Raw genomic sequence first — 210,178 nt, 5'->3', positions numbered from 1 at the left:
TCTCATCTTCGCTTCCTTTGATAGAGCTACGATGAGCCGAAAATCCTCTCTTCTCAATTAAACCAATTCTGTCTCAAGGGCGCTGATGTCGGACAGTGGTCGACTACTGCTTGGAGACTGGCCTGTTCCCGGAAGGCACGCCGCGGAATCTCGTCGTCCAGCTCCAGCGCAAGGTCATCTACGTTTCGGTCAGCGGCACATCGACCCTGACATCGCTTTTGGAAGACATCCTCCGTGCATTTGGTGACCCCAAACCGCAGCGAGGGACGCAGGGCCACAAGAAAGAACGTATATTGAACTACATCTGGGAATTCGGCACCGAACTTCTCATCTTCGACGAAATGAATCACCTGAAGATCGGGGCCAAGTCTGGTTCGATACATATGGAAGCCACCAGGGTTCACAACACCTTGAAGGATTTCCTCCTCGGCGGCTGCCCTGTGGTGTTCGTTGGAACCGGCGAAGCGGAGGGGAAGGTATTCAGCGACCTCCAGATCAGGGCCAGATGCAAAGAAAGGCTTTTCATCGGACCGCTGACCTGGAAAAATAAGGCGCATCAATCGGCCTATAAGGAGTTCTGCGCGCTGCTAGGCCTGGAACTGAAAAGTCTCGGCCTCTTTCCAGTCCGCAGCAACTTCCTCACACGAGCCATACCGAGGTGCCTTTTCTTCGCATCGGGCGGCTACTTTGGCCATACAACGAACATCGTCGCACTGGCGGCCCGATACGCGCTCGAAGAGGGCGCCGATAACGTTGGTTGGGAGCACCTCAAGGCCGCGTCGGCCGAGTACACCATTTTCAATGGCCTGGCTAAATACAATCCATTCGAACGGGAAGAGCGAGAGCAGGAGCAACTGAAGGCAGCTTCTACGGAGATGCTCGATGCGTAGTGCACAGGCGGACCAGGGCTTGGTCGAACACCTTGAAGGTCGGGCGCGCAACATTGGGCGCGTTCTCGCGATATCTTCGTGCCCTAACCCGAAGGAGGGCATCAAAGAAGTCGCGTTCAGGGCCGCCTCGACGAACGGGTTCCAATCTACGGGCTTGGTCGTGGAGCTCGCCCGATCGAGGTCGTTCCGCAGCTTACAAGGCGTCCATGAGGGGTTCGCCGAAGATCTGGACCGCCTCGTCGACGTGCTCGGCATCCGCAAGGATACCGAGCACGTCAAGCAACTACTTGCGCAAAAGGGAATGGCTGGAAAGGACTGGGTGCAACTTCTCGGCATCGACATTCGGCGCGGTCACCTTGCAAAGGAGCGGCGCGTCGCACCGCGAACTCTGCGGTTGAATGATTGTCAGAACTCTCTGTGGGCACTCCGGCCGTTCAGTTTCGATTTGTCGACAAAGGAAGCGCTTCTTGATCATTGCCCCGTATGTACGCGGAAGCTTGGGTGGCTGCGTACGTTCGGCCCTTCGTTCTGCGACAAATGCCCAAACAATGCAAATCCCAGCAAGGGCGGCGTCGACCTCCGTGATTTTCCCCAGCCGGACGTCGATATCGAGGACGAGGAGGCGATCCAGTTCGTAGCGGAGCTCTTGGATTTGAGTATAGGGCAAAGAGGTTGCCTCCATCCTGATCTGTCGAACAGCCGTCCAGGAGCCATTTTCCAACTCATCGTCGAGATCGCCGGCCGGTTGGAAGAAAGGCCATCAGGCTGGGGTCGCGCCCTGAGACCTCGTTCGATCGAGCAGGGGGCGCGTGCCCTACTCAACTGGCCTGAGGGCTACCACGCACTCAAGAACGACGTCGCCGCAGCTTGGACTGGGCGCAAATCGGCGCTTGACGGACTACATCTCGTTACGAGACTTCCTGCAGAGATACGTGGCGTGATCAAGTCGCAAGACGAGGAATTCAAACGACGACGCGCGGCGCGCAGGGTTCGCCTGGCCCAGCCATGTGCGCCCGACGAACCAGTGAGACTGCGCTGGTCCATTCGTCACTCGGGGCGCGCGTTCGAACGACTGATTAATTCCGTCGACGCTGTCTCCCAGATCGAAGCCATCGTGACGCTGCTGCGACACGACAGACAGGCACGGCTGATTGCCGCCGACCTTGGATTGCCGCTTCCTAATCTTATCGACCTATACGGCGCCGGCATGCTGCCGGAAATGGATGCCCTGATGAAAGGAGCATGGGCGCCGCCCTGCCGGGCTTTCGACGTCTCGCTTTTCGCCGTCGCACGTCGAGCTGCTGCGGACACTCTCGATCACGGTCGTCAGCTTGATCTTTTTTCCGCTGCGTCGGCGTTCGGACATCTAAACGGTAGCGGATGGGTTGCTGTGCTGAACGCGATCTTTGATTGCGATCTGGAAGTTACGCTAGGCCCTTCAAGAGTTCCTCTCGTAAGGAGGATGCGAACCAACGATTTTGAAGGCCTGCGCAAAATTATGTCGAGCTTCTCCGATCGATCGCCTTCGGATCTAATCCCAATGACACGACAGGAGATGTCAGTGGCGATCGGGAAATCGATGGCAACGACCAATAGCTTAGTCCATGCCGGAATGTTGGCGAGAAACGCCTCCGGAGCCGACGTCGCCGAATTCAAGAAGCGATGGATGCTCCCGTCAGATGCGGAAGTCTTCTTGTCGTTGAGTATCTGTTCGGAGCGGCGCAACGTCCGTGCGTTGCTTGCCGATGAAGGAGTACCAAGCCTTTTGGCAGGCAATCTCAAGCTCTGGTCGCGGCCAGCCGTGATCGCGTTGTTCCCAAATCCGTTCATCAAATAATCTTAAGAAGCAAGGAAGACGCCCCCTCGGGAGCTCAAGCACTCCACGTACTTCCCGACGGTGCTATCGCCTCGATCAACGTCGACAGTATCGACAGTACACGCCGCCATCGCTCTGACCGGTGGAGGAAGACGCGATTCCTTTCCATTCAAACTATCGCGCAGCGTCGTTAACTCAGGAGCAACAATTGCACGTAAACAATACCATAATCGTGCCCAACCCACGGGGCGAGTTCTTCGGTCACCCCGTTGAGCCGTCGGTTTCGGTCGCATTACGAAGAAGCCAGTTGCTAGGGCGGCGCATGCCCATATCGGTCACACCGCAATCGGATGAGGGGCTTCCAGAGATATTTTTTCGGGCCATGAGCCGTAACGGATATCAGTCGGCCTCCAAGTTTTGGCAAATCGTGGGGTGTGACCCAAAGCGAATATTCGAGCCACGAAACTTCGTTGACCTAACGATCGATGATAGAAGCTTGAGCGACTTTCTTGGAACGCCTAATGGGCCAGGCGATATCAGACCGCTTCGCTATGTGAACGGCGGAAAGGGCGTCGTGTCTTTTTTTGGTGCTCCCCTCAAAGTCGGACGTCTCGCCGGCCATAGAAGGGTTTCACCTACCTTCCTCGCTGGACATGGTTACATGAGGGCCATCTGGTCAGTGCTACCTATCGGGTTCGATCCCACGAATTTCGAGCACCTGCTAGACCGCTGTCCGGTATGCAATGTCCAACTGAAGTTTTCGCGGACCATGGGACTTTACTCGTGCCAAACATGCGCAGACGGCTCGGAGAGCAGTCGCGGCATAACGGATTTGCGTGATTATCCTCAGCCCGTGGTGGAGCTCGACACTTACGAGAATCTGCAGTTGTGCTGTTCGCTGATCGAGCCAGGGCTCTCGCCAGATCGGTCGCTACCGGAATCGATCCATCCAGAGCTTCGGTCATTTGATCGCGGCCAGATCTTCGAACTGATCGTTTTGATGGCGTTTTTGCTAGACAGAGCGAGCGGCGCGCCTCGAAAGTCAGCATGCTCACCTTTCGCACTTGATAAGTCCACGGCGGCGGTTCGCACTTGGCCCCGAGGGTTGTTCGAGCTCAATGACGAGGTAGCGAGCATGACGAAACCCCTGCGGAGAAGGCGCGATTTCAGAAGTCCTATTTTTGAAGCTGTGCAGGCGAACTATTTTCTGTTTGGAAGTGATTTCGTCCAAATGTTGCGCAATCAAATTCGATCGGGCACTGCCCCACGCGACCTCACCAAAGAGAAGGCTCTCAATGGATATCATCACGTTCTCCCAGACAGACGAACCTGGAAATCAGGCGGTTTCGATACCCAGATTGCGGAGGAAAGGCTTGTGTACGCTGCCACCCTTGCCGCTAGTTCTCGGTCAGTGCTTCAAGAGCATAAGTCTACTGGGTTGCCGCTTATCGAGCTTGTCCAGTTGTATGAAAGTGGACTCGCGTTGTGTCCAGACCATAGTTTGAGGAGATTGTTTCAAGGCAATAACGACGTAGACTTGGCGACAATGATTGGACGCGTAGCGGACAAATTCGAAGGCGGCGGTATCTCGGTGTACAACCTTGCCATCGCTGAAAGGAGCGGAGGCATTTATTGGTCAGGTGTGTTGCGTCATGTAGCTACCGGTAGACTGCCGGTAGCCGTCGTGCCAGGTAGCGGCCCGTTGGTACGAAGGCTCAGGGTTCAGAACGCGATGCTGGTGACCCAACTTTTTGATCGGGGTGAGGCAACGGATGCTTTTGACAAAGTCGCACTTCTGAATGGTGAGGCCGCTTTCTACATCGGCGTAGGACGCGAAATATCGGCGTTGTTGAGTAGCGGGCTTCTCCTTCCAGGCGAACTGACGTTCTCCGCGGTACGACAGTTCCGGAAGCAATACGTGTCTGGTGCGGAAATAACTAGATGCTTGGCGCTTTTGAACTTTCCCGAAAGATCGAGTGCCTCAATTTTCAAGCAGTTGAGGCAAGAGGGGATACTGTCGGTCCATTCCCAGCCCAAAATCATGCATCGAGCTGCGTTCAATGAATTTCTGGCAAAGAGCGGTTGCCACTATCCAGCTTCGTGTCAAACTTCTGATGGCGATAAGGTGGGCGACGCGCCAGAGAATCGACTTTTTTGAATTCGATCAAATGAAGTCAATACCTTAGGAGAGTCGCTTTCGATTGGTTTCGACACAGGGTCCGATCCGGCGGAAGGCCGCGCGCATTGACGTCATCGATCAGATGAGCGGGAAAGCGAGTGGCGATCTCGTCGAGCGTGTGCTGCGCGGTCCTCTGAATTTTACGAACGCGCAAGAGGGTGAAAAGGCGAGAGGTCTCGTCCAATGCCGTGCCAGCCATGGTTCTTTGCTCCTTTAAGGCTGTCTGCGTGAATTTCCATTGCATCTAATATGGTGCTTCATTGACATTCAGACAAATGAAATGATATGGTGCTTAAGATCAGAAAAATTGAAAGGTAACCGATATGACCGTACCGTTCCGCCGGCCCATACCGTTGCTTGACAATGAAGTTCTGCGTACCTTCGTCGCGATCGCCGAAACGGGGAATTTCTCGACTGCGGCCGATGCTGTCTTTCGCACGCCGTCAGCCGTTTCGATGCAGATCAAGAAGCTGGAAGAGCAGCTCGGCGTCACGCTTTTCCTGCGCGACGCGCGCTCGGTTAGCCTGACGCAGCACGGCGAGATGCTGCTTTCCTATGCCCGCAACATTCTGGCGCTTTCCAACGAGGCGGTATCGCGCTTCATCATGCCCGAGCTTAGCGGCGTGGTGCGTCTCGGCGCCCCCGACGATATCGGCGAGCGACTGCTGCCGAGTATCTTGAAGAGCTTTTCCGAAAGCTACCCCGGTATTATGGTCGATGTAACAGTCGATATGAGCATCCAGCTTAAAAAGCGCATCGAGGAGCAGCGGCTGGATCTGGCGCTGATCAATTGCGCAACGCGGCCTTTCCCGACGGAAGGCGAGGTGATCTATACGGAGCGCCTCGTCTGGGCCGGCGCCAAGTGCGGCACCGCCTATCGCCGCGATCCGCTGCCGATCTCCATCTGGGAAGAGGGCTGTATCTGGCGGTCGGAAGCGATGGCGCAGCTGGAGCGGCAGAAGCGCGCCTATCGCGTTTCCTATCTCAGCGCGCATACGATGGCACAGCGCGCGGCGATCGTTTCCGACCTTGCCGTCGCGCCGTTCCCGCGCTCCTACATCACCGACGATATGGAGATCCTCGGACCGAATGAAGGGTTGCCGGAACTGACGTCGTTCGACATTCGTTTGCTGACGGCCTCGCAGATGACCGGGCCTATGAAGGCGGTGGCCGACAGCATTCGCCAGGCTTTCGTCGAAATCGGGCGCAAGATGGCCGCGTGACACGCGGCCAGTTGTTTTCTACTCGCGGCTGCGGCGACGTCTGCGGCCGCCGGCTTCTCCGCCATCATCCGACGCTTGCTTGCGCTCCGGCAAGGTTATGACCTTGCTGAGTTCGGGGAAGCTGTCCACCTTGTTCGGCAGAGCCATGGCGTAGACGAAATGCTCCTGAAACTTTGATTCAAGCGCTGTTTCTATCTTCTCGATTTTCCTGACTGTTTCCTCGATCTCGCGACGGTAGCCGCGGTTGAGCAGCGCCATGCGCGCGCCGGTGCCCGCGGCATTGCCGACGGCCTTGACCTTGTCGAGATTGCAGTCGGGTATCAGGCCCAGCACCATCGCATATTTCGGATCGATGAAGGTGCCGAAGGCGCCTGCAAGGCCGATGCGGTCGACATGCCCGATTCCCTGCTTGTCCATCAGCAGCTTGACACCGGCATAAAGTGCCGCCTTGGCGAGCTGGATGGCGCGGATGTCGTTCTGGGTGACCGTGATACGCGGTTCGCCGTCGCGCAGCAGGTAGGAGAAGGTACGGCCGTTCTGCAGGATGCGCGGCGAGCGCGCCGCCATCGAGCCGTCGACGACGCCGTCTTCCGAGATGATGCCGGTCAGGAACATTTCGGCGACGACCTCGATAATGGCCGAGCCGCAGATGCCTGTTACGCCGACCTTGGCTGCGGCTTCTTCGAAACCTGGCTCATCCGACCACGGCTCGATGCCGATGACGCGGTAGCGCGGTTCCAGCGTTATCGGATCGATGCGCACGCGCTCGATGGCGCCGGGTGCCGCGCGCTGGCCACTCGAAATCTCGGCGCCTTCGAAAGCGGGGCCGGTCGGGGAGGAGGCAGCAACGACGCGATGGCGGTTGCCGAGCACGATTTCGGCATTGGTGCCGATATCGACCAGCAACATCATCTCATCCTGGCGATGCGGCCCCTCGGCGAGCGTGGCGGCGGCGGCATCGGCGCCGACGTGGCCAGCGATGCAGGGCAGCATGTAGATGCGGGTGCCTGTATTCATCGGCAAGCCGATCTCGGCCGATTTCAAATGCACAGCACCGGAGACGGCAAGTGCGAAAGGAGCGCCGCCAAGCTCGGTCGGGTCGATGCCGAGAAAGAGATGATGCATGATCGGATTGCCAACGAAGACGGCGTTCAGAATATCCTCGCGCGACACGCCGCCATCGGTGCAGACCTTGTCGATCAATCCGTTCAAGGCTTCGCGCACCGCGTTGGTCATGGCCTCGCGGCCGTCCGGGTTCATCATCACGTAGGAAACGCGGCTCATCAAATCCTCGCCGAAGCGGATCTGTGGGTTGGAGGCGCCGGCCGATGCGACGGTTCGGCCCGAGAGCAGCGACGACAAGTGCATGGCGATCGTCGTCGAGCCGATATCGCAGGCGATGCCGTAGGCCTCGTTCTTCAGGCCGGGATAGAGCGCGATGAGGCGCGGGCGCTCGCTGTCCTGATCGCGATGGATGGCGGCGGTTACCTTCCATTCGCCCTTGCGTAGGATCGACTGCACATGCGGAATGAGATGAAAATCAACTTCGAGATTGTCGTATTTCCAGTCTGCCGCAATCGCCGCCTTCAAGCGGTCGAGATCGCCAAGCGGCTTGTGCATGTCGGGCTCCTCGACCTCGACATAACACATATGCACTGCTGGATCGCGGGCGATGACACGCTCGTCGGCCGCCTTTCGCACCACCTGCGCATTGATGACGGTATCCTGAGGCACGTCGATGACGAGATCGCCCTGGATCAAGGCGGAACAGGAGAGGCGGCGTCCCTCGGGCAGGTCGCGCACCTCGGCGTAGCGCCGCTCCTTCGGCCCGATCGGCGAAAGATGGTCGTTGGCCGAGACGATCTTATGCTTGGCGAAATTGCCCTCCTGCACCGAAACCTGGCAGCGTCCGCAGGTCGCCCGACCACCGCAGACGCTTTCGACATAGACGCCGAGCTGCCGCGCAGCCTCGAGTACGGGCGTTCCTACCGGAAAATGGCCGCGCTTGCCGGAAGGCATGAAGAGGACGAGGGGTTTTGCGCTGTCGCTGGCTTCGGCCACGGATCAGCCTTTCTATTTGCTAAGGCGCCGCACGTTCGAGCGAACGCGCTTGCTGTATGGTTTGACGGCCGCGTGGGCGATCGAATTCGCCGCCCGTTGGGTCGAGGTCTTGCGCCCGGTCGCGATTGCGGTCATCGCCGCGATATTCTGCTCAGCCATCGCCATGTTCGCAGCGATGACGCTTTCACCCGCCGCCGCCATCTTTTCGGTGATCATGCGGTTGAATTCGGCCGTGTTGACGCGCCCGCCGGTCAGGGCCGTCATCCACATTTGCGAGAGGCGCATTCCCATTACCATGGGTGCCTCGATCCACAAGGTGGCGAGATCTTCGGAAAGGCGGCGGCTCGGATAGGTCATCGCTATTCCCTCGCAGCTCCCGCGCCGGCACGCGCCGCGCGGCCACCACGTCGGCCGCCACCGGCGGCGGGAGCAGCCGTCGCCGGTGCGGCAACCGCGCCTTCTGCCGGCTTGTGATCACGATAGGTCATGATCCAGTTGGTGCAATTGGCATCGGTGCCGTTCAGCACATTGGCGGCGCGCACGGCTTCCATTTCCTGCGGGCGGCAGGGGTTCATGATCGCCGAGGTCATGCCGGCGCCGATAACCATCGGGATAAAGCCGGCATTGATGCCGTGGCGATGCGGCAGGCCGAAGGAGATGTTGGAAAGGCCGCAGGTCGTATTGACCTTCAATTCGTTGCGCAGGCGGTGCAGGAGCGCAAAAACCTGACGGCCGGCATCGCCGAGCGCCCCGATCGGCATGACCAGCGGATCGACGACGATGTCATGCGGCTTGATGCCGTGATCCATGGCGCGCTCGACGATCTTCTTCGCAACGGCGAAGCGGACGTCCGGGTCCATGGAAATGCCGGTCTCATCGTTCGAGATGGCGACAACGGGCACGTCGTATTTCTTGACCAGCGGCAGGATGGCTTCGAGCTTTTCCTCTTCGCCCGTCACCGAATTGACCAGCGGCCGGCCCTTGGCGACCTTGAGGGCTGCTTCAATGGCAGCCGTGACCGAACTGTCGATCGAGAGCGGTACGTCGACCAGGCCCTGCACGATCTCGAGCGTCTGCACGAGAAGGCCCGGCTCGGTCTCATTCGGGTTGACGGAGGTTACGCCCGCGTTGACGTCGAGCATGGTTGCGCCGGCGGCCACCTGTTCCAGCGCGTCCTTGATGACCGTCTCGAAATTGCCTTCGATCATCTCGGCGGCCAGCTTCTTGCGGCCCGTCGGATTGATGCGTTCGCCGATCACGCAGAAAGGCTGGTCGAAGCCAATTATGATCTCGCGCGTGGCGGAGGCAACGATGGTACGCGTCATGTCAGGTCCTCTGGTCCGTTGGCCCGATAGCTGGTCTATCGTGCGGTGATTTGGGTTACAAGCCGGCCGGCTCCTCCGCCAAGCGGCTGCGATCTTTCGAAATCAATGCGTCTGCTGCGGTGTATGATGGGCTGCAAGCTCCGCCATCGCCTGCTGGTTTTCTTCTCGGCCTTCGCTGATTTGGTGCAGCCTTTCGGCAACCAGTGCATCGGTGCGGCCCGCCTCGCGCTTCCACGGCTGGCGGCCCTTCAGAACGCCGGAATCATGCACCATTTCGGCGACATATTCTTCCTGGCGGTAGGCCATGACGTGAATGCCGGAAACGCCCTCGATCTCCTTCACCTCGTTGATGATGTCGATGCAGAGCTGCTTGCCTTCCTTCTTCTGATCCTGCGCGCCTTCGATGCGCTTGATGACTTCATCGGGAATATGGACGCCCGGCACGTTCGACCGCATCCAGCGGGCGGTTTTTGCCGATGCGAGCGGACCGACGCCGACGAGAATGAAGCATTTTTCGTGCAGGCCGAGGTCGCGCACCTTCTTCATATAGTCGCGGAACATCGGCACGTCGTAGCAATACTGGCTCTGGACGAACTGCGCGCCGGCCTCGATCTTCTTGGCCAGCCGATAGGGTCGAAAATCATAGGGCGGTGCGAAGGGGTTGATCGCGGCGCCCAGGAAGAGTTTCGGCGGCGACGTCAGCTTGCGGCCCGAGAGGAACTTGGCGTTGTCGCGCATGATGCGGACGGTTTCGAGCAGCGACATGCAATCGAGATCGAAGACCGGCTTGGCGCCCGGCTGATCGCCCGCCTGCACGCCGTCACCGGTCAGGCACATGATGTTGCACACGCCCATGGCGGCGGCACCCAGCACGTCGCCCTGAATGGCGATGCGATTTCTGTCGCGACAGGCGATCTGCATGATGGGCGCGTAGCCCATGCGCGTCAGCAGGGCGCAGATCCCAACCGAGGACATATGGCAATTGGCACCCGAGGCATCGACAGCGTTGATGCCGTCCACCCATCCTTCGAAAATCGCGGCACGCTCATAGACATCTTCGGCATTGGCGCTGTCGGGCGGATTCAGCTCGGCCGTGACGGCGAATTCGCCGCGGCGAAGCACACGCTCCAGACGTCCGAGCGAGTAATGGCCGGGCAGGGGATCGAGCGGCAGATGGACGCCAAGTGGGTTTTCATCGATCGGCGCCATCGCTCAGGCTTCCCCCTTCGCCGCTTCGCGGGCCGCTGCCGCTTCCGCCGTGACGCGAAGCCACGAGGACGTCTCGCGCAACGATTGGTTCACCGGTTTCTGTACCTTCAGGATCGCATCTCCCTCGGTCATGTTCCGGGAGCCGTTCCAGGCCTGCACCCAAACGCAGGGCATGTCGGGCTCCACCTCGCAATTGCCGTTGGCGCGAACGCCGCCGCACGGGCCGTTGCGCAGTTGCTTGGGACAGTTCATCGGGCAGGACATGCCTGTCGATGACAGCGCGCACTGGCCGCACATGCGGCAATCGAACAGGAAACCCTTCACATTGCGTTCGATGAAGGTGATCGGGCGCTCCACGCGGTCATAACCGAACGCCTTCCATAGAGGATGAAGCAGGAGAAAGGCGTCGGCGAAGCGACGATAAAACCATTCGAAGAAGCGGGAATGACGCACGGCCCAGAGACGAACCGTATATTTGCGCCGGGCGCGCCGGTTGGGCGAGACGCCGGCCGGCGTAAAGGCGCCACTGGCGGCCTTTGCGCCGGCGGCGGCATTGCCTGGCTTCTGGACGGCCTCAGCCATTGTCGCGGCCTCCCGCCTTCACCAGCGCCACCAGCCGCTCGCGATCGTAAGCCGCCTCAAGTTCGCTTGCCGCCTTGTCGGCCTCCGCTTCGAGATCGTCAGAGACGGGCACCGGCTCCGCCTTGCGCCATTCGGCCAGGTAATCATCCGTTTCGGCAGCGCCCGTGCGCATGGCGCACATGTCGATTGCTTCGGTGAAGCGCAGCGAAAGCTCGCGTTTTGCCGTCTGCCTGCCCTTCTTGATGATCACCTGGGCCGGAATGTCCCGCCAGTAGACGACAATGCGATCCGCCATGCACAAATCTCCTCTTCACGCCAGAATGCACGTCGGCCGATCGTCGGACTGCGCTCGCCACGACGCGGCATATGTCAAAAAACGACGAGCTGGAAAAACCTCGTTCGTCAGCATCTATGATACGCTTTGTCCTATATGCCAGCCTGTTTCGAAGTCTGGTCGAACACCCTTGTCTTGCTCAGCGGGCCTGTCTCGGTAAAGCGAAATCTTTTCCAAAAGCGACGCCGATGTCGTAATCAGACCGCAAGCAATTCGCGGGCGAGATCGCCGTAACCGGTGTATCGATATTCATAGGCCAGGCCGAGGTAGGAGGCAGCTTGCCTTGCCTTTGCCTGCAGTTGGGGATCTTCCTCCTGCGAGAGATAGACCACCTTGCGATAATTGCCGAAATACATGTCGCGCAGCTCCGGATGCCGGTCCAAACCGAGCGGGACGACGACAAAGGATTCGAACTGACGAGCGAGAAAGTCAGTGAGGAAAAACGACGTGATATCATCGTCTCGAGCTGCGAAAGCCTCGTTGCCGGTGAAGAAGGAATAACAGTGCGGGCCGGAAAGACGCTCTATTCCCTCGCGCTCGCAGATCCGGTCGATATCGCCCCCGGTGCCGCAATCGGCATAGCCGATGAAGATCTTATCGAAGCCGCGCGAGCGAGCATCCGCAATCGCCTCTTCCAGGGCCGGAGCGATCTTCTGAGGATAGGAATGATAGATTGCGGGAAGACAGTGAAGATCGATGTAATCGAGCCCGTTTGTTCTGGTGACCGCCAGTATTTCGCGTGCGATTGCGCCGCACGCGATCACATGAACTTTTTGCGTTGTTATGCGTTTACTGCGCGGAGGGTCTTTCTCCGCTCTTCTTTGATCGATATCCACTCAGAGGGGGTTCCCAATCATGACTGCACCGACGCTTACCAAAATTGCTACCGCCTGCGTCGTCCTCATGGTCCTTGCTTCATGTGCCAACACCATTCGCGGCATGGGCAGAGATACCGCCAATGCGGTCAATGCGACCGAGGACGCCGGTCATACCGTCAAGAAGGCTGCCCAATAACCAATGTGGGATGCCTATGTGCCGGCGGCAAGCTGTTGATTGTCGCCGGCCTTTGGTTGTCTGCAATCAGGCGCCGGCGGCCAGGCTGTTGTGCTTGCGCTTCATGAATTCCTTGGCGGTCTCGACCGCGACGGCGGCGTCGCGGCAATAGGCGTCGGCGCCGACGGCCTTGCCGAACTCCTCGTTCAGCGGGGCGCCGCCGACCAGGACGACGTAATCGTCGCGCAGGCCCTTTTCCTTCAGCGTATCGATGACGACCTTCATGTAAGGCATCGTCGTCGTCAGCAGCGCAGACATGCCGAGAATGTCGGGCTGCTCGCGTTCGATCGCGTCAAGATAGTTTTCGACCGGGTTGTTGATGCCGAGGTCGATGACGTCGAAGCCTGCGCCCTCCATCATCATGCCGACAAGATTCTTGCCGATGTCGTGAATGTCGCCCTTGACGGTGCCGATCACCATCTTGCCGAGCTTTGGTGCGCCAGTCAGCGCCAGCAGCGGACGCAGGATGGCCATGCCGGCCTTCATCGCATTGGCCGAGAGCAGAACTTCGGGAACGAACAGAATGCCGTCGCGGAAGTCGATGCCGACGATGCGCATGCCTTCGACCAAAGCTTGCGTCAGCACGTCGTAGGGCGTCCATCCGCGGTCGAGAAGGATCTGCGTCGCTTCCTCGATCTCCTCCTTCAACCCGTCGTAGAGGTCGTCATGCATCTGTTGCACGAGCTCTTCGTCAGAAAGTTCCGCGAGAATGATTTCGTCGTCAGACATGCGCTCCATCCCGTTTTCGTGCAATGCATCAGAGGCTTGTATAAAACACTGCCGTTATTATCGATAGACCTGAACTCTGCCAAAACTCTTTTCGAATGCGACGTCGCGCTGATCAATCGCGACGGATGAAGAACAGTTGATATTGTCTATCGATGTCTGTCCTATGCTAATTGCTGGCGCATAAAGAAACGTCCGCTTGGCGGAATCGGATAGCATAGGGGCATGATAGACGCATCATGCGCAGGAGTGAGGGAACATCATGGACGATATGATTGAGCAACCGACTGCAGGAAGCGACGGCGGGCGCCGTTCTCGTAGCGAGGGCAGGGGTGCAGCGGCACGGCGCGCGTCGCGCAGCGGCGGCGGCCCTGGCCCTTCGCTCCCCTATATCACCCGCAAGATCGGCGTCTACGAAGTACTCGATGAAGAGGGCTTGCAACTCATCGAGCGCAATGCCGAGACGGTTCTCGAAGAAATCGGCATCGAGTTTCGCGACGACGCCGAAGCTCTCGCTCTGTGGAAGGAAGCCGGCGCTGATGTGCGCGGGCAGCGTGTCCATTTCCCGAGGGGGCTTTGCCGCGAGCTTCTGAAGACCGCGCCGAAGGAGTTCACCTGGCATGCGCGCAATAGCGCCCGCAACGTCCATGTCGGCGGCAAGGCGACGATCTTTGCGCCGGTCTACGGCCCACCCTTCGTGCGCGATCTCGAAGGCAACCGCCGCTATGCGACGATCGAGGATTTCCGCAACTTCGTGAAGCTGGCCTATATGGCGCCGTCGATGCATTCGTCGGGCGGCACGGTTTGCGAGCCTGTCGACATTCCGGTCAACAAGCGCCATCTCGACATGGTCTACAGCCATATCAAATATTCCGACAAGCCGTTCATGGGTTCGGTCACGGCGCCCGAGCGCGCCGAAGATACGGTCGCGATGGCAAAGATCGTCTTCGGCGACGATTTCGTCGAAAACAACTGCGTGACGCTGAACCTCATCAACGCCAATTCGCCGATGGTGTTCGACGAGACCATGCTTGGCGCGCTGAAGGTCTATGCGCGGCACAATCAGGCCTCGGTCGTGTCTCCCTTCATTCTCTCGGGCGCGATGAGCCCGGTGACGGTGGCCGGCACGCTGACGCAGATCCTGGCCGAGGTGCTGGCGGGCGCTTCCTTCACGCAGCTGATCCGCAAGGGCTCGCCGGTCCTGTTCGGCACATTCGCGGCATCCATTTCGATGCAGTCGGGCGCGCCGACCTTCGGCACGCCGGAGCCTTCGCTTGTCTCCTATGGCGCGGCCCAGCTCGCCCGCCGTCTCGGCCTGCCGTTCCGTACCGGCGGCTCGCTTTGCGGGTCGAAGGTGCCGGATGCCCAGGCCGCGCATGAATCCGCCAACACGCTGAACATGACTTTGCTGGCAGGAACTAATTTCGTGCTGCACGCGGCGGGATGGCTCGAAGGCGGCCTTGTCTCGTCCTATGAGAAGTTCATGATCGATCAGGATCAGCTCGGCATGATGCAGAAGATGGCTGAGGGTATCGACCTCTCCGACAACGGTCAGGCGCTCGATGCCATCCGCGAAGTCGGCCCCGGAAGCCACTATCTTGGCTGCGGCCATACGCAGGCGAATTTCCAGACCGCCTTCTATCGCTCGGCCCTCGCCGACAACAACTCCTTCGAACAATGGGAGATCGAGGGCCAGAAGCGCATCGAGGACCGGGCCAACGCGCTTTGCCGCTCCTGGCTCGATCACTACGAAGCGCCGCCGCTCGATCCGGCCGTCGATGAGGCGCTGATTGCCTATATCCAGAAGCGCAAGGACTCCATGCCCGACGCCTTCACCTGAAGAGAGCCCGAGGCCGCCAGGGAGCAAGGCGGTGCGACGCGTGTTGCCGATCTGATCCAGAAGGAGGTCTGGCGGCCGCACTATCAGTATAAGGGGCCACGGTGAGCCGCGGCCCCGCCATAGTCGAACAGCTCCGTGCGGCGCTTGGCGTCCACGGAGTTTTCGTTCGCGGTTGCCTGTCCTTTAGTGAAGGCGAAGGGCCGCATCTGAGCGATGGCACATCCGCCCGAAGTGTCGTCCTGCTGGGCAATATCGGCGGCTCGATCTGGCCGGCCTTTTCGAAGTGGCTGGATATGCCCGCCAACAGGATGCGCAAAGATCCCCTCGACGATTGGTCGAAGGCGATGATCCGGCCGGTCGCAAGCGAGTTGGGGGCCACGGCCTATTTTCCTTCGGACCCTCCCTGGCAACCATTCCAGCAGTGGGCGATGCGAGCCGAAGGTTTGAAGGCCTCGCCGCTCGGTATACTGATTCATCCGCTTTATGGATTATGGCATGGATATCGCGGCGCGCTGGGTTTTACCGACGTGCTGGAGGATGTCGAGATGGCGACTTCTTCCCGGCACCCATGCGATCTGTGCGTCGAAAAGCCTTGCATGGCGGTCTGTCCTGTCGATGCTGTCGGTGCGGCAGGTTTCCATGTTCAGGGGTGCCGCTCGCATTTGCGCACGCCGGAAGGGCGGGCCGGCTGCATGGTCAGCGGCTGTCTTGCACGCAATGCCTGTCCGGTCGGCGCGGGTTATCGCTATTCCGCCGAACAGCTTGCATTCCACATGGCGGCACTCCAGCTTTGATCTTCACGCATTCCCTGTTTCGCCGTATTGCGATGCGTTCCTAAGTCTGTGCTATTCACGCGGAGCTATGCGCTTGATTCGATTGATGGTCATCCTTGCCGTTCTTGCCTGCGCCGCCACCGCGTCGGCCGGCGAAAGCTGCCGCAAGGTTCAGCATCTCGGCAATGGCTATACCGTCTGCAGCTTCGATCCGGCCAGCGACGATATCCAGATTTTTCAGAACGATCGCAGCGGTAGGCCTTACGGTTCCTTCCGGGCGCTGGAAAACGATCTGCGTCAGGATCGCATCTACGTGCGCTTTGCAATGAACGGCGGCATGTATCTCGACGATCAGTCTCCCGTCGGCCTCTTCATCGAAAACGGTCGCGAAGTGAAGGCTATCAACACAAACAAGGGATGGGGCAATTTCCATCTGCTGCCGAACGGCGTCTTCTATCTTGGCTCGGGCGAAGCCGGGGTCATGGAGAGCAAAGCCTTCGCGGCGTCCGGCATCAAGCCCTTCTACGCGACGCAATCCGGCCCGATGCTGGTCGTCGATGGCAAGCTCCATCCGTCGTTTCTGGCCGACAGCACCAGCCTCAAGACAAGAAACGGCGTCGGCGTTACCGCTGACGGCAAGGTCGTGTTTGCAATTTCCGATGGCCCGGTGCGCTTCCACGATTTTGCGACGCTGTTTCGCGACGATCTGAAATGCCCGAATGCGCTGTTTCTCGACGGCAGCATTTCCAGCCTCGACATTCCGGAATGGCAGAGGCGTGACAGCCTATTTCCGCTCGGGCCGATCATTGCCGTGACGGAAATGTTGCCGGGCTGACGGGTACCGGAAACGCAAAAGGCCCCGCAACGCATTGGCATCGCGGAGCCCTCGTTTATCGCGACCAAATCTCAGACGAACTGATCGATATAGGTGAGGATGCTGAAGAGGCCGTCCTTCGGGCCAGGATTGGCCGGAAAATCCTCGGTGAAACGAAGATAGGCACGCGGCTTGCCGTCGTAGCTGCCGGTCTGCGGTGCCTCCCTTGACAGATGCTGCCGGATCGACTGCGGCAGAAGGTTTAGGGTGGCATCGTCGATGATCGGCTCGATGATGACTGGCTCGCCATTGAAGGCGATCGCTTCCGTCGCGGCGGTGGAGATGCCCGCCAGCTTCCGGATCTGGTCGTAGGATTCCGGCGGCAGCGGCGTCGGCAGGTAGGCCGCCATGCGGTGATACATGATGTAGGCTTCGACCCAGTTCTGCGCATTGACGTGCAGGCTCATGGCGACCGCCTGACGCTGCAGCATGAATTCGGTGATGCGCGGCATCAGCGAGCCGCGATAGTCAGGTGGATAGCGATTATCGCGCAGCGCCTGCGAGGCGAGATATTCGAGGCCGCCCCTGTAGCTGTCCCACTGGAACATGCATTCCTTGTTGCCCTGCTGCAGGCGCGGATCGTTGGAGACGGCGGTGACGCGGGCGAAAGGTTCCGGCATGAACAGCACGTCGGCCTTGTCCAGAGCGCGGGTCGTGTAGAGGAAGGCCCAGAAGATGAAGGGCGTCGGGCTGGAGATTGACTTCGTCAGAACGTCGCGCCGAATGATCATGAATTCGGGGAAGACGTGCTTGTCGAGAATGAATTCGAGCATCGAGCGGAAGTCGCCCTTGGTGTGACGCGTCGGATAGGAGAGGTGATAGAAAGGCTGCATGTCGCCGCCGCCCGGACGGCCATCGACCAGAAGCCACGGCGCCTGGATCATGCCGATGTTCTTATCGTCCACCATGATGCGGAGATACTCGACCACCTTTTCCGGGATCAGCAGATCGTCGTCGCCAAGAAAGACCGCGTAGTGGCCGCGGGCTCGCTGCATGGCGAAGGCATAGTTGCTGAGGAAGCCGGAGTTGCTTGCCCGGCGATAGGCGCTGATTTCCGGATGATGCGAAATCGACTGGATGTAGGCGGCGGTCTCGTCCGTAGAACAATCGTCGACGACGACGATTTCGAAGGGAAGGCCCAGCCGGCGGAATTCCTCCAAGTGGAAATTGATGTTCCGCTCGAGCATGAACTGACGGTTATAGGTCGGAACGCAGATCGAAAGGACGGGGACTTGGGCAGAAGACATCGATTTCTCCACAGTGCATCAACGCGATTCCATGCGCTGACTTTGATTTGAACATAGGACGGATTGCTTTCGCGGGGCTGGAGAGCTCTGATCGATTGGATTGCGGGAGACGCCCGCGATCCAGTTCAGTGCAAGTTCTGCTCCCTATGTTCCGGCAAGCGCATCCTGCGGTCCCGGCAGGAGGTGATTGCCCGTTTCGAGGTTGCCTCGCCCCGAAAAGCGGCTCATAGCCAGAGGCACATGGAGCGCCGATAGCCCCAGTTCGGCGTCCGTGTCAGAGTCAGGAGACCCCTGTGAGTAAAGTCAGCGTCATCATTCCCGCCTACAACGCGCAGGAATCCATCGGCGAAACCATTGCCTCCGTTCTGGAGAACCGCGACGTCCTCGAAGTGATCGTGGTCGACGATATGTCGCGCGATGCCACCGCAATGATCGTCGAGCGATACGCTCAAGGCGACCAGCGCGTGCGGCTGCTGCGCAATCCTCAAAATGGCGGGGCGGGGTACAGCCGGAATGCCGGCATGGCAGCTGCCCGTGGCGACTACTACTATTTTCTCGACGCCGACGACATGCTGGCTCATCGCTCGATCGATGAGGTCGTCTACCACATAGAAGCCAACGCGTGCGATGTGATGGTGTTTCGCTATCGTTATGTTACCGACCGGAACGGCCGTCTCGATCCGATGCTGCCGATCGACAACGACGCCTGGCAGGCGCTGGTCGGCCATGCCGATATCGGCGTTTTCACGCTCGATCAGTGCAGCCGTCTGCTCTTCACTGTGAATTTCCCATGGAACAAGATCGTCAGCGCCAAGCTTTGCCAGGAGACGGGTCTCCGCTTCTCCGAGACCCGCGTCCACAATGACATCTACGCTCACTGGCATATCTATCTGCATGCCCGGAAGATCGGCATGATGAACCGCTACCTCATAGGCCATCGTGTTTATCAGGACGGCGCGCAACTTACGAACGTCTTCACGGAAAAGCGCTTCGAGGTGTTCAAGGCATTTGCAGAGGTCGAAGCGCTGTTTGCAAGCCAGCCTCGGATGAAAGAGGCCTATTATCAGTGGTTCCTCCGCAGCAAATTCGATTTGCTGGATTGGATCTATCCGCAATTGCCGTTCGATCTGAGGGAGCGTTTCTTCGCGCTGATCCGGCAATGCTACGAAGGATATGGCCAGGCAGACTATGAGAATGTGCGCAGGCAGTCGTTCGAAACCGCCGATATCGCGTTGAGACTGAAGCAGGCGCCGCATCTGGTACTTGGCAAGACGCCAAGGTAGCCGGCTAAGATACCGCTCGCTTCTGGATCTATTCGCAACAAAAGGAGAGGCGCCGCGGCATGACCGCGGCGCCTCTCTTTCTGTTTCAGGCTGGTTTATCGGATGGCGTCGAGTTCGTTCAGGTCCAACCCGTTTTCAAATTCGTCGCGGCTGTAGATCGCAAAATCAGCCTCGGTCGATTCCTTGAACTTGTACGGGTTTTCGACGAGCTTCAGCAATGTCCATTGCGGGAACCGGTTGGCGATATCCGTGGTGAACTTGCGATGGCGCACATGCGAAGCGCCGCGAATATCCGGGCCGTCAAAATTGGAGGCGTAGATGACGACATAGCGCTGGGGCAGGGAGAAAAGCTGGTCGAGATAGTTGACGTAGATATTGTCGTCGATCAGGTGATAGAGGACGTCGAGCGACAGGGCGCAGTCGTAGGCGTCCTCATGCATTTCCCAATCCAGCGACTGATCGCCCAGCCAGACGAAGTTGTAGTTCGTCTTGTCCCTGTACATCATCATCGTGCGTTCAATGACCGTCTTCGAGACATCGAAGCCGGTATAGCGGTCGAACGAGAAATATTTCAGCTGGTTGCCATCGCCGGAGCCCATCTCCGCAAAGGATTTGAGCCCCTTCTTGCGGGCGAAGCTATTCAGGAATTGTCCCTTGTAATTGGCGAGCACGTCGTAGGAACCGGCGCCGGAATTGCCGCCGTTGCGATAGCGTCCTTCCCAATAGCCGGTGGAGTCGAAGGAAGGGGAAGCCTCCGATCGCCGCATCGGCTGTTCCAGAGGCGTGACGGGGGCAAGCCGTTCCACGGACGGCGGCGGGACAGGCTGCGGCTGCGCCGGGTAGGGCTGCTGCAACGGCTGCATTGCCACCTCGGCAACCGGCATGGCCTCGCGAATCTGGTGCACCGATATCGCCTGCGTAATGGGTGCGGGCTGCGGGATTTGCGGTGCGGGCGCCGGTCGCTGAGCCAGCCAAAGCGGGACTGGCCGCTTCATATTCGAACCGGCCTTCTGTTCCAGCGAAGGCCAAGCCAACGGCTTTGCGACCTCCGCCACCCGATCGCCCATGACGATATCGAGTTCGCGCAGCTGCTTGGCGAGCGGGAACTTCTCCTGGACATATTGCATCCACTGATGGGTCTGGCCGTTGACGATCTTTTCGACGGCTTCGTCCACCGACGAGAAGCGGATTTCATCGGGCCAGAACTCTTCCGCGCCGGGATAATCATGGACCACGGGCAGGGCGCCGACGGCCATGGCTTCGGCGATATTGTAGCCGAAGCTTTCATGCACGGAAGTCGACAAGATGACACCCTTGTCGGCGAGGAACGCCGGCATGTTGCGCTGCCAGCCGTGGAAAAACACGTTGCGGGTGAGGCCGAGCTTTTCCGTCGTGCGCTTGAGATAGGGCATCATGACGAACTCTTCCTGCTCGCCGGCCACATGCAGCGTGTAGGAAGGGTCGCGTTTCACCAGCGCGTGCATGATCTGCAGGAAGAGCGGCTGATTCTTGCGCATGAAGGGCTTGGCGGCCCAGGCGATCTTCTTCTTGTCGAGCGACGGGATCGGCTTGAACTTGTCGAGGTTGAGACCGTTCCACACGACATGGGTGCGCGTCTTCTGGGTAACGTGCGGCGCCCTGAGTTTCAGGACGCGCAGCATGTCATGCGACACCAGAATCAGATCGTCGATGGCGCCGAAGTCGATGCGTTCGGGGAAATTCGATTCCACGATCTCGAAGCGATGCCAGCGCGCGATGACGCGCTTGCCGAGGCGCTTGATATTCTGGTTGATCGCATGGACGAAGAGCTCGTTGCAGAATTCGAACCAGACGATATCGGCCCATTCCACAGCCGTCTCGATCTCCTTCAAAGTGCTTGGCTGGATCGCCATGACTTCATAGGTCTTTGACAGATGTTGGAATATATCGCCGATGAAGCTATCGACTTCGATGATTATGGCCAGCTTTTTCTTCTGATGCATCTTCTGCTACCGTAAATGAGACGAGTGGTTCTTAGTCTCGACCTGACGGACGACACGACCGACCTTCGTGTCCGCCGAGCACCGACGTTCTTGGCGATATTCCCAGCGCGATTGCCCCCGCGTAGAAATTCCAGCCCCAAGATTATGCCGGCCAACTTTCGCGAGGCTGGATTGTCCGAAATGCCTCCCCTCGGCGGCAGGCGACCTCCGATCTCCTCCACAAGCTTCGCAAAAGGAATAACGGCCAAAGTGCCGATCAAACGAGCTCGATCGCGAGCGAATCTCCGGGAGCCATATTGTCTGGCTGCTTTCCTCGGATCGGGCCGTTACCTGGGGTTCGGAATTTAGGGGACAGTCCACATGTCATTGGCAGCGAACAGCCTGCACACGCCCGCCTACGAAGCGCATCCGGCGAGCCAGATACAATGGTCCGATGCGCCGCCGGTGACCCAGGACATGTTGAGCGGCACATTCTGGGGCCTCGGCGACGTTAATCGCGGAATATTCTCACGCTTCATGGTCTTGGCGCCCGATGGCATGATCGGCAATTATTTCGATCCGGCCGTCGATTTCTGGCATGTCATGGGCGGGCGCCTCTGCCTCATCGACAGGGATGGGTTGCCCTCCGTCATTTTCGATTCCGCTCATATCGAGGGCGGCAATCTCATGGCGCTTGCCGGGCGCGGCGTCATTGGGGGCGTCGATAGCACCTATCTGCTGGTGCCTGCCGATCACCCTCCGCATCCGCTGTTTTCGACGCCGTCAGGGGTCGAGCGCAAGGCCAAGTTTCTGGCGCAGCCTCAGGAAGGGCTGCGGCGCCCTAATCTCGTGGTCGTGCCGGCCGGTTCGAAATCGCTTCATCCGCGCTGGTTCGAGAAGATCGACGATGCATCGCGCAACTGGGATCTCTGCATCGGCTATTATGGCGCGGAGACGCCGGAGGTTTCCGGCAGCCCTTACGAATATCTGGCGCATATTCCGAAGACCAAGAAGTTCAAGATCATCTACGACCTCTTCCACGAAGGCAGCCCACTCTGGAACTACGAGCGAATCTGGCTGCCGGACGACGATCTGCTGTGTGACGGCGAAGACATCAACAGGATGTTTCACCTGTCGCACAAGCATGGTCTGGATCTGGCGCAACCATCGCTGAAGAAAGGGCCAGGCTCTTACCCGAACCATCCCCTGACGGTTCAGCGGTCAAACAGCGTCGTGCGTTTCGAAGGGTTCGTTGAAATCATGTGCCCGGTCTTCTCGCGGCGCGCGCTGCATATCTGCATCGAGTCCATGCGGGATGTCGAATCGGGATATGGCCTCGACCATCTCTGGCCGTCCTTCCTCGGCCGGCCGGCGGCACGCATGGGGATCATCGATGCCATCTCTGTTGCCCACACCCGGCCGCTGGGCGCGACCTACAATGTCAATGCGGCTGTCGAAGAGCAGGCGGCACTGTTCAGGACCTATCAGTATACGCCCCTGCAATATGCCGGTGTCTGGTAAGCGTCCCGCATCTCTGTTCTCCAGCGACGGATCGGTCGATCCCGTCAGCGCAATTCTTTCCTTTGCGCTGACGTCTCCCGGATTGCCTGGTCTGACTGACGCATTCGGTTGCAGCCGCCATCAAGATTTGCCGGTACTGAAAGTTTGAAAGCATGATCGATTTTTCGAAGGTAGACCTATTGATCGTCGGCGCCGGGTTTTACGGTGCGACGATTGCGGAGCGCGTGGCGAACGAGCTGCAGAAGAACGTGCTGGTGATCGACCGACGCAGCCATATCGGCGGCAATGCCTATAGCGAATTTGATGGCGAGACCGGCATCGAGGTCCACCGTTATGGTGCGCATCTCTTCCACACGCCGAACGAAACGGTCTGGACCTATCTCAACCGTTTCACGGCATTTACCGATTATAAGCACCGGGTCTATTCGACATATCGCGATCAGGTCTATTCGATGCCGATCAATCTCGGCACGATTTCTCAATTCTTCAACCGGCGTCTTTCTCCCGATGAGGCGCGGGCACTGATCGCCGAACAGGCGGCGGAAATGGCGGGCCGCCATCCGGCGAATCTCGAAGAGAAGGCGATTTCGCTGATCGGCCGGCCCTTGTACGAAGCGTTCATTCGCGGCTACACGGCCAAGCAATGGCAGACGGACCCGCGGGATCTTCCCGAACATATCATCACGCGCCTGCCGGTCCGCTACACCTTCGACAATCGTTACTTCAACGACAAGTATGAAGGCTTGCCGGTCGACGGCTACACCGCGATTTTCGACAGGATGCTGAAGCATCCGAAGATCCAGATCGCCCTCGGCGTTGATTTCTTCTCGCTGAAATCCTCGCTGCCGGACGACCTGCCGATCGTCTATACCGGCCCGATCGACCGCTATTTCGACTATTCCGAGGGCGAGCTTGGATGGCGCACCATCGACTTCGAGAGGGAGACGCTGAATACCGGCGATTTCCAGGGCATGGCGGTCATGAACTATGCCGATGAGGCTGTGCCTTACACCCGCATTCTCGAGTTCCGCCACTTCAATCCCGAGCGCAGCTACCAGAACGAGAAGACGGTCGTGGTGCGGGAATATTCACGCTCAGCCAAGCGCGCCGACGAGCCCTATTATCCGATCGACACGCGGCAGGACAAGGAAGTCTTCCTGCGCTATCGCGAGCGTGCGGAAGCGGAAGCGAATGTCCATTTCGGTGGCCGGCTCGGCACCTACCGCTATCTCGATATGCACCAGGCCATCGGCGCGGCTTTGAAGGCATTTGACAGCCGCATCGTTCCGCATTTCACCGAAGGCCGTGCCATCGGCGGTGAGAAATAGAGAGCGGCAGGCGCGAATTCACTTTCGGCATGGTTTGAAGATGCTGCCGAGCGAAAGTCTTTATGGAAGTAATTGAATAATAAAGAGAAAGCCCGGTTGCCGGGCTTTCTTTCGTTTCGTTACGACCGTCTGCGGCGCTCGCGTGAGGGTGCGGCGCCGCCTTCGTTAGCGGTCTTGTTGCGCAGCGGACCGATCCGTTCGATGATCGTCTCCAATGTCGGGCGCGGGCCGGGGACGTAGCTGTCCAGCGCCTGCCGCATCGCGGCCAGATGGTCGCAGGACGTGCCACAGCAGCCGCCGATGATCTTGGCGCCGGCATCGCGTGCAAGGCGGGCATAGTCGGCCATCAGCGGCGGCGTGCCGGAGTAGTGGATCTCGGCGCCGCGATATTCGGGAATGCCGCAATTGCCCTTCACGACAACGATCGCTGCGGGGTCGGCTTCGGTCATGTCGAGGAGGCTCGACAGGATGTCGGAAGCGCCGACACCGCAATTGGCGCCGACTGCGAGCGGTCCTGCGCCGATATCGGTGGCGACGGCATGGATGTCCTTCGGATGCAGACCCATCATCGTCTTGCCGGCGGTATCGAAGGAGCCGGTATAGGTGTAGGGCAGGCCGACCTTGGCGGCGGCCTCGGCTGCGGCGCGGATTTCGTCCGGAGAAGACATGGTTTCGATCCAGGCGACATCGGCGCCGCCGGCCTGAAGACCTTCCATCTGCTCGACGAAGGCCGCAACGGCATCTTCGTAGGTCAAGGCGCCAAGCGGTATCAGCAGTTCGCCCGTCGGGCCGACGGAGCCGGCGACGATGACCTTGCGGTCAGCCTTGTCGGCAACGGCGCGAGCTATTTCCGCCGCCGTCTTGTTGAGGCTGTGCACGCGATCCTGTGCATGATGCAGTTTCAGGCGATGACGGGTGCCGCCGAAGGTATTGGTGAGGATGATGTCGGCGCCGGCGTCGACGAAATCCTGATGCAGCTTCGAGATCCGGTCCGGATGCTGTTCGTTCCAGAGTTCGGGCGCTTCACCCGCCTCCAGGCCCATGGCGAAGAGGTTGGTGCCCGTTGCGCCGTCGGCAAGCAGAACGCCCTTTTCGGCAAGAAGATCGGTCAAGGGATTGATGGCGACGGTCATGGCGTATCCTCGAATACATCGGGTGTTATATGTAGATATAAACATTTCTTTATGTGAAGACAACTGCGAGATGGGGCTATCTGATGTCGCTGCAGCGCCGTCGCAGAGAAAAGCGCCCTGATGAGGGCGCTTTTCCACTCGGATAACGATGGCTTTAGGCTGCGACCATCTGCGCCGTTTCGTGTGACGTCGGCGTGACCATGGATGCGATGATGCTTTGCAAATCGATCGTCCCGATCGGCTTACCGCCAGCATCGGTAACCACCGCGCCGGTCTGACCTGCCTCGGTGATCTGCTTAGCAGCGACTTCCAGTGTCATGTCGCCGGGTACGCGAGTGCCGCCCGTTTCGCCGGCGAGCGGCTTCATGATCGTCTGGGTCTGGATGACGCGGCCGCGGTTCACTTCCTTGACGAAGGCGGTGATGTAGTCGTCGGCCGGCTGCAGCACGATCTGCTGGCCGGTTCCCTGCTGTACGACCTTGCCGTCGCGCAGGATCGCGATCTTGTCGCCGAGGCGCAGAGCCTCGTCGAGATCGTGGGTGATGAAGACGACGGTCTTCTTCAACTCCTTCTGCAGGTCGAGCAGGACAGTCTGCATGTCGACGCGGATCAGAGGATCAAGCGCAGAGTAGGCCTCGTCCATCAGCAGGATGTCGGCATCGTTCGTCAGGGCGCGGGCAAGGCCGACGCGCTGCTGCATGCCGCCGGAAAGCTGGTTCGGATAATGCCTCTCGAAGCCCTTGAGCCCGACACGCTCGATCCAGTACTGGCCCTTCTTCTCGCTTTCAGCGCGCGGCACGCCCTGGATGTCCAGGCCATAGATCGTGTTCTCGATGACGGTGCGGTGCGGCAGAAGCGCGAATTTCTGAAACACCATCGCCGTCTTGTGCCGGCGGAATTCGCGCAGATCGTTTTCGTTCATCTTGCAGACGTCGACGCCGTCATAAAGGACTTCGCCGACGGTCGGCTCGATCAACCGGTTGATGTGGCGGATCAGCGTCGACTTGCCAGAGCCGGAAAGGCCCATGACGACGGTGATGGCGCCGGCCGGCATGTCGATGTTGATATCCTGCAGGCCGAGCACATGGCCATGCGTCTCGTTGAGTTCGGCCTTGCCCAAGCCGTTCTTGACCTGGTCCACATAATCGCGTCCGCGCGGGCCGAAGATCTTGTAGAGGCTTTTGATCTGGATCGCGTGACTAGCCATGAATGACCTCCGAGTGCTTCTGGAGCCTTCTGCCATAGGCCTGGCTCGTGCGGTCGAAAATGATGGCGATTGCGACCAGTGCGAAACCGTTGAGGAAGCCGACGGTGAAGAACTGGTTGTTGATCGCCTGCAGCGTATTCTTGCCGAGCCCGCCGACGCCGACCATGGAGGCAACGACGACCATGGCGAGCGACATCATGATGGTCTGGTTGATGCCGGCCATGATGGTGGGCAGCGCAAGCGGGATCTGCACGTTGAACAGCTTCTGGCGATGCGACGATCCGAAAGCGTCGGCTGCTTCCAGCACCTCCTTGTCGACGAGACGGATGCCGAGATTGGTCAGGCGGATCATCGGCGGGACGGCATAGATGACGACGGCGATGAGGCCGGGGACCTTGCCGATGCCGAAGATAACGACGACCGGAATGAGATAGACGAAGCTCGGCATGGTCTGCATGACGTCGAGGATCGGGTTGACGATCGATTGCAGCCTGTCGGAGCGCGCCATCAATATGCCGATCGGCAAGCCGATGATGATGGCGATGAGCGTACAGACCGTCACCATGGCAAGCGTTGTCATCGTATCGGTCCACAGGCCGAAGACGCCGATGAGGATCATGGAGATCGCTGTGCCAACGACAATTTTGAGATTGCGGCTGGCGGCATAGACGACGAGCATCATCGCGACGAGTATGATGAACCAGGGCGTGTTGGTGAAAACCCATTCGAGATAGTTCAGAAACCATTGCAGTGGCTGCACGATGGCATCGATAAGATTGCCATAGGCGCGCACCGACGCTCTGAAACCGTCATCGATATTCTTGCGTGCGAGACGGATGATCGACTCGTCTATTGCCGGAAAGTTGCAGAGCACATTCGGCAGGATCGTACACTGAATAGCCATGTATTTCCCCTTCTTAGTCCGGTTCTGTCCCACTCCGCTCGTGTGGCCTTCACATGCGAATGGCAATGCAGCGCTGCGACCGGTTCTTCAGGCTGCCCATCAATTCTTACTACATTCCCGGCTACCGATCTGCACTCGTTGCGACCTGAGCCTGTGTCGTTCTGTCGATATGAGTGTCGTCGCGGCCGCCACCAGTAAACATGAAAATGGCGGCAAGCGCGAGCCTGCCGCCGATTCCACAGCGCGGATCAGAGCGAAGCCTTGACCTTGGTGGCGACGTCGGGCGAAACCCACTTGGTCCACATGTCGGGGTAGGTCTTGAGGAAGTACTTGGCGCCGTCCTCGTTGGTACCCTGATTGTCGGTCATCCAGGCGAGAACCTTGCCGACCGTGGCGTTATCCCACTTGCGGGTTTTGACGTAATCCATCGCGACGCCGGCCTTCGATGCGAAGCCCTTGGTCACGACTGTATAGACGTCGGAAACCGGATAGGAGTTCACCTTCGGATTGGCGCAATCCTGGATCGCGGTGCAGGCGTCCCATTCCTTCTTGTCATGCGGCACGCCGAAGCTCAGGCGAACCATGTCGTATTTGCCGAGAATGGCGGTCGGTGCCCAGTAGTAGCCGAGCCAGCCGGTCTTCTTTTCGAAGGCGTTGGCGATCGAACCGTCGAGGCCTGCGGCCGAACCGGTGTCGACCAGCGTGAAGCCGAGCTTGTCGGCGCCAAGGGCCTTATAGAGGTTCGTCGTGGAGATCTGGCAATTCCAGCCTGCAGGGCAGTCATAGACGGCGCCCTTCGACGGATCTTCCGGGGCGGGGAAGAGTTCGGGATGCTTCAGTGCGTCCTGAACGGTCTTGATGTCCGGATGGGCGTCGGCAAGGAACTTCGGAATCCACCAGCCTTCGACACCGCCGTCGCTGAGCAGCGGCGCTGCTTCGATCAGGCGGCCTTCGGATACGGCCTTGTCGAGCGCGGTGCGCACGGCGTTGACCCAGAGTTCCGGAGCGACGTCCGGCTCGCCCTTTTCGTCCATGGAGGTAAAGGTCGGCTGGGTATCGCCGGTTACCAGCGTGACGTTACAGCCATAGCCGTTCTGCAGGATAATCTTGTCGACCTGGGCGGCAACGCCGGCCGATGCCCAGTTCATTTCCGCGATGGATACGCTGCCGCAATCTGCGGCCTGCGCCGAGCCAGCCAAAGCATAGGCGCCGAATGCGAAGATGGCTGAAGCGAGAAGCTTCTTCATTTGATATCGTCTCCCAATTTTTCGTTACGTTGCGGAAATCGACTCCAAACGCTTTCGATTTCTGTCGATCCCCTTGTCAGCGCGGTTCAATTGCAACCGTTCATACGCCGCTGACGACGCCCGTACGGTTCCCTCTGCTGCCGTCGTGCATTTGGTCTTTTTGCGACCGCGCAATCCTGTCGCGGCCCGGCATTTTTTGCATCGACATTAGGCAGCGTAAGGATTTGAATGAAGAAATCAACAGCCCGCCGGCCAATTGAAGTTATCGCGCCTGTTGGAGAAGCTTAATTAAGCGCCTGAATTAGCCTGTTTTCTGCTATTCATGGCTGCAAAATGGACGTTGCAAGGCTTCGATGGCGTCCTGCCGCCAGGGCAAATTTAAATACCGCTGAAATATCGCGTCCCTAAAAGACGTTTTATGTCCTGTTTGCGTCGTTTGCGATTTCTCAACGCAGAGGAGAAAATTTTCAAAAAATTTTCAGATTCACTCTAATTTAAGCACTTAATAACCGTCCGGTAACGATGTCGGTTTATCAATCGATGCGTGGCGGGGGACATCCGCTGCCTCCCTGGATCAGGTATTGCGTACCGGGGAAAGCGAACCTTGCGGCGTATGTGCAGGGAAGCCGGCGTTTTTGGCAAACCGCGTTGATCTCCGGATCACGCGGTTTTCGCGCTTTAAAGGGTCCCATTTTGGGACGGCTTGCCATCCGCCGGAAGTGCAGCCGTCAAAGTCTCGTCTTGGCAGTGATCGAAAAAATAAAGCCGCCGATGCTGTCGCATGGCGGCTTTCATATGCTTGGATGCCGGCTTGACGCGATATCAGCCGACATTATAGGTGCGGATGAAGCCGACCGTGCCGAAACGCGTGTCGAGCTGCTGCAGGCGGCTTTCCGGGCGGCGTGCCGGGAGTTTGCCGTTCCAGGCGATCTGGATGGAATTCTGTCTGTTGAAGATGAAGAGCATTGGGGTATCCTCCGACCCGGACCGGCCGGTTTCGTTGTGTGTTTTCGCGATGGAGATAATCCTCTTCTGCGTAACTCACAATGGATGAAATCGTCATCCAATGTCGCAAACAGAGCATGTTTGAACGTGATGCATTTTTGTATCGTCATCGCGCTTTCGAGCGACCGTGGATCGCGGCAAAATCAAGGCAGAATCTAGCGTTTTCAGTGGCTGCGGCATTTCGAGGTGGTGGGGAATGACAAGAGCGATCATGCTGCAGGGAACCGGTTCCGATGTCGGAAAAACGGTATTGGTCGCGGGGCTGTGCCGGCTGTTCGCAAACAAAGGCGTCAGGGTGCGTCCGTTCAAGCCGCAGAACATGTCCAACAACGCGGCCGTTGCCGAGGATGGCGGCGAAATCGGCCGCGCCCAATGGCTGCAGTCGCTGGCGGCGCGCGTTCCTTCTTCCGTGCATATGAATCCGGTGCTGTTGAAGCCGCAATCGGAGACGGGCAGCCAGATCGTGGTGCAGGGCAAGGTCTGGGGCCATGCCAAGGGCAGGGACTATCAGGCACTGAAGCCGCAGCTGCTTGGTGCGGTGCTGGAAAGCTTCGCCGCGATGCGTGCAGGGACCGATCTCGTCATCGTCGAGGGGGCAGGTTCGCCTGCCGAGATCAATCTCCGGCGCGGCGACATCGCCAATATGGGTTTTGCGACGCGCACCAATGTTCCCGTGGTACTCGTCGGCGACATAGACCGTGGCGGCGTAATCGCGTCATTGGTCGGCACCTATCATATCCTGCCTGAAGAGGATCGGCGGATGATCCGCGGCTACCTCATCAACAAGTTTCGCGGCGATGTCTCGCTGTTCGGAGAGGGCATAGAGGCTATCGGCGGCTTCACGGGCTGGCAATGCCACGGCGTCGTACCGTGGCTGAAAGCGGCGGCGCGTCTGCCGGCCGAGGATTCCGTCGTATTGGAGCGGCTTGCACGCGGCTCCTCTGGCGCGTTGAAGGTCGCCGTGCCGGTGCTGTCGCGCATCGCCAATTTCGACGATCTCGATCCCCTGCGGGCGGAGCCAGACGTCGATCTCGTCTTTGTGAGGCCCGGCGAGCGTCTGCCTGCCGATGCGGGGCTTGTGGTGCTGCCCGGCTCCAAGTCCACGATCGGTGACCTCCTCGACCTGCGTGAGCAGGGATGGGATCGCGATATCGCCGCGCATGTGCGTCGAGGCGGCCGAGTCATCGGCATTTGCGGCGGCTACCAGATGCTCGGCCATACCGTCTACGATCCGCTTGGCATCGAGGGATCGGTGACCGAGACGCCCGGCTTGGGCCTATTGGACGTCGAGACCGAGATGGCGCCGGAAAAGACCGTGCGCAACAGCCTTGCGGTATCGAGGGAATATGACGTGCCGCTGTCCGGCTACGAGATCCATCTCGGCGTGACGCACGGCGCCGACTGCGATCGGCCCTCGACTGTCATCGACGGTAGGCCCGATGGAGCGATATCGCCGGACGGGCGCGTCATGGGCACCTATTTGCACGGGCTCTTCGGCAGCGACGCCTACCGGGCAAAGCTGCTGGCGAGTTTCGGCCTCTCCGGTGAACGAATGAATTATCGCGCCGGTGTCGATGCGGCGCTGGACGATATTGCGAGGGAGCTGGAAAGCGTGCTCGATCCCGCCTGGCTCGACAGCCTCGTGAGGTAGAGAATTTCCGTTTTTCCTCGAGTTACGAAACCGCTCTATCTCTTTGTTTATTCACGAATTCCAAACGGAAAGCCGCCGCGTTCTTTGCTGCTTTAGAGTTCGCCCGACACTTCCCGGCGGCGGCGGTCGAGTTCTTCGCTGTAACGACGCAGCGTATAGCTTTCCGTCAGCAGGCCAATCACCTTGCGCTCGATCAAGTCGTTGACCACGACGAGCGCTTCGCTCTTCGTCTGGTCGAACATGGCGGCGGCCTGTTTGGCGTTCATCTGTGGCTGCAGGAACTCGTTGCGAAGCCGGATGAAATCGGAAAGGCCGTGCTCTTCGTCGTCCTTCTCGACCGGGCTCGCATAGACGTCGGGGACAAGAACCATTCCGGAATACTTCTCGTTCTTGTCGACTAGGATGACGCGCTGGGCCGAGCCGATCGGGAAATTCTTGCGGAATTCCTCGATGCTCATGTCGATACTGCCGGTATGCACGTCGGGGCGCATCATGCGGGCGACGGTGAGATTGCGTATCCAGCCGACGTCGTGGGCGCTGCGGATGCTTTCGCCGCGCAGATGGAAGCGCCATGTGGCGAAGGAGTAGCCGAAGGTGGTGCGCACCACCAGGGAAGAGGTGATGACGGCGGCGAGCACCAGGGCGGTGATCGGGAAGTCGCCGGTGATCTCAAGCGCCAGGAAGGTCATGGTCAGCGGACCGCCGATGATTGCGACGGCGAGCGAACTCATGCCGACCACCGCATAGACGACCGGCGTCAGCGTGGCGTGATCGAAATAGGGCGCACAATAGGCGAAGATCTTGCCGAGCAGCGCGCCCATGAACAGCGAGGCGAAGAACAGGCCGCCTCTGAAGCCGGAGCCGATCGAAACCGCCGATGCCAGGGATTTCAGGATGAAGAGCCCGACCAGCGCGCCGAGTGTGACGTCCGTGGACAGATTGAGATGCAGCGCACCATGGCCAGCTGACAGGACCTGCGGCGAGATCAGTGCCAGAGATCCGACGACCAGGCCACCCAGCGCAGGGCGGAAGGGTGGTGCGATCGAGCTTTTGCGCGCGAGTTCTTCGACCCAGGCGACGCCCTGCATGATCAGGATGCCGATGCCGGCACAGAAGGCGCCGAGCAGGACCGCGGGAAGATAGTCCGCCGGGACGATGGCGCCGAAATGATCGATATCGATGGCGAAGTCGTCGCCGGCAAGCAGCCTTGCGATCATCGTTGAAATCAGCGCCGAGACGACGACAGGCGTTAGCGTCAGTATCGAATAGCTGCCGATGATCAGCTCGAAGGCGTAGAAGGCGCCGGTGAGGGGGGCATTGAAGGCGGCGGCAATCGCGCCGGCCGCGCCGCAGCCGACGAGCATGCGTAGATCCGCGCGGCGCATCTGCATCTTGTAGCCGAATTTCGAGGCGATGCCGGCGGCGATCTGCGTATAGCCTGCTTCAAGCCCGACGGAGGCGCCAAAACCGTTCGAGATCAGGTTCTGCACCGCAACGATGATGCTATCGGTGAGCGACATGCGGCCGCCATGCAGCGCATTGGCTTCGATCGGGTCGACCATCGGCTTTTTGCGCGTGCGCGACAATATGTAGAGCAGGATGCCGAGAATGATGCCGCCGGCGACCGGCGCGATGAACAATACCGATTTGTCGGGAATCGCCATTGCTGCCGAACTCAGGCGCTCATAATCCGTTATGCCGTAGATGACGCTGTGCAGCTTGCGCGAGATATAGCTCATTGCCGTCACGGCGCAACCGGAGGCTATTCCGACCAGCGCGCCAGCGAAAACGAGTCCCAACTCGCCACGGCGCAGCAATGCCCTGAACCGAGCGAGATCGAATAGGGCCGAAAAGACGCCGAGGCGTCGCGGTTGGAATTTCTGTAGCATGGGAAACGGACGATATGTTTTTACTCAATGTGAGGACTTACCCTCTATAAACTCCTAACATCAAAGAAATACGGCAAAAAAGCCGTTGGTTTTGCGGGAATTTTCCGCCGATTTCGCAATCAGGATGGCCAAGGTCGCATCCATGCCCTTGATTGACTTGAACTAAGTGAAAGCCTAATCATTGACGATATAACGAATGGTTCCCGAGCGGCGATCCGCCGCATGGGATGAAAAGGGAATGTGACGGGACGGACCCAAGCCGGGCGTTCTCATCACAGCCGACCCCGCGACTGTAGAGCGGTCAGGGTCTTTCGTCCGGTCTGAAGTCTAATCCGTCGATGGTTCGCATGGGGCGAGCGGGGCGGGCCAGGCTCAAACCGGAAAAGCCACTGGCGTGGCATCATGATCAACCAGGGCTGGACGCCTCCAATTCTACGAATCGTCCGCCTTTTCGTGATGGATTGCCGGGAAGGCGAGAGAGACCCGCTGGCGCACGATCGGGGGCGACCGGTTTCGGTCCGCCCCGTCGCGGCGCCTTATCCGCGAGCCAGGAGACCTGCCATGCGTGCCGGGCACAGAGCCTGTTCTGGGACGCAAGTTCCGCTGCCAGCACGGAGGTTGTCATGGCGCAAGACGAGTTTTCGGCGTGTAGACGCCCGTTTTCCGGTTCCAGCTATAGGCTGTCGACCCTCGCTTGTGCGTGGGAGCGGGCATAAGGCATGTCGTCTTCGACCTCCCGAGCCATTTTCGTCCTCGGTGGCGCGCGTTCCGGCAAATCCCGATTCGCCGAATCTCTGGTTTCGGATACAGGCCTTGACCGTCATTACGTGGCGACCGGGCAGGCATGGGACGACGAGATGCGCGAGCGCATTGCCCAGCATCGTTCCGACCGCGGCGATCAATGGCAGACGCATGAGGAGCCGATGGATCTCGTCACTCGCCTTGCGGCGATTGACGCGGAGCAGCACGCAGTGCTTGTCGACTGCCTGACGCTCTGGGTCACCAATCTGATGATGGCGGAGCGCGACATGGCGGCGGAGTTTGCCGCCCTGACTGCATTCTTGCCGACAGCACGATCAAGGCTCGTTCTCGTCTCCAACGAGGTGGGCTTGGGAATCGTGCCTGAAAATCGCATGGCGCGCGAATTTCGCGATCATGCCGGCCGGCTGCACCAGATGGTCGCGGCGGCGAGTGCTGAAGTTTATTTTATCGCAGCGGGCCTGCCGCTGAAAATGAAGGGTTGATGCATATGAACCAGGAAAAAATTCCCGCCACCGTCATCACCGGCTTTCTCGGAGCCGGCAAGACGACGATGATCCGCAACCTCCTGCAGAATGCCGGCGGCAAGAAGATCGCTTTGATCATCAACGAGTTCGGCGATCTCGGCGTCGATGGTGACGTGCTGAAGGGCTGCGGTGCGGAGAACTGCACCGAAGACGACATCATCGAGCTGACCAACGGCTGTATCTGCTGCACCGTCGCCGACGATTTCATCCCGACCATGACGAAACTTCTGGAGCGCGATGCGCGTCCGGACCACATCGTCATCGAGACCTCAGGCCTTGCGCTGCCGCAGCCACTGGTCGCCGCCTTCAACTGGCCTGACATCCGCACGCACGTCACCGTCGACGGCGTCATCACGGTGGTCGATAGCGCCGCCGTTGCCGCCGGCCGTTTCGCCGATGATCATGACGCCGTGGAAGCTCGCCGTGTCGAGGATGATTCACTCGATCACGAAAGCCCGATCGAAGAATTGTTCGAGGATCAGCTGACCTGCGCCGACCTCATCGTGCTCAACAAGACCGATCTGATCGATGGTGACGGTCTAGGCCGCGTCCGCGCCGAAGTTGCCTCGCGCACGGCCCGCAAGCCGACGATCATCGAAGCGAAGAACGGCGATGTGCCGGCAGCAATTCTGCTCGGTCTCGGCATCGGCACGGAAGACGATATCGTCAACCGCAAATCCCATCACGAACTGGAGCATGAGGACGGCACGCCGCATGACCACGACGAATTCGACAGCTTCGTCGTCGAACTCGGTCCGATTGCCGACCCGGTTGCTTTTGTCGATGCGCTGAAGGGCGCGATCGCCGAGCATGACGTGCTGCGCCTCAAGGGCTTCGTCGATGTTCCCGGCAAGCCCATGCGCCTGCAGCTGCAGGCCGTCGGCAGCCGCATCGACACCTATTTCGATCGCGCCTGGACACCGGGCGAAGCCCGCGCGACCCGGCTTGTCGTGATCGGCCTGCACGAAATGGACGAGACGATCGTTCGCAAGGCGATCGAAGCGCTGGCCTAAGGGAAGTCCATGCATCTCCTCCTGGCTCAGAAGGGAACGATCAGCGACGGCGAGGAGGCGATCGACCTTGGGCAGTCGCCCGGCGATATCGTCTTTCTGTCGGCCGCCGACACCGAGCTTGCGGCGATTGCCGCAGCTCACGGTGAGGGCGGCCGTTCCCTTCGGCTTGCAAGCCTGATGAGCCTGAAGCATCCGATGTCCGTCGATACCTATATCGATAGGACGGCCCGGCATGCGAAGCTGATCATCGTGCGGGCGCTGGGAGGAGCAAGCTACTTTCATTATGCGCTGGAGGCGCTTCATGCCTGTGCGGCGCGTCAGGGTGCGTTGATTGCTGTATTGCCGGGGGATTCGAAGCCCGATCCCGGGCTGACGCCGTTCTCCAATGTTGCGCTCGATGATCTCAATGCGCTCTGGGTCTATCTGATCGAGGGCGGCGAGGCGAACTCCACGGCATTTCTCGCTTACGCCGAGGCGATGCTATCAGGCGCCGAGAAGCCCATGCCGGCCGCACCCTTGATGAAGGCTGGTATCTGGTGGCCGGGCCGGGGCGTGATCGGCGTCGAGGAATGGAGGAGGGTTTCCGTTTCGGAGATGGCGGTCCCTGCAGGATTCGAACCTCCCACTGTGGCGATTTCGTTCTATCGCGCGCTGGTCCAGAGTGGTGAGACGAAGCCTGTCGAAGCCATGATGCAGGCGCTTGTCACCGAGGGTATGCGGCCTCTGCCGGTTTTTGCCTATAGCCTCAAAGATCCGGTCTCCGTCGGCATTCTCGAAAGCGTCTTTACCGAGTTGAAGCCGGGCGTGGTCATTAATTCCACGGGCTTTGCCGTTTCGGCGCCAGGCGCGGACCGCCAGCCGACGGTGCTGGAAACGGGTGAGGCTGTCGTTCTGCAGGCCATCTTCTCGGCTTCGTCGAAAGAGGCATGGGAGGCGTCCTCACAGGGGCTTTCGGCCCGCGATCTCGGCATGAACGTGGCGTTGCCAGAGGTCGACGGGCGCGTTCTCGCCCGTGCCGTGTCCTTCAAGGCCGCTGCCCGCTATGACGAAAGGGTTGAGGCCAATATCGTCGCCAGCGAACCGCTTGAAGATCGCATGCGCTATACGGCGCGGCTCGCCGCTAATTGGGCGCGGCTGCGTGATACGCGGCCGAGCGATCGCCGCGTTGCGCTTGTGATGGCGAACTATCCCAATCGCGATGGGCGCCTCGGCAATGGCGTCGGGCTCGATACGCCGGCCGGCACGATCGAGGTGCTGAAGGCGATGGAAGCGGCTGGCTATGGCGTTGCCGATATACCTGCCGATGGCGATGCGCTGATGCGGCATCTGGCGGAAGGCCCGACAAATTCCGGGCATGATGGCCGTGTCGTTCGCGAGACGCTTTCCTTCAGCGACTACAAGGATTTCTTCTCGTCGCTTCCCAAACAGATTCAGGATGAGATCACGGCGCGCTGGGGCGAGCCGGAGGCAGACGCTTACGCGCTCGATGGCGGCTTTGCCCTGCCGTTTACCCGCTTCGGCGAGGTGCTTGTCGGTATCCAGCCGGCGCGCGGCTACAATATCGATCCGAAGGAGAGCTATCACTCTCCCGATCTCGTGCCGCCGCACGGCTACCTCGCCTTCTATGACTTCCTGCGTCGCTCCTTCGATGCCCATGCCGTCATCCACATGGGCAAGCACGGTAATCTCGAATGGCTGCCGGGCAAGGCGTTGGCGCTTTCGGAGGTCTGTTATCCGGAAGCGATTCTTGGGCCGCTGCCGAACCTTTATCCTTTCATCGTCAACGATCCCGGCGAGGGCACGCAGGCCAAGCGCCGCACGAGCGCCGTCATCATCGACCACCTGACGCCGCCTTTGACGCGTGCTGAAAGCTACGGTCCGCTGAAGGATCTGGAGGCGCTCGTTGACGAATATTACGAGGCTTCCGGCGGCGACCCTCGCCGCATTCGTCTGTTGCGCAAGCAGATCCTCGACCTCGTCGCCGATATCGGGCTGGATCAGGATGCCGGCATCGCCAAGGGCGAGGGCGAAGACGAGGCATTGCGCAAGCTTGATGCCTATCTCTGCGATCTCAAGGAGATGCAGATCCGTGATGGCCTGCACATCTTCGGCGTTTCGCCTTCCGGGCGGCTACTGACGGATTTGACGGTGGCGCTGGCAAGAGTGCCGCGCGGGCTGGGCGAGGGTGGCGATCAGAGCCTGCAGCGGGCGATTGCTCGGGATGCGTTCGAGGGCGTGGAGAGTGCTGACGGTGTGATACCCCCCTCTGCCGCTTTCGCGACATCTCCCCCACAAGGGGGGAGATTGGTGGCTCGCGGCACGACATCGCCCCAAATTGCTATCGAATCCGCTGATGCGATTGGTGATGAAACAGGAGGGGCTGGCGGCATACTCCCACCGATCTCCCCCCTTGTGGGGGAGATGTCAGCGAAGCTGACAGAGGGGGGTAACTCTCCACGCAAACCATTCGACCCATTGGATTGCGACATGGCCGCCGAATGGGCCGGCCCGCGTCCCTCTATTCTGCAAAGTATCTCCGATGCCCCTTGGCGCACCCAGGGCGATACCGTCGAGCGCATCGAGCTTCTGGCCGCAGAACTCGTGGATGGCGAAACGGCATGCCCCGAGAGCTGGCCAAACACCCGCATGGTTCTCAGCGAGATTGCCTCGAAGCTCCAACCGTCCATCCTCGCCTGCGGCGACGCTGAAATCTCGGCCCTGCTCAAAGGCCTTGATGGTCGTTTCGTTCCACCGGGACCCTCTGGCGCGCCGACGCGCGGCCGGCCGGATGTCTTGCCGACGGGTCGGAATTTCTATTCGGTCGACAGCCGTGCCGTGCCGACGCCGGCCGCTTACGAACTTGGCAAGAAATCGGCCGAGTTGCTGATCCGCCGTTACGTTCAGGATCATGGCGAATGGCCCGTCTCCTTCGGGTTGACGGCCTGGGGCACGTCGAACATGCGCACGGGAGGCGACGATGTCGCGCAGGCGCTGGCGCTGATCGGCGTCAAGCCCGTCTGGGACATGACGTCTCGCCGTGTCACCGGTTACGAGATCATTCCGCCGGCCATGCTGCGGCGGCCGCGTGTTGACGTCACGCTGCGTATCTCCGGCTTTTTTCGTGACGCCTTTCCCGAGCAGATCGCCTTGTTCGACAAGGCGATCCGTGCGGTCGGCATGCTTGAGGAGGATGCGAGCGACAATCCGATCGCGGCGCGCATGCGTGGCGAGATCGCGCGGCTCGAAGCAGCTGGCCTAGACACCGCCTCTGCCAGCCGCCGCGCCGGCTATCGTATTTTTGGATCCAAGCCCGGAGCTTATGGCGCCGGTCTGCAGGCTCTGATCGACGAGAAGGGATGGGAACGGCGTGCGGATCTGGCCGAAGCCTATCTCGTCTGGGGCAGCTATGCCTATGGCGCCGGCGAAGAAGGCAAGGCCGAGCGCGGCGTCTTCGAGGAGCGGTTGCGGTCGATCCAGGCGGTCGTGCAGAATCAGGACAATCGCGAGCACGATCTGCTCGACAGCGACGACTACTATCAGTTCGAGGGCGGCATGGCTGCGGCGGCCGAGCAGCTCGGCGGCGCGCGCCCCTCGATCTATCACAACGATCATTCCAGGCCGGAAAGGCCTGTGATCCGCTCGCTTGAGGAAGAAATCGGCCGTGTCGTGCGCGGACGCGTCGTCAATCCCAAGTGGATCGATGGCATCATGCGCCATGGCTACAAGGGCGCCTTCGAGATTGCGGCAACGGTGGATTATCTTTTCGCCTTCGCTGCGACGACGGGTGCCGTGCGCAACCATCATTTCGAGGCCGTCTATCAGGCTTTCGTGGTTGATCAGAAGGTGCGGGATTTCATGGCGGAGAAGAACCCGGCAGCGTTGCGGGACATGCGGGAGCGGTTGCTGGAGGCGATCGATCGCAAGCTCTGGACGCCGAGAAGCAATTCGGCGCGCTTCGATCTGGAAAGCTTGAGCAAGGGCAAGGAGGCGGCGGCATGAGCGCGGTCGGCGAGTTGCTGGTCGCCTTTCGGGATTATCTGCAGTCGCGCAGCGATCCCTTGTTGCAGCATTTTATCGAAGGCTTTGACTGGCCGACCGAGGAGCGCGTGCTCGCGCCGAGGGATCTGCCTGTTGTCTCCCATCTTCGCGGGCTTGATCAGGTTGCCACCGGTGCGGAAGGGGCTTTGCTCGACCGGCTCTCCCACGCGGGGGATCGGCTGCATTGGGCCCAGACCTACAGTATTGGTGATTTTGGCGAGGATTTCCTGCAGCGATATGGCTGGGTCGAGCTGTTCGGCACGCGCGGGCATTTCGTGAGCGAGGAGATGGCTGGCGGCTTCCTATTGCTTGGCCCCGGCGTCCACTATCCGGATCATCATCATGTGGCCGAGGAGATCTATATCCCCCTGACCGACGGCTCCCTGTGGAGCAAGGACGCGCAGCCGTTCCTGCCGCGCTGGTCCGGTGAAATCATCCATCACCCCTCGAACATCCGCCATGCCATGCGCACGGAAGATGAGCTGCTTGTTGCGCTCTACCTCTGGCGCGGTGGGCCGTTGGCACAGAAATCGATCATATCAGGGAGAATGCAATGAGCGACGAATTGGCCGAAACCGGCGCGGACGCACCGAAGAACGACGATGCCCGCCACGCTGACAAGATGGCCAAGAAGAAGGCCGCGCGCGACAAAATCATGGCGACCAAGACCGATGAGAAGGGCCTGATCATCGTCCATACCGGCAAGGGCAAGGGAAAATCCTCCTCCGCCTTCGGCATGATTTTCCGCCACATCGCCCATGGCAAGCCGAGCGCCGTCGTGCAGTTCATCAAAGGGGCAATGTGGACCGGCGAGCGCGACCTGATCGAGAAGTATTTCTCCGATCTCTGCCAGTTCCATACGATGGGCGAAGGCTTCACCTGGGAGACGCAGGACCGCGCCCGCGACGTGGCGGCGGCATCCGCTGCCTGGGAAAAGGCCAAGGAGCTGATCCGTGATGAGCGGAATTCGATGGTGCTGCTCGATGAGATCAACATCGCGCTTCGCTACGACTATCTCGACATCAAGGATGTGATCGAATTCCTCCGGGACGAGAAGCCGTACATGACGCATGTCGTCCTGACGGGCCGCAATGCCAAGGAAGAGTTGATCGAGATCGCCGATCTCGTGACCGAGATGGAGCTGATCAAGCATCCGTTCCGCTCCGGCATCAAGGGCCAGCCGGGCGTCGAATTCTGAGCACTTGCCGGGCGTTCAACTGCAAGGCAGCATGGCCTTCAGGGCTTCCGCCGTCTGCGGGTTTGCGGGAAAGAAGGATTCGATCGCGAGTTCCGACAGAGTGACATCGACGGGTGTGCCGAAGACGGTCGTGGTGGATAGAAACGAGATATGTCCCGCCTCGGTGACAAGCTCTAGCGGCACAGCGATACCCGCAAAATCCCGTTCTGGAGCCGCCGATTTCGGCGCGGGCGGTGCGGGATAGGCCGACAGTTCCTCCAGCAATTTTGCCAGCACGGGATCGCCAGTCGCCGATATCTGCTGACGCAGGCGTTCCAACAGATGCGCACGCCACTCCGCGAGATTGGCAATGCGCGAGGCCAGGCCCTGTGGGTGCAGGCTCAGCCTGAGGACATTGATCGGCCCATCCGTCAGCGACGCATCGGTTACGCCGGCAAGCAGCGGCGCGACGGCGGCATTGGCGGCGATGATCGTCCAATGCCGGTCGACCGCGAGGGCCGGGAAGGGCTCGTGCCCCTTCAGGATGAGGTCGATAGCCTGTCGCGCCGGGGCAAGCGCCGGGTCGTCCAGCTTGCGCTCGGGAAAGACCGGCGCAAATCCGGCCGCGAGAAGCATCGGATTGCGTTCGCGCAGCGGCACGCCGAGCCGTTCGGCGAGATGCATCAGCATCTCGCGGCTTGGAAGCGCGCGCCCGCTCTCGATGAAGCTCAGATGTCGCTGCGATATATCGGCTTGAAGGGCGAATTCGAGCTGGCTCAGGCGTCGTCGCTGACGCCATTCGCGCAGATGGTCGCCGAGAGAGCGGGCAGGGTTCATCATGCGGCTGCCGGTAGTTGGTCAATGAAGCCGTGAACGGACTTCAGCCGATCCCCCTCGAGTATGGCGAAATCCGTGCCTTTGATCACTGGCTCGGCATCAGCCGGACCAAAGCCCCAGGAGAAGCGGAGATTGTCGCCGTGGCGGTCGCCATCGGTGATGAGCGTGAAGCGGAAGCCGGGGAAGCGGTCGTGCGCGGCCGTGACCAACGCGTGTATCTGCTCGCGATTGTCTGCGCGCATCATCGGGTCGACATAGCTGCAATTTTCAGTCCATGCCTGAGCAATGAGGGCATGTCGGCGCTCGGTATCGGCCTCGTTCCAGATGGCGATATAGCGGTCTGCAATGGTGTTCGCATCAGTCATCGGTCAACTCCTTTGGATCGCCTGAACCGTTCAGGCAGGGCGATCATCGGCGCGCACCGAAGCATTATCAATTACGTCGGAGGTAATCAAAGCCCGGATCTTACAGCCCAAGCCAGAGCCGTACGGGATGGGTGGGGTCGGCCAGCAGCTTCACCGCAAAGGCGATGCAGACGATGACCAGCAGCGGCTTGATCAGCTTGGCGCCGATACGCATGGCGAGCCGCGAGCCGAGCTGGGCGCCGAGGAATTGGCCGACACCCATCGTCAGGCCGACCTTCCAAAGGATGGCGCCGGAGAAGATGAAGACAATGAGGCCGCCGAAGTTGGAGCCGAAATTGAGCAGCTTCGTATGCGCCGTCGCCTTCAACAGGCCGAAGCCGGCAAGCGTCACGAAGGCGAGCATCAGGAATGAGCCGGTGCCGGGGCCGAAGGCGCCGTCATAAAAGCCGATCAGCGGCACCAGCGTCACGCCGAAGAGCCCGGCGCTCATGCGCCGATGCTTTTCGACATCGCCGAGATTGGGTTTCATGGCGAAATAGAGTGCGATGGCGATCAGGAGGAAGGGCAGGATGATGCGCAGGACTTCACTCGGCATGACTGTCGCAAGCATAGCGCCGAGCATGCCGCCAATGACCGCCATTGCTGCCATCGGAAGCTGTTCGCGAAGCTGGACATGTCCCTGTCTGGCATAGGCGATCGTTGCTGAAGCCGAGCCGCAGATCGATTGCACCTTGTTCGTGCCGAGAGTCTGCAACGGCGGAATACCGGCGAGCAGCATGGCAGGCACGGTGACCAGCCCGCCGCCGCCGGCAATGGAATCGACGAAACCCGCAAAGAATGCTGCGGCAAAGAGAAAAAGCAGAATCTGCAGGGTGATGTCTGGCAAGGCGAGAACTCTGAGGCGGGAAGTCAAAAGGCCTTCTGGCACTTCGACCGGCCCAAGGCAATCGCCCGCGGGACGCACCGCGCGAATTTGACGGCTCTTGAACGGATGGCTACACCTTTGTCATCGGTTTCTGCCGTCGGGAGCGATTATGACAACATATGCCAATTCGACCCGCCGCTATATTCTGGGGCTCGGCTGCGAGCGTGGCACGGACTGGAACGATGTCCGTGCGCTTGCGGAAAGAGCCTTTCAGGAGGTCGGGATCGGCAGCAGACAGGTTCTCGCCGTCGTGTCGATCGATACGCGCATGGACGAGCCGGCCATCCTTGCGACGGCGACACATTTCCGTCTTCCGGCGCGCTTCTTCACTGTTGAAGCGCTCGAGCGGGAGACGCCTCGCCTGAAGAATCCGTCCGAGCTGGTCTTTGCCCATGTCGGCTGTCATGGCGTTGCTGAAGCCGCGGCGCTTGCTGCTGCCGGCCCGGATTCGGAGCTCGTGCTTCCTAAGATCAAGTCGAGTTTCGCCACGGCTGCGATTGCCAGGGTCGTCTGAGCAGCAGATTCGCCACGCAATTCTCATAAATGAACCATAGGACATCGCGGCGGCATTTCGCCGCCCGCTGTTCTCGTGTATGCCGATAGGTCAAGCGCGATCCGAAGCGGGAGGAGATTTCCGAAAGATCAAGCTTATTCAGCATATTGGTAAGGAAAAATCATGCATAAGGTCATTTATGATACCGATCCGGGCGTCGATGATGCCATGGCGCTTCTCTTTTTGCATCGTCACCCGGATATCGACCTTCTCGGCGTGACGACGGTTTTCGGCAATGCCTCGGTTGATACCACGACACGCAACGCGCTGTTCCTGAAGCGCGAGTGGAATATTCCGTGCCCGGTCGCGCGCGGCGCCAGCGTCACTTTCGATCCCTCGCGGCATGAGCGCCCCTGGCCGACGATGGTTCACGGTCATAACGGCCTCGGCGACATCGATGTGCCCGAGACGATCGACCTTCCGGCCGATCCGCGTCCGGCCTATCAGTTCATCATCGACACTGTCCGCGCCAATCCAGGCGAGGTGACCCTGGTTGCCGTCGGCCGCATGACCAATCTGGCCTTGGCGGTGAAGCACGATCCCGAGATCGCTTCGCTCGTAAAGGGCGTCGTCATCATGGGCGGCAACTTCTATGTGCCCGGTAATGTCACCCCGGTCGCGGAAGCCAATATTCACGGCGATCCGGAAGCGGCCGATGTCGTCATGACGGCCGCCTGGAAGGTGGTCGTGGTCGGTCTCGACGTGACGTCGGTCACGACGATGAGCCGCAGCTATCTCGCCGATATGGCAAAGGCCGGCGGCCCTTCGGTGCAACTGCTGGCCGATCTGTCGCAATCCTATATCGATTTCTACAAGCATGCGGTCGAAGATGGTATGATGGTTCACGACAGCTGCGCCTGCGTCTATGTCGTCGCGCCCGAGCTGTTCGACACGATCGAGGGGTCGATCCGCGTCGTCTGCGGCGGCATCGCCGATGGCCAGACCATCATCAAGCAGGACGGCCGCCGCTTCCCGCCGGGCGATTGGGACAATCTGCCGAGCCAGATCGCCTGCACCGGCATTCGCTCGCAGCAGGTTCTCGACCTGATCCGCGACGTGATTCTGGGCAAGGTGAAGCATTGAAGCCTCGCGGAGGGAGCCGTTGCGCTCCCTTCGCATTCCTGTTTGCGCAAGGCACATTCCTATCGTCTTTTCATGCAGATAGTTGGATGTCTGGATATATTGAATCCGGAAGTCCCCCACGAATTGCTTCGCGTTTTTGCGACCCGTCGTCGCTGGCAAAGCCCATAGCGCTTCATCGCCGCATTTCGGACCTTCTGTCGCCTACTATCTCCAATGGAACGACATCAGGCTGCAATCGTCTTATCCCGTTCTCAACGTTGCAATTTCGGCCATCCAGGCATAGGACACATGGGATGAACGATACCGCTTTTTCCAACCTGCCGGTTTTGGAGCCGGGGTCTGTCTGGCTGGTCGGTGCCGGACCGGGCGATCCGGGACTTTTGACCCTGCTGGCCGCCAAGGCGTTGGCCGAGGCAGATATCATCGTTCACGATGCGCTCGTGAACGAAGATTGTCTCAAGCTCAGCCGCCCAGGCGCTGTGCTGGAATATGCCGGCAAGCGTGGCGGCAAGCCGTCGGCGAAGCAGCGGGACATCTCGCTGCGGCTGGTGGAACTGGCGAGGGCCGGCAAGCGCGTTCTGCGCCTCAAGGGTGGCGATCCCTTCGTCTTCGGGCGCGGCGGCGAGGAGGCGCTGATGCTCGTCCAGCACGGTATTCCCTTCCGCATCGTGCCCGGCATTACGGCCGGGATCGGCGGCCTTGCCTATGCCGGCATTCCCGTGACCCATCGCGACGTCAACCACGCCGTCACCTTCCTGACCGGCCATGATTCCTCCGGCGTCGTGCCTGACGCGATCGATTGGCAGGCGATCGGCAGGGGATCGCCCGTCATCGTCATGTATATGGCGATGAAGCACATTGCCCAGATCAGCGCCAATCTCATTGCAGCCGGCCGTTCGCCGGATGAGGCGGTTGCCTTCGTCTGCAATGCGGCCACACCTTCCCAGCAAGTCCTGGAGACGACGCTTGGGCGAGCGCCTGACGATGTCGAAGCCTCCGGCCTTGCGCCGCCCGCTATCGTCGTCGTCGGCGAGGTGGTGAAATTGCGGCCGTCGCTCGATTGGCTGGGCGCTCTTTCGGGCCGTACGCTGGTGCCGGCAGCTGAGAGGCCGGGCGAGAGCGGACACAGGGTGCCGGCATGAGCGGCCTTCTGATCGCTGCCCCCTCGTCAGGCTCGGGCAAGACCACGTTCACGCTCGGTCTGCTGCGGGCGCTGCAAGACAAGGGGGTTGCGGTCGCATCCGGCAAGGCCGGACCTGACTATATCGATCCCGCCTTCCACGCCGCAGCGGTCGGATCGGCCTGCCTCAACTTCGATCCCTGGGCCATGCGCGCCGAACTCATTTCCGCCAATGCCGCGCTTCATCGCGCTGGCGGGCGGATGCTTGTCATCGAGGGGATGATGGGTCTCTTCGACGGCGCTGCCGATGGTACGGGTACGCCGGCCGATCTTGCAGCCTTGCTCGGCCTTTCCGTCGTGCTTGTCGTCGATTGCTCGCGCATGTCGCAATCGGTTGCCGCCGTCGTCAGCGGTTTTGCCAATTTTCGCGCCGATATCCGCATCGCTGGCGTTGTCCTCAACCGCGTTGCCAGCGACAGGCACGAGACGATGCTGCGTCGGGCGCTGAATGCGGTGCGGATGCCCGTCGTCGCGGTCATTCGCAGCGATGCCGGCCTGACATTGCCGGAGCGGCATCTCGGGCTGGTGCAGGCGGCGGAGCATGGAGCGCTGGAGCAGTTTATCGAAGCGGCTGCCGAGACCGTATCGAGGGCGTGCGATTTCGAACTGCTTTTGCGCGCGGCGCATCGGCATGTCGTCCGCCCCTCCGTGGCGAATATTGCGCGCCTGATGCCGTTCGGCCAGCGCATTGCTGTGGCGCGGGATATCGCTTTCGCCTTCTGTTACGAGCACATGCTGCTCGGCTGGAGGCGGCGCGGCGCGGAAATATCCTTCTTTTCTCCCCTCGCGGACGAGGCGCCTCCGGCCGATGCCGATGCCGTTTATCTGCCCGGCGGCTATCCGGAACTGCATGCCGGAAAGCTTGCCGCCGCGAAGCATTTCCAGGATGGCGTGAAGGCGGCTGCAGAGCGCGGCGCGCGCATCTATGGCGAGTGCGGTGGATACATGGTGCTCGGTGACGGGCTTGTCGATGCGGCCGGCACCCGTCACGGGATGCTCGGGCTCTTGCCCGTCGTCACCAGCTACGAAAAGCGGCAGCGCCATCTTGGCTATCGGCGTCTGGTGCCACTTGCGGGCTCCTTCTTCGAGAAGCCGATGACTGCGCACGAGTTTCATTATTCGACCATCGTATCCGAAGGCAAGGCGGACCGCTTGTTTGCCGTCAGGGATGCGCTTGATGTCGATCTGGGCGAGGCCGGCCTGCAACGGGGCAATGTCGCGGGTTCCTACATGCATCTGATCGATCTTGCTGGCGAGGCCGCATGACGAACAGGATCGTTCATGGCGGCGGCATCACTGCGGCGGCACGTCAATATGGCGGGCGTCCGGAGGAGTGGCTGGACCTGTCGACGGGCATCAATCCCAATCCGGTCTCCTTGCCCGAGATCCCTATTGCGGCATGGCATCGCTTGCCCGATCAGCATTTGCAGGAGCGGGCGCGGGCGGCGGCGAGAGGCCATTATCGCAGCGGCGATATCCTGCCATTGCCTGTTCCAGGCACGCAGTCGGTCATTCAATTGCTTCCAAGGCTCGTGCCCGGCGGCAACGTTGCGATCCTCTCCCCGACCTATGGCGAGTATGCGAGGGCTTTCACGCTTGCGGGGCTGCAGGTTCGTCAGGTTTCGGCGATTGCCGAACTCACCGCCGATGACAGGCTGGTCGTTGCAGTCAATCCCAACAATCCCGATGGGCGCGTGCTGTCCATCGAGCAGTTGCGCGAACTGCATGACAGGCAACGCGAACAGGGCGGCATCCTTCTGGTCGATGAGGCTTTTGGGGATATCGAGCCGGCGGCAAGCGTGGCGCCTTTCGCCGCTTCGATGCCGAACCTCATCATCTTCCGCTCGTTTGGAAAGTTTTTCGGCCTGGCCGGCCTGCGGCTCGGCTTTGTGATTGCCGAAGCCTCGATCATGACCCGTTTCGAAGATTGGCTCGGCCCCTGGGCGGTTTCCGGCCCGGCACTTTCGATTGCCGCTTCCCTCATGGAAAGCGACACAAACGGCATCCGCGACCACATTCTTCAACGGCATTCGGCGCTGGAGACGGTTCTCCGGCGCTCCAAGCTGCGTGTCGCGGGAGGCACTCCCCTGTTTGCACTGGTTGCGGACGACCGCGCCGAGGGCATATATACGCATCTCTGCCGTCATCATATTCTGGTTCGCAAGTTCGATTATGCGCGCAATTGGCTGCGTTTCGGGCTGGCTCCGGACGAGGGGGCGGACGAAAGACTCGCCGGGGTATTAGAGGAATATTCGACATGACCGCCGACGAACATCTGCTCATTCTGGTGCTTGCCTTGCTGCTCGACCGCATCGTCGGCGACCCCGACTGGCTCTGGCAGCGCTTTCCGCATCCGGTCGTACTGTTCGGCAAAGCGATCTCGTCTTTCGATCGCAGGTTCAATGCAAAGCACCTGCCCGGAGTGCTGCGCCGCCGCAATGGGGTCATGTCGATCGTGGCGTTGCTGATGGGAGCAGTTATCGTCGGCTGGGCCATTCATGGATTTCTCGCCTTCTTCGGCTGGCTCGGCATTTTGGTCGAGGCCGGGTTGGTGGCGGTTTTCATGGCGCAGAAGAGCCTCGCCGATCACGTGGGCGAGGTATCGCGGGCGCTCCGTGCCGATGGTCTGGAGGGCGGGCGCCTTGCCGTTTCGCGGATCGTCGGCCGCGATCCGGAGACGCTGGACGAGCCGGGTATCTGCCGCGCGGCCATCGAAAGCCTTGCCGAAAACTTTTCCGACGGCGTGGTTGCCCCGGCCCTGTGGTACGGAGTTTTCGGGCTGCCGGGCCTGTTCTTCTACAAGATGCTGAATACCGCCGATTCGATGATCGGCCACAAATCCGAGACCTATGTCGATTTCGGCCGCGCCGCCGCGCGCCTCGACGATATCGCCAATTGGCCGGCCGCACGCTTGTCGATCCTGCTGATCGCCGCCGGCGCTCTGATCAAGCGGGGGATCTCCGCGCTTGGAAATGCGATCCGCATCGCGGTGCGCGATGGCGGGCTGCACCGCTCGCCCAATTCCGGCAGGCCGGAAGCGGCCATGGCCGGCGCACTCGATATCCAGCTCGCGGGGCCACGAATCTATGGTGGCGAGCTCGTGCGCGAGCCGATGATCAACGGCGCCGGCCGGGATACGGCGACCGTCAGCGACATCGAGGCGGGCATTTCGATCTTCTATTGCGCCTGCTCGATGCTGACGCTTCTCGCCTTCCTGGGCTTCCTGCTGCTGCTGTGAGTGTCTCCAAATTAAGCAATCGCTCACTATGTGTATTAATTTGGTATAATTAGCATAGCGATACACTCTCTCATCGTCTGAATTGCTTCAAGAGGAAGCAAACAGTCGGAGGGGACAAGATGAAACGTATCGCATTAGCAGTAACGGCATGTCTATGTGCGCAGCTTCACGCGGTTTCGGCCCATGCCGGAACAGTTGTTGCAGTTGTCGATCTTCGATCGCAAACAATGACCGTTTCGGAGGATGGAGCCCTCAAGTATCGCTGGCGGGTATCGACGGCGCGCAGAGGTTATGTGACGCCGATCGGCTCCTATACGGCCAAATGGCTGTCGAAGGATCATCGCTCGAAGAAATATGACGACGCGCCGATGCCCTACGCCGTGTTCTTCAATGGTGGCTATGCCATTCATGGTACCTATGAGGTGCGGCAGCTCGGCCGGCCGGCATCGCACGGTTGCGTGCGGCTCGATACCCGCAATGCCGCCACCTTCTTCGCGATGGCATCGGATGCGGGGCTCCACAATACGCGTATCGTGATCAGCGAGTGATCTCTGGCGAAAGGGCATGTTTCGTCGTCGGGGTTCGGCCGCAATGCTGCCGCATCTCGCGTCCATGCCGCGCGCAATTCCGTAATTGTGACGCGACTGTCATTTTGCTGTTTGGGCAACAGTGGCTCGCCAAATTGCCGGGGTTTCTGGTGGAAACCATTGGCTTTTGGAATGGATTTCCCTATGAGGGGGATTGAATTATTATTTCAAGAGGTATGGGCAGTGACTGCTACATTTGACAAAGTTGCCGACATCATCGCTGAAACCAGCGAAATCGACCGTGACACGATCACCCCGGATAGCCACACGATCGACGACCTCGGCATCGACAGCCTGGACTTCCTGGATATCGTTTTCGCGATCGACAAGGAATTCGGCATCAAGATCCCGCTCGAGAAGTGGACGCAGGAAGTCAACGAAGGCAAGGTTTCGACCGAGGAATACTTCGTGCTGAAGAACCTCTGTGCGAAGATCGACGAATTGCGCGCCGCCAAGGGCTGAGCGACATCCTCGGATTTTTTTGACGCCCAGCCGCCTTTGAATATGGCGGCCGGGCGGTTTCATTCTTAAATAGCGTGTCCCGCCCGGCGCATCCTGCATTGCCGGGTTGGATCGGAGGCGTTGATGCTGCTGGAATATTTCCAGATGATCGACAGGATTGAATCCGTTGATCTGTCCAAGGGCCTGCTGAAGGCCCGTTCCATCGTTCCGGCGAAAAGCCCGGTCTTCGAAGGCCATTTCCCCGGCATGCCGCTGGTTCCCGGCGTTCTCCTTATCGAAACGATGGCGCAGGCCTCGGGTATGCTCCTGCTTGCGGCAACGAAATTCGCCTATATGCCGTTTCTGATGTCGGTCGACGGCGCCAAGATGCGGACCTTCGTCGAACCGGAAGCGGAACTCGATATCGAAGCCGAGCTGGAGCATGAAGGTTCGGGATACGCGGTCACGAAGGCGCGTATCACCATTGCCGGAAAGAAGGTCTGCGATGCGCAGTTGAAGCTGCGCACCATGCCGTTTAATGAGTTGCCGCTCGGCGATATCGTGCGCAAGCGGGCAGGCGAGGTCGGGCTTCTCGACGCCATCGCCGCCAACGGTTGACACGGCCGGCTTGTTCGGCGCCGCATTCGAAGAGGATTGATGAATGAGCAAGGCTCAGAATGATGTGGTGATCACGGGTATCGGCATCGTCACTTGCCAGGGTGTGGGCAAGGATGCGCATTTGGCCCTGCTGACTGCGGACAAAGCGCCGCCGACCATCGTCGAAACCGAAAAGTTCAAGCCCTACCCGGTGCATCCGCTGCCAGAGATCGACTGGTCGCAGCAGATCCCGAAGCGCGGCGACCAGCGCCAGATGGAAAACTGGCAGCGCATCGGCGTCTTCACCGCCGGTCTCGCGCTCGACGATGCTGGCTTCAAGGATGACCTGGAAGCCTGCGGTACCATGGACATGATCGTTGCAGCCGGCGGTGGCGAGCGTGACATCAATGTCGACACGCTGATCGTCAATGAAGGCCTGAAGCGCAACGATCGCGAGCTGCTGCTGAACGAGAAGCTGACGACCGAGTTGCGGCCGACCCTGTTCCTGGCGCAGCTTTCGAACCTGCTTGCCGGCAACATATCGATTGTTCACAAGGTTACGGGCTCCTCGCGCACGTTCATGGGCGAAGAGGCCTCCGGCATTTCCGCCGTTGAGACCGCGTTTCATCGCATCAAGTCGGGCGAATCGAGCCATGCACTTGTGGGCGGCGCGTTTTCCGCCGAGCGCCTCGACATGATCCTGCTGATCGAGTCCATCAATGCACATGCCATTGGCGACTGGCACCCCATCTGGTCGCGCAAGCCGGAAGACGGCGGCGGCATGATCATGGGATCGCTGAGCGCCTTCCTGGTACTTGAATCGCGCGCCCATGCGGAAGGCCGCGGCGCGCATATCTACGCTACGATCGATGCGGTCGAAGGCGATCGCGGTCGGCGTGACGAGGGCAAATTCGAGGCGCGGCTGGAGCGCATGCTTGCGCCTGCCAAGCAAGGGGCAGGCGAGACGACCATCGTCTTTTCCGGTACAACTGCGATCCCCGATCTGGCGCAACGCGAGAAAGCCGTGCTCGATGCACAGCTTCCGGGGGCGGCCATCCGTGCCTATTCGGGGGTTTCCGGCCATGGCCTCGAAAGCCAGTTTCCTCTCGGGATTGCTTTTGCAGCGTTGGCGGTTGCCAACCGGGCCAAGGTGCCGCCCTTCGATGCCGGTCATGAAAAGCCGATGGCGGCGGGCGCACGCAATGCTGTGGTAACAACTGTCGGCCATGCACGCGGCGAAGGCATCGCCGTATTGTCGGCAGAAGCGTGAGGAACAGGATATGACCGCTTACAAGGATCATCTCGGACGCCCGATCGTCGCCGTTACCGGCATGGGCATCATCACGTCGCTGGGGCAGGGCCTGGAGGACAACTGGAACGCATTGTCGTCCGGCACATCCGGCATTCACGGCATTACCCGCTTTCCGACCGACGGACTTTCGACGCGGATCGCCGGTACCGTGGATTTCATCGATATTCCCGTCCCGAACGCTGTCGAACGCTCGTATGCCTTTGCGCGCGAGACGACCATCGAAGCACTGGCACAAGCCGGTATTTCCGGCGATTTCGGCGCGCCGCTCTTCCTGGCAGCACCGCCGATCGAGCCGGAGTGGAGCGCACGCTTTGCGCTTGCCGATCGTTCTCCGCCGGCGGATCATCAGGGCGACGCCTATGAGCGCTTTCTCGCTGCCATGCGTCAGCGTCCCGATCCGGCTTTCCATGAAGCAGCCCTTTTCGGCGCGATTTCCGAGCGTCTTGCCGACAGTTTCGGCACGCGCGGCCTGCCGGTGACGCTGTCGACGGCCTGTGCCTCGGGCGTGACTGCGATCCAGCTCGGTATCGAGGCGATCCGCCAGGGCCGCACCACGCGCGCGCTGACCGTTGCGACCGACGGTTCGCTCAGCGCCGAAGCGCTGATCCGCTTCTCGCTCCTTTCGGCGCTGTCCACCCAGAACGATCCGCCGACCAAGGCTTCCAAGCCGTTCAGCAAGGACCGTGACGGCTTCGTCATCGCCGAAGGTGCTGCGACGCTGGTACTGGAATCGCTCGAGGCAGCGGTTGCGCGCGGCGCGAAGATCCTCGGCATCATGAAGGGCGCCGGTGACAAGGCCGATTCATTCCATCGCACGCGGTCTTCGCCTGATGGCGGTCCAGCGATTGCGACGATCCGTGCGGCTTTGGCCGATGCCGGCATGGCCGAAACCGATATTGGCTACATCAACGCCCATGGCACATCGACGCCTGAGAACGACAAGATGGAGTATGGCTCCATGTCCGCCGTCTTCGGCGAACGGTTGCCCGCCATCCCGGTTTCATCGAACAAGTCGATGATCGGCCATACGCTGACGGCGGCCGGTGCAGTCGAGGCGGTGTTCTCGCTGCAGACCATGCTGACCGGCACGCTGCCGCCGACCATCAACTACAACAATCCCGATCCGTCGATCGACCTCGACGTGGTGCCGAATAAGAAGCGTGAAAAGCAGGTGAATGCCGTCCTTTCGAACTCTTTCGGGTTCGGCGGGCAGAACGCCAGCCTTGTCATGGCCCTTGAACCGGCTTAATCGGACCTTTGAACAACAAATAATAACTGCGCCCGAGAGGCGAAGGACTTTGCCATGCGTGCTTTGCAACTGATCGACGACCGCAAACTTGAGATCACCGATCTGCCGGAGCCAGAGGCGCCGGGCGCTGGCGAGGTGACGCTGCGCGTCAAGGCCGTCGCCCTCAATCACATCGACGTCTGGGGCTGGCGCGGCATGGCGTTCGCCAAGCGCAAGATGCCGCTCGTCATCGGCGCGGAGGCTGCTGGCGTGGTCGAAGCAATCGGGCCAGGCGTTGCCAACGTCCTGCCGGGGCAGCTCGTGGCGATCTACGGTGCGCAGACCTGCGGCCTTTGCCGCCATTGCCGCGAGGGGCGCGACAATCTCTGCGAACATGTCAGCGGCGTCCACGGCTTCCATCTTGATGGCTTCGCGCAGGAAAAGGTCAATCTGCCGGCGCGGCTGCTCGTGCCGGCACCTCCCGGCGTCGATGCGATCGGCGCTGCCCTTGCGCCCGTCACTTTCGGCACCGTCGAGCACATGTTGTTCGACAATGCCAAGCTGGAACCGGGCGAGACGATCCTCGTTCATGCCGGCGGCTCGGGCATCGGCACGGCTGCCATTCAGCTTGCCAAAAAGATCGGCTGCACCGTCATCACCACGGTCGGCTCGGACGACAAGATCGAGAAGGCGAAGGCTCTCGGCGCCGACCATGTCATCAACTATCGCACCGACCGCTTCGAAGGCGTCGTGCGCAAGCTGACGAAGAAGAAGGGTGTCGACGTGGTCTTCGAGCATGTCGGTAAGGATACCTGGGCAGGCTCGATGCTCTGCATGAAGCGCGGCGGCCGCCTCGTCACCTGTGGCTCGACCTCGGGCGTTTCCACCGAAATGAACCTGATGATGCTGTTCCAGCAGCAGCTGAAGCTGTTCGGTTCCTTCGGCTGCCGCATGGAGAATATGGCCAATGCGATGCAGAAGATGGCGCGTGGCCTCGTTCATCCCGTGATCGATACCGAAGTCGGCTTCCACGACATCGACCGGGCGCTGGAGCGGATGGAATCGCGCCAGATCTTCGGCAAGATCATCCTGAAGATGGATTGAGCCGCGTGAAGCTCTTCATCACCCGGATCGTCCTTGCGCTCAGAAACTTCCGGCAGTGGCTGGTGGCGCAGGTTATTTTCGGCTTCCTCAATTTCCTGAAGCTGTTTCCGGCTGATGGCGGGATCAATTTTGCCGATTGGCTGACCCGCAAGATCGGCCCGCGCATGCGCCGGCACAAGCTGATGCTGACCAATCTGCGCAACGCTTTTCCCGAGAAGAGCGAGGCGGAGATCGAAGAGGTCGCGCGCGCAAGCTGGGGCAATATGGGGCGGCTGGCTGCGGAGTATGTCTTTCTCGACCGGCTTTTTGACTTCGATCCCCATAGCGACAAGCCCGGCCGCATCGAAGTTTCTGGCATTCCGATCTTCCTTGATCTCAGGGACAATCCGCGGCCGTTCATCGTCTTTACCGGGCATACGGGCAATTTCGAGCTGCTTCCCGTTGCTGGCGCTGCCTTCGGTCTGACGGTCACTGTCTTGTTCCGGCCGCCGAACAATCCGTATGTCGCCCAGAAGGTCTTCGATTTTCGCGCCAAGCGCATGGGCAATCTCGTGCCGTCGCATGCGGGTTCGTCCTTCAGCCTTGCGCGCGAGCTGGAAGCGGGGCGCGGCGTCGGCGTGCTTGTCGACCAGAAATTCCGCAAAGGTCTGAACACCCTATTCTTTGGCCGGGACGTGAAGACGAATCCGCTGTTGCCGAAGCTCGTGCGCCAGTTCAATTGCGAGGTCTATCCCGCCCGCTGCATCCGTTTGCCTAACAATCGTTATAGGCTCGAGATCGAACCGAAGCTGGAGATGCCGCGCAACGAGGCCGGCGGTCTCGATCTGACGGCGACGGCCCAGATGCTGAACGACAAGGTCGAAAGCTGGGTGCGGGAGAATCCCGAGCAGTGGCTGTGGTATCACGATCGCTGGAATATCAAGAAAAGCGTTTTCTAGCACCCCGCTTTGACGGGTTGCCCGTCGATCACTATGCATACTTGCATCCGGTCTTCATGCAGTCATTGTGGCCGGTAAGCCTTGCATTTCAGAAAGTTCTCCTTTGCCGAGAACTTCCGCTCATCCGGATTGAAAGTAGGGGTAAGTCATGTTAATTCACATTATAGAAAGTTTGGTGAGAATGCGGACACCAAGCTGAATATCCTTGGGCATGGCAACGCCGGGAAACGAGGCCCCTGCGTCCTGTTATGTTCAGGGACAGGAGGGCAATTTTGCTGGCACTCTTTCATGCCTTCTCCATGAAATGCAATCAGATTCAGCGTGCGATAAAACTTGGCGATGACGAGCTGGTGGCATCACTCGATCGCGAATTGGAGCCACTTATCGCGGCTATTCTGGCCTACAAGGCCACGAGTCTGCTTGAAATTTACATGCAGCTCCAGTTCATGAACAATCTTATCAGGGAAGAATCGGATGACCGCTCGCGAGTGATGCGTAATTCTGCATCGCTTTCGGTGCTGATCGATCGCTATTTCGGCGGCGCGAACGAAGCGGCTGGCGAGGTTTTGCGGGCGTTTTCCAGCGAGAAGATCGAGCGGGACGACGTGTTCGGCTTCGAGGATGGCAGCGTCCTGAACGATGTCATTCTGGATAGTCTTCCCGATCGTGTTGCCGTCGTCACGCGGGATTATCGCTATCTCTATAGCAATGCTGCCAATTCCGAGTTCATGAAGTCGAAGTCGATGGAGCTTGTCGGGCGCCATATATCCGAGTTCATCGGGTCCGAAGATTTCGAAGGTAGCGTAAAGGCGAAGCTGGATGCCTGCTTTGCCGGCGAGAAGGTGGAGTGTCTTTACCCCTCCTATCGTCAGATCGAGCCGGGCAAGGTATTCCACTGCACGATGACGCCACTGCGGGCGAAGTCTGTGATCATCGGCGCATTGCTCGTCATGCACGAGATTATCGCCGTTCCCGCCGGTATGCTGGTGGCCTGAACCGCGGTTCAGGCCCCGAATAGCAGTTTTCCGATTGAATCCTGCAGCAGGCGAGGATCTTCCTCGCCTGGTTTCTTGTTGTCCTGATCGGGCTCGGCCGCGGTGGATCGCAATTTGTCGTCCGTCCGCGCGTCACCGCCACTGCATTCGAAGCAGTAGCAGCGGAATCTGATGACTTTCGGCTTCTTCATGCTGCCGGCCCGTTCCAGCTGGCAAACGGATCGGGCAGATTTCGCCAGCGCTCCGGCGTGAAGTGGTCCGCCTCGATCAGGCAGGCATCCAAGTCTGCCGTGATTTGCTGTTCGCTCATTGGGTCTGCGCCGATGAACACCAGCTCCTGGCGGCGATCTCCCCAGACCGGATCGAGGTAAGGCGCCAGCGCGCGCTTGAAGCCCGGATCTCGCGGCCATTGATCCTGCGGCACGGCAGCCCACCAGAGGCCCATCTTGCTGGTGCGGATGAGGGCGCCAGCCTGGCTCATCTCTCCGACATAATAGGGTCTGGTCGCGAGCCAGAAGAAGCCTTTGGCGCGAACGACGCCGGGCCAGGACCGATTAAGGAAGTCCTGAAATTTAAGGGGATCGAACGGTTTCTTCGCGCGATAGACGAAGGAGCGGATGCCATACTCTTCCGTTTCGGGAATGTGGTCCTTGAAGCCGTGCAGCTCCTTATACCAGAGCGGATGGGTTTCGGCGCGATCGATGTCGAAGCGGCCCGTACCGAGCACCTCGGCCGGTTCTACTGCACCGAAATCGGCTTCGATCAGACGCGCGTCGGGATTGAGCCCGACGATGATCTTGCGGGCGGCATCGCGCTGTTCGGCTGTTGCCGAACCGACCTTGTTCAGAATGACGACATCGGCGAACTCGATCTGCTCGACCAGAAGATCGACGATCGTCCGGTTGTCGCCATCGCCGGCGGTTTCGCCGCGATCGGCGAGGAAGTCCGTCGAGCCATAATCGGCGAGAAGATTGGCCGCATCGACGACGGTGACCATCGTATCGAGCCGGGACACATCGGAAAGGCTGCTGCCATCCTCATCGCGAAACTCGAAAGTGGTGGCGACGGGCAGGGGTTCGGCGATGCCAGTCGATTCGATCAAAAGATAGTCGAAGCGATCCTGTTCGGCGAGCTGGCGGACCTCCTTCAGCAGGTCGTCGCGCAGCGTGCAACAGATGCAGCCGTTCGTCATCTCGACGAGCTGTTCTTCCGTGCGGGAGAGATTGGCGCCGCCGTCGCGCACCAGTGCTGCATCGATATTCACTTCGCTCATGTCGTTGACGATGACGGCAACGCGCAGGCCCTCACGATTGTTGAGGATATGGTTGAGCAGCGTCGTCTTGCCGGCGCCGAGGAAACCGGAGAGGACGGTGACCGGGAGCTTCTTGTTCATGGCAACCTCTTTGTAATGTAATATCATTACATTCGTTGTGATGAAAAAAGCGAGCAACAGGCTCGCTTCCTTCGGCGATATCAAGCCTTGCTCAGGAGAGGCAGGCTTTCAGGGAACTTGCGATGCCGCGCATCAGGTCGAAATAGAGATCCGGTCCTTGCGGCAGCGTTGCGGCTTCCGGATCGAGTACGCCCGATTTCGCGGATGTGCCTTCCAGCACCACATTGACCAGATTCGGCTCGAATTGCGGTTCGGCGAAGACGCAGGTGGCGCCGAGATCGGCGACCTTGCTGTGGATTTCCGCGACGCGCTGTGCGCCGGGAATGGTTTCCGGGCTGACGGTGATGGAGCCGGAGACGCGTACTCCATAGCGGCGCTCGAAATATTGATAGGCATCGTGGAAGACGATAAAGGGCTTGTCCTTCACGGGAGCGATCGTCGAGGCGATTTCGCTGTCCAGGGCGTCGAGTTTGTCGTTCAGCGCTTTCTGGTTGGCTTCATAGGTCAGCGCATTGGCAGGATCGGCAGCGACCAGCGACGTCGTGATTTCGGCGACCATCGCCTTGGCATTGTGCGGATCGAGCCAAAGATGGGTATCGAACTCGCCATGATCATGGTCGTGGCCATCAGCGTGATCGTCGCCGGCTTCATGTTCGTCGCCATCATCATGCGGCTCGAATGCGCCGCCTTCGCGGAATTTCAGCTTGGTGATTCCGGGCGCATCGTCGAGCTCGACGACGGTCGCATTGCCACCAAGCGCTGTCAGCGGTTTCTGCAGAAAGGCTTCCATGCCCGGGCCGACCCAGAAGACCAGCTGAGCTTGCTGGAGGCTACGTGCATTCGACGGCTTGAACGCATAGGTATGCGGGGAAGCGGCTCCATCGACGATTAGATCGGGCGTCCCGACGCCTTGCATGATCGCGGCGACCAGCGAGTGGATAGGCTTGATCGAGACGACGACTTTCGGCGCATCGGCTGCGGCTGTGCCGACAAACAGCCCGGAAAGCAAGAGGGAGGCGGCGAGGGGGAGGAAGGCTTTTGCTGCGTTCATGCGATAAATGCCCTTGAATGGGTCTGTTATGTTATTACATCAATTGCGTTATGCTATAACGTGTGCGATAGCATGGCGCAATAGTGCAATTGGAAATTTCATGCTTTCTCCCATCGACAGCAAGAGCCGGCCGCTGGTGTCGCTCCATGATGTCGGCGTCCGCCGCAGTGGCCGCTGGCTGGTGCGCGGCGTCGATTTTTCCGTGAGCCGAGGCGAGATCGTCACCCTCATCGGCCCGAACGGTTCGGGTAAGTCGACCAGCGCGAAGACGGCGATCGGCGTCATGAAGCCGGATGAGGGGCGCGTCGAGCGCCTAGCCAATCTGAAGGTTGGCTATGTCCCGCAGAAGCTTGCCATCGATTGGACCTTGCCTCTCAGCGTGCAGCGGTTGATGACGCTGACCGGGCCTCTGCCGGAGCGCGAGCTGATCGCGGCACTGGAGGCTGTTGGCATTGCCCATCTCGCCGGGGCCGAGGTGCAGCATCTGTCCGGCGGAGAGTTCCAGCGGGCGTTGCTTGCGCGCGCCATAGCCCGCAAGCCCGATCTGCTTGTGCTTGACGAACCGGTTCAGGGGGTCGATTTCAATGGCGAGATTGCACTTTATGATCTCATCAAATCGATCCGCAATTCGCAGGGCTGCGGTATCCTGTTGATTTCACACGATCTGCATGTCGTCATGGCAGCGACGGATACGGTCGTTTGCCTGAACGGCCATGTCTGCTGCCGCGGCACGCCGCAGGCAGTCAGCCAGAGCCCGGAATACGTAAAGCTTTTTGGGACGCGGGCGGCGCAATCCCTGGCGATCTACAGCCATCATCACGACCATACGCATCTTCCTGACGGTCGCGTCCAGCACGCGGATGGCTCGATCACGGACCATTGCCATGCCGATGACGGTCATCACCATCATGAGCATGACGATCATCGGCACGATCACGACGATCATCATCACCACGCAGAGGGAGGGCGCCATGTTTGACGATTTCTTCCTGCGTGCAGTTGTTGCCGGCGTTGGCTTGGCGCTGACGACAGGGCCGCTTGGCTGCTTCATCATCTGGCGGCGCATGGCCTATTTCGGCGATACGATTTCGCATTCGGCGCTACTCGGCGTAGCGCTGTCGCTGCTTTTCCAGCTGAACCTCACGCTTTCCGTGTTTGCTGTTGCGGCGCTTGTGTCGATCCTGCTACTTTTCCTGCAGCGGCGTCAGGCGCTGTCGGCGGATGCGCTGCTCGGCATTCTCTCGCATGCGACGCTGGCGATCGGTCTTGTTATCGTCGCCTTCATGAGCTGGGTCAGGATCGATCTCATCGCCTTCCTCTTCGGCGACATTCTCGCTGTCAGCAAATCTGACATCGCGGTGATCTGGGGCGGCGGAATCTTCGTCCTGGCGGCGATCGCCTGGCTTTGGCGGCCGCTTTTGGCCTCGACTGTCAATCCCGAGCTTGCCGAGGCCGAGGGATTGCGGCCGGAGCGCGCAAGGCTGCTCTTCATGTTGCTGATGGCCGTGGTGATCGCGATCGCCATGAAGATCGTCGGCATACTTCTTATCACCGCGCTGCTGATCATTCCCGCCGCCACGGCACGCCGCTTTGCCGCGACGCCGGAGACGATGGCGATCTTCGCCTCGCTGCTCGGTGCTGTCGCCGTCGTCGGCGGATTGTTCGGCTCGCTGCGCTACGACACGCCGTCCGGCCCTTCCATCGTCGTCGCCGCGCTTATTCTATTTATCGTCAGTCTGCTGCCCCTCGTTCGCAGGGCCGGCACGCCAGCGGCGCAACAGAGAGGACAGTCGTTATGACCACTCCGGTGCTTACCAAGAACCAGGCCCTCGTTTTTGATACGCTGACGAAGGCGGAAGCGCCGCTCAGCGCCTATACCATTCTCGACAAGCTGCGCGACCAGGGGTTTCGGGCGCCGCTGCAGGTTTATCGCGCGCTCGACAAGCTGCTGGAATATGGCGTGGTGCATCGGCTCGAGAGCATCAATTCCTTCGTTGCCTGCGCCCATCCGCACGAGAATTGCCACAGCCACGGTCTCGTCGCCTTCGCCATTTGCGAAAGCTGCGGCCAGGTGATCGAGTTTCACGACCATGAGGTCGACCACCGACTGATGGACTGGCTGAAATCGCAGAAGTTCAAGGCGGAAAAGTCGACCATCGAAATCCGCGGCCATTGCGCCAATTGCGCGGCCTAGCCTCCTGCTGGAGGCTTACTGCATAGTCCGTCAGTTATTTATGAGTATTTTCTAATCTAATCTCTTAAGATCGCGAGCGAAACGTTGCCAGTTGGCGACGTAGTGTTGAGCGGAGCGGCGCAGGCCTTCGATCGCCGTCTCGTCGAGCGTCCGGATCGCTTTTGCCGGTGCGCCGACGATCAGCGAGCCGTCCGGAAACTCCTTACCTTCGGTGACAAGGGCATTGGCGCCGACGAGGCAATTATTGCCTATCTTCGCACCGTTCAGAATGGTCGCGCCCATGCCGATCAGCGAGTTGTTGCCGATGGTGCAGCCATGGATGATGGCGTGATGGCCGATGGTGCAGCCTTCGCCGATCGAGACCGGGAAGGCGGGATCGGTGTGGATCATCGTGCCTTCCTGAATGTTCGTGGCCTTGCCTATGGCGATCAGTTCATTGTCGCCGCGCAGAACCGAGCCGAACCAGATGCCGACATCCTCGCCAATCTCGACCTTGCCGATGACGCTTGCGTCCGGCGCGATCCAGTAGCGGCTTGGACCGGGCGTTTTCGGCGTCAGACCGGCAAGGGCGTAGAGCGGCATGGTCGATCCTCCTCGATCAGACGACGTTCAGGACGAGATTGGCAACGCCATCGACGGCACAGCTGATCCGGTCGCCGCGCGCAACGGGGCCAACGCCGGCGGGCGTGCCGGTCATGATGATATCGCCGGGCGCGAGCGTGAAGAGCTTGGAGAGTTCGGCGATGATTTCCGGCACCTTCCAGATCATCTGCGAGAGGTCGCCTCTCTGAGCAGCTTCGCCGTTGCGCATCAGCCAGATGCCGCCCTTGTCGGGGTGGCCGACGCGAGTTGCCGGCACGAGGGCGGAAACGGGCGCCGAATGATCGAAGGCTTTTCCGATTTCCCACGGGCGGCCCAGTTTCTTGGCTTCGCCCTGCAGGTCGCGGCGGGTGAAATCGATGCCGACGCCATAGCCATAGACGCAGTCCAACGCCTGTTCGACCGGGATATTCGTGCCGCCGCCGCGCAGTGCCACGACAAGCTCCACCTCGTGATGCACATCCGATGACAGCGAGGGATAGGGGAAGTCGCCGGAGACGAGCAGGTTGTCCGGGTTCTTCTGGAAGAAGAAAGGCGGTTCGCGACTTGGGTCATGCCCCATTTCGATCGCGTGGTCGGCATAGTTGCGGCCGACGCAATAGACGCGGCGCACGGGGAAGAGTTCTGTCTCGCCTTCGATCGGCAGGAGGACGGGAGCGGGTAGCGGAATGACTGTCGTCAATGGGGCGTTCATAGGGGCTTTCGAAACTTTCATCTCTCTCGGGAGGGCCTGCTGCCTCCCGACTCCGTTCGGCAAACTAGCATTATTGTTACTGCCGCGAAAACTGGCGTTTTTGAGGGATTTGGTGTAGAGCGCGCATCAGAAAGGTTTCCCATGTATAGCGACGCGCTGAAAACTGGCCGCAAAATCTTTGCGGTTGCCCCGATGATCGACTGGACTGATCGCCATTGCAGATACCTGCATCGGCAGATCAGCCGGCATGCGCTTCTCTATACCGAGATGGTGGTGGCCGATGCGATCATTCACGGCCCACGCGACCGGCTGCTCGGGCATGATGCGGCTGAGCATCCCGTCGCGCTGCAGCTCGGCGGCTCCGATCCGGCCAAGCTTTCCGAGGCGGTGCGGATTGCGCAAGCCTATGATTATGACGAGATCAACCTCAATGTCGGCTGTCCCTCTGATCGGGTGCAATCAGGCACTTTCGGCGCCTGCCTGATGCTGACGCCCGAGACGGTCGCATCCTGCGTTGCCGCGATGAAAGCGATATCGAAAGCGCCCGTCACGGTAAAATGCCGCATCGGCGTCGACGAGCAGGAGCCGGAGGAGGCACTGCCCGAGCTGATGACGCGGGTGCTCGATGCTGGCGCGGATGCGATCTGGATACATGCGCGCAAGGCCTGGCTGAAGGGCCTGTCGCCGAAGGAAAACCGCGAGATCCCGCCGCTGGACTATGACATCGTCTACCGCATGAAGCAGCGCTGGCCTGATATCTTTATCGGCATCAACGGCGGCATCCAGACACTGGACCAGGCTGCGGCGCATCTTGCCCATGTCGATGGCGTCATGCTTGGCCGCGCCGCCTATCAGAACGCCGCGATCCTGGCCGATGTCGACCATCGCTTCTATGGCGAGCCGGCGGTCGAGGCCGATTGGGACGGGTTGCGCGACCGGATGATTGACTATGTCGAGTGGCATATTGCCAATGGCGGCCGGCTGCAGCATGTCGCACGCCATATGGTCGGCCTGTTCACCGGCCTGCCGGGCTCGCGCCGCTACCGACAGATCCTGTCGACCAATGCCAACAAGCCGGGCGCAGGGCCAGAGGTGATTGCGGCGGCTTTCGCGGCGGTCGATTTTGCCGGTGAGCGCGAAAAAGCGAGTGCTTGAGGGTGATCGCAGCAGCCCGCCCTCGTGGTTCGAGGCTTCAGCCTTCCAGGCCTCCGCGCCTCTTCATGAGGGCTGATCAATTGCGGGAGCGTCCAGTCGAAAGTTGGCGGCTCCAAGAAGAGCCGCGAGATTAACTCCACCCTCGTCCTGAGTGCGGAAGCCGAAGGCTGTAGCCTCGAAGGGGGAGGGTGGCCCCGGGCCCCGGCCGTAGGCGCAAGCATCTCGCAAACGAAAAACGGCGCGGTTTTCGCCGCGCCGTTCGAAACCTTGATCAGGCAGTCACCAGAGGCTTAGTTAGCCTGGATGTTGACGGCCTTCGGGCCCTTGCCCATGCGATCCGGCTCGGTGTCGAAGGTAACCTGCTGGCCTTCGCGCAGCGACTGGATGCCGGAAGCCTGAAGAGCGGAGATGTGGACGAATACGTCCTTCGCGCCGCCGTCAGGAGTGATGAAACCAAAACCCTTGTCCTGGTTGAAGAATTTTACGGTGCCCTTGGTGGCCATGGGGGATAGTCCTTTACCCATCAGTCTTAATTAAATCCGGGGAAACCCGGACGGCTTTGCCTTCGCGCCATGCGAAAGCCAGTCGAGAAGTCACGTACGGGGAAAGAACGTCTGCGCGGGGTCTCTGAAACCCAACCACTGCCTGCCGTCAGCGGATCATCAAATCAGTCCAGTCACCGGCATGCAAATGCCCGAGCATGTGTATGGGTGACAGGGTTTGTGGAAAAAGGCAAGGGGCAATATTAGGGTAGGGTGGGAAACGGGTGGGATAGGGTGGGAAATTCAAGGGGTTGACGCCGGTCGCCTCGATTAGGCGATGAATCTATTATTTTCAGATCTCATAATGAGGGTGCTTTCTATCGGCCGGAAGCCGAGCGAATGGCCCGGGTGTAAAAGGCTATTGTTGCCACTGTTGCCAAAGTCGGTATGTTGCGGCGATACAACTCCTGATAATCAAGGACGCAGGGCTGTATGGTACAAGAGAATGACGACCAGATGATGGGACTTGCCTTAGCGGAGGCGAAAGCTGCTCTGGACCGAGGCATATTTCCCGTGGGTGCGGTGCTTGCGGCGGGAGGCCGAATTCTAGGGCGATCCCACAAAACCATGGCTTCGAATCATTTGAACCATGCGGAGATGAACCTGTTTCATCAGGTGTTCATGGGCGATTACAGATTCTCGCGTGACGATGATCTGACGCTCTATACGACGCTGGAGCCCTGCATCATGTGCTTTGGCACGATGTTGCACTTGCCGATAACTCGACTTGTGTTTGCCATGCCTGACGCATACGGCGGATGCGGGCATGTCAGGCTCGAAAATTCTCCGCCTCGCCACGCCGCGAGAGCGGTGGAAGTCGTTGGCGGCGTTCGCCGTGCCGATGCCTGCAAGCTTTTCGCCAAGTTTCTTGCAACCACGACAGAGGCATTTTGGCTGACAGGCGGCGCGTCGCATTTTCAGGCTGCCGTCAAGGCGGGGCTTGAACCGAATGCGGCTCAGATCTGACGATTTCAGCGTTCGGGCAGCGTAAACACTTGGCAGGGCAAGGCAATCCCGCGCAACTCATAGTCTCCCAAAGACAGTAGCGGCATGGTCGCTTCCGCCGCGACCGATCCGGAAATCAGGATGTTGCGGCCGAGCGGCTTGCAGAGGCCTTCGAGGCGGCTGACGAGGTTGACGGCGGGGCCGATGGCGGTGAAATCGAGACGGTCGGCGGCGCCGATATTGCCCCAGAGCATGTCGCCGAAATGCAAGGCGGCGCCGAAGGGGAGCGGCGGCAGGCCCTGATTTACCCGCGTCGCGTCGAGATGCGCCATGCCGGCGCGGATGGCGGCGACGGCCTGCAAGGCCGCTTCGCAAGCTTCCTTCGGCGAGCCGCTTACGGGGAAGATAGCCAGCACGCCATCGCCCATGAATTTCAGCACCTCGCCACCAAAGGCGTGCACAGCGCCGGCAACGCGGTCGAACCAGGCGTCGAGCGCCGCTATCATGACGGTCGGTTCCGTCGCCTCGGAAAGCGCTGTGAAATCCCTGAGATCGGCGCAGAGCAGCGCGGCGCGGATGGTTTCGCCGCTGTTGCGGCTGAGTGCGCCCGCCTGCACGCGCGCTGCGCTTCTGCGGCCGAGATAGGCTTCGAGCATGGTCGACAGGGTGGTGCGGGCGGCTAATCCCGCCAAGGGGGCTGCGGCGAAACGGGCGATCTCGCGCAGGCTTTCCGTTTCGGAGGCGGTAAAGGGCCGGGTGCCCGCCCAGGCCAGGACGGAATTGCCGGGCGCAATCCCGATTGTCGCCTCGCATGTCGGGCCGAGACCGCCAAGCCAATCGCGGCCGGCCTGTCCGAGCGTCGTGCCGGCGAAGCCGAGAGCTTCGGTCACCGCGCCGGTCTTGACGCGCCAGAGCCAGCTATGCTGCGTGATGATGGGATGCGGCGCGGCGAGCGTCAGGGCGCTGCCGGCAAGCGGCAGACCCGTGGCCAACAGGTGGTCGCTCAGATCGGCCAGGAAACGTTCGGGGCTGGGCGACGTGCCGGCGTCGTCAACCAGCCAGGCAAGGGGGGCGGGCAAATCCATGCCGCGATCATGCCATGACCGCCGCAGGCTGTCATCCGCGCCGATGCGACCTCTCCGGCGGTACATGAATCGTCACACTGCACACAGGTCGTTGTCGCCGGCCGGTGACGGCTGCGGTCTCTGGGTCCGGTTGCGCCGCTATCAGGTGTCGTCAGCTTCTGCCGTCATGGCCGCGCATGGGGTCTGGCCCGGGATCGCGTCCCGCGGCGACAGTGGCCATGCGGTCGAAATAATGGGCCCAACCCTTTGCGTGCGCTTCGCATTGTTCGGCAGTTGGCAGGCCGGTATGGGTTAGACGCACCAGCGTCCCATCCGGTTGCTCTATCAGGTCGATTTCCACCAGGCTCGATCCGGGAGGCACTTCTTCGCTGCCTTCCCAGCCGAAGCTGTAGGCCAGACGGTGAACGGGCACGACTTCACGGAAGGAGCCCCGTGCGGCGCGGGCGCCGGTGACGTTGACGAGGTAGATGCCGCCGGGCTGCAGTTCCGTCCGTGCTTCCGTGCCCATCCAGCGCAGGATCTTTTCCGGATCGGTGAGCAGCGCGAATACGGCGGCGGGCGGTGCGGAGACATGAGTCTCGCGACGGACGACTAAAGGCTCTGACATCGGTCTCTCTCCCAAGGTTGCTGTCGCTTCCAGCCGGTTCGAGGGCGCTTCGAGCGGCTTAGCTCTTCATAGAATTTCTGAACCGCTCTATCTCTTTATTATCCAGCAATTCCGGACGGAAAGCCGCTGCGCGCTTTTCCTGGACTTGCTCTAAGCGCGCTTCATCCCTGCGTGGGTCTCCTCAGTCGGCATGTCTGGCGTCGCCCTGTCAGCATGGCATCGCTAAATGCCGCAGGCCGCAGCCTCATACAATCGGTGATTCCGGACGGCGGGATTTGACGGCCAGGGCCGGCCTATCGCCCTGGTCGTCCCGTCTTGCCCTTCGTCCGTCCCTTGCGCTGCTTCTCATCCACCGGGTCTTCATAAGAGCCGACGCCCGGCTTCGCCCGGGTGATCGGCTTATCCGGCACCTTGCCCGCTACCGGCTTTTCCGTGCGGCCGACCGTCATCTCATCCAGCGTGTTCTTGCGGAAAAGCGGCGTGCCGGCATCGCTGCCCGGCCCCATTTCGTCGAGATTCGGCTTGGCGAAATAGGAGCGGGAGGTCTCGGGCGCCGGCGGGGCACGCTTGGCCGTCGCAGTGCTGCGGCTTTCCAGGCTTTTCGCTTCCTCGCGAGCCAGCGGATCGTCCATGGCGGCGAGTTCGACGGCCTTGAGGCGCTTGATCTCGTCGCGCAGCCGCGCGGCCTTTTCGAAGTCCAGGTCGGCGGCGGCATCGCGCATGGATTTTTCCAGCGCGTTGAGATGGGCCTGCAGATTGTTGCCGACGAGATGGCCGCCATCGGCAAAACCCTTGCCGGAGGCGCCGCCGATATCGGCGCGAACATGGTCCTTCTCGTAGACACTGTCGAGGATGTCGGAAATCTTCGCCTTGACCGATTCCGGCGTAATGCCGTTCTCGAGATTGTAGGCCATCTGCTTTTCGCGGCGGCGGCTGGTCTCGTCCATCGCCCGCTGCATCGAGCCGGTGATATTGTCGGCATAAAGGATGACCTTGCCGTCGACGTTACGCGCGGCGCGGCCGATCGTCTGGATCAGCGATGTCTCAGAACGCAGGAAGCCTTCCTTGTCGGCATCGAGGATGGCGACGAAGCCGCATTCGGGAATATCGAGACCTTCGCGCAGCAAGTTGATGCCGACGAGAACGTCGAAGGCGCCCAAACGCAGGTCGCGGATGATCTCGATGCGCTCCAGCGTATCGATGTCTGAGTGCATGTAGCGCACGCGCACGCCCTGTTCGTGCAGATATTCCGTCAGATCCTCCGCCATGCGCTTGGTGAGCACGGTGCAAAGCGTGCGGTAGCCCTTGGCTGCAGTTTCGCGGATTTCGCCGAGCACGTCGTCGACCTGGGTGCGGGCGGAGCGCACCTCGACCGGCGGGTCGATGAGGCCCGTCGGACGGATGACCTGTTCGGCGAAGACGCCGCCGGATTGTTCCATCTCCCAGCTGCCCGGCGTCGCCGACACCGCGATCGTGTCCGGGCGCATGGCGTCCCATTCCTCGAAGCGCAGCGGCCGGTTGTCCATGCAGGAGGGCAGGCGGAAGCCATATTCGGCAAGCGTCGCCTTGCGCCGGAAGTCGCCGCGATACATGCCGCCGATCTGGCTGACCGAGACGTGGCTTTCGTCGATGAACAGCAGGGCGTTGTCGGGGATATACTCGAACAGTGTCGGCGGCGGCTCGCCGGGATTGCGGCCGGTGAGGTAGCGCGAATAGTTCTCGATACCGGCGCAAGAGCCGGTAGCTTCAAGCATTTCGACGTCATAGCGGGTGCGCTGTTCCAGGCGCTGCGCTTCGAGCAGGCGGCCGGCTTTTTCCAGCTCGGCAAGCCGGATCTTCAGCTCTTCCTTGATCGCCTTGATGGCGCCGTTCAGCGTCGGGCGCGGCGTGACATAGTGCGAATTGGCGTAGATCTTCACCGATTTCAGGTCGCCGGTCTTCTGGCCGGTCAACGGGTCGAATTCGGTGATGGAGTCGATTTCGTCGCCGAACATGGAGATGCGCCAGGCGGCATCCTCCAGGTGGGCCGGGAAGATTTCGATCGTGTCGCCACGAACGCGGAAGGAACCGCGGATGAAATCCATGTCGCGCCGCTTGTATTGCTGCGCCACGAGATCGGCGAGGAGCTGGCGTTGGTCCAGCCGATCGCCGACATTCATCTGGAAGGTCATCGCCGTGTAGGTTTCGACCGAGCCGATACCGTAGATGCAGGATACCGAGGCGACGATAATGCAATCGTCACGTTCCAGCAGCGATCGCGTCGCCGAGTGGCGCATGCGGTCGATCTGTTCGTTGATCGAGCTTTCCTTCTCGATGAAGGTGTCCGAGCGCGGCACATAGGCTTCCGGCTGGTAGTAGTCGTAGTAGGAAACGAAATACTCGACCGCATTGTCCGGGAAGAAATTCTTGAACTCGGAATAGAGCTGCGCCGCGAGTGTCTTGTTCGGTGCGAGGATGACGGCCGGGCGCTGCGTCGCTTCGATGACCTTGGCCATGGTGAAGGTCTTGCCGGAGCCGGTGACGCCGAGCAGCACCTGGCTGCGGTCGCCGTTCTCCAGGCCTTCGACGAGATCGCGGATCGCGGTCGGCTGGTCGCCGGCGGGTTGGTATTCCGAGGCCATGCGCAGCTCGATGCCGCCTTCGGATTTATCCGGCCGGGCAGGGCGGTGCGGCGTCCAAAGCTTGCCGTCCTTGAAGAGCGGATTGCCGCTTTCGATCAGTTTCGATAGCGCCTCGACGGTGGCCGTCACGCCGTCGCGCGAAATCTTGTCGGCGTCCTCAAGCGCGATATCGAGACCGGCCACCGGATTGAGGCCGGCGGCGGCGCGCGTCTTCGGATCGGTCGATCCGCCCATCGATGTGCCACGCCCGGATTTGGATGCGGCTATCTCCACCTTCTTGCGGTGTTTGCCCGCCTTGGAGGCAATCTCGCGCTGGGTCTCGATACCGGAGGATTCCGCATCCGCTTCGAGCTGCTTCACCCAGTCGGCGACGCTGCCGCTGAGGGGCGCACCTTCAAACGACGCTTGCGGCGCCTCTTCGAAACCGGTCGGGGCGGAGGGTTTTTTCGGTGATTTGGCCATGTGGCGAATATGGAGACAGATCGCGCAGATGTGAAGGGGTGGCGAGTACAAAAGGGAAACGAAATGATGGTTTTTTCCGTTCGCCGCAGATGTCAAATATGTTACAACTCGAGGGCGGCCGATGCGTTATCGCTGATCCAAAGTCCGCATAGCGCGATCCTCGCAGGCGCCAAAGGAGGAACCAGCCGCAACGTCGACATGCCCGGCCAGATTGCCGGGTTCCCCCAGCTTCGACGGCATCCGGTATTGCCCGCCTCGCCGCCGCCATCCGGTCGGAGGATCATGATGACCGCATTGGATAGCTTACGTTCCTTGTCTCCCCAGCAACGAAACACCGTGATCGCGGCCTATCTGGGCTGGACATTGGACGCTTTCGATTTTTTCATATTGGTCTTCGTTCTCAAGCATATAGCCGAAGAATTTCACACCGACGTCCCGGCGGTCGCCGTGGCGATCTTCCTTACGCTCGCCATGCGGCCGCTCGGAGCCTTGATCTTCGGGCTGGCGGCGGATCGCTTCGGGCGGCGCACGACCCTGATGGTCGATGTGCTGCTTTATTCCGTCTTCGAATTTCTGACCGGCTTTTCGACCGGCCTGACGATGTTCCTCGTGTTGCGCGCGCTCTTTGGCGTTGCCATGGGCGGCGAATGGGGCGTTGGCGCATCGCTTGTCATGGAGACGATACCCGAGGATTCGCGCGGCCTTGTGTCCGGCATCCTGCAGGCGGGCTATCCCTCGGGCTACCTGATCGCCTCGATCGTCTTCTTCTTGCTGTTTCCGATCATCGGCTGGCGCGGCATGTTCATCGTCGGCGCGGTGCCAGCGCTGCTGGTGCTCTACATCAGGCGCAATGTGGAGGAGTCTCCGGCTTTCCTCCAGAGGCAGGCGAAGCCGCAACGGCCGTTCCTGACCGTGCTGCGCGAGAACATTCCTCTATTCATATGGGCGGTGCTTCTGATGACCGCTTTCAATTTCTTCAGTCACGGCACGCAGGACCTCTATCCGACCTTCCTCGAAACCCAGAAACAATATGATTCCTATACGGTTGGCGCCATTGCCATCGTCTACAACATCGGCGCGATCGTCGGCGGCCTGACGTTCGGTGCTTTGTCGCAGCGATGGGGCAGGCGCAGGACCATCGTCATCGCGGCGCTTCTCGCCATTCCCGTCGCCCCGCTCTGGGTTTGGGGACAGGGGCCGGTTATGCTCGCGATCGGCGCCTTCCTGATGCAGCTTTTCGTGCAGGGCGCATGGGGCATCGTCCCTGTGCATCTCAACGAATTGTCGCCGGACGAGGTGCGCGGCACCTTTCCCGGATTTGCCTATCAGCTCGGCAATCTGCTGGCGTCGGGCAATGCTTCGATCCAGGCGGGATTGGCGAAGCAGTGGAACGGTGATTATGCGCTGGCGCTGTTGATCGTCGCCTGCATCGTGGCCGTCGTCGTCGCGGTATTTGCCGGCTTCGGCTTCGAGAAGAAGGGTGTCCGGTTCGGCGAGAGCGATGCTGGACGAGCCAATGGAGCCGTGCGAGCCTGAAGAGGTTCGCCAACATGATTTGTGAGGGCCGGTTATCTGCCGGCCCTTGCATGTCACTTTCCGCAGATTTCCGAAATCTTCGCCTGCGCAAAGCCGCGGGCCAGTTCCTGCAGCCCGTCGACGGAGGATATCAGCTCGCCGATCGGGCCGTTGATCCCGACATGTAGGTCTGTAATGTGGCATGAGCCGACATCGACGGTCATGGAAGCGTCGAGCTGCCCCTTGATCGTCGTCTTCAATATGCCATGCGACTTGCAAGCCATGTCGGCATGCGCGTTGATCTGGACGCCGCCGTTCGGGCCGTCGCAGACGTCGAGCGACTTGACCTCGAACTGGTCCTTGTGATCAACGCCCGGCAGCTTCTTGCAGGGATCGGCCTCGTTCACCGATTTCTCGATCTGCGGGCCGAACTTGCTATGGAGCAGCGACCAGCATGAGCCGGGCGCGGCTTGCGCCGGCGGTGCTGCCATCGGAAGTGGCGAGAGCGGCAGAACGATCGCACCGGCCAGCAGGACCATACGAAAAGACGGCAGAAGCGAGAAACGCGACATGGGATATTTCAGGTTCACGACGATCTATCCTCTCAAGAGAAGAAGCAGCAAATCAGGCCCGGCGCGACGGCAGTCTTCCATCTGTTCGTTCGCCAAGGCAATCCCCCCGATTTTATGGTTACTCCTTGACGACGATGGTGTCGCAGAAGCGGTCGTAGAAAGTCTGGCCGCGCCACACAATCAATGGGAAGATCCACCAGACAAGCGCGAATACGAACAGAAGTGGCGCCAATGCGCCCGTCAGGGCGAAGAAACCGATCGTATTGAGAAGGTTGGTATCGCGTGCTTGCTGGATCAGCTGGTCGATCGGAGGCAGGTAGGACGGCAGCAGGAACAGGCTGGCCAGATTGACGATGGCCAGCAGTATCAATGGCAGAAACTTGAACATTTCACGCTTGGCGGCAAGCGCCAGGGGCAGAGGCCTGCCTTCCACCGTTGACACGCACAATGAGGTCAACCGCTTTCCCACCGTCCGCCTGCCGGCGGCCGAGCAAAGGGCGAAGGCGAGGGGGAGGAGGAGCAATACGACGCTGGATGTCGGTCTTGCCGTCACATTCGGGTTGATCGGATTGCCATTGCCGTCGACGGGGACGGAGAAGGCACGCTTCAACGTGGTCGATCCCTGTTGCGACGCGACGGCTGAAACGAAGACCGTGTATCCATTACTGCCAAGCCAGGAGATGTGGCACAGCTGGTTGCTTCTGACCTCGCCCGCCTGCAGCGGCCATTCGGCCTCCAATTTTGCAATGAGAGGGCCTGATGTTGCCTTATCGCATTGTTGCTTCTGAAGTAGCGGCAAGGTCAAATCCCACGGCGTTACCGCGGACAGCGCCAGAAACAGCAGCGTAAACGCTATCTGGAAAATGACGATATCGACCAGATAGGCGCCGGCCCGTCGCCAGAAATAGCGAGGCGGCAACGCGGCCATTTGGTGATCGGAAGCAGCAAAACTCATTGTTTCCCCCGGCTCGGCGCGTATGACGACGCCCAACACGTCGCATCACGCACCTCAGGTTGTGGGCAATAGCATGTTTTGTCGCGATTCGCCGGACGTGAAAGCGGGCTGCCGGCAGAGATGATGGCGGCGATCGACCTGTGCATTCCGTCATATCGGAATGGTCTGTTCGCCGGGTGGGACTTCCTGTTGTTCGTCCGTGTCGCCGTCGTAGCCGAGATGCTTTGCCTTACGGAACCACTCCGTTGCCTTGGCCGCATCCGCCGCAATGCCGTCGCCGTCGCGATACATCATGGCAAGATTATAGGCGGCATCGGCATAGCGATGGGCCGCCGCCCTCTCGAACCAATAGACTGCCTGGGGCCCATTCTTGGCGACGCCTTCGCCATCGCGGAACATGACGCCGAGATTGTATTCCGCCTCCACATCGTTTTGTGCGGCGGCTTTCAGGAACCATTTGATGGCCTGAGCATCGTCCTGCTTGATCCCGTCGCCATCGGCATACATGGCGCCGATGTTGAACTGCGCGCTGGCATCGCCCTGGTCGGCCGCTTTCTTGAACCACGAGAAGGCTGCGGCACCGTCCTTGGCGACACCTTCGCCGTTTCGATACATGATGCCCAGATTGTACTGCGCTTCGACCTTTCCCTGCTCGGCCGCCTTGCGATACCAGATGGCGGCCTTGCTCTTGTCTTTTTCGGTGCCGTCGCCCTGATCGTACATGGTGCCGACATTGAACTCCGCATCCGCATCGCCCTGATCGGCTGCCTTGCTGTACCAGGCGAACGCCTGCTGCTTGTCCTGAGCTACGCCTTCGCCCGTGTCATAGACGACGCCGAGATTATATTGCGCGTTGAGGTATCCCTGTGCCGCAGCCTTCTTGTACCAGAGAATGGCCTGGCTCTTGTCGGCTGCGATGCCTTCGCCCTGATCGTACATCGTGCCGACATTGAATTGGGCTTCGGCGCTGCCCTGATCGGCCGCCTTCTTGTACCAGTCAAGGGCAAGGGTAAGGTTCTTCTCGACGCCGTTGCCGTCCTCATACATCTGTCCGAGTTTCAACTGCGCGGCGACGTTGCCCTTGTTCGCAAGGGGGCGCCAGTAGTCCATGCCCGATTTGATGTCACCTCGATCGTAGCCGTTTCGTCCGATATCGGCCTGAGCAGCTCCTATGGACGCCACCGCGAAGAGCAAACCCGCGGCCCCCTTCTTCCAATTCACGCTCTACCCCTCAGTCGAAATCCGTTGAACTAAAATGCCAGACGTCTCGCGACCACTAGGGTACGAGCGCCATCAGCAAATGAAATACTGCCCAGCCCGTCATGCTGCCGGTATCTTTCCCTCCGGCGGCTCCCTGTCCCAGCGGTCCGAGATCCTTGATCGGGCCGTCGCGGTTGGCTTCCATATAGCCCAGTCCGTGCTGCGCCTCCGGCAAACCTTTGGCCGCCGCCTTGTTGAACCAGTCGGCAGCCGCCGTAGCGTCCTTCGGCACGCCATAGCCGTTATAATACAGATATCCAAGACCGTATTCCGCGCGAGCGTCGCCCTGGTCGGCCGCCTTGCGAAAGAGTTCGGCCGCCTGGCCATAGTCCTTGGCGACGCCGGCGCCCTGGTAATAGAGATAGGCGAGGGCATATTCGCCCTGTGAATTGTTCTGATTGGCCGCCTTGCGGTACCAGCTTGCGGCGACGGCCCTGTCGGCCGTCGTCCCTTGACCGTTCTCGTACATGTAGCCGAGGGCATATTGTGCGTCCGCATGACCCTGACCGGCGGCTTTCCCATACCATTCAAGGGCCTTGCCATAATTCGTTGGTACTCCGCGGCCGCCCGCGTACATATAGGCGAGGGCGTATTGGCCCCGCGCATCGCCTTGTTCGGCAGCCTTGCGGTACCATCGCACGGCGCTATCGTCATCGACCTTCACGCCCCGGCCGTTGGCATAGAGATAGCCGATCGCATATTGCGCGTCGGGGCGGCCCTGATCGGCAGCCTTGCGATACCATTGAAGCGCCTGTCTGTAATCGCGATCGACGCCTATTCCATTGGCGAGGCTGTAGCCAACCGCGTATTGTGCGTCGGCACGTCCCTTTCCGGCTGCTTTCATGTACCAGGAATAGGCCTCGGCATCGCTCTGCCCGACACCCCTGCCATTGGCATAGGCGTAGCCGACTGCATAGAGGCCTTGCGCATTTCCTTGATCGCCGGATTTCCTATACCAGGCGACCGCCTGTTCCTGGTCTTCTTCGGTGCCTTGGCCGTTGTCGTACATATAGCCAAGCGCGTATTGCGCGTCGGAGCGGCCCTGGTCGGCCGCCTTGCGATACCAGCCGAATGCAATGGCCTTGTCTTCCTGCACGCCGAGGCCGTTCGCGTACATGTAGCCGAGCGCATATTGCGCCTGCGCCTGTCCCTGGGCGGCGGATTTCTGATACCAGGCGACGGCGCCTTGGTTATCGACATCCGTGCCCCGGCCGTTGGCGTAGGAATAACCGATGGCATATTGCGCATCGGCATTGCCGCCTTGTGCGCCTCTCAGATACCAATCGTTTGCCTGTTTCAGATCGGCATCGACACCACGGCCGCTGGCATACATGTAGGCCAGTGCATACTGCGCCTGCGCGTTGCCTTGCTCGGCCGCTTTGCGATACCAATCAACGGCCTGCGCATCGTCCTGCTCCACACCCTGGCCGTTGGCATAGCGATAGCCAAGACCATACTGGGCAGCCGCATTGCCCTGCTTGGCGAATTCCACCCAGTATTTCAGGTCGATGGTGGTGCTGGCCGGCCCCGGTGCAGGGTCTTCGGCATGAGCAAGCGACGGCAACGAAAGAGCAACGGCCAATACCAATGCATAGCTCTTTGTCTTCAAGGCTTGAGTCCCCACTTGCGTCTTCGAAGGCAATCGACCCGAACAATATGGCGATGTCTTGGTCAGGACTGTAGAACATCGAAATGGCAGCCGTTTTACGGCAGAGCGAATGCGATCCTTATCCTGGAAGCACGTCGTAGAGCCGGAAGATCCACGTGATCTGGTAGATCAGCCCGAGAATGACGAAGGCCGCCTGGAAGCGCCTGTTCGCGGTGAGCGCGGCGACAATGCAAAGGATGATATAGACGATATTGCGCGTCGGATATTCCCAGCCGAGGGAATGAAAATAGGTTTCTCCCTTCAATCGTGTGTCGATGAGGTCGACCGCATAGGTGACGGCAAGCAGGCCGAAGAACCAGCCGCGGCGGGAGATGAAATATTCCTCGAAACCGCCATAATCCTCGACCGACGGCGGATTGAGCAGCACGCACAGAAAATAGAAGAGGCAGCAGAAGCAGATGAGAAAGAGATAGACGCCGAAATTGATCTGCGCGACGGATTGCAGCCGGTATTCCCACCACCAGAAATGGATGATGAACAGGAACATCGACAGGACCCAGCCGATGTGGACCAGGTAAATCCTGTTCTTGCCCGGCGATTGGACGAAACCGGCGAGCCGCGTCAGGAGCTGGGCCAGCGAAAGGCCGATCACCATGCTCATGACCGTCCTGATATAGACGTAGACTTCCGGGGTGTGTGCGGCGGCGTCGCCCATTGCTTCAGCTCTCCGCCGGGACCGGCTTCGGCAAGCCGCTTTCATCAAGCGCAACCATGATAAAGGTCGCGGCCGTGACCTTCTCCAGGCTGTTGTAACGGGCCCGATGTGCCCAGGCTTCGACGCTCAGGGTAATCGAGGTGCGGCCGACGCGTTCGATATCGGTGAAGACGCTCAGCGTATCGCCGACCTTGACCGGCAGCTTGAAGGCCATCTCCTTGACCGCCGCCGTGACAACGCGGCCGCGCGCGCGTTCGGCGGCGCGGATGCCGCTTGCCAAGTCCATCTGCGCCATGACCCAGCCGCCGAAAATATCGCCGGCGGGATTGGCGTCGGCGGGCATGGCGAGCGTGCGCAATGTCAGCTCCCCTCGCGGTTTGACACTGTCGTTCATTCGTCTGCTCCTGTCTTACGGCCGATTCCGATTGTCAGCCTATGCAATCCCGCCGCGATGGAAAAGACATACCGGCGTTTCCGCGCAGGACTCCTGTGAGTTCGATACGTTGCCGAGCATTGCTTCGCAGCCATGCGCGGTCGATCTGGAGCAGGGGAGCCGCGCCGGTAAGCTTTCGTTCACCCTTCCCATTTAGGCTTTATAAGCGTTACCGACCCGTGGCTGGGGCAGCGGATCAGGATTATGGTCATTTTACCCATTCTACGGCGGGTCGCCCTGCCTTTGCTGTTGTCGTCAGCGCTGGTGGCCTGCACCGCGGATAGCCTCGTGCCGCCTTCCGGTATCGACAATTCCTCGCGTGTCGGCTCGATCAAGCCGCACCGCAGCGTGCCGCAGCGGCAGTTCGCTTACCAAGGGGTGCAGGACCCTGTCGTTTCGGCGTCGAGCAATTACAAAAGCGGCGGTCCCGTTCGTTCCGCCGGAACCGGTGAAGCCGTGACGACTTCGGATGTCGAAGTTGGGCTGGCGCAGCAATCGAATGTTCCCTCGCAGGGAGTGAATATGGACGCCGAGCTTGGCGTTGGGCCGAGCGAAGAAGCGCAATCGGTATCGGTCGTCGGGTTGGCGCAGGAAGAGCAGCAGAATATCGCGGAGGGTCAGTCCGATGAGCCCGTCGTCGACGGCATCGGCACAGATGCGCCGGTGCAGACCAACCGTTCGGTCGTTCAGCGCCCGGCCGCGCAGGCGGAACTCAACCAGTCGCGGATACCGCGGCAGCAACCGGGAACGCAGGTTGCGATGCTGCCGCGCATCGAAAATCCGATGCCGCGTCTCGATCAGCAATTCGAAGCGCCGCAATCGACGCCGGGTATGATGCCGCCCTCGGAGATCGCCTGTCGTCAGGAACTGAAGCGCATGGGCGTCGTCTATGTCGACAAACCGGCGATCTCGAACGGTCCGGCATGTCAGGTTCCCTATCCGGTCTCGCTCAGCGGTCTTTCGGGCAATATCGCGGTCAGACCCGCCGTCACGTTGAACTGCCAGGTGACGCTTGCCTTCGCCAAATGGGTGAAGAACGAGCTGGCGCCGGCGGCGCGCACCCGCTACTGGACCGGCATCGGCACGATCGTACCGCTCGGCGGCTATTCCTGTCGCCGGATGAACAATAGCCGGCAGCGCTATAATCCGATGTCGGAACATGCGCACGGCAACGCGATCGATGTCGGCACCTTCATTCTGAAGAACGGCCATGTGATCGACGTGCGGAAGAAGGGCTTGTTCTCCTTCCGGGAGGGGCGACTGCTCAAGGCGGTGCGCAGTGACAGCTGCCGCTATTTCGATACCGTGCTTGGGCCAGGCAGCAATCCGGAACACTGGAACCATTTCCATTTCGACCTCAGGGACCGCAAGGGCGGGCGGCGCTATTGCAGCCTGTGATTGGCGTTTCGCCGGGGCAGCATCCACACTTGCCGAACGGGAAAGCTGATTTACCTATTGCCGGAATCGCGGTTAAGTGCGCGGGCCGAGGGCAAGAGAGGGTTGCATGGAAAACGTACCAAGACGAAAGAGAAGCCTGGGAAGGGCGCTCGTTGCTGCGCTGATTGCCATTGTCATCGTGATCGGCGGCCGCTGGTATGCTTACGTCGCCTATGCGGACGATCCGTTCGATGAGGTCGGCATAGGTCTCAACTCGATGATGCCCGGACCCATTCGCGACAAGGGCTGCGCAATGCTGAAGGCTCGCTTTGAGCACAAGACGCTGCCGCCGGCCGGCTGCGGTGTTAACGGCAACTGGTAAGTTTGGATTTCAAGATCGTAAGTCGGCAAAAGAAAAAAGCCGGCTAGTGCCGGCTTGAGTGGCGCATGGCAATGACGGGGGATCTTTGCCTGCTCCAAAAAAGAATTTCATGTTGCAATGATGATGCACGCAATATGAATGCGAGGGCAATAAATCGGCGAATACAGCAGGCGCTGACGGTGTCGCCAAGAGGCGTTGGGCGGAGTTGCGACAAACGTTGCTCACCTAAGGAGCTATATGCCCGACGAAGGTCACGATTTGATGACAGGTTATTTGTCTTAGACGAACGCTGTGTTTCACCACCGTGGGGTGGTAAAAGCTCAAGACCGGCTATATAGCGGGCAAACGCCGAGATATTCATCACAAAAGCCGGACTTTGCCGTATCATGGCTGCGATTATTTCCATCCGCAATCTCACGAAAACATACGCCAACGGATTCCAGGCGCTGAAAGGTATCGATCTCGATATCGAGCGGGGCGAAATCCTGGCGCTGCTGGGGCCGAACGGGGCCGGCAAGACGACGCTGATTTCCATCGTCTGCGGGATCGCCAATCCGAGCGGGGGCTCGGTGACGGTCGGCGGCCACGACGTCGTGCGCGATTTTCGCGCCACGCGCAGTCTGATCGGTCTTGTGCCGCAGGAATTGACGACGGATCAATTCGAAACAGTCTGGAATACGGTGAGCTTCTCGCGCGGGCTTCACGGCAAGAAACCAAACCCTGAATACATTGAGAAGATACTCCGCGATCTCTCGCTCTGGGAGAAGAAGGACAACACGCTTCGCCAGCTTTCCGGCGGCATGAAGCGGCGCGTCCTCATCGCAAAGGCACTGTCACATGAGCCAGAGATCCTGTTTCTCGATGAGCCGACCGCCGGCGTGGACGTCACGCTGCGCAAGGATATGTGGCATGTGGTCGAGCGCCTGCGCGCCTCCGGCGTCACCATCATCTTGACGACCCACTACATCGAAGAGGCCGAGGAAGCCGCCGATCGCGTCGGTGTCATCAATGGCGGCGAGTTGCTGCTGGTGGAGGAGAAGAAGGCGCTGATGGCCAAGCTCGGCCGCAAGCAGCTCATCCTCGATCTCAGCGAACCGCTGGAAGCCATTCCGCACTGTCTGGATGGCAATGGGCTTTCACTTGGCCCCAACGGCGTTACGCTCATCTATGATTTCGATGCCCAGCACGAGCAATCGAGCATTGCGGCACTGCTGTCGAAGCTCGCCGAGCAGGGAATTCACTTCAAGGATCTTTCGACGCGCCAGAGCTCGCTCGAGGATATTTTCGTATCGCTGGTAGGGGCAAGCAAATGAACTTCGAAGCGGTCAAGTCCATCTATTCCTTCGAAATGGCCCGCACGCGCCGCACGCTGTTGCAGAGCGTCGTTTCACCGGTCATTTCCACATCGCTCTATTTCATCGTCTTCGGTGCCGCGATCGGATCGCGAATCAATCTGGTCGAGGGCGTTTCCTATGGAGCCTTCATCACGCCTGGCCTGATCATGCTGACCCTGCTCGGCCAGTGCATCAGCAACGGTTCCTTCGGCATCTATTTCCCGAAATTCACCGGTACGATCTACGAGGTGTTGTCAGCGCCCGTCGCCATGACGGAAATCGTTCTCGGCTATGTGGGGGCGGCGGCGACCAAGGGGATGCTGATCGGCCTGATCATCCTGGCCACGGCAAGCTTCTTCGTCGATATCAGGATCGAGCATCCGTTCATGATGATCCTGTTCTTCGTGCTGACGGCGATAACCTTCAGCCTGCTGGGCTTCATGATCGGCATTTGGGCCGGAAATTTCGAGCAGTTGAATCTGATCCCGATGCTGGTCGTGCCGCCGCTCACCTTCCTCGGCGGCAGCTTCTACTCGATCAACATGCTCCCGCCCTTCTGGCAGACGGTCAGCCATCTCAATCCGGTTCTCTATCTCGTCAGTGGCTTTCGCTGGAGCTTCTATGGCATCGCCGACGTCAATCCGGTGCTGAGCCTCGCCATGATCACGCTCTTCCTCGTCGTTTGTCTGACCGTCCTCGGATGGATTTTCAAGACGGGGTATCGGCTGAGAAACTGATGGCGGTGCCTGCTTTGCGGGTCTAAGAACGCTCGCGGCTCTTGTTGCCGTGTGGAAATTGTAAAAAGGCATCCCCATGTCGCAGTCCCATCCCAGTCCGGCGCTATCCGATGCCCTCCACCGGCTCGATCAACTGACCAACTGGGAGCGCAAGCCGCGCGGGGAGATGCGTGTTGGTCTTGAGCCGATGCTCGATCTCATGCAGCGCCTGGGTAATCCGCATCGGAGCTTTCGCGCCATCCACGTTGCAGGGACGAAAGGCAAGGGGTCGGTCGCTGCGCTTCTGGAAGCCGGATTGGTGCGGGCCGGTCGGCAGGTCGGCCGCTATGCGTCGCCGCATGTCGACCGTGTGAACGAGCGTGTCAGCCTTCTCGGCCAGGAGGTCGGGGACGATGCCTTGGCAGGCGCGATCATGCAGGTGCTGGACGGCTACGAGAGCGCCAAGCGGGCTGCGACGGCCGGCGAGGATGCGACCTGGTTCGACGTGATAACGGCGGCCGCTTTCGTCGTGTTCCGGGATGCCGGCCTGAACTGGGTTGTCGTCGAGGTCGGGCTTGGCGGCAGGCTGGATTCGACGAATGTGGTGTTCGGCGAAGTGGCCATCGTCACCAATATCGGGCTGGAACATACCGAAATTCTCGGCTCGACGCGCGAGGCGATCGCAGGCGAGAAGGTTGGCATATTGAAGCCCGGCGCGACGCTTGCCACCACGCTTGCCGCCGACGATGCCGCAGGGCGGGTCCTGCAGCAGCGCGCCGACGAACTCGGCTGCGACGTGCTTCGAACCGACCTGCCCGAAGACGCGACCATTGCGGAAACGAACATGGCGCTGGTGGGTATGGTGTTCGATCATCTCGGGCGGGGAGGTGAGAGCGTGAATGACGGCGGCGCAAAGAGTCGGCCGGTCGGTGCGTGGCTGCTCGAACCCGGTGTTGTCGACAGGGCGCGCCTGCCGGGCCGGATGGAACGCTTCGACTTCGCGTTGCCGCCTAAATTGCAAGGTGGGCGACAGACCGTGCCTATCATCATGGATGGCGCGCATGTGCCGTTCAACATCGAGGCGGTCCTGCGCGATATCACGCACTCGTCCAGCGTCAACGGCGATTGTGTCGCCGTCGTCGCACTGGCGTCCGACAAGGACGCGCCCGGCTTCTTGAGCGTGTTATCGCGCTATGTGGCCTATGCGATCTTCACGGAAGCATCCGGATCGGGCCGTGCTCATGCGGCGAAGGATCTGCAAGCCTTGGCGGTCTCGGCGGGTATGGCTTGCGAAGCCGAGCCCGATCCGCACCTTGCGCTGGATCGGGCGGCTGTGAAGGCTGCCGAACGCAGCGGGTGGATACTTGTGACTGGCTCGCTCTATCTTGTCGGCGCATTGCGGGCCACCGTCATGAGCCGTGCGTTATGACGACGGATATCGTGATCAGACCGGCCGTCATCGATGATGTCGCCGAGATGGCCAGGCTTCATCGCGCCGTCTGGTGCGACACCTATCGCGATCTCGCGCCAGCCGACGTCTTCCGCGCGCTTGACGAAGATTACCGCCGGGCGCGATGGGCCGACATGCTTGCCAATCCGCGGAAGGATCAGCGCGTGCTGCTGGCGTTGCAAGGACAGCGGCTCGTCGGCATAGGCGCGATTGCAGCGCCGTCCGAGCCGGCATTCGAGGGGCGCGGTGAGGTAAAGTCGCTTTACGTGGATTCCTCCATCAAGCGACAAGGGATTGGCCGCAAACTGATGCGGGAGATGGCGTGCGAGCTTGCGGCAATGGGATACTCGGCTCTCGGGCTTGGCGTCGTGGTCGGCAACGAACCGGCGATCGCATTCTACCGTGCGATCGGAGGGCAATTGGTCGGTCGATATATCGATCCGGGCCCGCTCTGGCGCTCCGACAATCTCATCCTTGCCTGGGACGACTTGTCCTTGCTGATCTGAGCTCTCATCGCGCTGTTTGAAGGAGGTCAGCCTGCTGTGACGCGCTTGCGCGGTGCGATGGTCATCGCCATGACGCCTGCGACGACACAGACGAGACCGATGGCTGCCGTTGGGGACAGGGGCTCGCCGAGGAAGATCACGCCGATGCCGACGCCGATCGGGACTCGCAGATAGGCTTGTGCCGTCGTGCCGACCGAACCCAAGGTTTGGATGAGCCGGAAGTAGATGCTGAAGGCGAGGGCGGTGGAGACGACCGACAGGCCGAGCAGCGCCAGGATTGAAGCCGTCGACGGCGTGAGCTGCCACGGGTGCTCGACGATCAGGCTGGCGGGGATCAGGAGGACCGCACCGCAGAGCAGCGAGCCGGCTGCGGGCATCATCGGGTCCAACCCTTTGAAATTGCGGCCGAACAGAGCAGCGCAGGCATAGCAGACCGATGCCGCCACGACGGCGAGCTGCGGCAGCAGCTGGCGACCCATGCCGTGCAATGCATCGAGGCCGATGATCAGGCAAATGCCAGCCATACCGGCAATCACGCCAAAGAGCTTGCGTCCCGTCAGCGGTTCGCTGCGCAGCAGGAAAGCGGCGATCAGGAAGGTGAAAATCGGCGTCGTCGAATTCAAAATAGTCGCGAGACCGGCATCGACGGTCTGTTCCGCCCAGGCGATCAGTGTGAAGGGAATGGCGCTGTTGAGGCAGGATTGAATGAGAAAGCGCTTCCAGGTAGCCGCGTCCCTTGGCAGGCTGAGGCCGCGCCAGCGGATGATCGCGAGCAGAACGACACCGGCAATCAAGGTGCGGGCGGCGATCAGCGTGATCGGCGGTATGGTTGCCACGCCGACGCGGATGAAGGTGTAGGAGGCACCCCAGCAGGTCGCGAGCGCGAGGAGCAGCAAAAGTTCGGTCGTCTGGTTCGATCTTGCAGGCGTCATGGGGGCTCACTCTTCACGCGGTTCGGACATGCCGTTGTTTTAGAGTGAAGAAGCCGTCGAATGCTTCGGTCCCAACCGAACTATTGTATGCGATGGCCCGTCCCGCTCAGTCGCGCAGCCGAAGCTCGTCGGTCTGCATCTGCATCGACCCCAGGGTTTCGAGAAAGCTCATGCCGAGCAGGCTCTGATCGAGCTTGCCCGCTTCGGCGACGCTCGCCTCGACATCCCTGCGCTTGATCGGTCCGATCGCCACGGAGCCCAGCTCTACAGGCGCAGCTCTGGCGCGGCCATTGGCGGTCAATACGGTCATGGAATAGGTGAGATTTTCAGGAATGATCCCGACGCGTTCGGCGTCTTCCTGCGAGAGGGCGATGGTGCTGGCGCCGGTATCGATCAGCATGTCGATCGGCTGGCCGTTGATCATGACCCGCGCTTCGAAATGGCCGTTCGAACGCTTGTGAAGGATGACCTCCTGCCCGCCTTCGCTTGTCGTGACGACGACCGCGTGACCGGGCATCAGACCGGCGAAGACGCGGTTGCCGACCTGTTCAGCATCTTTGCGATAGATGTAGGCGGTCGCGAGGGCCATGATGATGACGAACCAGATCAGGAGATTGCGGATCGACTGGCTGACCGTATAGCGACTTGCCCATACGGCGGCACTCATCATGAGAGCGATCGGCAAGAGGTAGACGACGCGGGCAAAGTCGTCGTTGCGCATGCCGAAGGTGGTTCCGGTATTGTTGTTGAAAATGAGCAGTGCGAGGCCGATGCCGAGAACGGCGAGAACGATGTTCAGTCGGTTCATACGGCACTGCGCTCCCGTGCCATCCTTTGGCGACGGGTTTCCCGACGTGGCTTGCGCTCGACCTTGGTCAGACGCTCCGGGAGCACCTCCATGATCTCCCGGCGTTCCTCGTCGCTATAGCTCATCCATGCCCCGATCTCCGAGGCCGTGCGACCGCAACCGAAGCAATAGCCGGTATTTAGGTCGATGGAGCAGACGAGGATGCAGGGTGTCAGCATGAGATCATATATCGATGCTTCAAACGCACATGGCAAGAGTACACAGGGAGGCGATCTCGCAAATCTGCTGGGTCGCACCGATCGTATCGCCCGTATGGCCGGCCAGCTTTTGGCGCACATATCGGGTGACGAGAAATGCTGCGACGCCGGCTGCGAGAAGGCAGCCAACCAGCGCCGGAACCCCCATTGCAGGGCCGACGAGGACCACGGCGAGCGCGAGCGCGGCGAGTAGCGCCAGCTGCATGGCATCGCTATCCGGCTTGCCCGCCGATGCTGCGATTCCATCCGGTTTTGCCGATGGCAGAACGTACCAATGCCAGACCATGGCGCCGCGGCTCAGGGTAGCCGCGGCGAGGATTGCGACAGCGGCATCCTCAGGCGGAATATGCCGGGCTATGGCGGAAAGCGCTGCCGCCCGCAATCCGAACGATAGTATCAATGCCGCCGCGCCGTAGGTGCCGATGCGGCTGTCCTTCATGATTTCGAGCGCGCGCTCCCGGTCCTTGCCGCCACCCACTCCGTCCGCCGTGTCGCTGAGCCCGTCTTCATGAAGGGCGCCGGTCAGGACGGTCTGCACGGTCAGCGCCAGCAATGCGGCCATCAACGGATCGGCATTGAGGGCAAGCAGTACGCTGAAGGTCAGCGCCGAGGGCAGGGCGATCAGCAGGCCGGCGACGGGAAAGGTGCGTGAAACGCGCGAGAGCTTGCCGTCGTCGCCCTCGAAGAACGACGCCGGCACGGGAACGCGGCTGAGAAAGGCGACAGCGCGCGCGATGTCACGCATATATTCTCGCATTTCTTCCTCTCCTCGGCATAGGTGTGACAGCATCGGACGCTTTTGGAGTTGTTCGCGCCGATTCCGAAGACTAATAGAGTCGCACGCAAAGAACCCGATTTGAGACCAAAAGACAAGGAACGCATTCATGAGCGTCAGCGGCCTCCCATTCGACGATTTCCGCGCATTGCTGCGCGACCTTCCGGGGCCGGATGCCCGAGCGCTCGTTGCGGCGCGCGAACGCGATGCACAGCTCACCAAGCCGCCCGGCGCGCTCGGGAGGCTCGAGGAAATCGCTTTCTGGCTCGCCGCCTGGACCGGCCGCTCTCCGGCCGTGACCCGGCCTCTGGTGGCGATCTTCGCCGGCAATCACGGTGTCACCAAGCAAGGAATTACGCCGTTTCCGCCTTCCGTCACGCAGCAGATGGTGGAAAACTTCGCCGCCGGCGGCGCGGCAATCAACCAGATCTGCGTTGCCTATGACCTCGGTCTCAAGGTCTTCGATCTCGCGCTCGATTTCCCGACTGCCGATATCACCGAAGAGCCGGCGTTGAGCGAGCGGGATTGCGCCGCCACGATGGCCTTCGGCATGGAGGCGATTGCCGGCGGCACGGATCTGCTTTGCATCGGCGAAATGGGCATCGGCAACACCACGATCGCGGCCGCCATTCACTATGCGCTTTATGGCGGCAAGGCGGAAGATTGGGTCGGTCCCGGTACCGGTTCGGAAGGCGAGATGCTGAAGCGCAAGATCGCGGCTGTCGAAAAGGCGGTGGCGCTGCATCGTGACCATCTCTCCGATCCGCTGGAAATCCTGCGTCGCCTCGGCGGCCGCGAGATCGCCGCCATGGCTGGCGCCATCCTTGCCGCGCGCATGGAGCGCATCCCCGTTATCATCGACGGTTATGTCGCAACCGCTGCCGCCTCGATTCTCAAGGCCGCCAATCCCTCTGCCCTCGATCACTGCCTGATCGGGCATGTCTCAGCGGAGCCGGGCCATCTGCGCTCGATCGAGAAACTCGGAAAGACGCCGCTTCTGGCGCTCGGCATGCGGCTCGGCGAAGGAACCGGGGCCGCATTGGCCGCTGGTATCGTCAAGGCTGCGGCCGCCTGCCATTCCGGCATGGCGACATTTGAAAGCGCCGGCGTCACCAACAAGCATTAGAAAATCGGGCGGCGGGATGTTGAAATAAGCGTTTCGTCGCTAAATTTCCTGTAGATGGCCGGTTTCTCGTCATAAATCTGCAATGAATTTTAAGGGCGATGGAAGGTGTCGCCTTGCTTCGCTCAAGGTGAGGCGGTATTCGCAGGATATCGAGATTGCAACCGGAACGTCACGGGCGGAGCGCGAATGGCTGAATTTTCAAAATCAGCGGTCACCAAGGAGACCGGCGTCCGGCACTTTTTCGCCGCTGCCGGCTATTCCTGGGGCGGGTTTCAGCGATTGCTGCAGGAATCAGCCTTCCGCCAGGAGCTTCTTTTTGCCGGGGTGGGGCTGATCCTGTTGATTGCCGTCGGGGCTACCATCGGTGAAATCGTCATCGCAATGGTGCTCTTCCTCGCCGTGTTTGCGGTCGAGGCGATGAATACGGCGGTGGAAGAAGTGATCGACCGGATTTCGCCGGAAATTTCCAATGTCGGCAAGCATGCCAAGGATCTTGGTTCGTTTGCCGTTCTCTGCATGCTGGTTGCTTCCGGCATCTACCTTCTTTACGTCATCGGCAGCCATCTCCTGTTCCGCTAGATGCGATAGCAGGAGCTTCCCTCAGGCGAAGCTCTTCTTGCGCCGCTCGACGAGGGGTGCATCTTCGACCGCCGGCAGGCTTTGCAGCACGCGCTTTGCCGGCAATATGGCGATGACCTCGGTGCCTTCCCTCAGCTTGGATTTCAGCACGAACTGACCGTCATGCTTGGCAAGAATGGCCTGGACGATCGGCAGGCCGAGGCCGGTGCCTTGCTCTGCGCTCTTGATGGCGATGGAGCCCTGGCCGAAAGCCGAGAGGACCACGGGGATTTCCTCTTCGGGAATGCCCGGTCCATTGTCCTTGATCGCCACATATTCGCCGCCGCCAGCCGTCCAGCCGACCTTGACGCTGATCTCGCCGCCTTGCGGCGTGAATTTCACCGCATTCGACAGAAGATTGAGGATTACCTGCCGCATCGATTTCTCATCGGCCCAGACAGATGGAAGCTGAGCTTCGAACTGCGATGAGATCGAGATATTTTTGGCGCGGGCGCGCAGTTGCACCATGCCGATGCAGTCCTCGGCGATATCGAGGAGCGAAATCGCTTCCTCGTTCAATTCGTATTTGCCGGCCTCGATGCGCGAGAGGTCGAGGATTTCATTGATGAGATTGAGCAGGTGCTGGCCGGAGCGATGGATATCGGTGGTGTATTCGCGGTAGGTCGGATTGTTGAGCGGTCCCATGACCTCCGCCGACATGACCTCGGAAAAGCCGAGGATCGCATTCAGCGGCGTTCTGAGCTCGTGCGACATGGAGGCGAGGAAGCGCGATTTGGCGAGGTTTGCCTCCTCTGCACGCCGGCGCGCCTCGTCCGACATGGATTTCGCCACTTCCAGCTCGGCAATGAGATCGTCCTTCTCCGATTGGAAGAAGAGGATCTTCAGGTTCGACTGGTACATGCGATTGGTGATGAAGGTGAAGAATATCACGGCAACCGATATGGCTGCCGTCAGGGCGATGTCGGAGGGCCTTCGCGTCAAAATGGCCGTAACGACCAGCGCGACGGTCGCCGGCGCGAAGGAAAACGGAACGGCCCGCGGCAGCATGAAGCTGGACATTGCGGTGATACAGATCGCCACGAGCAGCGTCGTGCCCTTGTAGAAGGCGAAACTATCGCCGCCGCAGGTCGAGCAGCTCTGTATCGTGAAGAGCGCCCAACAGAAACCCACGAGCAATTGCCCCAGCAGGAGTCGTTGTCGCCACTTTCTGGCGCTTTCGGCCGACATTTCCTGCTTCTTTGCGCGCCGGCCGATCAACATGTTGATCGCATGGGCCGTCAGGATCGGAATGGTCCAGAAGAGAATGCCTGCGTCATGTGTCAGATAGACGCCAAGAACGGCAACGACGATGACGAAGATCGGCACCACGGCAGCGCTCTGCCGCAACGTGTCGATGTGCATCATCATGAGTTCGCGGTCGAAATTGCGGCTATGACCACTCTGCAGACGCTCGCGCGTCTGCCGCACCGCCTTCGACACAGCCCGGTTGCGGTGACTGCGCGATCGGTCGACAATGTTTTTATCTGTCGATGTGCTGACGCCGGTGCTCATGGTTACATTGAAACTTGGCCTTCCTGAGACTACAGACTAGCGTCCAAATCTTAAGAAGATGCTGCGCCGAAATGATTTGTTTGCCATCTTCGCCAAGGATTTGTTCTTAAAGGAGGCAACAACGTGATGCGGTCGGGCCGCCTGTTTCGTGACGGCGTGGCCAGTTTCGCGCTGCTTGCCATTCTCGCTTTATTCGCGTCGAAGATGAACAATCGGCCGGAAATCATTCAAAACGGCAGCTTTTCTGTTGTCGATGGCGATACGCTTTCCATCAATGGCGAACGCCTGAGGTTGAAAGGTATCGATGCTCCCGAATATCGGCAGCGCTGTCGGCGAGATGGCGCGGATTGGGCTTGTGGCGAGGAAGCCCGCAGGGCGCTTGCCACAATGATTAAGAGCCGAGCGCCCGAATGCAGGGGACGAGAGAAGGATCGCTACGGTCGCCTGCTGGTGACTTGCGTCGCTGGTGACCTCGATATCAATGCCGCGATGGTGCGGAGCGGCATGGCAGTTTCCTATGGTGCCTATGCCGGCGAAGAACGCAGTGCGCGGCAGGCTAAGGCCGGAATTTGGGCCGGCGACTTTGAAAGACCGAGCGATTATCGGCGGGAGGAACATATGGCGCATGACAGGGAAGGCGATCCGATCGCCGGATTGTTCGACAACTTGCGCCAACTCGTCGGATGGGGGACGCCATGACGCAGGAGAGCGAATTGCAAGTCCTGCGTTCCGAGATCGCAGGCTGCCGTCTCTGTCGGGACGCGCCCGCCAAGGGCGAGGCGGATCGCTTGCCGCATGAGCCGCGGCCGGTTGCCACGCTTTCATCGACCGCGCGGATACTGATTGCGGGGCAGGCGCCGGGATTGCGCGTTCATGAAAGCGGGTTGCCGTTCAACGATGCCTCCGGCGACCGGTTGCGTCAGTGGCTCGCTGTGGATCGCGAGACCTTCTACAATCCCGATCATTTCGCGATGATGGGCATGGGCTTCTGTTTCCCGGGTTATGATGCCGCCGGAAGCGACCTGCCGCCGCGCAGGGAATGCGCGCCGCTGTGGCGGCAGCGGGCGATGGACGCGATGCCCCAGATCGAGCTGATCCTGACGATCGGTCAATATGCGCAAGCCTGGCACCTTGGAGCGCAGCGTATGGGTTCCATGACGGAAACGGTTGCCGAATGGCGGCGCTATCTGCTCACCAACCGATCGCCGGCAATCCTGCCATTGCCGCATCCGAGCTGGCGCAATAGCGGCTGGCTGAAACGCCATCCCTGGTTCGAGGCCGAGCTGCTTCCGGTTTTACAACAACGTGTGAAGATCCTGCTTTCTTGAGAAAAAGTTTCTTTTCTCTCGCTTAAAATAGGCTATAGAGAGAATATAATTCGAAGGGATGCTCAAATGGACCGCCTAGACCGCAAGATCCTGCGCCTGCTGCAGGAGGATTCCACTCTGGCCGTAGCCGATCTCGCCAAGAAGGTCGGCCTGTCGACGACGCCTTGCTGGCGCCGCATCCAGAAGATGGAAGAAGACGGTGTCATTCGCCGCCGCGTGGCGCTGCTTGACCCTGAAAAGGTCAACACCAAGGTCACTGTTTTCGTTTCCATTCGCACCAACAGCCACTCGATCGAATGGCTGAAGCGCTTTTCGGAAGTGATCGCCGATTTTCCGGAAGTGGTCGAATTCTATCGCATGAGCGGCGATGTCGACTATCTCTTGCGGGTCGTCGTTCCCGATATCGCGGCCTACGACGCTTTCTACAAGCGCATGATCGCGAAGATCGAAATCCGCGACGTCTCCTCGGCCTTTGCGATGGAGCAGATCAAGTATTCGACGGAACTGCCGCTCGATTACATGCTGCTTGAGAATGCCAAGTCGAACGACGACTGAGATGAATTGAGCGCCGCCGTGACGGGGCGCTCAGTTGATGCGGCTGATGTCGCGGCTTTCCTATTTCCTGTCCAGGCGCGCGAGCAGCGAGGAGGTATCCCAGCGGTTGCCTCCCATCGCCTGGACATCGCCGTAGAACTGGTCGACCAGGGCCGTCAGCGGCAGCTTCGCCTGGTTGCGGCGGGCTTCCTCCAGCACGATGCCGAGATCCTTGCGCATCCAGTCCACGGCGAAGCCGAAATCATATTTGCCAGCATTCATGGTCTTGTGGCGGTTTTCCATCTGCCAGGAGCCGGCTGCCCCCTTGGAAATGACCTCTATCACTTTTTCGATGTCGAGCCCGGCCTGCTTGCCGAAGTGAATGCCTTCCGCCAGGCCCTGGACGATGCCGGCGATGCAGATCTGGTTGATCATCTTGGTCAGCTGTCCCGCGCCAACCGGTCCCATCAGGCCGACCATTCGCGCATAGGCGTCGATGACGGGACGGGCTTTGTCGAAGACGGCCTCATCGCCGCCGCACATGACGGTCAGCACGCCGTTTTCGGCACCGGCCTGTCCGCCGGAGACCGGAGCATCGATGAAGCCGATGCCCTTTTCCTTGGCGGCCGCATAGAGCTCGCGCGCGACTTCGGCGCTCGCGGTCGTATTGTCGATCAGGACCGAGCCCGCCTTCATGCTTGAAAGCACGCCATTTTCGCCCGTCGTTACCGAGCGCAGATCGTCGTCATTGCCGACGCAGGTAAAGACGAAGTCGGCGTCTGCAGCCGCCTCGGCCGGGGTAGGGGCGAACTTGCCGTCATATTGCTTGGCCCATGCCTCGGCCTTGGCGAGGGTGCGGTTGTAGACGGTGACGTCATGACCGCCCTTGACCTTCAGATGCCCAGCCATGGGATAGCCCATGACGCCCATGCCGATGAACGAGACCTTTGCCATATCGTAACTCCCTGACCGAACTTGTTTCGAAGGCTTAGCGGAAAGGCCAGAGCGACGAAAGACCGATTTGTCGGGTAACTTGTCACTGTGGCACATGATTTGGAATACGATTTCTGAATTCAGTAGATATCGGAATGTAATTTCGATTCTGGTGCGAATCTTCATAATATCCTTTGTCGATATAATCTATGGATTTGCGATCTTAGGCCATCGACAACAAGCCGATGGCAGCGGAAGCGCCGAGGCCTCATGAAAAAGGGATCTTCGATGATTTCGCGCAGACAGACACTCGGCCTCTTCGGCGCCGCGGCGGCCGCCTTCGCCTTGCCTTCCATTCGTTCGGCGCGAGCGGCGGCGGCAACGACGCTCCGCATCGGCTGGCAGAAGAATGGCGTCCTGGCATTGGCCAAGCGCAAGAGCGCGCTGGAAAAGCGGCTCTCCGATCGCGGCATTTCGGTCGAATGGTCGGAGTTTACGTCCGGTCCGCCGCTGCTTGAGGCTCTCGGCGCGGGGGCGCTCGATTTCGGCGCCACCGGTGACGTGCCGCCACTTTTTGCGCAGGCCGCCAACGGCAATCTGCTCTATGTCGGCCTCTATACCGGCAGCCCCGAAAGCTCCGCTATTCTTGTGCGCAAGGACTCCCCGATCCAGACGCTTGCCGATCTCAAGGGCAAGAAGGTTGCATTCAAGCGCGGCTCCAGTGCTCACAATGTCACCGTCAAGGCGCTGCGCAAGGGTGGCCTGACGATCAACGATGTTCAGGCGCTCGACCTCGCGCCGCCGGACGCCTCGGCCGCCTTCAAGACGGGCGCCATCGATGCCTGGTCCATCTGGGACCCCTATCTCGCGATTGCCGAAGCCGATCCCGATACGCGCATCCTGACGACGGCGCGCGGCATCGTCGATTCCTTCAGCTATTTCCTGGCGAACAGCGATTTCACCAAAGACAATCCGCAGGTCATCGTCGACGTCATCGATGAACTGGCGAAGGTCGGGGCGGCCGCGCAGTCGAATCTGGACGACACGGTTACGGCCTTGTCCGAAATCACCGGCGTTCCGGCCGATGTGACGCGCGTGACGCTGACGCGACCGGGCGCCGATCTCGGCGGTGTCTCGACGATCACCGATGCGGCGATCGCCTATCAGCAGGGGCTGGCCGACGAGTTCTACAATCTCGGGATCGTGCCGAAGAAGCTGACCGTGACTGACATCGTCTGGCGGCCGAAGGCCAGCTGAGGCGGCCGGGCGCCGACAGATCCCGCCTGCACCTGAAACACTACAGGTGCAGGCTTTGTCGGCAAAAATATTTCGTCAAACACCGGCGATTAGAAAATCCATATTGTCGATATAATCAATAGTCTATGTCACTATCCGGGTCGAGCATCGGGAAGTGGCTCCCGACCACGCGCAGCAGAAGGCAGGAAGCTTCATGACCGCGATCGCAAAACCCATCGATTTCCTTTGGTTCATTCCGACCTCCGGCGACGGCACCTATCTTGGCACCGGCGATCTCAATCGCGGGCCGGAGATCGGCTATCTCCAGCAGATCGCACAGGCGGTGGATCGGCTTGGCTATACCGGCGTTCTCCTGCCGACGGGTGTATCCTGCGAAGAGTCCTTCGTGACGGCGGCAGCGCTTTCGGCCCATACGCAGAAGCTGAAGTTCCTCGTTGCGATCCGCCCCGGCACGGCCTCACCGGCCTATTATGCGCGCCTTGCCTCGACGCTCGATCGCGTTTCGAATGGCCGCGTGCTGCTCAACATCGTCGTTGGCGGCAGCCCGGCAGAGCTGGCGGGCGATGGTATTCATCTCGAACATGACGAACGCTACGCTCATGCGGACGAGTTCTTCCATGTCTGGGAGGAACTGCTGGAGAAGGGGTCCTCGACGTTCAAGGGCAAGTATATTACGGCGACGAATGCAAGGCTCGGCCTGCCGCCGGTGCAATCGCCGCGGCCGCCGCTCTATTTCGGAGGGTCTTCCGATGCCGGCATCGAGTTCTCTGTCGGCCGCGTCGACAAGTACCTGACCTGGGGCGAGCCGCCGACGCAGGTGGGCGAGAAGATCGAGAAGGTAAGGGCAGCAGCCGCGAAGCGCGGACGCGAGGTCAGCTTCGGCATCCGCCTGCATTTCATCGTCCGCGAGACCGATGAGGAGGCATGGGCGGCAGCCGACAAGCTGATTTCCAAGCTCGACGACGAGACGATCCGCGAAGCGCAGGAGCAATTCGTCAAGCAGTCCGACTCCGTCGGGCAGAAGCGCATGGCGGCGCTGCATGGCGGGCGACGCGACAAGCTCGAAGTCTCGCCGAACCTCTGGGCCGGCGTCGGGCTTGTGCGCGCCGGTGCGGGCACGGCGCTTGTCGGCTCGCCGAAGACGGTGGCCGCGCGATTGCGGGAATATCAGGAGCTCGGCATCGAAACCGTGATCGGCTCCGGCTACCCGCATCTGGAGGAAGCCTATCGCGTCGCCGAATTGCTGTTCCCCGAACTCGGTCTGAACCAGGCGCAGCAGCGCGCCGGTTTCCGCAACGAATTCGGCGCCAAGCAGATTTTTGCCGGCGGTAGCCATGGCGGCAATCTGAAAGTCGTTTCCGGCTCGTAACGCCAGCTAGAGAGGGAGATCCCTATGTCGGCATTCGACACGTCCTTCGTCCGCGTGGGCACGGAACGCCGCGCGCGCCCGGCCAAGGCGGCTCGGCAGGCCATCTCGCTTCAGAGATTCTTGCCTTTCCTGCTGCCCGTCGTTGTCATTGCGGCGTGGCAGCTCGGCTCATCATTCGGATGGATCTCCACCCGCATCATGCCGTCGCCGGCGGCCGTCGTGGTCGCCTTCTGGCAGACCACGATCTCCGGCCAGCTACCGAACAATATCCTCGTCAGCGCCGGACGCGCTTTCGCCGGCCTGCTCGTCGGCGGTTCGATCGGCTTCCTGCTCGGCATCGCCAATGGCGTATCACGGCTGTCGGAACAGTTGACCGATACGACGCTGCAGATGCTGCGGACCATTCCGCATCTCGCCATGGTGCCGCTCGTCATTCTCTGGTTCGGGATCGGCGAGGAATCGAAGCTGTTCCTGACGGCGCTCGGCGTGCTCTTCCCGATCTATCTCAACACCTATCACGGCGTGCGCAATGTCGATCGCGGGCTGATCGAGATGGGACGGGTCTACGGGATGAGCAACTGGACACTGTTCCGGAAGGTTATTTTCCCCGGCGCGCTTCCGTCCATCCTCGTCGGTTTACGATTTGCCCTCGGCATCATGTGGCTGACGTTGATCGTAGCAGAATCGATCGCGGCATCGTCTGGGATTGGCTACATGGCCAACAATGCCCGCGAATTCGGCATGACCGACGTCGTCGTCCTGACACTGGTCATCTATGCCATCCTCGGCAAGCTTGCCGATGTCGTTGCAAGGGCGATTGAGCGCAGGGCCCTGCGCTGGAATCCGGCCTATCAGAATTGAGGAGCCTGTCATGAGCGCCATCGCAATAGATCGGCCACGGACCGAGTCCGCAAATATTGCCTCGCAGATTGCGAGCGCCGCAGCCATCCATATCAAGGGACTGGAGAAGAGTTTCGGAAACAACCGCGTTTTGCGCGGTATCGATCTCGATATTCCCGCCGGCCAGTTCGTTGCGGTCATCGGTAAGAGTGGTTGCGGCAAGAGCACGCTCCTGCGCATCCTGATGGGGCTGGAAGAGCCGAGCGCCGGTTATCTTCGGTTCGATACGGCCGAAGGCAGCGATGCGCAACCCAATACGCGCATCGTCTTTCAGGAGCCGCGCCTGCTGCCCTGGTTCTCCGTCGCTGACAATGTCGCGGTTGGCTTGGGCGAAGGGGTGCCGCAGGATATTTCGCGCCGGGAAACGGTTTCCGTTCTTTCCGAGGTGCAGCTGGCCGAGAAAGCCGGCGAATGGCCCTCCAGTCTTTCCGGCGGCCAAAAGCAGCGTGTGGCGCTTGCCCGAGCGCTTGTCAGCAAGCCTGGTATCCTCGCACTGGATGAGCCGCTCGGTGCGCTGGATGCCCTGACGCGCATCAGTATGCAGGAATTGCTGAACCGCGTCTGGCGCGAACTCGGCTTTACTGCCGTGCTCGTGACGCATGACGTCAGCGAGGCGGTGCATCTGGCCGATCGTGTCGTGGTGCTGGATGAAGGCCGGATCGTGCTCGATCTCGATATTCCCCATCCGCACCCCCGCCACCACGGCAATCCCGCCTTGGCGGAGCTCGAAGGGCAGCTGCTCGCGGCGATCCTCGGCGAGACACGTAGCTAGTTCGGCGAACTGCCGTCTGCCTCGACGAAAAGTCGGAGATTGTCGAAGCCGATTTCCGTGCCCATGAGGCGCGAGCCGTTATCGCTGTAGCCGTCAAGAAAGACGACTTGTTCGACGAAGGTCATCTTCGTGCCGCCGGGCTCGGAGGTGAAGTTGATGGTTGCCAGCGATACGGAGATTCTGAAGTCGTCGAGCATCATGTCGAAGGCATAGATGAAGCGCTCGTTCTCGACGACATCGATGTACCGCGCCTGATAGGCATGCACGACGCCATCCGCCGAGGCGACGCGATTGCGTTCGCTGCCGCCGGTACGGAAATCGAGCTGGAATTCCAGCGGCTTCCAGCCTTCATGACAGGCAAACCATTGCCGCTTCTGTTCCGGTATTGCCCAGGCGTTGAAGACCTTCGATAGTGGTGCCTTGAAATGGCGCTCTATGGTGATGGTCGTATGGTCTGTCGATCGTTTGCTCATTCGTCTGCCATCTCCGTCGAAGTATCGCTAAGAAAGAGATCCAGGCGGTCGAAGGCCTGGTTCCAAGATGCCTTGTGCTCCGTAATCCATCGCTCGACGGATGCCAGCGCCTCCTTGCGAAGGTGATAGGTCCGCACCCGGCCGGCCTTTGCCGACAATACCAGGCCGCTCGTCTCCAGCACTTGCAGATGCTTCATCACGGTCGGCAGCGCCATGTCGAGCGGCTCCGCCAGCTCGGTGACGGAGGCGGGGCCACGGCCCAGCCTATCGATCATGCCTCGGCGGCTCTGGTCGGAGAGAGCCTGGAACATGCGGTCGAGCGCCTGCTGTTCCTCAAGCATTCGGCTTTTCCGGCCGGAACTGTGCCGGCAGTTTCTCGCGGTAGGGATAGTATCGGAAATAGGGCATGGCTTCCTGGAGTACGCGGGCGAAGGACGGGCGGTCGAGCAGACGCTGATAATAGGCTTTTAGCCGACCATGTTCTTCGCCAAAGGGAACAAGGGTTTCGGCGTAGAATAGGGCCGGTGCGGCGGCGCAATCCGCCATGGTCACGTTCTCTCCGGTGATCCAGGTTTTCCCGTCCAGCTGCTTTTCGATCATTTCATAGGCGGTGCGTAGCAGCGATTGTGCTTCGGCGACGCTTTGCGCACTCCGGTCTTTATCTGCCCGGCGCACGTCGGCGACGATCGCTTGCATCGGCTCCTGCACATAAAGGTCGAAAAAGCGGTCCCAGAGCCGGACGCACAGGGCATCCGAGAGCTCTGTCGGCAATAGCTGGATTGCGCCGGGATAATGCCGATCGAGATATTCGATGATGATGCTGGTTTCGGGAATGGTGCTATCAAGCGCTTCGTCGCGCAGCACCGGAAATTTGGCGAGCGGCCAGAGCCGCGCCAGCGAGGCGCGCGATTCCGCATTGCCAAGATCGATGATCCGGCTTTCGAATGGTGTGCCGTTTTCATAGAGCGCCATCAAGACCTTGTGGCAGAACGAGGCGAGCGGATGCTGGTAGAGAATAAGGGACATGCGACGACCTCTCCAAAATCAAGGTTCGAGCTGATACTTATCTGAATGGCTAAGTATCAGCTCGGCGGTCGCGATGCAAGGAAATAGTTATCCAAATGGATAACTATTATTTCTGCTGAATGCGGTTGTCTCAATCCGCAAGCAGGCGGGCGATGATCAGATGACCCGGTGTCGGTTGGCCGTCTTCCATGCGGACATTGATATCGGTGATTTCGACGAGCTCGAAGCCGGTCGCGGCCAGCCGTTCGCGCACGTAAGCTTCGGAATGGGCAAAGCGCTGGTGCGGGCCGACCATATAGGGCCTTCCGGCCATGGTCGCGTCGGGCAGGGTCTCGGAGGAGAAGATGAAGAGGCCGCCCGGCACCATGTTTTCGGCCGCGCCAAAAAAGAGGGGTTCCAGCGCGCCGAGATAGGGCAGGACATCGGTCGCGGTGATCAGATCGAAGGCGTCTTCATCGTTATCGTCGAGGAAATCCTCGACTTCGGCGACGAAGAGCGTCTCGTAGACGTCCTTTTCATGGGCGACTTCGACCATGTTCTCGGAGATGTCGATGCCGGTGATGTCCTCGACGATGTCTCGCAGGGTGCCGCCCGTCAGGCCCGTGCCGCAGCCGAGATCGAGCATGCGTTTGAAGGGGCCGAGGCCGAGCGCCTGCAAACGCTGGCGAACGAGGACGGGCACGTGATAGCCGAGCTGCTCAACCAATACATCTTCGAAAACTTCGGCATGCTGGTCGAACAGGGTCTCGACATAGGCATCGGGTGCCTTGACCGGCGTTTCGCCACGACCCATCGAAGCGATGCGCACGGCAGCGCCGCCATGGTCTTCCGGATCGAGGGCCAGCACCTTTTCATAGGCTTGAACCGCGGCGTCGATATCGCCCGCCTTCTCCAGCGCCAGCGCCTGGTTATAGGCTTCCGCCAGCGCGTCTTCGTCGATCTTCTTCTTTGCCATGGTTACAGGCCCTTCCTTTTGTCCCGCAGGCATTAAGACGCCTGATCAGCTTTTGCAATGCTTGCTAAGCAGGAGCAGAATATCGCTCTCGGTCAAGGCGAGTTGGGGGACGCTATCCGAACAAAAAATAAGGGAGGAACAACAATGGATACCGAATTGACCGCACCAAGCCCGGCAGGCGGTCCAAATGGTGGCCCGGCGGAGCGCGCGCGCCCGGCCTTACCGGCGACATCGACCGAGGTCACCAACACGTTGACCCATTACTACCGAGGCGAACTGGCGAGAATGACCAGCTGGCGCGACCGTATCGATCGCACGTCGAACTGGGCGATCACGGTGGTCGCGGCTCTGCTTTCCGTATCGCTGTCGACACCGTCGTCGCATCACGGGGTACTCTTGTTCGGGATGATGCTGATCACGCTGTTGCTGATGATCGAAGCGCGGCGCTATCGCTTCTTCGATGTCTATCGTTCGCGGGTGCGGCAGCTTGAGCGGCACTACTTTGCGCAGATTCTCGCGCCGCAAGCCGAGCTCAATTCCGATTGGGCATTGCCGATTGCCACCAGCCTGCGGTCGCCGCGACTGCTGCTCAGCCACGCCGAGGCGGCGCAGCGGCGGTTGCGGCGCAATTACTGTTGGATGTACGCGATCCTGCTGCTCGCATGGATCTTGAAGATTTCGACGCCGAGGCTGCAGACGGACGGGCTGACGCAGGAGCGGGCGCATTCATGGAGCTACATTGCCGACAATGCCGCCCTCGGACCGATGCCGGGCCTGATTGTCATCGTGATCGTGGCCGCCTTTTACGCCGCCATTGTTTACGGCACGCTCCATCGCGGACCTGACGACGGGGATTTCGTCCATGGCGAGGCGCACGTCTGATGGTGGCCGCTCAGCCGGCAGGCTATGCCGCGCGCGCGGGTCGATGCCTCAATGCAGAATGAACTCGCCTTTCACGGCGCGCCATTCGGTTGCTGAAATCAGCTTGCGATGGACATAGCGCACGGAATGAAGCGGACCATCCAGCGTCTCCTGCCAGAATTTCAGGAAGCCGCGCATTTCCGGGAAATTCGGGGCGAGGTCGTAGTCCTGCCAGATATAGGTCTGGAGAAATTGCGGGTGGTCGGGCAGGCGGTAGAAGATCTGTGCCGTCGTCAACCCATAACCCTGCAACTGCTTTTGCATGTGGTCGTGCATGAGCTTTCTCTTTCCGTTCCCATTCTTCGTGACTCATGGTCACGGGGATATGGAAACAGCTCATGGTAAACTCAAGCTTTACAAAACTGTCATGAAGGTAATTTTATTCACAGAAATCAATATGTTAGCAGCGACACTCTGAGAGTGCTGCCAAAGGCGGAACTTTCGCCGCCGCCTTTGATGGATCAGCGCTTGAGGTGCCGGGTCAGCCGGCCTTCCATCCGCGCCCAACCGTTGCGCATGAGCTCGACGATCACGAGATAGAAAATCGCCGCCCAGAGATAGATCTGGTAGTCGTATGTGCGCGAGAAAGCGTAGCGAGTTTCGCCCATCAGGTCGTAGACGGTGATGATGGAGACGGTTGCCGAACTCTTGATCAGCAGGATGATCTCATTGCCGTAGGGACGCAGTGCGACGATGAGCGCCTGGGGAATAATGATCTTGCGGAAGGCGATCCATGTATGAATGCCAAGCGCGCTTGCCGCTTCCGTCTGTCCCTTCGGCACGCTCTGAATGGCCGCCCGGACGATTTCGGTCTGATAGGCGGCTGTGTTGAGCGTCATGGCAAAGACGCCGCAGTAGAAGGGGTCCTTGAAGAACCACCAGAGACCGATATCCTCGAAGAACCAGCGAAAGCTCGGAAAGCCGTAATAGACCATGAAAATCTGGGCGAGCAGCGGCGTGCCGCGGAACAGATAGACATAGCAATAGGTCAGCGTGCTCAAAATCCTGTTGCTCGACATGCGGGCATAGGCGAGCGGCATCGACAGGATCGCGCCGAGGACGAAGGATATGGCGACCAGCTTGACCGTGATCCAGAGGCCGTGCAGGAGCCGCGGGCCGTAGGTTTGAAGTTTGTCAGGGTCCCAGCCGGTGATGACCATCGAGATCAGGGCGATGCCGAGAATGGCCCACAGCGTCAGGAAGAAATAGCCGGCGATGGCGGATTTAGAGAGTTTCCGAGCCGTCTTCGGCGGTGCGGGCTGTGCCGCGATCAGAACTTCGGCATGGCTCATCGGCGAACCTCCGCGCGTTTGGCCCATCGATCGAGATAGAAGAGGCCGATCGAGGAAATGACGGCCAATGTCAGATAGAAGAGGCAGGCGATTGAATAGAAAGTGAAGGGCGCCTTGGTCGAGCGCACGGCAATGCCCGTCTGTCTGATGATATCGGCAAGACCGATGATCGAGACGTAGGACGTATCCTTCAGCAGGTTCATCCAGAGGTTTCCAAGGTTCGGCAAGGAAATGCGGACCAGCTGCGGCAGGATGATCAGCCGCATCGTGCGCACGCGATGGAAGCCGAGCGCGTCCCCCGCCTCGTATTGGCCCTTTGGGATAGCCTTGAACGCGGACACCAGCACTTCCGAACAATAGGCGGAGAAGACGATCGCCAGCGCGACCATGCCGGCGGCAAAGGCATTGATTTCGATCGGACCGTCATAGCCGAATTTCGCCAGCACTGATTGCAGCAGGATCTGCATCCCGTAGTAGATGATGAAGAGCGTCAGCAGCTCCGGCAGGCCACGGAAAATCGTCGTGAACACGCCCGCGGCAAGCCGCAGCGACTTTTCTTCCGATTGCTGCGCAAGGGCGACGAAGAAGCCGATCACCAGTCCCAGCGGCAGCGTCGCCAGAGAGACGGCAATGGTAATCTTCAGACCGCCGGCAAGCTCATCGCCCCAGCCGTTGCCGCAGGCCAGCATCGTGTTCTGGAAGAACACACTGAACACACCGGCCGGACCACACAATGGGTCAAAAATCGTAGTCAACCAGGTCCAAAAAGAACCGAGGGCGGAAAACAATCCGCTCATGCTGTATTTCCCCTAGCGGCTTTTGCCGCGTTTCTGCTTATATTCTTTTCGTTGTCAAACAAAAACGGCGGAAGGGCAAGCTTCCGCCGTCGTCTTTTCCAAGGAAATCGACGGGCGATCAATCGCCGTAGACGTCGAAATCGAAATACTTGTCCTGAATCTTCTTGTAGGTGCCGTCGGCGCGGATCGCGGCGATCGCGGCGTTCAGCTTGTCCTTGAGAGCCGTGTCGCCCTTGCGGATGGCGATGCCGGCGCCGGCGCCATTGACGACCGGGTCGATCTTCAGCGTGCCGAGCATCTTGCAGCAGCTGCCGGCATCCGACTTCACCCATTCCGACAGAACGACGACGTCGTCAATGGCGGCATCGATGCGGCCGTTGCCGAGGTCGAGCTTGTATTCGTCGGCCGACGGATAGAGCTTCAGTTCGGCGTCCTTCAGGTGAACGGTGGCATAGTTGGCGTGGGTCGTGGAGGACTGGGCGCCGATGGACTTGCCCTTCAGGGCTTCATCGGTCGCTTCCTTGATGGTCGAATCCTTCGGAACGGCGATCGCCGGCGGCGTGTTGTAGATCTTGTTGGTGAAGTCGACGATCTTCTCGCGTTCCGGCGTGATGGACATGGAGGAGATGACCGCGTCGAACTTCTTGGCCTGCAGGGCCGGGATGATGCCGTCGAAGTCCTGATTCACGAAAGAGCACTTGACCTTCATCTGATCGCAAAGAGCATTGGCTACATCAATGTCGAAGCCGACGAACTTGCCGCCTGCTTCGAGCGATTCGAAGGGCGGGTAGGTGGCGTCGGTGCCGAAGACGATCGTGTCGCCGTCGGCAAGCGCTGCGCCGGCGACGAGCGACATCGCGGCGAAGGATGCAGCGGCAAAAAGACGAGTGGAGATGCGCATATTGACCCTCTCTGTTGGTGGCCGACGGCCCATTATTGTTTTTGGCAGGCGGCTCGAGTGGAGCGGGCCGGTGGCCCGCCTTGCGGCGATATTCGTACTTTTTTTCTGGAAAATGCAACTGGAATTACGAGGGCAACCCGCCTTTGCGCAATGCCGCCGCAATTCAAACGCGCCAAAGGGAAATCTGAACGAAAGCCATCCGCTACGTTCAGCCAGGGTTAATTGCGGCAACCTAATAGTGCGGGAACATATAGCGGCCTGCCGCGATTCAGCCTCATGAGAACCGAAAATCGGCCTCCTTCGTGAGGCAATCGCCTTGCCCGCTGAGATTCGCAATTCGGCGGACAAAGATCATAAGAGGAGACCCCATATGGGAAAGCGATCCAGACTTTTTGCCAGCGCCGCGTTTCCGCTGCTTTCGCTATCGCTCGCATTAGAGCCGGCAGCAGCAGCGGCGCTTCGTGAACAGCCCATCGCGCCGTTAAACAATGGTATCGTCGGTGTGACCACGGTCGCCGCCAACTCGAGTTTCGAGGTGGCGCAGCAGGAAGCACCGGCTGCTCAGCCCGACGAAGAGCAGCTCAAGCACAAGAAGCCTGCCGAGGGCGGAGAGGGCGAACCGCAGGGTCAGAAGCATCAGGGCGGCGCCGAACAGCAGCATCAGATGAAGCAGGCCGAGCCGGAAGGCGAGCCGCAACAGAAGGCGCCGAAGCAGCAGCAGCCGGAAGCCCAGCCGCCAAAGGCAGAGCATCAGCAGCCCGCGGAACAGGAGCAGCCGAAGCCGCAGAAGCAGCAGCCGGCCGCAGAGGCACAACCCGAGCCGCCGAAGAAGCAGCGCCAGCAGCCTGCGGAGGAGCCGCAGGCTCAGCCGGAGGCCAAGCCGCAACCGAAGGCCGTTGCTCCCGAGGCCGAGCCGGAAGCGCCGCAGCCGAAGCCGAAGGCCAAGCAGCCGGAAGCCAAGCAGCCCGAGGCAGAACAGCCGGCCGAGGCTCCGCAGCCGAAGGCAAAGCAGCAGCCTGCCGAAGAGGCTCAGCCTGAAGCCAAGCCACAGCCCAAAGGCAAGCCTCAGCCGAAGGAACAGCCCGCGCCGGCACAGAATGAAGCCCCTGCGGCACAGCAGCCACAGAACCAGGAGGCTCAGCCCGGAAAGCAGGCGCAGCCTGAAGCCAAGCCACAGCCCAAGCAGCAAGGTCAGACCGAGAACCCGGCAAAGCAGCCGGCTGAGCAGCAGCCTGCACCCGCAGGCGAGCCGGCGCAGGGCCACAAGGCTCAGCCGGGAGCCGAGGCACAGCCTGGAACGAAGGGCCAGCCCGAAGCCCAACCCGCAACGCCCGGCGCCCAACAGGGACAGAAGGGTGGCGACAAGACCCACGGCAAGCAGCCGCAGAACCAGCAGCAAGGCGAGCAGCCCGCCGCCAATCCGCAGCAGCCGGCCCAGAAGGGCGAGCAGCCGCAGGGACAGCCCGCACAGACCGGCAACCAGGCGACGCCGCAGCCCGGCAAGCAGCAGCCGGCAGCCAATGGCGCTGAGACACCCGCCCAGGGTGGTGCAACGACTCCGGCCGCCAACGGCAACGGCCAGCAGGCCGGCGAAATCCAGGTGCCTCCGGCCGAGCAGGTCTCGCCGCAGGAGCTGGAGCGCCGCAAGAAGATTGCCGAGGACCCAGCGTCCGCCAAGGGCCCGGTCATTCTGCCCGTTGAAAACGGCAGCGCTGTTCTCGACAGCCAGAAGGATGCGGTTCGTCGTGGCGAGCATCTGAACAACGGCCAGAATCCTGGCGCTCCGGGAGCTCAGGGTGGTCGTGGGCAGGGCCAAAACGGCCAGGGTCAGGGCCAGAACGGTCAGGCACAGAATGTTCCGGGCCAGCAGCCGCCTCCGGCCTACACGAAGCCGCCGGCATCCGATGCGGATGCGCAGCGCGTGACGGGTGGCGGTCAGCCGCAGCCGCCTGTCAAGATCGAGGCCGTAACCAGCGAACAGGGCCGCCGGATCGATCGCCGGCCGGATTTTGTCGCGCCGCAGGGGCCGCAAGGAACGATCGTCCAAACCATCATCAATCAGGACAATCGCACCGTCATCAACGTCGACAACACCTATGTCGTTCGACATGATGACAGCGACCGCTTCGTCCGCGATGGTGAGCGTCCGAGCTATGAGCAATTGTCGCGGGATCGCTACCGTGAGACGATCGATCGGCCTGACGGCGATCGCATCGTGACCATTCGCAACCGCTACGGCGATATCATCCAGCGTTCCCGCATCGATGCTCGCGGCCGTGAATACGTGCTGTTCTATTCGCCGGAGCTGGAAGACCAGCCGGATCACGACGATTATTTCCGCGATCCGGGCGACAGCCTGCCGCCGATGCGTCTGCTCATTCCGTTGAGCCAGTACATCATCGACACGGCGTCGAACCGCAACGCTGACTACTACGACTTCCTGCGTGAGCCGCCGGTCGAGCCGGTCGAGCGCATCTATTCGGTCAACGAGGTCCGTTATTCGGCTCGTATCCGCGACAAGATCCGCCGTATCGACCTCGACACGATCACCTTCGCAACGGGCAGTGCCGACATCCCGATGTCTCAGGCGAGCACGTTGCGCGGCGTCGCCGACGGCATTTCGAAGATCATCCAGCGCGATCCGACCGAAACCTTCCTGATCGAAGGTCACACGGATGCGGTGGGCTCGGCCCAGAGCAACCTGATCCTGTCTGACCGCCGTGCCGAATCGGTCGCCAACGTTCTGTCGGATGTCTATGGCATTCCGGCGGAGAACCTGGTGACCCAGGGTTATGGCGAGCAGTATCTCAAGGTGAATACGCTCGGACCATCGCAGGAGAACCGCCGCGTCACCATCCGCCGCATCACGCCGCTGGTCCGTCCGGTTGCGTCCAATCGGTAAGCGCTAGGCTACATTGAAAGAGAAGGGCCGTCGGGAAACCGGCGGCCTTTTCATTTCGGCGATTTGCCGAGGTCGACCATCTTGGCGATGAAATCGGCGATCGAAACCGTGTCGTTGAGGTCGAAGACTGCGAGTGAGCCGGCGTCCTCAACTGAATGGTCCGCGGCGATGGCGACGATATGAGGGTCCTGCGGAGAAAGCGGTTCCCGCTTGGCGGCCTCCAGACGGCGGGCCTCGATCTTCGGGATGGGCTCTCGCTTATAACCCTCGATCAGAACGAGATCGCAAGGGGCGAGACGCGCGAGTATTTCCTCGAAACTCGGCTCGGGCTCGCCGCGCAATTCATGCATGATGGCGTAGCGCGTGCCGGAAACGATGGTGACTTCATGCGCTCCCGCCTCGCGATGACGGAAGCTGTCGGCGCCGACTTTGTCGATGTCGAAATCATGATGTGCATGCTTGATGGTGGAGATCCGATAGCCGCGTTGGGTGAATTCCGTCACAAGGCGCACGGCAAGCCCGGTCTTGCCGGAATTCTTCCAGCCGGCGATGCCAAAGATCTTGGGGCGGGAGTTCGTCATGGCATGTTTTCCAAAGCTGCCAGCCATGTCTTCGCTTCGGCGAGATCAGCTGGCGTATTGATGTTGAAGAAGGGGTCGAGAGCACCGATCGACGTTTCGATCGCAGGAAAATCGACCCGCCGGACGTTATGCCGGGCGAGGAAATCCCTGATGCGCCGCTTCTCGTCGGAGACGATCCAGCGCTCCAGATCTGGAGCGGCCGAGACGGGCCAGAGGCCAAAAACAGGATGGTCCTGGCCGAGCGATACGGCAATGGCAATCTCATCGAGGTCCTGAATGGCGTTGGCAAGGCGCGCGACAAGGTCAGGCGGAAAGAAGGGCGTATCTATGGGGATTGTGGCGACATGCGAGACCTGCGGATAGCGCGATAGGGTGTCCTGCATCGCGGCGAGCACACCGGCAAGCGGCCCTAATTTGCCGGGAATTCTATCGGGAACGAGAGCCATTTCCAAGGTATCGGGCCAATCGGCGTCCGCATTCAGGGCAATCGGCCTATGTTGCTGCCGCGCGACCTTGGAGGAAACGCGAGCCAGCAGGCTCTCGCCCGCGAGCGATACGAAAGCCTTGTTTGTGCCCATGCGGCTTGATCGGCCGCCTGCAAGCAACACAACGGGAATGTCTTCAGGTTTGGCGATGAAACCGGGCATGATTGCGACCTCAGGCGGGAACGCGGGGCTTTGATTCCTGTGCAACGGGCTCGGCCGCCCGCCGCTTGCTTTCCCGATAGAAGGTATAGATGCCGGAAGCGATGACAATGACTGCGCCGATGACAGCCCATCCATCGGGCACTTCGCCAAAGGCGATCAGGCCGAGCATAGCCGACCAGATCAGACTGAGATAACGGAAGGGGGCGATGAATGAGATTTCGCCCGTGCGCATGGCCAGTATGACAGCCTGATAGCCGATCAGCACCAGAACGGAGGCCAGCAGGATCTGAAGAAGCGCTGTCCCCTCGACGGGCTGCCAGCCGCCGAGGGGAGCGATGCTCAAGGCTCCGAATATGGATATGGAGACAGCGGTGCAGAGCGTGACCATCAGCGATGGCACTTCCTTGTCGATGCAGCGCGTCGCCAGATCGCGGGCCGCAGTCGCGAACATGCAGGTGATGACGAGGAGAGCCGCGGTGTTGAACCCGTCGGGGCCCGGCCGGATGATGATGAGCACGCCGACGAAGCCGACGACAATCGCCGACCAGCGCCGCCACCCCACAGGCTCCTTCAGAAAGATCATCGCGCCGAGCGTGACCGCCAGCGGCACAGCCTGCTGAATGGCCGAGGCATTGGCAATCGGCATCATTCCAAGGGCAGTAATATAGGTTATCGCCGCCAGCGCCTCGCAGGCGATCCGCAGCGCAATCATTGGCTGCAGAATGACCTTCCATCTGCGCAGCGCACCCATGCGGCGGGCGAGGAGATAGACGAAAAGGGTCGTGAATAACCCGCGGATGAAAATGATCTCGCCCGCGTTCATCGTGGCGATGACCGACTTCGACAAGGCGTCGCTGCAGGAAAAGCCGGCCATGGATACGGCCATGAGAAGTGCGCCCTGCGTATTCTTGGTCAGTCGCATGAGAAATATGAGTCCCCCGATACACCTATTTGGATTAGCGCTGTTTTCCGCAAATTGGAATCGGTTGCCCTGTGGTTGCGGTTGAAATCGATTGTGCGATGCGGCGGAGTTGTCACGAAAATGAGGGGTTTTTCGCGCATTGGTCGCGAAATGGTGCGTCGGTTGTAGAATTTTTGCAATGCGACGGGGTTTTAGGCGGCCGATTAATTCTTATTCAATCTTATTTCCCGAGGCTCGCAGCGGTTTTGCATGAGGCAGAAGCACCTACCGCAGCGCAGCAGGAATGACGATCCCGCCTTCGCTGGAGATTTTTAATAATCCAGTTGAGGCGCCGCATGTTTTTCATTGATCGTCTTTTGCAAGGCCGCAGGATTGTCACCAAGGTTCTTATTTTCGTGGTGCCGCTGGTGGTTCTCATCGCCGGTGTCGGCCTCGTCGGTTATCACACGGCCAATATTCTGAACGGTCATATGACCGTGACGCGCGCCACGATTGAAAATATCAGCGACTTCGAGAATCTGCAGGCAGCGCTGCAGGAATTCACGGGATCTCCATCCGAAGAGACCCGCCAGGGTCTGGCCGACAAGATCGATGCGCAGGAGCGGGGCGTGCTTCGCCTGAGCGGATTGCTGAGCGACGATCAGCGCGCCAAGATCGGGCCGGTGAGCGAGCTTGCCGCGAAGATGCGCACGCAGGAAGCCGCGCTGTGGTCCATCCGTCAGAAACAGGATAGCGACGTCGAGGCCATCCAGAAGGCCGTGCAGAACATCGAGGCGACCGCCAAGGCGGCCGGCAAGCAGATCGATATCATCCGCAAGGATTTCAGCGACAAGGAAACTTTCGCCAAGGAACTGCTCTACGATGCCGCTGCCTATAAGGGCCTGTCGGAGAAGATGAGCAATCTGCGTATCCAGGTGCAGATGGCCGCCGACTCAACTGAAGAGATTTCGGATGCGCGCACCTATGCGGACGCCATCTTGAAACAGGTGACCGTTTCCAAGGCGCTGGTCTCGAAGCGCGGCGCCAGCCTCGTTGCGAATGCTTCCGATGCAGCCGACAAGCTTGATGCGGTCTTGAAGGGCTCCGGCACGCCGGACCAGAAGGTTGAGGCCATGGGGCCGATCCTTCAGAGTTTCGTGAAGATCGAAGGCGAGATGACCCTGCAATCGGCCAAAAACAGCGATACCGCGGCCGATCGTTTCGTCAGCCTCGACAAGATCATCGATGGCCAGAAGGAGCTTTTGGACCACGTCGACCAGGCGCTCAGCATTGTCGATCGTCTGACGCTGCATGCGTCTCGCATGGAAAACGTTCGCGATGCCGCTTCGCGTGATCCGGTGCTTGCGGACCTCAAGGACCTGCAGACCGTTGCCGCCAGAATTTCGGAACTCGGGCAGACCAACGCCACCATGCGTGATTTGTCCGCGCACACGAAGCCGCTGATCGACGGCCTGGTCAATGGATCGGCCGACCTGCTGCAGACCTCGGCCGACTGGAAGACGACGCGGGTTCAGTCGAACGGCCTGCTTGCCGATGCGATGACCTCGCTGCGCGGCTTTGTCGCCCAGGCGCAGGAACTCGGCAAGGAAGACAGCGAGCGTTCGGCCAATGTCTCGGTCATCGCCATGATCGTCGGCACGCTGCTTGCCATCATCGGCGGCCTGATGCTTGTGGAAACCTTGCGCGGCCCGCTGAAGCGTGTCGCCGACGTCATGACGCGCCTTGCAAGCGGCGATCTGGAAGTGGCGATCGACGGTCGCAATCGCGGCGACGAGATCGGTGACATGGTGCGATCCGTCAGCGTCTTCCGCGATGCGGCACTTGAGAATGTCCGGCTGGAGCGCGAGGCGGAAAGCGCCCGTGCGCTCTCTGCGGAAGAGGCAGCCCGTCGTGCCGCCGAGCGTGCCCGCATCGAGGCCGAGCAGAAGCAGGCGCTCAATGCGTTGGCCGACGTTCTCTCCAAGCTTGCCGACGGCAATCTGGAAGAAGGCATGCGCGAAGACCTTTCCGCCGATTTCGTGGAGATGGCCTTCACCTACAATCATGCGGTCGAGGCGCTGCGCGAGACGCTGACTGATGTTCGCTACACGGCCGAGGAAATCAAGGGCGGCACCGGCAACCTCGCCATGTCGGCCGACGATCTGGCGCGGCGTACGGAACAGCAGGCTGCCGCTCTCGAAGAAAGCTCGCGGGCGCTGCATCGCCTCAGCGACGTTGTGCGTTCGACCGCCGATCGCGCCCGCCAGACGGCCAGCTCCGTCAACGAGACGCAGGCCTATGCGACGCAATCGGGCGAAGTGGTCGCCAAGGCCGTGGGCGCCATGAGCGAAATCAATCGCTCTTCCGAGAAGATCGCCACGATCATCGGCGTCATCGACGAGATCGCCTTCCAGACCAATCTCCTGGCGCTGAACGCCGGCGTCGAGGCGGCGCGTGCCGGCGAGGCGGGCCGTGGCTTTGCCGTCGTTGCCCAGGAAGTGCGCGAACTGGCGCAGCGCTGCGCCAATGCGGCAAAGGAGATCAAGGGTCTGATCTCGGCAAGTTCGGCCCAGGTGCAGAATGGCGTTCAACTGGTCGAGCAGACCGGTGCGGCGCTGGCCGAGATCATCAGCCATGTCACCGGCGTCCAGAGGCTTGTCGCGGATATTTCCTCCGCCACGACGGAGCAGTCGACGGGTATCGAGGAAGTGACGCGCGCCGTTTCGGAAGTCGAATTGATCACGCAGCGCAATGCGGCAATGGTCGAGGAGAACAATGCCGAGATCCATGGCCTGCGCCAGCGTGTCGACATGCTCTCAGAAAAGATCGATCGCTTCCGCACCGGCGACGGCGTCGCGGACTACGAGGATTACAGCGCAGCGAGCACGCGCCACCGCGCGGCATAAGCTGCATTGATCCGAAGATCAGCTAGAAATAAAGCGCCGGGCCAATGGCCCGGCGCTTTTCGTTTGAGCTGTTTTGGTGTTCGCGGAATTGCCGGAGAACTAGCGACCGAGATGCAGCGTTTCCCCATCGGCAGGGATCAGCAACCGCGCGGGATCGACACTTGCGGTCTCCGCCGTTTGACGAAGGTCGTGCCGCGTGACGGTTGCGTGGTCGAGCGCTTCCATATGCGTTGCGACGACGGTCGCGTTCGGGGCGAGGCGGCTGACTTCCAGCGTCTGGTGGTCGTCCATGACGATCAGATCCCCATCCCAGCGTGCGCCGCAGGAATGCGTGATGATGATGTCGGGCGAGACTTGCCGGATCGTCTCCACGACGGGAGGATAAAGTACGGTGTCGCCCGCCCAATAGACGGTGGGCTCACCTGACGCTTCCAGGGTAAAGCCGATCACGGGCCCCATTTTTTCGACGACGGGCCCGATGCCATGGCTGCCTTGCCTCGGCGTGATCGTCAGCCCTTGCCATATTGTTGATTGCGTGAGGGGCGCGACATTTGTGAAGCCGGCCTCCCCAATACTGTCTTCATCGCCGGGCTGGCAGAGGATCGGCAGTGATTTCGGCACGCGCTCCTTTGCAACGGCATCGAAATGATCGGTATGCAGATGCGAGACGATCACCAGCTCGACGCCTTCAAGGATATCGTCGATCGACTGGGGCAGTTCCGTCATCGGGTTCGGAGAGCGGCCTGTAAAGGATGGGAGGCTATGGCGCGGTGCGAAATAGGGGTCGATCAGGACAACATGGCCGCCATAGGTAATCTTCAGCGTCGCGTTGCGAATAAGCTCAAGCTGCATATCGATGTTCTCGGTGGGTTAGCCGCCGGTGACGCTCATATGGCGTGCGACGGCCGGTCGGTTGTGCGTGCGGTCGATAATGAAATCGTGCCCCTTGGGCTTGCGGGTGATCGCCTCGTCAATCGCGGCATGGAGCAGGGCATCGTCCTCGCTCGCGCGTAGCGTCGTGCGCAGGTCGGCTGCGTCGTTCTGTCCCAGGCACATATAGAGCGTGCCCGTGCAGGTCAGGCGGACGCGATTGCAGCTCTCGCAGAAATTATGCGTCATCGGCGTGATGAAGCCGAGCCTGCCGCCGGTTTCTGCAACTTCGACATAGCGGGCAGGGCCACCCGTCTTGTAGGGAATGTCGGTCAGGGTGAACTCACGCTCGAGATCGGCGCGCAATTCGGAGAGCGGCAGATACTGGTCCGTCCGGTCCTCCTCGATTTCGCCCATGGGCATGGTCTCGATGACCGTGAGGTCCATGCCGCGACCATGCGCGAACCGCAGCAGTTGCGGAATTTCCACGTCGTTGAAGCCCTTGAGCGCGACGGCGTTCAGCTTGATCTTCAGCCCGGCTTTCTGGGCAGCATCTATACCTTCCATGACCTTGGAGAAGTCACCCCAACGGGTGATGGCATGGAATTTGTCGGGATCGAGGGTATCGAGCGAGACATTGATGCGCCGGACGCCGCTATCATACAGCTCGTCGGCATAACGGGCGAGCTGCGAGCCGTTCGTCGTCAGGGTCAATTCGTCGAGCGCCCCATTCTGCACGCTCTCGCCGAGTTTCCGGACCAGAAACATGATGTTCTTGCGCACGAGAGGCTCGCCGCCGGTGAGCCTGATCTTGCGCGCACCCTTGGCGATGAAGGCGGAACAGAGCCGGTCCAGTTCTTCGAGCGTCAAGAGATCCTTCTTGGGCAGGAAGGTCATGTGCTCGGCCATGCAGTAGGTGCAGCGGAAGTCGCAGCGATCGGTGACGGAAACGCGCAGATAGGTGACGGCCCGCCCAAAGGGATCGATCATCGGGCCGGTATCAGCCGCCAGCGGCGATGCGTCGCCTATCGTACCAACGATGCTATTCACTCAAATCTCCATCATGCTGCTAATGTGTGCATAGGCGATTGTTGCGTCAAGGAAAATGACTTTCAATTATACTTGCGTACAGGCGAGTAGCGGCATAATTCTCGGCGATGCCTCTGAAACGCACGGAATATCGATGAGCACTGCCTGGCCGACCGAACTGCGAGTATCGAAAGACCGCCGTCACCTCGTGGTGGCATTCGATGACGGCACGCGCTTTGACTTGCCGGCCGAGATGTTGAGGGTGCTGTCGCCTTCGGCCGAAGTCCAGGGGCACGGGCCCGGACAGAAGGTCACCGTGCCGGGCAAGCGCAATGTTGGCATCATGTCCATGACGCCCACTGGCAACTATGCCGTGCGCATCGGATTCGACGACATGCATGATACCGGTATCTTCACATGGTCCTATCTGCGCGAGCTCGGAGAGAAGGGTCAGGAGCTTTTTTCGGCCTACGAGACCGAGCTGAAGGAAAAGGGTCTTAGCCGCGACCCAATCGGAAAGCCGCACTAGCACAATCTCCAGCAACTGAAAGAGGGGCGCAGGCATGATCCTTGGGGGTAGGGAAAACTGGCTTCGCGCCAAGGGCAGCAAGAACGAGAGCAAGGTCTCCTTCGTCGAACTGTTCTTCGATCTGGTCTTCGTGTTCTCGATTTCGCAGCTCGCGCACACCCTGGCGGAGCATTTCACGGTGCTCGGCGCTCTGGAAGCCATCATGCTGATCTTTGCGGTGTGGTGGGTATGGGTCTGCACGGCATGGGTCACCAACTGGCTCGATCCGGATCGTATGCCGGTGCGTATCATGCTGTTCACGCTGATGTTTGCCGGGCTCATCCTCTCGGCCGCTATCCCCGAGGCATTTGGTGAAAAGGCGATTTTCTTTGCCGGCGCCTATGTTTTCATGCAGGTCGGACGTTCGCTCTTCACGGTTTATGCCCTCAGGCACGCCAGCCAGTCGAACTATCGCAATTTCCTTCGCATCAGCAGCTGGTTCATCTTCTCCGGCATTTTCTGGATCGCCGGTGCGCTGATGGAAAACGAGACGCGGCTCATGCTCTGGCTGATCGCGCTGGTCATAGAATATTCGGCTCCGGCACTCGGATTTCGGGTTCCAGGCCTCGGCAAATCGACGGCCGCCGATTGGGATGTCTCCGGCGCCCATCTGGCCGAACGTTGCGCCCTTTTCATCATCATCTGCCTCGGCGAGGCGGTTCTGCAGGCGGGAAAGGTGTTTGCCGACCAGCCGGTCACGCCCTTGATCGTTGCGGTGTTCATTACCGCTTTCGTGGGTACGGTTGCCCTCTGGTGGATCTATTTTCAGTTCGGTCATGAAAGGGCGGCTCACCGCATCGAACATGACGAGACGCCCGGAAGCATGGCGCGGGTGGCCTTTACCTATGCGCATATCGCCATTCTTGCCGGCATCATGCTGAGCGTCGTCGGTGACGAATTCCTGTTCGCTCACCCGCGTGACCCCGCCGATATGCATGCCGCCGCCGCCATTCTCGGCGGCCCGGTGGTCTTCCTGCTTGGAAACCTGTGGTTCAAGGGGGTGACTACGGGCCGACCGCCGCTGTCGCATATGGCGGGGCTCGTCGGGCTGGCGTTGCTGCTGCTGACCTTGCCGATGGTCGTGGTCTATCAGCTCGGCATTCTCGCGACGGCGGTGCTCATTGTCGTCGCAATATGGGAATTCGCTTCTCTGAACCGGGTTGTTCCCTCGGCTCGCTCGGCCGGCGATCACTGATCGCCGACGGGCTCCGGCCGCTCGCGCTCTTCCGCTATCAGCAGACCGACCAGGCGTTCCATATGTGCCGCCATCGCCTCGCACTCTTCGATCGGCGTGTGCGAGAGCATGCGATCGATCAAGGCGGTCTGAATCGCCATCGCTTCCTGCGTGAGACGCTGCCCCGCCGCTGTCAGATAGAGGCGCAGCACGCGCTTGTCCTGCTTGTCGCCGCGACGCTCGATCAACCCGCGCTTTTCCATCTGCGGCAGCAGCATGCTCATGTTGGAGCGGCCGACCAGCAGCTTGCGGGCCAACTCCTGCTGCGAGATACCCTCGAAGCGAAACAGGTTGATCAGAATGTCGATGTGCGGCGGCTTGATATCGAGATGCGCCAATTCCCGCGCCAGCGATTGCTGCATCAGCTGGCAGGCGCGCGCCACGGCGATCCAGCTTCTAAAACGCGGATGGTCCCAGGGAAGGGATTGATTTTTGTTCATCGTTGTACTTTATTGTTCATAGTTGAACATTATTGGATTCCCACTATGCCATCCTTTGCGCTCAAGGTCACCCGGTCGGGTCTGTCCGGTCTGGAAAGGCTGTCGCCTCGGCTTGCCGGCAAGGCAGCTTTCCGGCTTTTCTGTCTGACGCCGCCGCGCCGACCGAGCGGTGCAAAGGCCAAAGCGGCGCATAGGGAGGGCAGGCTGCGTCTTCTGGCGGCGGAGCAGGTTATGTTGCCGTTTCCAGGCGGCCGCGCCATGGCCTATCGCTTCAATGGCGGCGCGAAGGGCGCGCGAAAGCGGTATCTCGTCGTCCACGGCTGGGGCTCCAGCAGCGAATACATGTCAGAGCTTGCGGCGTTTCTCGCGGATAGTGGGGCGGAAGTGATCTCGCTCGATCTTCCAGGACATGGCCGCTCGGATGGGCGGTTCCTGAATGTACGTCTGGCCGTTTCCGCGATCGCAGCCGCCTCGGCCCGCTTCGGCGCCTTCGATGCCGCAATCGGGCACTCATTCGGCGGTGCATCTCTGACACTGGCATCCGCGGGCTTTTTGCCCGATGTCGATCCGCTCCGGCCGGGCAAGCTGGTGCTGATCGGTGCGCCGAGCGCCATGGGTTGGCTGTTCAAGGATTTCGGCCGCATCATGCGGCTTGGGCCGGCGACGCAGGCGGCGCTGGAAGACGAGGTTCGCCGGGTGACGGGCAGGACGCTGGTTTCCTATGACGAGAAACGGGGCAGGCTCGAACCCGGCCGGCCGGTCCTCGTCGTTCATGCCGAAGACGACAAGGAGGTGAGTGCCGATCACGCACGCGCCTATGCCGCCGAGGGGGCACACGTCCGTCTTTTCTGGGCCAATGGTTTCGGGCATCGGCGCATCGTCAGCGCCGCGCCGGTTTTTGGCGCCATCGAGAGCTTTCTTGCCGAGGAGATCGAGACGGAAAATCCGCTCGAAAATCATGACGGTACGGTGCTATCGTTCTACCGAACTCCGCTGCGGCGCTCGTCATAACAAGGGCTGCGTCGCTTGGGGATTTTTGGACAAATCGCCACTTGGAGGCGCAAGGTAGCATGCGTATCGTTACATCAGTCGAAGAACTGAAGGGGCTCTACGGGGATGCCGGCGAAGCCTCGATCACCAAGGTGACGAGCGTGCTGACGCCGCTCTATCGCCGTATGATCGAAGCATCGCCTTTCATGGCATTGGCAACGGTCGGGCCCGAAGGGCTGGATTGTTCGCCGCGCGGCGATCTTGGCGGCGTCGTGCGCGTCGAAGATGAAAAGACGCTGTGTCTGCCGGATTGGCGCGGCAATAATCGCATCGATTCGCTTGAGAATATCGTGCGCGATCCGCGGATAGCTTTGATGTTTCTGATCCCAGGATCGAACACGACGATGCGGCTCAATGGTCGTGCGGTCGTCTCCATCGAGCCGGCCTTGCTGCAAAGTTTCGAGATGGATGGCAAGTATCCGCGCTGCGTTGTCGTCATCACGATAGAGGAAGTCTATTTCCAGTGTGCGCGGGCTGTGATGCGAGCCGAGCTTTGGAATACGGAAAGGTTCGTCGATCCGGCAAGCCTGCCGTCGCCGGGCATGATGCTCAAGGCGGCGAAGGCCGATTTTGATCAGGAGACCTATGATCGCGAGGCGCCGGCGCGGGCGGCCAAGACGCTCTGGTAAGCAAGCCGCCGGCATGCCTGGGAAAGCAGCGCCGGCGGTTGGTTGGCTTCGCTTCTAATTCTTGTAGATGAGCCAACTTTTGGTGAAGTCCTTCTGCATGCCGTCCTGATAGACGCTGCTGCAGTTGCGGCCGGCGTTCTTGGCACAATAAAGCGCCAGATCGGCCTTGTTGTACAATTCGCCCGAATCGATAGCCTCCGACGCCATGCAGATCCCAAGCGAGATGGTGATCGGACCATAATCGACCCTGGTGCGGGAATTCTTGAACGGCGTCATCTCCAGCGTGCGGCGGATTCGCTCGCAAACGGTGGTGGCTTCTTCGACGTTGGTGGCTTCCATGACCAAGGCGAATTCCTCGCCGCCGATACGGGCGACGAAAACGTCGCGGCGCACGTTGGCGCGAATGATGGAGGCGACGGTCGCAAGGATCTTGTCGCCGACCGGATGGCCGAACGTGTCGTTGATCCGCTTGAAGTGATCGATATCGGCAAGGACCAGCGCCGTCGTCGGGCGGGTCAGCTGATTGTCGAAGATGGAGATCAGCCGGTCCTCGAACGCGCGTCGGTTGGAAAGCCGGGTCAGGGAATCGGTGTTGGCGATGCGCTTGTATTCGTCAAGCTCCTTGCGGACCAGTTCCATTTCCTGGCTGCGCTGGACGACGTTCTCGACTGTCTTCTCGCCATGGGCCATGGTGTCGCCGGTTGCGACGGCGAGCATGTCGATGGCGTTGCGCAGAAGCTCGGCGCTGTTGTGGCTGCGGGAGCTTATGCTTTCGCATGTTTCGCCAAGCAGGCGATTGTAGCTTTGCAGCGTTGTCTGTTCCTGACGCAGGGCGCGCAGGACGGCATCGAGTTCCGTGGTCAGACGTGCGTGCGCGTCATCGAAGACACGGCCTGCATGATGCGGAAAATATTTGGCTCCGATCTCATCCAGTTCCTCCTGAGTGGCGCTCTTGCCGAGAGCCGCCAAATCACGAGTGAGGGCAGGATTGGAGCCGATATAGGCCTCGTAGAAAAGTTCGTAATTGCGCGGAATAGGTGCGACCCCCATGGATCGCATGGCGTAGGTAATCTGCCCTGCCACGTCGGGATTTTGCGCCTTGGGCGCAATCGCCGTACTCATCGGTGAGCTCCGTAACATGTATTGGTTAAATCCCTTTTTTATCTATGCAAAGATTCTTTGAGAAAATATTAAGAAGGCGATTATGAGAAATCCTCTGTGATTACAGTTCTATTCGAAAATAATTACAATTTAAGCATAGTTTTACAAAGGGGGCGCTAATAACGCCCCTTTTTACGTCCTCTATCGGGAGAGGCGAATATTATCCCAGGTTGAGTTCCTGGAAGAAGTCGTTACCCTTGTCGTCAATAACGATGAAGGCCGGGAAATCCTCGACCTCGATCTTCCAGACGGCCTCCATGCCGAGTTCCGGATATTCGAGAACTTCCACCTTCCTGATGCAGTCCTGCGCGAGGCGCGCAGCCGGGCCACCGATCGAACCGAGATAGAAGCCGCCGTATTTCTTGCAGGCTTCGCGCACGGCGCGGGAACGATTGCCCTTGGCGAGCATCACCATCGAGCCGCCGAATGACTGGAACTGGTCGACATAGCTGTCCATGCGGCCCGCCGTCGTCGGCCCGAAGGAGCCGGAGGCATAGCCGGCCGGCGTCTTTGCGGGGCCGGCGTAGTAGACCGGATGGTTCTTCAGGTATTCGGGCATGCCTTCGCCCTTTTCCAGGCGTTCGCGGATCTTGGCGTGTGCGAGATCGCGGGCGACGATGATGGTGCCGGTGAGCGAGAGGCGCGTCTTGACCGGATGCTGCGACAGCTCCGAGAGGATGTCGGCCATCGGCCGGTTGAGATCGATGCGGACCATCGATTCCGAAAGCTTGGCTTCGTCGATCTCCGGCATGTACTTGGACGGATCGGTCTCGAGTTGCTCGAGGAAGATGCCGTCGCGCGTGATCTTGCCCTTGGCCTGCCGGTCGGCGGAGCAGGAAACGCCAAGCCCGATCGGCAGCGAGGCGCCGTGGCGGGGCAGGCGGATGACACGGACGTCGTGACAGAAATATTTGCCGCCGAACTGGGCGCCGACGCCGAGGCTCTGCGTGAGCTTGTGAATTTCCTTTTCCATTTCGAGATCCCGGAAGGCATGCCCGCTTTCGGAGCCCTCCGTGGGAAGACAGTCGAGATATCGCGTGGAGGCGAGTTTGACGGTCTTTAGGTTCATCTCGGCCGAGGTGCCGCCGATGACGATAGCGAGATGGTAGGGGGGACAGGCCGCCGTGCCGAGCGTCAGGATCTTTTCTTTCAGGAAATCCAGCATTCGGTCGTGGGTCAGCAGCGAGGGTGTGCCCTGATAGAGGAAGGTCTTGTTGGCCGAGCCGCCGCCCTTGGCCACAAAGAGGAATTCGTAGGCGTCGGTGCCTTCCTCGTAGATATCGATCTGCGCCGGTAGATTGTTCTTAGTGTTCTTTTCCTCGAACATCTTGATGGGGGCGAGCTGCGAGTAGCGCAGGTTCTTCTTCTCGTAGGCGTCGAGTACGCCCTTGGCGAGCGCGCCGCTATCGCCGCCTTCGGTCCAGACGCGACGGCCCTTCTTGCCCATGATGATCGCCGTGCCGGTGTCCTGGCACATGGGCAGCACGCCGCCGGCGGCGATATTGGCGTTCTTCAGCAGATCATAGGCCACGAAGCGGTCGTTATCGGTGGCTTCGGGGTCTTCGAGGATCGAAGCGAGCTGCTTCAGATGGCCGGGACGCAGCAGGTGGTTGATGTCGGCAAAAGCCGTTTCAGCCAGCAGTCGGATGCCTTCCGGGTCGACGGTCAGGATTTCCTGGCCCTTGAAGGTGTCGACGGAAACATAATCGCCGGAAATCTTGCGATAGGGGGTCGTGTCGTCGCCGAGGGGAAATAGATCGTCAGCCATGTGGGAAACCTTTCAAGCCGGGTGGGCGGGGAAGATGTTTGGAGACGGTCTAAATCCGGCTCGCGCCAAAAGCAATTGCTTGGCTGCTATGCCAGATGTTTCGCAGGCGCCGCCGGCCTCCCTGCCGTTCTTGCCCGCCATTGCGACAACGCCAGACCTGCAACCGAGCTAAACCCAAATTGGTATTGCCTGCCAAATCTTGCGTCACGTTGAGGCAATGTTTGCCCCTTAACCGGTGCGCCGCGCTTGTTCGTTGAAAGCTGATCGATCCGTATGGTCAAACCGGGATTTACACCATGACGTCGCCACTTACCTTGCGGATTCTTGCCTCGCTGGTGCTGCCGGTGATGCTCGCAGGATGCTTAACCTCCATGCCGCTCACCAGCATACCGAAACTTATGCGGCTCGATTTCCTTTCGATGGATTTTCAGCATGTTCGCGTCGGTCTGCGTCTTCCAAGCATTCTGACACTCCGTAACGGCGATGCCGTCATGATCATCACGACGAAGACCGAAGGTGTGGCAGGAGAGACCGTCGATGTCTTTGGTCTGGTTGAGGATACCGACGCCTCCTCGCGTGCGCCGCTTGATCGGGAGGCGCAGCGGGACTTTGCGATCAGTGTCTGGAGGGTCGGCCCAGAGGATGTCTCAAGGCTTGCGGCGATCCAGGAGCGGTCACGCCGCTCGAAAATAAGCGGTCCCCGAACCAGCGGCTCGGTCGCAATCCAGGTCTCGGGCGCCTGCGCCAAAGGGCCTATCCCTGCGGGGCCGGTGCGCGTGTCCTCTTATCTCAAGGCTGCCCAGAATGATGACTACATTCCGTTGGCGGTGAATTTCGATCTGAGAAAGGAGATCAAGGCCACGGACTGGGAGCAAAAGGTGCGGCTTTGCGGGAACTGACCTCGTTCACTGATTGGCATTCGCGAGACGGTCGTTGCTACAGATCTACGCGCGGAGCAGGTGCGTGATTCAATGTGCGGACTCCTCTCCCCGCGTCTGCCGGGAGAGGGCCGTCAGGCAGTTATGTCAACGGACCTGTCTGACCATTCGGGGTGACAAGCCTATTTGGGACCGATCATCGTTTCCGGGCGGACGATGGCGTCATACTCTTCCGACGACACCAATCCGCTCGCCAGCGCTTCTTCTTTCAGCGTCGTACCGTTCTTGTGGGCCGTCTTGGCGATCTTGGCGGCATTGTCGTAGCCGATCTTCGGCGCCAGCGCCGTCACCAGCATCAGCGAGCGTTCCAGACCAGCCTTGATATTGTCCTCGCGCGCCTCGATGCCGACGACGCAATTGTCGGTGAAGGAGACGGCGGCGTCGCCGAGCAGCTGGACCGACTGCAGGAAGTTGTAGGCCATCATCGGATTGTAGACATTGAGCTCGAAATGGCCCTGGCTGCCGGCAAAGGTGAGGGCGGCATTGTTGCCGAAGACCTGAATGCAGACCTGCGTCAGCGCTTCGCACTGGGTCGGGTTGACCTTGCCCGGCATGATCGACGAGCCCGGTTCGTTTTCGGGGAGCGCCAGTTCGCCGAGGCCGGAGCGCGGGCCGGAGCCGAGCAGGCGGATATCGTTGGCGATCTTGAAGAGGGCCGCCGCCGCCGCATTGATGGCACCATGGCTGAAGACCATGGAGTCGTGAGCAGCCAGCGCCTCGAACTTGTTGGGGGCGGTGACGAAGGGAAGGCCGGTAATCTTGGCGATCTCGTCCGCGACCTTTTCGGCAAAGCCGATCGGCGCGTTGAGGCCAGTTCCGACAGCGGTGCCGCCCTGCGCAAGCTCGCTGAGGCCCGGCAAAGTCATCTCGATGCGCTTGATGGAGGAGGCAACCTGGGCGGCATAGCCGGAAAATTCCTGGCCGAGCGTCAGTGGCGTCGCATCCTGCGTATGGGTGCGGCCGATCTTGATGATGTGGGCGAAGTCGGCGACCTTCCTTTCCAGCGCGGCATGCAGGTGCTTGAGCGCCGGAAGCAGGTGATGAACGATCTGTTCGGCGCAGGCAATGTGCATGGCCGTCGGATAGGTGTCGTTCGACGATTGGCTCATGTTGACGTGATCGTTCGGATGTACCGGCTTCTTCGAGCCCATGACGCCGCCGAGCATTTCGATCGCGCGGTTGGAGATCACCTCATTGGCGTTCATGTTCGACTGCGTGCCGGAGCCGGTCTGCCAGACGACGAGCGGAAAGTGATCGTTGAGCTTGCCGTCGATGACTTCCTGCGCGGCCTCGACGATTGCCTTGCCGAGGGCAGGGTCCAGCTGGCCAAGCTCCATGTTGGCGCGGGCGGCGGCCTGCTTGACGATGCCGAGAGCGCGGACAACGGACAGGGGCTGCTTTTCCCAGCCGATCTTGAAATTGCCGAGCGAGCGCTGCGCTTGCGCGCCCCAATAGCGGTCGCTGGCGACTTCGATCGGGCCAAAGGTATCGGTTTCGGTGCGGGTGGACGTCATCTTCCTGGTCCTGCTTTCCATTGAGACAGATAGCAGCCATATAGGCCCGAACGGCGCTCGTGAAAACATCAAAGCGCTATTTGCTGATTGTAATAATCATGTTTTGCGCGCAAGCGCGGCGTGCCCTTTTTAACACGCCCCCTATATATTAACGGACGCGCATTTTCGGGCGCTTAAAAAGTCACGGAAAATTCAATAAAAGATTAACCAATAATTTCATAATTTTGTGTGGACTGAACCGCGAAGACGCCGCTGCTTCGTCACATGAAGTTGAGGCATTGAACGAAAGGCGGGGTCTCGCCGTTTTCATGGTAGTGGGTATACGATGTCGAAGACATCGCGGCCGAGTTGAAAACAGCACCGCCAAGCTCGAAGTTACCGCACGATACAGGGACTGATTAGAGAATGAAACTTGCCTCCAAAGCCACAGCATCCGTCCTGGCGCTTTCCTGTTGCCTCTCCTCCGTCGGCGCGACCTCGGCGAGCGCCATGACCCTCATGGATTTCATCCGTGGTGGGCAAGGGCGCCAGCAGAGCACGCAGGTATCGGCTCCGGTTCCCGTCAATCCGGCGCAGACGCTGAATGCCGACCAGCCTCCGCGCGTCAAGCAGCCGTTGCCGACGGTCGATGCGCCGAAATATTATACCTACAAGGCCGACCAGATGCGTCTGGTGTCGACTGCGCATTTCGCCGATCCGGTAGTGACCGGTGCCGTTGCCGACGCCTCGCCGACGCCGGTCGCCGTCGATACCGAGATTTCGCAGCGCCGCTACCTGGCGGATGCGCGCGTTATGGCGACCAATGACATCGCCAAGGCGATCGAAGCCTACTACGCCGATCAGAGCAAGCCGCTTCTCTGGGTTGCCGATCATGCCGTCAGCGACAAAGCGAAGGCGGCAATGGGCGTTCTTGCCGATGCCGGTTCCGTCGGCCTCGATCCTGCTGACTATGCGGTTACGCTGCCGAGCGCCGATGCGGCAAATGCCGATCCTGTCATGCGCGATCGCGCGCTCATGCAGTTCGAGCTCGCTCTGTCGACCAAGGTGCTGATGTTCGTTCAGGATACGGTTCGCGGCCGTCTCGACCCGAACAAGATCTCCGGCTATCACGACTTCAAGCGCAAGGACGTCAACCTGACGGCGATGCTCGACGTATTGCGCGCCAGCCCGGATGTCGGGGCTTATCTGAACAGCCGCAGCCCATCCAACCAGCAGTTCATGGAGCTGAAGGCGGAGCTCGCCAAGCTGCGTGCGGAATCCGGATCGGACGGCAGCGCCATTTCCATTTCGCTGACAGGCATCCTGAAGCCGGGCGGCAGCTCGCCGGAAATGGCCAACATCATCAAGGCGATCCAGCATCGCGGATCTGATGCGCTGAAGGCAGCCCATGCCGATCTCTTCGATGCGTATCTGGGTACGCCGGACTATACGCCCGAACTGGTGTCTCTGGTCGAAGACTTCCAGAGGGAGAAGGGACTGACGGCTGACGGCGTGATCGGACCGTCCTCCGTTCGTGCCATGGTCGGCGAGAACAACGATCTGAAGATCCAGAAGCTCGTCATCGCCATGGAGCAGCTGCGCTGGCTGCCGGACGAGCTCGGACCGCGCTACGTCTTCATCAATCAGCCGGCCTTCATGGTCTATTACTACAACAACAACCAGGAACAGCTGTCGATGCGCGTCGTCGTCGGCAGCAAGCAGCACCAGACCTTCTTCTTCGAAAATCAGGTGCAGACGGTTGAATTCAATCCGTATTGGGGCGTTCCGCAGTCGATCATCATCAACGAGATGCTGCCGAAGCTGCGTGCCGACCCGAACTATCTCGACCGCATGGGCTATCAGGTCGAGGTTGGTGGGCGTGCGGTCGCATCGTCCAGTGTCGACTGGTACGGCTCGACGAAGAGTATTTCGGTTCGCCAGCCGCCGAGCAGCGACAACGCACTTGGCGAGCTGAAGATCCTCTTTCCGAATTCGCATGCGATCTACATGCATGACACACCGAGCAAGAGCTTCTTCAAGAAGGACATGCGCGCGCTCAGCCACGGCTGCGTCCGCCTTGCCGATCCGCGCGCGATGGCTGCCGCCGTGCTCGACACGACGGTCGACGACGTCGCCAAGCAGATCGCGACCGGCCAGAACAAGGGCGTCTCAGTGCCGCAGAAGTTCCCGATCTACATCGCCTACTTCACCGCATGGCCGAACAAGGATGGCGTCGTCCAGTATTTCAACGACGTCTATGATCGCGATTCCGCCACGCAGAAAGCGCTCGATGCGACCTCGAAGGCTCGCACGGCTCAGATCTGAGTTTGTTGATATAAAACAGAAAAGGGCGACCGCTTCGGTCGCCCTTTTTTATTGAGGAAAGATCGATTTATCAGGCTGCCAGCAGCCCCTCGACCAGCTCGGGCGTCAATTCGTCGTAGTGATAGATGATGCGGCTCGGGCCGAGTGTTTCGACGCCGACATCGGAATAGCCGAAGGGGACCGCGATGGAGGGTACGCCGGCGTTGCGGGCGACGAGGATATCGTTGATGCTGTCGCCGATCATGACGGTGCGGGCGATGTCTCCGCCGGCGCGTTCGACCGTGCCGATCAGGTGCTCGGCATTCGGCTTGCGCACCGTGAAGGTGTCGCCGCCGGTAATGGCCTCGAAATAATGGGTCAGCTCCAGCCGTTCGAGCAGGGTGCGCGCCAGAGATTCCATCTTGTTGGTGCAGACCGCCAGCTTGTAGCCCTGGCTCTTCAGCATGGTGAGTGCGGCAACCAGTCCCGGATAGGGTTGCGTGGCGCCGGGCATTGCCTCGGAATAATGGGTTATGAAGCGCTGCAGCAAGGCCGGTAATTCTTCGGCTGTGAGCGTGTAGCCATGTAGCTTGCAGGCCCGTTCGATCATGACCTGTGCGCCGCTGCCGACGAGGTGCGTCACGTCGTCATAGCTGACGGGCGGAAGCTTGAGCGCGGCAATCGTATAGTTCAGGCTAACGATCAGGTCCGCATGCGTGTCGAGCAGCGTGCCATCGAGATCGAATACGACAAGGGGAGATTTCACGAGGAATCGGCCTTTGCATGGAAAAGAGTGTGTCTTTCGGAGTTAAAAGATCGCGCGGGCAATTGCAACCGAAGCACCCGAGAAGCCTTGGCCGGAAGGGGCGGGGATTTCTATATCATGCCGTTATTTTGGCTTTCGTTTGACCGGAGAGCCGTGTAAACAGCAGACCAACGTAACAATGGGAGCAGGTGGCGCATGGACGCCCGGCAGATGAAAATCGAGGCCGCGAGAGCTGCGCTTGCTTATGTCGAGAGCGGCATGCGGCTCGGGATCGGCACCGGCAGCACGGCGGAAGAGTTCGTTCGCCTGCTGGCCGAAAAGGTTGCGGCTGGCCTCTCGATCCAGGGCGTTCCCACGTCCGAGAGAACGGCCAAGCTCTGCAATGAGCTCGGCGTGCCGTTGAAATCGCTCGACGAGCTTCCGGAACTCGATCTCACCATCGATGGCGCCGACGAACTGGATGGCGAACTGACCCTGATCAAGGGCGGCGGCGGCGCGTTGCTGCGCGAGAAGATCGTTGCAGCCTCGTCGGCCCGCATGATCGTCATCGCGGATCAGAGCAAGGTCGTCGAGACGCTCGGGGCCTTTCCGCTGCCGATCGAGGTCAATCCTTTCGGCCTCGTTTCCACTCGCATCCTCATCGAGAAGGCTGCATCGCGTCTTGGGCTTTCAGGCGCTCTGAACATGCGCCATGCGGGCGACAGCCTCTTTGTCACCGATGGCGGGCATTTCATCGTCGACGCATCTTTCGGCCGCATTCCTGATGCAGAGGCGCTGTCGAGCGAGCTCTATTCGATTCCCGGCGTTGTCGAACACGGGCTCTTTATCCATATGGCGACACAAGCGATCATTGCCGGCCCTGCCGGTGCGCGCACGTTGCAGGCGAACAATACATAGGAGCACTCATCTCATGATCAAATTTGCGGGTCTTGGCCGTCTTGCCGCTGCAACCATCCTTCTTTCCGGCATTGCCTTCGGCTCGGTCAGCGCCCAGGAAGTCTCCGAAGATCAGATCAAGGCTGCGCGCGCCGCGATCAACGCTCTCGGCATCACCAACCAGTTCGACAATATCCTGCCGAACCTCGCCGAGCAGCTGAAGAGCACGATGATCCAGGCCAATCCGAATTTCGGCGATGCGATCAACTCGACCGTCGACGCCACCGCGTTGGCGCTTGCACCGCGTCGTGCCGATCTCGAGCGTGAAGCCGCCATCACCTACGCCAAGGCCTTCTCGGCCGACGAGCTCAAGGCGATTGCCGATTTCTACAATTCTGCGGCCGGCAAGAAGCTTCTCAAGGATGGCCCGCTCGCCACCCGCGAACTCTACAAGGCTGCCGATATCTGGAGCCAGGGCATTTCGCGCGATCTCGCAAACCAGAGCAACGATGCTCTGCAGAAGGTCGTCAAGCAGCCGGTCATTACGCCGGATGCCGGTGCTGCCGCGCAGACAGCGCCGAAGCAGTAATCAACGGCTTGCGCCGTCACCTGTTCCGAAAGCTGAGTTTCATGTTTTCGGTATCTGCGGCAGGCAGTTACAAATTCGAAGCCCGGATTGATTCCGGGCTTTTCTTTTTATGTCTCGGCTCCCTATATGAGTGCCGACCCCCAATGGCGCCTCGCGCGCATTTTCATGTCTGACAGGAGCGATCCATGCCTTCGTTTGATTTCGACCTTTTCGTAATTGGCGGCGGCTCCGGCGGTGTGCGCAGCGCGCGCGTCGCCGCGTCGCTTGGCAAAAAGGTCGGCATTGCCGAGGAATATCGCTATGGCGGCACCTGTGTCATTCGCGGCTGTGTGCCGAAGAAGCTGTTCGTCTATGCCTCGCAGTATAGCGAGCATTTCGAGGATGCGGCTGGCTATGGCTGGACGGTCGGCGAGAGCACCTTCGACTGGAAGAAGCTGATCGAGGCGAAAGACAAGGAAATAGCCCGGCTGGAGGGCCTCTATCGCAAGGGGCTCGACAATGCCAAGGCTGAGATCTTCGACACGCGCGCCGAGCTGGTGGATGCCCACACGGTCAAGCTGTTGAAGACCGGCCAGACCGTCACGGCGGAGACCATCGTGATTGCGACGGGTGGCAGGCCGAACCTGCACACGGCGCTGCCGGGCCATGAACTCTGCATCTCCTCGAATGAAGCCTTCCATCTGAAGGAGCTGCCGAAATCAATCCTGATCGCCGGCGGCGGCTATATCGCCGTCGAATTCGCCAACATCTTCCACGGCCTCGGCGTCGAGACGACGCTGATTTATCGTGGAGCCGAGATCCTCTCGCGCTTCGACCAGGATCTGCGCAAGGGCCTGCATGAAGCGATGGAAGAGAAGGGCATCCGCATTCTCTGCCACGACATCATCCAGAGCGTCGAGAAGACGGAAAGTGGCCTCAGCGTCCGGACGAAGAACGACAAGGTTCTGACGGTCGATACCGTCATGCTGGCGCTTGGCCGCACGCCGAATACCGAAAGTCTCGGGCTGCAGGCCGCGGGCGTTGCGATCAACGAGCAGGACGCTGTTATCGTTGACGAATATTCGCGCACCTCCGTTCCGAATATCTACGCTCTTGGCGACGTCACCGATCGGGTACAGCTGACGCCGGTCGCGATCCACGAGGCCATGTGCTTCATCGAGACTGTCTACAAGAACAATCCGACGCGGCCGGATCACGAACTGATCCCGACCGCAGTGTTCTCGCAGCCGGAAATCGGCACGGTCGGTCTGACCGAGGAAGATGCCGCCAAGCGCTATCCGGAACTGGAAGTCTATCGTGCCCAGTTCCGTCCGATGAAGGCGACGCTTTCGGGCCGTACGGAGAAGATGATCATGAAGCTGATCGTCAATGCTGCCGACCGCAAGGTTATCGGTGCCCATATTCTCGGCCACGATGCCGGTGAAATGGCGCAGTTGCTTGGCATCACCCTGAAGGCGGGCTGCACCAAGGATGATTTCGATCGCACCATGGCGGTGCATCCGACGGCAGCGGAAGAACTGGTGACGATGTATTCGCCGAGCTACCGCATCCGCAACGGCGAGCGCGTGTAACGCGCTTCGTTGGGCTAGTTTCGCCCCTCGCCACAAAAGATCAGCACAGTAGTTCGCCTGCCTTTGCAAGCGGACGGCAAAGGTTTATAAGCGCGCGTTATTTACGACGACGGCACGCCCGGCCAAGACCGGGCGCACAAGCAGGTGAGTGATATGGCACAGAATTGGACACCCAGCAGTTGGCGGCAAAAACCGATCCAGCAGGTGCCGGATTTTCCGGACAAGGCAGCGCTTGCAGAGACAGAAGCCCAGCTTGCAAGCTATCCGCCGCTGGTTTTTGCCGGCGAAGCCCGCCGTCTGAAGGCCCATCTTGCCAATGTTGCCGAGGGCAACGGTTTCCTGCTGCAGGGTGGCGATTGCGCCGAGAGCTTTGCCGAGCACGGTGCCGATACGATCCGCGACTTCTTCCGCGCCTTCCTGCAGATGGCCGTTGTGCTGACCTTTGGCGCGCAATTGCCGGTCGTCAAGGTTGGACGTATCGCCGGTCAGTTCGCCAAGCCGCGCTCCTCGAACATCGAAACGCAGAATGGCATCTCGCTGCCGAGCTATCGCGGCGATATCATCAACGGCATCGATTTCACCGAAGAGGGGCGCATCCCCAATCCGGAGCGCCAGTTGATGGCTTATCGCCAGTCTGCTGCGACGCTGAACCTGCTGCGCGCTTTCGCCATGGGTGGCTACGCCAATCTGGAAAACGTGCAGAAGTGGATGCTCGGCTTCGTCAAGGATAGCCCGCAGGGCGAGCGCTACCGCAAGCTTGCCGATCGCATCGGCGAGACGATGGATTTCATGAAGGCGATCGGCATCACCGCCGAAACCAATGCGAGCCTGCGCGAGACCGATTTCTTCACTAGCCATGAGGCGTTGCTGCTTGGTTACGAAGAAGCGTTCACCCGCGTCGACTCCACCTCGGGCGACTGGTACGCGACCTCGGGCCACATGCTCTGGATCGGCGACCGTACCCGCCAGGCCGACCACGCACATGTCGAGTACTTCCGCGGCATCAAGAACCCGATCGGGCTGAAGTGCGGTCCTTCGCTGCAGGCGGACGACCTGATCAACCTGATCGATATTCTGAACCCCGAGAACGAGGCCGGCCGCCTGACGCTGATCTGCCGCTTCGGCCATGACAAGGTTGCCGACAACCTGCCGCGCCTTATCCGCGCTGTCGAGAAGGAAGGCCGCAAGGTCGTCTGGTCCTGCGATCCGATGCATGGCAACACGATCACGCTCAACAACTACAAGACGCGTCCGTTCGAGCGCATTCTGTCGGAAGTCGAAAGCTTCTTCCAGATCCATCGCGCTGAAGGCACGCATCCGGGCGGCATCCATATCGAGATGACCGGCAAGGATGTGACCGAGTGCACGGGGGGCGCCCGCGCCGTCGGCGCCGAAGACCTGCAGGACCGCTACCACACCCATTGCGATCCCCGTCTCAATGCCGACCAGGCCCTGGAACTTGCCTTCCTGCTCGCCGAGCGGATGAAGGGCGGCCGCGACGAGAAGCGTATGCGCGCGCACGGCTGAACGACGCCGCATCCATGACATAGCAGAGCGGGTCGGCGAAAAGCCGGCCCGTTTGCTTTTGTGCTGACCGGATCAATCCGGCTGAAAGACGCTTCATTTCTTTGAAATTGACCCGAATGCCGTTCTCGGAAAGGCTGGCCTGAAAACAAGGGGAGCGATGATGCGCGACGAACACACGGGTGCCTGCCTTTGCGGCAGCGTAAGCTTCAGAACACGCGGCAAGCTGCGCGAGGTCGTCGCCTGCCATTGTTCGCAGTGCCGCAAGCAGACGGGGCTCTATTATGCCGCGACCAACGTTGCGAGCGAAAATCTCGTCATCGAGGGAGAAGAGGCGATCACCTGGTATCGCGCCAGCACCTTTGCCCGCCGAGGCTTCTGCAAGACCTGCGGCTCGGCCCTGTTCTGGGTAGCTGATGGCGCAGATGAAATATCGATCATGGCCGGTCTGTTCGACCAGCCGAGCGGTCTTGAGATAGCCTATCACATCTACTGCGCCGACAAGGGCGACTATTACGAGATCAGCGATGGGTTGCCGCAATATCGGCAGGGGCGGCCGGGGTTGTTGACGGCCGGCCCCTCCGACTGACCCTCAGACGCCGCCTTTTTCGGTGACGAGCTTGCTCAGCCTGGCAAGTTCTTCCCGCACCATCGAAAGCTCCGTGAGTACCTGCATATCGATCTTCTGATGCAGCGAGAGTACCTCGAGTTCCGCCTTGAGATTGACCTCGTAGTCCTTGGCGGCCTCGAAGCGGTCCCGTTCGGCCTGCCGGTTCTGGGACATCATGATGATCGGCGCCTGGATAGCCGCGAGCATCGAGAGGACGAGGTTCAGGAAGATGAAAGGGTAGGGATCGAAGGCGGTTGTGGTGAGGAGGATGGTGTTCACGACGCACCAGACCGCCAGGAATACGAGAAAGCTGATGATGAAGGACCAGGAGCCGCCGATCCGGGCAATGCTATCAGCCAGGCGCTGTCCGGTCGACGATTCAGCCGAGATGGCGGCATTGATGTCGGTGGAGATAATTTTGCGTTCATGCGCCTTTTTGAGAACGCGCTTTTCGATATCGCCGAGCTGATCGGCCGTCTTGTCAAAATGCAGATGAATGAAATTGGGAAGATTGTGCATTGGGAGGGCTCCGAGGTCCTGGTGGCATTGAATGCAACTATTAGACCAAAGGGCAAAAATGCAACGACCGAAGGGTTTCAAACTTGAAGAGGCATAGAGCCGTTGCGTGTGTTGCTTGGGCGGATTCCCTTATCCGGCGAAACACATCGTCTCCAAGATGCGTTCCTTGTCTCTCGAATTCCTGCAATAGCGCGCCGGCTCCACAAAGCCGGCGCACTTTTGCTGAAATTGCTCTAACTGTTTTCCAGGCCAAGCAATTGCGCATGGGACGGGAAGAAGCGCTCCAACCCATATTGACGCCCGAACATCATGTCGTGCTGCAGGTAGCGATAGTCGCGCACCGTCGGGTCAAGCTCCTGTTCCCTGCGCGCCCAATCCGGGAAGGTATGGTTGTCGCGGTTCGTAAGCTGATAGCGGTCGATGATGCTGTATTTCCTTTGAACGCGACCGAGAAAGCCTGTGTAGAAAGGATGCTCGTAGCCTGCGGTCTTCAGCAGGTGATAGGGCAGCTGCGACGGGCTGATGGTGCCGATGTCCTTGCGAATGCCTTTCTTGCTTGACCAGACGACAAGCGGCGTCTCGTGTTCCCGCTTCATGACATCGAGCGGGGCTTTGCGGGTGGCGACCGGCTGGGGCATATAGCCGGTGTTCGGATAGACCTTCCCGAGGGGCGGCAGATGATCGCCCCAGAGGACGATGATGGTTTCGCGCTCGCGCTTTTGGGCCCAGTCCATCAGCATCTTCAAGCTGTCGTCGGCTTCGCGCATGCCCTGGGCGTAGGTGGCGAGTGCGGCGCGATCGTCGTCGTTCAGGTTACCGGCGATATCGACAGTATTTTCGGCATAGCGATTGGCTTCGTAGGGACCATGTCCCTGCAGGGTGACCGCAAAGAAGAAGAACGGGCGCTCGGCCGCATCGCCTTCGCGCATGATTTCCTTCATGAGGGAATCGTCGGCAGCGAACATGCCGCGCTTGTCCATGGGCGGCAGCGTTTCCTGGGTATGAAACTCCTCGAAACCGAAGGCGCGATAGACCTCGTTGCGGTTCCAGAACCAGCCGCTGAAGGGATGAAGCGCGCGTGCCATATAGCCTTCGCCGCGGAAGAAGGTGGCGAGCGACGGCATTGGGCGGCGCACATATTGCTGATAGGGAATGCTGCCATAGGGCAGGAAGGCATTGGAAAAGCCCGTCAGCGCCTCGAACTCGACATTGGCGGTCATGCCGCCGAACTCGGGCGAGAAGACATGTCCCGATTGTCTGGCGCGGATCGTCGGCATCGGGTCTGGCGTAAAGGCGACGTTGGAGAGCCGTGTCGGGTCCCAAAGGGATTCGCTCATGAGCATGATGACGTCGGGCTTCCGGCGCGGGCCGGAGAGATAGCCGTAATTTCTGGCCGGCATGGCGTCGATGGCGTCAGGTCCGTATCCGGCCGGTGACTTGACGTCGGCCATGGGCAGATTCAACACGAAGGCGACGATGAAGCCGTTATGGCTGTAATTTTCCGTCTGGTCCCAGACGATCGGAATGATGCCGAGTTTTTCGCGGACGAAGGAATATTGGGTCGGGTTCATCTGCGAGGTAAAAAGCGCCATCAGCGGGAGACAGACCGAAAGCCGGCCGAGGCGCTCCTTTCGCGAAAGCACGACGGCGTGGCTCCGCACGTAGCGCCAGACGATGATGAAGGCTGAAATCCCGACGACAATGCCGATTGTGAGGGCTGCGGCCGTCCACGGGCGATCGCGCACCATGACCGGCATCAGTTCCATGATCTGCCGCGCAAACAAGAAGTCCGAGGGATAGAGCGGATCGGAGAGATAATTCTGCTTCTGGCTGGAAATGAAGGCTGGCAAGAGCAGCAGCGGAGCGACGATCAAGGCCGATAGATGCGCGCGGCAGACCAGAGCATCCAGCATCAGCATGGCTAGCATAACGACGCCGATCGTGGCGAAGCCGGGACGGGAGGTCGAAAGGAGATAGGACCAAGCCGCGCCGAATTCGCCGCGCGCAACCCATTCAACCGCGACCACGATGGACAGGGAGAAAAACAAGGTCAGCGAAAGGCTCAGAAGCAGACGTAGAGTGGCGGACTTCTGTCTTGCTGCGCCGATCTTCTGGAAAAGAGCAAGTCTGCCCGCCAAGGCGGACTCGATGACCAATGCGACCAATGATGTCTCCGAATGCTATGTATCGTTCATAAAAGTGTCATGCTTCTGTCATGAATGACGCATGAACCGCAAGGCAGGCCGGGTATTTTCCGGGGCGAAAATACCGCCTCCGCGCATGGCGCGGCGTTTGATGCCTATTGGGGGATGGAAGGCGGTTGCGGAAGAAAGACGCCCTCGCTAAATGTATGGCATGACAGAGCAAAGCCAGATTACCCACACCATTCGCATCGCCGTCGCGCAGCTCAATCCGACGGTCGGCGACGTCTCCGGCAATCTCGCCAAGGCGCGTGAAGCTCGCGCCGACGCCGCGCGCGAAGGCGCGCAGCTCGTATTGCTGACGGAATTGTTCATTTCCGGCTACCCGCCGGAAGATCTCGTGCTGAAACCAGCCTTCATTCGCGCCTGCTGGAAGGCGGTCGAGAGCCTGGCTGCCGATACGGCCGATGGCGGCCCCGGCGTCATCATCGGCTTTCCCAGGCAGGATGAAACCGGGCGCTATAATTCCGTCGCGGTGCTCGATGGCGGTAAGGTGATCGCCATCCGCGATAAGGTCGATCTGCCGAATTACGGCGAATTCGACGAGAAACGCGTCTTCGATCAGGGCGCCATGCCCGGGCCCGTGAATTTTCGCGGCGTGCGGCTCGGCATTCCGATCTGCGAGGACATCTGGGGTGAGCTCGGCGTCTGCGAAACGCTGGCTGAAAGTGGTGCGGAAATCCTGCTCTCGCCGAATGGTTCCCCCTATTATCGCGGCAAAGTCGACATCCGCCATCAGGTCGTGCTGAAACAGGTTATCGAAACAGGCCTGCCGATGATCTATGCCGCCCAGCTTGGCGGGCAGGACGAGCTGGTCTTCGACGGCGCAAGCTTCGGCTTCAATGCCGACAAGACGCTGGCCTTTCAGATGAGCCAGTTCGAGACCGCACTGACAGTCACGACCTGGAAGAGGAACGGCGACGGCTGGCACTGCGCGGAAGGGCCGATGGCGCATATTCCGGAAGGCGAAGAGGCCGATTATCGCGCCTGCCTGCTGGGCTTCCGCGACTATGTGAACAAGAACGGCTTCAAGTCGGTCGTGCTTGGCCTGTCCGGCGGTATCGACTCGGCGATCTGCGCTGCGATTGCCGTCGATGCGCTCGGCGAGGAGCGTGTGCGCACAGTGATGCTGCCCTATCGCTACACCTCGCAGGATTCGCTGAAGGATGCGGCCGATTGCGCCAAGGCGCTCGGCTGCCGTTATGACATCGTGCCGATCGAGGATCCCGTTACCGGATTTACCTCGGCTCTGTCCGATCTGTTCGAGGGCACCGAGAGCGGCATCACCGAGGAAAATCTTCAGAGCCGCGCGCGCGGCACGATCCTGATGGCGATCTCGAACAAGTTCGGCTCCATGGTGGTCACGACGGGCAACAAGTCGGAAATGTCCGTTGGCTATGCCACGCTCTATGGCGACATGAACGGCGGCTTCAACCCGATCAAGGACCTCTACAAGATGCAGGTCTACGCGATCTCGCGCTGGCGCAACCTGCATGTGCCGCCCGGCGCGCTCGGCCCTTCGGGTGAGGTAATTCCGCACAACATCATCGACAAGGCACCTTCGGCGGAACTCAGGCCGAACCAGACAGACCAGGATTCGCTTCCGCCCTATCCGGCGCTTGACGATATCCTCGAATGCCTGGTGGAAAAGGAAATGTCGGTCGAGGAGATCGTGGCGCGCGGCCACGATGTCGCGACGGTGCATCGCGTCGAACATCTGCTCTATCTTGCAGAATACAAGCGCCGGCAGTCGGCGCCGGGCGTGAAGATCACCAAGAAGAATTTCGGTCGCGACCGTCGCTATCCGATCACCAACCGGTTCCGCGATCGCTGATCGCGCGGCTCGATGGCAGGAAAAGGACAGATGCGCAGTTCGGTCGAGATCTACAATATTCGCACCGGGGAGAACCGGGTGGTCTGGCAGACGGACGAGCTTGTCGAGGCGCCGAACTATTCGCCAGACGGGCGCTATCTGCTGCTGAACGGCGACGGGTTGCTCTATCGCTTGCCTCTGGATGGCACGGGCGGGATTGCACGTGTCGATACAGGCTTCGCCACGCGATGCAACAATGATCACGGCATCTCGCCAGATGGTTCTCTGATCGCCATTTCCGACAAGACCGAGCACGGCAAGGCCTGCATCTACGTTCTGCCTGCAGAGGGCGGCACGCCAAGGCAGGTCACGACCAATCTGCCGTCCTACTGGCACGGATGGTCGCCGGACGGGAAGCGCTTCTCCTATTGTGGTATCCGCAACGATCTTTTCGATATCTACACGATCTCGATCGATGGTGGCGAGGAGACGCGGTTGACGCATGGCGAGGGCCGCAATGATGGGCCCGATTTCTCAGCCGACGGGCAATGGATCTATTTCAATTCGAGCCGCACCGGCCTGATGCAGATCTGGCGCATCCATCCCGACGGCACGGGTCTGGAACAGGTGACTTACGACAATTACGGCAACTGGTTCGCACATCCGTCGCCCAAGAACGACAAGGTCGTGCTGATCTCCTACGACCCCGATGTCTTCGATCATCCGCGCGACCTGAATGTGCGGATGCGGCTGATGGACATGGATGGTAGCAATATCACGACCCTGTTCGAGCTCTTCGGCGGGCAGGGATCGATCAACGTGCCGAACTGGTCGCCGAATGGTGACGAGTTCGCCTATGTGCGCTACGAGCCGACCTGAATTCCAAATCATGGCCTCTGGACAGACAGCATCTCGCGCGATAGATGTGGTCCGTTCTCAGGGCGCATCCGATCCGCGGGAAGGGCAAGGCCCACCTGAAGCATAGAATACGAGACTGCCACACCTCTTTTCAGTCTGTGGGCGCGGATACCGGACGTAAATGGAAGGAGGTCTATTTTGACCACGCGCTCTCTGGCGTTTGACGCCACACTCGATTCCCTGAAAAAGCAGGCAAAGTCTTTCCTCAAGGCGATTCAAGCCGGCGATGCTTCGGCGCGCAGTCGCGTTGCGCCCTATTTTGCCGACGTCGACAATGTCGGATTGCAGGACATTCAGCTCGTCCTTGCCCGCGAGTTCGGTTTCTCCAGCTGGACGAAGCTCAAGACGCATCTGGAAAGCGGTGATCGCAGGCATGTTCCGCGGGATCAGCTTGCAAACCGTTTCCTGTCGCTGGCGACCGTCTCCTATTTCGGCAATATCGCAGCCGATCCAGCGCGGTTCGATGAGGCGCTGCAGCTGCTTGAAGAGCATCCCGATATTGCAGGCGAGAATATCCATGTCGCCGCCGCGCTTGGAGATGCCGATCGTTTAAGTCGTTGGCTCGATCGTCAGCCGCAGCTTCTCGATCGCAAGGCAGGGCCCTACGACTGGTCTCCGTTGATGTATGCCGCCTATGCCCGCCTGCCGGGTCGATCCAGTCTGCCGGCCGCCCGCGAGCTTGTCAGGCGCGGAGCCGACGTCAATGCCTTCTTCCTCGACAACGGCCAGTATCGCTTCACTGTTCTGACCGGCGTCTTCGGCGAGGGCGAGGCGGGCAAGCTTCGCCAGCCGCCGCATCCCGATTGCGAGGCTTTCGCGCGCCTGTTGCTTGAGGCGGGAGCTGAAGCCAATGACAGCCAGGCGCTCTATAACCGTATGTTCGAGCCGGACGATACATGCCTGAAACTGCTGCTGGAACACGGCTTGTCCGCCAGGGATAGGAACAATTGGCTGGTGCGCGAAGACGGCAAATTCGCCGAAAACTCCGAGACTGTTTTCGACTACCAGCTTGCCTGGGCGCTGGAGCATCGCATGAGTGAGCGGGTCCACCTTCTGGTGGATCATGGCGCCGATGTCCTCAAGGTGGTCAACGGGCGAACGCCGTTCCAATGGGCTCGGCTTGGTGGCGATCGCGAGCTGGCTGAATATCTCGTGCGCAAGGGCGCAGTTGCGGTTCACCTGGCGCCGGAGGACGAATTCTATATCAAGGTCATGAGCAAGGAGGTTTCGCTCGAGGAACTGCTTGCGATGAAGCCGTCCAGTGACATTCTGGCTGCGATGCAGAAGGCCCATCCCGCGATGCTGCATGATGCCGCCGGCGAAAGTGACCTGGAAGCCGTGCGCCGGATGCTTGCCCTGGGCCTCGACGTCAATGCCATGACCAGCCGCACGCCGCTGCATGAGGCCGCACTTCACGGCCATATCGAGATGGCGAAGCTCCTGATCGAGCATGGCGCCGATGCGACCATTCGCGATCCGCATTTCCATTCCGGGCCGATCGGCTGGGCCGAATACAATGGCAAGCAGGACATGGTCGAGTTTCTGAAGGCCTATCCTTCGGATATTTTCGCGACGGCGGCCTTCGGTCTCCTCGATCAGCTTGCGGATGTCATCAGGCAGCATCCCGAGCAGGTGAACATCCGCTTCGGGGAGTTCGGCACTGATGGGCAGCCGACCGATCGCGATTGGATGACGCCGCTCGGCTTTGCTATCGTCAATCGGCGGACAGAGGCGGTGCGCTTCCTGCTGGAGCATGGCGCGGAGCGTTCGGTGAGGGACGTCTCGGGGCGGTCCTATCGGGATCTCGCCAAAGATACGGGAGACGAGACCATCGTCTCGTTGCTGCGCCAGCCGACGACGGCCTGAAAACGATAGGACATACGGTGGCTGGGCGCAGACGAGAAGCGTCTGGCCGCCTCATTGCGTCGGCTGTGGTCCGGCGTCTTTCGGATGTTTCAGGTCGATGCTGCCCTGATCTGTCGCCAGGAATTGCGGTCCGACCTGGCGCACCTTATGGGCCGAAGGATCATAGGGTCGATCGGGTGGAAACTGTTGCGGCGGCGCTTGCGTCACCTTCGGTGTCGACGCTGGCGGCGCTTGCTTTTGTTGGATGCTGGAATCCTTCTGCAGCCGCGGCGTCTCGATGACGGTGATGGAGCTTTCCGGCCTGGCCAGGGACTGTTCCTGCGGCGCATAGGCGTCCAGCTTCGTGCGGGTGTCGATGACGATGTCAGGCGTTGCCGAAGCCGGCAAGCTGCAGCCGTTGCGCTGCATCGTATCCAGCAACTGCCGGCGCTGCATGGCGACGGCATCGACCCGGCCGACGCTTTGCTCACGCTGATCCATCAGCAGCGAGAGATCGTGCCGCATCCCATCGATCGATTGCCGCATGTCGTCGCAGGCGCCCTGATTGTCCTGCCCGACAATCACCATGCTGCTATCTTCGAAGCAGCCCTGGTTGCGCAGGTCGCTCATCGTTCGGCGGATCATCAGGTTCTGCTGCACGATGGCGCGGGAAAGCTGGCGTGTTTCCTGGCTGGCGCCGATCACTTCGCTGATATCGACGTAGCGGCCACGCAACTCGTCGCAAAGGTCCGCCTGTGCGAGGGCCGGCGTGGCCGTCAGCAGGGACAGCAAGGCAAGGGAAGCGTGTTTTGTGCCGCGGTTCACGGTTCTGCTCTCGAAAGCGGTTTTAGGTCGCTGAAGATTACACGTCACAGCTTAACAACGTATCCATGAAAAAGCATGGATTTCGAGAGGATTTTTACGAAATTGCAGCTCGCAGCCGCGCGAATGGCGGCTGCGAGAATTGTGCTTAGAGAGGCTGGGATGCTTCCACGACCGCAAGAGCCGCCATGTTGACGACGCCACGCGAGGTGACGGACGGCGAGAGAATGTGCGCCGGCAGCGCCGTGCCGAGCAGGATCGGGCCGACATGCAGGCCATCGGTCATGGTCTTGACCACGCCGAGCGTGATATTGGCGGCATCGAGATTCGGGAACACCAGCAGGTTTGCTTCGCCCGTGAGCGTGCTATCAGGCATGACGTGACGACGCAGGCTTTCGGAAATGGCGCTGTCGCCGTGCATTTCGCCGTCGACTTCCAGTTCCGGCGCCGCTTCGCGCACGAGCGCCAGAGCATCGCGCATCTTCGTTGCGCTTTCGGATTCCCGCGAGCCGAAGTTGGAATGCGAGACGAGGGCGGCGCGCGGCTCGATGCCGAAGCGCTTGATTTCCTGCGCCGCGAGAATGGTCGATTCCGCGATTTCCTCGGCGGTCGGGTTAAACGTCACATAGGTATCGGTATAGAACGTTGCGCCGCGCTGCGAGATGAGCAGGCTGAGTGCAGAGAAATCCCGCGCGTCGGGACGCTTGCCGATGATCTGTCGGACGATGCGCAAATGGCGCTCGTAGCGGCCTTCCAGACCGCAAATCAGCGCATCGGCTTCGCCGCGCTTCAGGGCCAGCGCGCCGATCACAGTCGCGTTGGTACGCACGATCGTGCGGGCAGCTTCCGGGATCACGCCGGCACGACCGACCAGCGAGAAGTAGAGATCGACATACTCGCGGAAACGCGGATCGTCTTCGGGATTGATGACGGCGAAATCCGTATTCGGGCGGATCTTCAGACCATAGCGCTTCAGGCGGGTTTCGATGACGGAGGGGCGGCCGATCAGGATCGGGATGGCAGTGCCTTCCTCGAGCAGGACCTGGGCGGCACGCAGCACGCGCTCGTCCTCGCCTTCGGAGAAGACGACGCGCTTGCGTTCCGCGATCTTCGCGGCCGCAAAGATCGGCTTCATGATGAAGCCGGAGCGGAAGACGAAGCGGTTAAGCTCGTCCATGTAGGCGTCGAAATCCATGATCGGACGCAGAGCCACGCCGCTATCGGCGGCAGCCTTCGCCACGGCCGGGGCGATGCGCAGGATCAGGCGCGGGTCGAAGGGCGAGGGGATCAGATAGTTGGGGCCGAAGACTGGCGTCTCGCCCGAATAGGCGCGGGCGGCGACATCGGAAGGTTCTTCGCGGGCAAGCGAGGCGATGGCGCGCACAGCCGCCATCTTCATCTCTTCGTTGATCGTCTTGGCGCCGCAATCCAGCGCGCCGCGGAAGATATAGGGGAAGCAGAGGACGTTGTTGACCTGGTTCGGGAAATCCGAGCGGCCGGTGCAGATCATGGCGTCCGGGCGGGCGGCGCGGGCGAGATCCGGCATGATTTCCGGCGTCGGGTTGGCGAGCGCCATGATCAGCGGCTTTTCGGCCATCTGCTCGAGAAGTTCGGGCTTCAGCACGCCGGCAGCGGAAAGGCCGAGGAAGACGTCGGCGCCGGGAATGGACTCGGCAAGCACGCGCTTGTCGCTGTCCTGGGCATAGACGGACTTCCACTCGTCCATGAGCACGTTGCGGTCCTTATAGACCAGACCTTCGATATCGTGGACCCAGATGTTCTCGCGCTTGGCGCCAAGGGTGACGAGCAGGTTGAGGCAGGCAAGCGCTGCCGCACCCGCGCCGGAGGCGACGATCTTGACGTCTTCGATCTTCTTGCCGGCGAGTTCCAGGCCGTTGAGGATGGCAGCGGCGACGATGATGGCGGTGCCGTGCTGGTCGTCGTGGAAAACAGGGATTTCCATCTGCTCGCGCAGGCGGCGTTCGACATCGAAGCATTCCGGCGCCTTGATGTCTTCGAGATTGATGCCGCCGAAGGTTGGCTCGAGTGCCGCAACGGTATTGACCATTTCATCGACGGTGGGCGCTGCGATTTCGATATCGAAGACGTCGATGCCGGCGAATTTCTTGAAGAGAACGGCCTTGCCCTCCATAACCGGCTTGGAGGCGAGCGGGCCGATATTGCCGAGGCCGAGCACGGCCGAACCATTCGAGATCACGGCAACGAGATTGGCGCGGGACGTATAGTCGGCAGCCGTTTCGGGGTTGTCGCGGATGGCGATGCAGGGAGCGGCGACGCCCGGGGAATAGGCAAGCGCCAGATCGCGCTGGTTGCCCAGCGGCTTGGTCGCCTGAATTTCAAGCTTGCCGGGGCGGGGATAGCGATGGAAATAAAGCGCCTGTTCGTCGAGATTGCCGCTCGCCATGTTCTTGGCTGCTTTCGAAGTGTCGTTCGTGTCCAACTCGCGTCTCCATTCCTGCCTGCGCTTTGAGTCTTCTGCATACATCAATCGGTTCACCTTCACAGTATGCAATCGACGTCGCGACGCGTTTTTGTCATGGCAAAACTGAATTGCCTTTTTTGCAAGGATCGCACGATCGTTTCCGGCAGGTCGAACTCGCTGCGGCCGCGTCATCAGGCATTCATCGCACCGACCTATGAAGAGCGCGTGCGGAGATTTCCTGGATGACCTTGATTGCTTCCCATCGCGGTGGTGCTCATTTGTGGCCCGAAAATACCAGGCTCGCCTTCTCGAAGACCGCCAAACTCGATGTCGATCTTGTCGAGTTCGATGTCCACCAGACGCGCGACGGCAAGCTTGTCGTGCATCACGACGCGACGATCGACCGAATGACCGACGGCAAGGGCGCGATCGCAGATTTCAGCTATGACGAACTGATGCGCTACGTCGTGATCGGAAGCGGAGGCGAAACCATTCCGACGCTCGGCGAGACCATCGATATTTTCGGGCCGTCCGCAGTCGATCTCCGGCTGGAAATCAAGACCAGAGCGGACGGGTCACCATATGAGGACATGGAGCACCACATCGTCGATGAGCTGGTGGCGACCGGGATGCTGACGCGCACGATGGCGACGAGCTTCTCCTTGCCCCGTCTCGAAGCATTCGGCGCCGCGCTCGGCGAGCGTGGTCTCAATGTCGGCGAACTGCTCGGTTTCATCTTCCTTTGCTCACCGCAGGCAGCTGGGCAGCTTGGCTGGCGCGCGATCATGGCTGCACTGGGCGCTTCCGGCGTCCGGGAAATCGGGATACGGGCCGATGCGCTCGACGCCGAGGTCGTGGCGCTCTTTCGCAAAAATGGCATGAAGGTGCATGGATGGGCCGCCCATACCGCCGATGCGGCGCGAGATATGTTTCGCCTTGGCGTCGCCAGTTTCACGAGCGATCGTCCCGACCTGGCGATTGCTGCCAAACGTGGCTGAAGCAGCCTCATAGGCCGGCAGACACAGGGTTTGTCATCTTCCTGAAACACGAGTCTGGTTTTGGAATAGGCAAGGCTAGGATAGGGCACGGACATAGAGTTCGTGAATGAAAACATGGACACCCGGCGATTCCGCACACTGTTCATTTCTGACGTGCACCTCGGTTCGAAAGCCGCCAAGGCGGATTTTCTGCTCGACTTTCTCCGTCATCACGACGCTGATACCATTTTCCTGGTCGGCGACATCGTGGATGGCTGGCGCCTCAAGCGGAGCTGGTATTGGCCACAGGACTGTAACGACGTCGTGCAGAAGCTGCTGCGCAAGGCGCGCAAGGGCACGCGGATCGTCTATATCCCTGGCAATCACGACGAATTCCTGCGCGATTTCCCCGGAATGCACTTCGGCGGCATCGAGGTGGCGCAACGCGCCATGCATGAAACGGCCGACGGCAAGAAATATCTGGTCCTGCATGGCGACGAATTCGACGTCGTCGTCCGCAACGCCCGGCTGCTCGCCTATCTCGGCGACTGGGCCTACGACATGGCGATCCTGATCAATATCGGCCTTGCCGCCGTGCGCCGCCGCCTGAACATGCCCTATTGGTCGTTCTCGGCTTGGGCAAAGCTGCAGGTCAAGCACGCCGTCAACTTCATCGGCGAATTTCAGCGCGTCGTTGCCGAAGAAGCCAAGCGCAACGACGCCGATGGCGTCATCTGCGGTCACATCCATCACGCCGTCATCGAGGACCTCGATGGCGTGCGCTACATCAATACCGGCGACTGGGTGGAAAGCTGCACGGCGATCGCCGAGCACGAGGACGGCACCTTCGAGCTGATTACCTGGCGGAGTATTCTCGAGACGCAGCCGGTTGGCTCGCCTATCGAGGAAATGCCGCGACCGCTCGGCGCTCAGGCCGCGTGACCATCCGCGGCTCTTCACAGGCTTGATAATAGCCTGTCATAATTATTGATCGCTGCAAAACCGCGTCAGCTTCGGATTTTTCCGAAACGTTACGGTTTTGGCCATTTCTCGCCATAGTCGTATTCTCGATAGCATGGTAGGGACGAGTAAGTTCCCTTCAGGTCTGTCATGATTCCCGCGATCAAGTCCTTCCAGGGCGAGGGTGCGCCTCCCTATTTCCGTTTGCGCGCCGCCTTGTCCTATTGTGCCCCGTTGTTCGTCAACGGCATTGCCGTACCGTTCTTTCCCGTCTGGCTGGCGGGGCTGAATTTCAACGATCATGAGATCGGTCTCGTGATCGCCATCCCCATGGTCGTGCGCGTCCTCGTGACGCCCGTCATCGCCGTGCTCGCCGATCATATGACCGAGCGTGCCGATGTGCTGTTATGGTCGGGCGCCTTGTCGCTTCTGACTGCCATCGCGCTCTACTGGACCAGCGACTTCTGGCCGGTGCTTCTCGTCTACGGCATACAGGGCGCCACCTATGCGCCCTACGTGCCGGTGGTCGAATCCATTGCCATGTCGGGCGTCCGCCGCTGGGGCTTCGATTACGGCTCGATGCGGGTATGGGGATCGATCACCTTCATCCTGGCAACCCTTCTTGGGGGCCAGCTGATCGGCATGTGGGGCGGGGCAACCGTATTGCCTGTCATGGTCGCGGGCTTCATTCTGACGACGCTGATGGGCTTCTTCGCGCCGCGTATCGGGCCGACGCGCCGGCGCAACCAGCCGATCAACCTGCAGTCACCGACCGGCAACCTTCGCTCGCCGCAATTGCTCATCACCATGATCGGAGTGTCGGTGCAGCAGTCGAGCCACGCGATGCTTTATACATTCGCCTCAATCTATTGGCGCAAGCTTGGCTTTTCCGGCGCGGAGATCGCCGTCCTCTGGAGCATCGGCGTTACGGCCGAGGTGATGGTTTTCTTCCTGTCGAAGAAACTTAGCCGACGCTTCAGTGCGTGGACGCTCATCTTTTTCGGTTCGACCATGTGCATCCTGCGCTGGATTCTGTTTCCGATCAATTTTGGCTTCTTCGGCTATTTCGTGCTCCAGTGTTTTCATTCCTGCACCTATGCCTGCGTCCATACCGGCGTTCAGCGGCGCATCGTTGCATCTGTCCACGAGGCGCAGGAGTCATCGGCCCAGGGCGCCTATTACTTCTATAACGGCATGTTCCTGGGCTTGATGACGCTGGCATCCGGCTATCTCTATGCCTGGCTGGATCTGGCGAGTTACTATGTCATGGCCGGCACTGCCGCGCTCGGGCTTGCCATGGTCATTTTCGCGTATGGGCTGCAAGCCAGAAAGCCGGCAATCGGCGGAGATGCTCACGGCGTCTCCTAACGCGGTGCAACAAATTCATTTGGATATCAAAAAACCGTGACATATGTTGGCGCCGGCCCGAGATGGAGATTCCATGCACAGTCGGTGTATTAAGCGTTATCATGCGGACTCTCCGAGTCGGCGTATGTTGTGGCAGATTTGAAAGACGCATGAGTTTGAAAGCAGCCGAACAAAGCTCCGATGCACCGAAGATCGATGATGCGCCCGAGGGTGCAGGCCATCGCTATCGGCTGGAGGGCAATTGGCGCAGTGCGAATGTCCACGGCGTGTTGCGGCAGATCGAGCAACTGTCCAAGCGCAGTTCCGGCGGCGAAGTCGTGATCGATCTTTCCGGCCTTTCGGACGTCGATACGGCCGGTGCGCTCCTGATCCGCCGACTGAAGGAAAGCCAGGAAGCCCATAAGGCGCACGTCACGATCGAGGGTTCCAATCCGCATATCGATGAGTTGCTGACCGCATTCGATGCGTATCCTGACGATGAGACTGCGACACGTAAGTCGAAGAAATCGCTGGCGGAGCGTGTTTTCGCGCCTATCGGCGAAAGCGTTTACGAGATCTGGGGCAATCTAGTTGCCGCCATGTATATTTTGGGCTCGGCCGTGCGGGGCGCCCAGCTCAAGTTCGGGCGCGGCAGCGGTGTTTCACCGGCCTCAATCATCAACCAGATTGATCACATGGCGGTGCGCGCCGTTCCGATCATTCTGCTGATGTCGTCGCTGATCGGCGCGATCATTGCCCAGCAAGGCGCTTTCCAGCTGCGCTATTTCGGCGCGGAAATCTTCGTGGTCGATCTCGTCGGCATCCTGCAGCTGCGCGAAATCGGCGTGCTTCTGACCGCGATTATGATTGCCGGCCGTTCCGGCAGCGCGATTACTGCCGAAATCGGCTCCATGAAGATGCGAGAGGAAGTGGACGCGCTGAAGGTCATGGGCCTCAACCCCATCGGTGTCCTCATTTTCCCGCGGCTGGTGGCGCTGACGGTTGCGTTGCCGCTGCTGACTGTCATTGCCAACTTCGCCGCGCTTTTCGGTGCCGCCCTGGTGTCCTGGGCCTATTCCGGCATCACCTTTGCGACCTTCATCTCGCGTCTGCATGAGGCCGTCAGCCTTTCGACGATCATTTCCGGCATGATCAAGGCGCCGTTCATGGCGTTGGTCATCGGCATCGTTGCGGCGGTCGAGGGATTGAAGGTCGGAGGCAGTGCCGAGTCTCTCGGTCAGCACGTCACCTCGTCTGTGGTGAAGTCGATCTTCGTCGTCATCCTGATGGACGGGCTTTTCGCCATGTTCTACGCAGCAATCGACTTCTGAGGGACGGCAAGAATGAGCGCGCTTCACTCGGAAATCCCATTGGAAAAAGATGAGCAAGGCCGTGACATCGTGCTGTCGGCGCGGGACGTCACTGTCGGTTTCGGATCGAAAATCGTCCTCGATAAGTTGAACCTCAACATTTATCGCGGTGAAATCCTCGGCTTCGTTGGCGCTTCCGGCGCCGGCAAGTCCGTGCTGTTGCGCACGGTGCTGCGGCTGCTGCCGCGCCGTTCGGGCAAGATCGAGATTCTTGGCGAAGATTACGACAAGCTCGACGAGCAGGACCGCAATCGGCTCGACATGCGGCTCGGCGTTCTCTTCCAGCAGGGAGCGCTGTTTTCCTCGCTGACCGTCAAGGAAAACATCCAGGTGCCGATGCGGGAGTATCTGGACCTGCCGAAAGAAATGATGGACGAGCTGGCGCTGATGAAGATCCGCATGGTGGGTCTCGCAGCTGACGCCGCCGACAAATATCCGTCTGAACTTTCGGGCGGCATGATCAAGCGCGCGGCCCTTGCCAGAGCTCTGGCGCTCGATCCCGACCTCGTTTTCCTCGATGAGCCAACCTCGGGCCTCGATCCGATCGGCGCCTCTGAGTTCGACGAGCTGATCGCCAAGCTGCGCGACACGCTCGGTCTCACCGTTTATATGGTGACACACGACCTCGACAGCCTGTTTTCCGTCTGCGACCGTATTGCTGTCCTCGGACAGAAGCGGGTATTGGTGGAAGGCACGGTTGAGGACATGCTCGCCTGTGATGACCCCTGGGTGCAATCCTATTTCAGGGGCAAGCGTGCACGTTCGATCGTGCCGCGGGAAGACATCAGAGGACATAACGACAAAGGCGCAAGCGCCCACAGCCGCGAGAAGTGACTGGAGACAATGGAAACCAAAGCCAATTACACGATCGTCGGGTTCTTCACGCTGCTTGTCATCGCGGCGGCCTTCGGTTTCGTCTACTGGATGGCGGAATACGGCCGCGGCGGTCCGATGGTCGAGCTTGTCGTGCGCATTCCCGGTTCGGCGAATGGTTTGAGTGTCGGCTCGCCGGTCCGTTTCAACGGCATTCAGGTCGGCTCGGTGCAGGGGCTGTCGATCGATGCCGATGACCCCAATTATTCGCTGGCTTTCACGCAGGTCCGTGCGGATGCGCCGGTCTATACCTCCACCAAGGCCATTCTCGAGATCCAGGGCCTGACTGGTGCTGCCTATATCGAGCTTTCCGGCGGCCGCAATGGCGACGAAAACATCCTGAAGCGCTCGATCGATACCGGTAAGCGAGCGGTGTTGCTCGCCGATCAGTCGAGCGTCACCAACCTGCTGACGACGGCCGACAAGATTTTGAACCGCGCCAACGACACGATCGGCGACATTCAGGGCTTCATTTCCGATTCTCGCGGACCTTTGACCGATACCGTGCGAAACGCCCAGAAATTCTCCAAGGCCATCGCCGACAATTCGGACAATATCGACAAGTTCCTGGCAAGCGTCGGGCAGCTCTCCGATACTTTCAAGACGGTTTCGGTCCGCGTCGACTCGACACTGGATGCGGTTGAGAAGCTGGTGCGTGCGGTCGATGCCCAGAAGGTCAACGACGTCATCGCCAATGCCGACAAGATCACGGCGAACGTGGCGGATGCGACGACCGATCTCAAGGCGACGATTGCAAGTTTCAAGCAGACCGCCGACACCTACAACGCCTTCGGCCAGAAGGCGCAGCAGACGCTGGATCGCGTCGATCAGATCGTCGCGTCGATCGATCCGGCCAAGGTCAAGGGATCGGTTGACGATGTTGCCGAGGTGACGAAGCAGGCCCGCGCGGCGGTGGCCTCGATCCGCGATGTCGCCAATTCGGTGGCGGCGCACCAGCAGGATATCGATCAGACGATCGCCAATGCCCGGGACATTTCCACCAAGCTCAATGCGGCTTCCGGCAAGGTTGACGGCATCCTGACGAAGGTCGATTCGCTGCTTGGCAACGACAGCACGCAATCGCTGTTTGCCGAAGCCAAGGATACGCTCGAATCCTTCAAGAAGATGGCTGACAATCTCAATTCCCGCATCGGTCCGATCGCGGACAATCTGCAGCGGTTTTCGAGCACCGGCCTGCGCGATGCCCAGTCCCTCATCAACGACATGCGGGGCACGGTTGACAATCTGAACACGACAATCACTAATTTCGATAAGAATCCACAGCGATTGATCTTCGGCGGTGATACGGTCAAGACTTATGACGGCCGCGCGCGGCATTGATGAATAGCGATATCTGGTCTCCAGGGGATAAGCGAAATATGGTCGGTTGCGTGTCGAGTGAGGGTCATCAGGTGTGGAAAGCTGTGATCGCATTGCCGTTGCTCGCAGCCTTGCTCGGGGGCTGTGGGAGCACGAATAGCGATACCTACGATCTTTCCGCCTCGGTGAAGGCGAACGGGCCTTCGGTGAAGAACCGGCAGATCCTCATACCAACGCCTACCGCGTTGCAGGCGCTGGACAGCAATCAGATCGTCATCCGCGTATCGCCTTCGGAAATCCAGTATCTCGGCAAGTCGCAGTGGAGCGACAAGCTGAGCAAGATGGTGCAGTCGAAGCTGGTCGAAGCCTTCGAAAATACCGGCAAGCTCGGCGGCGTCGGCGTGCCGGGGCAGGGCCTTGCCATCGACTATCAGATCGTCACCGATATCAGGTCCTTCGAGATCAGTGCGGTCGGCGGCCAGAAGACGGCGACCGTCGAGATCTCGGAAAAGATCCTGAATGATCGCACCGGCACAGTGAAGGCGCAGAATGTCTTCCGCAAGGTCGTGTCGGTCAGCGGCGGCAGCAATCCCGATTTCGTGCGGGCGCTCGACGCGGCATTCGCCGGCGTCACCAGTGAACTTGTCGATTGGACATTGCGCTCGCTGTAAAGAGAGCGCTAGCGTTCCATCAGCTCTTTCAGCGTCTTCAGATCACGCATGACATGTGCGGCGTCGGCTGCGAATTGCGCCTCTTCCATGCTTGGCGGCTGCGGCACCGTGAACATGATCTCTCGCCAATCGTGTTCCGATCAGGAGATGCACGATCTTCGCGCCCATGGTCGACGGGATGATTTCCTCCTCTATATCACTCTTCTGGAGCGGCGATCGGCGGAGCGATCGTCGGTTCGGAAACGGATGAATCTCGAATTCCGCAACATTGTTGCACAGTTCTGCGAAGAGAACGATTCACGGCTGTCGGAGGCTTGCCGTTTTCCGTCCGGAGTGCAACAAAAGCCCCCAACGCAGGGCTGTCGCCGGTCGCGTTTCGTGTCGGCGGCATTGCGTGACATCGGATGTTGCTGCGCCTTCCGGGTCTTCAGGGTGGGGCCGGGTGCAGTCAACGACTCATTGGAGGATTGTCGTGGAAAAGGCAGAAATCGGGCTGATCGGTCTCGCTGTGATGGGATCGAATCTGGCGCTCAACATTGCTGAAAAGGGCAACAAGATCGCGGTTTTCAACCGTACGCCGCAGGTGACGGATGAATTCTACGCCAATGCCGGCGCGCTCAAGGACAAGATCATTCCTTGCAAGACGATCGAGGAATTCGTCGAAGCGATCCGTCCGCCGCGGCCGATCATCATCATGATCAAGGCCGGCGAACCGGTCGACCAGCAGATGGCGGCGCTGCAGCCGCATCTCGACAAGGGCGACATCATGATCGACGCCGGCAATGCCAATTTCCGCGACACGATCGCCCGTTTCGACCGCCTGAAGGATACCGGCTTGACCTTTATCGGCATGGGTGTTTCCGGTGGCGAGGAAGGTGCGCGCCATGGTCCGTCGATCATGGTCGGCGGCACGGAAGACTCCTACAAGCGCGTCGAGAAGGTGCTGACCTCGATTGCGGCCAAGTACAATGACGATCCATGCGTCGCCTGGCTCGGCAATGACGGCGCCGGCCATTTCGTCAAGACCATCCACAACGGCATCGAATATGCCGACATGCAGATGATCGCCGAGATCTACGGCATTCTGCGCGATGGCCTCGGCAAGAGCGCCGCTGAGATTAGCGGCATTTTCGGTGACTGGAACAAGGGCCGCCTCAACTCCTATCTCATCGAGATCACCGAGAAGGTTCTTGCCGCCAAGGACCCAGCGACCGGCAGCGCCATGCCCGACGTCATCCTCGATAAGGCTGGCCAGAAGGGTACCGGCAAGTGGTCCGCCATCGAAGCCCAGAACATGGGCATCCCGGCAACCGCCATCGAAGCCGCCGTCGCCGCCCGCAGCCTGTCGGCTCTGAAGAGCCAGCGTGAGGCCGCCGAGAAGATCTTCGGCACGCCGGACTACAAGTTCCCGATCGCCTTCGGCTCCGATCTGCTGAAGGATCTCGAGCTTGCGCTGTTCGCCGCCAAGATCGGCGCTTATGCGCAGGGCTTTGCCGTGATGGCAGAGGCTTCGAAGGAGTTCAACTGGTCGCTGCCGATGCCTGTGATCGCCAAGATCTGGCGTGCCGGCTGCATCATCCGCTCGCAGTTCCTCGACGAGATCACCAGCGCCTTTACCAAGACCCCGGATGCGGCGAACCTGATCGTCACGCCGGCCTTTGCCGAGATGGTCAAGGAATCGATCCCGTCGCTGCGCCGCATCGTTTCGGCCGCGACCGCCGCCGGCCTGCCGGTTCCGGCGCTGGCGTCGGCTCTGACCTATTTCGATGCCTATCGCCAGGCTCGTGGTACGGCCAACCTGATCCAGGCTCAGCGCGACTTCTTCGGCGCGCACGGCTTCGATCGCGTCGACGGCAAGGACATTCACCACGGCCCGTGGGGCAGTGGCGCCCAGGGCTGAGGCGCCGTTTGCGCTTCAATAGGGAAAGCTCGCCGGACCCGTCGGGTGAGCTTTCCCGGTCTTCAATTCGTCCGGCCAAACAGGCTTGCTGATGCTTTGCAGCAGTTCCGGTTCTATGCCGTCGATTCGGGCTATGACGGCCTTGGCCAGTTCGCGGCCGCCGTGGCGAACGTCCTCGTAGATCGTAATGATCTCGGGGCGAATCCAGTTCAGGACATCGGTGGATTGCTTGGCGACCATGTCGATGTCGCGACCAAGGCGGAAGCCAGCCGCTTCGATGCCGGCATTGACGGCGATGGCCCCGCCGCCGCTGGAGCAGACGATACCATCAGGCGGATGCGGGGAGCGCATCAATGCCTCGACGCTGTCGCGGATATCGGCGAGCGGGGCGTCTGTCGTGACCCTCAAGGGGATTTCTTCGGCGCCATGCTGGTGGAGGCCGATCTGGAAGCCGATGCGGGTGTGTGAATAGTAGGTGAGCTTGCTGGCGGGCTGCAGCAGCGCCAGGCGGCGGCGGCCCTTGGCCACTAGCGCGCGCACAGCCTCCTGGGTGAAGGCCTCGTTGTCGAAATCGTGGAAGGGGTGAACGATGCCCATGTCCGTCCGCCCATGCGTGGCGAAGGGCAGGCCGCGTTCGTGCATCAATCGAACGCGGGGATCGTCCGGCTCCGTTCGCGATATGATGACGCCGTCTGCGGAGCCGGTGTCGAGAATGTAGCGCACTGGAACCAGCGGATCCTTGCTATGCGAATGCGGTGTGACCACCAGGTGATATTGCGTGCCCGTCAGAACCTCCGAAATGCCGAAAACCATCTGGCTCGTAAAGCCCATGATTTCCTCGTCGATGCTCAAGACCAGCGCAATGACATTGGTCTTGCCGGTTCTGAGACGCACGCCGGCACGGTTGGGCTGATAACCCAGTTGACGGGCGACCATGCGCACCCGTTCCTTGGTCTCAGCACCGATATCGGGAGCATCCTTCAGCGCGCGTGAAACGGTGGTAATTCCAAGTCCCGTCATGAAGGCGATCGTCTTCAATGTCGGCCGCTCGGGAGCCGATTGCGCGCCGCTCCCTGAAATTTTCTTATTGTCCATTTCGATCAAGCTCGCCTCCTGGCCGCCTCCCGCGACCAATCCGCTTATATTGCCGATACCCGCTCCGCAAGCATAGGCGCAATGCGGTTCCTCCTTCACCCGTGTAAGAAACTGTAACGATACAGTTTGAATGTCGAGCGATATTTTAGCTGGGCGTGACGATGGTGTTCCTATGGTTGCGCTGGGTGATGGAATTCGGCAATCTCTTGGCCTCAAGGCGATGCGATATCGATCGTTTCCGGAAATCTACATAAGATATAATTATATCAATGGTTTGTATGTTTTTCACTCAAAATTGTCGCGGCCTCTATGCGTTGCGTGGATATATGCTCCACAAGCTAAATATAATCAGGAATTGCATAATTTTGCTCCGGTGAAAATTTTCCGGATAGGCGGTTGCGCGTCGAAAATGATTCGACTAGGTTTTTCCGGCAACGTTTCAGTGAGGGAGGAGAACTCATGAATATTCGTTTGGTGGCCGCCGCTTTGCTCGCATCTGTCGCGATTCCGGCCTTCTCAGCAAACGCGACTGATCTCGAAGTGACGCATTGGTGGACATCGGGCGGTGAAGCTGCTGCCGTAAAGGTCCTGGCGGAGCAGTACAATGGTCTAGGTGACAACCACTGGGTCGACGGCGCGATCGCCGGGTCGGGTTCGACCGCGACGCCGCTGATCGTCAGCCGCATTCTGGGCGGCAATCCGATGGGCGCGACGCAGCTCAACACGGGCCGCGACGCTGAAGAGCTCGTCAAGGCAGGCCTGATGACCGATCTGACGGATCTCGCGGAGAAAGAGCACTGGAAGGATATCATTCGCCCAGCGAGCCTGCTGGCTTCGTGCACCTACGAAGGCCGTGTCTATTGCGTACCGCTCAATATTCACTCCTGGCAGTGGATGTGGGTCAACCGCCATGTCTTCGAAGACAATGGCATGAAGGTTCCGGCCAACTGGGATGAGTTCGTAGCCGACGCACCGAAGCTGCGCGAAAAGGGCATCGTTCCGCTTGCGACCGGCGCCCCGTGGCAGGTCGATGGCATGCGCAGCGTCATGCAGATCGGCATTGGCGGCAAGGAAACCTATCTGGCGATCTACCAGAAGAAAGACGCAGATGCCGTGAAGAGCCCCGAAAACCGCAAGGTTTGGGACGCTTTCGCGCAGGCTCGCGATCTGGTTGACGAGAGCTATTCCGGCCGCGACTGGAACGTTGCCACCAACATGGTCATCACAGGCAAGGCTGCCGCGCAGATCATGGGCGACTGGGCGCAGGGCGAGTTCGGCGTCGCCAAGCAGGTTGCCGGCAAGGATTACGACTGCCTGCCGGGTCTCGGCTTCAATGGCTTGCTCGATACCGGCGGCGACAGCTTCTACTTCCCGAAGAACAGCAATCCCGACATCACCAAGGCGCAGCTCGAGCTTGCGAGCATGCTGGTTTCCAAGGAAACCCAGGTGAAGTTCAACCTTGCCAAGGGCTCACTGCCGGTCCGTGGCGATATCGATCTGAGCGCGGCCAGCAGCTGCATGAAGAAGGGTCTGGAAATCCTGAAGAACCCGGACAACGTGGTGCCGGGTGTCACTCAGCTGATCGACCCCGATACGCGCGGCCAGATGACCGATCTCGGGCTGCAGTTCTTCTCGTCGAAGATGACCGTGGATGAGGCGATCGAAAAGCAGGCCGCCATCTTCAAGCAAGCCCAGTAAGCAGACGACCATCCTATCAATCGCGATGGCCGATACCGGAACAGGCGAGAGTTTTCGCCTGTTCCGATGAAGCCACCAACGGAGGTATCGATGGCTAACGCTGTCCGGCCACTGGGTCTGTTCCGCAACCTCAATGCGAAGATCGCCGCCATTCCGATGGTGCTGACCGTGATCGTCGTCTTTGTCGGCTGCACGCTCTGGACCGTCATCTATTCGTTCACGGATTCAAGACTGCTGCCGAGCTCCAATTTCGTCGGCCTGGCGCAGTATCAGCGCCTGTGGGGTACCGATCGCTGGAACGTTTCGATCGGCAATCTAGCCACCTACGGCGTTCTCAGCCTGATTTTCTCGTTCGTCGTCGGCTTCGTTCTGGCCGTGCTGATGGATCAGAAGATCCGCTTCGAGAATACGTTCCGAACCATTTTCCTCTACCCCTTTGCCCTGTCCTTCATCGTGACCGGCCTAGTCTGGCAATGGATACTTGATCCAGCGCTCGGGCTGCCCAAGCTGGCGCAGGATATGGGATTCACGTGGTTCAATTTCGCGCTGCTCGGCAATCAGAAGACCGTGCTCTATGCACTCGTCATTGCCGGTCTCTGGCAGGGCACCGGTCTCGTGATGGTGCTGATGCTGGCGGGGCTGCGCGGGATCGACGGCGAGATCTGGAAGGCCTCGCGGGTTGACGGCATCCCGGCCTGGCGGACCTATATTTTCGTCGTTATTCCGATGATGCGCGGCGTCTTCGTCACCACGCTCGTCATTGTCGCTTCGGGCATCGTGCGCGTCTACGATCTGGTGGTCGCCATGACCGCAGGGGGGCCGGGCTTCGCATCCGAAATGCCGGCAAAATACGTCTACGATTTCATGTTCCAGCGTTCGAACCTTGGGCAGGCGCTTGCCGCCTCCACGGTCATGCTGGTCACCGTGTTCATCTTCGTCGTGCCGTGGGCTCTCTATGAGTTCCGCCAGAAGCGCAGATAAGGGAGGCATCAAATGGCACTTGCCGCCACCATCGAGCCTTCGGGCGCAAAACCAAAGCGCCGCTTCGCGCCGCGCACCATCATGCTCTACGGCATTCTCGGACTTGCAGCGCTCTACTACGTGCTGCCGCTCTACGTGATGATCGTCACCTCGCTCAAGGGCATGCCTGAGATACGCATGGGCAATATCTTCGCGCCGCCCGTGGAAATCACCTTCGAACCCTGGGTGAAAGCCTGGTCGCAGGCCTGCACCGGGCTTTACTGCCACGGCATCCAGGTCGGCTTCTGGAATTCGGTGAAGATCCTCGTTCCAAGCGTCATCGTCTCGATCGCCGTCGCCTCGGTCAACGGCTATGCGCTCGCCAACTGGCGCTTCAAGGGATCGGAAGTCTTCTTTACGATCCTGCTGTTCGGCGCTTTCATCCCCTACCAGGTCATGCTCTATCCGCTGGTGATGGTGCTGCGCGAACTCGGCCTGTTTGCCACCCTTGGCGGCATCGTGCTCGTGCATACGATCTTCGGCATGCCGATCAACACGCTGCTTTTCCGCAATTATTTCGCCTCGCTTCCGCCTGAGCTCTTCAAGGCGGCGCGCGTCGATGGCGCGGGTTTCTGGCAGATCTTCCTGCGCATCATGCTGCCGATGTCGCTGCCGATCTTCGTCGTCGGCATCATCATCCAGATCACCGGCATCTGGAACGACTTCCTGTTCGGCGTGATTTTCGCCGGCACGCAGAATTATCCGATGACGGTGCAGCTCAACAATGTCGTCAACGCCGTGCAGGGTGTGAAGGAATACAACGTCAACATGGCCGCAACGCTGCTGACCGGCGCGGTGCCGCTTATCGTCTATTTCGTGTCCGGACGGCTCTTCGTCCGGGGCATCGCCGCCGGCGCAGTGAAGGGTTGATCCATGAACAGCAGCGTTTCCATCAAAGACCTTTCGCTGAACTTCGGTGCGGTCAACGTCCTGAAAAATCTCAATCTCGAGATCAATGACGGCGAGTTCCTGGTGCTTCTCGGTTCCTCGGGTTGTGGCAAGTCCACCTTGCTCAATTGCATTGCCGGCCTGCTCGATATCAGCGAGGGGCAGATCTTCATCAAGGGCAAGAACGTCACCTGGGAGGAGCCCAAGGATCGCGGCATCGGCATGGTGTTCCAGTCCTATGCGCTCTATCCGCAGATGTCGGTCGAGAAGAACCTTTCCTTCGGCCTGCGCGTCGCCAAGGTGCCGGGAGACGAGATCAACAAGCGCATCGCCCGCGCGGCAGAGATCCTGCAGATCGAGCCGCTCCTGAAGCGCAAGCCGGCCGAGCTTTCCGGCGGTCAGCGTCAGCGCGTCGCGATCGGCCGCGCGCTTGTGCGCGACGTCGATGTCTTCCTCTTCGACGAGCCGCTGTCGAACCTCGATGCCAAGCTGCGCTCGGAGCTGCGTGTCGAAATCAAGCGGCTGCACCAGTCGCTGAAGAATACGATGATCTACGTCACCCACGATCAAATCGAGGCTCTAACGCTCGCCGACCGCATCGCCATCATGAAAAACGGTGTCATCATGCAGCTCGATGATCCCACGACGATCTACAACGAGCCGCGCAATCTCTTCGTGGCTGGCTTCATCGGATCGCCTTCGATGAACTTCCTGAAGGGCGAGTTGGTGAACCGCGAGGGTAAGGTCGTTTTCGCCACCAATGACGTGCTGTTCTCCCTTGATGGCTACAAGGCTGGGGAAGCGTTGCAGGCAGGCCGCAAGGTCGTGCTGGGCGTCCGTCCCGAGCACATCAAGGTCAATGAGGAGGCGGCGGCCGGCGCAGAAGTCCACAATGCAACAGTCGACATCGAGGAGCCGATGGGCGCCGACAATCTGCTGTGGCTGAAGCATGCCGGCCACACCATGTCGGTGCGCGTCAATGGCGCGCGCCGGTTTGGCGCCGGTTCTGCCGTGAAGCTCGGCTTTGACATGTCTCTCGCATCACTCTTTGATGCGCAGACCGAACTCAGAATTTGATCCATGCAAGGAGGCGGCCTTGCCGCCTCCGCCTTACTGCGGTCCGGGAGGTCCGATGTCGTCTTCGCTCAATGATAATTTCGCCGTCGATCTCGCCGGTTTGTGGAGGCTGACGTCTCCCGATAGCGATCATTCGCTCTCCATGTCTCTGCCCGGTGATATCCACACGGCCCTGAATGCGGAAGGGCTTATCCCCGATCCCTATTTCGCGCGCAATGAAGAGGTCGTGCAATGGGTCGCCAAACAGGATTGGGAGCTGACGCGCAGCTTCACGCTCGATGATGTCGGCGGCGACTGGTATCTTGATATCGACTATCTCGACACCGTCGCCAGCGTCTATGTCAACGATGCACTGGTATTGGAGGCAAACAACTGCTTCCAGCGTTATCGTCCCGATGTCTCGAAAGCGTTGAAGGCAGGCGAGAATACCATTCGTATCGTCCTGCATTCGAGCATTTCGGCAGGCGCGGCGCTGCAAGAAAAGCAGCCTTTTTATATTCCCTATAGCACCGGCAACTCGCCGATCCCGAATGGCAATATGCTGCGCAAGCCGCAGTGCCATTTTGGCTGGGACTGGAACATTGCGATCGCGCCGCTTGGCCTCTATGGCACCATCGCACTGAAGAAGCTCGAGATCGCACGCATCGAGAACGTCGTCAGCCAGCAGGTTCACAACGACGACGGCTCTGTCGATCTCAAGGTCACGGTCGCCTTGTTTGCCAAGGGAGCCGGCATCGCGCAGCTCTATTTCTCGCTCGATGACGCGCGGGTGCGCCTGGACGTTGGGGTCAATGCCGGTGAAACGTCGATCACGCACTTCTTCCATGTCGACAAGCCCAAGCTCTGGTGGCCGGCAGGAAATGGCGAGCAGGCGCTTTATGCCTTGTCCGTGGAAACCAATTTCGAGACCGTCACGCGGCAGATCGGTCTACGCACGGTTGAACTGATCACCACCGAGGATGAAGCGGGCAGCCGTTTTGCGTTGAAGGTCAATAGTCGCGAGATCTTTGCCCGCGGGGCTAACTGGATTCCTGCCGACGCACTGTTTTCACGTTCCAAGCCGGAGCTGACGGCGGATCTGCTGCAATCGGCCGTTGATGCCAATATGAACGTCATCCGCGTCTGGGGCGGCGGCTTCTACGAGCATGACTGGTTCTACGACATCTGCGATCGACTTGGCCTGATGGTGTGGCAGGACTTCATGTTCGCCTGCAATCTCTATCCGTCGACGGGCGATTTCCTTGATAATGTCGAGGAAGAGGTGGACTATCAGGTTCGCAGGCTTGCGACGCACCCCTCGATCGTTCTCTGGTGCGGCGACAATGAGCTGGTGGGCGCGCTCACCTGGTTTGAGGAATCCCGCAAAGATCGCGATCGCTATCTCGTCTCCTACGACCGCCTGAACAGGACGATCGAGCGGGCAATGAAGAAGGCATTGCCGGATGCGATCTGGTGGCCGTCGAGCCCTGCCTCCGGCTATCTCAATTTCGGCGACGCCTGGCATGCCGATGGCTCGGGCGACATGCATTACTGGTCGGTCTGGCACGAGAACAAGTCCTTCGACAATTATCGGTCCGTGCGGCCGCGCTTCTGCTCGGAATTCGGTTTCCAGTCCTATACCTCGCTGCCCGTCATCAAGACCTATGCCGAGGCGAAGGATATGAATATCGCCTCTCCGGTCATGGAGCTGCATCAGAAGAATGCCGGTGGCAACGAGCGCATCGCCGGCACGATGTTCCGCTATTTCCGCTTCCCGAAGGATTTTCCGAACTTCGTCTATCTGAGCCAGGTGCAGCAGGGCCTCGCGATCAAGACGGCGGTGGAATATTGGCGGTCGCTGAAGCCGCATTGCATGGGCACCATCTACTGGCAGCTCAACGACACCTGGCCCGTGGCATCGTGGTCGAGCCTCGATTACGGCGGCCGCTGGAAGGTGATGCACTATCTGGTGCGGCGCTTCTTCCAGCCGGTATCCGTCGCGGCAATTCCGTCGGAGGATGGCAAGACAATCCGATTTTCTCTCGTCAACGACACCAATGCGGATGTCACGGCCGATATTTCCGTTTCGCTGCTGAAGCTTGACGGCGAGCGCGTGCTGCTGACGACGGCGCATGCCGTCTGCACGCCGAATGTGGCTGTCACGGCCTTGTCGATCGATGTGGATCAGGTGCCCTCCGATTGCCTGCTGGCGTGGCGTTTCACCGCATCGAATGGAATGGGCGGCGAGGGGCACTATGTCCACGGTACCTACAAGGCGCTCGAACTTCAGCCCGCCGGCCTGACCGTATTGCGGGAGGAGAAAGAGGAGAACGGGACGGTGGAGCTCACCGTCACCGCCAAGGGACTTGCGCTATTCGTGATGATCGAGAGCGAAGTCGAGGGACGTTATTCCGACAACGCCTTCGATCTTGCCACAGGTGAAAGCCGCCGCATCGTCTTCACGCCCGCCAAGCCCGTTGCGGGTGGGGTCCCTGCATTCCGCATCTATGATTTGCAATCCAGCCAGTCGGTTGACAGCCAGTAGGCGAGATTGAGCTATCGCGTCGCAGTGGCGGCGCTTTCGGGGCCACAAGCCCAAGACAGACGGCCCGGAGGCCATTGGAGGAGTATCGATGACGAAACTTGGATTTCAGCTTTATAGCGCCCGCAATTTCCAGCCTTATTCGGAGATCTTCGTAAAGCTCGGCAAGGCCGGCTATGCCGAGGTGGAAGGCTTCGGCGGCATCTATGCCGATCTCGACGAAACCGGTCTCAAGACCCTGCGCGCCGAGCTCGACAAGAACGGTCTGACCATGGCGAGCGGCCATTTCAGCCCGGATTTCCTCGATGGTGAAGTGCAGAAGTCGCTCACCATCGCCAAGACCCTCGGTATGGATTCGATCTATGCCCCGCATATCGGCGCCGACGAGCGTCCGAAGGATGCTGCCGGCTGGCGTGCTTTTGGCAAGCGCCTGCAGGAAATGAGCAAGCCTTACAAGGATGCGGGTTTTGAATTCGGCTGGCACAACCACGACTTCGAATTCGTCAAGCAGGCGGACGGCTCGCTGCCGATCGAGCAGATCTTCGAGGCCGCCCCGGATATTTCCTGGGAAGCAGACATCGCCTGGGTCATCCGTGGCGGCGGCGATCCCTTCGCCTGGATCGAAAAGCTCGGTCCGCGTATCACGGCGGTTCACGTCAAGGACATCGCGCCGGCTGGCGAAAACAAGAACGAAGACGGCTGGGCCGATGTCGGTCACGGTACGGTTCCGTGGGCAAAGCTGCTCAAGGCGCTGACCGGCACCAAGGCCAAGCACTTCGTCGTCGAACATGACAATCCGAGCGACGTCGATCGCCTGATCACGCGCTCCATCGCATCCTTCAAGAGCTTTTGAGGCACTTCCACATGGCTAAGGAACTTGGCGTCGGCATCATCGGATGCGGCAATATCTCAACCACCTATTTCTCGCTCGCCCCGCTCTTCAAGGGTCTGAAGGTACTGGCTTGCGCTGATATCAACATGGAAGCGGCGCGTGCGCGCGCCGAGGAATACAAGGTCAAGGCCCAGACCATCGACGAGCTGCTCGCCAATGATGAGCTCGACGTCATCGTCAACCTGACCATTCCGGATGCGCATTTCCCGGTTTCGAAGCGCATCCTCGAAGCCGGCAAGCACGTCTACTCCGAAAAGCCGCTGGTGCTGACGCTGGAGCAGGGCGAGGAGCTGCGCCGCATCGCCAAGGAGAAGGGGCTTGCCGTCGGCTGCGCTCCCGATACCTTCCTCGGCGGCGCCCACCAGCTCGCGCGCAAATTCATCGATGAGGGCGGCATCGGCCGCATCACATCGGGCTCGTGCCATGTGATGAGCCCCGGCATGGAAATGTGGCATCCGAACCCGGACTTCTTCTTCCTGCCCGGCGGCGGTCCGATCCTCGATCTCGGCCCGTACTATGTCGCCAACCTGATCAACCTGATCGGTCCGGTGAAGCGCGTGGGTGCGATGACCTCCATGGCGTCGCCGACCCGCACGATCACCAGCCAGCCGCGCAATGGCGAGATCATTCCCGTGAAGACCCCGACGACGATCCAGGCTCTGCTGGAATTCGTCAGCGGCGCCCGGATCACGCTGACGGCAAGCTGGGATGTGTGGTCGCACCGCCATGCCAACATGGAGCTTTACGGCACCGAGGGTTCGCTCTACGTGCCCGATCCGAACTTCTTCGGCGGCACCGTCGAGGCAAGCGGTCGCGACAAGGAGATCAAGCCGCTGGAAAACTGGGCGCATCCCTTCGGCATCGCCAACCAGGAAAGCCCGAGCGGTGCCCGCGCCAACTACCGCACGGCCGGCCTAGCTGACATGGCGGCATCGCTGATCGACGGACGTGATGCGCGTTGCTCGCTCGATCGCACGCTGCACGGTGTCGACGTCATGACCTCGATCCTGAAGTCCGGCGAGGAGGGTCGTTTCATCGACCTGACAACGACCTGCACGCAACCGGCGGCGCTTGGCATCGCTGAGGCGCAGGCGCTCTTGAAGTAAGCGCAAGAAAAGCTAGTTTGCGCGCGGGTGAACAACCCGCGCGTTTTTTTCATCTCGAAGGAATTTCATCATGGCCTGGCAACCGGCACCCGATCGCTATTCGAAAATGAAATACAACAGGACCGGCCGTTCCGGTCTGAAGCTGCCGGCCGTCTCGCTGGGGCTCTGGCACAATTTCGGCGGCGATACGCCGCATGACCGCAAGATCGATATGTGCCGCACGGCCTTCGATCTCGGCATCACCCATTTCGACCTCGCCAACAATTACGGTCCGCCTCCCGGTAGCGCCGAGACCGCCTTCGGCGAGATCATGCGCACCGAATTCGCCGGTCTGCGCGACGAGCTGATTATCTCCTCCAAGGCCGGCTACGACATGTGGCCGGGTCCTTATGGCGAATGGGGCAGCCGCAAATATCTGATTGCCTCCTGCGACCAGAGTCTGAAGCGCATGGGCCTCGACTATGTCGACATCTTCTACTCCCACCGTTTCGATCCTGACACGCCGCTCGAGGAAACCTGCGGTGCGCTCGACCATATCGTCCGTTCGGGCAGGGCGCTTTACGTGGGGATTTCTTCCTACAATTCGCAGCGGACGCGCGAAGCTGCCGCCATTCTCAAGGACCTCGGGACGCCATGCCTCATCCATCAGCCGAGCTATTCGATGCTCAATCGCTGGGTCGAGGATGACGGTCTGGTGGATACGCTCGAAGATCTCGGCATCGGCTCCATCGTCTTCTCGCCGCTGGCGCAGGGCATGCTGACGACGAAGTATCTCGGCGGTATTCCGGACGACAGCCGCGCCGCACAGAACCACTTCCTGAAGCGCGATTTCATCCGCCCGTCTATCATCGACAATATAAGAAAGCTCAACGAGATCGCCGAAAAGCGCGGCCAGACGCTGGCGCAGATGGCGATCGCCTGGGTTCTGCGCGGCGACCGCATCACTTCCGCCCTGATCGGCGCCAGCCGCTCGTCGCAGATCGTCGATTGCGTCAAGGCGCTCGACAATCTCGATTTCACGGCAGAGGAACTGAAGCAGATCGACATCTACGCCAAAGAGGCTGACGTCAATCTCTGGGCCAAATCGGCCGAGCGGGACTGATCACATGAGACGCCCGGAACCATGTTCCGGGCGTTTTTTGTTGTTCCGGCGCTGCTATTGTCTAAATCCGCGAGAGCGTCTCATTCATGCGTTTTCGGTAAAGGCCGGGTAGCGTCTGCAACGATCGTGTTCTGCTGCAGCGCTGATCGGGAATACTCGTAAAAGATTGCCCCTCTCCATTACGCAATTGTAATTCGACTGTCAGATGCGTTTCATGTCTGTCACGATAAGAGTGCGCGCAGATTCTGAAATGAGGAAACATCAATGAAAAAAATCTTCACCGTCCTTCTTGCGGCATCCGTCCTGTCGATGCCGTTGGCTGCGACAGCGCAAGTCAAGCCGGCGCCGGCCGGCAAGCAAGCCGTTGTTGCCGAGAAGGAGGTGACGAAGAAGAAGGTCGTCGTGCGCAAGGGCGGCTGGGTAAAGGGCCGGCGTTTGTCGGCTTCCGACCGGCGCCGCGCGGTGGAAATCGACTATCGTGCCTTGCAGCTGTCCACGCCGCCGCGCGGCTATCATTGGGTTCGCATCAAGAACAATTTCCTGCTCGTCGGCATTACGAGCGGCCTGATCTCCAAGGTGCAAGAAGCCCGGTAGTTCCTAAGCGATGCTGGCTGACACGGCGAGGGTGGTCTTCGGAGCGCCCTTTTTTCATGCCCGCAAATACGAGTTGCCTGGAATCAAAAATCCCCGGCGCATGGCCGGGGATTTTCAGTATTCGCGCTTACCTCGATCTCAGCTCAGGCGGCCGGCGGCATGGGCCAGCATGGTGTAGACCTTGCCGGTGTCTGAGGTGAGGTAGGATTGCGTGACGGTGCGGTCGCGATCAGTGCGGGCAACGTCGGCAAGCAGCTTTTCGAAATCGGCAATATAGCGATCGACTGCGGTGCGGAATTCCGGCTCGCGGTCGTACTTACGCTTGATCTCGTCAAAGGTCTGCTGGCCCTTGAGCGTGTAGAGGCGGCGCGTGAACACGTCGCGTTCGCCGCGCTGGTAACGGCGCCACAGGTCGACCGACGCATCGTGATCGATGGCGCGGGCGATATCGACCGAAAGCGAGTTCAGCGATTCCACGACATGGCGCGGGTTGCGTGCGGCGGGAGCCGGTGCCTGTTCCGCCGGTGCCTTCGGTGCAGCCGGGCGTGCCGGCTGCAGGCCGGCGTTCTCGTCGCGCGAAGCGCCACGCAGGAGATCGCTGATCCAGCCGCCGCCGGCAGTTTCCTGGCGGGCTGGCGCTGCCGTTTCGACTGGGCGCTGTGGCTGTGCAGCCGGGCGCTCGGCGGGGATCGATCCGCGCAGGCCGAGGGCCTCAATGGAAGGTCGCTGTGGTTGCGGTGCAGGCCGCTGGACGGGCTGCTGGGCAACCGGCTGCTGCGGAGCCGGCTGCTGTGGCCGCGGCGCAGGGGCTGCCGGGGCAGGTGCGGGCGGTGCTGCCGGCTGCGGACGCGGGGCAGGCTGCGCATCGGCGAGTGCGCGGGCCGCGGGCTCGGAAATCTCCAACTGCTGTGTCGAGCGACCGACGATCTGCGAGATGTCCTGCAGCGCCTTGATCTGCTCGGCAACGGCACGGCGCATCGCTGCCGCACTTTCCTTTGCTTCTTCCGGAAGGTCGAAGGCACCGCGCTTCAATTCGCTGCGGGTGAGGTCGAGTTCGCGGCGGATATCGCCGGCCGAGCGGCGGATTTCATCCGTCGCACCGGCGAAGCGGCCGATGGCGTCGTCAACGGCGACGCGCAGGGTTTCCCGCAGCTGCTGAGCCGCCGTGTCGGAGGTCTTGCCGGCATCGGCGAGCATCTGTTCGACTTCGGACAGCGAAGCCGTCAGGCCGCCGCGCAGGCGGTTGGTGAGGTCGCTGGAGCGGCGCTCGGCGTTGGCGAATGTGCTTTCGACGGCGTGGTTTGCTTCCTCGCCGGCTTTCGCCAGCGCGCCGCGCATGTTGTCCGCTGCATCCTCCGCGCGCTTTTCGGCGTCGGATAGAACGCGGCCGATATCCGCGAAGGAGGACTGCACGCTCTGGCGCAGATTGCCGGTGACCTGGTTGGATCGCTGTTCGGCGCGGTCGAAGGCCGTCTCCACCATCGAGCCGAGGGCGCGCATCGTGTTTTCGATCTCTTCCGAGCGCTGCACAAGGCCGACGGCCAGGTTCTGCAGCGCCGTCTCGCGCTCTTCCAGCGTCGAGACGAGGTTCGACTGGGCAGCACCCAGAAGCTGGGAGGCCTGCGCCAGCACCTTGGAGTGGTCGTCGAAGCGGCCGACGATGCTGCCGACCTGCGACAGGGTCTGACCGGTGATCTCGGACAATTTGTCGACCTTGCCTTCGAGGAGACGGCTGGAAGCCGAAACCATCTCGCCGGCCTTTGCGGCAGATTCGGCGAAGCGTGTCGAGGTTGCGGTCAGGCGATCGTCGACGCTTGCGAATTCGGTGGCGGCGTTGGACAGCAGGCCGGCGATCGCCGAGTTGTTGTCCGCCAGGCGGGCGATGATGCCGTTGACGCTGGCAAGCAGGTTGTTTTCGAGGGCGCTGACCGTGTTGACCGCGTGCTCGGTGCGCGACGAGATCGCGTTGATGAGAGCCGCGTTTTCGGCGCGCAAACGCTCCGTGCTTTCCTGAGCTGCTGCCGAGATGAGGGCGGCGGCTTCCTGACCGGTTGCCGCATAGCGATCGACGATCGGGCGAGCCTTTTCCTCGATCAGGCGCGACAACTCGGTGGAGCGTCCTGCGAGCATCGAATTCAGCTCGCGGGTGCGCTCGTCGAGCGAGGTGCGGATGGAGGAGCCGCGGGCTTCCAGCGCCTTGTCGACGTCGGCAAGCGTGCTGTTGATCTCGCGGGTACGCTCTTCCAGAGAGGTGCGGATAGCCGTGCCACGCTCGTCGAGGGCGCGCTCGACCTGCGCCATGGTGGAGACGATCTTCTCGCTGCCATCGGTCAGCGTGTCGCGGATGGCCGCACCGCGGGCTTCGAGAGATTGCTCCGCCGAAGACAGCGCTTGCGAGATCGTGTTGACCTGATTGCTGACGAGGCCTTCGGCTTCGGCGACCTTGTTAACGATCGCATTGCCTGCTTCCGAGAAGGTCTGGGCGACGGCCGCGGCCTGGCTTGCCAATCGGTTCTGCGTTTCCGAGACGCGGTTGACGATGTCGTTGGAGCGCTCGGTCATGGCGCGTGCGAAAGCATCGCTGTGGCTGCCGAGGTTTTCGGCAAACTGCTGGCCGGTGCTGGCGAGTAGAGCGGCCGTGCGGGTGGCTTCCGTATCCATGCCTTGAGCGGCATCGGCAACGGCAGTGCGCAGCGTCGTTGCAAGATTGGCGGCCTTGCCTTCAATCGTGCGGTTGACGGCTTCAAGGCCGACATTGAGAGCGCGATCCATGGTCGAAAGGCGCTCTTCGATTCGGGCGGATGCCTGGTTGCCGCTGTCATCGATCCTTGCGGCGCCGCTCGTCAGCGTATCGGAGAGGCGGTCGCCGGCGGCGTTGACCTGAGCCGTAACGCCGGTGACGCCTTCGTTGATGCGGTTTTCGAGAGCCGAAAGGCTGGCCTCGACGCGCGAGCCGGTCTCGGCAAAGCGGTTCGTCATGCCGTCGATCGACTGGTTGAGGTTGGACGAGAAGGTTTCGGCCGAGCGCGCAATGTCGCCGGCGGCCTGCTGAATGCGACCGGCAATATCGCCAGCACCGCTGTTCAGGCGCTCTTCCAATGTTCTTGCGCTGGCGTCGATCGTCTGACGCAGCGATGCCTCGCGGTCCTCCAGCGACATTTCCAGCATGCTGGCGCTGGTGGCGATCGACGTGCCGATGGCCGTCGTCTGTTCCATCAACGTGTTGTCGATCTGTGCATGGGCGTCGCGCAGGGCGAGATTGATGGCGCTGCTGCGGTCTTCCAGCGTGGAGCGCATGCGCTCGTAGGCGGAAGCGAGGTTCTGATCCATCTGCGACAGACCGGCGCCAAGCGTGTTTTCGAGATGGCGCGTGGTGGTGCCGAGAACGGTTTCGACGCGATCGCTGTTGCTGCCGAGCATGTCGGACAGAGCATCGGTATGCGCGGTGAGTGAGCGGTCGAGGCGAGCCTGGTTTTCGCTGTAGGCGGCGCGGATTGCATCCGCCTTGTCGCCGAAGGCGCCGGCAACGCGGGATTCTGCGCCAGAGACGCTGTCGAGAAGCGCATTGGCACGCTCTTCCAGAGTGCTTTCGAAGCGGTTCTGGTTTTCCGCGAGCGAGATTGCGAAGGCCATGCTCTTGTCGTCGAGCGTGTTGGTCAGTGCCTCGTGGCCGCTGGTGACGGTGTGGGCAATGGCCTTTGCGCCGGTGGCAAGTGTGTCTTCGAGCTTCGCATGGCTTTCCGAAAGGGCGACGGCGAGCGACATCGTCCGGTCGTCGAGGCTGTTGACGATCCTGTCATGGGTGCCGGCGACGGTTTCGTTGAGTGCGTCCAGCCGGCTCGATACGGCACCTTCGAGGCGCGACTGCGTGTCGGACAGAGAAATGGCGAGCGCCATGGCCTTGTCGTCCAGCGCGTCCGCAAGCGCGTTGTGGTTGCTGGTAAACGCGTTGGTGATCGCTTCGGCGCGATTGGCAAGCGTTGCCTCGAGGCGAGACTGACCGGAGGTCAGCGCATCGGAGAGTGCCCTTGTCTTGCCTTCGAGCGTATCGGTAACGCGATCGGCATGGCCTGAAACGGTATCTTCGAGGCGAGCCTGGGCTTCCGACAGCGCGATGGCGAGCGCCATTGTCTTGTCGTCCAGCGTGCTGCCGACGCTTTCCGCGTGGCCGGAGACTGCGTTCTCAAGGCGGGCCTGGCTCTCGGAGAGGGCGATGGCCAATGCCATCGTCTTGTCGTCCAAGGTGCTTGCAACGCTTTCCGCATGCCCGGCGATGGTGCTTTCCAGGCGCGACTGGCTTTCGTTGAGCGCAATGGCGAGCGCCATCGCTCTGTCATCAAGCGCTTCGGCCAGGGCATTATGGTTGCCCGCAAATGCCTTGATGATCGCCTCGGCGCGATTGGCGAGGGTTTCTTCGAGACGGGATTGGCCCGAGGTCAAGGCTGCGGCGAGAGCGCTGGTCTTGCCTTCGAACGTATCGGCAACGCGATCAGCATGACCGGCAACCGTTTCCTCCAGCCGGGCCTGGCTCTCGGAAAGCGCGATCGCAAGTGCCATCGTCCTGTCGTCGAGGGCGTTGGTGACGCTTTCGGCATGACTGGAGACGGTGTTTTCGAGACGAGCCTGACCGTCGGCGAGCGCGCGGGCCAGCTCCCTGGTCTTGGTATCGAGTGTGCCGGCGACATGTTCCGCATGGCCGGAAACTGTGTCCTCGAGGCGAGCCTGACCTTCGGCGAGCGCGCGGGCGAGTTCCTTGGTCTTGGTGTCCAGCGTACCGGCGACATGTTCCGCATGACCGGAGACTGTGTCTTCCAGACGGGATTGACTTTCGGAAAGGGCAATCGCGAGCGCCATCGTCCTGTCGTCGAGGGCGTTGGTGACGCTTTCGGCATGACCGGAGACGGTGTTTTCGAGGCGGGTCTGGCCTTCGGCGAGCGCGCGGGCCAGTTCCTTGGTCTTGGTGTCCAGCGTGCCGGCGACGTGTTCCGCATGGCCGGAAACCGTGTCTTCCAGGCGGGATTGGCTTTCGGAAAGGGCGATGGCGAGGGCCATCGTCTTGTCGTCCAGCGTGTCGGCCAGCTTGCCATGGGTATCGGCGATGGCGCTATTGATGGCGTCGGCGCGGCTTGCCAGCGTATTTTCGAGGCGGAGCTGGCTTTCGGCCAGCGAAATCGCCAGCATCGAGGTGCGCTCGTCGAGGGCGGCGGTCAGATGCTCATGGGAACCGCTGACGGCGCTGGTGATCGCTTCCGAGCGCTCGGCAAGCGTCTGCTCGAAACGGGACTGATTGTCAGCCAGCGCGCCAAACAGAGCGTTGCTGCGGGCCGCCATGACGGTATCGATGCGTTCATGGGCGGAGCCCAGCGCCTGCGTAATCTCGCTGGTGCGGGCGGAGAGCGTGTTGTTGATGTCGTTGGCGCGGCCGGTGAAGGCCGAGGTGAGCTCGTCCGTGCCGCTTTGCAGCGCGGCAGAGACGTCGCGTGTGACACCCTGCACGGCGGAGGTAAAGGCGCCGGCATGCGAGGCAAGCGTGGAGTTCAGTTCGCTCGTGCCCGAGGTCAGCGCCGATGAGATTCCCGTTGTGGCATTCTGCAGCGCGGAGGTGATCTCGTTCGCCCTGGAGCCGATCGCGCTTTCCAGCACTTCCTGGCCGGTTGCCAGCGTCGTTGCCAGTGCAAAGGATTGGTCGGTCAGATGCGAGCCCAGGCGCTCGATGCTTGAGGTCAGGATGCCTTCCAGCGCGTCCGAATTGCTGCCGAGCGACTGGTTGATGCGGGCGAGGCTTTCCGTAAGCTTTGTATCCAGAGTGCCGGCGCGCTTGTCGAAGGCTGAGGTGAATTCCGATACTCGCTCGTCGAAGGCCGTCGAAAGCTGCGCGATCGTCGACTGGAAACGCTCATCGAAGAAGCCGGAACGCAGGTCGATATCCATGATCGCGTCGTCGGCCGTCGACTGCAGGCTCTGGCGGAAGCTCGCACCCTTTTCGTCGAGCGCCGTGTTGAGGCGGGAAAGCACATTGTCCAACGTGCCGGTAATCGAGCGTTCGCCGCCGGTGAGGCTTTCGCTGATCTCCTTGGTGCGGGCGACCAGCGTTTCGTTGAGCTGACGGGCGCGTTCGTTGAGCGCGGAGTTGAGCTTTTCGGTGTTTGCGTCGAGCGTCGAGGCGCGCGTTTCGAACTGGCCGAGCAGCGCGTTGCCGCGCTCGCTAAGGGTCGACGACAGGGATTCCAGGCGCGTATCGAATTCGTGGCTGAGAGCGAGGCCGGAGGCGTTGAGGTTCTGCAGCAGGCTGTCGGTCTTGGCCGCAAGCAGGGTGCCGAGCGCCTGTACGGCGGAATCCGACTTCTCCATCAGAGCTGCGGCGCGGGTATCGATCATCGAGGCGAAGGCTTCGCCTGAAGTGGAGAGGCGCACGGCGATTTCTTCGGTCGCCAGCGAGAGGTCTTCCTTGATCTGGTCATGCACGCCAGAGATGGACGAGCGGATGCGCTCGGCGTGATTGACAATGGCGTCGCGCTCGGCGCCCAGTTCGTGGACGAGGCCGCGTACGCGCAATTCGTTGTCGGCGTAGCTGCGTTCCAGCGCATTGACTTCGGTATGGACCAGCGTTTCAAGCTCGGTGGCGCGTGCAATGGTGCGCTCGATGCCTTCGTTCATTGCCGAGACTTCGCGGCGCACGGCCTGGCCAACCGTCATGATGCGTTCGGAAGCGATGGTTTCCGGCTCGACGAGCCGCAGGGCGACTTCCGCCATGGAGCGGGCCGCATTACGCATGTCGTGCGCACGCGATATCATCATGCCGAAAGCGTAGAAGAGCAGTACGGGAACGATGATGCCGACGATGCAGGCGATGACGCCCGGAAGAGCGGCGAGATCCGCGATCGACTGAATGTTTCGGATCTGGGTGCCGTAAAGCATGAAGGCGAGGCCGGCGCCGCCGATGATCCAGAACAGCGAGAAAATGGTGGCGTTTCGCACCGCATGGCTTTGGGATGCTCCGTCGAGCGCCCTCAAGATGCTAGCGGAGCTTGCCCGGTTGCCGTCATTGGCGGCAGCAAGGCTCGGGTTCTTCGGCGCCTCGGCGGCGCGGGGCGGGGCGGCTGGTGCGGCCGTGCTGCGTGCGCCGCCATTCTTGCGGGCGGCATCATCTCTGCTCTGCTTTATCGGCTGTTTCGGCGGCTCAGACACATTTCGCTCCGGGACATCGGGCGTAGAGGCACTGCGAGACTCCAAGTTCTCGTCACTGAAATCGATCTGCAGAGCTTCGTCCAATGCCTGAAAGGCCTTGTCCTCGACCGACTCGATGTACTTTTTGTTCGCCATGCGGTTACGCCTCGTTACAACTCACTCGGGCTTGCCGTGTCTTTTCCGGTAATTCCGCCGCGTCCGGAAAAGACGAACCCTGCCTCCCGTGGGGGCCTCCGCCTTCGATCGATATCGAGCTTGGATTTCCCATTACATTCAGAGTGGATAACTGGTTTTTCAAACGGATGTTATGAAAACATTACCATCATCCACTTCCTGGGCAAAGGCATGTGCCATTTACCCAATTTACCAGTATCGTAGTGACACATTCCCCCAGTCATGACAATTAATTCCACCTTAAAGGCAGTGGATCGTTAAAGCGTCATTAACCCTGTTTGCCTGTTCCGAGCCATCAAAACCCAAGATTTTGAGCATGTTTAACGCACGTTAACCATGTCCGGAGTTTTCAGCCCTCAATGTGCCAAAATTTAACTCGATGGCCATGTCCGGGCCGCAACTATGCGGCAGATCCCTAAAACAGTCATAGATAAATGACGGGAGCATTGGCACATGGCAGCTTTGAATATCGCGTTTGAATCCCCCGACAATTCGCGAGGTGCTAGCCCTTCGCGGGAGAGGGCGATCGATCTCGTCCATCTCGGCAAGCAGACGATGGGCGACAAGGCGCTGGAAGTCGAGGTCTTGCAGATGTTCGCGAGGCAGGCACGTTCCTGCCTGCAGGAGATCGGCAGCGGCGATCGCAAGCGCGTGGAGGCCGCCTCGCACAAGCTGAAGGGGGCGGCGAGCGCCGTCGGCGCCTTCCGCGTGGCGGATGCGGCCGGCGCGCTCGAAAGCAATGTCGAGGACGCCGCGCGCATGGGGGCAGTCACGACCTGCGTCATCGAGGCCGAAAACTTCATTTTGAAGCTTTCGCGCTGAGCCAGTTCCATTCGAGACTTAAATGACGTGCATCCTTGCGCCGCCAGACGGGTGAAACCGTTTCGGCGGCGCAAATGTTGACTGCCCCAGCGATTTGTTGGAAGTAAAATTCCGATCGTCCTTCATTCAAGCAATTCGGAATTCACCCACATGACCAAATTGACCATCGTCGCCTTCGACGGCACGCGCTTTGACCTCAATGTCGACGAGGGCTCCACCGTGATGGAAAATGCCGTGCGCAACTCCGTTCCGGGCATCGAAGCGGAATGCGGCGGCGCTTGCGCCTGTGCCACCTGTCATGTCTATGTCGATGAGGAATGGACCGAAAGGGTCGGCAGCCCTGAGGCCATGGAAGAAGACATGCTCGATTTCGCCTTCGACGTGCGCCCGAACTCGCGGCTCTCCTGTCAGATCAAGATGAAGAGCGCGCTCGACGGGCTCGTCGTGCATGTGCCGGAACGTCAAGCTTAAGGTCTGGTCTCCGGCGCACGCGCCACAGCTATTTGGTCGGAAAATCCCGCCGAACACCTATCGCCCAAAAAGATGCCCCGCTCAGCTGGTGCAGCGAGCGAGGCGAGGCGGGCGCATCACCACAGGCAAGGGAGGAAACACCTGCGGCTTCAGGACGCGCCAGGAGAACACTTAGCGCATGCTTTGAAAAACAAACCCCAACTGCGCCGAAGAGCGAAAAAACCCGCCAACGCAGGCACTCAAAATCCATTCTTTTGCGACATGCGCCCGGTGTTCTTCGAATCAACCGCTGCGTTTGTCTCTGTAATTGATAGGAAAAACCTATTTCAGATTCTCGTAAAGTTCAAAGAGCGACGAGATCAAACGATTCACAGGATATAGTGACTGATTTCCCACAGTTGGTGTCCGGTCAGCCGTCTTCGAAGTGAGATCGCGGTTTTGCGACGGCCTATTGCCGGCTTCGGTAGTAGAGCAGTCTCTGCATCCGGCTTGTGAAATTGATTGCCTCGATACGGTCGAATCTCGCCTGGTCGGCATCGTGCCGCTCGGTTTCCCGCTCGGTCACTTCGTTGGCCTTTTCCTGAAGCGCGTCGCAATTGCTGGCGGATGGCAACGACAGGATCTGCCTTTCCATCTGCCGCGCGTGCTGGCGGGCGATTTCGACATGCCGATCCTCATGGCGGCGGATATCGGCGGCCAGCGTGTCCCAGATCACGGAAAGCTGCTTGTCGGCACGCCGGCGATCGCGCCAGCGCGGCAGGATGATTTCCGTATCCACTGTGATCTTGACGTCGGAGATACGGCAGCGTCCGTTCATTTGGCTGTAGGTCGCATTGCCGCCGAAGCGGATTTTCGTTGCGCCGGGATGGTGGCTGCTGGAGCCCATCGCCAGGGGACCACGCTGGTTCAGCGCCGCATCGAGCTCGTCGGCGGTATTACCCTTGATGTCGAAATAGGAAATGGACTTGCGGGCGATGACTTCGGCATCAGCCGGACCGGGTATGCAGAACGCGAGCAGTAAGGCGCACGAAAGACTGAACTTTTGGGATGCAAGCGGCATTCGTGTCGCTACCATGTTGAACTTCTTCGAACCTTGCGGCATAGCCACTGTGAGCGCAATATCAAGCGCAAGGTTTTTTCCTTTTCAATGGGATGGGACGGTTCGTGACGGAGCTTCGCAGCCAAATCTGGCATGTCGCGCATGGCCGCAGCGTCGAGGTCGGCGGACAGAGCGTCATCATGGCTATCGTCAATGTGACGCCGGATTCCTTTTCCGATGGCGGACATTATGAAGCCGTCGACGCGGCTGTCGCCCACGCACTGGCTTGTGTCGAGGAGGGAGCCGGCATCATCGATATCGGCGGCGAATCGACCAAGCCAGGTGCCGCCGCCGTCAACGCCAGTGAAGAGCAGGGGCGGGTGCTGCCCGTCATCGAAGCTTTGCGCAACAAGACCGACGCGCTGATCTCGGTCGATACCTATCGCGCCGATACGGCGCGGCTGGCGATCGGGGCCGGCGCACACATCGTCAACGATGTTTTCGGCCTGCAACGCGAACCTGATATTGCTGGCGTGGCGGCACAGACGGGTGCCGGCCTCTGCATCATGCATACCGGCCGTGACAGGCAGAAGCTGCCCGATGTGATCGACGACCAGATTTTCTTTCTCAATCGCTCGCTGGAAATCGCGGCTGCGGCCGGCGTCGACAGGCAGACTATCGTGCTCGACCCGGGTTTTGGCTTTGCCAAGGAAAATGCCGAGGAGAATCTGGAGCTGATGGCGCGTTTCAACGCGCTGCTGCGCTTCGAGTTGCCGCTGCTCGTCGGCACCTCGCGCAAGCGGTTCGTCGGAACGATAACGGGCCGCGATGCGGATGGCCGGGATGTCGGGACTGCGGCAACCAGCGCGATCCTGCGATTGCAGGGGGCTGCGATATTCCGCGTGCACAATGTCGCAATCAACAGGGACGCGCTGGCGGTTGCGGATGCTATTCTCAGGACGCGCGCGAGACTTAAAGGATGATGCTCGAACGCAAGGAGCGGTTTTCGGACCCGATCGCGCCCGTTCGAAACGGAGAGACGCCATGAGCGCTGTGACATATACTATTACTTTGCAGAATTGCGCCTTCTTTGCCCGGCATGGCGTTCACGACGAGGAGGAGTTCCTTGGCCAGCGCTTCTTTGTCGATGCCGAGCTCGATGTGGAGGCCGGCGACGCATTGGAGCGTGATTCGATCGAGGATACCGTCAACTATGGCGTCGCGTTCAGCGTCATCGAGGAAATCGTGACCGGCCGCCGACGCTACCTGATCGAGGCGCTGGCGCTCGACGTCGCCAAGGAGCTTTGCCGTCGTTTTCCGAGTATCCGCCGTGCCAAGATCACGGTGCGAAAGCCCAATGCTCCGGTTCCGGGCGTTCTCGATTATGTGCAGGTGAGCGTTGAGCATTTTGCCTGAAGATGTAGCGGTGCGGGTGACGCTCGGTTTGGGCGGCAATCTGGACAATCCGGCGCACGCCATGGCGCTTGCCCTGCGCACGTTGGACGCGCGCGCCGATTGCCAGGTCGCTTCAGTGTCGCGGCTTTACCGCACGCCGCCCTGGGGCAAGACGGATCAATCCTTCTTCTATAATTCTTGCGCAGCCCTCGATACCACGCTGGCACCGAACGCTTTGCTCGACGTATGCCTCGATATAGAGCGGCAGATGAAGCGGGTGCGGATCGAGCGCTGGGGACCGCGAACGATCGATATCGACCTGCTGACCTACGGAGATCTGCAGCAGAGCGAGCCTTTGCTCACCATTCCGCACCCGAGAATGGTCGAGCGCGGTTTCGTGCTGATGCCGCTTGCCGATTTCGCTGCCAATCTCGTCGTGAGCGGTCGGACTGTCGGCGAGTGGCTGGGAGAGGTCGATGTCGAAGGCATCGAGGTCGCGGATGAGAGCCGCGATTGGTGGCGGACGGCTTGAGCTGAATGATACTAAATAAGAAAGGCCGGCAAAATAGCCGGCCTTGTTATTTGGGAATTGATGGTTCGTAAGTTACTGGATCGATCCGACCGCCATCTGGTCGACATCGGCGCGCTTCAAGGTGACGCCGATAACGGGCACCATCTGTTCGCCGACCTTGACCGAAATGGTGACGTTCATCGACTTGCTGTCGGGAACGCGGGCGATCATGGCGCCGTTGAGCTTCTGGCGGACCAGCCCGAGGACGACAGTGTTGTCGTTGACGGTACCTGATGTCACGTCGAGACCCTTGCCGGCTGCGCCATCCAGGAATTTTCCGCTGTAGGAACCGCCATTCTGCGTGATCTCGGCCGACATCGGCTGTTGGAAGACGCCGACGCGGCAGGTGCCGTCGAGCTTGACGCCGGCATTGCCGCTGTCAGATGGCTTGCCTGTCAGGTTGCAGGTGAATTTCGTGCCCTTGTATTTGCCGGCAACGATTTCGCCGGGACCGCTCCATGTGCCCGAGATCGACTGGAAGAAGGCCTTGTCGCGGGGCGCCGCGTCGGCTGACTGCACCCAGACGCCGGTGGGGATTGCTGCGGCGGCAAGGCTGCTTACAAGAAGAAATCGACGCGAAAACATGGATATTCCCTAGCGAGGCGAAACCGTGAAACTGGTCCTCACTTTTGCCCTAGAATGGTTAATGCTTGGTTTCCGGGGCGCCGAAGTCCCTAATTTGCAGGTCATCGGGCCTGATTGCGGCCGGTGACGTTGGGCGTGAGGTCGCCGGCGAAATCCGTGATGCCCGGCCGCTTGAGCGCCCTGAAGGGGAGCGGCCGGCACAGATCCATCGCCGCAATTCCGATCCTTGCCGTCATCATGCCGTTGACAACGCCTTCGCCGAGACGGGCCGACAACTTCGATGCCAGACCGTGGCCGATCAATTGCTGGATGATGCTGTCGCCGACGGCGATGGAGCCGGTGACGGCGAGATGGGCGATGACGTCGCGCATCAGCCTCATCATGCCGAGCGTGCCGGGTCTGCCGCCATAGAGTTCGGCCATGGCGCGGACCAGTTTCGCCGCTTCATAAAGGACATAGAGGATGTCGACGAGGGCGCGCGGACTGACGGCGGTTACGACCGAAACGCGCTTGGAGGCGCCGAGGATCAGCGCCCGGGCGCTACGGTCCAATGGGCCGAGAAGCTCGCGCTCCGCAAGGTCGATGAGTTGCGGCGCGTCTATGATGTCATCTTCGGCCGCCTTGAGGGTGGCGCGGCCTCTTGCCGTATCAGGATTGGTTTCCAGAATGCCGCAGAGGCGCTTGACCAGAGCTTTGGCGCGGGCCGGCCGGGTCTCGACGATGGCGGCTTCCGCCTCGGCCTTGATGGAATGCACTGCGGCGAGCCGCATCATGCCGGCCGTTTCTCTGATAATGATGGCAAGCACGGCCAGAATGCCGACAGCGACGACGGCAAGCGCGGTATAGCCGAGCCAATCGGCGCGGCTGAACAGGTCGCGGATGAGCTGATCCGTCCAGAGGCCGAAAGCCAACGACACCAGAATGCCAAGCGCGCCGAGCGCCACCTTGCCGAAGGAAAATCCCCTGCGGCGAGGCTTGGCGACGGCGCCTACATCCGAATCGGCGCCAAGCGCCGGATTGATGAACGGATCTTCTGCGTCCGGCGTCAGCACGATGTCCGTATCGAAGCTCTGGGGCCTGCGTATCGCCGGCGGAGCGGCCTTGTCGCTCACCCCTTTTCCGGATGCTTCCGGTTCCAGCGTGAAGGCGGCGGGGCGGCGGTTGCCGTTCGGCTCGTTTTCGGTCGATTTCGTCATGCGAGACGGTCTCCGAACAGGAACTGCATGGCGCGGTCGAGGCGGATATGCGGCACCGAAAGCTTGATGCCTTCACCGGTTTCGTCCAGTTCCGGCGGGCGGAACCGCACGACATTCACCTCGGGCAGATGGACCTTTGCTCCAGTCGATTCAAGGGCTTCGAACAGCCAGCGGGGATTTTCCGGGAGATCGCCGGGGAAGATCGCCGTCTTGCGATTGCCGTCAAAAGTCTCTCCGCCAATGGTTTCGTTGTTCATCGGCGTCCCGACGATGACGGGAAGCGTCTGACCGTCGCGGGTCACGGTCGCCTCGCGGGTCGCGCGCACAGAGGCGATGGCCATGACGTCGATGCCGGCGCCCGCCATGCCGATGCGCTCTACGGCGCGGTCGACAAGGCGGCGCGTCAGCGCCTCCAGCCGGTCATGGCTTTCGTGATGGAGATGGTCGGCCTTCGTCGCGGCGACGAGCACGCGATCGATGCGCCGCCCGAGCAGCGAGGACAGGAGCGAGTTCGTGCCGGGGCGGAAGCAGGCGAGCACATCCGTCAGCGCCCGTTCGAGATCCTGCACCGCTTCGGGGCCGCGATTGATGGCCTGGAGGGCGTCGACCAGAACGATCTGCCGGTCGAGGCGGGCGAAATGTTCGCGGAAGAAGGGTTTGACGACGACAGCCTTATAGGCCTCGTAACGCCGCTCCATCATTGCCCACAACGACCCTTTGGGCGCACTGCCTTCCGGCGGCAGCTTCAGCGGCGCGAAGGTGAGGGCGGGCGAACCGTCGAGATCGCCGGGCAGGAGGAAACGACCGGGCGGCAGTGTCGAGAGCGAGCGCTCGTCGGATTTGCAGGCTTTCAGATAGTCGGCAAAGGCCGTGGCGAGATCGCGCGCCTTCATTTCGTCCGCGGTTTGAGCGATATCGGCCTCTTCGGTCATGGCAAGCCAGTGACGCGACAGCTCGGCACGAATGCCGGTCTTCGCCAGCGCCAGGGTTTCGTCGCTGAAGGTGCGGAAATCCTTGGCAAGCAGCGGCAGATCCAGCAACCATTCTCCGGGGTAATCGACGATATCGATGGAAAGGCGTCCGGGTGAAAATAGGCGATTCCAGCCGCTGGCGCTCTGATAATCCAGCGTGATGCGCAGTTCGGAGATCGCCCGCGTCGAATCCGGCCAGGTGCGGTCTTTGACCAGTGCGCGGATATGATCCTCATATTGAAAGCGCGGCACCGCGTCATCCGGCTGCTGCTCCAGGCGAACGGCGGAAACGCGACCGGATTGCACCGGCTCGAACAGCGGCAGGCGGCCGCCATTCAGGAGATTATGCACCAGCGAGGAGATGAAGACGGTCTTGCCCGAACGGGAGAGCCCGGTAACGCCAAGACGAACTGTCGGATTGACGAGGCCGGCGGCGCGATCGGCAAGGTTGTCAAGGGCGATGAGGGCGTCGTCGGTAAAAGAGGTCAGGCTTGGGGGCAAGGCGAGGTCCCTGGATGACAGCGTGACCGTGAATATAGGGATGGAAGCTTGCGCCGAAAAGATGAGCGGATATGCGTCGACAATCACCCGCTGGAATCCCTGCCACCCCTATCGGCGAAGTCTCTACTCGGTGACGAAGTCGGTCAGCGCCCAGCCGGACGGAGTTGCGTCGACAACGGCAAGGCCGGCTGTCGGGAAGCCATTGGGGAGAGCATCGGCGAAAGCTTCGTGTCCGATCAGTGCGGCGAGCGTCAACTCGATGATCGGATTGTGTGCGACCAGCATGACCGAATTCTGATCGGTCTGCGCCGAGATGAGCGACAGGTAGATATCCGGCGTGCCGTTATAGAGTGCATCGACGAAGCGGAATTCCGTCGAGGGCGTGACGACGCGGCGCATGGCTTCGGCGGTCTGACGGCAACGCAAGGCGGTGGATGAGATGACGAGGTCCGGCTTGTAACCTTTGTCGACCGCTTCTTCCGCAACAATTTCGGCGGCAGCATAGCCGTTGTCACTCAAGGGACGGTCGAAATCCTTCTGTCCGGGCGCCGCCTGTTGGGCTGCGGCATGGCGCAGAAGATAGATCCTGGAGGGCGGCGGCGAAATGCTGGTCATGGCAAGATTCCGAGGCTCGATTTTACCAATGAGGTAGCGTCTGTTCGCACGTGCCGTCAACTGCGGCGCGATCAGTCTAAAGGCGAAAAGACTGCCCCTCACGGGAAGGTTACAAGCGAGGCGATTCCGGCTCGCGGGGAAGAAGTGATGAAAAAATAGACCCTTAGCCGAATTTTATGACAAATTTAAAAATCAGTTGACAGCGTCTATTTGGCTTGAATCGGTACTATTGGTTGGGATATACACCCCAGCCATATGAGATGTTCTTCAGGAGAATCGCGTTGAGTGAGAAGATCGATCTTAGCAATTATGTGCCCTCGGAAGACGAGGACTTCATGAATCTGAACCAGCGGGCTTATTTTCGAGCGAAGCTGGTAGCATGGAAAAACGATATCCTTAGAGAAGCGCGCGAAACCCTGGATCATCTGGCAGAAGAAAGCGCAAACCATCCCGATCTCGCCGATCGGGCTTCCTCGGAAACAGACAGAGCCATCGAACTTCGGGCTCGCGACCGCCAGCGTAAACTCATTTCCAAGATCGATGCCGCATTGCAGCGTATTGAAGATGGTACTTACGGCTATTGCGAGGAAACCGGCGAGCCGATCGGCCTGAAGCGTCTGGACGCTCGTCCGATCGCCACGTTGTCGATTGAAGCTCAGGAACGTCATGAGCGTCGTGAAAAGGTTTATCGCGACGAGTGATTAAGGGTTCGGTTTCGACCGGACATAAGAAATAAAGGCACGACGGGGATCTCCGTCGTGCCTTTTTTGATTCCTGCGTATGCATGGTCGCGCTCTATTTGTCGCGGCTCACGCTCATTTCGCCGAAGATGCGCGCAACTTCCTTCTGAAGAGCGCTGTCGGTTCCCGTCAGGGGCGCAAGTTCGGGTTCGACGCGCTTTGCCGGGTTCGAGACCTGCGATGGCGATGGTGCCGCACTCGGTTGCTGCTGCACCTGTCGCGGCGGCGGTGCATTCGGAATGATCCGTTCGGCGGTCAGATTCTTCGACATTTCGGCTTCCAGCACGCGCTGGAAATCATTGTTGGGTTCGGCGGCGGGTGCCGGTGCCGGTGCGAAAGTGGGCTCGACTGGCGTCGGGCGCGCAGGAGCGGGCTGCTGTGGGAGGACTACATGGCGGGCCGCGTCCAATATGTCGGCAGCTTCGGCCTCGGTGATTGGAGGAGCGGGTTGCGGGGCCGGTTGCGGCGGCTTGGCGGCAGCGGGTTGCGAGCGTTCGGCCACGCGCGGCACTGGAGCCGGCTCCGGCACGGGTGCAGGGGCAAGGCTGGGTTCGTTGCGCAGATAGGCTTCGATCTTCTCTTCGGCGGATTGCCGCCGCTGCGGCAGCGCTGCGGGCGGCGCTTCCAATTCTGCCGTCTTCTGCAGCTTCGGTTGCCGGTCCTCATATGCCACGGGGATCTCGACCGGAGTCGGTGCGGTGCCAACCCGGCTGGAATCGGAAATGCCGGTTTCGATGACGATATCGGTCGGACCACCGATCATGATCAGGTGCTCGATCCCGTCGCGCCGGACGAGCACGAGCCGGCGACGGGCGTCGACGGCGGCGGCATCCAGCACCTGCAGGCGTTGTTGGCGGCTCTTGCCGCCGCGCACGAAGGGAGAGGGTGCGCGGCTGCGCATGATCCAGAGAATGCCGATCAGAACGAGCAGGGCAATGCCAACCCCGCCGGCTGCGAGAAAGAAGCGGCTGCCATAGGCTCCGGCGATATCGTCCAACATGTCGAGATACTCCGTAATTGTCCTCGATGTTACGGCCTAAACGCAACTGAGGCGGGCAATGCTTTGACCATGACCCTTCTATACGGCGATCATATGAACAGGATTGTGCCGGAGACAAGATGCGATTGTGGCCTGTCGTGCTCTATTGCTTGTGAATTCAAGCCTTTCTGGCCCGGCAAAGCTTTTTGCCGATGACGCAAATTGATAAAGAAGATTCGAAAGGTCCGACTCCGGCGACCCCAACGTGTATGACATGTCGCGAGGAGAACGGCTGATACGAGGGGTTTATGACGAAGCAGCGTCCGTCCGACGAGTATAGCGTGCCGCTGGTGGATCGCGGAGTTCGTTCGGGAACTGTGCTGCGCATTATTCTGCTTGCGCTCGTTCTCGTGGCCGTCGCAGCCGCCTTTGTCGTCTTCAAGAGCCAGCTCGACAATGAAGCCGTTCTCGGCGGCCTCGGCATCCTTGCGATGGTGGGCATCTTCTTTCTCGTGTCCTCCATCATCGGCTTCGTCGAGGTGATGCCGCAGCCGCAGTCTGACAGCCTGGCGCGCTCCTTCCTCAACAGCCACCCCGACGGAACGCTGATCACCGACGAGAAGGGGCGGATCGTTTACGCCAATGCCGCATATGGCCGGCTGACCGGCGCGACCAAGGCGACGGAAGTGCAGTCGCTGGAGATGCTGCTGTCGCGAAACCGCGAATCCAACGAAGCGCTCTATCGTCTTGCCAATGGTCTGCGTGATGGCAAGGAGGGGTCGGAGGAGTTTCGTCTGCTGAAGCCGCTCGGTCCCTTGGACGGGAGCGGCAACGGCGCGCACTGGTATCGGCTGAAGGCACGCGTGCTGCCGCCGGAACAGAGCGGCGGCAAGGTGCTGCACATCTGGCAGGTGACCGACATCACCTCCGAGCGCGACGATCAGGAGCGCTTCTTCAAGGAATTGCAGAACGCGATCGACTATCTCGACCACGCCCCGGCCGGCTTCTTCTCTGCCGGCCGCAAGGGCGAGATCTTTTATCTCAATGCCACACTTGCGGAATGGCTTGGTTTCGACCTGACGAAGTTCGTGCCGGGTTCGATGACGATCGGCGATTTGGTGGCCGGCGAGGGGCTGGCGCTCGTTCAGTCCGTTCAGGCTGAGCCCGGTTTGAAAAAGACCGTCACGCTCGATCTCGATCTTCGCCGCTCCAACGGCCAGAGCCTGCCGGTCCAGATCGTCCACAGCGTCACATCGATGCGCGACGGCGCTCCCGGCGAGAGCCGTAGCATCGTGCTGACCCGGCAAAACGGCGCGGGCACCGAGCAATCGGCTTCGGCAGCGGCGATGCGCTTCAGCCGGTTCTTCAACAATACGCCGATGGCGATCGCGTCCGTCGATGGCAACGGCCGCATTCTGCGAACGAATGCGCCATTCCTGAAGCTTTTCTCGGAGCTGGTGTCGCGAGACGATATCGAGCGCGGCGCTGCCTTGGAGACCATCGTCAATGAAAGCGACCGGGCACGGCTGCATCAGGCTTTGGCGGCCGCCAAGGACAGGCAAGGCGACATTCCGCCGATCGACTCCCGCAATCCGAAGGACGATGCGCGGCATTTCCGTTTCTATGTCAACGCTGTCATCGATCAGACCGACGAGGCGCCAGAAGAGGCGGCCATCGTCTATGCCGTCGAGGTGACCGAGCAGAAGGCACTCGAAACGCAGATGGCGCAGACGCAGAAGCTCAATGCTGTCGGCACGCTCGCGGGCGGTATCGCTCATGATTTCAACAATGTGCTGACCGCGATCCTCCTGTCTTCGGACCATCTGCTGCTGCAGGCGCGGCCCTCCGATGCCAGCTTTGCCGATCTGATGGAAATCAAGCGCAATGCCAATCGCGCCGCCGTGCTGGTGCGGCAGCTGCTAGCCTTCTCGCGCAAGCAGACCATGCGCCCGTCGATCCTCAATCTCACCGACGTCATCGGCGATCTGCGCATGCTGGTGGACAGACTGCTGTCGGGCACGCATGTCAAGCTCGACGTCGACTACGGTCGTGATCTCTGGCCTGTGAAGACCGACCTCTCGCAGTTCGAGCAGGTCCTGATCAATCTTTGCGTCAACGCTCGCGACGCCATGCCCGGCGGCGGCACGCTGACGCTGCGGACCCGCAATCTTCTTGCGACCGATGTCAGCGCCTTCAATTATCCGTATCTGCCGCATGAGGACATGGTTCTGATCGAAGTCAGCGATACCGGCACCGGTATTGCGCCCGAGATCATGGACAAGATTTTCGAGCCCTTCTTCACGACGAAGGAAGTGGGCAAGGGCACCGGCCTCGGCCTTGCCATGGTTTACGGCATCATCAAGCAGTCGGGCGGTTACATTCAGCCGGAATCGGAGGTGGGCAAGGGAACGACGTTCCGCATCTTCCTGCCGCGGCACATCGTCGAAATGCCTGCAGTGGCGGAAGCGAAGACACCGGAAGGCCGCGATGTCGCCGCCATGGATCAGAGCGTTGCGGCGGTCGCTGCCGCCGAAGAGCCGGCCGATCTGACCGGCAAGTCCGCAGTCGTCCTGCTTGTCGAGGATGAAGAGGCGGTGCGGCGCGGCGGCAAACGGATGCTGGAGACGCGAGGCTATACCGTTTACGAGGCCGGCTCTGGCGTCGAGGCGCTCGACATCATGGACGAGCTCGACGGGCAGGTCGATGTCGTCGTGTCCGACGTCGTCATGCCTGAAATGGACGGGCCGTCGCTGCTGCGCGAATTGCGCAAGAAGTATCCGGATATGAAGTTCATCTTCGTCTCCGGTTATGCCGAGGACGCCTTTGCCCGCAACCTGCCGGCGGATGCGCAGTTCGGCTTCCTGCCCAAGCCGTTCTCGCTGAAGCAGCTTGCCGTCGTCGTGCGTGAGACGCTGGACAAGAACTGAACGAGAAGCGGCCGTTGCCGATGACGGCACAAAGATGTTATCAGCCTGCGCATGATCGACTTTGCAAAGTCCATTTGCCAAATGTGGTGGCGCTCCTTCTAGGAGCGGCAGTCGTCATGTCTTGAAATCGACCCTGCCGCCGTGATCCGGCAGGCATTGGTCTATTTCCGTTTTCCCTTCCCGATCGCGGCGGCTCCATTTGCGGAGCAACGAAATGTTTTCCCCTACCGATACCCGTCCTGTCATCCTGACGGGCGACCGGACCACCGGCCCACTTCATCTCGGCCATTATGCCGGCTCGCTGAAAAGCCGTGTCGCGCTTCAGCACAGCCATCGGCAATTCCTGCTGCTGGCGGATACCCAGGCGCTGACCGACAATGCCGGCGATCCCGAAAAGGTCCGACGCAATGTTCTCGAAGTCGCCACCGATTATCTCGCTGTCGGCATCGATCCGGCGCTGACGACGATTTGCCTTCAATCCGCGCTGCCGGCACTGGCGGAACTGACGCTGTTCTACCTGAATTTCGTGACCGTCAGCCGTCTGGAGCGCAATCCGACGATCAAGACCGAAATCCAGCTGCGCGGTTTCGAACGAGACGTGCCGGCCGGTTTTCTCTGCTATCCGGTGGCGCAAGCGGCCGACATCACCGCCTTCAAGGCGACGGTGGTTCCGGTGGGCGAGGATCAAGCGCCGTTGATCGAGCAGACGAATGAGATCGTTCGCCGCCTCAACCGGCAGATCGGACACGATGTTCTTGTAGAGGCCGCAGCCCTGGTGCCGAGGGTCGGCCGTCTGCCCGGTGTCGACGGCAAGGCGAAGATGAGCAAATCCCAGGGCAACGCCATCCCGCTTTCCGCCTCGGCCGATGAAATAAGGGATGCGGTGCGGCGCATGTATACCGACCCGGATCACCTGCGCGTCAACGATCCGGGGAAAGTCGAAGGAAATGTCGTCTTCACCTATCTCGATGCCTTCTGCGAGGACCAGCAATTGGTTGATGACGCGAAGGCGCATTATCGTCGCGGGGGGCTTGGCGACGTCACCCTGAAGAGACATCTGGAGGACGCCCTGCAGGCGCTGCTTGCCCCGATCCGGCAGCGCCGCGCCCGCTATGCCGCCGAGCCGGACTATGTCCTTGGGATCGTGCGTGAAGGAACGCGCAAGGCGAGGGAGCGGACGGAGGCCACGCTTGCCGAACTGCGGGCGGCGCTGGGTCTGTTCGTCCTCTCCTGAAACGAAAAGAGCGGTCGGGCGATTTTTCGATCGCCCGACCGCTCCCGCATGATTGCAGCTCTAGTTATTCCGCCAGAGCGACGGCGATTTCGGCGGCCAGGCGCGCGTTGTTTTCGACCAGCGCGATGTTGGTCTTGAGGCTGCGGCCGTCGGTGATGTCGAAGATCGTGCTGAGCAGATAGGGCGTGACCGCCTTGCCGGTGATCTCATCCCGCTCGGCGCTGTCGAGGGCCCGTTCGATGTAGATTTCCATCTCTTCGCGCGGGATCTCGTCAGCTTCCGGAACCGGATTGGCGATCAGCATGCCGCCGTCGATGCCGAGCTGTTCGCGCGTCGTCTGGAAGTTGGCGATGGCTGCCGGGCTGTTCAGCGTCAGCGGGCTCTTCAGGCCCGACGAGCGCGACCAGAAAGCCGGGAATTCAGTGCTGTCGTAGGTCACCACCGGAACGCCGCGGGTTTCCAGCACTTCGAGCGTCTTCGGAATGTCGAGGATCGCCTTGGCGCCGGCGCAGACGACGATGACGCCGGTGCGGGACAGTTCTTCAAGGTCAGCGGAAATATCGAAGCTCTCTTCGGCGCCGCGATGCACGCCGCCAATGCCGCCGGTGGCGAAAACCTTGATGCCGGCGCGGGCCGCCGCGATCATCGTTGCGGCAACCGTGGTCGCACCTGTGCGGCGCTCTGCGATCGCGAAGGCGATATCGGCGCGCGAAACCTTCATCGCGCCTTCCGTCTTGGCAAGCGCTTCCAGCTCTTCCGGCTCAAGGCCGATATGCAGCGTGCCGTGGATAACGGCGATCGTTGCGGGCACTGCGCCTTCCTGCCGGATGATCGCCTCAACGCTGCGAGCCATCTCGATATTGCCGGGATAGGGCATGCCGTGGGTGATGATGGTCGATTCCAGGGCGACGATCGGTGCGCCGCGCAGCTTGGCGGCAGCGACTTCCTTCGAATAGGAGATCGGGAGCAGGGGCGAGATAGGCTGGGTCATTGTCGTTTCCAATTCACTGAAACAGTATACGCGTTTTGAACAGGCTTCATGACAGAATTTCGGCCCTGGGAACAAGGGCCAAGGTCGCCTTTAGCAGCTCGGGTGAAAGATTTTCTGCCGTTGCGAAGGGGGATTGAACGGTGATTGCCGCCGCCGCCGCGCCATGGCGGACGGCTTCGGCGAGATCATGACCGGAAAGCAGAGCCGAGAGAACGCCCGATGCAAGCGAATCTCCCGCCCCGGTGACATCGGCGACATCGTCGACGATGGGTGGCTGCAGGCCGACGACCGCGTTGGGCGAGAACGCGATCAGCGCGCGCTTGCCGCGGGTGATCACGCCGTTGCGCAGGCCGAGAGCACGCAGTGCGGCCACCCATTCGCGCGGATCGTCCGGACGGATTTCGGTCAGTGCCGCAGCCTCCGCCTCATTGAGGAACAGGTGGTCGATGCCGGCAAGGCTTGGCTTCAGCCGCACGACCTTGGCGGGCGAAATGGCGATTGCCGCGACTGGCTTGCCGCAAAAGCCAGCCCTTGCCGCAATCGTCGCCAGGGTTTCCGCCGGCAGATTGGCGTCGCAGAGGACGAGGTCAGTCTCCTCGAAGGCGTCGCGGACGGCGCGAATCGCCAGACGCCTCGGAACGAAGAGCTTGTAGAGCTCCATGTCGGCGAGCGCGATGACGAGGTTGCCGTCATTCTCGAGGATCGCCGTATAGCTCGGCGTCTTGCGATCGAGGAAGACGAAGGGTTTGTCGTCGATGCCGGCGTGGCTCGCGGCTTCCGCCACCATCTCGCCCGAGGGATCGCCGCCGCGGGGCGAGATCAGCTTTACGTCGAAGCCCAGGCGGGCAAGATTTCGGGCCGCATTGAAGCCGCCGCCGCCGGGCTCCTCGAACCATGCGCCGGGATTGCTGGCGCCGGGCGCCGTCTCGCCGAAGATGCGGCCACGCCGATCGATATGGGCGCCGCCGAGAACGAGAATCTTTTTCGCCATATGGTTATCCTCAGCAGTCGAAGAGGCGAATCGAGCGGCTCGATCCCGTGCCCGCACTCATCGTCCCGGACGTGTAAGTGTCTGGGAAGAAACAAGAAAACAAAAGTAGAACGGAACTCATTTTACCTTTTTCTTTCAATCGCTTGTTGTGCTCTTGCGATAAGAGAACAAATAGAGTACAGAATTCTCATCGGCGGCGACATTGCTAGAGCGGCTTCAATAACCTAAAGGTGGATCGAATGTCTCAGAATTCTTTGCGGCTTGTAGAGGACAAATCGGTGGATAAAAGCAAGGCACTTGAAGCGGCACTCTCTCAAATTGAGCGGTCGTTCGGCAAGGGCTCGATCATGAAGCTCGGCTCTAACGAGAACGTGGTCGAAATCGAAACGGTTTCCACTGGCTCTCTGAGCCTCGATATCGCTCTCGGCATCGGCGGCTTGCCGAAGGGGCGCATCATCGAAATTTACGGGCCGGAAAGTTCGGGTAAGACGACGCTGGCGCTGCAGACCATCGCTGAGGCACAGAAGAAGGGCGGCATCTGCGCTTTCGTGGACGCGGAACATGCGCTTGATCCGGTCTATGCCCGCAAGCTCGGCGTCGACCTGCAGAACCTGCTGATCTCGCAGCCGGATACCGGCGAGCAGGCGCTTGAAATCACCGATACGCTGGTTCGTTCCGGCGCGATCGACGTTCTCGTCGTCGACTCCGTTGCGGCCCTGACGCCGCGCGCCGAAATCGAAGGCGAAATGGGCGACAGCCTGCCGGGTCTTCAGGCCCGACTGATGAGCCAGGCGCTGCGCAAGCTCACGGCTTCGATCTCGAAGTCCAACTGCATGGTGATCTTCATCAACCAGATCCGCATGAAGATCGGCGTCATGTTCGGCTCGCCGGAAACGACGACCGGCGGTAACGCGCTGAAGTTCTACGCCTCGGTTCGCCTCGACATCCGCCGTATCGGCGCCGTCAAGGAGCGCGAGGAGGTGATCGGCAACCAGACCCGCGTCAAGGTCGTCAAGAACAAGATGGCGCCTCCCTTCAAGCAGGTCGAATTCGACATCATGTATGGCGAGGGCGTTTCCAAGACCGGCGAGCTGGTCGATCTCGGCGTCAAGGCCGGCATCGTCGAAAAGTCGGGCGCCTGGTTCTCCTACAACAGCCAGCGTCTCGGCCAGGGTCGCGAGAACGCGAAAATCTTCCTGCGCGACAATCCGGATCTCTCCCGGGAGATCGAGCTGTCGCTGCGCCAGAATGCCGGCCTCATCGCCGACCGCTTCCTGCAGAATGGCGGTCCCGATTCCGGCGACGATGGCGACGCTTCCGGCGAATAAGGATTTTCGGGAGCAATTCCCGACTTGATACGAATTGAATGCTTGAACCGGCCGTATTGTCCAAGGGATGTGCGGCCGGTTTTGTTCGTGCGGCTGGACAGCGCCGGGAGCGAACGATAAAAGCCTCTGACTTTGACGCAAGTTGCTGACGGCAGTACTGAAGGGCCCCCTATGAGCGGTGTGAATGAAATCCGGTCGACCTTTCTCGACTATTTTAAGAAAAACGGCCACGAGATCGTGCCGTCGAGCCCGCTGGTGCCGCGCAACGATCCGACATTGATGTTCACCAATGCCGGCATGGTGCAGTTCAAGAACGTCTTCACCGGCCTGGAGCAGCGTCCCTATACGACGGCGTCGACGGCGCAGAAGTGCGTGCGCGCCGGCGGCAAGCACAATGACCTGGACAATGTCGGCTATACCGCGCGCCATCACACCTTCTTCGAGATGCTTGGCAACTTTTCCTTCGGCGACTATTTCAAGGAACGCGCCATCGAGCTTGCCTGGAACCTGATCACCAAGGAGTTTGGCCTCGATGCCAAGCGCCTGCTGGTCACGGTCTATCATACTGATGACGATGCCTTTAACCTGTGGAAGAAGATCGCCGGCCTTTCCGACGACCGGATCATCCGCATCGCCACCAGCGACAATTTCTGGGCGATGGGCGATACCGGCCCCTGCGGTCCCTGTTCGGAAATCTTCTACGACCATGGCGATCACATCTGGGGCGGCCCTCCCGGCTCTCCGGAGGAAGACGGCGACCGCTTTATCGAGATCTGGAACCTCGTCTTCATGCAGTTCGAGCAGATCACCAAGGAGCAGCGTGTCGACCTGCCGCGTCCGTCGATCGACACCGGCATGGGTCTGGAGCGCGTTGCCGCCGTGCTGCAGGGCAAGCACGACAACTACGATATCGACCTGTTCCGCGCGCTGATCGAAGCTTCGGAAGAGGCGACGGGCGTCAAGGCCGAGGGCGAGCATCGCGCCAGCCATCGCGTCATCGCCGACCATCTGCGCTCCTCCGCGTTCCTGATCGCCGATGGCGTACTGCCGTCGAACGAAGGTCGCGGTTACGTGCTTCGCCGCATCATGCGCCGCGCCATGCGCCATGCGCAGCTGCTCGGCGCCAAAGAGCCGTTGATGTGGAAGCTGCTGCCGGCGCTGATCCAGCAGATGGGCCGCGCCTATCCCGAGCTGGTGCGTGCCGAAGCGCTGACATCCGAGACGCTGAAGCTCGAGGAAACCCGTTTCCGCAAGACGCTGGAGCGCGGCCTGTCGCTGCTCAACGATGCCACTTCGGATCTGCACAAGGGCGACAGCCTGGACGGCGAGACCGCGTTCAAGCTCTACGACACCTACGGCTTCCCGCTCGATCTCACGCAGGACGCATTGCGCGCCCGCGGTATCGGCGTCGATATTTCCAGCTTCACGGATGCCATGGAGCGCCAGAAGGCTGAGGCTCGCTCGCATTGGACCGGTTCCGGCGACAAGGCGACCGAGACCATCTGGTTCGAGCTCAAGGAAAAGAACGGTGCGACTGAATTCCTGGGCTACGATACGGAAACCGCCGAAGGCGTCATCCAGGCGATCGTCAGGGACGGCGTTGCCGTCGATAGCGCCTCGGCTGGCGACAAGGTGCAGATCATCGTCAACCAGACGCCGTTCTATGGCGAATCCGGTGGTCAGATGGGCGATACCGGCGTGATATCAGGCGACAACGGCAAGCTTGGTGTTGGCGATACCCAGAAGAAGGGCGAAGGCCTCTTCGTTCACGTCGCCGAGGTTTCGGAAGGAACAGTCAAGGTCGGCGATGCCGTCGTGCTGACGGTCGATCACAACAGGCGCTCGCGCCTGCGCGCCAATCATTCCGCCACCCATCTGCTGCACGAGGCTCTCCGCGAAGTGCTGGGTACCCACGTCGCCCAGAAAGGTTCGCTGGTCGCGCCCGAGCGCCTGCGCTTCGACGTTTCGCACCCGAAGCCGATGTCGGCTGAGGAGCTGAAGGTCGTCGAGGAGATGGCGAACGAGATCATCCTGCAGAATTCGCCCGTCACGACCCGGTTGATGAGCGTCGACGATGCGATCGCGGAAGGCGCGATGGCGCTGTTTGGCGAGAAGTATGGCGACGAAGTCCGCGTCGTGTCGATGGGGCAGGGTGTGCGTGGCGTCAAGACCGGCAAGCCTTACTCGGTCGAGCTTTGCGGCGGCACGCATGTCTCCGCCACCGGCCAGATCGGCCTCGTGCGCATTCTCGGCGATAGCGCCGTCGGCGCCGGCGTTCGCCGTATCGAGGCGGTAACGGGTGAATCCGCGCTTGCATATCTCGCCGATCAGGACGAGCGCGTGAAGACCCTCGCCTCGACGCTAAAGGTTCAGCCGGCCGATGTCGTCTCGCGCGTGGAAGCCTTGATGGACGAGCGCCGCAAGCTGGAGCGCGAACTGGCGGACGCCAAGCGCAAGCTTGCCATGGGCGGCGGCCAGAGCGGTTCGGCCGATGCGGTCCGCGAGATCAATGGCGTCAAGTTCCTCGGCAAATCCGTTTCCGGCGTCGATCCGAAGGATCTCAAGGGGCTGGCGGATGAAGCCAAGGCAGGCCTCGGCTCTGGCGTGGTTGCACTGATCGGCGTCTCGGACGATGGCAAGGCAAGCGCCGTTGTCGCGGTTACGGAAGACCTGACGAGCCGCTTTAGTGCCGTCGATCTCGTGCGCATCGCGTCGACCGCTCTCGGCGGCAAGGGCGGCGGCGGCCGTCCCGACATGGCCCAGGCCGGCGGCCCGGATGGCGCTAAGGCTGACGAGGCGATTGAGGCGATTGCTGCAGCACTTGCCGGCTAAGGCGCTGATTTCGTATCTCTGATTGAAATGGCGGATGCTTCGGTGTCCGCCATTTTTCTTTGTGCGAGCAATTCCGCAGGATTTGTCAAATCGGGTTATGCTCTTGTCGGTCCGATCGGTTTGCAAGGGGTTTGACATGAGTGGTGGAACGGCGTGGACGCTTTACGAGACCCGCTTGCGGCGGGTTTCGGCCTATATCCATGAGCATCTGGACGATGAACTCGATATGGAAAAGCTCGCCGAAATCGCCTGCATGTCCAGCTATCACTGGCACAGGATCTATCGGGCGATCTATGGCGAGACGGCCGCGGCGACCGTCAAGCGGCTTCGGCTGCATCGTGCCGCCGGCGATCTCGTCAACACCCGTCTATCCGTCAGCGATATTGCAAAGCGGTCGGGCTATCCCAACCTCCAGTCGTTCAACCGCATCTTCAGATCCGTCTACGGCATGCCGCCGGCGCGATATCGGAATGAGGGAAGCCATACGATCTTCGAACCCAGCACCCAAGGAAGGATCACGGTCATGTTCGACGTTACGCTTCGCACCATTTCCCCGATGTCACTCATCGGTGTCGCCCATCGCGGCTCCTATATGCAGATCGGCCAGGCTTTCGAAACACTCTTCGGCACCGTCTTTGCCCGTGGCCTTGCCGGTCCCGACATGCGGATGATCGGCATCTATCTCGACGATCCCGATGTCGTTGAGGCGGACAAGCTGCGCTCCTACGCCTGCGTTACCGCCGGCGAGGCCGCCGCTGCCGATGCGCCGCTGGAGCGGCGCTCGCTCGAGGGCGGCGAATATGCCGTGCTGCGCCACAAAGGTCCCTATGCGAACATGCACAAAGCCTACCAATGGCTCTATGCACAATGGCTGCCGGCATCCGGCCGGCAGCTGCGCGATACCGTCATGTTCGAGGAATATATCAACAATCCGCGCGACGTACCGCCGACGGAGCTATTGACCGACATCTATATGCCGCTGAAATAGCGGCATGTCGTTTCGATCGAAGGTTTTCTTCTAATGTACTGAATTTTCAGGCATTAGCCGGCTTCGGCATAGCCGCATTGTCGATCTCGTTGCCGCGGCGATAGGCGTCGCGGTCGCTGACCCGGCTCCAATAGTCGATGAAAGCCGGCCGCTTTTCGATCGTTCCGAAATTGAGGCCGTAGCCGATATGCGAACCGACATAGACGTCGGCGGCAGTAAAACGGTCGCCGGCGATGAAGGGTGAGGTCGTGACGGCGTGCTCCATGGCATCAAGCACGTTTGTAAAGCTGCCGCAGCCCGCCATGCGCAGGCGTTCCGGCGGGACTTCCAAGCCGAGGGCGCGATTGGTGATCGCCATCTCGAACGGCCCGGCCGCAAAAAACATCCAGCGGAAATAGCGGCCGCGTTCGGCAGCCGTCGGGGCTAGCCCTGCCTGCGGGAAAGTTTCGGCCAGATAGGCGCAAATGGCGGCACCTTCGGTGACGACGGTATCGCCATGCCTGATGGCCGGCACCTTGCCCATGGGGTTGACCGCAAGATATTCCGGGGCCTTCATCGTCGTGCCGTAGTCGAGATATTCCGTGCGGTAGGGCTGGCCGGTTTCTTCGAGCATCCAGCGGGCGATGCGTCCACGCGACATCGGATTGGTATAGAAAACGAGTTCTTCAGCCATCTGCCTCTCCCTTTTATTGCGCGCATTCTTGCCACTGGTTGGCCCGGGCGGCAAGATTCCGGGCAAAAGAAAACCCGGCACTGAGGCCGGGTTCTCAAAGGTTCCGACGTCGGCGGGCTTAAGCAGCCATGGCCTTCTTGAGGTTTTCGTCGATCTTGTCGAGGAAAGCGGTGGTCGAGAGCCACGGCTGATCGGGACCGATCAGCAGCGCCAGATCCTTGGTCATGTAGCCGGCTTCGACGGTATCGACGCAGACCTTTTCGAGCGTGGCGGCGAACTTGGCGAGTTCGGCATAGTCGTCGAGCTTGGCGCGGTGTGCGAGGCCACGGGTCCAGGCGAAGATCGAAGCGATCGAGTTCGTCGAGGTTTCCTGGCCCTTCTGGTGCTGGCGATAGTGACGGGTCACCGTGCCGTGGGCAGCTTCGGCTTCGACCGTCTTACCATCCGGCGTCAAGAGAACCGAGGTCATCAGGCCGAGCGAACCGAAGCCCTGGGCAACCGTGTCGGACTGAACGTCGCCGTCGTAGTTCTTGCAGGCCCAGACGTAGCCGCCGGACCACTTGAGGGCCGAGGCAACCATGTCGTCGATCAGGCGATGTTCGTAGGTGATGCCGGCTTCGTCGAACTGAGCCTTGAACTCGTTCTGGTAGACTTCTTCGAAGATGTCCTTGAAGCGGCCGTCATAGGCCTTGAGGATGGTGTTCTTTGTGGAGAGGTAGACCGGCCACTTGCGCATCAGGCCGTACATCATCGAGGCGCGGGCGAATTCGCGGATCGACTCGTCGAGGTTGTACATGGCCATGGCAACGCCGGCGCCGGGGGCGTCGAAAACGTCCTTTTCAATGACGGTGCCGTCTTCGCCGACGAACTTGATGGTCAGCTTGCCCTTGCCGGGGAATTTGAAGTCGGTGGCGCGGTACTGGTCGCCGAAGGCGTGACGGCCGACGACGATCGGCTTGGTCCAGCCGGGAACCAGGCGCGGAACGTTCTTGCAGATGATCGGCTCGCGGAAGATCACGCCGCCGAGGATGTTGCGGATCGTGCCGTTCGGGCTCTTCCACATCTGCTTCAGGTTGAATTCCTTGACGCGGTCTTCGTCCGGGGTGATCGTCGCGCACTTGATGCCGACGCCATGCTTCTTGATGGCGTTGGCGGCATCGACGGTAACCTGGTCGTTGGTTGCGTCGCGGTTTTCGACCGAGAGGTCGTAGTAGTCGATATCGATATCGAGGTAGGGGTAGATCAGTTTGTCTTTGATAAACTGCCAGATGATGCGAGTCATTTCGTCGCCATCGAGATCGGCAACGGGGTTAGCGACCTTGATCTTCTTCATACTTCTGCCTCGTCTAAGCTGATGGGACCGGCTGGTCCTGTGGGTAATGTGAAGTCCCGAGGGCTATAACACCGCCAGTGCGGAACGCAAAGCCGATAGAGCCCCCGGACGCCGTGTTTTTGATCATTTGTGACATCGTCAGCATTTTACGGTGAGGCCATTGCCAAAGCGGTTGATGGGGCTAATGTCGCGCAGGTTTTGCCTGTTGTCACGGAATCACGCCATGCAGAAATTTGCCGCATCCGCGCTTGCCTTCACGCTCTTTCAATTCTCCCTTGGCGCACATCCGGCGCTTGCGGCCGATGCGACGACACCGGTCAAGGCCATCATGGATGCGACCGTGTCCAATTGGGCAGGCGGTGACAGCGACTGGCAGGATATTTTCGACGAGAGCAAGCTGAACGAAATCTACAGCAAGGATTTCGGGGCGAAGTATCAGGCGGCAGCGCAATTTCCTGCTGCCGACGAGGACGGTATCTCGCCTTTCGACTATGACGTCATCGTCAATGCACAGGATGCGTGTCCGCTCGAAGATGTGAAGATCGCCGCACAGTCGCCCAAGAACAATGTGACCGAGGTGCTGGCGACCTTCAAGAAATCCACCTGCATGGGCTCGGATGCGGATTATCAGAAGACGAGCACGGTGCGTTTCGAAGTCATCGAAGAGGGCGGAAAACCCGTCGTGGACGACATCATCACCACTGACGACAACGGCAATCCGAGTTCGCTGAAGAGCGTGATGCAGGATCTCGTCAAACAACAGCAGCAACAGCCGTCAGACCAAACGCAGCAGCCGTCCGATCAGCAGAAACCGGCCAATCCGCAATAAATTGGGCGCGGTTCATTCCGCGGCTTATGCGTAAAAACCTTGCCGATCGGCCGGTGTCTCGCTATTGGCTCCGGAATCAGGGAAATAGAGCATGATGTCGTCCGAAAGCCGCTGACACTTTTCAGCAATCATGCTCGAATTGGCGCGACCGGGCTCGCGCGCGGAGATTAGGCATCATGGCAGGCACGAACAGCGAACGTCCACTTCTGGCCGAAGGGCCGGCCATTATTCTGGTCGAGCCGCAGATGGGCGAGAATATCGGTATGGTGGCGCGCGCCATGGCGAATTTCGGGCTCGTGGAGTTGCGCCTTGTCAATCCTCGCGATGGCTGGCCGAACGAAAGGGCGCAGGCGACGGCCTCTAAGGCGGATCACATCATCGAGGCGACGAAGGTCTACGAGACGCTGGAGCAGGCAATCGCGGATCTGAATTTCGTCTATGCGACGACGGCGCGCGAGCGGGATGGCTACAAGCCGGTGCGGTCGCCTGTCGTTGCGGCGGAAACGCTCCGTACAAAATTCAAGGCGGGCGAGGGCACCGGCATTCTCTTCGGCCGCGAGCGCTGGGGCTTGACGAACGAGGAAGTGGCGCTGGCCGACGAGATCGTCACCTTTCCGGTCAATCCGGCCTTCGCCTCGCTGAATATAGCCCAGGCTGTGCTCCTGATGTCCTATGAGTGGATGAAATCGGGCATGGAAGATCTGGGGGAAGTACCATTCCAGGCGCTAGAGCAGCGGCCTTCGACGAAGGAGCAGCTCTTCGGGCTTTTCGAGCAGCTGGAAGAGGCGCTGGATGCCCGCAATTATTTCCATCCCGCCGGGAAAAAGCCGAAAATGGTCGACAATCTCAGGGCCGTCCTCTCGCGCCGGGCGTTTACCGAACAGGAAATCAGTGTCTTGCGCGGGGTGATCTCTTCTCTCGACCGCTTCACGCGGAAGTCTCCGCGCGGCAGCGGTTCGCACCCGCGCCCCTCGAAAGCTCCCAAGGAAACCACCAGCGATGACAGCAGCGACGAATGAGCTGAAACCGGTTCTGGTGTTCGATTCAGGCATCGGCGGTTTGACCGTGCTGCGCGAAGCGCGCGTGCTGATGCCGGAACGCGGTTTCATCTACATCGCCGACGATGCCGGTTTTCCCTATGGCAATTGGGAGGAACCGGCGCTGAGAGAGCGGATCGTCGACCTCTTCGCAAAGTTGCTCGCGCAATATGATCCGGAAGTCTGCATTATCGCTTGCAACACGGCGTTTACCCTTGCCGGCGCCGATCTGCGCGCCGCCTTTCCGCAAATGACGTTCGTCGGCACCGTGCCGGCCATCAAACCGGCGGCGGAGCGGACCCGTTCGGGCCTGGTCTCGGTGCTGGCAACGCCGGGCACGGTCAAGCGCGCCTATACGCGCGATCTGATCCAGTCCTTCGCGACACAATGCCATGTCCGGCTCGTCGGATCGCAGAACCTTGCGCGTCTTGCGGAAGCCTATATTCGCGGCGATGTCGTCGACGACGAAGCTGTCTTGACCGAGGTCGAGCAGTGTTTCGTCGAGATGGATGGCCGCAAGACCGATATCGTCGTGCTTGCCTGCACGCATTATCCGTTCATGGCCAATATTTTCCGCAGGCTTGCGCCCTGGCCGGTCGATTGGCTCGATCCGGCCGAGGCGATCGCAAGGCGTGCCCGCAGCCTAGTGCCGCAGGTTGCCGACGCCGTCCATCCCGACAATTTCGACTTTGCGGTGTTCACCTCCGGTGCGCCGGATTTCCCAACCCGCCGGCTGATGCAGGGCTTTGGGCTCAAGGCTTGACGAATGACTGACAAGATTTCATTGCGTAAACTCGATCTCGCGGACATGCCTGCTGCTGCGGCCGTCCATCGTGCGTCCTTCAACGAAAGGCTGCCGACGCTCGCCGGGGTTCATACGCCGGAAGAGGATGTCGGCTTCTGGACCGCCGTCGTCTACAAGGATTGCGAGATCTGGGGTGCGGAGGAGGGCGGCCGCCTCGTCGGCGTCATCGCTTTTCTGAAGGATTGGGTCGACCAGCTCTATGTTCTGCCCGAGGCGCAGCGGCGCGGTATCGGCAGCCGCCTGCTCGATATCGCCAAATCGACCTATCCGGTGCTGTCGCTCTGGTCTTTCCAGAGAAATGAGCCGGCGCGCCGTTTTTACGAAAAGCACGGCTTCTTCGTGGTTGACGAGTCGGACGGGGCAGGCAATGAGGAGAAGGAGCCGGATCTGCTTTACAAATGGGAGGCCCGCCTGCACCGGCTTTAGTTGAAGCCGAGCTGGATGGCTGCTTATTGGGAGTTCGATAGTTGATGTCTTTTGAGAATGCCGAGGTCAGCCATGCGTCTGCGTGAGTGCCACAACTTCCATGATTTTCGTCTTCTCGCGAAAAAGCGTCTTCCCGGCCCGATCTTCAATTATATCGATGGTGCTGCCGACGACGAGGTAACGCTGCGGCGGAATACGTCGAGCTTCGAAAGCTGCGATCTCGTTCCCAACGTTCTGCGCGGGGTCAGCGAGATCGACATGTCTGTCACCGTCATGGGACAAAAGCTCGCGACGCCGTTCTATTGCTCGCCGACGGCCCTGCAGCGGCTGTTTCATCACCAGGGCGAGAACGCGGTTGCTGCCGCAGCCTCCTCGCTTGGAACCATGTTCGGCGTCTCCTCGCTCGGCACCGTCAGCCTCGAGGAAATCCGCAAGAAGCATGCGGGGCCGCAGGTCTATCAGTTCTATTTCCACAGGGATCGCGGGCTGAACCGGGCGATGATGGAGCGGGCGAAGGAAGCCGGCGTCAACGTCATGATGCTGACGGTGGACAGCATCACCGGTGGCAATCGCGAGCGTGATCTTCGTACCGGTTTTTCCATCCCGTTCAAACTCAATCTCGCGGGTCTCACCCAGTTTGCCATCAAGCCGGCCTGGGCGCTGAATTACGTCACGCACGAGAAATTCCGCCTGCCGCAGCTCGACGAGCATGTGGATATGAGCGGCGGCGCGATGTCGATCGGCAAGTATTTTACCGAGATGCTCGATCCATCGATGAACTGGAACGACGTCGCCGAGATGGTGAAGCACTGGAATGGGCAGTTCTGCCTGAAGGGCATCATGTCGGTCGAGGATGCCAAGCGCGCCGTCGATATCGGATGCACCGGCATCGTGCTTTCAAATCATGGCGGGCGGCAGCTGGATGGCTCACGCTCCGCGTTCGATCAGCTGGCCGAGATCGTCGACGCTGTCGGTCATCGCATCGATGTGATGATGGACGGCGGCATCCAGCGCGGCACGCATGTGCTGAAGGCGCTGTCGCTCGGCGCCAAGGCTGTCGGTCTCGGCCGCTTCTATCTCTATCCGCTTGCCGCTGCGGGTCAGGCAGGCGTGGAGCGGGCGCTCCGGCATCTGCGAACGGAAGTCGAGCGCGACATGAAGCTGATGGGCTGCACCTCGGTCAGCGAGCTGTCGCGGGCCAATCTGCGCTTCAGATAGATCTCGCAATCGCCTGTGGGTTTTTTCAATCCGCGGGCGCGAAGCTTGGAAATCTTTGCTAGACGGAGGCGCGTCCTTTCAGAAAGATGGGACGCATCCACATTTGATTCTTGCTCATAGGGGAAGTGCATTGCAGGTCGGCATCGACATGGGAACGGCGTCCGGCGGGACCAGCGCCCAGCTCGATATCGAGGAGCTGCTGGCGACGCGTCTCCTGGTACAGGGCAATTCCGGCTCCGGAAAATCGCACCTGCTGCGGCGGCTGCTGGAGCAATCCGCACAGTGGGTGCAGCAGGTCATCATCGATCCCGAAGGCGATTTCGTCACGCTGGCCGACAAGTTCGGGCATGTGGTCGTTGACGGCGAGCGCACGGAGGCGGAACTCGCCGGTATTGCCAACCGTATCCGCCAGCATCGCGTTTCCTGCGTGCTGACGCTGGAAGGGCTGGATATCGAGCAGCAGATGCGCGCCGCCGCCGCCTTTCTCAATGGCATGTTCGATGCCGATCGCGAATTCTGGTATCCGGTTCTGGTCGTGGTCGACGAGGCGCAGATGTTCGCGCCTTCGGTTGCCGGCGACGTCTCGGAAGATGCGCGCAAGATGTCGCTCGGCGCCATGACCAATCTGATGTGCCGCGGCCGAAAGCGCGGCCTTGCCGGCGTCATCGCCACGCAGCGCCTGGCGAAGCTTGCCAAGAACGTGGCAGCGGAAGCTTCCAACTTCCTGATGGGCCGTACTTTCCTCGATATCGACATGGCCCGCGCCGCTGACTTGCTCGGCATGGACCGCAGGCAGGCGGAGATGTTCCGCGACCTGAAGCGCGGCAATTTCGTCGCCCTCGGGCCTGCACTCTCGCGCCGGCCGCTGCCGATCGTGATCGGCACGGTGGAGACATCGGCGCGCTCTTCCAGTCCGAAGCTGATGCCGCTACCGGACGCGCCGCAAGATGTCGAGGATCTGATCTTCACGCCGGACCCGGAAGAATTCACGCGCCCCATCGTTCGCCGTACCACGCCGGCGCCACGTCCGACGACCGATATTCTTGCCGAGCTTTCCCGTTCCGTGCCGGCAGCAAGCCCTGCACCTGCAGAGCCGAAGGTCAGCCAACCGGAACTATCGAGCGAGGATCGCGAGGCCAGGGTCAGCGCCGTGCTCTCGGAGATCCTTGACGATCCAGCCTCCGGCTTCCGCACGGATTCGGTGCTGTATCAGGAGTTTCTCGTGCGGTTGCGCATGCGCCGCGTTCCCGGTTCGCCGATGAGTCTTTCGGAATTCCGGCGCCGCGTGGCGATTACGCGGTCCGGTGCCGACGAAGAGATCATGGCGACAGAGCAATGGGCAATGGCGCTCGCGCTTTCCTCCAGCGTCACCGACGATCTGCAGGGCGTCTTCCTGATGCTGGCGAAGGCCGCCATCAGCGGCGAGCCATGCCCGTCCGACGCGCGTATCGCCCGCGCCTACGGCACCCATTCGGCCCGTCGTGCGCGCCGTCTCCTCAGCTATTTCGAGGAGCAGGGCAGCGTCGTCGTTCACACGGATTTCTCCGGCAAGCGCATCGTTGCCTTCCCGGATATGGGATGCCAGACGACACCAGGCGATGCCAATGCGCCCGATCTCGATGCCGGCGAGCAGGCGGCGGCGGAATAGCTGTCATATTCCCGGCAAAGCGCGTCCGGCGCTGTTGACAATTCCATGACAACCCCTTACAGACCGCGCCAACGCCGGGCAGAAATGTCCGGTGTTTCATTTGACATGTCCCGTGGCTTCCTCCGTTCGCTAACGTGAGAAGCCTGTCAGAGCTCGAAAACGGAGTTCAGAGGAGGGCGTGTTTCCTTCGCGGTTCGGCAACGGGCCGCCATAACACTTTGAAAGGAAATGCGATGAGCAAGCGCGAATCGTCCAAGTACAAAATCGACCGCCGTATGGGCGAAAACATCTGGGGCCGCCCGAAGTCCCCGGTTAACCGTCGCGAATACGGCCCGGGCCAGCACGGCCAGCGCCGCAAGGGCAAGCTTTCGGACTTCGGTGTGCAGCTGCGCGCCAAGCAGAAGCTGAAGGGCTACTATGGCGACCTGCGCGAGAAGCAGTTCCGCGCCATCTTCGCTGAAGCTGACCGCCGCAAGGGCGACACCTCGGAAAACCTGATCGGCCTGCTCGAATCGCGCCTCGACGCGATCGTCTACCGCGCCAAGTTCGTTCCGACGGTCTTCGCTGCCCGTCAGTTCGTCAACCACGGCCACGTCACGGTCAACGGCGTTCGCGTCAACATCGGTTCGTACCGCTGCAAGGCTGGCGACGTTATCGAAGTTCGCGAAAAGTCCAAGCAGCTCGTAACGGTTCTGGAATCGGTTTCGCTCGCTGAGCGCGACGTTCCGGACTACATCGAAGCCGACCACAACAAGATGGTTGCGACCTTCGCTCGCGTTCCGGCTCTCTCCGACGTGCCTTACGCCGTCGTCATGGAACCGCATCTGGTCGTCGAATTCTATTCGCGTTAATAAGCGGATAACTTTCTTGATGAATGAAAAGCCGCTCGGTTCGAGCGGCTTTTTTGTCTTTGGAGCGCCTCATGACGGATTTGCAGGCAATTCTCGACGGCATTCATACGGAGCTTTCGCCGCGGATCGGTGAAGGCAAGGTTGCCGATTATATTCCGGAACTCGCAAAGATCGATCCGAAGCAGTTCGGCATGGCGATCGCCACGGTCGGCGGCGATGTCTACTGCGTCGGAGATGCTGCGGTTCCCTTCTCCATCCAGAGTATCTCCAAGGTCTTCATGCTGACGCTCGCGCTCGGCAAGGTCGGGGAAAGCCTCTGGAAGCGGGTGGGACGCGAACCATCGGGCACGGCCTTCAACTCCATCGTCCAGCTGGAGCGGGAAGAGGGGATACCGCGCAACCCTTTCATCAATGCCGGCGCGATTGCCGTCAGCGATGTCGTTTTAGCGGGACATGAGCCGCGCGAGGCAATCGGCGAGCTGCTGCGCTTCGTACGCTATGTGGCCGACGACGACACGATCAGCATCGACGAGAAGGTAGCGCGCTCAGAAACGCAGACGGGCTATCGCAATTTTGCGCTCGCCAATTTCATGCGTGCCTACGGCAATATCCATCATCCGGTCGAGCATGTGCTCGGCGTCTATTTCCATCAATGCGCGCTTTCCATGAGTTGCCAGCAGCTTGCCAGGGCGGGGCTTTATCTTGCCGCGCGTGGCAGCAATCCGATCACCGGCCATTCCGTCGTGTCGCCGAAGCGGGCGCGGCGCATCAATGCGCTAATGCTGATGTGCGGCCACTATGATGGCTCCGGCGACTTTGCCTATCATGTCGGCCTGCCCGGCAAGAGCGGTGTCGGCGGCGGCATCCTGGCCGTGGCGCCGGGCATCGGTTCGATCGCCGCCTGGTCGCCGGGCTTGAACGAGGTCGGAAATTCGCAGCTCGGTGCGGTGGCGCTGGAGATGCTGGCGGCGCGCACGGGCTGGTCCGTATTCGGCGATTGATGCCCATGTCTTCTTGCCGCGCTTTCTGCTATCAGCGTGGCGATATGCAAGGAATGACGGAATGAATATCGCGACGACAGTGAAAGACGACATCGATATCGAGGCCGAAGATGGCGGCTCTGCCGTTCATCCGATGTTTTCCGATGCGCCGCGATCCGTTTCCTTCAACAAGCTGCGCAAGCGCCTGTTGCGGCAGGTCCGTCAGGCCATGGAAGACTTCCAGATGCTGAAGGGCCAGAAGCGCTGGCTCATCGGCCTTTCCGGTGGTAAGGATTCCTATGGGCTGCTGGCGCTGCTGCTCGATCTCAAATGGCGCGGCCTGCTGTCGGTGGAGCTGGTTGCCTGCAATCTCGACCAGGGCCAGCCGAATTTTCCGAAACACGTTCTGCCGGACTATCTGACGAAGATCGGCGTCACTCATCGCATCGAGTATCGCGACACCTATTCGATCGTGAAGGAGAAGGTGCCGGAGGGGGCAACCTACTGTTCGCTCTGTTCGCGCCTGCGTCGCGGCAATCTCTATCGTATCGCCCGCGAGGAAGGTTGCGACGCGCTGGTGCTCGGCCATCACCGCGAGGATATTCTCGAGACCTTCTTCATGAACTTCTTCCATGGCGGTCGCTTGGCCTCCATGCCGGCGAAGCTGCTCAATGACGAAGGCGACCTGATGCTGCTGCGTCCGCTCGCCTATGCGGCGGAGGACGATCTCGCGAAGTTTGCGGCGGCCATGCAGTTTCCGATCATTCCCTGCGACCTTTGCGGCTCGCAGGACGGTTTGCAGCGCAACGCCATGAAGGACATGCTCGCCGATATCGAGCGCCGTATGCCCGGCCGCAAGGATACGATGCTGCGCGCGCTGGCGCATGTGAACCCGTCGCATCTGCTCGACCCGAAACTCTTTGATTTCGCTGGTTTGATGACACAGAGATCTTCCAGCGATCCGGCCTAAATTCAGCGCTTTTGCCACACCGCCGTCATCGAATCGGGCATAAGAGGAGGCCCTTTCAAATCAGAGGCCTCCGATGACTTTCTCCGATACCGATTTCGACTATGTGATGATGATCGTTGCCGAAGCGGCGGCAAAGGAGATCATGCCACGCTTCCGCAATCTGGAGGATGGCGACGTATCGGAAAAGACCTCGGCTATCGACCTTGTGACCGAGGCAGATCTTCTTGCCGAACGGCATATCACCGCGGCGCTAAGGGCACGTTTTCCAAAGGCCGTCATCGTGGGCGAGGAGGCCTATGAGGCCGACAAGTCCGTCGTGCCGGCGCTGGCGCATGCTGAACTCGCTTTCACCATCGATCCGGTGGATGGCACGTTCAATTTCGCGGCCGGCCTGCCCGTATTCGGGACGATAGTGGCCGTCATCGCCAATGGTGAGACGATCGCCAGTATCATCCATGATCCCGTGCTCGGCGACACTCTGACTGCCATGAAGGGCGGCGGCACGTTTCTGCGCCGGCAAACAGGGCAGGCGAGGCGGCTTGCCGTTGCCGCTCCCGTACCCCTCAGCGCCATGACCGGTGCGATATCCTGGGGCCATATGGACGAGCCGGATCGATCGCGCATCTGCGGCAATCTGTCGAAGACCCGTATGGTTTTTTCAGTTAATTGCTCGGCTTACGAATATTGGATGGTCGCATCGGGGAAATGGCATTTCATCGGCCATTCCAAGCTGATGCCATGGGATCATCTTGCCGGCGTGCTGGCGCATCAGGAAGCTGGCGGCTATACCGCCAAATTCGACGGCACGCCCTATCGACCCGGCGAAACGACGGGCGGCATTATTTCTGCGCCGGATGAGGAGAGCTGGCGGGTGATCCGCCGCGAGATCATCGGCGCCTGACGCGAAAGGAAAAAGCATGACATCGCTCGTTGACGTTACCACGCTTGCTCATGTGCTGCGCCGCGCGGCACAGACGGAGATCTTGCCGCGTTTCCGCAGGCTGGGCAGCGACGACGTCCGTGCCAAGAGTGAGGCCACGGATCTGGTAACGGAAGCCGACGAGCGTGCTGAGCGCATGATCAAGGCCGAGGTTGCGCGGCTCTGGCCGGAGGCGCTGTTCATCGGTGAGGAATCGGTTGCCGCCGATCCCTCGCTATTGACGAAGCTCGCGGATGCCGATCTCGCCATCATCGTCGATCCTGTCGACGGCACGTTCAACTTTGCCGCTGGTATTCCCGCCTTCGGTGTCATGGCTTCGGTCGTGTCGAAGGGCGAGACCGTTGCCGGCATTATCTTCGATCCGATGGGCGACGACTGGGTACTCGCTGAACGCGGCAGCGGCGCATGGCTGCGCCGGCCGGATGGCGAAACGCTGCGTCTCAAGGTGGGTCAGCCGGTTCCGTTGGAAGAGCTGGTCGGCATGGCGGCAACAGGCTTTCTGCCCAAGGAAAAGCGCGCCGAGATCATGGGCAATCTCGCCAAGGTGCGCTACACGACCTGCTATCGATGCGCGGCGCATGAATACCGCACGCTCGCCGGCGGCTATGTGCACTATCTCATGTACAACAAGCTGATGCCCTGGGACCATCTGGCGGGATCGCTGATTTCAGCCGAAGCCGGCGCCTATGTCCGTCGTTTCGACGGTTCGCCCTATCTGCCGCACCATCTCGACGGCGGGTTGTTGATGGCCGTGGATAAGGATACCTGGGAGCTGCTGCGGCGTGAGGTCTTCACCATCTAAGGTGAGCGGCGTGACCTGAAAGCCAGCACTGCCACTTGGAAAGTGGCAGTGGGAAGGCTATCTTCTTGGCATCAGGCAGGAGCCTCGGTGAGCGCCTGCCGTCGGGATGAGGTCGATGTCCGAAACGAGCCGTAAGCTGACCACCATCTTCTGCGCCGATGTGCAGGATTATACGCGTCTTATGGGGAAGGACGAGGAGGGCACGTTATCGACCCTCCGGCGCTACCGAGATGCGATGAAGCGGTTGATCGAAGCGCATGGCGGCCGAGTGGTCAACACCTGGGGTGACGGTGTCTTCGCGGAATTTCCGAGCGTCGTCGAAGCCGTGCGCGCGGCGATCGACACGCAGAATGAGCTCGCCGGCTACAATGCGGTAACCGATCCCGACAAGAAGATGCTCTTTCGCATCGGGCTCAATCTCGGCGACGTGATCGCCGATGGCGACGATCTCTATGGTGACGGCGTCAATATTGCCGCCCGGCTGCAATCGCGCGCGGCTCCGGGCGGCATCGTCATTTCCAGCACGGTGTATGACCAGGTCCGCAACAAGGTGGCGGTCGGGTTCGATTTCCTTGGCCAGCTCGACGTCAAGAACATCGAAGGTGGCGTGCCGAGTTATGCGGTGCGGATCGGCGGCGTGCAGGTTGTCGATACCACATCCGACTCCCGTTCGGCCCCGGGACCGGCTCCAGGCCCAACGCGTGCGCCTGAGCCGGTGGCGCAGGAACCCGCTCTGCAAGACTGGCGCCGGAGCTATGCCGCGCCGCTTGTCGTCTGCATCGGTCTTGCCTTACTCAACGGCCTGAGCTGGGATGGGGAATTCTGGGCAAAATGGCCCATACTTGCCATTCTGTGGGGCGCGGCGTTCCGCTACGTTCGCAGCAACAGACAGATCGATATGGCGATTGCCGGCCTTGTCATCACTGGCATCGGTCTCGTCATGATCAATCTTTTCACCTGGCACGGCACGCCCTGGGCGATGTGGCCTCTGTTCGGCCTTGCTATTGCCGCCGCGCTGCGCTGGGTCAGTCGGCCGCGCAGCGGTGCATAAGAAGGGCAGGCACGTCGTTTAGACGTGCCCCATGCCGGGCTCCAGCGCCGGCGTATCGCCGGGATGGGTGAAGAGCTTGCCGCGCTCCGCCCAAAGCGTTGCCAGGATCGACAGCACGCCGAATATAGTGAAGCCAGCCATCAACGGCTGCGCCGTGCCATCGAACATCTGGCCGACGACACCGCCGATGAGGACGCCGACCGTGGTGGAGATCGAGCTGGTGATGGCGGCGGCTGTCCCCGCCAGGTGCCCCATCGGCTCCAGGCTGATCGCCATGCAATTGGTGGTGATGACGGCGAACATCATCAGCATGACCGAGATCAGCACGTAGATGAAGGTGAAGCTCGGCTGGCCGAACATGCCGACGACATAACCGATAGCGCCGAGAACGGTGAAGACGATCATGGCGGCGTGCGAAATGCGGCGCATGCCGAAGCTGCGGACGAAATAGCCATTCGCAAATTGCGCAACGGCCGTGCCGGCCGCGGTTGCCGCAAAGGCGATAGGGAATGTGTCCCCGAGGCCATAGACTTCGCCGAAGACCTGCTGCACGGAGACGATGTAGGCGCAGATGACGCCGGTGTAGAGCGTCAGGCCGATCATGTAACCGCAGGTGATGCGGTTGGTCAGCACGGTCTTGAAGCCGGACAGCACGGAAGCGACCGAAAGCGGCAGGCGTTCTTCGACGGGCAGCGTCTCCTTCATGCGGAAGAAGGCGATGAGGAAGAGGCCGGCGCTGGCGATGCCGAGCAGGATGAAGATCCATTGCCAGTTCGAATAGGCAACGATCATCTGGCCGACGAAGGGGGCGACCATCGGCATGATCATGAAGACGATCATGACATAGGACATGACGCGGGCCATTTCGCGGCCGCCGAAGCAATCGCGCACGATGGCAAGTGTGGTGATACGCACGGCCGCGGCGCCGACGCCCTGCGCAAAGCGCATGGCGAGCAAGGCAAACAGGCTGCCGCTCCAGGCCGCCGCAAACAGTGTCACGGTATAGAAGGCCAAGCCGCCGAGCAGGATGTATCGCCGGCCATAAGTATCCGACAGGCTGCCGAAGAACAGCTGGCAGATGCCGAAGCCGAGGAAATAGACGCCGATGACCAGCTGCGTGTCATTCGGATTGGCGACGTGCAGCGACTGGCCGATATTCGGCAGCGCCGGCAGCATGCTGTCGATGCCCATCGAGATGCTGGCCGTCATCAGGGCGATCGTGAGGATGAATTCCACGATGCCGAGGCCGATGCGGCTGGAGCCGGACTGCGCCGGCTGTTGTGATTGGGGCGGGGTTGTCATGCGAATATGCCTGTCAATGTAAAGCGAGGGATTGGTCAGCTGGCGGCGGCGCATTGTGCGGGCGGAACAGCTTTCCCTTTTCGGCGATCAGCACGAAGACGACGCCAATGAGGGACACGGTGAAGTAGCCGATGACCATCGGCGTTGCCGTGCCATTGTAAAACTGCCCGATGCAGGCGCCAATCGATGCGCCGCCGACCGTGCTCATGAAGCCGAGTACGGAGGATGCTGTGCCGGCGACATGGCCCAGAGGCTCCATCGCGAGAGAGTTGAAATTGGAACCGATCCAGCCGAACTGGAACATGGCCAGTGCGAAAAAGACCATGAACAGCGGGAACGGCATCGGTGCAGGCCCGTAGAGCTGCACCAGCAGCCAACAGAAGGTGATGGCGACAAAGCCAAGCAGCGCCGTATGCGACAGCCGGCGCATGCCGAACCGACCGACGAACTGCGAGTTGACGAAGGATGACAGGGCCATGAATGCCGCGACGCCGCCGAACGCCAGCGGCGTATAGACGCCGAGGCCGTAGATGTTGTTGTAGATCTGCTGGGCTGAATTGATGAAGCCGAACAACGCGCCGAACAGGAACGTGCTCGCCAGGGTATAACAGAGCGCCACCCGGTCCGTCAGAACGATCTTGAAGCCTGAGGCGACCGATCTGACGGTGAGGGGCCGGATATTTTCGGGCTTCAGCGTCTCGGGAAGCCGGAAATACATCCAGGCACCGACGAGCGTCGCCATGGTGCCGATGAAGACGAAGATCATGTGCCAGGTGCTGACGAGCATGATGACCTGGCCGCTTCCGGGCGCGATGACCGGAACGATCATGAAGACCATCATGATCAGCGACATCACTTCGGCCATCAGACGGCCGCCGAAGACGTCGCGGACGATGGAGACCGTGATGACCCGGGTCGCTGCCGAGCCGAGGCCCTGGATGAAGCGGAGCGCCAGCAGTCCGGCGAAGGAGGGAATGAGGGCAATGCCGAATGCCGAAATCACGTAGATGATGATGCCGACGAGGAGCGGCTTGCGGCGGCCGAAGCGATCCGACAGGGGGCCGTAGATGAGCTGTGCCGAGCCGAATCCGATCAGATAGGCCGTCACCACATATTGCCGGTGATTCTCGTTCATCACACCGAGGCTGGAGCCGATCTGCTGCAGCGCGGGAAGCATGATGTCGATTGCGAGCGAATTAATCGCCATGAGGAAGGCCGCGAGTGCGATGAACTCACGTTTGCCCATGGGTAGCTGCCCATGGGACATGGCCTGGGATGAAGTCGTCACGGTTTTATTCCCATAAACATGTCAAGGGCGCCGCCCGCCGGCAGCGCCTTATCGATCAAATTGAACTATGGAAACCGGACGGGGAGCCCGGTGCCCGGTCAGGCGGCGCCGCGAACGCTGATGCCGTGTTCCTGAAGGTGTTGCTGCAACTCGCCGGCCTGAAACATTTCACGAACGATGTCGCAGCCGCCGATGAATTCGCCCTTTACGTAAAGCTGCGGAATGGTCGGCCAGTTGGAATAGTCCTTTATGCCCTGACGGATTTCAGCGTCGGCTAGGACATTGATGCCCTTATAGTCTACGCCGATATAGTCGAGAATCTGGACCACCTGGCCGGAGAAACCACACTGCGGGAACTGGGGCGTGCCTTTCATGAAGAGAACGACGTCGTTGTTCTTCACTTCATTGGCGATGAATTCCTGAATGCCGCTCATTGTCCAGTTCCTTTCACACGCGGGGTCAAGGTCCGCAGCGTTACATGTGTCCCTTAAATAGCAAGCAGCTGGCAAGATTTCCAGCCGCAAAACATACGCGCCGTCTTTTTCATCGCATGAATGGATTTCCGGCATCAGCGGCGACGGAAGATGATGAAATCACCTTATTGGACATGATTTCTGAACAGTGCGTTTTGAAAACGCCTCTTCAACTCCATGCTTGAACAACACACATATTTAAAAAGCAAGGGATGATTAATATTAGGCTGCTATTGAATTTACAAGCGGTCGGTATGTTTGTTAGAGTTCGTCGATTGATGCGATTTGGCGCGTATCGGTCCCTTGTCGGCATTGCATTCGTATTTTTGAGGGAGCGGACACCATGAGCCACCATCACTATTCTGACGGGCAGGTTGGTGAAGAGCGGGAATTTTACAGCTCGGAGGATACGAGCGAAGGCGAACGGGAATATTACGAGCATGTTCGCACGCCGAGAGCCTCCGTCCTGAACAGCACCGTAACCGTAAGTGCTATCGTGCTTGTTCTGAGCATCGCCTTCGGTTATCGCGTTTCGACTGCGCCGGCGCCGCAACCGGCGATGCCGCCGATCGTGGAGAAAATCATGACGGCGCCACCGGCCGACCCTTGTGCCGACATCTCTCCATATCCCGGCCGGGAGTGCTGATGAGGCGTGATCCCGGACTTTCGCATCCATCGATACTGCTGCCGTAGCGGCCGGGAAGGTTGGCATGTTGCCGCCCATGGACCGTGCGGTTGTGAGTGTTTGATCCTATCTTTTTGTTTTTTGGATGATTTATGGTGGGTTGCCATGAAAAAGCCGGCAGGGCGTGGTCATGGCCATTTCCAGTTGTTATTCGTGCTACTGGCGCCCCGGGGACAGACTACAATATGAATCCTATCAAGAAGAGGGTGGTTCTCCACTTCCCTGGCTTCGAGCCGTTGAACGCTGCCGCCCATCGCGCCCGTTACGAGCGTTCGGCGAGGCAGAGTGCTGACGTCTGGGGTTTTTCCACTTCGGTGGGGGAGCTGAAGAATTTCGGTCGGGCGCCCTATTTCGACGTCGACGCAACCGCTGCCGATTGGAGCACGCAAAGTCGCATTCATGTCGTCGATCATAACGACCTCGTGGCCACGCTGAACGGCAGACCGTTCTTCACCCGGCTGATGCAGGGTTATCTTGCTGCCTCCAAGGTCGCCATGTCGGGTGGCATGGTCGGTTATTTCCGTCATGCGTGGCGTTTCGGCCTGTTCTTCATCTTTCCGTTTCTGTTGATGCTAGCGGGATTGCTGATCAGCCTGCTGATCGCGTTTACGCCGTTCTTGTTCGGGCTGCCGGCCTGGAGCCATATCGGCAGCATCGCGCTGGCGGTCGCCTTCTTCATTTACGTCTTCCTGCCGCAGGCCGAGAAGCTGCATACGCTGCATCTCTTTTCCGACTGGGAGATGGCTGTGGCTATGGCCGGGCTGAACGAACTTGGCGCTGAACAATGGCTTGAGGCGAGCGCGATCAGCGTGCGTCAGGCTCTGGATGAACCCGGCGTCGATGAATTCGTCATTTCCTCGCATAGCATGGGCTCGTCCGTGGCAGCTCATGTGGTCGGGCTGTTGCTGGAGCGCGAGCCGGACCTGTTTCAGGGCAAGCGCGTGGTGTTCACCACGCTAGGCAGTGCCATCCTGCAATGCGCGCTTATGCGCCCGGCATCCGTGCTGCGTTCGCGCGTGGGGCTGATTGCGCGCTGCAAGGAAATCTTCTGGCTCGACGTTCACTGTCTGACCGACGCGATCCATTTCTATAAGGCCAAGACGGCGGCCGTTTGCGGCCATCCGGACGCCCCGCAAGCCTCGATTCTGCTCATCCGCTTCAAGCAGATGCTGACCGCGAAGCATTATGCCAAGATCAAGCGCGATTTCCTGCGGGTTCACCGGCAATATGTGCTCGGTCCCGATGTGAAGGCCTTCTTCGATTTCACGCTGATGACGGCCGGCCCGCTACCGGCCTCGGATTTCGCGGAGTTCTCATTCAAGAAGCTGCCGGAACTGACGTTCAGTTCCGGCGAGGAAGCGCAGGCGCTCTCAGTCGGGCGCTGAAGTCTGCAGCGCAAGGGCGTGCAAAACGCCGCCCATATTGCCCTTCAGGGCATCATAAACCATCTGGTGCTGCTGCACGCGGCTCTTGCCGCGGAAAGCTTCCGCGACAACTTCTGCTGCGTAATGATCGCCATCCCCGGCCAGGTCGCGAATCGTCACCTTGGCGCCGGGAATGCCGGCCTTGATCATGTCTTCGATATCGCCGGGGTTCATGGGCATGAGTGGTACCTCGATTATTCAGCGGCAGCGAGCGCGCTGCCGTCCATGAAGGCAGGAAACCACGATTCATGCGCCTCGCGCAACTGTTCAACCGGAAGCGTTAACAGGCCATCGATGGCAAGCGCGTCGCCGCCGACTGTTCCGAGGCGGCGGAATGGCACGCCGGCGCTTTCGGCGTTGATGCAGACGAAATCCGCGACATCGGCTGGAACAGCAATGACGTAACGTGCCTGATCCTCACCGAAAAGCGCCGCGTGCGGCAGGGTGCGGCCCTCGCTGAGGTCGATGCGCAGGCCCTTGCGGGACGCCATCGCCATTTCGGCAAGTGCCAGCGCAAGGCCGCCGGACGAGATGTCGTGGCAGGCCGTCACCTGGCCGTTCCGGATGGCGGAGCGGACGAAATCGCCGTTTCGGCGTTCGGCAAAGAGGTCAACTTCCGGAGCCGGACCATCGGTCGAGCCAAGGATGTCGCGCAGATAGATCGACGAGCCGAGATGGCTGCCGTCGAGGCCGATCATGATGACGTGATCGCCTTCCGATGCCGATCCGATGCGGGCCATCGCCTTCCAATCCGGTAGCAGGCCGACGCCGGCGATGGTGGGGGTCGGCAGGATCGCGACGCCATTGGTCTCATTGTAGAGCGAGACATTGCCCGAGACGATCGGGAAATCGAGAGCACGGCAGGCTTCGCCGATACCTTTGATGGCGCCGACGAACTGGCCCATGATCTCAGGCTTTTCCGGATTGCCGAAGTTCAGGTTGTCGGTGGCGGCGAGAGGCTCGGCGCCGGTTGCCGTGATGTTGCGCCAGCATTCCGCCACCGCCTGCTTGCCGCCTTCGAACGGATCGGCTTCGACGTAGCGCGGGGTGACGTCGGAGGAGAAGGCGAGCGCCTTGGTCGGATGCCCCTCGACGCGGACGACGCCGGCGTCGCCGCCGGGAAGCTGCAGCGAATTGCCCTGGATCAGCGTATCGTACTGTTCGTAGACCCAGCGGCGGCTGGACTGGTTGGCGGAGCCGACCAGCTTCAGCAGCGCCTGACCGTAGTTTTCCGGAGCGGCCACGAGATCGGCGGGCAGGGCGGCGCGCTTGTCGGCTTCGCGCCACGGGCGGTCATATTCCGGCGCCTGGTCGCCGAGATCCTTGATCGGCAGGTTGGCGACTTCCTCGCCCTGATGGATGACACGGAAGCGCAGGTCGTCGGTCGTCTTGCCGACGATGGCGAAATCCAGGCCCCACTTGACGAAGATCGCCTTGGCGACCGCTTCCTTTTCCGGCTGCAGCACCATGAGCATGCGCTCCTGGCTTTCCGACAGCATCATTTCGTAGGCGGTCATGTGCTCTTCGCGCACCGGCACCTTGTCGAGTTCGAGCTCGATGCCGAGGTCGCCCTTGGCGCCCATTTCGACGGCAGAGCAGGTGAGGCCGGCCGCACCCATGTCCTGAATGGCGATGACGGCGCCGGTCTGCATCAGTTCAAGGCAGGCTTCGAGCAGGCATTTTTCGGTGAAGGGGTCGCCGACCTGAACGGTCGGGCGCTTCTCCTCGATCGATTCGTCGAATTCGGCCGACGCCATGG

189 protein-coding genes, 1 pseudogene and 1 riboswitch (1 of these 191 only partly in view) are annotated in these 210,178 nt (G+C 60.4%); of the genes and pseudogenes, 111 read left to right on the top strand and 79 right to left on the bottom strand.

Going from position 1 to position 210,178, the window contains the following annotated elements; all coding sequences use genetic code 11:
* The first annotated feature begins 110 nt into the window (after positions 1-110).
* The 4 genes from BJ928_RS25500 (at position 111) to BJ928_RS25480 (ending at position 6,108) form a co-directional block, all read left to right on the top strand.
* Positions 111-890, top strand: a complete 780-nt coding sequence (locus BJ928_RS25500) for a TniB family NTP-binding protein (RefSeq protein WP_183079451.1) — start codon at positions 111-113, stop codon at positions 888-890.
* Complete coding sequence (locus BJ928_RS25495; protein ID WP_047632860.1) at positions 883-2,727, top strand: hypothetical protein; 1,845 nt, start codon at positions 883-885, stop codon at positions 2,725-2,727. The genes BJ928_RS25500 and BJ928_RS25495 overlap by 8 nt, the downstream gene beginning before the upstream one ends.
* Before the next feature lie 475 nt (positions 2,728-3,202).
* Positions 3,203-4,864: a hypothetical protein gene (locus BJ928_RS25490; RefSeq protein WP_147413938.1), complete on the top strand. Its 1,662-nt coding sequence runs from the start codon at positions 3,203-3,205 to the stop codon at positions 4,862-4,864.
* Positions 4,865-5,208: 344 nt separating this feature from the next.
* Positions 5,209-6,108 (top strand): LysR family transcriptional regulator, encoded by a 900-nt coding sequence (locus BJ928_RS25480; RefSeq protein WP_047632863.1) that lies wholly within the window; start codon positions 5,209-5,211, stop codon positions 6,106-6,108.
* Between the two features lie 18 nt (positions 6,109-6,126).
* Here BJ928_RS25480 and BJ928_RS25475 read toward each other — a convergent pair whose 3' ends face one another.
* From BJ928_RS25475 to BJ928_RS25445, 7 genes are all read right to left on the bottom strand, one after another.
* The gene (locus BJ928_RS25475) at positions 6,127-8,127 is read right to left on the bottom strand and encodes an ASKHA domain-containing protein (protein ID WP_052227775.1); all 2,001 of its coding nucleotides are present in this window, start codon (positions 8,125-8,127) and stop codon (positions 6,127-6,129) included.
* Between the two features lie 54 nt (positions 8,128-8,181).
* A complete protein-coding gene (locus BJ928_RS25470; protein WP_047632867.1) occupies positions 8,182-8,526 on the bottom strand; it encodes a hypothetical protein in 345 nt (114 codons plus the stop codon).
* A gap of 2 nt (positions 8,527-8,528) precedes the next feature.
* Positions 8,529-9,494: a methyltetrahydrofolate cobalamin methyltransferase gene (locus tag BJ928_RS25465; protein WP_047632869.1), complete on the bottom strand. Its 966-nt coding sequence runs from the start codon at positions 9,492-9,494 to the stop codon at positions 8,529-8,531.
* A 102-nt stretch (positions 9,495-9,596) separates the two neighbouring features.
* Positions 9,597-10,703, bottom strand: coding sequence for a methylenetetrahydrofolate reductase (locus BJ928_RS25460; protein ID WP_047632870.1), 1,107 nt, complete (start codon positions 10,701-10,703; stop codon positions 9,597-9,599).
* A gap of 3 nt (positions 10,704-10,706) precedes the next feature.
* The gene (locus tag BJ928_RS25455) at positions 10,707-11,285 is read right to left on the bottom strand and encodes a methylenetetrahydrofolate reductase C-terminal domain-containing protein (protein WP_047632872.1); all 579 of its coding nucleotides are present in this window, start codon (positions 11,283-11,285) and stop codon (positions 10,707-10,709) included.
* Positions 11,278-11,580 (bottom strand): virulence factor, encoded by a 303-nt coding sequence (locus BJ928_RS25450; RefSeq protein WP_047632874.1) that lies wholly within the window; start codon positions 11,578-11,580, stop codon positions 11,278-11,280. The genes BJ928_RS25455 and BJ928_RS25450 overlap by 8 nt, the downstream gene beginning before the upstream one ends.
* Before the next feature lie 236 nt (positions 11,581-11,816).
* Complete coding sequence (locus BJ928_RS25445) at positions 11,817-12,455, bottom strand: DUF1638 domain-containing protein (protein WP_052227767.1); 639 nt, start codon at positions 12,453-12,455, stop codon at positions 11,817-11,819.
* A 19-nt stretch (positions 12,456-12,474) separates the two neighbouring features.
* On the opposite strand from BJ928_RS25445, the gene BJ928_RS25440 reads away from it, so the two are divergent.
* Complete coding sequence (locus tag BJ928_RS25440; RefSeq protein ID WP_047632875.1) at positions 12,475-12,633, top strand: entericidin A/B family lipoprotein; 159 nt, start codon at positions 12,475-12,477, stop codon at positions 12,631-12,633.
* A 66-nt stretch (positions 12,634-12,699) separates the two neighbouring features.
* Here BJ928_RS25440 and BJ928_RS25435 read toward each other — a convergent pair whose 3' ends face one another.
* Positions 12,700-13,401, bottom strand: a complete 702-nt coding sequence (locus tag BJ928_RS25435) for a B12-binding domain-containing protein (RefSeq protein WP_047633207.1) — start codon at positions 13,399-13,401, stop codon at positions 12,700-12,702.
* Between the two features lie 268 nt (positions 13,402-13,669).
* Here BJ928_RS25435 and BJ928_RS25430 point away from each other — a divergent pair, with 268 nt between their 5' ends.
* The 3 genes from BJ928_RS25430 to BJ928_RS25420 all read left to right on the top strand — a co-directional run bounded on the left by BJ928_RS25430 (position 13,670) and on the right by BJ928_RS25420 (position 16,846).
* On the top strand, positions 13,670-15,238 hold the full coding sequence (locus tag BJ928_RS25430) for a trimethylamine methyltransferase family protein (protein ID WP_245432535.1): 1,569 nt from the start codon (positions 13,670-13,672) through the stop codon (positions 15,236-15,238).
* 101 nt (positions 15,239-15,339) lie between these two features.
* Positions 15,340-16,032 (top strand): 4Fe-4S dicluster domain-containing protein, encoded by a 693-nt coding sequence (locus BJ928_RS25425; RefSeq protein ID WP_047632878.1) that lies wholly within the window; start codon positions 15,340-15,342, stop codon positions 16,030-16,032.
* A gap of 85 nt (positions 16,033-16,117) precedes the next feature.
* Positions 16,118-16,846, top strand: coding sequence for a phosphodiester glycosidase family protein (locus tag BJ928_RS25420; RefSeq protein ID WP_183079452.1), 729 nt, complete (start codon positions 16,118-16,120; stop codon positions 16,844-16,846).
* A 71-nt stretch (positions 16,847-16,917) separates the two neighbouring features.
* Here the strand turns inward: BJ928_RS25420 and BJ928_RS25415 are convergent, their stop codons facing one another.
* Positions 16,918-18,132, bottom strand: coding sequence for a glycosyltransferase family 2 protein (locus BJ928_RS25415; protein WP_047632879.1), 1,215 nt, complete (start codon positions 18,130-18,132; stop codon positions 16,918-16,920).
* 293 nt (positions 18,133-18,425) lie between these two features.
* Here BJ928_RS25415 and BJ928_RS25410 point away from each other — a divergent pair, with 293 nt between their 5' ends.
* Positions 18,426-19,415: a glycosyltransferase family 2 protein gene (locus tag BJ928_RS25410; RefSeq protein ID WP_047632881.1), complete on the top strand. Its 990-nt coding sequence runs from the start codon at positions 18,426-18,428 to the stop codon at positions 19,413-19,415.
* Between the two features lie 95 nt (positions 19,416-19,510).
* Here BJ928_RS25410 and BJ928_RS25405 read toward each other — a convergent pair whose 3' ends face one another.
* Entirely contained in the window at positions 19,511-21,397 is a 1,887-nt protein-coding gene (locus BJ928_RS25405; RefSeq protein ID WP_052227768.1) for a glycosyltransferase, read from the bottom strand.
* A 360-nt stretch (positions 21,398-21,757) separates the two neighbouring features.
* Between BJ928_RS25405 and BJ928_RS25400 the strand changes: the two genes are divergently transcribed.
* Positions 21,758-22,897: a DUF707 domain-containing protein gene (locus tag BJ928_RS25400; protein ID WP_052227769.1), complete on the top strand. Its 1,140-nt coding sequence runs from the start codon at positions 21,758-21,760 to the stop codon at positions 22,895-22,897.
* Positions 22,898-23,049: 152 nt separating this feature from the next.
* On the top strand, positions 23,050-24,225 hold the full coding sequence (gene glf / locus BJ928_RS25395) for a UDP-galactopyranose mutase (protein ID WP_047632882.1): 1,176 nt from the start codon (positions 23,050-23,052) through the stop codon (positions 24,223-24,225).
* 119 nt (positions 24,226-24,344) lie between these two features.
* Here glf and bmt read toward each other — a convergent pair whose 3' ends face one another.
* The 5 genes from bmt to BJ928_RS38895 all read right to left on the bottom strand — a co-directional run bounded on the left by bmt (position 24,345) and on the right by BJ928_RS38895 (position 29,682).
* Positions 24,345-25,358 carry a betaine--homocysteine S-methyltransferase gene (gene bmt / locus BJ928_RS25390; protein WP_047632884.1) on the bottom strand — a complete coding sequence of 338 codons (1,014 nt, stop codon included), beginning with the start codon at positions 25,356-25,358 and terminating at the stop codon, positions 24,345-24,347.
* 154 nt (positions 25,359-25,512) lie between these two features.
* Entirely contained in the window at positions 25,513-26,565 is a 1,053-nt protein-coding gene (locus BJ928_RS25385) for a glycine betaine/L-proline ABC transporter ATP-binding protein (RefSeq protein WP_047632885.1), read from the bottom strand.
* Positions 26,558-27,469 (bottom strand): proline/glycine betaine ABC transporter permease, encoded by a 912-nt coding sequence (locus tag BJ928_RS25380; protein ID WP_047632887.1) that lies wholly within the window; start codon positions 27,467-27,469, stop codon positions 26,558-26,560. The genes BJ928_RS25385 and BJ928_RS25380 overlap by 8 nt, the downstream gene beginning before the upstream one ends.
* Before the next feature lie 248 nt (positions 27,470-27,717).
* A complete protein-coding gene (locus tag BJ928_RS25375) occupies positions 27,718-28,716 on the bottom strand; it encodes an ABC transporter substrate-binding protein (RefSeq protein ID WP_047632888.1) in 999 nt (332 codons plus the stop codon).
* A gap of 822 nt (positions 28,717-29,538) precedes the next feature.
* Positions 29,539-29,682 carry a hypothetical protein gene (locus BJ928_RS38895; protein ID WP_183079450.1) on the bottom strand — a complete coding sequence of 48 codons (144 nt, stop codon included), beginning with the start codon at positions 29,680-29,682 and terminating at the stop codon, positions 29,539-29,541.
* Between the two features lie 235 nt (positions 29,683-29,917).
* Between BJ928_RS38895 and BJ928_RS25370 the strand changes: the two genes are divergently transcribed.
* Positions 29,918-31,372, top strand: coding sequence for a cobyric acid synthase (locus BJ928_RS25370; protein WP_047632890.1), 1,455 nt, complete (start codon positions 29,918-29,920; stop codon positions 31,370-31,372).
* 92 nt (positions 31,373-31,464) lie between these two features.
* On the opposite strand, the gene BJ928_RS25365 is transcribed toward BJ928_RS25370, so the two are convergent.
* Positions 31,465-33,261 (bottom strand): chloride channel protein, encoded by a 1,797-nt coding sequence (locus BJ928_RS25365; protein WP_047632891.1) that lies wholly within the window; start codon positions 33,259-33,261, stop codon positions 31,465-31,467.
* A 180-nt stretch (positions 33,262-33,441) separates the two neighbouring features.
* A riboswitch (cobalamin riboswitch) is annotated at positions 33,442-33,840 on the top strand.
* A 140-nt stretch (positions 33,841-33,980) separates the two neighbouring features.
* Between BJ928_RS25365 and cobU the strand changes: the two genes are divergently transcribed.
* Genes cobU through cobO form a run of 5 tightly spaced genes read left to right on the top strand, consistent with a single transcriptional unit; the run spans position 33,981 to position 40,796 of the window.
* Positions 33,981-34,505 (top strand): bifunctional adenosylcobinamide kinase/adenosylcobinamide-phosphate guanylyltransferase, encoded by a 525-nt coding sequence (cobU, locus tag BJ928_RS25360; protein WP_047632893.1) that lies wholly within the window; start codon positions 33,981-33,983, stop codon positions 34,503-34,505.
* Positions 34,506-34,510: 5 nt separating this feature from the next.
* A complete protein-coding gene (gene cobW / locus BJ928_RS25355) occupies positions 34,511-35,560 on the top strand; it encodes a cobalamin biosynthesis protein CobW (RefSeq protein WP_047633216.1) in 1,050 nt (349 codons plus the stop codon).
* A 9-nt stretch (positions 35,561-35,569) separates the two neighbouring features.
* A complete protein-coding gene (gene cobN / locus BJ928_RS25350; RefSeq protein ID WP_047632894.1) occupies positions 35,570-39,559 on the top strand; it encodes a cobaltochelatase subunit CobN in 3,990 nt (1,329 codons plus the stop codon).
* Positions 39,556-40,155, top strand: a complete 600-nt coding sequence (locus BJ928_RS25345; protein ID WP_047632896.1) for a dimethylsulfonioproprionate lyase family protein — start codon at positions 39,556-39,558, stop codon at positions 40,153-40,155. The genes cobN and BJ928_RS25345 overlap by 4 nt, the downstream gene beginning before the upstream one ends.
* The gene (gene cobO, locus BJ928_RS25340; RefSeq protein ID WP_047632897.1) at positions 40,152-40,796 is read left to right on the top strand and encodes a cob(I)yrinic acid a,c-diamide adenosyltransferase; all 645 of its coding nucleotides are present in this window, start codon (positions 40,152-40,154) and stop codon (positions 40,794-40,796) included. Before BJ928_RS25345 ends, cobO begins: the two co-directional genes overlap by 4 nt.
* Before the next feature lie 15 nt (positions 40,797-40,811).
* Here the strand turns inward: cobO and BJ928_RS25335 are convergent, their stop codons facing one another.
* From BJ928_RS25335 to BJ928_RS25325, 3 genes are all read right to left on the bottom strand, one after another.
* Positions 40,812-41,615, bottom strand: coding sequence for a helix-turn-helix transcriptional regulator (locus tag BJ928_RS25335; protein ID WP_047632899.1), 804 nt, complete (start codon positions 41,613-41,615; stop codon positions 40,812-40,814).
* Positions 41,612-41,977, bottom strand: coding sequence for a nuclear transport factor 2 family protein (locus BJ928_RS25330; RefSeq protein ID WP_047632901.1), 366 nt, complete (start codon positions 41,975-41,977; stop codon positions 41,612-41,614). Before BJ928_RS25330 ends, BJ928_RS25335 begins: the two co-directional genes overlap by 4 nt.
* A gap of 100 nt (positions 41,978-42,077) precedes the next feature.
* Positions 42,078-42,863, bottom strand: a complete 786-nt coding sequence (locus tag BJ928_RS25325) for a TSUP family transporter (RefSeq protein WP_047633217.1) — start codon at positions 42,861-42,863, stop codon at positions 42,078-42,080.
* A 148-nt stretch (positions 42,864-43,011) separates the two neighbouring features.
* Here BJ928_RS25325 and BJ928_RS25320 point away from each other — a divergent pair, with 148 nt between their 5' ends.
* The 14 genes from BJ928_RS25320 (at position 43,012) to BJ928_RS25255 (ending at position 56,158) form a co-directional block, all read left to right on the top strand.
* Positions 43,012-43,416, top strand: coding sequence for a cobalamin biosynthesis protein (locus tag BJ928_RS25320; protein ID WP_047632903.1), 405 nt, complete (start codon positions 43,012-43,014; stop codon positions 43,414-43,416).
* A gap of 162 nt (positions 43,417-43,578) precedes the next feature.
* Entirely contained in the window at positions 43,579-44,538 is a 960-nt protein-coding gene (locus tag BJ928_RS25315; RefSeq protein WP_047632905.1) for a nucleoside hydrolase, read from the top strand.
* A gap of 293 nt (positions 44,539-44,831) precedes the next feature.
* Positions 44,832-45,680 carry a uroporphyrinogen-III C-methyltransferase gene (gene cobA, locus BJ928_RS25310; RefSeq protein WP_047632906.1) on the top strand — a complete coding sequence of 283 codons (849 nt, stop codon included), beginning with the start codon at positions 44,832-44,834 and terminating at the stop codon, positions 45,678-45,680.
* Positions 45,677-46,984, top strand: a complete 1,308-nt coding sequence (locus BJ928_RS25305) for a cobyrinate a,c-diamide synthase (protein WP_047632908.1) — start codon at positions 45,677-45,679, stop codon at positions 46,982-46,984. The genes cobA and BJ928_RS25305 overlap by 4 nt, the downstream gene beginning before the upstream one ends.
* Positions 46,981-47,979, top strand: a complete 999-nt coding sequence (gene cobD / locus BJ928_RS25300) for a threonine-phosphate decarboxylase CobD (RefSeq protein ID WP_047632910.1) — start codon at positions 46,981-46,983, stop codon at positions 47,977-47,979. The genes BJ928_RS25305 and cobD overlap by 4 nt, the downstream gene beginning before the upstream one ends.
* On the top strand, positions 47,976-48,956 hold the full coding sequence (gene cbiB / locus BJ928_RS25295) for an adenosylcobinamide-phosphate synthase CbiB (protein WP_047632912.1): 981 nt from the start codon (positions 47,976-47,978) through the stop codon (positions 48,954-48,956). The genes cobD and cbiB overlap by 4 nt, the downstream gene beginning before the upstream one ends.
* 119 nt (positions 48,957-49,075) lie before the next feature.
* Positions 49,076-49,504 carry a L,D-transpeptidase gene (locus tag BJ928_RS25290; RefSeq protein WP_047632914.1) on the top strand — a complete coding sequence of 143 codons (429 nt, stop codon included), beginning with the start codon at positions 49,076-49,078 and terminating at the stop codon, positions 49,502-49,504.
* A gap of 222 nt (positions 49,505-49,726) precedes the next feature.
* Positions 49,727-50,005 (top strand): acyl carrier protein, encoded by a 279-nt coding sequence (locus tag BJ928_RS25285; RefSeq protein WP_041677496.1) that lies wholly within the window; start codon positions 49,727-49,729, stop codon positions 50,003-50,005.
* A gap of 123 nt (positions 50,006-50,128) precedes the next feature.
* The gene (locus BJ928_RS25280) at positions 50,129-50,602 is read left to right on the top strand and encodes a 3-hydroxyacyl-ACP dehydratase FabZ family protein (RefSeq protein WP_047632916.1); all 474 of its coding nucleotides are present in this window, start codon (positions 50,129-50,131) and stop codon (positions 50,600-50,602) included.
* A gap of 43 nt (positions 50,603-50,645) precedes the next feature.
* Complete coding sequence (locus tag BJ928_RS25275; RefSeq protein ID WP_047632917.1) at positions 50,646-51,851, top strand: beta-ketoacyl-ACP synthase; 1,206 nt, start codon at positions 50,646-50,648, stop codon at positions 51,849-51,851.
* A 10-nt stretch (positions 51,852-51,861) separates the two neighbouring features.
* On the top strand, positions 51,862-53,142 hold the full coding sequence (locus BJ928_RS25270; protein ID WP_047632918.1) for a beta-ketoacyl-ACP synthase: 1,281 nt from the start codon (positions 51,862-51,864) through the stop codon (positions 53,140-53,142).
* A gap of 54 nt (positions 53,143-53,196) precedes the next feature.
* Positions 53,197-54,225: a zinc-binding dehydrogenase gene (locus tag BJ928_RS25265; RefSeq protein WP_047632920.1), complete on the top strand. Its 1,029-nt coding sequence runs from the start codon at positions 53,197-53,199 to the stop codon at positions 54,223-54,225.
* A gap of 5 nt (positions 54,226-54,230) precedes the next feature.
* Complete coding sequence (locus BJ928_RS25260; RefSeq protein WP_047633219.1) at positions 54,231-55,163, top strand: lipid A biosynthesis lauroyl acyltransferase; 933 nt, start codon at positions 54,231-54,233, stop codon at positions 55,161-55,163.
* A 272-nt stretch (positions 55,164-55,435) separates the two neighbouring features.
* On the top strand, positions 55,436-56,158 hold the full coding sequence (locus tag BJ928_RS25255; RefSeq protein ID WP_047632921.1) for a PAS domain-containing protein: 723 nt from the start codon (positions 55,436-55,438) through the stop codon (positions 56,156-56,158).
* Positions 56,159-56,345: 187 nt separating this feature from the next.
* On the opposite strand, the gene BJ928_RS25245 is transcribed toward BJ928_RS25255, so the two are convergent.
* Positions 56,346-57,551 carry a GTP-binding protein gene (locus BJ928_RS25245; RefSeq protein WP_047633221.1) on the bottom strand — a complete coding sequence of 402 codons (1,206 nt, stop codon included), beginning with the start codon at positions 57,549-57,551 and terminating at the stop codon, positions 56,346-56,348.
* 91 nt (positions 57,552-57,642) lie between these two features.
* Positions 57,643-58,602: a zinc ABC transporter substrate-binding protein ZnuA gene (gene znuA / locus BJ928_RS25240; RefSeq protein WP_047632925.1), complete on the bottom strand. Its 960-nt coding sequence runs from the start codon at positions 58,600-58,602 to the stop codon at positions 57,643-57,645.
* Between the two features lie 100 nt (positions 58,603-58,702).
* Here znuA and BJ928_RS25235 point away from each other — a divergent pair, with 100 nt between their 5' ends.
* Genes BJ928_RS25235 through BJ928_RS25225 form a run of 3 tightly spaced genes read left to right on the top strand, consistent with a single transcriptional unit; the run spans position 58,703 to position 60,796 of the window.
* Positions 58,703-59,581 carry a metal ABC transporter ATP-binding protein gene (locus BJ928_RS25235; protein WP_047632926.1) on the top strand — a complete coding sequence of 293 codons (879 nt, stop codon included), beginning with the start codon at positions 58,703-58,705 and terminating at the stop codon, positions 59,579-59,581.
* On the top strand, positions 59,574-60,401 hold the full coding sequence (gene znuB, locus BJ928_RS25230) for a zinc ABC transporter permease subunit ZnuB (RefSeq protein ID WP_047633223.1): 828 nt from the start codon (positions 59,574-59,576) through the stop codon (positions 60,399-60,401). The genes BJ928_RS25235 and znuB overlap by 8 nt, the downstream gene beginning before the upstream one ends.
* Positions 60,398-60,796: a Fur family transcriptional regulator gene (locus BJ928_RS25225; RefSeq protein ID WP_047632928.1), complete on the top strand. Its 399-nt coding sequence runs from the start codon at positions 60,398-60,400 to the stop codon at positions 60,794-60,796. The genes znuB and BJ928_RS25225 overlap by 4 nt, the downstream gene beginning before the upstream one ends.
* Positions 60,797-60,847: 51 nt before the next feature.
* Here the strand turns inward: BJ928_RS25225 and BJ928_RS25220 are convergent, their stop codons facing one another.
* Positions 60,848-61,378, bottom strand: a complete 531-nt coding sequence (locus tag BJ928_RS25220) for a gamma carbonic anhydrase family protein (protein ID WP_047632930.1) — start codon at positions 61,376-61,378, stop codon at positions 60,848-60,850.
* Positions 61,379-61,394: 16 nt separating this feature from the next.
* Positions 61,395-62,090, bottom strand: a complete 696-nt coding sequence (locus tag BJ928_RS25215; protein ID WP_047632931.1) for a fumarylacetoacetate hydrolase family protein — start codon at positions 62,088-62,090, stop codon at positions 61,395-61,397.
* Positions 62,091-62,231: 141 nt separating this feature from the next.
* Between BJ928_RS25215 and dusA the strand changes: the two genes are divergently transcribed.
* Entirely contained in the window at positions 62,232-63,245 is a 1,014-nt protein-coding gene (gene dusA / locus BJ928_RS25210) for a tRNA dihydrouridine(20/20a) synthase DusA (RefSeq protein WP_047632932.1), read from the top strand.
* 290 nt (positions 63,246-63,535) lie between these two features.
* Here dusA and BJ928_RS25205 read toward each other — a convergent pair whose 3' ends face one another.
* Positions 63,536-63,748, bottom strand: coding sequence for a cold-shock protein (locus tag BJ928_RS25205; protein ID WP_004109325.1), 213 nt, complete (start codon positions 63,746-63,748; stop codon positions 63,536-63,538).
* Between the two features lie 471 nt (positions 63,749-64,219).
* Here BJ928_RS25205 and BJ928_RS25200 point away from each other — a divergent pair, with 471 nt between their 5' ends.
* Positions 64,220-64,753: a deaminase gene (locus BJ928_RS25200; RefSeq protein ID WP_047632934.1), complete on the top strand. Its 534-nt coding sequence runs from the start codon at positions 64,220-64,222 to the stop codon at positions 64,751-64,753.
* 5 nt (positions 64,754-64,758) lie between these two features.
* Here the strand turns inward: BJ928_RS25200 and BJ928_RS25195 are convergent, their stop codons facing one another.
* From BJ928_RS25195 to uvrB, 3 genes are all read right to left on the bottom strand, one after another.
* Positions 64,759-65,817: an adenylate/guanylate cyclase domain-containing protein gene (locus BJ928_RS25195; protein WP_047633224.1), complete on the bottom strand. Its 1,059-nt coding sequence runs from the start codon at positions 65,815-65,817 to the stop codon at positions 64,759-64,761.
* 151 nt (positions 65,818-65,968) lie between these two features.
* Complete coding sequence (locus BJ928_RS25190) at positions 65,969-66,424, bottom strand: SRPBCC family protein (protein WP_047632936.1); 456 nt, start codon at positions 66,422-66,424, stop codon at positions 65,969-65,971.
* A 293-nt stretch (positions 66,425-66,717) separates the two neighbouring features.
* Positions 66,718-69,507: an excinuclease ABC subunit UvrB gene (gene uvrB / locus BJ928_RS25185; RefSeq protein ID WP_047632938.1), complete on the bottom strand. Its 2,790-nt coding sequence runs from the start codon at positions 69,505-69,507 to the stop codon at positions 66,718-66,720.
* Positions 69,508-69,792: 285 nt separating this feature from the next.
* Between uvrB and BJ928_RS25180 the strand changes: the two genes are divergently transcribed.
* Positions 69,793-71,043, top strand: coding sequence for an MFS transporter (locus tag BJ928_RS25180; RefSeq protein WP_047632940.1), 1,251 nt, complete (start codon positions 69,793-69,795; stop codon positions 71,041-71,043).
* Positions 71,044-71,096: 53 nt separating this feature from the next.
* Here BJ928_RS25180 and BJ928_RS25175 read toward each other — a convergent pair whose 3' ends face one another.
* The 6 genes from BJ928_RS25175 to BJ928_RS25150 all read right to left on the bottom strand — a co-directional run bounded on the left by BJ928_RS25175 (position 71,097) and on the right by BJ928_RS25150 (position 76,527).
* Positions 71,097-71,612, bottom strand: a complete 516-nt coding sequence (locus BJ928_RS25175; protein ID WP_047632942.1) for a hypothetical protein — start codon at positions 71,610-71,612, stop codon at positions 71,097-71,099.
* A 100-nt stretch (positions 71,613-71,712) separates the two neighbouring features.
* Positions 71,713-72,549, bottom strand: coding sequence for an RDD family protein (locus BJ928_RS25170; protein WP_047632943.1), 837 nt, complete (start codon positions 72,547-72,549; stop codon positions 71,713-71,715).
* A gap of 150 nt (positions 72,550-72,699) precedes the next feature.
* Positions 72,700-73,770, bottom strand: a complete 1,071-nt coding sequence (locus tag BJ928_RS25165; RefSeq protein ID WP_047632945.1) for a tetratricopeptide repeat protein — start codon at positions 73,768-73,770, stop codon at positions 72,700-72,702.
* A 55-nt stretch (positions 73,771-73,825) separates the two neighbouring features.
* Entirely contained in the window at positions 73,826-75,418 is a 1,593-nt protein-coding gene (locus BJ928_RS25160) for an SEL1-like repeat protein (RefSeq protein WP_047632946.1), read from the bottom strand.
* 118 nt (positions 75,419-75,536) lie between these two features.
* On the bottom strand, positions 75,537-76,133 hold the full coding sequence (locus BJ928_RS25155) for a hypothetical protein (RefSeq protein WP_047632947.1): 597 nt from the start codon (positions 76,131-76,133) through the stop codon (positions 75,537-75,539).
* Between the two features lie 4 nt (positions 76,134-76,137).
* A complete protein-coding gene (locus BJ928_RS25150) occupies positions 76,138-76,527 on the bottom strand; it encodes an acyl-CoA thioesterase (RefSeq protein WP_047632948.1) in 390 nt (129 codons plus the stop codon).
* A gap of 243 nt (positions 76,528-76,770) precedes the next feature.
* Between BJ928_RS25150 and BJ928_RS25145 the strand changes: the two genes are divergently transcribed.
* From BJ928_RS25145 to BJ928_RS25120, 6 genes are all read left to right on the top strand, one after another.
* Positions 76,771-77,964, top strand: coding sequence for an extensin family protein (locus BJ928_RS25145; protein ID WP_047632950.1), 1,194 nt, complete (start codon positions 76,771-76,773; stop codon positions 77,962-77,964).
* Positions 77,965-78,070: 106 nt separating this feature from the next.
* Positions 78,071-78,325 (top strand): hypothetical protein, encoded by a 255-nt coding sequence (locus BJ928_RS25140; RefSeq protein ID WP_047632952.1) that lies wholly within the window; start codon positions 78,071-78,073, stop codon positions 78,323-78,325.
* A 386-nt stretch (positions 78,326-78,711) separates the two neighbouring features.
* Entirely contained in the window at positions 78,712-79,638 is a 927-nt protein-coding gene (locus BJ928_RS25135; protein ID WP_047632953.1) for an ABC transporter ATP-binding protein, read from the top strand.
* A complete protein-coding gene (locus BJ928_RS25130; protein WP_047632954.1) occupies positions 79,635-80,396 on the top strand; it encodes an ABC transporter permease in 762 nt (253 codons plus the stop codon). Before BJ928_RS25135 ends, BJ928_RS25130 begins: the two co-directional genes overlap by 4 nt.
* A 76-nt stretch (positions 80,397-80,472) precedes the next feature.
* Positions 80,473-81,804 carry a Mur ligase family protein gene (locus BJ928_RS25125; protein WP_047632955.1) on the top strand — a complete coding sequence of 444 codons (1,332 nt, stop codon included), beginning with the start codon at positions 80,473-80,475 and terminating at the stop codon, positions 81,802-81,804.
* Positions 81,801-82,331 (top strand): GNAT family N-acetyltransferase, encoded by a 531-nt coding sequence (locus BJ928_RS25120; protein ID WP_047632957.1) that lies wholly within the window; start codon positions 81,801-81,803, stop codon positions 82,329-82,331. The genes BJ928_RS25125 and BJ928_RS25120 overlap by 4 nt, the downstream gene beginning before the upstream one ends.
* 26 nt (positions 82,332-82,357) lie before the next feature.
* On the opposite strand, the gene BJ928_RS25115 is transcribed toward BJ928_RS25120, so the two are convergent.
* The 4 genes from BJ928_RS25115 to BJ928_RS25100 all read right to left on the bottom strand — a co-directional run bounded on the left by BJ928_RS25115 (position 82,358) and on the right by BJ928_RS25100 (position 85,085).
* Positions 82,358-83,263 carry an EamA family transporter gene (locus BJ928_RS25115; protein WP_047632959.1) on the bottom strand — a complete coding sequence of 302 codons (906 nt, stop codon included), beginning with the start codon at positions 83,261-83,263 and terminating at the stop codon, positions 82,358-82,360.
* Positions 83,264-83,369: 106 nt separating this feature from the next.
* Complete coding sequence (locus tag BJ928_RS25110; protein ID WP_047632961.1) at positions 83,370-84,071, bottom strand: TIGR02281 family clan AA aspartic protease; 702 nt, start codon at positions 84,069-84,071, stop codon at positions 83,370-83,372.
* The gene (locus tag BJ928_RS25105) at positions 84,068-84,289 is read right to left on the bottom strand and encodes a DUF1289 domain-containing protein (RefSeq protein ID WP_047632962.1); all 222 of its coding nucleotides are present in this window, start codon (positions 84,287-84,289) and stop codon (positions 84,068-84,070) included. The genes BJ928_RS25110 and BJ928_RS25105 overlap by 4 nt, the downstream gene beginning before the upstream one ends.
* Positions 84,290-84,308: 19 nt before the next feature.
* Positions 84,309-85,085, bottom strand: coding sequence for an adenosylcobinamide-GDP ribazoletransferase (locus BJ928_RS25100; protein ID WP_047632964.1), 777 nt, complete (start codon positions 85,083-85,085; stop codon positions 84,309-84,311).
* A gap of 127 nt (positions 85,086-85,212) precedes the next feature.
* On the opposite strand from BJ928_RS25100, the gene cobT reads away from it, so the two are divergent.
* Both cobT and BJ928_RS25090 read left to right on the top strand, forming a co-directional pair.
* Positions 85,213-86,229: a nicotinate-nucleotide--dimethylbenzimidazole phosphoribosyltransferase gene (cobT, locus tag BJ928_RS25095; RefSeq protein ID WP_047632966.1), complete on the top strand. Its 1,017-nt coding sequence runs from the start codon at positions 85,213-85,215 to the stop codon at positions 86,227-86,229.
* A gap of 186 nt (positions 86,230-86,415) precedes the next feature.
* Positions 86,416-86,808 carry a diacylglycerol kinase gene (locus tag BJ928_RS25090; protein WP_047632968.1) on the top strand — a complete coding sequence of 131 codons (393 nt, stop codon included), beginning with the start codon at positions 86,416-86,418 and terminating at the stop codon, positions 86,806-86,808.
* A gap of 21 nt (positions 86,809-86,829) precedes the next feature.
* Here the strand turns inward: BJ928_RS25090 and BJ928_RS25085 are convergent, their stop codons facing one another.
* Complete coding sequence (locus tag BJ928_RS25085) at positions 86,830-88,359, bottom strand: HAMP domain-containing sensor histidine kinase (RefSeq protein WP_047632970.1); 1,530 nt, start codon at positions 88,357-88,359, stop codon at positions 86,830-86,832.
* Positions 88,360-88,485: 126 nt separating this feature from the next.
* Between BJ928_RS25085 and BJ928_RS25080 the strand changes: the two genes are divergently transcribed.
* The 3 genes from BJ928_RS25080 (at position 88,486) to BJ928_RS25070 (ending at position 90,242) form a co-directional block, all read left to right on the top strand.
* Positions 88,486-89,058 (top strand): thermonuclease family protein, encoded by a 573-nt coding sequence (locus tag BJ928_RS25080; protein WP_245432531.1) that lies wholly within the window; start codon positions 88,486-88,488, stop codon positions 89,056-89,058.
* Positions 89,055-89,687, top strand: a complete 633-nt coding sequence (locus BJ928_RS25075) for a uracil-DNA glycosylase family protein (RefSeq protein ID WP_047632973.1) — start codon at positions 89,055-89,057, stop codon at positions 89,685-89,687. Before BJ928_RS25080 ends, BJ928_RS25075 begins: the two co-directional genes overlap by 4 nt.
* A 66-nt stretch (positions 89,688-89,753) precedes the next feature.
* Entirely contained in the window at positions 89,754-90,242 is a 489-nt protein-coding gene (locus BJ928_RS25070) for an Lrp/AsnC family transcriptional regulator (protein WP_047632975.1), read from the top strand.
* A 60-nt stretch (positions 90,243-90,302) separates the two neighbouring features.
* Here BJ928_RS25070 and BJ928_RS25065 read toward each other — a convergent pair whose 3' ends face one another.
* A complete protein-coding gene (locus tag BJ928_RS25065) occupies positions 90,303-91,271 on the bottom strand; it encodes an NAD(P)-dependent oxidoreductase (RefSeq protein WP_281024152.1) in 969 nt (322 codons plus the stop codon).
* 171 nt (positions 91,272-91,442) lie between these two features.
* Between BJ928_RS25065 and BJ928_RS25060 the strand changes: the two genes are divergently transcribed.
* The 4 genes from BJ928_RS25060 (at position 91,443) to BJ928_RS25045 (ending at position 95,452) form a co-directional block, all read left to right on the top strand.
* Positions 91,443-92,411 (top strand): aliphatic sulfonate ABC transporter substrate-binding protein, encoded by a 969-nt coding sequence (locus BJ928_RS25060; RefSeq protein ID WP_047633226.1) that lies wholly within the window; start codon positions 91,443-91,445, stop codon positions 92,409-92,411.
* 193 nt (positions 92,412-92,604) lie between these two features.
* Entirely contained in the window at positions 92,605-93,780 is a 1,176-nt protein-coding gene (ssuD, locus tag BJ928_RS25055) for an FMNH2-dependent alkanesulfonate monooxygenase (protein ID WP_047632979.1), read from the top strand.
* A gap of 24 nt (positions 93,781-93,804) precedes the next feature.
* Positions 93,805-94,641: an aliphatic sulfonate ABC transporter permease SsuC gene (gene ssuC / locus BJ928_RS25050; protein WP_047632981.1), complete on the top strand. Its 837-nt coding sequence runs from the start codon at positions 93,805-93,807 to the stop codon at positions 94,639-94,641.
* A 10-nt stretch (positions 94,642-94,651) separates the two neighbouring features.
* Positions 94,652-95,452, top strand: a complete 801-nt coding sequence (locus tag BJ928_RS25045) for an ATP-binding cassette domain-containing protein (protein ID WP_047632983.1) — start codon at positions 94,652-94,654, stop codon at positions 95,450-95,452.
* Here the strand turns inward: BJ928_RS25045 and BJ928_RS25040 are convergent.
* The 4 genes from BJ928_RS25040 to BJ928_RS25025 form a co-directional block, all read right to left on the bottom strand.
* Positions 95,449-95,925 (bottom strand): SRPBCC family protein, encoded by a 477-nt coding sequence (locus BJ928_RS25040; RefSeq protein WP_047632984.1) that lies wholly within the window; start codon positions 95,923-95,925, stop codon positions 95,449-95,451. The genes BJ928_RS25045 and BJ928_RS25040 overlap by 4 nt on opposite strands.
* Positions 95,922-96,266, bottom strand: a complete 345-nt coding sequence (locus BJ928_RS25035) for a metalloregulator ArsR/SmtB family transcription factor (RefSeq protein ID WP_047632986.1) — start codon at positions 96,264-96,266, stop codon at positions 95,922-95,924. The genes BJ928_RS25040 and BJ928_RS25035 overlap by 4 nt, the downstream gene beginning before the upstream one ends.
* Positions 96,259-96,951 carry a glutathione S-transferase family protein gene (locus BJ928_RS25030; protein WP_047632988.1) on the bottom strand — a complete coding sequence of 231 codons (693 nt, stop codon included), beginning with the start codon at positions 96,949-96,951 and terminating at the stop codon, positions 96,259-96,261. The genes BJ928_RS25035 and BJ928_RS25030 overlap by 8 nt, the downstream gene beginning before the upstream one ends.
* Before the next feature lie 130 nt (positions 96,952-97,081).
* Complete coding sequence (locus BJ928_RS25025) at positions 97,082-97,906, bottom strand: methyltransferase domain-containing protein (RefSeq protein WP_047632989.1); 825 nt, start codon at positions 97,904-97,906, stop codon at positions 97,082-97,084.
* Positions 97,907-98,050: 144 nt separating this feature from the next.
* On the opposite strand from BJ928_RS25025, the gene BJ928_RS25020 reads away from it, so the two are divergent.
* Positions 98,051-98,788 (top strand): DUF2270 domain-containing protein, encoded by a 738-nt coding sequence (locus BJ928_RS25020; RefSeq protein ID WP_047632992.1) that lies wholly within the window; start codon positions 98,051-98,053, stop codon positions 98,786-98,788.
* A gap of 48 nt (positions 98,789-98,836) precedes the next feature.
* On the opposite strand, the gene BJ928_RS25015 is transcribed toward BJ928_RS25020, so the two are convergent.
* From BJ928_RS25015 to BJ928_RS25000, 4 genes are all read right to left on the bottom strand, one after another.
* Positions 98,837-99,103, bottom strand: a complete 267-nt coding sequence (locus BJ928_RS25015) for an usg protein (RefSeq protein ID WP_047632993.1) — start codon at positions 99,101-99,103, stop codon at positions 98,837-98,839.
* A gap of 185 nt (positions 99,104-99,288) precedes the next feature.
* Entirely contained in the window at positions 99,289-100,119 is an 831-nt protein-coding gene (locus BJ928_RS25010) for an ABC transporter permease (RefSeq protein WP_047632995.1), read from the bottom strand.
* Positions 100,116-100,916 carry an ABC transporter permease gene (locus BJ928_RS25005; protein ID WP_047632997.1) on the bottom strand — a complete coding sequence of 267 codons (801 nt, stop codon included), beginning with the start codon at positions 100,914-100,916 and terminating at the stop codon, positions 100,116-100,118. Before BJ928_RS25005 ends, BJ928_RS25010 begins: the two co-directional genes overlap by 4 nt.
* Positions 100,917-101,034: 118 nt before the next feature.
* A complete protein-coding gene (locus tag BJ928_RS25000; protein WP_047632998.1) occupies positions 101,035-101,817 on the bottom strand; it encodes a lysine/arginine/ornithine ABC transporter substrate-binding protein in 783 nt (260 codons plus the stop codon).
* A gap of 370 nt (positions 101,818-102,187) precedes the next feature.
* Here BJ928_RS25000 and BJ928_RS24995 point away from each other — a divergent pair, with 370 nt between their 5' ends.
* Complete coding sequence (locus tag BJ928_RS24995; RefSeq protein WP_047633000.1) at positions 102,188-104,719, top strand: OmpA family protein; 2,532 nt, start codon at positions 102,188-102,190, stop codon at positions 104,717-104,719.
* A gap of 50 nt (positions 104,720-104,769) precedes the next feature.
* Here BJ928_RS24995 and mobB read toward each other — a convergent pair whose 3' ends face one another.
* From mobB to BJ928_RS24980, 3 genes are read right to left on the bottom strand one after another with little or no spacing between them, the layout of a single operon-like run.
* Entirely contained in the window at positions 104,770-105,300 is a 531-nt protein-coding gene (gene mobB, locus BJ928_RS24990) for a molybdopterin-guanine dinucleotide biosynthesis protein B (RefSeq protein WP_047633002.1), read from the bottom strand.
* Positions 105,297-105,947, bottom strand: coding sequence for a molybdenum cofactor guanylyltransferase MobA (mobA, locus tag BJ928_RS24985; protein ID WP_047633004.1), 651 nt, complete (start codon positions 105,945-105,947; stop codon positions 105,297-105,299). The genes mobB and mobA overlap by 4 nt, the downstream gene beginning before the upstream one ends.
* A gap of 10 nt (positions 105,948-105,957) precedes the next feature.
* Positions 105,958-106,869: a DMT family transporter gene (locus tag BJ928_RS24980; RefSeq protein ID WP_047633007.1), complete on the bottom strand. Its 912-nt coding sequence runs from the start codon at positions 106,867-106,869 to the stop codon at positions 105,958-105,960.
* Positions 106,870-107,204: 335 nt separating this feature from the next.
* On the opposite strand from BJ928_RS24980, the gene BJ928_RS24975 reads away from it, so the two are divergent.
* Positions 107,205-109,754, top strand: coding sequence for a methyl-accepting chemotaxis protein (locus BJ928_RS24975; protein ID WP_047633008.1), 2,550 nt, complete (start codon positions 107,205-107,207; stop codon positions 109,752-109,754).
* Positions 109,755-109,853: 99 nt separating this feature from the next.
* Here BJ928_RS24975 and BJ928_RS24970 read toward each other — a convergent pair whose 3' ends face one another.
* Both BJ928_RS24970 and moaA read right to left on the bottom strand, forming a co-directional pair.
* Positions 109,854-110,606, bottom strand: a complete 753-nt coding sequence (locus tag BJ928_RS24970; RefSeq protein WP_047633010.1) for an MBL fold metallo-hydrolase — start codon at positions 110,604-110,606, stop codon at positions 109,854-109,856.
* A gap of 18 nt (positions 110,607-110,624) precedes the next feature.
* On the bottom strand, positions 110,625-111,674 hold the full coding sequence (gene moaA, locus BJ928_RS24965; protein ID WP_047633011.1) for a GTP 3',8-cyclase MoaA: 1,050 nt from the start codon (positions 111,672-111,674) through the stop codon (positions 110,625-110,627).
* Positions 111,675-111,807: 133 nt separating this feature from the next.
* Between moaA and BJ928_RS24960 the strand changes: the two genes are divergently transcribed.
* Both BJ928_RS24960 and BJ928_RS24955 read left to right on the top strand, forming a co-directional pair.
* The gene (locus tag BJ928_RS24960; RefSeq protein ID WP_047633013.1) at positions 111,808-112,182 is read left to right on the top strand and encodes a DUF971 domain-containing protein; all 375 of its coding nucleotides are present in this window, start codon (positions 111,808-111,810) and stop codon (positions 112,180-112,182) included.
* Positions 112,183-112,216: 34 nt separating this feature from the next.
* Entirely contained in the window at positions 112,217-113,416 is a 1,200-nt protein-coding gene (locus BJ928_RS24955; protein ID WP_047633015.1) for a low temperature requirement protein A, read from the top strand.
* Here the strand turns inward: BJ928_RS24955 and BJ928_RS24950 are convergent.
* On the bottom strand, positions 113,410-113,895 hold the full coding sequence (locus tag BJ928_RS24950) for a MarR family winged helix-turn-helix transcriptional regulator (RefSeq protein ID WP_047633017.1): 486 nt from the start codon (positions 113,893-113,895) through the stop codon (positions 113,410-113,412). The two genes, BJ928_RS24955 and BJ928_RS24950, sit on opposite strands and share 7 nt — an antisense overlap.
* Positions 113,896-113,940: 45 nt before the next feature.
* Here BJ928_RS24950 and BJ928_RS24945 point away from each other — a divergent pair, with 45 nt between their 5' ends.
* Both BJ928_RS24945 and BJ928_RS24940 read left to right on the top strand, forming a co-directional pair.
* Complete coding sequence (locus BJ928_RS24945) at positions 113,941-114,906, top strand: alpha/beta fold hydrolase (protein WP_047633019.1); 966 nt, start codon at positions 113,941-113,943, stop codon at positions 114,904-114,906.
* 59 nt (positions 114,907-114,965) lie between these two features.
* Positions 114,966-115,574, top strand: coding sequence for a pyridoxamine 5'-phosphate oxidase family protein (locus tag BJ928_RS24940; protein ID WP_047633020.1), 609 nt, complete (start codon positions 114,966-114,968; stop codon positions 115,572-115,574).
* Positions 115,575-115,628: 54 nt separating this feature from the next.
* Here BJ928_RS24940 and BJ928_RS24935 read toward each other — a convergent pair whose 3' ends face one another.
* Positions 115,629-116,696, bottom strand: a complete 1,068-nt coding sequence (locus tag BJ928_RS24935) for a GGDEF domain-containing protein (RefSeq protein ID WP_047633022.1) — start codon at positions 116,694-116,696, stop codon at positions 115,629-115,631.
* Between the two features lie 199 nt (positions 116,697-116,895).
* Positions 116,896-118,503: a fumarate hydratase gene (locus BJ928_RS24930; protein WP_047633024.1), complete on the bottom strand. Its 1,608-nt coding sequence runs from the start codon at positions 118,501-118,503 to the stop codon at positions 116,896-116,898.
* Positions 118,504-118,799: 296 nt separating this feature from the next.
* Here BJ928_RS24930 and BJ928_RS24925 point away from each other — a divergent pair, with 296 nt between their 5' ends.
* Complete coding sequence (locus tag BJ928_RS24925; protein ID WP_052227772.1) at positions 118,800-119,402, top strand: hypothetical protein; 603 nt, start codon at positions 118,800-118,802, stop codon at positions 119,400-119,402.
* A 161-nt stretch (positions 119,403-119,563) separates the two neighbouring features.
* Here BJ928_RS24925 and fumC read toward each other — a convergent pair whose 3' ends face one another.
* On the bottom strand, positions 119,564-120,955 hold the full coding sequence (gene fumC, locus BJ928_RS24920) for a class II fumarate hydratase (protein WP_047633026.1): 1,392 nt from the start codon (positions 120,953-120,955) through the stop codon (positions 119,564-119,566).
* Positions 120,956-121,360: 405 nt separating this feature from the next.
* On the opposite strand from fumC, the gene BJ928_RS24915 reads away from it, so the two are divergent.
* Positions 121,361-123,259 (top strand): L,D-transpeptidase family protein, encoded by a 1,899-nt coding sequence (locus BJ928_RS24915; protein WP_047633027.1) that lies wholly within the window; start codon positions 121,361-121,363, stop codon positions 123,257-123,259.
* 70 nt (positions 123,260-123,329) lie between these two features.
* On the opposite strand, the gene BJ928_RS24910 is transcribed toward BJ928_RS24915, so the two are convergent.
* Positions 123,330-124,004: an HAD family hydrolase gene (locus BJ928_RS24910; RefSeq protein WP_047633029.1), complete on the bottom strand. Its 675-nt coding sequence runs from the start codon at positions 124,002-124,004 to the stop codon at positions 123,330-123,332.
* Positions 124,005-124,199: 195 nt separating this feature from the next.
* Here BJ928_RS24910 and rpiA point away from each other — a divergent pair, with 195 nt between their 5' ends.
* The 5 genes from rpiA (at position 124,200) to BJ928_RS24885 (ending at position 129,153) form a co-directional block, all read left to right on the top strand.
* On the top strand, positions 124,200-124,901 hold the full coding sequence (gene rpiA, locus BJ928_RS24905; protein WP_047633031.1) for a ribose-5-phosphate isomerase RpiA: 702 nt from the start codon (positions 124,200-124,202) through the stop codon (positions 124,899-124,901).
* 13 nt (positions 124,902-124,914) lie between these two features.
* The gene (locus BJ928_RS24900) at positions 124,915-125,469 is read left to right on the top strand and encodes a DUF2059 domain-containing protein (protein ID WP_047633032.1); all 555 of its coding nucleotides are present in this window, start codon (positions 124,915-124,917) and stop codon (positions 125,467-125,469) included.
* Positions 125,470-125,654: 185 nt separating this feature from the next.
* Complete coding sequence (gene gor / locus BJ928_RS24895; RefSeq protein ID WP_047633033.1) at positions 125,655-127,040, top strand: glutathione-disulfide reductase; 1,386 nt, start codon at positions 125,655-125,657, stop codon at positions 127,038-127,040.
* 153 nt (positions 127,041-127,193) lie between these two features.
* Positions 127,194-128,567, top strand: coding sequence for a 3-deoxy-7-phosphoheptulonate synthase class II (locus BJ928_RS24890; protein WP_047633034.1), 1,374 nt, complete (start codon positions 127,194-127,196; stop codon positions 128,565-128,567).
* A 160-nt stretch (positions 128,568-128,727) separates the two neighbouring features.
* Positions 128,728-129,153: a GFA family protein gene (locus BJ928_RS24885; RefSeq protein ID WP_047633230.1), complete on the top strand. Its 426-nt coding sequence runs from the start codon at positions 128,728-128,730 to the stop codon at positions 129,151-129,153.
* A 3-nt stretch (positions 129,154-129,156) separates the two neighbouring features.
* Here the strand turns inward: BJ928_RS24885 and BJ928_RS24880 are convergent, their stop codons facing one another.
* Both BJ928_RS24880 and BJ928_RS24875 read right to left on the bottom strand, forming a co-directional pair.
* Complete coding sequence (locus BJ928_RS24880) at positions 129,157-129,693, bottom strand: DUF1003 domain-containing protein (RefSeq protein ID WP_047633036.1); 537 nt, start codon at positions 129,691-129,693, stop codon at positions 129,157-129,159.
* A 233-nt stretch (positions 129,694-129,926) separates the two neighbouring features.
* Positions 129,927-131,858, bottom strand: a complete 1,932-nt coding sequence (locus BJ928_RS24875) for an LTA synthase family protein (protein ID WP_047633038.1) — start codon at positions 131,856-131,858, stop codon at positions 129,927-129,929.
* Positions 131,859-132,048: 190 nt separating this feature from the next.
* Here BJ928_RS24875 and BJ928_RS24870 point away from each other — a divergent pair, with 190 nt between their 5' ends.
* The 3 genes from BJ928_RS24870 to BJ928_RS24860 all read left to right on the top strand — a co-directional run bounded on the left by BJ928_RS24870 (position 132,049) and on the right by BJ928_RS24860 (position 136,491).
* Positions 132,049-133,728, top strand: a complete 1,680-nt coding sequence (locus BJ928_RS24870) for an NAD+ synthase (RefSeq protein WP_047633232.1) — start codon at positions 132,049-132,051, stop codon at positions 133,726-133,728.
* Positions 133,729-133,758: 30 nt separating this feature from the next.
* Positions 133,759-134,586: a TolB family protein gene (locus BJ928_RS24865; protein WP_047633040.1), complete on the top strand. Its 828-nt coding sequence runs from the start codon at positions 133,759-133,761 to the stop codon at positions 134,584-134,586.
* A gap of 177 nt (positions 134,587-134,763) precedes the next feature.
* Entirely contained in the window at positions 134,764-136,491 is a 1,728-nt protein-coding gene (locus BJ928_RS24860; protein ID WP_047633042.1) for an ankyrin repeat domain-containing protein, read from the top strand.
* A 51-nt stretch (positions 136,492-136,542) separates the two neighbouring features.
* On the opposite strand, the gene BJ928_RS24855 is transcribed toward BJ928_RS24860, so the two are convergent.
* Both BJ928_RS24855 and BJ928_RS24850 read right to left on the bottom strand, forming a co-directional pair.
* Positions 136,543-137,295 carry a hypothetical protein gene (locus BJ928_RS24855; protein WP_047633043.1) on the bottom strand — a complete coding sequence of 251 codons (753 nt, stop codon included), beginning with the start codon at positions 137,293-137,295 and terminating at the stop codon, positions 136,543-136,545.
* A 145-nt stretch (positions 137,296-137,440) separates the two neighbouring features.
* Positions 137,441-139,753 carry an NADP-dependent malic enzyme gene (locus BJ928_RS24850; protein ID WP_047633045.1) on the bottom strand — a complete coding sequence of 771 codons (2,313 nt, stop codon included), beginning with the start codon at positions 139,751-139,753 and terminating at the stop codon, positions 137,441-137,443.
* A 224-nt stretch (positions 139,754-139,977) separates the two neighbouring features.
* Between BJ928_RS24850 and BJ928_RS24845 the strand changes: the two genes are divergently transcribed.
* From BJ928_RS24845 to BJ928_RS24815, 7 genes are all read left to right on the top strand, one after another.
* On the top strand, positions 139,978-140,733 hold the full coding sequence (locus BJ928_RS24845; protein ID WP_047633046.1) for a glycerophosphodiester phosphodiesterase family protein: 756 nt from the start codon (positions 139,978-139,980) through the stop codon (positions 140,731-140,733).
* A 114-nt stretch (positions 140,734-140,847) separates the two neighbouring features.
* Complete coding sequence (locus tag BJ928_RS24840; protein WP_047633048.1) at positions 140,848-141,654, top strand: UDP-2,3-diacylglucosamine diphosphatase; 807 nt, start codon at positions 140,848-140,850, stop codon at positions 141,652-141,654.
* A gap of 168 nt (positions 141,655-141,822) precedes the next feature.
* Positions 141,823-143,040, top strand: coding sequence for an MFS transporter (locus BJ928_RS24835; RefSeq protein ID WP_047633050.1), 1,218 nt, complete (start codon positions 141,823-141,825; stop codon positions 143,038-143,040).
* Positions 143,041-143,189: 149 nt separating this feature from the next.
* Positions 143,190-144,350: an ABC transporter permease gene (locus BJ928_RS24830; protein WP_047633052.1), complete on the top strand. Its 1,161-nt coding sequence runs from the start codon at positions 143,190-143,192 to the stop codon at positions 144,348-144,350.
* Positions 144,351-144,362: 12 nt separating this feature from the next.
* Entirely contained in the window at positions 144,363-145,223 is an 861-nt protein-coding gene (locus BJ928_RS24825; RefSeq protein ID WP_047633053.1) for an ATP-binding cassette domain-containing protein, read from the top strand.
* A gap of 9 nt (positions 145,224-145,232) precedes the next feature.
* Positions 145,233-146,603: an MlaD family protein gene (locus tag BJ928_RS24820; protein WP_047633054.1), complete on the top strand. Its 1,371-nt coding sequence runs from the start codon at positions 145,233-145,235 to the stop codon at positions 146,601-146,603.
* 38 nt (positions 146,604-146,641) lie between these two features.
* Entirely contained in the window at positions 146,642-147,253 is a 612-nt protein-coding gene (locus BJ928_RS24815) for an ABC-type transport auxiliary lipoprotein family protein (protein WP_047633055.1), read from the top strand.
* An 8-nt stretch (positions 147,254-147,261) separates the two neighbouring features.
* Here the strand turns inward: BJ928_RS24815 and BJ928_RS39810 are convergent.
* Positions 147,262-147,375: pseudogene (locus tag BJ928_RS39810) on the bottom strand (SRPBCC family protein); the annotation flags it as partial.
* A gap of 350 nt (positions 147,376-147,725) precedes the next feature.
* Here BJ928_RS39810 and gndA point away from each other — a divergent pair.
* Positions 147,726-149,153 (top strand): NADP-dependent phosphogluconate dehydrogenase, encoded by a 1,428-nt coding sequence (gene gndA / locus BJ928_RS24805; protein ID WP_047633057.1) that lies wholly within the window; start codon positions 147,726-147,728, stop codon positions 149,151-149,153.
* Positions 149,154-149,168: 15 nt separating this feature from the next.
* On the opposite strand, the gene BJ928_RS24800 is transcribed toward gndA, so the two are convergent.
* Positions 149,169-150,248, bottom strand: a complete 1,080-nt coding sequence (locus BJ928_RS24800; protein WP_052227776.1) for a LacI family transcriptional regulator — start codon at positions 150,246-150,248, stop codon at positions 149,169-149,171.
* Between the two features lie 459 nt (positions 150,249-150,707).
* On the opposite strand from BJ928_RS24800, the gene BJ928_RS24795 reads away from it, so the two are divergent.
* From BJ928_RS24795 to BJ928_RS24755, 9 genes are all read left to right on the top strand, one after another.
* Positions 150,708-151,946, top strand: a complete 1,239-nt coding sequence (locus BJ928_RS24795) for an ABC transporter substrate-binding protein (RefSeq protein ID WP_047633058.1) — start codon at positions 150,708-150,710, stop codon at positions 151,944-151,946.
* A 90-nt stretch (positions 151,947-152,036) separates the two neighbouring features.
* Positions 152,037-152,927 carry a sugar ABC transporter permease gene (locus BJ928_RS24790; protein ID WP_047633059.1) on the top strand — a complete coding sequence of 297 codons (891 nt, stop codon included), beginning with the start codon at positions 152,037-152,039 and terminating at the stop codon, positions 152,925-152,927.
* 12 nt (positions 152,928-152,939) lie between these two features.
* Positions 152,940-153,836 (top strand): carbohydrate ABC transporter permease, encoded by an 897-nt coding sequence (locus BJ928_RS24785; RefSeq protein ID WP_047633060.1) that lies wholly within the window; start codon positions 152,940-152,942, stop codon positions 153,834-153,836.
* 3 nt (positions 153,837-153,839) lie between these two features.
* A complete protein-coding gene (locus BJ928_RS24780; RefSeq protein WP_047633061.1) occupies positions 153,840-154,931 on the top strand; it encodes an ABC transporter ATP-binding protein in 1,092 nt (363 codons plus the stop codon).
* A gap of 55 nt (positions 154,932-154,986) precedes the next feature.
* Positions 154,987-157,455 carry a glycoside hydrolase family 2 protein gene (locus BJ928_RS24775; protein ID WP_047633063.1) on the top strand — a complete coding sequence of 823 codons (2,469 nt, stop codon included), beginning with the start codon at positions 154,987-154,989 and terminating at the stop codon, positions 157,453-157,455.
* 88 nt (positions 157,456-157,543) lie between these two features.
* A complete protein-coding gene (locus BJ928_RS24770) occupies positions 157,544-158,305 on the top strand; it encodes a sugar phosphate isomerase/epimerase (RefSeq protein WP_047633065.1) in 762 nt (253 codons plus the stop codon).
* An 11-nt stretch (positions 158,306-158,316) separates the two neighbouring features.
* Positions 158,317-159,450, top strand: a complete 1,134-nt coding sequence (locus BJ928_RS24765) for a Gfo/Idh/MocA family oxidoreductase (RefSeq protein ID WP_047633067.1) — start codon at positions 158,317-158,319, stop codon at positions 159,448-159,450.
* 70 nt (positions 159,451-159,520) lie between these two features.
* Positions 159,521-160,552 (top strand): L-glyceraldehyde 3-phosphate reductase, encoded by a 1,032-nt coding sequence (gene mgrA / locus BJ928_RS24760; RefSeq protein ID WP_047633069.1) that lies wholly within the window; start codon positions 159,521-159,523, stop codon positions 160,550-160,552.
* 264 nt (positions 160,553-160,816) lie between these two features.
* The gene (locus BJ928_RS24755) at positions 160,817-161,146 is read left to right on the top strand and encodes an RcnB family protein (RefSeq protein ID WP_047633070.1); all 330 of its coding nucleotides are present in this window, start codon (positions 160,817-160,819) and stop codon (positions 161,144-161,146) included.
* A 138-nt stretch (positions 161,147-161,284) separates the two neighbouring features.
* Here BJ928_RS24755 and BJ928_RS24750 read toward each other — a convergent pair whose 3' ends face one another.
* Positions 161,285-168,469: a membrane protein gene (locus BJ928_RS24750; protein WP_047633072.1), complete on the bottom strand. Its 7,185-nt coding sequence runs from the start codon at positions 168,467-168,469 to the stop codon at positions 161,285-161,287.
* Between the two features lie 492 nt (positions 168,470-168,961).
* On the opposite strand from BJ928_RS24750, the gene BJ928_RS24745 reads away from it, so the two are divergent.
* Both BJ928_RS24745 and BJ928_RS24740 read left to right on the top strand, forming a co-directional pair.
* Positions 168,962-169,330, top strand: a complete 369-nt coding sequence (locus BJ928_RS24745) for an Hpt domain-containing protein (protein ID WP_047633074.1) — start codon at positions 168,962-168,964, stop codon at positions 169,328-169,330.
* Positions 169,331-169,480: 150 nt separating this feature from the next.
* Positions 169,481-169,801: a 2Fe-2S iron-sulfur cluster-binding protein gene (locus BJ928_RS24740; protein WP_047633076.1), complete on the top strand. Its 321-nt coding sequence runs from the start codon at positions 169,481-169,483 to the stop codon at positions 169,799-169,801.
* 448 nt (positions 169,802-170,249) lie between these two features.
* Here BJ928_RS24740 and BJ928_RS24735 read toward each other — a convergent pair whose 3' ends face one another.
* Entirely contained in the window at positions 170,250-170,861 is a 612-nt protein-coding gene (locus tag BJ928_RS24735) for a DUF922 domain-containing protein (protein ID WP_047633234.1), read from the bottom strand.
* Between the two features lie 179 nt (positions 170,862-171,040).
* On the opposite strand from BJ928_RS24735, the gene folP reads away from it, so the two are divergent.
* From folP to folK, 3 genes are all read left to right on the top strand, one after another.
* Positions 171,041-171,823: a dihydropteroate synthase gene (folP, locus tag BJ928_RS24730; protein WP_245432528.1), complete on the top strand. Its 783-nt coding sequence runs from the start codon at positions 171,041-171,043 to the stop codon at positions 171,821-171,823.
* 61 nt (positions 171,824-171,884) lie between these two features.
* The gene (folB, locus tag BJ928_RS24725; protein WP_047633078.1) at positions 171,885-172,256 is read left to right on the top strand and encodes a dihydroneopterin aldolase; all 372 of its coding nucleotides are present in this window, start codon (positions 171,885-171,887) and stop codon (positions 172,254-172,256) included.
* Positions 172,240-172,767: a 2-amino-4-hydroxy-6-hydroxymethyldihydropteridine diphosphokinase gene (folK, locus tag BJ928_RS24720; RefSeq protein ID WP_281024150.1), complete on the top strand. Its 528-nt coding sequence runs from the start codon at positions 172,240-172,242 to the stop codon at positions 172,765-172,767. The genes folB and folK overlap by 17 nt, the downstream gene beginning before the upstream one ends.
* A gap of 72 nt (positions 172,768-172,839) precedes the next feature.
* Here folK and BJ928_RS24715 read toward each other — a convergent pair whose 3' ends face one another.
* From BJ928_RS24715 to BJ928_RS24700, 4 genes are all read right to left on the bottom strand, one after another.
* The gene (locus tag BJ928_RS24715; protein WP_047633081.1) at positions 172,840-173,391 is read right to left on the bottom strand and encodes a hypothetical protein; all 552 of its coding nucleotides are present in this window, start codon (positions 173,389-173,391) and stop codon (positions 172,840-172,842) included.
* A 101-nt stretch (positions 173,392-173,492) separates the two neighbouring features.
* Positions 173,493-174,587, bottom strand: coding sequence for a TIGR01620 family protein (locus BJ928_RS24710; RefSeq protein ID WP_047633082.1), 1,095 nt, complete (start codon positions 174,585-174,587; stop codon positions 173,493-173,495).
* A complete protein-coding gene (locus BJ928_RS24705) occupies positions 174,584-176,059 on the bottom strand; it encodes a YcjX family protein (protein ID WP_047633236.1) in 1,476 nt (491 codons plus the stop codon). The genes BJ928_RS24710 and BJ928_RS24705 overlap by 4 nt, the downstream gene beginning before the upstream one ends.
* Before the next feature lie 123 nt (positions 176,060-176,182).
* Positions 176,183-176,674, bottom strand: a complete 492-nt coding sequence (locus BJ928_RS24700; protein ID WP_047633083.1) for a histidine phosphatase family protein — start codon at positions 176,672-176,674, stop codon at positions 176,183-176,185.
* Positions 176,675-176,955: 281 nt separating this feature from the next.
* On the opposite strand from BJ928_RS24700, the gene dksA reads away from it, so the two are divergent.
* A complete protein-coding gene (gene dksA / locus BJ928_RS24695) occupies positions 176,956-177,375 on the top strand; it encodes an RNA polymerase-binding protein DksA (RefSeq protein ID WP_047633085.1) in 420 nt (139 codons plus the stop codon).
* Between the two features lie 94 nt (positions 177,376-177,469).
* Here dksA and BJ928_RS24690 read toward each other — a convergent pair whose 3' ends face one another.
* The gene (locus BJ928_RS24690; protein WP_047633086.1) at positions 177,470-178,414 is read right to left on the bottom strand and encodes a flagellar biosynthetic protein FliO; all 945 of its coding nucleotides are present in this window, start codon (positions 178,412-178,414) and stop codon (positions 177,470-177,472) included.
* 287 nt (positions 178,415-178,701) lie between these two features.
* On the opposite strand from BJ928_RS24690, the gene BJ928_RS24685 reads away from it, so the two are divergent.
* Together BJ928_RS24685 and trpS are read left to right on the top strand one after the other, a co-directional pair.
* The gene (locus tag BJ928_RS24685; RefSeq protein WP_047633088.1) at positions 178,702-181,320 is read left to right on the top strand and encodes a PAS domain-containing sensor histidine kinase; all 2,619 of its coding nucleotides are present in this window, start codon (positions 178,702-178,704) and stop codon (positions 181,318-181,320) included.
* 214 nt (positions 181,321-181,534) lie between these two features.
* Positions 181,535-182,554: a tryptophan--tRNA ligase gene (gene trpS, locus BJ928_RS24680; protein ID WP_047633090.1), complete on the top strand. Its 1,020-nt coding sequence runs from the start codon at positions 181,535-181,537 to the stop codon at positions 182,552-182,554.
* A 64-nt stretch (positions 182,555-182,618) separates the two neighbouring features.
* Here trpS and BJ928_RS24675 read toward each other — a convergent pair whose 3' ends face one another.
* Together BJ928_RS24675 and BJ928_RS24670 are read right to left on the bottom strand one after the other, a co-directional pair.
* The gene (locus BJ928_RS24675; protein WP_047633091.1) at positions 182,619-183,545 is read right to left on the bottom strand and encodes a pseudouridine-5'-phosphate glycosidase; all 927 of its coding nucleotides are present in this window, start codon (positions 183,543-183,545) and stop codon (positions 182,619-182,621) included.
* A gap of 46 nt (positions 183,546-183,591) precedes the next feature.
* Positions 183,592-184,536 carry a carbohydrate kinase family protein gene (locus tag BJ928_RS24670; protein ID WP_047633093.1) on the bottom strand — a complete coding sequence of 315 codons (945 nt, stop codon included), beginning with the start codon at positions 184,534-184,536 and terminating at the stop codon, positions 183,592-183,594.
* A 239-nt stretch (positions 184,537-184,775) separates the two neighbouring features.
* Here BJ928_RS24670 and recA point away from each other — a divergent pair, with 239 nt between their 5' ends.
* The 3 genes from recA (at position 184,776) to BJ928_RS24655 (ending at position 189,684) form a co-directional block, all read left to right on the top strand.
* Entirely contained in the window at positions 184,776-185,864 is a 1,089-nt protein-coding gene (gene recA / locus BJ928_RS24665; protein ID WP_047633095.1) for a recombinase RecA, read from the top strand.
* 171 nt (positions 185,865-186,035) lie between these two features.
* Positions 186,036-188,696, top strand: coding sequence for an alanine--tRNA ligase (alaS, locus tag BJ928_RS24660; protein ID WP_047633097.1), 2,661 nt, complete (start codon positions 186,036-186,038; stop codon positions 188,694-188,696).
* A 136-nt stretch (positions 188,697-188,832) separates the two neighbouring features.
* Positions 188,833-189,684: an AraC family transcriptional regulator gene (locus tag BJ928_RS24655; protein WP_047633099.1), complete on the top strand. Its 852-nt coding sequence runs from the start codon at positions 188,833-188,835 to the stop codon at positions 189,682-189,684.
* A 46-nt stretch (positions 189,685-189,730) separates the two neighbouring features.
* Here BJ928_RS24655 and BJ928_RS24650 read toward each other — a convergent pair whose 3' ends face one another.
* Positions 189,731-190,357: a glutathione S-transferase family protein gene (locus BJ928_RS24650; protein WP_047633100.1), complete on the bottom strand. Its 627-nt coding sequence runs from the start codon at positions 190,355-190,357 to the stop codon at positions 189,731-189,733.
* 118 nt (positions 190,358-190,475) lie between these two features.
* Entirely contained in the window at positions 190,476-191,690 is a 1,215-nt protein-coding gene (locus BJ928_RS24645; RefSeq protein WP_047633102.1) for an NADP-dependent isocitrate dehydrogenase, read from the bottom strand.
* A gap of 223 nt (positions 191,691-191,913) precedes the next feature.
* Here BJ928_RS24645 and BJ928_RS24640 point away from each other — a divergent pair, with 223 nt between their 5' ends.
* The 12 genes from BJ928_RS24640 (at position 191,914) to BJ928_RS24585 (ending at position 203,247) form a co-directional block, all read left to right on the top strand.
* Positions 191,914-192,519, top strand: coding sequence for a hypothetical protein (locus tag BJ928_RS24640; RefSeq protein ID WP_047633104.1), 606 nt, complete (start codon positions 191,914-191,916; stop codon positions 192,517-192,519).
* A 176-nt stretch (positions 192,520-192,695) separates the two neighbouring features.
* Positions 192,696-193,538 (top strand): RNA methyltransferase, encoded by an 843-nt coding sequence (locus BJ928_RS24635; RefSeq protein ID WP_047633105.1) that lies wholly within the window; start codon positions 192,696-192,698, stop codon positions 193,536-193,538.
* A complete protein-coding gene (gene murI, locus BJ928_RS24630) occupies positions 193,519-194,319 on the top strand; it encodes a glutamate racemase (RefSeq protein WP_047633107.1) in 801 nt (266 codons plus the stop codon). The genes BJ928_RS24635 and murI overlap by 20 nt, the downstream gene beginning before the upstream one ends.
* Positions 194,320-194,322: 3 nt before the next feature.
* A complete protein-coding gene (locus BJ928_RS24625; protein ID WP_047633108.1) occupies positions 194,323-194,787 on the top strand; it encodes a GNAT family N-acetyltransferase in 465 nt (154 codons plus the stop codon).
* A 72-nt stretch (positions 194,788-194,859) separates the two neighbouring features.
* The gene (locus BJ928_RS24620; RefSeq protein ID WP_047633110.1) at positions 194,860-196,005 is read left to right on the top strand and encodes an alpha-hydroxy acid oxidase; all 1,146 of its coding nucleotides are present in this window, start codon (positions 194,860-194,862) and stop codon (positions 196,003-196,005) included.
* A gap of 130 nt (positions 196,006-196,135) precedes the next feature.
* The gene (locus tag BJ928_RS24615; RefSeq protein WP_047633112.1) at positions 196,136-197,653 is read left to right on the top strand and encodes an ATP-binding protein; all 1,518 of its coding nucleotides are present in this window, start codon (positions 196,136-196,138) and stop codon (positions 197,651-197,653) included.
* 233 nt (positions 197,654-197,886) lie between these two features.
* Positions 197,887-198,504 carry a 30S ribosomal protein S4 gene (gene rpsD, locus BJ928_RS24610; RefSeq protein ID WP_047633114.1) on the top strand — a complete coding sequence of 206 codons (618 nt, stop codon included), beginning with the start codon at positions 197,887-197,889 and terminating at the stop codon, positions 198,502-198,504.
* 71 nt (positions 198,505-198,575) lie between these two features.
* Positions 198,576-199,505, top strand: a complete 930-nt coding sequence (locus BJ928_RS24605; RefSeq protein WP_047633116.1) for a glutaminase — start codon at positions 198,576-198,578, stop codon at positions 199,503-199,505.
* A gap of 61 nt (positions 199,506-199,566) precedes the next feature.
* Positions 199,567-200,454 carry a tRNA 2-thiocytidine(32) synthetase TtcA gene (gene ttcA, locus BJ928_RS24600; RefSeq protein ID WP_047633118.1) on the top strand — a complete coding sequence of 296 codons (888 nt, stop codon included), beginning with the start codon at positions 199,567-199,569 and terminating at the stop codon, positions 200,452-200,454.
* A 73-nt stretch (positions 200,455-200,527) separates the two neighbouring features.
* Entirely contained in the window at positions 200,528-201,355 is an 828-nt protein-coding gene (locus tag BJ928_RS24595; RefSeq protein ID WP_047633120.1) for an inositol monophosphatase family protein, read from the top strand.
* 16 nt (positions 201,356-201,371) lie between these two features.
* Complete coding sequence (locus tag BJ928_RS24590; RefSeq protein ID WP_047633122.1) at positions 201,372-202,196, top strand: inositol monophosphatase family protein; 825 nt, start codon at positions 201,372-201,374, stop codon at positions 202,194-202,196.
* A gap of 115 nt (positions 202,197-202,311) precedes the next feature.
* The gene (locus tag BJ928_RS24585; RefSeq protein ID WP_047633124.1) at positions 202,312-203,247 is read left to right on the top strand and encodes an adenylate/guanylate cyclase domain-containing protein; all 936 of its coding nucleotides are present in this window, start codon (positions 202,312-202,314) and stop codon (positions 203,245-203,247) included.
* A gap of 18 nt (positions 203,248-203,265) precedes the next feature.
* On the opposite strand, the gene BJ928_RS24580 is transcribed toward BJ928_RS24585, so the two are convergent.
* The 3 genes from BJ928_RS24580 to grxD all read right to left on the bottom strand — a co-directional run bounded on the left by BJ928_RS24580 (position 203,266) and on the right by grxD (position 206,271).
* Positions 203,266-204,549 (bottom strand): multidrug effflux MFS transporter, encoded by a 1,284-nt coding sequence (locus BJ928_RS24580; protein WP_047633237.1) that lies wholly within the window; start codon positions 204,547-204,549, stop codon positions 203,266-203,268.
* Between the two features lie 13 nt (positions 204,550-204,562).
* Complete coding sequence (locus tag BJ928_RS24575; RefSeq protein WP_047633126.1) at positions 204,563-205,795, bottom strand: multidrug effflux MFS transporter; 1,233 nt, start codon at positions 205,793-205,795, stop codon at positions 204,563-204,565.
* Between the two features lie 140 nt (positions 205,796-205,935).
* Entirely contained in the window at positions 205,936-206,271 is a 336-nt protein-coding gene (grxD, locus tag BJ928_RS24570) for a Grx4 family monothiol glutaredoxin (RefSeq protein ID WP_047633128.1), read from the bottom strand.
* Between the two features lie 382 nt (positions 206,272-206,653).
* Here grxD and BJ928_RS24565 point away from each other — a divergent pair, with 382 nt between their 5' ends.
* Together BJ928_RS24565 and BJ928_RS24560 are read left to right on the top strand one after the other, a co-directional pair.
* The gene (locus tag BJ928_RS24565) at positions 206,654-206,956 is read left to right on the top strand and encodes a hypothetical protein (protein WP_047633130.1); all 303 of its coding nucleotides are present in this window, start codon (positions 206,654-206,656) and stop codon (positions 206,954-206,956) included.
* Positions 206,957-207,180: 224 nt separating this feature from the next.
* Positions 207,181-208,380, top strand: a complete 1,200-nt coding sequence (locus BJ928_RS24560) for a membrane protein (RefSeq protein ID WP_047633132.1) — start codon at positions 207,181-207,183, stop codon at positions 208,378-208,380.
* On the opposite strand, the gene BJ928_RS24555 is transcribed toward BJ928_RS24560, so the two are convergent.
* Together BJ928_RS24555 and purL are read right to left on the bottom strand one after the other, a co-directional pair.
* Positions 208,366-208,599: a BolA family transcriptional regulator gene (locus tag BJ928_RS24555; RefSeq protein ID WP_004108912.1), complete on the bottom strand. Its 234-nt coding sequence runs from the start codon at positions 208,597-208,599 to the stop codon at positions 208,366-208,368. The two genes, BJ928_RS24560 and BJ928_RS24555, sit on opposite strands and share 15 nt — an antisense overlap.
* A 14-nt stretch (positions 208,600-208,613) precedes the next feature.
* A protein-coding gene (purL, locus tag BJ928_RS24550) for a phosphoribosylformylglycinamidine synthase subunit PurL (protein WP_047633134.1) crosses the window boundary here: on the bottom strand, positions 208,614-210,178 show its 3' portion. 667 nt of this gene lie beyond the right edge of the window; only the last 1,565 of its 2,232 coding nucleotides appear in the window; its start codon lies off the right edge, out of view; it ends in the stop codon at positions 208,614-208,616.

The organism is Rhizobium sp. WW_1, from assembly GCF_003610155.1.
Taxonomy (GTDB): domain Bacteria; phylum Pseudomonadota; class Alphaproteobacteria; order Rhizobiales; family Rhizobiaceae; genus Rhizobium; species Rhizobium tropici_A.
This window is presented reverse-complemented; position numbering and strand designations above follow the sequence as displayed.

Bases quoted from the DNA above. Each gene is read 5' to 3' on its own strand.
- BJ928_RS25495 (WP_047632860.1), top strand. From the start codon at position 883: ATGCGTAGTGCACAGGCGGACCAGGGCTTGGTCGAACACCTTGAAGGT.
- BJ928_RS25480 (WP_047632863.1), top strand. From the start codon at position 5,209: ATGACCGTACCGTTCCGCCGGCCCATACCGTTGCTTGACAATGAAGTT.
- BJ928_RS25475 (WP_052227775.1), bottom strand. From the start codon at position 8,127: ATGCCTTCCGGCAAGCGCGGCCATTTTCCGGTAGGAACGCCCGTACTC.
- BJ928_RS25470 (WP_047632867.1), bottom strand. From the start codon at position 8,526: ATGACCTATCCGAGCCGCCGCCTTTCCGAAGATCTCGCCACCTTGTGG.
- BJ928_RS25465 (WP_047632869.1), bottom strand. From the start codon at position 9,494: ATGACGCGTACCATCGTTGCCTCCGCCACGCGCGAGATCATAATTGGC.
- BJ928_RS25460 (WP_047632870.1), bottom strand. From the start codon at position 10,703: ATGGCGCCGATCGATGAAAACCCACTTGGCGTCCATCTGCCGCTCGAT.
- BJ928_RS25455 (WP_047632872.1), bottom strand. From the start codon at position 11,285: ATGGCTGAGGCCGTCCAGAAGCCAGGCAATGCCGCCGCCGGCGCAAAG.
- BJ928_RS25450 (WP_047632874.1), bottom strand. From the start codon at position 11,580: ATGGCGGATCGCATTGTCGTCTACTGGCGGGACATTCCGGCCCAGGTG.
- BJ928_RS25440 (WP_047632875.1), top strand. From the start codon at position 12,475: ATGACTGCACCGACGCTTACCAAAATTGCTACCGCCTGCGTCGTCCTC.
- BJ928_RS25435 (WP_047633207.1), bottom strand. From the start codon at position 13,401: ATGTCTGACGACGAAATCATTCTCGCGGAACTTTCTGACGAAGAGCTC.
- BJ928_RS25430 (WP_245432535.1), top strand. From the start codon at position 13,670: ATGATTGAGCAACCGACTGCAGGAAGCGACGGCGGGCGCCGTTCTCGT.
- BJ928_RS25420 (WP_183079452.1), top strand. From the start codon at position 16,118: ATGGTCATCCTTGCCGTTCTTGCCTGCGCCGCCACCGCGTCGGCCGGC.
- BJ928_RS25415 (WP_047632879.1), bottom strand. From the start codon at position 18,132: ATGTCTTCTGCCCAAGTCCCCGTCCTTTCGATCTGCGTTCCGACCTAT.
- BJ928_RS25405 (WP_052227768.1), bottom strand. From the start codon at position 21,397: ATGCATCAGAAGAAAAAGCTGGCCATAATCATCGAAGTCGATAGCTTC.
- BJ928_RS25400 (WP_052227769.1), top strand. From the start codon at position 21,758: ATGTCATTGGCAGCGAACAGCCTGCACACGCCCGCCTACGAAGCGCAT.
- glf (WP_047632882.1), top strand. From the start codon at position 23,050: ATGATCGATTTTTCGAAGGTAGACCTATTGATCGTCGGCGCCGGGTTT.
- bmt (WP_047632884.1), bottom strand. From the start codon at position 25,358: ATGACCGTCGCCATCAATCCCTTGACCGATCTTCTTGCCGAAAAGGGC.
- BJ928_RS25385 (WP_047632885.1), bottom strand. From the start codon at position 26,565: ATGGCTAGTCACGCGATCCAGATCAAAAGCCTCTACAAGATCTTCGGC.
- BJ928_RS25380 (WP_047632887.1), bottom strand. From the start codon at position 27,469: ATGGCTATTCAGTGTACGATCCTGCCGAATGTGCTCTGCAACTTTCCG.
- BJ928_RS25375 (WP_047632888.1), bottom strand. From the start codon at position 28,716: ATGAAGAAGCTTCTCGCTTCAGCCATCTTCGCATTCGGCGCCTATGCT.
- BJ928_RS38895 (WP_183079450.1), bottom strand. From the start codon at position 29,682: ATGCTCTTCATCTTCAACAGACAGAATTCCATCCAGATCGCCTGGAAC.
- BJ928_RS25370 (WP_047632890.1), top strand. From the start codon at position 29,918: ATGACAAGAGCGATCATGCTGCAGGGAACCGGTTCCGATGTCGGAAAA.
- BJ928_RS25365 (WP_047632891.1), bottom strand. From the start codon at position 33,261: ATGCTACAGAAATTCCAACCGCGACGCCTCGGCGTCTTTTCGGCCCTA.
- cobU (WP_047632893.1), top strand. From the start codon at position 33,981: ATGTCGTCTTCGACCTCCCGAGCCATTTTCGTCCTCGGTGGCGCGCGT.
- cobW (WP_047633216.1), top strand. From the start codon at position 34,511: ATGAACCAGGAAAAAATTCCCGCCACCGTCATCACCGGCTTTCTCGGA.
- cobN (WP_047632894.1), top strand. From the start codon at position 35,570: ATGCATCTCCTCCTGGCTCAGAAGGGAACGATCAGCGACGGCGAGGAG.
- BJ928_RS25345 (WP_047632896.1), top strand. From the start codon at position 39,556: ATGAGCGCGGTCGGCGAGTTGCTGGTCGCCTTTCGGGATTATCTGCAG.
- cobO (WP_047632897.1), top strand. From the start codon at position 40,152: ATGAGCGACGAATTGGCCGAAACCGGCGCGGACGCACCGAAGAACGAC.
- BJ928_RS25335 (WP_047632899.1), bottom strand. From the start codon at position 41,615: ATGATGAACCCTGCCCGCTCTCTCGGCGACCATCTGCGCGAATGGCGT.
- BJ928_RS25330 (WP_047632901.1), bottom strand. From the start codon at position 41,977: ATGACTGATGCGAACACCATTGCAGACCGCTATATCGCCATCTGGAAC.
- BJ928_RS25320 (WP_047632903.1), top strand. From the start codon at position 43,012: ATGACAACATATGCCAATTCGACCCGCCGCTATATTCTGGGGCTCGGC.
- BJ928_RS25315 (WP_047632905.1), top strand. From the start codon at position 43,579: ATGCATAAGGTCATTTATGATACCGATCCGGGCGTCGATGATGCCATG.
- cobA (WP_047632906.1), top strand. From the start codon at position 44,832: ATGAACGATACCGCTTTTTCCAACCTGCCGGTTTTGGAGCCGGGGTCT.
- BJ928_RS25305 (WP_047632908.1), top strand. From the start codon at position 45,677: ATGAGCGGCCTTCTGATCGCTGCCCCCTCGTCAGGCTCGGGCAAGACC.
- cobD (WP_047632910.1), top strand. From the start codon at position 46,981: ATGACGAACAGGATCGTTCATGGCGGCGGCATCACTGCGGCGGCACGT.
- cbiB (WP_047632912.1), top strand. From the start codon at position 47,976: ATGACCGCCGACGAACATCTGCTCATTCTGGTGCTTGCCTTGCTGCTC.
- BJ928_RS25290 (WP_047632914.1), top strand. From the start codon at position 49,076: ATGAAACGTATCGCATTAGCAGTAACGGCATGTCTATGTGCGCAGCTT.
- BJ928_RS25280 (WP_047632916.1), top strand. From the start codon at position 50,129: ATGCTGCTGGAATATTTCCAGATGATCGACAGGATTGAATCCGTTGAT.
- BJ928_RS25275 (WP_047632917.1), top strand. From the start codon at position 50,646: ATGAGCAAGGCTCAGAATGATGTGGTGATCACGGGTATCGGCATCGTC.
- BJ928_RS25270 (WP_047632918.1), top strand. From the start codon at position 51,862: ATGACCGCTTACAAGGATCATCTCGGACGCCCGATCGTCGCCGTTACC.
- BJ928_RS25265 (WP_047632920.1), top strand. From the start codon at position 53,197: ATGCGTGCTTTGCAACTGATCGACGACCGCAAACTTGAGATCACCGAT.
- BJ928_RS25245 (WP_047633221.1), bottom strand. From the start codon at position 57,551: ATGAACAAGAAGCTCCCGGTCACCGTCCTCTCCGGTTTCCTCGGCGCC.
- znuA (WP_047632925.1), bottom strand. From the start codon at position 58,602: ATGAACGCAGCAAAAGCCTTCCTCCCCCTCGCCGCCTCCCTCTTGCTT.
- BJ928_RS25235 (WP_047632926.1), top strand. From the start codon at position 58,703: ATGCTTTCTCCCATCGACAGCAAGAGCCGGCCGCTGGTGTCGCTCCAT.
- znuB (WP_047633223.1), top strand. From the start codon at position 59,574: ATGTTTGACGATTTCTTCCTGCGTGCAGTTGTTGCCGGCGTTGGCTTG.
- BJ928_RS25225 (WP_047632928.1), top strand. From the start codon at position 60,398: ATGACCACTCCGGTGCTTACCAAGAACCAGGCCCTCGTTTTTGATACG.
- BJ928_RS25220 (WP_047632930.1), bottom strand. From the start codon at position 61,378: ATGCCGCTCTACGCCCTTGCCGGTCTGACGCCGAAAACGCCCGGTCCA.
- BJ928_RS25215 (WP_047632931.1), bottom strand. From the start codon at position 62,090: ATGAACGCCCCATTGACGACAGTCATTCCGCTACCCGCTCCCGTCCTC.
- dusA (WP_047632932.1), top strand. From the start codon at position 62,232: ATGTATAGCGACGCGCTGAAAACTGGCCGCAAAATCTTTGCGGTTGCC.
- BJ928_RS25205 (WP_004109325.1), bottom strand. From the start codon at position 63,748: ATGGCCACCAAGGGCACCGTAAAATTCTTCAACCAGGACAAGGGTTTT.
- BJ928_RS25200 (WP_047632934.1), top strand. From the start codon at position 64,220: ATGGTACAAGAGAATGACGACCAGATGATGGGACTTGCCTTAGCGGAG.
- BJ928_RS25195 (WP_047633224.1), bottom strand. From the start codon at position 65,817: ATGGATTTGCCCGCCCCCCTTGCCTGGCTGGTTGACGACGCCGGCACG.
- BJ928_RS25190 (WP_047632936.1), bottom strand. From the start codon at position 66,424: ATGTCAGAGCCTTTAGTCGTCCGTCGCGAGACTCATGTCTCCGCACCG.
- uvrB (WP_047632938.1), bottom strand. From the start codon at position 69,507: ATGGCCAAATCACCGAAAAAACCCTCCGCCCCGACCGGTTTCGAAGAG.
- BJ928_RS25180 (WP_047632940.1), top strand. From the start codon at position 69,793: ATGACCGCATTGGATAGCTTACGTTCCTTGTCTCCCCAGCAACGAAAC.
- BJ928_RS25170 (WP_047632943.1), bottom strand. From the start codon at position 72,549: ATGAGTTTTGCTGCTTCCGATCACCAAATGGCCGCGTTGCCGCCTCGC.
- BJ928_RS25155 (WP_047632947.1), bottom strand. From the start codon at position 76,133: ATGGGCGACGCCGCCGCACACACCCCGGAAGTCTACGTCTATATCAGG.
- BJ928_RS25150 (WP_047632948.1), bottom strand. From the start codon at position 76,527: ATGAACGACAGTGTCAAACCGCGAGGGGAGCTGACATTGCGCACGCTC.
- BJ928_RS25145 (WP_047632950.1), top strand. From the start codon at position 76,771: ATGGTCATTTTACCCATTCTACGGCGGGTCGCCCTGCCTTTGCTGTTG.
- BJ928_RS25140 (WP_047632952.1), top strand. From the start codon at position 78,071: ATGGAAAACGTACCAAGACGAAAGAGAAGCCTGGGAAGGGCGCTCGTT.
- BJ928_RS25135 (WP_047632953.1), top strand. From the start codon at position 78,712: ATGGCTGCGATTATTTCCATCCGCAATCTCACGAAAACATACGCCAAC.
- BJ928_RS25130 (WP_047632954.1), top strand. From the start codon at position 79,635: ATGAACTTCGAAGCGGTCAAGTCCATCTATTCCTTCGAAATGGCCCGC.
- BJ928_RS25125 (WP_047632955.1), top strand. From the start codon at position 80,473: ATGTCGCAGTCCCATCCCAGTCCGGCGCTATCCGATGCCCTCCACCGG.
- BJ928_RS25120 (WP_047632957.1), top strand. From the start codon at position 81,801: ATGACGACGGATATCGTGATCAGACCGGCCGTCATCGATGATGTCGCC.
- BJ928_RS25115 (WP_047632959.1), bottom strand. From the start codon at position 83,263: ATGACGCCTGCAAGATCGAACCAGACGACCGAACTTTTGCTGCTCCTC.
- BJ928_RS25110 (WP_047632961.1), bottom strand. From the start codon at position 84,071: ATGAACCGACTGAACATCGTTCTCGCCGTTCTCGGCATCGGCCTCGCA.
- BJ928_RS25105 (WP_047632962.1), bottom strand. From the start codon at position 84,289: ATGCTGACACCCTGCATCCTCGTCTGCTCCATCGACCTAAATACCGGC.
- BJ928_RS25100 (WP_047632964.1), bottom strand. From the start codon at position 85,085: ATGCGAGAATATATGCGTGACATCGCGCGCGCTGTCGCCTTTCTCAGC.
- cobT (WP_047632966.1), top strand. From the start codon at position 85,213: ATGAGCGTCAGCGGCCTCCCATTCGACGATTTCCGCGCATTGCTGCGC.
- BJ928_RS25090 (WP_047632968.1), top strand. From the start codon at position 86,416: ATGGCTGAATTTTCAAAATCAGCGGTCACCAAGGAGACCGGCGTCCGG.
- BJ928_RS25085 (WP_047632970.1), bottom strand. From the start codon at position 88,359: ATGAGCACCGGCGTCAGCACATCGACAGATAAAAACATTGTCGACCGA.
- BJ928_RS25080 (WP_245432531.1), top strand. From the start codon at position 88,486: ATGCGGTCGGGCCGCCTGTTTCGTGACGGCGTGGCCAGTTTCGCGCTG.
- BJ928_RS25075 (WP_047632973.1), top strand. From the start codon at position 89,055: ATGACGCAGGAGAGCGAATTGCAAGTCCTGCGTTCCGAGATCGCAGGC.
- BJ928_RS25070 (WP_047632975.1), top strand. From the start codon at position 89,754: ATGGACCGCCTAGACCGCAAGATCCTGCGCCTGCTGCAGGAGGATTCC.
- BJ928_RS25065 (WP_281024152.1), bottom strand. From the start codon at position 91,271: ATGTGCCACAGTGACAAGTTACCCGACAAATCGGTCTTTCGTCGCTCT.
- BJ928_RS25060 (WP_047633226.1), top strand. From the start codon at position 91,443: ATGATTTCGCGCAGACAGACACTCGGCCTCTTCGGCGCCGCGGCGGCC.
- ssuD (WP_047632979.1), top strand. From the start codon at position 92,605: ATGACCGCGATCGCAAAACCCATCGATTTCCTTTGGTTCATTCCGACC.
- ssuC (WP_047632981.1), top strand. From the start codon at position 93,805: ATGTCGGCATTCGACACGTCCTTCGTCCGCGTGGGCACGGAACGCCGC.
- BJ928_RS25045 (WP_047632983.1), top strand. From the start codon at position 94,652: ATGAGCGCCATCGCAATAGATCGGCCACGGACCGAGTCCGCAAATATT.
- BJ928_RS25040 (WP_047632984.1), bottom strand. From the start codon at position 95,925: ATGAGCAAACGATCGACAGACCATACGACCATCACCATAGAGCGCCAT.
- BJ928_RS25035 (WP_047632986.1), bottom strand. From the start codon at position 96,266: ATGCTTGAGGAACAGCAGGCGCTCGACCGCATGTTCCAGGCTCTCTCC.
- BJ928_RS25030 (WP_047632988.1), bottom strand. From the start codon at position 96,951: ATGTCCCTTATTCTCTACCAGCATCCGCTCGCCTCGTTCTGCCACAAG.
- BJ928_RS25025 (WP_047632989.1), bottom strand. From the start codon at position 97,906: ATGGCAAAGAAGAAGATCGACGAAGACGCGCTGGCGGAAGCCTATAAC.
- BJ928_RS25020 (WP_047632992.1), top strand. From the start codon at position 98,051: ATGGATACCGAATTGACCGCACCAAGCCCGGCAGGCGGTCCAAATGGT.
- BJ928_RS25015 (WP_047632993.1), bottom strand. From the start codon at position 99,103: ATGCACGACCACATGCAAAAGCAGTTGCAGGGTTATGGGTTGACGACG.
- BJ928_RS25010 (WP_047632995.1), bottom strand. From the start codon at position 100,119: ATGAGCCATGCCGAAGTTCTGATCGCGGCACAGCCCGCACCGCCGAAG.
- BJ928_RS25005 (WP_047632997.1), bottom strand. From the start codon at position 100,916: ATGAGCGGATTGTTTTCCGCCCTCGGTTCTTTTTGGACCTGGTTGACT.
- BJ928_RS25000 (WP_047632998.1), bottom strand. From the start codon at position 101,817: ATGCGCATCTCCACTCGTCTTTTTGCCGCTGCATCCTTCGCCGCGATG.
- BJ928_RS24995 (WP_047633000.1), top strand. From the start codon at position 102,188: ATGGGAAAGCGATCCAGACTTTTTGCCAGCGCCGCGTTTCCGCTGCTT.
- mobB (WP_047633002.1), bottom strand. From the start codon at position 105,300: ATGACGAACTCCCGCCCCAAGATCTTTGGCATCGCCGGCTGGAAGAAT.
- mobA (WP_047633004.1), bottom strand. From the start codon at position 105,947: ATGCCCGGTTTCATCGCCAAACCTGAAGACATTCCCGTTGTGTTGCTT.
- BJ928_RS24980 (WP_047633007.1), bottom strand. From the start codon at position 106,869: ATGCGACTGACCAAGAATACGCAGGGCGCACTTCTCATGGCCGTATCC.
- BJ928_RS24975 (WP_047633008.1), top strand. From the start codon at position 107,205: ATGTTTTTCATTGATCGTCTTTTGCAAGGCCGCAGGATTGTCACCAAG.
- BJ928_RS24970 (WP_047633010.1), bottom strand. From the start codon at position 110,606: ATGCAGCTTGAGCTTATTCGCAACGCGACGCTGAAGATTACCTATGGC.
- BJ928_RS24960 (WP_047633013.1), top strand. From the start codon at position 111,808: ATGAGCACTGCCTGGCCGACCGAACTGCGAGTATCGAAAGACCGCCGT.
- BJ928_RS24955 (WP_047633015.1), top strand. From the start codon at position 112,217: ATGATCCTTGGGGGTAGGGAAAACTGGCTTCGCGCCAAGGGCAGCAAG.
- BJ928_RS24950 (WP_047633017.1), bottom strand. From the start codon at position 113,895: ATGAACAAAAATCAATCCCTTCCCTGGGACCATCCGCGTTTTAGAAGC.
- BJ928_RS24945 (WP_047633019.1), top strand. From the start codon at position 113,941: ATGCCATCCTTTGCGCTCAAGGTCACCCGGTCGGGTCTGTCCGGTCTG.
- BJ928_RS24940 (WP_047633020.1), top strand. From the start codon at position 114,966: ATGCGTATCGTTACATCAGTCGAAGAACTGAAGGGGCTCTACGGGGAT.
- BJ928_RS24935 (WP_047633022.1), bottom strand. From the start codon at position 116,696: ATGAGTACGGCGATTGCGCCCAAGGCGCAAAATCCCGACGTGGCAGGG.
- BJ928_RS24930 (WP_047633024.1), bottom strand. From the start codon at position 118,503: ATGGCTGACGATCTATTTCCCCTCGGCGACGACACGACCCCCTATCGC.
- BJ928_RS24925 (WP_052227772.1), top strand. From the start codon at position 118,800: ATGACGTCGCCACTTACCTTGCGGATTCTTGCCTCGCTGGTGCTGCCG.
- fumC (WP_047633026.1), bottom strand. From the start codon at position 120,955: ATGACGTCCACCCGCACCGAAACCGATACCTTTGGCCCGATCGAAGTC.
- BJ928_RS24915 (WP_047633027.1), top strand. From the start codon at position 121,361: ATGAAACTTGCCTCCAAAGCCACAGCATCCGTCCTGGCGCTTTCCTGT.
- rpiA (WP_047633031.1), top strand. From the start codon at position 124,200: ATGGACGCCCGGCAGATGAAAATCGAGGCCGCGAGAGCTGCGCTTGCT.
- BJ928_RS24900 (WP_047633032.1), top strand. From the start codon at position 124,915: ATGATCAAATTTGCGGGTCTTGGCCGTCTTGCCGCTGCAACCATCCTT.
- gor (WP_047633033.1), top strand. From the start codon at position 125,655: ATGCCTTCGTTTGATTTCGACCTTTTCGTAATTGGCGGCGGCTCCGGC.
- BJ928_RS24890 (WP_047633034.1), top strand. From the start codon at position 127,194: ATGGCACAGAATTGGACACCCAGCAGTTGGCGGCAAAAACCGATCCAG.
- BJ928_RS24885 (WP_047633230.1), top strand. From the start codon at position 128,728: ATGCGCGACGAACACACGGGTGCCTGCCTTTGCGGCAGCGTAAGCTTC.
- BJ928_RS24880 (WP_047633036.1), bottom strand. From the start codon at position 129,693: ATGCACAATCTTCCCAATTTCATTCATCTGCATTTTGACAAGACGGCC.
- BJ928_RS24870 (WP_047633232.1), top strand. From the start codon at position 132,049: ATGACAGAGCAAAGCCAGATTACCCACACCATTCGCATCGCCGTCGCG.
- BJ928_RS24865 (WP_047633040.1), top strand. From the start codon at position 133,759: ATGCGCAGTTCGGTCGAGATCTACAATATTCGCACCGGGGAGAACCGG.
- BJ928_RS24845 (WP_047633046.1), top strand. From the start codon at position 139,978: ATGACCTTGATTGCTTCCCATCGCGGTGGTGCTCATTTGTGGCCCGAA.
- BJ928_RS24840 (WP_047633048.1), top strand. From the start codon at position 140,848: ATGGACACCCGGCGATTCCGCACACTGTTCATTTCTGACGTGCACCTC.
- BJ928_RS24835 (WP_047633050.1), top strand. From the start codon at position 141,823: ATGATTCCCGCGATCAAGTCCTTCCAGGGCGAGGGTGCGCCTCCCTAT.
- BJ928_RS24830 (WP_047633052.1), top strand. From the start codon at position 143,190: ATGAGTTTGAAAGCAGCCGAACAAAGCTCCGATGCACCGAAGATCGAT.
- BJ928_RS24825 (WP_047633053.1), top strand. From the start codon at position 144,363: ATGAGCGCGCTTCACTCGGAAATCCCATTGGAAAAAGATGAGCAAGGC.
- BJ928_RS24820 (WP_047633054.1), top strand. From the start codon at position 145,233: ATGGAAACCAAAGCCAATTACACGATCGTCGGGTTCTTCACGCTGCTT.
- BJ928_RS24815 (WP_047633055.1), top strand. From the start codon at position 146,642: ATGGTCGGTTGCGTGTCGAGTGAGGGTCATCAGGTGTGGAAAGCTGTG.
- BJ928_RS24800 (WP_052227776.1), bottom strand. From the start codon at position 150,248: ATGGACAATAAGAAAATTTCAGGGAGCGGCGCGCAATCGGCTCCCGAG.
- BJ928_RS24795 (WP_047633058.1), top strand. From the start codon at position 150,708: ATGAATATTCGTTTGGTGGCCGCCGCTTTGCTCGCATCTGTCGCGATT.
- BJ928_RS24790 (WP_047633059.1), top strand. From the start codon at position 152,037: ATGGCTAACGCTGTCCGGCCACTGGGTCTGTTCCGCAACCTCAATGCG.
- BJ928_RS24785 (WP_047633060.1), top strand. From the start codon at position 152,940: ATGGCACTTGCCGCCACCATCGAGCCTTCGGGCGCAAAACCAAAGCGC.
- BJ928_RS24780 (WP_047633061.1), top strand. From the start codon at position 153,840: ATGAACAGCAGCGTTTCCATCAAAGACCTTTCGCTGAACTTCGGTGCG.
- BJ928_RS24775 (WP_047633063.1), top strand. From the start codon at position 154,987: ATGTCGTCTTCGCTCAATGATAATTTCGCCGTCGATCTCGCCGGTTTG.
- BJ928_RS24770 (WP_047633065.1), top strand. From the start codon at position 157,544: ATGACGAAACTTGGATTTCAGCTTTATAGCGCCCGCAATTTCCAGCCT.
- BJ928_RS24765 (WP_047633067.1), top strand. From the start codon at position 158,317: ATGGCTAAGGAACTTGGCGTCGGCATCATCGGATGCGGCAATATCTCA.
- mgrA (WP_047633069.1), top strand. From the start codon at position 159,521: ATGGCCTGGCAACCGGCACCCGATCGCTATTCGAAAATGAAATACAAC.
- BJ928_RS24755 (WP_047633070.1), top strand. From the start codon at position 160,817: ATGAAAAAAATCTTCACCGTCCTTCTTGCGGCATCCGTCCTGTCGATG.
- BJ928_RS24750 (WP_047633072.1), bottom strand. From the start codon at position 168,469: ATGGCGAACAAAAAGTACATCGAGTCGGTCGAGGACAAGGCCTTTCAG.
- BJ928_RS24745 (WP_047633074.1), top strand. From the start codon at position 168,962: ATGGCAGCTTTGAATATCGCGTTTGAATCCCCCGACAATTCGCGAGGT.
- BJ928_RS24740 (WP_047633076.1), top strand. From the start codon at position 169,481: ATGACCAAATTGACCATCGTCGCCTTCGACGGCACGCGCTTTGACCTC.
- BJ928_RS24735 (WP_047633234.1), bottom strand. From the start codon at position 170,861: ATGCCGCTTGCATCCCAAAAGTTCAGTCTTTCGTGCGCCTTACTGCTC.
- folP (WP_245432528.1), top strand. From the start codon at position 171,041: ATGGCTATCGTCAATGTGACGCCGGATTCCTTTTCCGATGGCGGACAT.
- folB (WP_047633078.1), top strand. From the start codon at position 171,885: ATGAGCGCTGTGACATATACTATTACTTTGCAGAATTGCGCCTTCTTT.
- BJ928_RS24715 (WP_047633081.1), bottom strand. From the start codon at position 173,391: ATGTTTTCGCGTCGATTTCTTCTTGTAAGCAGCCTTGCCGCCGCAGCA.
- BJ928_RS24710 (WP_047633082.1), bottom strand. From the start codon at position 174,587: ATGACGAAATCGACCGAAAACGAGCCGAACGGCAACCGCCGCCCCGCC.
- BJ928_RS24700 (WP_047633083.1), bottom strand. From the start codon at position 176,674: ATGACCAGCATTTCGCCGCCGCCCTCCAGGATCTATCTTCTGCGCCAT.
- BJ928_RS24690 (WP_047633086.1), bottom strand. From the start codon at position 178,414: ATGTTGGACGATATCGCCGGAGCCTATGGCAGCCGCTTCTTTCTCGCA.
- BJ928_RS24685 (WP_047633088.1), top strand. From the start codon at position 178,702: ATGACGAAGCAGCGTCCGTCCGACGAGTATAGCGTGCCGCTGGTGGAT.
- trpS (WP_047633090.1), top strand. From the start codon at position 181,535: ATGTTTTCCCCTACCGATACCCGTCCTGTCATCCTGACGGGCGACCGG.
- BJ928_RS24675 (WP_047633091.1), bottom strand. From the start codon at position 183,545: ATGACCCAGCCTATCTCGCCCCTGCTCCCGATCTCCTATTCGAAGGAA.
- BJ928_RS24670 (WP_047633093.1), bottom strand. From the start codon at position 184,536: ATGGCGAAAAAGATTCTCGTTCTCGGCGGCGCCCATATCGATCGGCGT.
- recA (WP_047633095.1), top strand. From the start codon at position 184,776: ATGTCTCAGAATTCTTTGCGGCTTGTAGAGGACAAATCGGTGGATAAA.
- alaS (WP_047633097.1), top strand. From the start codon at position 186,036: ATGAGCGGTGTGAATGAAATCCGGTCGACCTTTCTCGACTATTTTAAG.
- BJ928_RS24655 (WP_047633099.1), top strand. From the start codon at position 188,833: ATGAGTGGTGGAACGGCGTGGACGCTTTACGAGACCCGCTTGCGGCGG.
- BJ928_RS24650 (WP_047633100.1), bottom strand. From the start codon at position 190,357: ATGGCTGAAGAACTCGTTTTCTATACCAATCCGATGTCGCGTGGACGC.
- BJ928_RS24645 (WP_047633102.1), bottom strand. From the start codon at position 191,690: ATGAAGAAGATCAAGGTCGCTAACCCCGTTGCCGATCTCGATGGCGAC.
- BJ928_RS24640 (WP_047633104.1), top strand. From the start codon at position 191,914: ATGCAGAAATTTGCCGCATCCGCGCTTGCCTTCACGCTCTTTCAATTC.
- BJ928_RS24635 (WP_047633105.1), top strand. From the start codon at position 192,696: ATGGCAGGCACGAACAGCGAACGTCCACTTCTGGCCGAAGGGCCGGCC.
- murI (WP_047633107.1), top strand. From the start codon at position 193,519: ATGACAGCAGCGACGAATGAGCTGAAACCGGTTCTGGTGTTCGATTCA.
- BJ928_RS24625 (WP_047633108.1), top strand. From the start codon at position 194,323: ATGACTGACAAGATTTCATTGCGTAAACTCGATCTCGCGGACATGCCT.
- BJ928_RS24620 (WP_047633110.1), top strand. From the start codon at position 194,860: ATGCGTCTGCGTGAGTGCCACAACTTCCATGATTTTCGTCTTCTCGCG.
- rpsD (WP_047633114.1), top strand. From the start codon at position 197,887: ATGAGCAAGCGCGAATCGTCCAAGTACAAAATCGACCGCCGTATGGGC.
- BJ928_RS24605 (WP_047633116.1), top strand. From the start codon at position 198,576: ATGACGGATTTGCAGGCAATTCTCGACGGCATTCATACGGAGCTTTCG.
- ttcA (WP_047633118.1), top strand. From the start codon at position 199,567: ATGAATATCGCGACGACAGTGAAAGACGACATCGATATCGAGGCCGAA.
- BJ928_RS24595 (WP_047633120.1), top strand. From the start codon at position 200,528: ATGACTTTCTCCGATACCGATTTCGACTATGTGATGATGATCGTTGCC.
- BJ928_RS24590 (WP_047633122.1), top strand. From the start codon at position 201,372: ATGACATCGCTCGTTGACGTTACCACGCTTGCTCATGTGCTGCGCCGC.
- BJ928_RS24585 (WP_047633124.1), top strand. From the start codon at position 202,312: ATGTCCGAAACGAGCCGTAAGCTGACCACCATCTTCTGCGCCGATGTG.
- BJ928_RS24580 (WP_047633237.1), bottom strand. From the start codon at position 204,549: ATGACAACCCCGCCCCAATCACAACAGCCGGCGCAGTCCGGCTCCAGC.
- BJ928_RS24575 (WP_047633126.1), bottom strand. From the start codon at position 205,795: ATGGGCAAACGTGAGTTCATCGCACTCGCGGCCTTCCTCATGGCGATT.
- grxD (WP_047633128.1), bottom strand. From the start codon at position 206,271: ATGAGCGGCATTCAGGAATTCATCGCCAATGAAGTGAAGAACAACGAC.
- BJ928_RS24565 (WP_047633130.1), top strand. From the start codon at position 206,654: ATGAGCCACCATCACTATTCTGACGGGCAGGTTGGTGAAGAGCGGGAA.
- BJ928_RS24560 (WP_047633132.1), top strand. From the start codon at position 207,181: ATGAATCCTATCAAGAAGAGGGTGGTTCTCCACTTCCCTGGCTTCGAG.
- BJ928_RS24555 (WP_004108912.1), bottom strand. From the start codon at position 208,599: ATGCCCATGAACCCCGGCGATATCGAAGACATGATCAAGGCCGGCATT.